This is a genomic window from Photobacterium proteolyticum (assembly GCF_001939735.1).
In the GTDB taxonomy this organism is placed as follows: Bacteria; Pseudomonadota; Gammaproteobacteria; order Enterobacterales; family Vibrionaceae; genus Photobacterium; species Photobacterium proteolyticum.
Genome location: NZ_MJIL01000092.1, coordinates 1 through 222,444, shown reverse-complemented (window position 1 = coordinate 222,444; position 222,444 = coordinate 1). Strand labels below are relative to the sequence as shown.

Below are 222,444 nucleotides of genomic sequence, written 5' to 3'. Positions count from 1 at the left end.
ACGACCCGAGTAGCAAGAAAACGATCGCCACGTTGCCTGTACGCCCCTACGCCATAACGCCTGGGATAAGGTGCGCCACGATTAACCCACCAAGCGCACAGAACTCCGAACCAAAACCGCCGAGTCAAACGCGTCACCTTGATACCTTTGTTATGGCGAGCTCCAAGTAACCTACTCAACTTCAATGCACGCTACCGCCGAACAGGATCATTTGCCTGCCATATGATTCAGGCATCATACATCACTGATCAAACAGGTAGTTGAGGGATCGCAGTTTTTGTGATTAATTTCAGGTGGCTATAACTGAAACCTAAGCCTTTTGATGGGAATTTGAGCAGGATTTATTCGGATGAAGAACGGACAGCTTTCTTCTATCAGTGTGAATCGATGCTTAAGGAAAAAAAGCAACGAGTACTAAACGTTAATCGAGCGTGCGGCGGACTGGAACCAACACTGCTCATTTTCATTGCAAACACCCAGCACCATAACAGAATTGGAAAACTACGGATTGCTAGCTACTAAGCTTCGACCCAGCGAAAATGAAGGGAATCGACAAAAATGCAAAAGCCAATTGGACAAATGAAAGAAGCCATCTCAGAACAACAATCGGACGTGTTGCGTACAGAGCCAAAAAATATTTACTTTCTTTGAAGACATCCAGCACCATAACAGCGCTGGAAAACTGCAATATACTAGCGACTAAGAACGACCCACCGGCCAGTAATTCGGCAGCCACGTTACCTGTACTCACTTGCGCCATAACGCCTGCAATAAGGTGTGCCCCAATGAACCAACAAAGCGCACTGAACTTCATACCAAAACCGCCGAGTGTAACGCATCACCTTGATTGCTTTGTTAGGGCTGTCGAATTCATATACTAAACTACTGGCTTTATTAAATTACTTGTTAGAGTCAATCTTGTTCTCTAACTGCTCTCTAAGCACCCCGAACAGAGGTAAGGTCGTTGTTGAAAAACCATCAAAATCACCATTTAAATCCAGTTTTTTGGGGTTTCTAACACGGTACCTAACCTTGTACTCATTAACGCCCTTTAAGTCTTCTCCGAACTCTTTAATTAAAGAAGACCATTCAGAATTCTTCACGCTCATGAGATTTTTAGTGTCATAAATTGAAACTAACAGGTATTCGTCAGGTTCATGGGGATGTGTTTGTAAATTAATAACGCGATTAATTCTCATAACCAATAAATCCTGCTTCTCCAACTCAGGGTGAAACTTAATCAAGTTCTCAATAGCGTGGCTTTGTAACTCTCCAATTTCGTAAAGTTTTTCATTGTCTGACTCACTGCACCCAAATAGACTATATATAAAAACGAATAATATTAATTTACGCATAAAATTTCCTTTGAGCCCTAACGCCTGGGATAAGGTGCGCCACGGTGAACTCGCCAAACCCACCGTACTCCGAACCAAAACCGCCGAGTCAAACGCGTCACCTTGATACCTTTGTTAGGTTCAATCAACCAGCTTCATATTAGCTAGTTTTCCTATATCTTCTTGCAAGTCTGCATCAAAAGAGAAGCTCTGAAAACGCCAAGTCGAGCCAACTTTATATAGTTGTAACTCAAAACGAAGTGGTTGCCGTTCATACCCCACCATGTAAATGAGATGCACAAAATGTGTACCTACTTTTTCTTCTGAAATCAGTTCGTGAAAAAGGTACTTACCTACTAAACCATCAAGACTAGATAATTGTGCTTTTATATTTATCACTTGATCAGAGTTCTTCGACACCCATGGGTTGGTATCGTATAGGGAGTTCATAGCTTCCTCATACTCTCCAGTTTTAATCTTTGAAAATAATTGCTTAGAAATTTGATCATAATCTGATGCAAACACCAAGGATGGTAAGAACAACATAATCACTATCATTAATTTTTTCATATATAAATTTTCCTTGAGAACATAACGCCTGGGATAAGGTGCGCCACGGTTAACTCGCCAAACCCACTGTACTCCGAACCAAAACCGCCGAGTCAAACGCGTCACCTTGATACCTTTGTTATGGCGAGATCAAAGTAACCGACTAAACTTCCATGCACGCTACCGCCGAACAGGATCATTTGCCTGCCATATGATTCAGGCATCATACATCACTGAGTAAACAGGAAGTTGAGGGATCGCAGTTTTTGTGATTAATTTCAGTTAGCTATAACTAAAACCTAAGCCTTTTGATGGGGATTTGAGCAGGATTTATTCGGAGAAGAACGGACTACTCTCTTCTATCAGTGTGAATCGGTGATTAAGGAAGAAAGGTAGTGAGTACTAAACGACAATCGAGCGTGCTGCGGACTGGAACCAACGATGCCTATTTTCATTGCAAACATCCAGCGCCATAACAGGATTGGAAAACTACTGCTTGCTAGCTGCTAAGCCTCGACCCAATGTAAGTGAAAGAAGGGCAAAAACAAGTGCAGATACTATTGGTTTGGTAGAAACAGCCACCTCAAAACGACAATCGGGCGTATTGCGTACAGAGCCTACAATGTCTATTTTCATTGAGGACATCCAGAACCATAACAGGGCTGGAAAACTTCGGTTATCTAGCGACTAAGAACGACCCGGCGAGCAATAAAACGATCACCACGTTCCTTGTACTCACCAACGCCATAACGCCTGCAATAAGGTGCCCCGCACTGAACCTACAAAGCGCACCGAACTTCAAACCAAAACCGCCGAGTGTAACGGGTCACCTTGATTGCCTTGTTATGTGTTAATTTCGCCTTGGAGCTTCAAGTCGAATATCCGTTATGTAACTATCCTGAAATGGCTGTACGATAACCCAGCAACCTTGCTTATTATCACAAGGAAAGCTCCAGTACCTTATTGGCTTTGAGTACTCTACGAACTCACCAACATATCTAAGCGAACTTAGACTTATCTTTCCTTGGCATTGCATTTGTTTAGAGAACAAATTTTCTCCATTGCACTGCTCATTTAGATATTCAACTAGCCAATCTTCAAGATTTGCTGGCAAATTACTTAAGTCATATGACGAATTTTTTATATCATCGATTATAGGTTGATTTGCTTTCTCAATGTCAAAAGGCTCAGAGCAACCATTTATTCCAATTGAGAAAAAACAGCATATTAACAGTGGTACTCTAATATTAATGAGCATACTTTCTCCTACACATAACGCCGGGCATAAGGTGCGCCACGATGAACTTACCAAGCCCGCTAAACTCCAAACCAAAACTGCCGAGTGTAACAAGTCACCTTGATGCCTTTGTTAGGCTTGTAGATTTTACGGGAAACGAACATTAGTACTTATTTCGTCCACTTTTGCATCTTGAGTGACTTTTGCAGCGGTTTCCATACCAGAAATGATATTGCATGCTGCATGATAATTGATAGCATCTGATATAGCCGCATTAACGGAGTATTCATTCAAGCTAAGTGACTTATTTGAGCTAATGTGTGCCAGTATACTTTCTCTTTTTTTTGAAATTCCCGCACTTACAACATTTAGTGTTAAATTGTTGAAATATGCTTCATTATAACTACTAAGGATACCTGTAGAAACTGTACTTCCGGCGGCAAATGCTTGAGATGTTGGACTATGAGTTATAACAGATGCAGCACCTGATAATAGCAATGACAAACTAGTCCAAGCTGTTTGGCTTTGTGATTTTGACGATGTAATTGTTCTTATATACGCCGCACAACGTTGATTTGAAGCAGAAATTATTCTCTCCTGTAAGTCATTCCTTAGGTACGTATAATCAACACCTAGCCGATTTTTATAGGCTGAAGCAACAGAAGTCGGATTATCTAGTCCATACTCTTTAAGAAGTTCATCTAAATCAATTGATTCGAAGTTTTTTGAATTAGAACCATCGTCATTAGTAGCATGTATAATTGAACCTGCACCACTTAGCAGGTTATCATCATCAGGTGTAGTTAAGCCTCGAATAGAAGAGCAACCTGATACAGTAACTAATACAAATACTAAAAGTGCTATAGATTTCATTTTCATCCCTTTTATCTCGCTGTTATATCCCTACTTATACGAGCCTAACATTATATTCTACGAAACCTGTTCGCTAATTCCATTCACATATTCTTTTCGTAATCTCTGACACCTCTTCACGAACACAACTCCTAATAAAACAACCACTCATATTTCAAATTCACAAAACTAACCTCGGATATACCGACTTGAGTTCGTATATCCTGCCTGTGAGGTAACCTCACATGCAACTGATGTATAAGTGTTTTTCACCTCAATGTGATTGGTAATCAAAATCACCGAATTTGTTTCTGAAGATATTGAACAGAGGAAATATGTTGTCTAGCCTAAACCAAAACAACTGTATGGATAACCAGTCAGATGAAAGACATTCCTCAGCCTTTATCAGCAATTAATAGTAACTTTATCACAGAGCTAACATCATTCATTCGGGTACGTGGACTGTCATATTCGACAGAGAAAACATACGTACATTGGATTAAGCGGTATATTAACTTTTGTGGTTACCAATCTCGGCAAGACATCTCTTCTACTGATATCAGCCGCTTTCTTGAGTATTTAGTAATTGAAAAAAATGTCTCCCCCAATACGCAGAAAACAGCCCTCAATGCGGTTGTTTTTCTTTGCCGAGAATTGCTGAAGCAAAATACTGACTCATTGAAATACAAAAGGTCGAAGAAGGGTCCCAAAATCCCTGAAGTATTCACCCACCACGAAGCAATCACCGTAATTAATGAGCTAGCCGAACCAGCCAAATTAGTCGCGCAACTTATGTACGGTAGCGGACTACGGATCAATGAAACACTCAGACTACGTGCTGCCGATATCGATCTGGAAACGCATTCTATAACAGTTCGAAATGGGAAAGGAAACAGAGACAGAAAAACGTTACTTCCTAGTATGCTTGTCAGATCAATTAAACAGCAATTGGACTTAGTCAAAGTTCTGCATGACAGAGATTTGGATAAGGGGTTCGGCGAAGTCTACATGCCCTACGCACTAGCTCTTAAATTTCCGACACAAGCTAGAGGTTATGGTTGGCAGTATCTTTTTCCTGCTTCTAAATTAACTGTTGATCCGCGCTCTGGAAAGATGATGCGTCATCACATTACAGACCGTACGGTTCAAAAACATGTCATGAGAGCAATTCATAAGGCTAAGATTATCAAAAAAGCAGGTTGCCACACGTTTAGGCACTCTTTTGCTACCCGGTTACTTGAAAAAGGGACAGATCTTAGAAATATTCAGGAATTACTCGGACATTCGGATATCAAAACAACCCAAATCTATACTCATGTTGCTGGGATACACAAGAGTGGAGTTAGGAGTCCTCTAGACAATTAATACTCAAAAAGTAGATACGCTACCGCCGAAGATACTTAAATCCCTAACGATTGTCTAGTTTTAAAGGCAGATCGTATCATGATTTAAGTGTACTGAAAGTGGTTCGTGCACCTTATGCGAACTAAAACAATGAATTAGCACCAAAAACACCCAAATTGTCTCAACATACTCGTTTTATCTGTGTATATGATAATAAAAAAGCCTTATGTTTATACATAAGGCTCTTAAACGATGAACAATTAGCTTAATTGAAATTAGTAATCTAAATCTTCAACTTCTTCTGATTCTTTTTCTTCATTCGCTTTGCGCAGAAGTGCTTTACGCTTGTTACGTTCAATTTGATTCTGAACGAATTCCGCTAATGTCTTCTCTGCCCATTCGGTCGCTTCTGCTTCGGTTGCGAAGCCCGTTTCACGTTTAGAGATAGTTGTACGACGTGCAGTGATCTGTCGAATAATCTCAACCGCCCAGCCATTTCTTTTCTCAACTACGCGGTAATCAAATTTTTTGCCGTTTGCCATTTCATTTTCCTAGGAATAACTCAAGGTGGAAGTACTTGGTATTGAATCTACAGATTCAACACTCTGGAAAGCACTTCCCCTTTGTAAGAGCGGTATTAGAACACAATTAGTGCCAATAAAGAATGATGAATTACAAATCTAGCTGCCAACGTGCCAATGGGGCTTCTTTATTGATCCCTTCTCGCCCCCATCTGTCCACACTATCAACAACCAGTACACGACTTGGGTTCGGTACCAATGACTTCAACAGCTTGCTAACCTTCTTTGATGTCAGCAACCATAAGGATTCATCGTTTGTCAGTAACTCAACAAGTGCTTGTTTATCCGTATCGCTCCATTCCAGCTCAGGTTGAGTAAATCGCTCGACAACGAATAGCTGGTTACCAGAGGCGAAATCTTCAAGCTCTTTGGAGAGCAATATCACTGAATCAATTTCCGCTTCAAATAAGTCATTCTGCTGTCGGTTTATCATCTTTCGGACATCCAACATCAACCGTTGCTGGTTAGCTTCGATAACCTTTGCCTGCTCAGGCCATACTCGTTGTAAATCATGGCTTACAATCGCAGCCATACGGCTCAGATTGGCAGGGTTGAGCCATGTAAAAATCGACGTTGTACCATCATCCAACCGCAAAGCTGCAACGCCTTGTGCTCGTGGGGAAATTGCCTGCGATGCATCCACCTCTATAATCGCTATGTTCCCCTGACGAGCATGAACATACAGAGGGTCCTGAGGCCAAGTTGCTCCCATCGTCACGGCTACCCTAGCCTCCTGTGCTGCCTTGGCTGCTTGCTCTGCACCTTTTCCGTTAAACCAGTTCGGCAGTCGCTGGATGCCGTATCGCTTGGGGGGTAAATAGCTGGTTGTGATAGCCGTCCCTTCTGTCAGCTCTGAAGCTAGCATGTATGTAACAGGTGTCGCCGTTAGAATATCTTCTGCCTGCACCGAGGCTGAAACCAGTCCAGCAGCAACGAAAGAAGCGGCACAAGTCAGCTTGGCTAGTGTTTTATTGAATTGAGTTGTCATTACTTGATCATCCCTTTCGTACAATACGGTAGAAGGTGGCAGTTAAGAAGAACACAGCAGACACGATAATAATGGCGGCACCCGATGGTACTGGCAGTTTAAGCTCCATAGGTAGAATGGTGCCAACCAGGCAGCTAACCGTGGCAAGAAACGCCGACATCAATACAAAATTCCCCATGTTTTTGGTAAGCAGGCGCGCCGTTGCTCCAGGAATTAGCAGTAGCGCACCTACTAAAACCGCACCAATGATTTTCACTGAGGCGATCGTCACCAGGGTGATCATCATGACAAACAAATAATCATAAAAGTTAGTGGCATAGCCTCTTACTCGGGCAATATCCGGGCTGATGCACGTTAACAGAATACGATTAAATGTCGGGATCAGCACCAGCGCTATTAACAGGCAGCTGAGTGCCAACACCAATATATCTTGATCTGTTACGGTCAAAATCGAGCCGAACAGAACGTTTTCCAGCATATGAATGTTGATTTTACGCGCAACGTACATCAACAGCGCAGCACCCACGGCCAGTGCCAAAGCTAGGAAAACCCCCACAAGAGTATCGTAAGGCACATTGGTGCGATTACGGACAAAGTGAAGTAACAGCGCGAAAATCATGCAGAAGCTGAACAAACCGATGATCGGGTTCTCTGCCGGTTCACCCAGCAATACTCCCAAGGCGATACCGGTTAATGCCGCATGTCCGACAGCTTCGGAGAAAAATGCCAACCGCTTGGCTATCACCAGAGTTCCGAGTCCACCAAGAAGTGGTCCTAACAGCAACGCTGCAACAACAGCGTTCACCATGAAGGCGTAGGAGAAGCTTTCACTCAACCAGCCTGCATCTACTCCCGACTGCGCCCAGCTTCGAATAAAGTCCATCATGCTACATTCTCCAAAGCGCGGGAATCTGCTTGCGATGCACTTGTGTAATGGTTAAACAGGCGCTCTATTTTTTCGGGTACCAGAACCTCGGAAACCGATCCGCTATCAACAAGCTGTCGGTTAACAACATGAACGTGAGCATCCAGCCGCCTTACCGCCGTGACGTCATGGTGAACAGCCAGAACGGTTTTCTGCTCCGAGACTAGTTCCGTAATCAAAGACTCAAGGTAACGAACCCCTTGTTCATCCATTCCGGTGGTCGGTTCATCAAGCACCAACAGTTCAGGATTATCAAGCAGTGCCTGGGCAAACAATACGCGCTGCTGTTCGCCCCCCGATAGCTGTCCCATACGACGATCAGCACGCGCCGCCATCCCTACTCGCTCCAACTGCGCCAACGCATGGCCCAGCTGTTTAGAGCGGTTACGCCAGTTCGGCCAGAACAGAGGAGTCCGGCTCTGATTTAGCAAGATAAAGTCCATAACGGTTAAAGGCAGGCTGGATTCAAACACCGCTTTCTGCGGAACATAGCCGAGTTTCCCCTTGGCTTCAGGCCACTGAATATGGATCTCACCCGAAAACGGTGTTAAACCAAGAATTGAGCGTAATAGCGATGTTTTGCCGCCACCGTTTGGCCCCATCACAACGTGGCACTGTGCAGCTGCAAAAGAATGGTTGATATCATGTAATATGGTGTTGTCGCCGTATTTCAGGCCGACATTATTCAAATAAATACTCGGACCCACGATCAGCTACCTTTCTTAACGGCTGCAAACTTCATCGATTCAACCAAGGTGTCGAGGTTGGCCTTCATCTCAATTTCAACCTTATCGGCTTTATACGGGCCATGCGTCATATGTGAGAAGCGGTAAAGCTGAACACCCGTTGCTTTTTCGATGGTATCAACATAGCGGTTTGGCATATTCAGCTCATAGAAAAGCACATCAATCTCTGACTGACGGATCTTTTCGATTGTTTCCTGAAGTTGGCTGGCACTCGGTTCGACACCATGAGCAGGCTCGATAACCGCGGCAACATCAATGCCAAATTCCTGTAGCAGATAGCCATAGGCATTATGCGTAGTCGCAACCACCATGCCGCTGGTATCCAAGTCACCCAGCGTGGTCATGGCTTCATGTTTGTACTTCCGGAACTTGGTCGCGTAACGACGGGCATTGCTGCGATAATAGCGAGCATTCTCCGGATCTATCTTCGCCATCTCGTTGGCGATGGTGTACACCTTCTGGATAGTCGTCGACAAGCCAACAAAAGTATGGGGATTCACCGCACCATCCCCTACCGACTGGCCGATAGCAGGTAGTAATGGCACATCTTTGTTCGCTTCTATTACCAGCAAATCATCACGGTTTGCCGCCTGAATAACCTTCAAGGCAAAGTCATCATGGCCAATGCCATTGACCACAATCACGTCCATTTGTTTCAGGCGACGAAGATCGTTCGGCTGGGGCTGATAGTTATGCGGATTAAAACCGGCATCAACCAGCGGCAGCACATCAACCTTATCGCCAACAACCGCCTTTACGTAGCTATAGTAAGGCTGGAGAGTAATACCTATGGTGAGTTTTTCTGCTGCCTGAGCCCAGGTTGCTCCTACCAACAGCAATACGGCTGACACTGCTTTTAGTATGAGCTTACTATTTTGTTTTTTAATCATATTTACTATCTGGTTTTGCATATGACTTTTTATATTGCTTGTTACTAGCTGTTTCATAGCGGATACCACTCGCAATTGCCGCAGGATTGGCAAAGTGAGCCTGTTAATGAGGATGATTTTCTTCTTGGGCAGTAAAGACAACCTGTTTCCAGCCGGCATCTATAAGCGCAGCGGGATCTGTCAGGCCTTCAATGGAAACAGAGCGTGCTGTTTCGCCAAAATCCAACCAAACATCAGGCAATGCCTGCAAAGAATAAAGAACAACAGAAGCCGAGCCTTGCTGTTGCTGACGAATACCCAGGTAGGCACCGGAGTCGTTATTCAGCCACCGATGCTGGCCTTTGTGCTGCCAGCTCTTGTCCTTTACAAATGGTGCCAGCCACTGATCTTCTAACTCGCTGATGGATGGCCAGCTATCAACACCATCAAGTTCAAGGCTATCCTGGCGAATATTACGTATTTCTTCGTGAGCCAGGCGCAAATCGGCTATCATCGCCAACTCCTGAGGCTCAAGCTCTTGAATTGATATTTGATGAGAGGCCAGCGCTAGTTGCTCAGTTGATGTCTGATGGTATGGAAGCAAGATTGTTGCTATCAGAAGTATGACTGCAATCGACAATGCAACCCACTTCCCTTCACGGCCGCCATCATCGGCACTGACTGATTCGCAGATCATTTTTCTGAAATCTCGACAACATCGACCTCAACTGGATTTTCATGCCCTGCATCAAAAACCAGATAGAAGTCAGTGCCAGGCAGCTCAAACTCAGCAATTGACCGCTTGTCTGTTGATACCTTGGCAATCAGGTTGTCATCGTAGTCGAACATATCGACGTTATAATCAACCGCTGCGCTACCGTCGCTGTATCCTGCTTGGCAAACTACCTTGTCAGTTTCAAGCCAACAGCTCATGAGAGGAAAATGCGCGTGTGCCGACACGGAAAAGAGACCAGATAGAGAGAGAGCAAGCAAACTAGCACGCTTTTTCGTAATTAATTTCATTATTAATCTCAACAGCTTAAATAAGAAAGAAATGAATAGCCTGCATTCACAGGCTATTAAATTACTGAAGAACCGCTTCAAATGTCAGGTGCACATTGACGCTCGAAATATCGGCCAGCGGGTTATCAGTCAGCTCACCTTTGTAGTTCGCTTTCATCAACCAGCGACCTGCCGTGTCAGGAGTAAACGTCACCATCCCCTGCTTGTCACTGACGACATCAATTTGCTCCTGATGGTTGCGGTACAGCGTCCCTTCACGAGTGATCTCGGCAGTTACACCCTGCTGTGGCTCACCGTTATAGAAGAACTGAAACGCCACTTCTTCGCCCTCAACGATATCTGATGGGTGCGTCACCGGCACAAGTTCCAGATATTTTCCCTCCAGCTCAAATGCTTTGGTCGTCGGCTTGCCGACAGTGACATAGGTTTCTGCGCGGGTATAACTAACTTGAGTGATGACATCACGGGCTTTCTCCGGCAGAACCTGGGCACGCTCGGCCTTATGAGCCTTCATCCACTTAACCGTGTCGCGCCGACCTGCTTTATATTTCGTGTAGTAAGATGGAACGTTATTAACGCGTACTTTGTGCGTACCTTCTTCTTCAAAATAGAAGTCAAAAATCGAGCGTCGTTTGCCCTTGGTGACATAAGAAGGGTACTGAATACGGCCATCCGGCATAATGATTTGGCCGGTTTCACTACCTGCCGGTTTGTCGAACACAAAGGTCCCGTGTGACGCTGTCACATCAAAGGTTAACCAATCACCGCCCTCTTTTGATACGGTAAAGTGAGACGGCACTATCCAACGCGGGTGGGCATTGGCTGTTGCCGTAACAGCCATGCCGGCAACAACAGCACACGCTACAGAGAGCGCTTTAATTTTTTTACTCTTGATCATTTTTGATGCTCTTAACTAACGAGAAACTAAACAAATGGAAAATCGAACTCATTTATCGGGCAGATAACTAATCGTTGACGCTGTAATGTAGAGTGATAGTGCCTGTCTCTTCGGTCGGCGCTAGCTGATGAGTAAAACCTGATTCACCGAGCTGTATTTTCTGACGAATATAATTTCGACCTCCGTGCTCACGAACTACTTCGGTATAGAAGGTATATGTCCCCTGCTCTACCCGGTTACCGGCATCATCCAAACCATCCCAAACGAATCGGTACTCACCTGCTGGCCGAGTTGCCGAAGTCACAGCATCGACTAACTCACGGTCATAACGGCCGACCTTTCGCCACCAACTGCGAAGATCTTTAAGCCACTCATCTTTACCAATCCAAAGCTGAACTGTTCGGACAGGTTTTCGCTGTTGATCTTCAATCCACACCGCCACATATGGCCGGGCATACATCGAAGTATTTATTACTGGTAATTCAAATTGAATATCCATCGAAGCACTATCAGGAATAGGTTTCGCGTGGGCAGAGAAAGCCAGCGGCAGCGCAACAGAAAGCGCTATAAGCGGCTTGGAAATAAAGGTCATGGGAAATCCTTTTAATACTTAGCTGCTGGCCTTAAGGAACAGCCAAAAAGAAAACCAACAAAGAAACCAATGTGCCCAGTGCCGTCCATTTGAGCGATGTTGCCAAGGTCTTTTTCTTTGGCAACAACAGGCAAACCCCCGTCAACACAAAGAGCACCATCAACAAAGCAGTAATATCAATAAACCACTTCCATACTTCGCCACTGTTACGCCCTTTATGGAGGTCATTAAGAACAGCAACAACACCATAATGTGATTTTTCGATCACCGCTTCTTTGGTTATTAAATCGACAAAAACGGTGGCATTAAAGCCCGGTCCTTTGTAATCAAGTGAAATTTCACCCTCTAGCAGCTCACCCTCCTCACCATCGGTAAAGACCTCCATCGCAGAAGGTGTACCCGACATATCAGCATGCTGTTGCAAGTAGGTAAGTAACCTCCGCTCGCTCGGCACAAAAGGGACTTTCCCTGACTGCAATAACGAATCAGGTAGCAACAAGGTAAGTTCTTCGACTGCAGGTTGGCTCTTCACAAATAGCTCGGGCCGATTTAGCGTAATACCCGTTACCGAGAAGAACAGCACGATAAGCAACAGAGCCATCGAAATATAGATATGGAGGCGACGCGCCCAAAGCTGAACCGCTTTATTTTTTAGCAGCATGATAGAAAACAACTAACAGTCACAAAATGTTATGCGGCTTAATTTAATTGATAATTGTTTTCATTGGCATTCAATTTACATTGTTTACGTAAGCGGGTAAGGATCCCCCTACCCGCTATAAGCCATTAAAACCAGAGTGAAATTACTGCTGTTTTTCCTGCAAGTGTTGCAGCAGATGGTAGGCATCAACAACACCGCCGGTAGCCGATAGCTCTGAGAACGGCACCATCACTTCCGGTGTGGCCGGATTCTTAACCATGTGACCCTCGTAAGTTCTTACCGTTTCTAGAATGGCTTTCTTCAACTGACGACCTTTCAGATCCGGGAAGTAAGTCAGCGCAAGCGCTGCAACGCCTGATACAACCGGTGAGGCCATGCTGGTTCCGCTAAAGGCCTGATAATTGTTACCTGGTGTGGTAGACATGATCTTATAGCCAGGGGCAAATACATCGACACTGTCTTTACCAAAATTGGTAAAGCTCGTCGCCAGTCTCTGATCTTTGTAATTTCCCGACGCACCGATATCTAGCCAGGTACTTATTCGGTGTCCCGGGTAGTAGAGAGGGAAACGGTTCGGATAGCTCGGTTTGATATCGTTATCGGTGTGGCTGTTCCCTGCAGAGTGAACCAACAATACACCGCGGCGTGACGCGTAGCGGAAAGCCTCATCTACAACATCTTTATACGGTGAATATGCCTTACCAAAGCTCATATTGATAATTTTCGCGCCATTATCGACCGCATAACGCACCGCATTGGCAACATCCTTATCACGTTCATCACCATTGGCCACAACCCGCAAAGCCATGATCTTCACGTTGTTTGCCACTCCGCGTACACCCAACTGGTTATAGCGATCAGCGGCTATGATCCCAGCTACATGCGTACCGTGTGACGCATCAGGGCCAATGACATCATTATTACCGTATCGGAACTGCCAAGGATTATAGGGCTGATCTTTGACTATCTCTGCACGAGGGTCATAATCCAGGTTGTAGTGATAATCAACCGCTGAACTGTAGCGCTCCAACATGGAATCCATATAATCGAAGGAGCGCCATGTAGACAGTGTCTGTACCAGGAAGCCTGCAGCTTTCGTTACATCAGGATCATCACTACTAATTTGCTCAATGGCCGCCAATGAGAAATCAGTCTGTCCATGTTTGTTCTGCAACACGACTTTACTTGCCTGAGCTTCGTCATACATCGCCTTGAAAGCCTGATACTTACTGTTTGCCGCTTCAGACTCAGCCAGGTATTCCTTCTCGACACCTGCATAATAGGCTTTCTCGTCAGGCGTTAACCAAACACCATAATCTTTATAGGCTTGGTAACGTTTGTATTCTCGGGTCACTGCAAGCGTATCGTAGGCAACATGAGAGCCATCTCGCCCGCCTATGAAGTTCCACCCATAAACATCATCAACATAACCGTTGAAGTCATCGTCAAAACCATTGTTCGGGATCTCACGTGGGTTTTCCCAAATTTTTCCCTGAAGATCCTCATGATGAACATCAACCCCTGAGTCAATCACGGCGACCACAACCGGAGTGTCACTCGGCGTTAGAGAAATCGTGTCGTAAACACGGTCAACACTCGAACCTTCAATACCATTCATTTCCGGATCTAAGTTAAACCAGTCACCATCAAGTTGGCCTGCAGCATCACTGAGGCTTCTCTTCGAACGAGTGCGTTGCTCTTTTATTACTGGCTCAATGATTGTCCCTTTGACCGTGGTTAATTCTTCAAATGGAACAGGTGGGACACTGTCATTCGCTGCTAGAACAGGTAAAGAAATTGCCGCCATTACAGCCGCAGAAATAGCCGAACGATAAAACTGTCTTGCTTTCATTATATTTTCCTTCATATAACATTTGCGTAGTTAAGTTGTTGTTCTTATTTGCAATTTAAAGCGAGACAGACATTAACATTGTTAATACCAATGCATGACAGATACGTATCACACTTAGTTATAACCAATTTACTCGTGTTACGGCTTTGGAGGAGGGAAATAGGAAAGGCAATCTATTGAGGAAAACAATCAATTATAGGAAGCAATCAGAAAAAGAATAAGTCATCATCAACTCATTTATTCCACTTGCGCACTACATCACGATTTTATCGGCAGAAAGACCCAATTTGTACCTGAATCGATATATAACTGTTTGATTATTTACATACGCAAAAAAAGTAATAATACGATCAATTAATGGAACCATGCTCACAACAAGAATTAATCTATATTATTGATAAATAACAAATTAATTCACGACATGCATGATTATCAATATATGGAAAATATGTTATGCGAGAGAAAAATGTCCGGCAACCTTAAAGGCTGCCGGACTTATTATCTTAAATCGGGCTTACTAACGAGATAAGGATATTCAGCTCGCTAAACTCTCACCACAAACCCGCTTTTGAACATTCATCGGTGCCGGTTCATAATGGCTCAGTGTCATACTAAAACTACCTTCACCTCCTGTAATGGCCCGAAGCCGCTGAGAGTAATCCTGTAGTTCATTAAGCGGTGCCTTGGCGTCCAGCGTTGTCTGATTATTCGGGGCAGCATTTGTACCGATAATCACTCCCCGGTTACCCGCAAGATCCCCGGTAACGTCACCAACCGCCAGAGTCGGCACAACCAAAGACAACTCGACAATCGGCTCCAGCACGATAGGGCTGGCTTTGTTGACAGCATCCAGGAAGGCTTTCTTTCCCGCAATCACAAAGGCGATTTCCTTCGAATCCACCGAGTGATATTTACCGTCGTAGACGGTCACCTCAATATCCCGAATTGGGTTACCGGATATAGCCCCTTCGTCAACGGCCTGCCGAATACCCTTTTCGACCGCAGGGATCAGGGCTGTCGGAATAGCGCCACCAACAACTTTATTAACGAACACAAAGCCTGATTCTGGCTCTAACGGACGAACCTTGAGCTGAACCTCACCAAACTGCCCGGCACCACCACTCTGCTTTTTATGGCGGTAATGCCCTTCCGCAGGCTGTGTGATCGTTTCGTAGTATTCGATACTTGGTTGGGCAGCTGAGACTGGCAATTTATACAAAGATTCCATCTTCTCGAGAGCAATTTTCAGGTGGAACTCACCCTGCCCACTGAGTAAGGTTTCATTGGTGCGAGTGCGATGCTCGAGCCGAAGCGTCGGGTCTTCCGCCACTATTTTGTTCAGCACTTCAGAGAGCTTTTGTTCATCCCCCCGTTTTGTCGGCCTAATCGCCTGGCTATACATAGGTTCAGGGAAACTCAAGGTCCGCATCCTGATGTTGTCTTCATCATGAGAGTCATGAATAACAGAGTCAAAATAGAGGTCATCAACTTTTGCCAACACACAGAAATCCCCCGCTTTCGCACTGGAAATTTCAATCCGTTTTTTACCCTGTAGCTGATAGAGGTGGCCAACCTTGAATGCCTTATTGCTCTCGCCAACATACAGCTGGCTGCCTGCGTTTATCTCCCCCTGGAAAACACGAATATAGGCAAGTTTGCCTAGGTACGGGTCGACACTCACCTTGTAGACATGGGCCACACTGTGATCCAGCTGATCACAGTCAACTTTGACTTGTTTGCCTTTTTTCTCCAGCAGAGGTGGATTACCTTCATCCGGCATCGGCATGATTTCGGCCAACGTTCTCAACAACAGCTCGACACCCGCCCCGGTCTCGGCAGAAACAAAACAGACAGGAATAACATGCCCGGTACGCAAAGCTTCCTCAAATGGGTCATGCAGCTGTTGTGGTGATAGTTCTGAGCCTTGCTCGAGATATAACTCCATCAAGGCTTCGTCAACTTCAATCACCTGATCGATAAGCCGCTCATGCACATCCGTTACGCTATCAAACAATACAGGCTCATCGTATTTAGGCGCATAGTAGCAGTCGATTACCTTCTTCCCATCTGCCGACGGTAAGTTAATCGGTAGACAATTACTGCCGAAATGGGCAGCAACTTCAGATATGAGCTCACCTATCAAATGTGAGTTCAAGTCGAGCTTGTTGATGATGATCATCTGGCATTTTTGCTGCTCTTGCGCAAAAGCAAATAGCCGCTCCGACACCTGATTTAAAGTCGTGTTTGCATCAAGTACCAAGGCAGTCGCCTCAACGGCAGGAAACACACTCAAACTTCGGCCTAGCAGTTCTGGTAGCCCCGGCGTGTCGAGGATGTTCATTCGGTGTTTTTGCCAGGTAAGTGCCACAGGCGTGGCTTCGATGCTGTGCTGATACTGAATAGATTGGGGATCAAAATCGGTTATCGTGTCTCCGTCTTTGACTGTCCCCAAGTGCGTGGAAGACCGAGACTCATACAATAGACGCTCGATTAACGTCGTTTTCCCAACCCCGCTTTGACCAATAAATCCTACGTTACGTATTTCATTTACAGACATAGATGCCCCCTAGAAAAAGAAAGACGAGAGATTTCACACGTTACATTGCGTTAGTTGGCGGTTTAACCGCCTCATCGTCTTCCAAGTCATTTTCCGTATGGGGATATCCATAATCGAACCATTCAGTGACCAGTTACTTATAGCTTAACCCGACTCATGGTAATTGCTGTGAGTTATGTTGTTTTCTCGAATATAAAAAAGACCTCTTTCGAAAAAGAGGTCTTTGCAGAATCAAACACTAAGGAAGCCATCGACAATTGCCATAAGCGAAAGATAAAAGAGTTTCTAACTGTCCATTTTACGCATTTGGCTTAGATACTTAATCCAGCTTTTCGACGCTGAGGTCGATTTAATGTTATTAGCAAGCTTGGCATGAATAATTGCTTTGTCATAATTCTCAAGCTTATAGTAGGCACGTACCTTTGCCAGCTCGACATCGTCCTTGCGCCCTTTTAGGGTCACCTTATCCAGTTCGGCAATTGCCTTGCGATAATGCCCCTCCTGAAGCAACAGCTGGGCCAGCGGCCAGCGGTGTTTATTGTCTAGCTCCGCCGCCAGCGCCCATATTGAAATGGCTTTATCCCATTCCTTGGCCATCTGCCAATACATTGCCTGAGATGATACCAGCTCAACATCAGTTTCTGCCCCTTTCAACTGGGCATAGATGACAGCCGCTCTTTCCGGGATCCCTTGCTGAGCATATAGCTGCGCCAGAGTTTTCAAATCCTGCTGGCTCAGATCAACGCCCTGACGTTTTGCCAGAGCCAAGGTATCCAACGCATCCTTCGAGCGACTAAGCCGGAGCTGGATACCCGCCGTTTGTTGCCACCATACCGCTTTGTTGGGTTCAAGCAGGATCAAACGTTGCAAGGTTGGCAGAGACTCACGCCACTTCTGAAGCTGAAGCTGAGCGCCCAACTTGATTGACAAAGGCTGGACTTCATCAGCGCGACTGAGCTTCTCATAGGTTGTTATTGCCGACAGAACCTTTTTCCACTCACTGATCTGATAATGGGCCTGAACAATCCGCAACCATAGCTCATCGGCTTTCTGGTTCTCGGGAATTGCCTTGGACAACTGGTAATAATGGGGCAAAGCACGTTTGAACTGTTCGTCAGACAACAAAATATCAGCCAGCATGCGCTGGGTAACCCATGCCTGCTCGTCTTTCAACAAACCACTCTCAACCGCTTTGGAGAGGTTGGCAATGGCTTTTTTAACATCGCCTTTCTGCCAGTAGAAAACACCCAGCATACGCTGTACGAAAGCGGCATCATAAGCTTTGGAGGGTGACATCTCCGCCAGCAGCGCAATGGCCTCATCCAACTTCTCTTCTTGCTGCAGAGTTTGGGCTCGTTGCACTTTCCCTGCCGTGTACCTTGATAGTTCTGCCTGAGCAGCCCCCGCGACCAATACCAGAGCAAGTGCAATTACGAATTTCTTGATCATTTTTGTATCTTAAACTCCAGTCTGACAGTTTGATCCAACTGAGCAATCGCTTTACCATCCACAATCTTAGGCTGGTACTTCCACTTCCGCAGCGCACGAATCGCCTCTTTTTCAAACAAACGTCGAGGCTGAGCATCCTGCACCTTCAGGTCAGTAGGTCGCCCCTGAGGGTCAATAGTAAATGAAATAACCACATAACCTTCAGCGCCACGCTTCATTGCTCGAGCCGGATAACGAGGTTCTACCCGATAGAGCGGCATTGCCTGTTGGTTGGAGCCAAAATCCGAAAACGTCGGAACATTAATCGCCAAGCCTGAAACAGCGGTATCCAGAGCCAAACTAGGCATCGTCGGTGCCACCGTCGTTGCCGTGGTTTGCGAGGCTGTCGGTACAGCTTCAGGAGGCGGCTCTGGCGTATCCGGTTTTTCAGGAGCAACTCGCTGGCGGCGCTGAGCTTCACGCTCCTGCTCTACCATCACCATGTCAAAGGCGATGAGTTGCTTCTCTTCAGGTGCTCGTCGATGGCCGTTATCAACCATCCAGGCCATAAAGGTAAACAAGCCGAGAGCCATTGCCAACGCGACAGGCAAAGCAATGAGTAATCTCAACATCAGCGTTTCTCCGCTGCCAGCGCAATCTTCTTCACCCCTGCCCCTTTGGCGGCATCCATCACCTTAACAACGGTGCCGTTGTAGGCATGCTCGTCAGCCTGAATAACCAAAGACGCTTCTGGCTGCTCCAGTAACAGGTGTTCAAGGGTAGCCTGAACACGCTCGACATCGACCACCCGCTTATCAATATAGATATCATTGGCAGAAGTGATCGCGATAAAGATCCCGGCATCTTTCTGGCTAACGACATTGCTGGCCTGGGGACGGTTGACCTCGACACCGGACTCACGAACAAACGAGCTGGTCACAATGAAGAAGATCAACATGATAAAAACAATATCCAGCATCGATGTCAGATCAACCTGGGCTTCTTCCCGAGCAGAAGACGGACGACTCAGTCTCATCACTGACTCCTTAATAATTTTTCTAACTTGAGTTCACGAAGGTGGCAGGCCTTCGACAGACGTGCGTGTACAAACATACCGGCCAATGCCGCGACCATTCCGGCCATCGTCGGCAAGGTCGCCAATGATATGCCCGACGCCATCAGGCGTGGCTGACTGCTACCCTGCGTAGCCATTACATCAAACACTGAAATCATACCGGTTACCGTGCCAAGCAAACCCAGCATCGGACAGATAGCTACCAGCACCTTGATGAGATTCAAATTCTGATTCAGGGCAATACGCGCTTCACTCAACCAACCATCACGCAATGCATGGGCATACCAGGACGTCTGATCCTGTCTGGCATTCCACTGCGATAACCAATGGTTCTTTTGCTTTGGGTAGGTGATGAGCAGGTATAGCACCCGCTCGACCACCAGCAACCAACTCACGACAACCACAGCAGCCAGCCACCAAAGAAGCTGGCCGCCCTGGCTCATGAAGTGCTGCAGTGAATACCACCAGCCCTCGAAGCCCGCAGCCTGTAACAGTGGTACTTCAAAAAGACTCGATCCCATTAGGCTGCGTTTCCTGCTTTTTCTGCTTGCTGGGCAACAAGACTGATGCCCTGCTTCTCAAGAATATTGCGGATAGTCTCAGCCTGAGTGCTCAGCATATTGTGAGCCAGCAATAGTGGCATAGCCGCAATCAGACCCAGTACAGTCGTTACCAGCGCCATCGAAATACCGCCCGCCATCACTGTCGGATCGCCGTTACCAAACTGGGTGATCACCTGGAAGGTTTCAATCATGCCCGTTACGGTTCCCAGCAGACCAAGCATCGGTGCCAGAGCCGCCAGCAACTTAAGCATCGACAACCCTTTTTCAAGCCCCTGCTGCTCATCAACAATGGTTTCCAGTAGGCGCAGCTCAAGAGCTTCCACCGAGCGATTCTGCTCTTTATCATACACTCCCAGTACTCGGCCCAACGGGTTGTTGCCCGGCTTGGTCGGGTTCTTCAACTGAGATTTGATTTGTTGTCTGATAACGAACAGTTTAACCCCACGGAACAGTGCAATAATGGCACCGACGGCAAGCAGACCAAGTATGATCTTGCCCACAACACCACCATGCTCAAGACGATCTTTCAGCTCAGGCGAGTTAGCCAGTTGCTCTAGCATGATGCCGCGAGACGGGTCGACAACCGCTGTTTGCAACCCAGATTGCACCAGACCGTTAAGGCTCGCATAGGCCGGCCCACCTTCTGGTTGTTTCAGGTATGGCTTGGCAACTTGTCGTTTGCCGTCCCACGCCAGGTAACCTTGCTCACCAATCAAACCAATACTACCCAATCGGTAAGCTTGCGTATCAGACTGGTAGCCTTCGCCGTTAATATAAGGAACCGATACGTCACGCAGCTCTGAGCTTGCCGTGATCTGATCGCTCATTCCCAGCCACAGGCCATTAAGCTGAGACATTGAAGGCAAAGCTTTGGCATCAACAATTTGTTCTACTACAGAATGGTAGGCTTTGCGATCGGCGCTGGTAACCGAGAATGACATCTCGGCATCAAGATCTTTGGCAGCTTGACGTACAACCCCAAAAAGTTCACCCAGGCTACCCGTTTCAAGTCGAAGCTGCTCTTCCAGCTGTGCCAGTTTGGTCTCATTGTTGCTGAAGGTCTCGCTAAGCTGCTCTGTTTCTTTTTGCAACTGGCTACGCTGTACTTTCAAGGCTGCCAGCTTCGCTTTGACCTGCTTTTCGGTTAACTTAAATCCCGCTTCGCGTTCGGCATTGTGGGCCGCTTGAACTTTCTGTGCCTGTTGTGTTTTTTCAACCAGCGAGTCAGTGGCAGAAGCGGCAAACGGGAGGGTAAATAAACACAGTGCAGTTGCTAACGCTTTGATTTTCATTAGTTCGTCTCCACGTTAACAGATACAGGCAAGGTGATCAGACTCGGAGCGGCCTGCTTCGAAGCGATGGCATACGCCTTATCGATATCGGTAGAGAACTGCGAATCAAGTGTCTGCCAGTCGTTCTGGCTGTCATTCCACGCCCAGTAGCGTTTACCGTCCAGGCTACGAGCCACCAGCGAAATACGCCCCAGATACAGCAGATCAGCTTCTATCTTTTCCTGTTCGGAAAGCGCTACCTGCCCTTGGAAAATTCCCATCTTAGTGCCGTAATCCATTTCAATCTGGTAAGACTCCAGAATACGACGATACTTCTCTGCATCACTGATATCAGCCTGCGCCATCATCTGCTCTAGCTTGGCAATACGAGCCAGACGCTGGTCACGACGAATTGGCTTGTCATTGGCAACAATGTCTTTCAACCCTTCGATCATGTTGTACATCAAAGGCACAACGCCTTGTCGCGTCTCCTTGATGCCCTTGATCTGCTCATTAAGGCTTTCTGCTTCAGCATTTTGACTGTCTACCAAGCGCGCAAGGTGATCGCGGTACACCGTCAGGTTTTTTACTTCTTCCTGAAGCTGTTCAATCTCAGCCATGGTCGACAGAGTTGTTTCGGCGCTCTTGTCAATTTTCTTCTGGCTCTTTGATGATGCCGCGTTGATCTTATTTTCAATCGCTCGGGCATTATCGAGGTTATCGGCGTTTACGCCCGCGCAAAGGCCGATCATCATCAACGCGAGGCTAGTTTTTTTTACGTTCATCTGGCAGTTAATTTCTTAAGAGAATGCACAAAAAATATAAAATTCACTCCGTGAATTTCACATATGTTAAAAACAAATGCGCCCGACAATGCCGGGGAACGAGATTCAATGTTAATTGAAAACGAATATCATTTAAATAGTTTTCAGCATTAATACTACAAAAGGGAGAAGCCGAAACTTCTCCCTCCTCATTTATTCCACTAGTAACGGAATTGTAGTGTTGCCATATAGTTACGGCCTTCACCCAAAATGGTTTTGGTCTGGCTGCCACCTGCCAGATAATCCTTGTCGAAGACGTTTTCAACATTTAGTCGCATAATAACATCCAGGTTTTGATCATATTTAATCGTATGGGCCACACCTGCATCTACACGCGTATATCCGTCTTTCTTGTATGTGTTCTGCGAATCACCGTAACGGTCACCGACGTAAATCACACCCAGGTTCGCATCCGTATTATTGGTTACTGCGTAGCGAGACCAAATGCTTGCCGATAGCTCAGGTACATCCGCCGGACGCTTGCCATCTTTCGATGCATCTGTCGGATCGACAATCTCTGCATCAAGGTATGTCATGCTACCATTCAACGCCAGTTTGTCAGTAACAAAACCAGAAGCGCTCAGCTCAGCACCACGGTGCTTCTGCTCACCAACCTGTGTAGTGATTGTCTCTTTATCTGCAACACCGGTAACGGTTTCCGTCAGTACTTTGTTCTCCTGGGTAATATCGAAGATGGCACCTGAAACAAATAGCTGGTTATCCAGTAGCTCCCACTTGGTGCCCAACTCGTACAGCTTGCCTTTAACCGGATCCAGCTCCATACCGTCGTTAACATCCGTTTTGTCATCAACCGGATCTTCCGGCTCGAAGCTCTCAGAATAGGTCAGGTAGATTGAACCGTTAGACATCGGATGGTAAATCACACCGGCTTTCGGCAATACGTTGTTGTAGGTATCTTCACTGGTCTCGGTTTTGTCAAAACGCACACCGGCCAATACCTGCCACTGATCGTTAAATGTGATCATATCCTGCAGGTAAATACCGTAAGAATCACGCTCTGTCGGATCTTTCATTTTACCGTTGCTGTAGTGCAGTTCAGCAGGCTTATCCATTGGCTGACCCACCGTCGCTTCGTAACCTTTCAGGTACTCGCTCTGAGTCTTATAGTAATAACCTAACCAGTTGGCACCAACCAGCAACTGATGGCTAACGCCCAGCGCGTCGAACCCGCCGACAAAATCCATGTACGCTGTATCGAACTGCCAGTTATCCCAACGGTCATAGGCGTTATAAGTAAAGGTCCCTGTCGATGCATCATAGGTATCCGGTTTCGAGAAGCTCTCGATATCACGGCGCTCAAAGTCCTGATGGTTATAGCCCGCCGCAACACGCCAGCTCTCAGTCAGCTGCGCGTTGACATCAACACCGATATTTTCGACATCATTTTCAATGTTCGACCACTGAGCATCCCAGATATGCCCTTCGCCCAGTACAGGCTTGCCATCAACAATGTAAGCACCGGTATCGACGCTGCCGTCATCGTTCGTTTTGTCGTAATGGAACGAAACGGTAATATCATCGTTCACGTCGTAATCAACAAACAGGCCACCGACGAAACGTTCAGTCGACGGTGTGCTACCGTCGTTATAATGGCGCCAAGAGTCATAGCTTTGCTTGGCAACAACAGCGCGGGCACGCAGTGTTTGCTCGTCGTTCAGTGAGCCACTGACATCGGCAACAGTACGCGATGAATTATTCGAGCCGATATCCTGGCTAACCGTTACCTGCGTATCAAACGTCGGCTTTTTCGATACCATGTTAATCAGACCGCCCGGAGCAGACTTACCGTAAAGCAGACCAGCCGGGCCTTTCAGTACTTCTACACGCTCCAATAGCTCAATCGGCTGACGATAGTGAGACCAATGCTGCTTACCGTCACGCAGGAAGCTATCACCGCTGCTCAGGTCAAAGCCACGAAGCTTAAATGTCTCACGGTTACGGCCCTTACCACCTTCGGAAACACTTGAGTCATTCTTAAGCACTTCACCCAATGTGCTGGCGCGCTGCTCCTCTATCAGCTCTTCGTCAATGATTGCCACCTGCCCCGGAGTTTCCAGCTGACTTGCCTCAATACGCATCGCACTGGTATTGGTATCGGCCTTATAACCGTAATCGCGGCCCGTTACCACCATATGCTCGTCAACATCTGCTGACTGAGTTTGCGCCTGAGCATGAACAACAGGTGCTGCAAGAATGGCACCAATCAATAAAGTCAGCTGACTTTTAGAAAACATATTCCGTTACTCCAATTAGTATGAGGTCCCCGCCCTGATTTGTTTTGGTTATCCAAAGGCTCAAGGTACCCACGTACGCCTTTTCGGCGCTGCTGCAAAATACGGAAGGGAATATAAGTGATAAGCATTACCATTTGCAGTTAATTTACATTCTTTGCATTTGGTAAATTTATGTCAACGACAGTCAAATAACGCCAGGGAATACCCATGTAAAGAAGTGCTACCTAGAGGAAACCACAGCCCAATAATCACCAAAGTGATATTTCGACCAATCACGGGTATAATGCCGCCGATTTTATTGATTTACGCGGTATAGAAAGTGACAGAAGTAAACCTAGACGAAGTGCGTCGCCAACTAACAGAGCTTAACTACAAAGCTGATAAGATCCGAATAGTTACCGTATCAGCTATGGATGACGAGCTGCTGGAAAGCTGCACGACTACAGAAGGTGAGTGTTTCTACAACAGCTATATGAATGTTATCTACGGCAAAGGTGAGCGTTATGTATTAGGTTACCGTTGCGAAGAGACCATTGTCGATCACGCCATTATTCGCAAAGGGGATAAGTATTTTGATCCGACCCTTCAGGCCGAAGGCGACTTTACATCGTATCAGTATGCTATTTTGACCGAATTCACCGTGTTTGACATGATGAAGCATGCCAAGTCCAACAAGGACTTTCCGCCAGATGTCGACTACCTGCTGAGAAAGGCAAGCAAGTTCAAGAACGTTATTGACGCAGACAAGCTTCGCAAATAACAGCTTGCAACCTCCTTGCTAAAGCTAATCAAACATCAGCCTACTTATCACCAACAAGTAGGCTGAGCTTCTAATTCATTCAGCAATGATGCTTATTTCTCAGGACAACAACGAGCATTTAAGCCCTCTTCCTTCTTAAGCGGCACGGAACAGCAAGCAAATTCGCAGCCCTCCTGACTCCCGATTCTCAGCCCTGACATGGCCTTTCATTACCGTCATGGCTTCCTTCACGATTGCCAACCCCAGGCCGTACCCACCAGATTGCTTGTCTCGCGCGGCTTCAAGGCGAGTAAAGGGATCGAATATTTGCTTGAGATGTTGCACAGGGATCCCTGCCCCGTCATCTTCGACCACCAGCTGCACCCAGCCATTGGCATTTTTAACCGACAAACCAATCACCGCCTGCTCACCAGCATACTTAATCGCATTGCCTAGCAAATTCTTAATGGCCCTGAGCAACAAACGGTTATCAGCCATCGCCATCAATGTTGAATGATTCAAATCACACTCAAGCTGCTGCTCGGGTCCGAGGTTATTCTTCATTTCAAGCATCAAATGATGACACAGGCTTTCAAGCTGAGTAGGCACAAGGTTCACCGAGTAACTGGCATTTTCCAGCTGACTATATTCGAGAATTTCCGTCACCAGCTCATTCATTTCATCTGATTCACGCTCCAGACGGTCAAGCAATTGCTGGCTATCTTCCGGCAGTTTTCTTCGTAATAAATGCAAAGCCAGGTTATGACGGGCCAAGGGCGTTTTCAGCTCATGAGACACATCCCGGATCAGTTGTTTTTGCTTCTGGGCCAAACCGTGGATACGCTGCGTCATGTGATCAAATGAATCAGCCAACCGGCCAAACTCTGTGACACTGTCACCCACCTCACTACCAACCCGAACACTGAAATCCCCTTCTGCCAGCCGGTTACTGGCATTTTGCAGCTTGTTTAGGGGCCGCTGCAGATAGCGGGCAAGCAATAACGAAAAGACACTGAGGATCAAAATCGCAATAGCTATCTGGATCAGCGCAAAATAGTACGGAAAGTGGCGGGCCGGATGATATTCATGGGGAAACTGGATCACCAGTTCGTGTCCGGTACGTAGTGAAATAGCAATAACGGGCCGATTAACCCGGTTCTCAAAAGTGGTATCCAGCTGTCGAATATAATTGAGCTTGAATTCAAAGTGCGGGTGCATTTCACGGCCGCTGATTGTGCGACGCTCTTTATCAAGCACAAACAAATAATAGTCCTGCCCCCGTTCCCAGTCGGCAAGCTCGTCCATATCCCCTTCTTCAATCATCACTTCGGCCTGCTCGGCCAGCGAGAGCATCTCGGCCTGAATTCTTTCGGGTACATGTAATATGGCCTTGATCAAGGCGACCTCGGCAATGTTTTGCAACACCAGAATTAGGCTCAAAATAACCGCAAAGTATGAAAACAGGCGAAAAGCCAGACCGTCACGATCTCCAAGGAAAAACAGCGCGCGGATTTTTGGAAGGCGAATAGGTATCATTCTACTTATCAATTAAAAAATAACGCGCCTACCTTACCACAGCTTCCCACTCTCTGTTCAATACGGCGACACCTAAGTAACCGTTACGCCTCATCTTCTTCCCGTAAGTTACAGAATTCGAGCAGTTGCTCATAAATTTGATGGGTATTAGCATCAAAATGCAATTAGTGAGTGCCAGACAATGCGAATTGTGGCATATATGAGGGCAATATTGTCATATCAGGGCGCTAACATACCCACTAGATGACCAAATGCTGATCACCGCGCAGGGCAGGGATAGCAAGGATAAATAACCAATGAGAATTATCTTTTTCCTTTATACCATTACGTTATTACTAGGATGTAGTTCAGGGGTAGACATTTCGATCCCGGAAAAATACGGTGAAACCACCGAATACAACAAGGGCTATCTGACCGGCAGCCTGAGTGCAACCACAGTCTGGCCATCATCGGGCGAAGGGCTGGTGACCACACTCTATATTCGTCAAAAAGGTCATGACGACGTCATAACCCTGGTAAATAACAACGCTGATTCAGATTTCATTACTGACTCTCTTAAAGGCCAGCTCTTTTCGCTACCTTTACCAGCCGGTGAATACGAGCTCTTCTGCATCGGATTCAAGGGGAGCAACGGCTCAAAAACGATCACTTCTAAATCCAGGGATGATCTTGGCCTCGCCTTTTCGATTGAGCCGGGACGAGTCACCTACATTGGTCAGTTCATCACTTCTAGCCTGGTGGCAAAAAGTAAATTGTGGAATATCGAATACCCAAGCGGTTATGGTGTGATTACCTATAGCAATGCATACAGCCGTGACAAGGCCCTGTTCGATGAAAGGCACCCCGATCTATATAACCTTGCTTTCAGCCCCGAACCGCTTGCAGAAAAGAATACACGCCTGATTTCGACCCGCCCCGAGTAACTATCATTACTACGCTCCAAGAGTGAGGCAATACGGCCTCACTCCTCCTTCCCTAAAAGCAACACAGAACTCCTTTACCGCCTGCGATGAGTTTCACGCCCTAATTCTCACACAATAACTTTCGTGCAATAACTTTATTCACTATCACCTCGGTGTCAGGCACATCGATTGCTGGCGGCTCGCACCAACTGTCGCTGACTCGTTGCCCAAGCCACAATGGCTATACTCAACATATAAGGCTGATGCGGGGAATGCTATGGTACTTTCAGATTATCTTCCGGTTTTGCTTATGACAGGGTTTGTCTCCCTGCTGGCGCTGTTGATACTCACAGTTTCCTCGTTGATCCGCCCGCATAATCCCTATCCTGCCAAAAACCAGCCCTATGAGTGTGGTGTTAAGCCTATCGGTGATGCTGCTATCGGCCAGTTCAAGGTTCACTATTTTGTGATCGGTATTTTGTTCATCATCTTTGATGTCGAAACCTTGTTCCTGTTTCCCTGGGCTGTGGTGCTAAAAAGCATTGGCCTTTTCGGTTACATCGAAATGATGGTCTTTCTCTTCGTGCTGTTGGTCGGGTTTGTCTATGCCTGGGCTAAAGGAGCATTAGAATGGGAGTCTTAGATAACCGCTTTCCCAACAACCTGCTATTTACCTCGGTTGACAATATTATCAACTGGAGCCGGAGTTCGGCACTCTGGCCGGAAATGTTCGGCATCGCCTGCTGCGCCATCGAGATGATTGCAACAGGCTGCTCCCGTTACGACCTTGACCGTTTCGGTGTCGTGTTCAGACCGTCACCCAGACAATCTGATGTCATGATTGTAGCTGGTACGGTCAACAAGAAATTCGCCCCGATAGTCAAACTGCTCTACGACCAAATGCCCGAGCCTCGCTGGGTTATCGCCATGGGATCCTGTGCTATCTCCGGCGGCGTCTACAACAACTATGCCGTCGTACAGGGCGTAGAACGCCTGATCCCGGTCGACGTATATGTACCGGGTTGCCCGCCTAGGCCAGAAGCCCTGATGCAGGGTATCATCATGCTGCAGGAGAAAATCAAACAAGGCCGGGTCTTGCGTCGGTTTGATCCCGAAACAGGCCAAGATATAACAGGCCAAAAGATTATCGCTCAAGCTGCCAAACCGCGAGATCTTGGAGGGCTTAAATCATCATGAGCCGCTCGCTTAACGACAATACTCTCTCCGAGCATATTGCCGATCTTCTGAATGATACCGGCATGGACGGTATCAGCCTCGATGCCAGCTGTATCGATATGCCGACATTGGTGGTACCACCAAAAAAGCTCATCACTCTTTGCCAGCAACTCAAACAAGACCCTAAATTCAAATTCAACTTTCTCTCTGATATCGGCGGTGTCGATTTCCTTGGCCGAGAGCCACGGTTCGAAGTGGTCTACCATCTGTTTTCAATCGAACTCAACCATCGCATCCGGCTCAAATGCCCGCTAGCTGAAGGCGCAACAATACCAACGGTCTCAAAAATCTGGAGCTGCGCCGACTGGCATGAACGCGAGGCCTTCGACATGTTCGGCATCGTCTTTTCCGATCATCCCAGCCTTAAGCGGATTTATATGGATGACGATTTTAAGGGCTTTCCGCTGCGAAAAGATTTTCCCGTCCGCGGCTATCAAGACGATTTAAATCCCTTTGGTGAACCAGAACCGGAAGGAGACAACTAGGTGACCGCCGTAACCCAACTCAATGCCGATGACGGCCTGACCAAAGATCTGTTGCTCAATCTCGGGCCGCAGCATCCAAGTACCCACGGCGTGTTGCGTATACTGCTCGAAATGGAGGGCGAGCGTATCGTGAAAGCCGATCCTATCATCGGCTACCTGCATCGAGCCTTTGAGAAAATGGCCGAGGCAGGCACCTATACCCAAACTATTCCGCTTACCGACAGGCTCGATTACCTGTGTCAGGCATCCAACAACCTGGGCTTTGTCAGGGCAGTAGAAAACCTGCTTGGAATAAAAGCACCAGAGCGAGCGCAATACATTCGGGTACTGATGGCTGAGCTGTCACGCATTTCCGGCCACCTGCTGATCACCGGAGCCCTGCCAATGGACTTGGGCGCTATGACCGCCCTGCTCTACACCATGCGTGAACGGGAAATGGTGATGGATCTGATGGAGATGGTTTCCGGTAGCCGTATGATGAGCAGCTATTGCCGAGTCGGTGGCGTTCGCGAAGATCTGCCAGACGGTTTCACCGACAGAACAGCAGAATTTTGCCAGATTTTCGGCAAACGGATCAGTGATTACGAGCAACTGCTCAGCAATAACCGGATGTTTGCCAAACGCACCAAAGGTATTGGTGTGATCAGTACGGAAGATGCCATTGACTGGGGACTAAGCGGGCCTTGCCTGCGCGCCTCAGGCGTTGACTGGGATATTCGGCGCGACAAACCCTATGAAATCTATGACCGGCTCGATTTTGACGTCATCGTCAGCCACAACGGCGATTGTTACGATCGCTGGTGGTGCCGGATGGAAGAGATGAAACAAAGCCTGAAAATGATCGTGCAGTGCCTTGAACAGATGCCCGAAGGCCGTTTTCAAATCGACGCCCCGGAGATTGCCTTTCCGAGCGATAAAACCGAAGTCAAAAAGTCAATGGAAGCACTGATCCACCAGTTCAAGCTGGCCGCCCACGGCATCGAAGTTCCCAAAGGAGAATGGTACGAGGCCATCGAAGCCCCCAAAGGAGAACTGGGGTACTACATTATTAGTGACGGTAGTGCGATCCCCTTCCGGGTCAAGGTGCGGGCTCCGTCATTTGTGAATCTTCAGGCGATGCAGCCAATGTGCAAAGACTGCTATCTGGCCGATCTGATAGCCATAGTTGGCAGTCTGGATCCTGTGATGGCCGAAGTCGACAAATAACAGGCAAATACGACCAACTTGTGGGAGTTGCTGGCATGAACAGAGAACAATTCAAACACGAAGTTGAAGAAATCTGCCGTATCTATCCCATACGACGCTCGGCACTGATGCCGGCACTCCATCTCGCCCAACAAGAATATGGCTACCTGAGCACTCAGATCATGCAGGAAGTGGCCGATATTCTCGAGCTTCCCCCGGTTCAAGTCTATGAAGTAGCCAGTTTTTACAGCCTCTACCACACCCGGCCAATTGGCAGTTGTCACCTTCAACTCTGCACCAATGTCTCCTGCATGCTTGCCAACGCCGAAAAGTTAATGAACGAGATCAAACAGACCTTGGCGATCGAACAAGAGCAAACCACACCGGACGGACGCTTTACCCTTTCAGCTGTTGAGTGTCTCGGCGCCTGTGATAAAGCCCCCGTCCTACAGGTTAACAATGACCCATATATTGAGCAGTTGAGCGAGCCCCAGCTCCGGCAACTGCTGGCTCAACTCATAGAGCACACCCAAGCGCCAGCAGGATGGCACCAGTCCGAGGCCGATAAAATCATTAAGGTGCGCAATGTTTGAACCTGTCCTTTTAAAAAATGCTACCCGAGACAACGCCTGGCAGCTTGATGTCTATCAGGCCAATGGTGGTTACGAGGCCTGGCGCAAAGTGCTCAATAGCTACAAACCCGCCGATGTTATCGGCCAGGTCAAAGCCTCCAACTTGCGCGGTCGTGGTGGAGCCGGTTTCCCGACCGGTCTGAAGTGGTCATTTATTCCGGCTGACAGTCCCAGCCAGCGCTACCTATGCTGCAACGCCGACGAAGGCGAACCCGGCACCTTCAAAGACAAGTTCCTGATGGAACAAGACCCACACCAGTTGCTTGAAGGGATGGCAATTGCTGCCTACGCCATCGGTGCTCACCGGGCCTATATCTACCTTCGCTATGAGTTTCGTCTTGCGCTTGAACGCCTTCAGAAAGCAATAGACTCGGCAAGAGAACAGGGGTTGTTGGGAGCAAACATTCTCGGCTCTGGCTTCGATCTGGAGATTTACATCCACCGCAACGCCGGTGCCTATATCTGCGGCGAAGAAACGGCATTGTTGCAGTCACTCGAAGGCTACCGTGGCGAGCCAAGGCTGAAACCGCCGTTTCCGGCCATCAAGGGCTATTGTGCCAGCCCGACGGTAGTCAACAACGTCGAAACCCTCGCCTGCATTCCATCCATTTTCACCAACGGTGCAGAATGGTTTGCCGCTATCGGACCGGAAAAAAGCCCCGGACCAAAACTGTATTGCCTTAGCGGCCAAGTGAATAAGCCGGGTCTGTATGAACTGCCAATGGGCGTTTCACTTCGCGAGCTAATTGAAGTCCATGGTAGAGGCTGCCGTGAGGGTTACCAGTTGAAAGCAGTGATCCCCGGTGGTGTCTCGGCCCCGATGCTGCCAGCCGATCAGGTCGATATCGCCATGGACTTCGACACCCTGGCCGCTGCTGGCTCGATGCTGGGTTCGGCAGGCGTCATCGTCATGGACAACAGTGCTTCAATCGTTGAGGTGACCAAGCGAACAATGGAGTTTTTCAGCCATGAATCCTGCGGAAAATGCTCGCCCTGTCGCGAAGGGACCTTGTGGGCCGTAAAAATCTTACGCCGCTTTGCTGATGGTACTGCAACGCAAGATGACCTGTCTCAGCTCCATAGCCTGTGTGAAAATATCGCCGGCAACTCATTCTGCGCCCTGGCCGATGGTGCAATCATGGCGTTGCGGGCTGCTCTGAAGCACTTTGAATCGGAGTTCACTGAACGAATTGATGCCCGTGCTACCCTTAAATCAGAGGGCAGCATTGACCATGATTAAAGTGACGATTAACGGTGTATGCCATGAGTTTACACCGGATATAACCATTCTGGAGGCGACGCGGCAGCTTGGCCTTAACCTGCCTACGTTCTGCAACCATCAGTTGCTAAAACCTGTCGCCTCATGCCGTGTCTGCCTGGTCGAAATTGAAGGCATCCCTCGCCTGCAACCATCCTGTGCCACCCTCATCACCGATGGCATGGTGGTCAATACAGACGGCGACCGGGCTACCCAGGCAAGGCAGTCAACTATCAAGTTGTTGCTTACCAATCACCCGCTCGACTGCCCTATCTGCGACAAGGGTGGCGAGTGTGAACTGCAGGACACCGTTTTAGATCACGGCCCTCGTGTGAGTTACTTTGAGGAAAACAAACGCGTCTTTACCGACAAGGATCCAATCCTCAACAAAGTCATTGTCGCCAACTCTAATCGCTGTATACAGTGCCAACGTTGTGTCCGGGTGTGTGATGAAGTCGTCGGTGCCAGCGCCATCGGCGTGATCGGGCGCGGTGCCGATTGCCTCGAAACCGGTTTTGACAATAACCTCAACAGCTGCGATCACTGCGGTAATTGTATCGAAGTCTGCCCTGTCGGGGCCTTAATGAGAGTCGAATACCGTTACAAAGCCAGACCCTGGGATCTGATCACGACAGAGACAATTTGCCCCCATTGCGGTACCGGTTGTCAGATCAGCGCCGAAACAAGAAACAATCAGCTTGTCCGGGTCAAAGCCAAGCCCACCAGCGCCGTCAACAAAGAGCTACTCTGCACCAAAGGTAGATTTGGTATCGACTTTGTTGATAAAGCCCCGCGGATCACCCAACCCATGGTGAGAAAAGACAACGAGCTACAGGCAGTCTCTTGGGATGAGGCATTAGACGCCCTCAAAGAAAATCTACAGCCTCTTATACAACAAGGAGCCTCTGCAACCGGTGTGATCTCTGCCCGGATGACCAACGAGGTGCTATTTCGATTTCATCAATTTATCAGCAAGGTCTTTGCCAGCGAACAGATCTACTGCGGTAACGATATCTACCAGCACGACTTTCAGCCCGGCTACCAGCACGCGTTAAACAGCCTGCTAGGCCAAGCCTATACCAACAAGCCTATTTCAGAGCTCTTTAACAGCGATTGCGTTTTCGTGCTTGGCTGCAATATCGGGGAACAGAACCCTGTCTCCGAGTATCTGCTACGAAGTGTTTTTACTCGCCAGCCATTTACACTGCTGCTTGCCTCAACACGCCAGAGTCGACTGGATTTACTCGCCAAGGCCTATATACGCTATCCACCGGGCCACGAGTTAGCCTTGCTGCAGCAACTGCTCTCGCAGCTAAAAAATGATCAACTAGCAGAAAAAGATCAATCAACAGAAAATCGAAGTACTAAAACACAAGGCTCCGATGAATTGCAGTCTGTGCCCCCCGAGCTAAAAGATATCAGCGATAGGCTGGCATCTGCCAAAAGTATCAGCTTGCTTATCGGCTCCGATCTTCTTACTGGTGCGAATACAAAGGCCACTGCCAATACTCTTGTCCAGCTTCAAGAAATACTTCAGCAAATATCCTCGAACGTGCAGTTCCAGTTTTTGTTCCAACATAGCAATGGACTGGGCGCACTAGATATCGCATCAAACTGGCAGGGGCCATCGCAAGCGCTAGTAACCTCTTCGACACCTCCCGAGATTCTCTATGTTGTCGATCAGGAGCTGCCGTTTATTACTGACCCTGACGGCACCAGCAACAACACAAGTTCTCGGATTCCACGGCCTCAGCTGATGATTTATCAGGGCGCATTTGTGAATTCAACAATGGAAGTGGCTGATATTGTCCTGCCGGGATTCAGTTTCGCCGAAACTGACGGTACCTTCACCAATAACGAAGGCCGGGTTCAGCGTGTTCGTCCTTTCTACTCTGCTACCAAAAGCAGCACTAACAAAAACGGCGACCGCAACAGCAGCAATAGCGCAAAGTACGACGCCGAGATCTTTTCACTCGTCACGCAATGTCTCGAAAAACAAGGCGAGCTGGGAAGCTTGGAGCCACTACATATTTTCGATGAAATATGTCACCAGCTTCCCGCTTACCAAGGATTAGATTGGAGCCAGCTAGACAGTAACCTGGCCTTTCGAAGTTCTGTCCCGGCTCATCCAATCAAGCATCAAGTCAGTCACCAATTCAGTCATCAGGGTGGTGAAGCTTTTGTGCAGCCTTCTCCCCTTATTGAGATAGAACACGAGCTTGTTCCGGACACAACACCAGTACCCGAAGCACAAACTGATAATAGCCAGCCATTTCTACTGCTGACCGCTTCCAGTCTGTACCACTCCAAAGATCCTATTGCCGCTTCCTCTCAGCTTAATGATATTGAGAAAGAAGCCTGGATTGAGATCCACGAGCACGATGCCAATAGACTCAGAGTCAACCAAAATGAACCGTTACTTGTTCGTTACAATAACCGCTCTTTCGATACACCCAATGACTCTGATCAGAACCAACTTGGTAAGTCATTGATACTACCAGTTCATATTACTCGCCGGACAACACAAAGTACTTTGGTCATAAGCGGCGATCTGACCAAACTACCCAATGACTTGGCAATGTCGCCATCACCTACTCCCTGCCTTGCCAGCGTATACCGGGAGTAGAGAATGGAGTTCTTGCTTGTTTTTCTCGTTATGCTGGCCAAGGTCATTGTGCTGACAATAATTTTGTTTATCCTGCCTGTGCCACTAACCTGGATGGAACGCAAGGTTGCCGGCCACATTCAGCAGCGTCTTGGACCTATGCGCACTGGCTGGCACGGACTGTTGCAACCCATCGCCGACGGGATAAAACTGCTTACCAAGGAAGATATCATTCCGGATCAGGCTGACCGCTTTCTGTTCAAGCTCGCGCCACTTCTGTCACTGGTGCCACCTTTTGCTGTCTTTGTCGCTATCCCCTTCGGAGAACCCATCACCATTTTTGATACCCAAATAGACCTCCATCTGTCTGATATGAATGTCGCCTTGTTATACATCCTCGGAGTGGGAGGACTGGAAATTTACGGCGTTATCTTTGGCGGTTGGGCATCGAACAACAAGTATGCCCTGCTCGGTAGCTTTCGTACCTGCGCCCAGATGATCAGCTATGCCGTGCCGATGGGGTTTGCGGTGATTGGGGTGATCATGCTGGCTGAATCGATGAACCTTAGCCAAATCGTCATCGCGCAGGAAAATGTCTGGAATGTCGTAACACAACCGATCGGCTTTATTGTCTTTTTTATTGCCGGACTGGCCGAGGCACAACGTATCCCCTTCGATCTTGCCGAGGCCGAAGGTGACTTGGTTGCTGGCTATCATACCGAATACAGCGGAGTACGTTTTACCTTCTTCATGACCAGTGAATATATCGTCATGCTGACGATTTCTGTTCTGTGCGTGTTGCTGTTCTTCGGTGGCTGGAACGGGATATTGCTGCCGCTGCCACCGGTGATCTGGTTTTTGCTCAAGGTCTTTTTCTTCGTCTATCTGATCATGTGGATCCGATTTACCTTCCCCCGCTATCGCTATGATCAGCTGATGACCATTGGCTGGAAAGTGCTGTTACCTCTCTCACTGCTGAATATCATGATAACTGGGCTGTTTTTCACCTAACTGATGAACGTATACCCAAACCACCTCAAGATGCAGGATTCAGATAGTTTGGGTATATCAACTAAACTAAGGGTAACAAGAGCCGGATCCCGGAGCTGTCAGAGTGAATATTAAGCGCTGGTTTAGTTGGACCCTGTTAACCGACATCAGAGACGGGATGCGCCTGACTCTGCGCTATATGCTCTCCAAAGGGGTAACGATGCAATACCCGGATAAGGAGAAATGGGTGCCATACCCCAGGCACCGAGGTCACCCCTACCTGCGCAAAGATAAACAGGGCGAAATCAAATGCGTCGGTTGCGAACTGTGCGCCAATATTTGCCCCAGCGAATGCATCACAGTGATCCCCTACGAAGACAGCCAGGGCAAGCGCCGACCAAAAATCTTTGAGCTGGATAGTCGCCGCTGTATGTACTGCGGACTGTGTGAAGATGTCTGCCCGGAAGAGGCCATTGCTCTTGGCAGTCACCTCGAATACTCCACCCTTGATAGCAATGACATGGTTCTCAACAAAGAACAGCTATTGAACCTGCCGGGTAAAAACAAAGAAGGCGGCATGATAGTCCCTGCCACATTAAAGGCAGGTGCACAGGTCGTTGCCGTACCGTCTGACTCTGAAATAGAACCAAAAGAACAAGAAGCTAAAGACCAAGAGCTCAATACACAAGAACCCAAAAAACAAGGTCCCGAAACACGAGGTCCCAAAAACCAAGGAAAAGACTGGTGGCAGGCAATCCACCGTCATTAGAACACTAAACCGACTTTCCCTGACAAAGCTTCATCATGAAGCAACAAGAACAAGAGGGTACAGATGCCGGGCATAGAGACACTTTTCTTCTTATTATTTGCATCATTGACGGTTATCTTTGCCGTACTGGTCGTGGTCGCAAAAAACCCTGTTCATGCAGCACTCTCGCTAATGGCCTGCTTTGTTCAGATTGCCGCCCTGTACATCCTTCTGCGCGCGCCATTCATTGCTGCCATCCAGATATTTGTCTATGTCGGCACCATCATGGTGCTGTTTGTGTTCGTCATGATGATGCTGGATATCCGCAAGGCCACCAGCGAACCCTACCTGCCAGCAAGCCTTTGGATGCTGATACTTTTTCCTGTTCTGCTCGGTGCATTACTGATCATCGGGTTAAATCTTGGCGACAACTTTGACCCTATCAGCCAAACCGAGCAGATCCAGCTGGAAAACACTACCGCCGAACTCGGCCTGGCCCTGTTCAATGACTTCTTGCTGCCGTTTGAGGTGGTATCGGTAATTTTATTAGTGGCGCTTGTTGGCGCCATTTTACTGGCCCAGAAAAGGAAACGATGATGGTACCGCTCTCTTGGTATCTTAGCCTCAGTGCGCTGCTCTTTGTGATCGGACTCTGTGGGGTTCTGTTACGACGTAACATACTCATTATTCTGATGAGCCTGGAGCTGATGCTAAATGCCGTAATCCTTAACTTCGTAGCGTTCTCATTTTATTTACAAGATTTGAGAGGGCAAATCATGGCTATATTTATTATCGCCATCACCGCGGCAGAAGTTGCCGTAGCCCTGGCAATCGTGATCGCGCTGACCCGCAACCGGGCAACCTTGCGGGTTGATGATATTAACTCGATGAAAGGCTGACCAAGGTTCAATATGGATCCAGAAATATCAGTCATCCCCCTGATCACAATCCTGGTGCCCCTTGCGGCGACACTGGCTATTATTGCCAGCCGTTCTCGTCCCAACATGAAACACGTAATTTCCATCCTAGCCGCAGGCAGCAACTGTGTGCTAGTGCTCTCTATGGCTCCGCTGGTCTTGCAAGGGTACACGATTCAGCTGCCTTTGTTTACCGTCCTACCCGGCCTTGAGTTTGGATTTAGGGTCGACTCGCTCGGCATGATTTTCGCGAGCGTTTCCTCACTGCTCTGGGTCGCTGCGGCAATCTATTCCATCGGCTATATGCGAAGTCTTAAAGAAAAGTCCCAGAGCCGATTCTTTGCCTGCTTCGCAACCAGCCTGGCCGCGGCTATTGGCGGGGCTTTTTCTGCCAACCTGTTCACCCTGGTGATTTTTTACGAGGTATTAAGCCTTATCACTTACCCCTTGGTCTATCACAAGGAAAATACAGACTCCTGGCTAGGCAGCAAGAAGTATCTGGTGTATCTGGTCGGGGCATCAAAAACCTTTTTGCTAGCCGCTCTGGCACTCACCTTTGCAGCCACAGGCAGTCTTAACTTTGATTCACAAGGGATATTTAACGAGGTCAACGCCAGCCCGCTGTTGCTAACAGTTATTTACTTCTGCTTTCTGGCCGGATTCGCCAAGGCCGCCATCATGCCCTTCCATATCTGGTTGCCATCAGCCATGGTTGCACCAACGCCGGTCAGTGCCTTGTTACATGCGGTCGCCGTGGTAAAAATGGGCGTATTCTGTGTGTTGCGGGTTGTTTTTGATGTCTTCGGGCAAGATACCCTGCAACGATTGGATTTAGGTATTGCCACTGCGTACCTGGTCTCCTTTACTATCATCATGGCATCTGTCTATGCTCTGACCCTGGATGACCTCAAAGCGCGGCTGGCTTACTCAACAGTCAGTCAGCTTTCCTACATCATGTTAGGTGCTGTGTTACTTACCCCAGCCTCAACCCTTGGCGGTCTGCTTCACATCGCCAGCCATGGCGTGTCTAAAATTACCCTATTCTTCTGTGCAGGCTCTTTATACTGCGCCGCACGAAAAACCAAGATCAGCGAACTGGCCGGCATTGGCAGACAGTTACCATGGACCATGACTGCCTTCTTCATTGCTTCTCTGGGGATGATAGGTATACCGCCCGCGTCAGGCTTTATTAGTAAGTGGTATTTGCTCACCGGTACCATCGAAGCCAAACAGCTGGTTTTTCTCGGGGTCTTGCTGGCTAGCTCGCTACTGAACGCTGCCTATTTTTTACCTGTCTGCTATAAGGCATTCTTTGAATCGCAGCCTGCTCTACCGCACCAAGCGGATAACATAGGGCATGCTTCATCTACTACTATTTCATCCACTGCTATTTCACCCGACATTAGAGAAATCCCGCTGGTTACCATTCCGCTGGTTATTACCGCTCTACTGTCACTGGCACTTGGCGTTTATCCGGACTACTTCCTTGCACTGGCGCGGGGGGTACAGGGATGATCAAGCGCTCGCTTTGCATCACGCTACTTTTGCTGGCAGCCATTGCAGTGGTTGTCGCGGACTTTCTTGCCCCTCGCCACGACATTCACTTTTTCTGGGACAATTTTCCGGGCTGGTCGGCGCTGTATGGTTTCATCTCCTGTATCGCCATTATCTTTATCTCCAAGTTCCTCGGTCATCAGTTTGGTTTGATGCATAAAACCGACTACTACGAAAACAATGACTCACTCAAGACAGACAATAAGAAGGAGAAAAACAGTCACGGCGAAACGGCGAAGACAAACCAACAACCTCCTGCAGCCAAGGATGCAAAAGGAGGGGATGAATGACGAGCTGGTTTCACCCCGGAGCAGTTTTCTTTTTTGCCGCGGCCCTTTTGCCGCTAATCGGTCTGCTTCCTACCGGAAAACCGGATGGCAATAAAAGTCACCAGTTGGTTCAAACAATCCGGCAAGTCGTTCTTATCGCCACACCGCTTATTGCCATTACTGTAACTCTGAACGCTATCTTCGGCACTGGCATCCCTACCGGTGACTATTGGCGATTTGATTTCATCGGCATCCCTATCACACTCGGTGTTGTCGATAAGCTCAGCCTGATGTTTAGCTGTGTCTTCACTCTAATGGCACTCATAGGTGCAGTCTACGCGCTCCATGTCCGCCATACCGCCGAACACAGCGCGGCTTTTATTTATGTCGGCAGTGCCCTTGGCGTGGTCTTTGCTGGTGATTACCTGTCTTTATTCCTGTTTTGGGAGCTGATGGCGTTTTCCTCTTCCTATCTGATCTTTGCCTCAGGCACAGCGCAATCAACAGCAGCAGGTCATCGCTACCTGCTGGTCCACATTGCAGGCGGACTAAGCCTGTTGGCTGGCATATTGCTTCATTATCACGAAAGCGGCTCTATCGTCTTTACCATTATGGACCCCGACCACAGTGTCGGTTTTTACCTCATCATGACAGGCTTCATCCTGAATGCCGCGGTACCGCCGCTCAATGCCTGGCTAACCGACGCTTACCCCGAGGCAACGATTACTGGCGCCGTTTTCATGTGTGCCTTCACCACCAAGACAGCAATCTACGTACTGCTTAGAGGATTTCCCGGCACAGAGTTCCTTATCTGGCTGGGCACTATCATGGCAGTCTACGGCGTGATTTATGCCGTACTGGAAAATGACTGTCGACGCCTGCTCGCCTACCATATCGTCAGTCAGGTGGGCTACATGGTTGCCGCTGTTGGCATCGGCAGCGAGCTGGCATTTAACGGTGCGGCGGCCCACGCCTTTGCACATATCCTCTACAAAGGCCTGCTGTTCATGGGGGCCGGTGCTGTCATCTATATGACAGGAAAACGTAAACTCACTGAGCTAGGCGGGCTTTACAAAGCCATGCCAATAACACTTAGCCTGTATATGATTGGCGCGCTGTCGATTTCTGCCTTCCCTTTCTTTAGTGGCTTTGTCAGCAAATCACTGGTGATCGCCGCTGCCGAGCAGGACCACATGGCCATCGTTACCTTGCTGCTTTTACTCGCCTCATCCGGTACTTTCCTGCATACCGGTCTGAAGCTGCCCTACTATATGTTTTATGGCAACAACCGTTCGCTTACTGACTCGTCGATAAAGCACCAGGAGCCACCGCTCAATATGCTGATAGCCATGAGCCTCGCGGCAGTCGCCTGTATCGCCATCGGCGTATTTCCCCAGTTGCTATATCAGTTGCTCCCCTACCCGGTCGACTTCGATCCGTACACACCCGTTCATATCACCACCACGCTTAGCATATTGATTTTCACCGCGCTGGGTTTCGCGGTTTTTCTCAGGCATCTGGACCCGGAAGATACCATCAGCCTCGATACCGACTGGTATTACCGAAAAGGATCGGCTGTCTTCATGTGGATAGCGCATCATCCGATTAGTCGCTATGAACAATGGATGAGCAAGGCGAGTCTCGGGCTACTGTCAGCTGCCCAATATTTTGCCAAACAAGGATTGCGGTTCGATAAAGGGCTGATTGATGCCACCGTTAATGGTATCGCCAATCTCACCCGTCGCAGTGGTCAACGACTTCGGCAGTTACAGTCTGGCATCATCAACCACTACGCCCTTGCCATGGTCGTTGGTGTAGTTGCGGTCATCACCCTTGGTACGTTTGTTTTCGATATTTACCTGCAATTCTTCGAATGGGTGAGGTAATCAATGGAGTTAATGAACCTGCCACTATTATCTCTGTTAATTGCTCTGCCACTCGTTGGCTCCCTGCTGCTGGTAACCCTACCCGGTCCCGTTCTCACCCGCTGGCTGGCCTTAGGTATTGCTACTTGTGAACTGCTTTTAGCGGCCTGGCTGCTCTGGGCGTTTGACAGCAGCAGTCACCAAATACAATTTCTTGAAACCCATGCCTGGATCCCAGCACTCAATATCCGTTACAAACTCGGTATCGACGGTTTCAGCATCCTGTTTATCTTTCTGACAGCCTTGGTTGGCTGGGTCTGCGTGGTCGCTTCCTGGCGGGCAATACAACACCGCGTCAGACAGTTTATGGCCAGCCTTCTGGTGATGCAGGCGCTCATGCTGGGAGTATTCTGCGCGCTGGATCTTTTTCTGTTCTATATATTTTGGGAGGCGATGCTGATCCCTATGTATCTGATCATTGGGGTTTGGGGAGGTGATAATCGCTTTTATGCTACCTTGAAGTTCTTTCTCTACACCCTGGCGGGCAGCGTCTTCTTTCTGGTTGGGATTATTGTGCTCTACCTGGCTGGCGGTAACAGCTTCGATATTCAATATCTCGCCCAGCAAAGCTTCAGTCTTGAACTCCAGCGCTGGATATTCATCGCCTTTTTCATCGGCTTTGCCGTCAAAGTCCCTATGTTCCCGTTTCATACCTGGCTACCCGATGCCCACGTCGAGGCCCCGACAGCCGGCAGTATTATTCTTGCCGGGGTACTGCTTAAAATGGGCGCTTATGGCTTTATTCGCTTCTCTTTGCCAATACTGCCCGACGCCAGCCTGTTCTTTGCGCCCGTAATGGCCACTCTGTCGGTCATTGCCATCATCTACGGCGGCTTTCTGGCACTGGCGCAAGATGATCTAAAAAAGCTGGTGGCCTACTCCAGTATCAGCCACATGGGGTTTGTCACCCTGGGCCTCTTTACGTTCAACAGCCAAGGGATCAAAGGGGCCATCTTACAAATGTTCAACCACGGCATAGTCACCAGCGCTCTTTTCTTAATGGTCGGCCTGATTTACGAACGAACCCATTCGCGCTCAATCGGTGATTACGGTGGCCTGATGAAAGCACTACCCGTCTATACCGTCTTTTTTGCCATCTTTGTCTTGGCATCCATGGCGTTGCCTGGCACTAACTCTTTCATTGGTGAACTGTTTGTCCTTGCCGGGGCATTCGGCTCGATGCCGGTATATGGTGGACTGGCGATAATCGGTGCTGCCCTTAGCGCCGTTTACCTGCTGAGTATGTACAAACGGGTAGCACTGGGGCCGCTCAAAAACCCGAAACTTGAAACCCTCAATGACATTAACCTCAGAGAGTTCACCGCCATTGCCGCGCTACTGTTTTTTGTCTTCTGGATAGGATTACACCCCTTGCCTTTCCTTGCCCTGATGGATGCCAGCGTCGATGACCTGCTCAGACAGATAGCACCGCAAACACATACCGACTTGTCATCATCAGTTCTTGCTACACCTTATCTCAATGACCTTAGAGGAGGCTAGGCATGGACATCAATGCAATCCTCCAGTCGATCTATGCCAGCAGTGCCGAACTCATTCTACTGGTATTTGCCTGTGGGCTTTTGCTAGCGCCACTTGTCAGCCCCAAAATAAACACGGAGGTTATTGCCTATCTGTCAATCCTGGCCATTGTTTTCGCGGCTGTTGCCAATGCCTATACACCGCAGGGGATATCCAGTTTCAATGAAATGTTCATCCTGGACTCAAGCGCACTTTTCTTCAAATACCTGTTCTATCTCACAACGATTTTGGTCATTCTGCTTTCTATCGGCTACCTGAAGCTCAAGCAGATCCATCACAGTGAATACTATGTATTTTTGCTGTTTGCCCTTTGCGGTATGATGCTGATGGTATCAGGCACGGATTTGCTTTCAATATATGTCGGTATCGAACTGGTCGCCCTAGCCACCTACATTCTGAGCGGCTTTCTTCGCCACCAGACAGACTCCACCGAGGCGGCACTCAAGTATGTTATTCTCGGCGCGCTCTCCTCAGCTATTCTGCTCTATGGCATTTCCCTGTTTTATGGCCTGACAGGCACTACCCAGTTACAGCATATCGCCACAACATTGTCCCGCACCGGAATAACGGAGGAAGCCACGCTCGATAACACGGGGCTGCTCCTGGCGACCGCCTTCCTGATTGCAGGGTTTGGCTTCAAAGTTGCTGCCGTCCCCTTCCATATGTGGCAGCCGGATGTCTATCAGGGAGCGCCAACTCCCATCACGGCATTTTTATCGGTCGGCCCCAAAATTGCCGGTATCGCGTTACTGATGCGGGTGTGTATGGTGAGCTTTACCGAACAGCAGATTATCTGGGGACAACTGCTGACTGCTATCGCTATTGCCACGATGATAACAGGCAGCCTCGTGGCCTTGGTGCAAAGCAACATCAAGAGACTGTTGGCCTATTCCAGCATCAGCCATGTCGGTTTTATCCTGCTTGGTTTTCTCACGTCTACAACCGACGGTTTCTATGCCATCGTGTTTTATTTGTCTGCTTACGCCTTTATGAATCTTGGCGCGTTTGCCGTCATCATTGCGTTATATTCCCGTAACCAAAAAAATGAGGACATTGATGACTACAGCGGACTTGTCCATCGTCATCCCTGGCTGGCAACAATAATGGCGTTGTTCTTATTTTCGCTGGCAGGGATCCCGCCAACAGGCGGATTTGTTGCCAAGTTCAACATCATCATGGCGCTGCTCAGCCATCAACACACAGCACTGGCCATACTGGCTGTTATATTCAGTGTGGTCTCTGCCTACTATTACATTCGCATCGTCCTGATGATGTTCATGAAACCGGCTCAGCAGAACTTCGCCCCTGTTCTATCCGCTCATCTGATCATAGTCTTGGCAACAACTGCCACCATCACGCTTGGGCTTGGTCTGTATCCCGCCCCTCTTATCGATATCATCCGCCAGCTTTCACCCTAGTATCTCCATCGCTTAGTATCATCTTGGCTTGAATATCACCTTGACTTGAGATATCGGGCATAAAACAAAGCGGGAGCCAATAGGCTCCCGTTTAAAAAAACAGTGAATGTAAAATGAGGTTAGATATCTCGCTTGAGCTCTTTAGGGATACCCGTTTGCAGAACCAGTGCCGAACTCAAGCGTTTCTCGGCATCTTGATCCCCTTCAATCTTGTTGAGCAGAGATTTTGTGGCTTTCACCGGCTTATGGGTACCTACCTGCTCCTCGGAGCGTGACAGCGGCTGGTGAACTTCAACATATAAGGAACCATCCGGCTCAACGGTTTTCTTCAAGGGTTGGTTAATAACCTGAACGGCAGTTCCCTTTGGCACTTGGTTGAACAGCCATTCAATATCCCACGGGTTCATTCGAATGCAACCAGAGCTCACCCGCATCCCGATGCCGAAATCTTTATTGGTGCCATGAATCAGATACTGCCCCTTGCCATAGGAAAGACGCATTGCATATTCACCCAACGGGTTTTCCGGGCCGGCAGGCACGACAGCCGGTAACTCGATATCATGCTTCTCACGGTATTCTTTGCGAATATTGGCCGTAGGCGTCCAGGTCGGGTTTTCTATCTTCTGGCTAACCGTGGTCGACATCTTAGGCGTTTCTCGTCCTACCCGGCCAATACCGATCGGGAACACATACATTCGATCTTTGTCATCCGCCGGGAAATAGTACAGACGCAATTCGGCCAGGTTGATCACAATCCCATCGCGCTTAACATCAGGCAGTATCAGCTGAGTCGGGATTGTCAGTAGTGTACCGGGATCAGGCAGGAAGGGATCGACCCCTTTATTTGCCTCCATCATGGCCAGGAAGCCGACATCATATCGATTGGCGATATCCGCCAGACTGTCGCCTTCATTAACCTGGTAGTACTCCATGGTGCCTACCAACTTGCTATCACCATCCGGGCGCTGATATTCAATGGCATTGGCCGACAATGATGTCAGGCAGGCTAGCGATAAGAGAAATGAGCGAAACACAAAACACCTCCATCCGAAGTACTATTTAGTATGGCAAACATGGGAATGTCATCGTATTTCTACCGCCGTATTCTCACGAATAAGACAATACAACTTTTTCTGTAACAGAAGCTCCCAATTCATTACCCCGGATTCTACATACCTTACCTGAATGCTTCGTCATCATTACGTAAAAAAAGGGCGAAGTCGTTATGACTCCGCCCTTTTGTTGCTTTTTTCACCACTAGTCATTTATGCGTTAAGCATATTGCGCAGTCAGCATCTTCCATGACTTACGCTGCTCATCCAGCAAGCGCTTCATTTCGGCATACTGCTGAACAAACTCAAAGCTTTCATAGTGCTTGACCAGTCGCCTCTTTTTAAGCTCAATCATTCGTTTCTGCGCTGCATAATAATCCGATATTTTCAGCATCAGAGCCTCGTATTCTTCCTCCAGTCGCTCCAGGCACACCGAGCTATTGGGTGCCGTCGCCAACTTGGCCTGCAACCGCTTGAGTAGCATTGTTGCTCTGGCCTTTTCAATCTTATCCTCCGGGCAAGTACGCAGGTTCTTGGCAAAACCCAGCCAGGAGCAAGATTTAATCAGCCACTTGGTCGGATCAAACTGCCACCAGCGAATCCCGTTCCGGTAATCGTTTTCGAAGATATGGTGATAGTTGTGATAGCCCTCGCCAAAGGTCAGAAAGGCAAGGAAACCATTATCACGCGCTGTGTTCTTGTCGGTATACGGCTGGCTCCCCCAGATATGGGCCAGCGAGTTGATAAAAAAGGTCGTGTGGTGGCTCAGCACCAAACGCACAACTCCCACCAATAACAAGGCGCCCCAGACATCACCATGGATAAGCCCGAACAACAAAGGAATACCAAAGTTGGTGGCTACAGCCAATGGCACATAATACTTGTGCTGCCACATCACAATCTTGTCTTTCTGCAAATCGCGGCAGTTCGAGTAATCACTATAACGAGAGGCCTGATACTCCCTTAGCATCCAACCGATATGGCTATAGAAAAAACCCATTTTTGCAGAGTAAGGGTCTTTATCGTTGTTATCGACATGGCGGTGATGAACACGGTGATCTGACGACCAGTGCAAGATACTGTTTTGCAGGGCAAACGCTCCGCCGATAGCGAAAATAAAGCGCATCACCGCATTGGCTTCATAGGCCTTATGTGACCACAAGCGATGGTAGCCGGCTGTGATAGACAAACCGCAGTAGCTAAACGCCACCAGCAGCATCACTATCTGCGTCCAGTCGAAGCCTACGTAGAAGGCATAAAGAGGGGCTCCTAATGCGGCAATTGCAAATGTTATTGAAAAAATAACCACATTTAGCCAAATGATTGGTGGTCTGTTGGTCGACATCCTATAACCTTAGATAACTATTCAGCTTACAAGTGTAAGCCAGAATAATCAGCCATTCTTTCGAGGTCAACGATAAATTACGCATTTTGTAAACAAATATCACAATGGCATCACACTTGTTACAAAACCGCTTCATCGTTACTTTGCCAGCAAGATTCTGCATCTTGCTAGGGTTTAGATATACGTTTGGGTATACACTAACAATGAGCGGCCATGGAGATAACGACTATGAACCCCCTATCTTCATTCAATATGGATCGACATCAACGCGTCGTGGTTGATACTGCGAAACAGCCTTGGCTTGCCTCTCCGTCAGCCGGCGTCTGGCGTATTCCGCTAGAGCGAGAAGCAGCGGAAAGCGGTCAGGTAACCAGCCTTGTACGCTACGACCCCAACACGCATTTTCCGGCACACTTTCACCCCAACGGCGAAGAAATTTTCGTCATCGACGGTATTTTCCAGGATGAGTACGGCAGCTACCCAGCCGGAACCTATATCCGCAACCCGCCGGGGTCCTGCCATGCACCCGGCAGTGACAGCGGTTGCCTGCTGTATGTCAAACTGAATATGTTTCCGGAACATGACGCTGAAGTATTCCGCCTCGACACGCACAACGCTACGTGGCAGCCCGGACTCAATAACAAATTATCGACCTTGCCTCTGCACGGGTATGGTCAGGAAAGAACGGTTTTGCTGAACTGGCAGCCCGATTCTGCTTTTTCTCTCCACCAGCATGACGGCGGTGAAGAGGTCTTTATTCTGTCGGGCGACTTTTATGATGAACAGGGGCACTATGAGAGGGGCACCTGGATCCGCTACCCTGCAGGTAGCTCACATCAGCCATCGACAAAAAACGGCTGCCTGATGCTAGTGAAAACCGGACACTTGCCCGTATAAGTCAAAACTCAATCCCGACGGCTTCGAATCTGGCGTCAGTGTTCTGATAGTCGGAACTAGCCGGGCAGTAATAGCCTGCAGGCATCCGCTCGGTCAGGCCCGCCGCTTTTAGCCTCTGGAATTCTTCCCGGGTCAAAACAGTGTATTCAAGATGGTCATCGAGCAAAGACTGGAGGGACTCAAGGTTCAGCTCGTCATCTCTCACCAGCACTTTAAGCTTACCGGTTAACACTGCAAACGGCAGGCGTGGTTCCCGTACTAGCTTTTTCCTGTCCGCTATCTGGCTGGCAGCTTTAGAGCGAATGCCATGCTCAAAGATTTGCGTCCAATCGGCTTTTCCCTGCCGGGTAACCAGTTGATGACGATAGCAATAATAGCCATCAATAAAAGTGCTGAGATGGTGAAAGCGTTCAGCGTTTGCCTCGAGGAAGATATGCTGAAGCTCAAGATGGGCGTGAAATTGGTATAGGTCACTCATGGTTAATACGGTATTGGGAGAAACGCAGCAGTTTATAACACAAAAAAAACACTACGTTCACCAAGACATTATAGATTTACCCTGATCCCGATAGCGCCTTCGAACTCTATACTCGAATCGCTCTGCACGTACCAAGTCGGCCCGCCCTCGGCATACAGGTGAAAGTTATCGTAAGGAATGAGCAGACCAGCGCCGGCTCTAGGCCCCCACTCATGCTTATCATCATCAACCCACTGCAATCCGGTAAAGATGTAAAACGGCGAATACAGTGTACCGCGACTCAGGTCGCTGACATTCCATAATGCATCCGCTGTCAGGCTCAATGTATCAAGCCCCACTGAAAATTGAAGTTCCTCTCGGTACTTAACCGTAACCCCTGAAGTTGGGCTACCAACATAAACGCCTGCAGCCAATGGTGAACCCGCTGCCGTTGCTGTGACGGGTAACGCTAATAGTGAAGAAAGTAATATCGCTCGTTTGTACATCCCTAATCCCTAAACCCTAAACGAAAGTGTTTCATTTGGTTTCATTTGCCATGCGCAACATAACCTCTTCTTTCATAAAATCAAAGAATAATATTGTGAAATTTATTCTCAGTTTGTCAGGTCTACTTTCCCATCAGCCACTTACAATAATATTTTTTACGCCAAAGGAAGACTATGCTAATCAAAAAATCACCACGGTGGGCACTCAAGGAAAGCGATGCCACACCAGAGTCGGTCTATCACCAACGCCGCGACATCTTAAAAAAGCTGGGTATCACCCTTGTCGGTATGCCTATCGCTACACAGGCCAATGCCGGACTGTTTGACGCCTTTACCGGCAAAGACAAACCCACAGCGAAAGACAATCGCCGCCAGCTGGTAACCAAGCCATCGCAGTACTCAGACAACAAACTTTCACTAACGCCTGAAAGCAAAATCCTCCAGTACAATAATTTTTACGAATTCGGTACAGACAAGTCGGATCCCGCTGTTCATGCAGCCAATTTTCAGACCAACCCATGGACGATAGAGGTTGGAGGCATGGTCCATCGCCCGCTCACTCTGGGCTACGAAGATATATTCAGCAAATTCACACTTGAGGAACGTATTTACCGGCTTCGCTGCGTTGAGGCCTGGTCGATGAACGTTCCCTGGATTGGCTTCCCGTTGGCAGAGCTCCTGAAAAAAGCCAATCCGACAAGCCAGGCAAAGTATGTCGCATTCGAAACCCTGTACGATCCCAAACGTATGCCGGGGCAAGCCTCCCGTAGGCTTGGTGGCGGGATTGACTACCCTTATGTCGAAGGGCTCAGAATCGATGAGGCCATGAACCCGCTGGCCCTGATTTCAGTTGGCCTATACGGCAAGACGCTGGCACCGCAGAATGGCGCTCCGCTCCGTCTGGTCGTGCCTTGGAAATACGGCTTTAAGAGCATCAAGTCAGTTGTCCGAATTACCCTGACAGACAAAGAGCCGCCGACAACATGGAACCGCCTTGCCCCGCACGAATACGGCTTCTACGCCAACGTCAATCCGAAAGTCGATCATCCGCGCTGGAGCCAGGCCAGTGAGCGCTTCATCGGCGAAGGAAGCTTGTTCAGCAGCAGACGCCAGCCAACGCTGATGTTTAATGGCTATGCCGATGAAGTGGCCGGGCTATATAAAGGCATGGATCTCAGGAAACAGTACTAGTCAGCAAACGCAATAATTAAGGAACAATACGAATGAAAATCACGCCTCGACATATCACAGGGCTTAAAGTCATTATTCACCTGATAAGCCTGGGCTTTCTGGCTATGATGATAGCCCAGACGCTGACCGGCGGGCTCGGGGCCGATCCTGTCGAGGGACTGAGTCACTTTACCGGCAAGGCGGCCTTAAATACCCTGATAATTACCTTGCTTATCTCACCAATTGCCCGCCGCTTTAAAATGGGGCAACTGCTCAAGGTTCGACGTCTTGTTGGTCTGTACAGCTTTTTCTGGGCAGCGATGCATCTGCTGGTTTATCTGGCGCTGGATCTCAGCTTCGATATTTCATTGTTGGCAAGTGAAATTGTTGAACGGCCATACTTGACTGTCGGCGCAATCAGCTGGCTCATCCTGTTTGCCCTTGCAGTTACCTCCACACAGGGTATGCAACGGCGGCTCGGACCGAAGTGGCAAAAAATACACAACTGGGTTTATCTGGCGCTGCTACTGGCCCCTATCCACTATTACTGGTCGGTAAAATCCGGCCTAACTGAACCGGCTATCTATCTTGCTGCAGTATTGATCTTACTGGCATTTCGTCACAAGACATTCAGGCGCTGGCTACCAGCCATCCCCTATATCAATCGCACAACATCAAGCCGATCATAACGTTATATCTATCACTAGATCAAAGAAGTCGCTATTTTGCGTCTTCTTTGATCACTAAACGCTTGAAAAACCGTAAGGGAAAATGTTTTTTTCTGGTACGATTAGGCTTTGTGATAGTCGGTATTATCAGTCTGGAATTAACCATATCATCATTTCGGGCTGAGCAAGTGGTGTTGTGTTATGGGGCGTTGCGTTCTTGGTCAGTGATCTTCTTTCAGTCAGCATTCATCAGTTCAAGGCTGACTGCTTGCAGTTATGCGAGCAACATTATCCAACCGTTCATAACCGGGGAATGCGTGGCAACCACTTGGGCAAAACTTTATGCCGTCGAATTATGTCAACGCTAAGCAAAGCCGATATTCCCGCCGAGCTTCACCAGTGTCATCAGGATGATGCACTTGAACAGCCAATCTTCCGTATTGAGACCGCCGATTTTAACCTATGGATTATTGCCCACCGCCTTGTCAGTGCCAACTTGGCTCGCCGTGAAGCACTGGTTCAGTCTGTCAATACAGCCTGCCAGCAAATCGATGAGAACAAGCAACATCACCTGCTGATCGTATCCGACCATTGGTTTGACCGCAGCAAGGCCAGCAAAGAAATTCCTGCCTGGTGGCTGGGCCAGTTACCCGTCAACGTTAATGATTATCTGGCCGACGGGATCCGCCTGCAAGAATGTGCCAACACCCTGCCCCATTGTCTGCAGCATCAGTATCTATTATCTGGTGGGCGACATCAGATCCATCACCCGCTCAAGCGCAACGGTAGTGATAAAACTGTACACCGCTACCTTCTCCTCACGGCTTATTACCAACTTCAATAACAAACGATAGCCAATAAAGTGATCGCTGCGATAACTCATATCGCTCTTCATCCTTTACTATAGCGGCACCTTCAGTGTTATATTTTTGTTGAATAAGACGTTACATGACAGCATCCAGCACGGCTTCCCACTTATCGCTGCGGAATGACTCTATCTTCCGGCTCTTTATTCGTTACACCATGCCCACCATCGCAGCCATGTTGGTAACCGGTATTTATGTCGCCATCGACGGCATGTTTGTCGGCCATTTCATTGGCGAGAAAGGACTCGCCGGGATCATGCTCGGCTACCCTATCGGCTCGACACTCTACGCGGTAGGCGCATTGATAGGCATGGGCGCATCAGCCTTGGTTTCCATCCGGCTTGGCGAAGGCCACACCGACAAGGCGAGAATGATCGTCGGCAATGCCCTGTTTCTCAGTCTTCTCGCCGCGGTGGTGATCTGTACCCTGGGCATTATTTACGGCGAGCCCCTTCTGCTCTGGCTGGGAGCCGAAGGCGAAATCCTTCAAATGGCTTCCGACTACCTGTTCTGGTATTTTGCGCTGGGTGCCTTCCCTGTCATCTCTATGGCATTTTCATCCTTGCTACGTAATGACGGCCAGCCCAACCGTGTCACGCTGATCATGATTTTTGGTGGTGTACTCAATGTTGTGCTCGACTGGCTCTTCATCGTTGTCTTCCCGTTTGAGCTGACGGGCGCGGCTATCGCGACCATGCTGTCCCAGGCTGCAACAAGCCTGTTGTGCCTGCAGCACTTTTTCAGCCCCAAAACCACGCTTCGCATCCAGTGGGAAACACTGAAGCTAAAGTGGGATACCGCAATCCAAATCATTCGTCTGGGATTTTCCAGCCTATTGATGTATCTCTATTTGTCCGTCGTACTCACCTTGCACAACAAAGCCTTCCTTTTGGTCGGCGATGCACTTCACGTGGCGGCTTACGGCATCGTCAGTTATACAGAAGCATTCTTCTACCTGATCTTCGAGGGAATTGCACTTGGGATCCAGCCAATTACCAGCTACAACACCGGAGCCGGACAGACTGAACGCGTTATCAAGGTGCGGAACCTGGCCTTTACCGTCACTTTGTTGTTTGCTTTATTTGGGGTCGTCATGCTGTACAGCTTCCCTGAATATGTGGTGTACCTATTTGCCGGTGATAACCCGACCCTCCAGCCGGAAGCGGTAAACGGCATGCAACTCTATTTCTGGGGGCTACCAATGGAAGGCTTGCTGCTTGTCGGCGCAACGTATTTCCAGTCAATCAACCGTGCCAAAGAAGCCTCGCTATTAACTGGCGGAAAGCTGATCCTGATAACCATGTTTATCTTCACCCTAGCCAACGTTGCCGGTGTCAATGGTGTCTGGATAGCTTTACCTCTGTGCAGTTCGCTCCTCACGGCCTGGATGCTTTTTGCCTTGCGCCGGACTTAAACCATTTAGCAAAATGGGCAGAAATACCACAGTGCAAACGTTTAGCAGCGCTATATAGCGCTGTTTTCTTACACAAAACAAATTTCAACCCAGCAAGAAAGGTGACATCAATCACATTTGGATAGGTAATTATGCAATACTGATTTTCAAGACATGATCTGAGAGTATCATCTGCATACCGTTATCGTTTTTTGGTAGTCATTGATGTTTAAAAAAACACTTATTGCCGTCTCTTTAGCCGCTACTTCTCTCGCCAGCACATCAGTTCTTGCGCTCGAAAAGGTCGACTTGCTGATTAAAAATGCCACTGTCCTGACCATGGATCAGGAGAAAACCGTTTTCAACAATGGTTTGGTCGCCGTTAAAGAAAATAAAATCTTCGCCGTTACCGACGGCTCTGATGTCAAAGATTACCTGGCCGCAAAAGTCATCGATGCCAATGGCGATATCGTGTTGCCGGGGCTTATCAATACCCACACCCATGTTTCAATGACGGTCTTCCGCTCAATGGCCGACGATGTGCCTGATCGCCTGCACCGCTATATTTTCCCGCTGGAGAAGAAGCTGGTCTCTCGTGACATGGTCCGTATCGGGGCGCAGTTGGGTAATGTCGAAATGCTCAAAGGCGGTGTCACCACCTATGCCGACATGTACTATTTCGAGGATGAAGTTGCCAAAACCGTTGATCAAATCGGCATGCGTGCCGTACTGGGCGAAACCGTGATCAAGTTCCCGGTTGCCGATGCTGCCAATGCCGACGAAGGCATCCAGTACGCGCTGGACTTCATTAAAGAATACAAAGATCACCCACGTATCACACCAGCCTTTGCTCCGCATGCGCCATACACCAATACCACCGAAACACTGCAGAAAATCACCAAGCTATCGCTTGAGCACGACGTACCGGTGATGATCCACCTTGCCGAATCTGAGCGAGAAAATCAGGTAATTGCAGAACGTAGCGGCGGCAAAACGCCTGTCGGCTATATGGCTGATATCGGGGCCCTGACTCCGAACCTTGTCGGTGCCCATGTGATCAATGTGGACGACAATGATATTGCCCTGCTGAAAAAGCATGATGTCGGTATTGCTCACAACATGAGTGCCAATATTAAATCTGCCAAGGGTGTTTCACCGGCACTGAAAATGTTTGACGATGGTCTTCGCATCGGCCTGGGGACTGACGGACCAATGTCAGGAAACACCATCAGCACCATCGATGAGTTTAACCAGGTGGCCAAAGTACACAAACTGGTCAATAAAGACCGCGCAGCCATGCCACCAATGAAAGTGATTGAAATGGCGACTATCGGTGCAGCACGTGCCCTTCACATGGAAGACACTATTGGCTCACTGGAAACGGGCAAGCTGGCTGATATCATCATCATCGATACCACGGCACCAAACATGGTACCGGTTTACAATCCGTACTCTGCGCTGGTCTACTCGGCCTATGCGACAAACGTCAAGCACACCATTGTTGCCGGTAAGCTGCTAATGGAAGACCGTAACATGCTCACCGTCGATGAAGACGCTATTCGCGAAGAAGCCTTAAAGTTCGCCGACAAAGTACGCAAGACAGTGGTAGAAAGCGGCGAAGTTGTCCAATAACTGTATTGCTTGCTGAACAACTAGCAATAGTTAAATCTAATCAGGGCGGTAGCAATACCGCCCTTTCTTTTTTCATCTCGCTACGATTTATGTTTTAAACGCGCTCTGTGGTAAAGTGCGACCAACTTCAACTAATTACCTTCGTTATGTCTAACTCGTTCGGCTCTTATATCCCTCTCGGCGTTCGCTATATGATGCTCTCAGCACTTGGCTTTGCGCTTATGTCTGCTTGCGTAAAATACGTCAGCAACTATGGTATCCCTGTCTTTGAAATTGTCGCGGCAAGGGCCTTGGTATCTCTAATCATCAGTTATCTGGACGTAAAACGAAAAGGAATTTCGGTTTGGGGACACAATAAAGTCTTGCTGTTTACCCGAGGGGCCGTTGGCACCCTTGCGCTAATGTGTGTCTATTATGCGGTAACCACGCTCCCACTGGCTGAAGCGACAATTCTCCAGTATGTGCACCCCGTCTTTACGGCCTTGCTGGCCGTACTTTTCCTCAAGGAAAAAGTCCATTTCTCGACAGTTATCTGCATTGCCATGTGTCTTTTAGGCTTGTTCGTGATGGTCAACCCGGCAGCCGTCGAGGGAGCCACCTCTGAGCTGCCGATGTTCAGCGTCATGGTGGCGATTCTGGGGGCTTTCGGTAGCTCAGTGGCGTACGTCATTGTCCGTAAATTAAGCCAGACAGAAGATAGCTCCGTGATTATCTTCTACTTCCCGCTTGTCGCCCTGCCGATGTCACTGCTGTTGATCGGCGATAGCTTTGTGGTACCCGACTGGTACTTAACCGGCCTGCTTGTTCTGGTCGGGATCTTCACCCAGGTTGGGCAACTAGGCCTGACTAAGGCAATGCAGACACAGGCCGCAGGGAAGGCATCTGCATACTCGTACGTTCAGATTGTTTTCTCGGCAATACTTGGTGTGGTGATCTTCCATGAAGTGCCGTCGGTTTGGACATATTTCGGCGGAATGCTGATTGTGGCAGGCGCACTTGTCAATGTGTTCGGTCAACGGCTCAAAGCCCCCTGGCACCGCTAGGCAATAACATTAAAGGCAGCTCTCTGATGCTGCCTTTTTTACTCGCGCAGTATATCAACCAGCTATCACCTAGATCTACCATCTAGTATTCGAGCTTATAACCCGCGCCATATACTGAGTGAATTAACTCGTAATCGGGTTGAACTTCGGTGAACTTCTTTCTCAATTTCTTGATATGGCTATCGATCGTCCGCTCACTGACAATTCTGTTGTCCCGGTATATCGCTTCCATCAGCTGCGCCCTGGAATACACCCGCCCCGGTGAGGCTGCCAGTATATCCAGCATGGCAAATTCTACGGCCGTTAAATCCAGATCAGAGCCTTTTAACGTCGCCTTGAAGCGTGCTTTGTCCAGATGCAAGACCTCTTCCTGTTCCTCAGAGACAGGATCCTGAATGAAGTTTTCCGGAATAACAGCATGACGCCTCAGTACCGCCTTCACCCTGGCGACCACCTCCCGCAAGCTACAGGGTTTGCAAATGTAATCATCAGCGCCAATTTCAAGCCCAACTAACCGATCGACCTCATCAATTTTCGCCGTTACCATTATTATCGGCACATTCGAAAATGTTCTGATCTCCCGACACAGCGAAACGCCGTCTTTACCCGGCAACATACAGTCGAGCAGAATCAAAGCCGGGTCATTGGCTTTCACCCACTCAATCACCTGTATTCCTTCATACAGCGCATCCGTCCGGTAGCCCGACGCCTTAAGATAGTCTTCCGTCAGTGTCGCCAGTTGAACTTCATCTTCAACCACTAAAATATGTTCCATCACACTCTTACTCCCACGTGATAACCACCTTCATACTCACCCCGCCCAGAGAGGAATGCCCAGCTGTTAGTGTCATTCCGTGTGCTTCGGCTATGCTCTTGCAAATAGACAACCCCAACCCCGCCCCACCAGCTGTATGGCGATGACGAGACGGGTCTACACGGTATAGCCGTTCAAAAACCTGCCCCAGATCGTTATCAGTCAAGCCAGGAGATGAATCATTAAACTCGATAACCAGCTGTTTATCTTCCGTATTACTACATACAACTTCAAGCCCACCACCGGCATCTGTGTACTTTAATGAGTTCTTCAATAAATTAGAGAAAAGCTGTTGAATTCTGTTCTGATCCATCTGCAACGACATGTTTTTCATCACATCAGGGTCACCACGGAAAATCAGTAACAAGCTCAGTCTCTTTTCGTCAAACGCATCCCGATAAAGATCAACACACTGCTCCAGCAAGGCGACAGGAGAGGCTTCAAACTTTGTATAACTCAATGCACCGATATCACTCATCGACAGCTCATAGAGGTCATTGACCAGGTGAGACAAGTGCGTCACGTTATAATGCAGTGACTTAATTGTCGAATCGTTATTCTCCCTGACACCATCCTGTACAGCCTCAACTTCTGCCTGCATAATCGCAATTGGATTTCTAAGCTCATGCGAAATATCGGCTATCCACTGTTGACGAGCTTGTTCATTCCGCTCCAGCACAGTTGCCAGGTGATTAATGTCTGTTGCAAGTTGCCCTAGTTCATCCTTTCGATCTATGGCTACCCGAGAGCCGTATGTCCCCTGAGCAAGCTGTCGAACCCCCTTGTTAAAGACCTCGATAGTTTTTATCAGGGAATTGGCCCATGGATAGGCGACGGCCAACGTGACAGCACAAGAGACTAGCCATATCCAAAGCAGGCTGAAATTAAACTCTTCGACAAACTGAACTTCTGTTGCCTCAACCAAGCTTTTCTGCGGAATGTGCCCCAGATAGGCAATCAGTTCACCTTGACTGTAAATTGGATACAAAACCTCATCAGAGTGATTGGGGGGACCAATAATTCTATGCTTATTGGCATCCAATAACATAACGCGCTGTTCAAATTCCATTGAAATGCTACCACGAGCCCACCCTGCGGGCCTTGGCGGAGGAAGACTATGATCAGAAGCTCCATCAAACTTAGGCGGCCTAGAATCCCATTGTTGATTACGAGAAGGCGGTGGCGGGCGTCGCCATTGCTCAGACTCTTGCGATCTTGTCGAATTGACTAGCGTTGGCCACCAGTAATGAGGACTTGCCCGGCTATCCAGAAACCCCGTCAACTGTTGTTCTAACAATGTCGTAAGTTGCTCTACCCTGGCCTGCTCTGCACTATTTACATAACGAAGAAAGCCCTTGTCCATTGAAGCTTTTGTCAAAACAACCAGTGTGACCGATCCAATCAAGGTCGTCGCCACTATCATGGCAATCGCCTTGAATCGTATATGCCTTTGTATACCAGACAATTTAAGTAACATTGAATTCATTCTATTGAGGTTCAGTCTATTTACTAGAATACCTTCTGCTTGAAAAAACAGATATACCAAGCGATTACGAGATACACTTTTCGTAAGAGATAGAAGCAATGCAAAACACTTCGGCGCCATGGATTTCTTCCTTAGCTGACCACAGAGTATTCAGTCGTTAGTGCCTGCGAAATGATGAAGATATCAAGTCATCTGTAAATGCAGCATCTAGTGAAACCGGCTTAGACAGTTTCTTGGCTGACGCATCGATAATGAATGTGACGATAACCACCAAATAGCCCAATAATGACAAGCTAACCATCCCAAAATCCTCTAAGCGTACAGCGAGATAGATACTAAACAATGCCATAGCCAATGCGATATATTTAGTCATTGGGTCCTCTCAATCATCACAACGCCTATGCTGTCGACTTGAGTTCATAATAAAGAGGAAGTTAGTAAGAATTAGGGATGAAATGTGCAAACAATATGGAAGGGAATATTCCAGGCACCAGCCAAAAGCGACCAGCGCCTGAAATATAGGGGGATTTTTACATGAAAGTTATTAGCATACTAATAATAAATAAACACTGACGCTTTCGCTCTCTTCTTTGTTTGTATTTCATCTCTGATTACGCCATATAGAATTGCAAAAAAGCTTGTAACGAAAATCGCTGTCAGCATGATTTCTTTCAAATACAAAGAAGATAACAGGCAAATAAATGATAGTAACAACGAAATATACTTAGGCATCATTTCTTCCTTAATACCCGATTAATTTTAAATATGACTTTGGTTTGCAATCTAGTCTGCGTTGTGAGGATGCTGAGCTAACAGATCGTCATCATAGAGCGTCATATAAACCGGTTTTTTCGTAGGTTTTCTCTTGGAGCTTGCATCCAGGATAAAAGCAAAAACCACGATAAAATACCCAATCACAGCAAAGCTAATCATCCAATAATCAGCTAACCGCGTAGCCAAGTAAATGCTGAAAAAGGATATAGCTAGTGCAATGTATTTCGCCATTGTATTTCCTTAATGACAGGGACGACCTGCCTAACACAGAGTTACGTAGAAAAACTTTAAAACGGGTTCACAACAATTCGTATCTCACCGGATATCACGGACAGACAGCAAAAAACGACTTCGTTACGCATTTCAATCGAACGCAAATCACAATCTATTGACGAGGTTTATTTTATGAGAAAAATAAGTAAGAAATAGGGATGAAATAAACTAACAGTTCCTGTTTATACCCAAGCTAGCTTGGGTATACAGAAAATCGGAAGTACAAACAAAAACGCCAGTCATGAAAGACTGGCGTTGGCTATATAAAATATTGGACTTAGGGTTTAAATCACACCCAGTTCTTTCAGGCGCTCCATGAGGTAGCTATTTGCTGTATGACGTTCAGACAGTACAACCTCTGGTTTTGGATGCAAAAACAAAGGAAGCGATATACGGGCCTTTGACTTGTCCGTCCCTTCCGGGTTGACAACACGGTGAGTTGTAGACGGGAAATAACCGCCAGACGCTTCCTGTAGCATGTCGCCGATATTGATGATCAGATTACCGAAATCACACGGTACATCCAGCCACTCCCCTTCTTTGCTCTTAACCTGCAGACCAGGTTCATTGGCAGCAGGTAATACGGTAAGCAGATTAATATCTTCATGGGCACCGGCACGGATAGCGCCCAGCTCTTCGTCACCTTTCAGCGGCGGGTAATGCAGAACTCGTAGCAAGGTCTGGGAACTACCGTCAATCATGCTTGAAAGAGGCTGAGAATACAGTTTAGAAACATCATCAGGCGAGTGCTTCTCTACCCATGATAGCAACTCAGCGGCTAGTTTGTTTGCTTCGTCATAATAGTTCTGAAGCTCAGCTTTCAGCGCCTCAGGACATTGACCCCAAGGGTAATAGTGGAAGTACTCTTTAATGTCTTTTTTGGTATGACCCTTCGCAATTTCAGACACTTCTGATGGGAAAAAACCATCTTGAGTTTCAACATTAAACCGGAAATCATTTTTATCTTCACTGTTGAAGAACTCATTCCAATTTTCATAAATTGAACTGACTAGTTTTTGCTGGATCGGGTGATTTTTCAGGACCCCAAAACCGGTATTGCGTAATGACTCGACAAATAGCTCTTCGGCGTTCGCGGCGGTATAATCGACTGCTTCCAATTTCATAGTACTTCTTCTTTTGGCTGACTGGTTGTTTTGACTGAAGACTTTTATTGATCCCATTACTTACCCTCTTGAGGGGGCACTTCATCAGCAATGAAATCGTTATTATTAGTGCGGATTTTATTGACTAAACCAGTCTGTAACAAGTTCGAAACATAGGCTTTTTGGAAACACACAGTTTACCCAGATCAACAATCAATCGATTGCCTAACCGTTTGCGCAGCAATACCCACACAGACTAAGGCTTTACTTCGAAAATCAGCACGCAAAGATAATAACGCTAATTTATTAAAAATATAAAAAACCATAATTTTACGAACGTGACCAATCGCGCTATCTTCACTGCCAGATTTGTCACCATCCATCTTCACAACGCAGCCGGATTAAAAGGCCTATGAGCGAGCCGGGAAAAGCGTATTAAGGGCTAATTATGAAATTCTTGCACACCATGATTCGCGTTACTGATCTGGACCAATCTATCGAGTTCTATACCCAGGTGCTAGGTATGAGCGTTTTAGACAGAACAGAAAACACTGAATACCGATATACGCTAGTGTTTGTGGGGTATGAGGATCAGCCAGAAGGTACCACTATCGAGCTGACCTATAACTGGGACACCAATCAGTATGAGATGGGTAATGCTTTCGGCCATCTGGCTCTGGGAGTTGACGATATTTATGCTGCCTGTGACAAGATCAAAGCGCAAGGTGGCAACGTCACTCGCGAACCAGGCCCGGTAAAAGGCGGTTCGACCCACATTGCATTCATCACCGATCCTGACGGCTATCAAATTGAACTCATCCAAGTTAGCAAATAAGCCATAGAGTTTACTAAGCACCTTTAGCGTTTTATTTTCAAAACGAGTAGAGATAGATACCTTACTTAATTCTCTGATTTTTACTTATTCCTTGTTCAATCATCAATGACAGCTGTAACAACAAGTATGGTTTAATATCCCTACGCCAATCTATCTGAGAGTAGTGGGCTTTGCTTCTTTCAGGTAAATAAGGCTTGATTTCAGCCATTACTTTTTCAACAGCTAGCCTATCGGGTTGGTGAAGGCCGCTGGCAGTGAAGTCTGCAGCTAACTGATTAGCCATATTGGTATCGTATTGTTCCAGAGCTTTAATCATTGCCCAAGCACGAGTATTATCTTCGAATTTAAACATTAAGTAAAAACTATATAGTGTTGGCAAATCTCCTTTAGGGAGCACATTTTTTAAGGTGAACTTGTAGTAATCGTCGAGCCTCCCTTGATAAAGGTAACTCATTCCAAAATGTTTCTCGCTCGCCAAGATCTCTGGTATAACCTGCTCCGTTATTTTTTTATTAATATTATAGCCATTTTTACCATTCACACTACTGATGAGTCGCATTAAAGGGGAAGGTTCATGGTCCAAATCTATCCAGTAAAAACCTGCAAGATTTCGATTTGGCTCATAAGGCAAGGAAGTTAGCATAAACGCCAACATTTCCTTGGCTAACGGAACGTTAAAGTATGCCAACAGTGCAATGTGATTAGCCGCCTTATCCCATTCCTTCAGTTTCTTTAACCTAGCCTGCATATTGCCGGTAAAGTTGGCATCTAACGAAACTAGTTGCTCCTTAAAGTCACGTATCCGACTGACTTCATCCATAAGCCGAATCTGCTCATATAATTCTTTGTCAAAAACGCTGCTACAAAGTAATGGCCTACTAAATGTTTCCAGATCTTTTTCGAAACCTGATGTATATTGCTTTCCCTCAAAGCTTTGAGTACACCAAGCCACATCTTTCGCTTCTAAAAGCCAGATTTTGTAAAGCATTTTTAGCCATCCGTATTGATCACCAAAACGCTTAACCAAACGTTGCGCATTTTTCAGTCTATTGGTAGCCTTAATGGCATCAGTATCCGAACCAGAAAGAGACAGCGGCGTCCATAGGTAGTACACCAAAGCAGTACGAAGTGCGCGAATATCGCCCTTTTCGGCTAGCTCCAATATCTCACTGACATAGCGTTGTTTTATCTCATCAGATAGCTGCAATGCATCAAGGTCTTTATCACGGCTAAAGTGTGGTGTTTCTTGCACTGTATTCGCTTGTACAATTTTTCCTTTAGCTGCAATAGAACCCAATCGAGCGTTTTTAACCAATTCTTTATAACCTTCACCCAACGCCCATTTCGCATCCAAATTGCCTAACTTAGCAAAGTGCTTATTAATCCTATCAAATCGATCTTCACTTAATTCCACACCCTGACATCCCCCACTAGCAATGTAGTGATAGTAATAATAATTAGAGGGTTTAGTTGTCTTAAGTGACACCATGTCATTAATAAACTGCTCATCGCATGCTTTGTTCACGGGGAGTATCAATTGGCCTAATGCGGGTAAACTATAAAGCATTTGGATGACTACAATATAAGCTATTGTTATTTTCTTCATTATCTATTTCTTGTTAGAGTGGTATTTCACCAAAATATAATTAAACCAAGCTGAACATTGCCAAAACCTGAAAATCTGGAGAATGTAAAGTTATAAACGGGAAGGAGAAAAATCTCAAGTTCGATGAGCTAACAGAATAAAATGTAAACTTACCAAAAAAAAAGAAAACAAACACATTAACTAAAGTTATCATGGTAAACAAAATTAATCTCTACAGATTGAATATCAAACAATATTTACCCTACAGAATACGGAGGTAAAAAGCCAAAACACAAGTCATTGACAATATACAAACCACCAAAAACTAAAAAACCTTGGAAATAGTTGGGATATTATCCTGCTTTATTTATTTTTTTTAGCAACTAATACAAGCATCATTAGATGCTAATGTAAACACACAAAACTGTAAGTACTACCCACATAGCCTTACCATGCCACTTATCGATACTTTACTCGGAGTGTCGACCAGATAGCTTAAGAAGTGCAGAAACGATATATACTCTATTTATATACCATTCATTTTTATATTCTAGTATGTAATGAGCCTATTTAACTTAGATAAAATCACCTACACGTTAATCAGCGATATGCCTTGCAACATTTTCAGACATCTCACCGCGGATTGACTCACACCTGACAGCTGGAAGAAACCATGACTCACAACAAAATATGATACGTCGTAAAGCAGCCCCCATGAATATGTCTTTTCTCTACTTTACTCGCCAGGCGACGCAAGCTTTCATATTGTGGCCTACTGTCCAGCAAGTTAAGCACGACTTCTTTATGGCCCATCTTTTTGGCTGTTTCCAATAACTGTCTGAATACAGGAATACCCATGCCCCAACAGCTTTTCTGCAATACAATAGCAATTTCATAAACAGAGTCATCGGGTTGGATCCCACACCAGCCTGCTAATGAACCTTCGACTTCGATTGCACGAACATAACACCCCTCCAATGCATCAAGCGCCAGCTTGCTATTTACCCATTCTTGAGCAGTTTGAGTGTCATACAACGCATGTTTGATTAAATGCGCCCTAATGTCGTTTTCGTTTAGAAAGGCAACTAATCTGTCGAGGTTTATACTCTTTAAGTCTACAAACTTCATTTCACCTCTTTAGAGCTTCTATAAAGAACTTACTTTCGAACACAAATGTATCGTACCTGATATTCTTTGAGGCCATGTTTTGCATGTTTGACGCTGTCTTTAAATTGCCCCTCTTGAAGAATACAGTACCGTTGAAAGCTATCCCTTAAATCACCCGCTGTAAAAAAGTGAATATATTTTCCAGCTTTCACTTCAAAGGTGCCAGGTTCTACTTCAACCCCACTTCCAAAATAATCATCGTTTTCCGATAGGACCGTAAAAAACATAAGGCCGTTTGGCTTTACAAGATCTGCACATTTGGCAATAAATCGACGACGTTCTTCTTCAAGAAACAGATGAAGGACATCGAAGCAAAAAACGGCATCAAATTCTTCAGCGGGCAACGGGGCGTCAAAAAGAGAGCAATTAAGCAGCGTCATCGCCGGATCATAGCCCTCTGCTAATTGGCAGGCAGAAGAAGATATTTCAATACCCGTTATATCAAACCCGTCAGAGGTAAGTGCTTTACTGTTTCTTCCATAGCCTGCACCGGGAATTAAAACACTCTGCGCGTTATTGTCTTTAAAAAGAGATATCGCAATATCCGTCGCCACGCTGGGCTGACTCCCCCAGACACAGCCATTGTCCTCAAATTGCTCATCCCAATATGCTTGTTGGTCCAAACTTACCTCCTTGTAAACCAGTGTTTGTGATAAATACACATAAAGCAACGTTGAGTGGCATCATATAGAATGGTTTAACACACTATCTTTCACAGAACGTAAACGTGGCAAATTGTTTCATAAAACAATGCTTACCATCTGTAATAGATGCCACATTTACCAATATATGAAACGATACTAATAAGACCAATAAGCAATAGTTTAGGCATAGTACTGTTCTACCAATACATACAAAAAGGGCCGTGCTCAAGCACAGCCCCGGTTTAGCTATTGCGCTTATCTCTTTATTGCTTGGCTTGCACGACCAAGACAATACCTTCGACAGCAACCACCTCAACTAAGGTACCGGCTTCAAGTGGCTTATCGGTTTTTGCCAACCAAGAGGTATCACCCAGGCGGATGCGCCCCTGTGATACTGGAAGCGGCTGCTCCAAAATACATGTCTGGCCGATCATCTGTTCCGTACGTTGATTTAGCGTTCTACCCTGATCGTCAACACGATCCTTTCGGTGCTGATAGCGCCACCAAAGCCAGGTAGAGAACAATGAGAACACGGCAAATGTGAGCCATTGCAATGACCAGCTCATCGGTATCATCGACATTATCGCGCCTACCAGCAACGCAGATAAGCCCAGCCACAGCAGATACCCGGCTGTGCCCAGTAGCTCCAGCAGCAATAGCACTAAACCAAATGCTATCCAGTGCCAGAAGTTCACTTGCTCCAAAAGCGCTATCATGCTTTTGTTCCTTTGCTTGTCGACTCAGCTTGCTTTGACGGAGATAGCTTAGATTGGGATTGATTAGACTGATTAAGTAGTTCAGCAATACCCGCTACTGATCCCATCAAGCCTGTTGCTTCTAGTGGTAACATTATAATTTTACCATTTTCTGCCTGGCCAATAGACTTAAGTGCATCGGTATAGCCTTGGGCAATAAAGTAGTTCACGGCCTGCAAATCACCCTGAGCAATCGCATCCGACACCATAGCCGTTGCACGCGCTTCCGCTTCTGCTGCACGTTCACGTGCCTCGGCCTGAAGAATTGCGGCCTGCTTGTCACCTTCGGCACGAAGGATTTCTGATTGCTTGTGACCTTCGGCGCGCAGGATCTCGGCCTGACGGACACCTTCCGCTTCTAATACTTCGGCACGCTTGTTACGCTCGGCTTTCATCTGCGCGTTCATAGCCGCAGTCAAATCAGCAGGTGGCTGCACATCTCGAATTTCGATACGGGTAACTTTTACACCCCATGGGTTAGTCGCCTGATCGACAATCGTCAGCAGCTGACTGTTGATCCTGTCACGCTGCGATAGCATTTCATCCAGCTCCATCGAGCCCAGAACAGTACGAATGTTGGTAAGAGTGAGGTTTCGAATCGCATGCTCGAGATCATTGACCTCATAGGCTGCTTTTGCCGCATCAACAACCTGAACGAAACAGACCGCATCAATGGTGACGTTCGCATTATCACGCGAAATCACTTCCTGAGCAGGAATATCAAGCACCCTTTCCATCATGTTGATCTTATTACCAATTTTATCAACAAAAGGAACAATCAGATTTAACCCCGGACGCAATGTTTTGGTATAACGACCAAAACGCTCAACAGTCCACTCATTCCCCTGTGCAACGGTCTTCACCCCGGAGGCAATGAACACAATCGCGACAATAATGAAAATCCCTACAGTAACTAACGTATCATATGGCATGGCCGGCATGTCTGGCATGACTCACTCCTTTACAAACAATGTTCAGTTACTGGTAGGATATCTTAAGTCATTGATAGTTCATATAGATATTGATCAATCTTAATTTTCGGTCAAACGAAAACATCCGCCAAAAGGCGGATGTTGATTATCGCGAGTTGGAGGTTTGATATGTTTTAGGTACGGAACTGCCCCACCAGCTCTTCAAGTTGTGCACACTGAGTCGTGAGCATCTCAAAACCCTGCTCGGTCGTTTTGACCTTGCCGACCATATCATGACTCATCGAAGCAATTTCCTGCACGTTACGGTTAATGCTATCGCTGACTTGGCTTTGCTGCGTAGCTGCCGCTGCTATCTGCAGGTTCATTTCATTAATCACGCTAATCGATTGGCTGATAGCATCAATAGAATCATTGGCTGTGTTGGCCTGCTGTACCGTATAGGTACTACTTTCACGACTCGATTCCATTGCCTGTACAGCCGCCCTTGCCCCTTGCTGAAGACGCTCAATCATCACCTGAATTTCGCCAGTACTGTCCTGGGTCTTGCTGGCAAGCGTACGAACCTCATCAGCAACAACCGCGAAGCCTCTGCCCTGCTCACCAGCACGTGCGGCCTCGATAGCGGCATTCAACGCTAGCAAGTTGGTCTGATCCGCAATGCCTCTGATCACATCAAGAATAGAAGCGATGTTACCCACATCACGCTCAAGATGGCTAATAACGACACTTGATGACTCAATTTCTTCTGCCAGTTTGTGAATAGAGACAACCGTATCACTCAACATGTCGCGTGCAGTCTGAGACTCGGAACTCGCACTCTGTGTCGCCTGAGCGGCTTCGTTGGCGTGCTCTGTTACGGTGTCACTGGTCGCGCTCATTTCATTGACCGCCGTTGCAGCCTGTGTGCTTTCTCCCTGCTGACGGGAGGCATTTGACACCACGCCCAGAGTTTCTTGCTGTATACGGCCCGTTTCTGACTGGACTGCCTGCAAGGTCAGCGCGACTTCGATGATCATGATATGGATTCTGGACACAAACTCATTAAAAGAGTTGGCCAGCATACCAATTTCATCCTTGCTGTCTTCCTGAATGCGTTGGGTTAAATCACCATGCCCGACCGCAATATCGTTCATCGCCAGTGATAAACGCTTCAACGGCGCACTGACCAAACGTGATACCAACCAGGCGATTAGAGCTGAGAAGATAATGGTGACGGTGATTCCACCCTCAATGATTAAAGAAATCAGTTCAGATTTAGCAACGAGCTGCTGCTTTAAATCCAGCTGTGCCAACTGAATTTCATCACGTATCGCCAGCAGCGAAGTCCGAAGTGTATTGAAGTCCTCTTCAATCTGTATTCTGTGCTCCTGATAGTACATTCCCGCCAAATCAGGCTGCTCTATCATGGTTTGATAATACTGTAACCACTTGGCATAACTTGCGTTCAGTTTTTGCAACGTCTGTTCGCTTTCTGCACCAAGAAAGCCGTTATCAATCAGCGCTTGCGGAGATTGAAAGCGCAACAATGCCTTCGCACTGTTATCGTTAAACTCCTCGGTATGATATTGCAACTGCGCCGGATCGCGCTGCGACAAAATCATCCCTTGGCCAGCAGTAATCACCTGATAGATATCGCGATAGCCATCCTCTAACTGCTCAAGTACTGGCTGCATTTCATCTGTAAGAATTTTACTCGCGTCAGCCTGATCCTTTAGGACCAGTACAATCGTCGCAAACAGACCACTGAACAAAGTAACGACAAGCATTATCGGAGTAATGAACTTCCAACGAAAAGAGAGATTTCTGAACCACAACATTGTTATTCCTGACTTGTTCTAAGCTGTTGAGATGTATGGTAACCATACCGATTATGGGTATATGCCACTACCTATTGATATGCAAAACTATGCGCACGTTTATAAAATAGGACACACTCCACTTCTTTTACTCAGGCAATAAAGATTTGGGTAAAAATTGACCCAATCCCCCCAAAAGAGTCAAAAAAGACATTAAACAGTGAAATACAGGGAACTCTAGTAATTCAAGCCAGTAAGCATGCAAAAAAGCAAGATTTTGCTTTTCTCGCCAGTAACCAAGCGCACAACATGACCGTAACCCAACAGGCACATAGCCATAAAATTGGCAAATAAACAGTCAAAAACACGACATAAGCAGTCTTAGGTAGCAAAAATCTATTAATATATTGATACGTCCTATCATATTATGTTTTCATTAGCCTGATTTATAACAAGGTACCTCTAAATAAGTACCGTACATTTCAGGTTTATTTAAAATGTCAGCTCGCAACATCTTTTCAAATCCAAGCGAAATAACATTTCCGGAAGGTGAACAACTCGTCTCGACGACCAACCTCAAAGGTGTGATCACCTACTGCAACCCATCTTTCTGCCGAGTAGCCGGCTATAGTGAACAAGAGCTCATCGGTCAAAACCACAATATTATTCGCCACCCGGATATGCCTAAAGCCGCTTTTGCCGATTTATGGTCATGCCTGCGGGACGGCAAGGCCTGGCGCGGTATTGTCAAAAACCAAGCAAAAAGTGGCAACTTTTACTGGGTAGATGCCTACGTCACACCAATTTATGAGAATGGCCAGGTAACAGGCTATCAATCAGTCCGCGTTAAACCTAAATCTCAATGGGTTAAGGTTGCCACTACAGCCTATAAGCAATTATTGAAAGCGGAGCAGCGTGGGCGTAAAGCCGCCTTTTCTCTTCCTGATTCGTTTAAGTACTGTGCGCTGGCTGCATCATGTGTCTTGCCCGCTACCGCCAACCTGTTCAATGACGGTATCAGCGTGCAAAATGCCCTCATGTTCACACCATTAGCTGTTATCGGCCTATTGTTCCGTCAGGAAATCTTCGATACCCCGATACGCCTAAAAGAACTTCAAAAGCGATACGACAGCATCAGCCGACTCATTTTCTCTGGCAGCGATAAGTTTTCCGTTGCCGACTACCGTATAAAAATGGCCTCAGCACGTATTCGTACTGTACTAGGAAGAATGACGGATTCCGCGGCTCCGTTACATGATCTTGCCGATCAGCTCAGCGAATCGGCCAGCCGGGTGAACCAGGCGATCTCAACCCAGAACACCAACATTCATCGTGTTGCCAACGCAATGAATGACATTGCCGACTCTGCGCGCTCGGTTGCATCTCATGCCAGTGACAGCAACACCCTGTTGGATGAGACGCGCATTCACTGCGATCAAACCCGTGAACAGCTTGATTCGACCCAAAGCAGCCTGCAGACGTTATCAGCCCAGGCTGAACAGGCAACGGCTGCAACCCACCAGCTCGGCAGCGAAGCCAATAAGGTCAGCACTGTCATGTCAGAAATCAGCGGTATTGCTGATCAGACCAACCTGCTTGCGCTTAACGCCGCCATCGAGGCCGCCCGTGCCGGCGAACATGGCCGTGGTTTTGCGGTAGTTGCTGACGAGGTACGTGCTCTGTCATCCCGGACCCAAACGGCTACCGAGCAAATCCAGAACAGCATCGAGCAAATGATGGCAACCATCAATGACTGGCAGACCGTTATTGAAAACAATCGGGACAAAACCAACGAATGTGTCGATATCGCCGCCAAAGGCGCACAATGCCTTGAGCTGGTCGAACAGAATATGCAGGAAATCAACCAACTGATTGGTCAGGTTTCCTCATCAGCTTCGGAGCAAGAGCAGTTGTCAGAGCAAACTAGCCAGCATATTCATGTGATCGCCGATGCCTCACAGCAAAACCTTGATGAAGTCGAACAGGTAGAGCAAGGCAGCGCGACCCTGAAGAATAAAGTAAATGACTTCCACCTTCTGGCAGCACGCTTCGAGGAAAAATAACAGCGACGGCTGCCTTAACACAGTTTAATGCGTTAAGGCAGCAACACTTTTCAGCTTCCTACGATCCCCACCGATTATTTTGCGTTTTTACCGACCTTAGGTACTGTCCAGCGCCCAGGTACGTTATTATCACCCTTCATTTGTGCTAAGAGTTCTCTTTACCTATGTACCAGCAAACACTGAAAAACTACTTTGGCTTTGATCACCTTCGTCCGGGACAGGAAGAGGTCATCACGCAGATCTTAAGCGGCGAGTCGGCCTGTGCGATATTCCCGACAGGTTCCGGAAAGTCATTGTGTTATCAGTTGCCTGCTGTCCAATTGCCACACCTGACATTGGTTATTTCGCCTCTGCTGGCACTGATGAAAGATCAGCTCGACTTCCTGTATAGCAAGAATATTCCAGCCGCTTCAATCGATTCGAGCCAAAGCTGGGACGAGAGCCAGCAGGTTATGCAGGGGGTAAGAAACGGTGAAATAAAGGTTCTGATGATCTCTGTCGAGAGGCTAAACAACGAACGCTTCCGCCATTTTATCTCACAGGTCCCTATCTCACTGCTGGTTGTCGATGAGGCTCACTGTATCTCCGAGTGGGGACATAACTTCCGCCCGGACTACCTCAAGCTGCCCACCCATCGCCAGTGGCTGAATATTCCTCAGGTGTTGTTGCTGACAGCAACTGCGACCCCGGCAGTTATTGAAGATATGAGCCAGAAATTTGCTATCGACAGGCAAAATGTCGTGGTCACCGGTTTCTACCGCCACAACCTCGACTTGACCATCACCCCGACAGAAGAAGAAAACAAACAACAGGCACTGTTAAGCCAGCTGGAACAACAAGTCGGCCAGCCAACAATTGTCTATGTCACTTTACAAAAAACGGCTGAGCAATTAGCTAGCTGGCTAAATCAACAAGGGTACCAGGCCCAGGCCTACCATGCCGGGATGGACTCGGAACAACGGCAGCGAATCCAGCACGCCTTTATGGCTGGGCAACATAGCTGCATCATTGCCACCATAGCCTTTGGAATGGGCATCGATAAAGCCGATATCCGCCAGGTTATTCACTATGATTTACCCAAATCGATTGAAAACTACAGTCAGGAAATAGGCCGAGCAGGGCGCGACGGGCTCCCTTCAAACTGTACCCTGCTGGCTAATAAGTCGGGACTGAACGTCCTTGAAAACTTTGTCTATGGCGATACGCCCGATCAGGCAGCGATAGAAACGGTACTGAGCCAGATACAGGCCAGTCCGGGACAATGGGAAGTGATGTTAACTCGGCTATCAAAAGACAGTAACATTCGCCTGCTTCCGCTAAAAACCCTGCTGGTGTATCTGGAGATGCACCAGATCATTGAGCCGCAGTATACGTACTTTGCCGATTACCGTTTCAAAATGGTCAAAGATCAGCAATTTATCACCGACCAATTTCAGGGCGAACGTCGCCAATTCGTCAGCCATATTTTTGCCTGTTCACCCAAAGCCCGCACCTGGCACACCGTTGACTTTGATGCTCTATGGCAAAGCAGCCAAACTGAACGAAAGCGTGCAGTAGCGGCCATCGATTACTTCAGTGAAAAAGGCTGGATCGAGCTTGAAAGCAAGCAAATGACGGATGTCTATCGCGTCAAAAATCCTCACTTCGACATCCGGGAGCAAGCCGCGAGCCTCTACGAGCTTTTCCGGAAAAAAGAGGACAGCGAGATCGAGCGCATTACGCGTATGTTGGGCTTCTTCGAAAGCGATCAGTGCCTGAGTTCTACCCTTGCTGGCTATTTTGCCGATGACAATGCTCCGCAACAATGCGGACATTGCTCGGTATGCCGCGGACATGTAGCCAGCCTACCGGGAACCGTTGAATTATCAGATGTTTCTGAGAACGCATTAAAAGCATGGTGTGATCCCTTTATCTCGGCGTGCGCTTCACAACCATCATCTGCTGCCGTCACCCGCTTCTTGTGCGGAATGACATCACCACTGAATACTAAAGTAAAAGCCCGCCAGATGAGTGGGTTCGCCAAACTGGAAGCCTATCCCTTCCGGCAAACTCAGACCCTGGTCGCTAACATCTACCCACATTTAGTGTAAATTTGCCACTGAGAATCACTTGTTGCCAAGCCAGCAGACTTGGCAACAGAACAAAGAACCCTAACTTAACCGATCAGAATGTTCGTTATCGAGCAAAGACCAACATAGCGATTCAACTCCTCTTCCCACAACCTCGTCAAAAAAGTAAATGCACTGTTAATTAAGATGTCCACTCCAGCTATTATCTACTAATTTCATAACATAACCTCCCTATATAAGCTCCTTTGCCAATAGCCGTACCATGGCGACTTTGTAAACAGGAGTGTTGCTTTTTCCTTCGCAATCATTACACAAATGCTCAAATGAGCGATCACCTTCACACAAATAACTCGAAAACGAAAATTAATACGTTCGTTTGTGTACATTTGTTCGAGTTCTGACATATATTCCGTTGCACAGATGTTAAGGAGAAACATCTGAACAACAAACAAGGACGAATATACGTCAATGAAGAGGAACTCTCATGAGTAATCAAGATAGAAAAACACTTGCCGGAGAATGCATCGCTGAATTTATCGGCACCGGATTGCTGATATTTTTTGGTGTAGGATGTGTCGCCGCTCTTGTGCTGGCTGGAGCCAATTTCGGTCAATGGGAAATTAGTATCACCTGGGGCTTAGGTGTCACCATCGCTATCTATTGTACCGCTGGTGTATCTGGTGCCCACATCAACCCTGCTGTCACAATTGCGCTGGCCTTATTCCATGGCTTTGACAAGCGTAAAGTGGGACCTTATATCGCAGCTCAACTACTTGGCGCATTTAGCTCTGCGGCATTAGTTTACTTCCTGTACAGCAACCTGTTTACTGAATACGAAGCGACAAACCAAATTATTCGGGGCACAGAAGCAAGTCTGGCAACGGCCGGTATCTTCTCGACCTATCCACACTCTGCTTTGTCATTCGGTGGTGCCTTTGCTGTCGAGGTGGTCATCACAGCAGTACTCATGTTTGCCATTCTTGGTATTACTGACGATAAAAACGGCGCTCCTCGCGGTGCCATGGGACCTCTGCTAATCGGAGTACTAATTGCAGTCATCGGCGGCTCACTTGGCCCGCTAACCGGATTTGCCATGAACCCGGCCCGTGACTTCGGTCCTAAGTTCTTTGCTTTTCTTGCTGGCTGGGGTGACGTTGCCCTGACTGGTGGTAAAGACATCCCTTACTTCATTGTGCCTATCTTCGCCCCAATCATCGGCGCGTCGTTCGGTGCCTGGCTATACCCTAAAGCCATCGCCCTTTACCTGCCGGAAGCAGCTAATAGCGAAGCAGAAAAAACGCAATCTAACGCTGACATCAATACTGCAGAAATTGCTGACAAAGCCTAATCATAGACAAGGAGAACACTATGACTACCGAGAAAAAATATATCGTCGCGCTTGACCAGGGAACCACCAGCTCACGCGCTGTCGTCCTTGACCATGATGCCAATGTTGTCAGCTCTGCACAGCGAGAATTTACCCAGATTTATCCTACAGCCGGATGGGTTGAACATGATCCGCTCGAAATTTATGCCACGCAAAGCTCTACACTCGTTGAAGCGTTGGCCAAAGCCGAGATCAGAACCGATGAAGTTGCAGCAATCGGTATTACCAACCAGCGTGAAACCACCATTGTTTGGGATAAAGAAACCGGTAAGCCTGTTTACAACGCTATTGTATGGCAATGCCGCCGTACCGCCGAGATCTGCGAAGAGCTTAAGTCTCGTGGCCTTGAAGACTATATCAAGGAAAATACCGGGCTGGTGCTAGACCCCTACTTTTCAGGCACCAAGGTGAAATGGATCCTGGATAATGTAGAAGGTGCAAGAGAAAAAGCCGAAGCTGGAGAGCTCCTGTTCGGTACAGTCGACACCTGGCTGACCTGGAAAATGACTCAGGGCAAGGTACACGTTACCGACTATACCAACGCTTCCCGCACCATGCTATTCAACATCAACACCCTGGAGTGGGACGAGAAGCTACTGTCAGAATTTGATATTCCGCTCAGCATGATGCCGTCAGTGAAAAAGTCATCAGAAGTATATGGCATGGCTAACCTTGGTGGTAAAGGTGGAACCCGTATTCCAATCGCAGGCATTGCAGGTGATCAGCAAGCGGCCCTATTCGGTCAGATGTGTGTTCACTCAGGAGAAGCCAAAAATACCTATGGTACAGGCTGTTTCTTGCTGATGAATACCGGTGATTCAAAAGTCACCTCGGCGAATGGTCTGCTGACTACACTGGCTTGCGGTCCGGAAGGTGACGTCAGCTACGCACTGGAAGGTGCAGTATTTATGGCTGGCGCATCTATCCAGTGGCTACGTGATGAGCTAAAACTGATCACCGATGCCAGCGATACGGAATACTTTGCCGAAAAAGTCGCAACGTCAAATGGTGCCTATGTTGTGCCGGCATTTACAGGCCTTGGCGCGCCGTATTGGGATGCCTATGCTCGCGGAACCATTGTTGGTCTGACCCGAGGCGTGAATGCCAACCACATTATCCGCGCCACATTAGAAAGTATTGCTTATCAGGCCCGCGACGTACTTGATGCGATGCAGGCAGATTCCGGTATTCGCCTCGACAGCCTGAAAGTAGACGGCGGCGCTGTTGCCAATAACTTCCTGATGCAATTCCAGGCTGACTTGCTCGATACCAATGTCCACCGCCCGGTCGTCACCGAGGTCACAGCTCTTGGTGCCGCCTATCTTGCCGGACTTGCTGTTGGGTTCTGGGACAACTTAGACGAGCTGAAAGAAAAAGCGCAGCTAGATCGTCTCTTCATCCCTGATGGTGATCAGGAGAAACGAGAACGCCGCTATTCCGGCTGGAAACGTGCCGTTGCCAGTTCAAGAGGCTGGATCGAACACTAATCCACCAATTTTACTATTAAGCCCGTCACCTACCAGGTGATGGGCTTTTTCACTTACTACCTATTGCTCATTTGAAGCAAGCATGAAAAGGAACGCTATATGAACAAGAGAAGAAAAATCGCCGAAATTGTCGCCAAAACAATCCTATGCTGTAGCATCTTAATTTCTTGCTTCTACTCTTCTCATCCGACCATCGTGATGCTCAGCTCGTTCATCGCCTTAACAAGCTTATTGTCCCTGAAGTTCATCACAAGTTACCGGCACCATGATCTCACCATGTTAAAGATTGCCGAATCAACCGAGCGGTCATTCCTAATTCAGGTAAAGAAACGGGTAAAAAATGGCAAACCATTCAATGACGAACTGATGAATCTCTGCGATACCGCCACCAGTGAAGCAGAAGCCAAGTATAAGATGATTCATGGCTTTAACAGGACGATTCAGTAGCCGGCCTGTATGCTGCAAAACACTGGCAATACGACAAACATACTTTTCACCATTATTAAATAGCGATCTTGGTCACGAAGTTTTAAAATAGCCCACATAAATCCATGGGAATAAAGAGAAAGTCATGTCCAACGAAGATCTAGAATACCAAGCTTGTGAAGCATGTGGCGTATCAGCAGAAATGGGCTTTATCATCAAAGAAGGTGACGATGTCGCTGAAGTTCGTGTCTATGCCAACGGTAAAGACGCACTGGAAGCTGAGCTAAACAACTACCTTGCTCTGGCAAAAGAAGTTAATGCCAACTTCAAGCATGAAGTAACGCAGCTTGCTGAAGACAGTCAGGAGCTTGTAGCCCGTATCCAGTTTGAATGCAGTGCTGAGAAACTGATTTTTGAACTAAAAAGTCGCTCACTCGCTAAATAAAGAGTAATGGTAATCCATGGATAGGCAGAAACATATTTGCCTAAGCTAATGTAATTTCCATACAAAACTCTAAATTTCACACAAAAGCCAATTCCTATGCGGAATTGGCTTTTTTACGATCAAAACAGACTATTTTTACAGCTGACCGACTGATTTGCTGACAATTACGAATGATTAACCGACTAACTGGTCTGATATGCAAAGTTATACTTTTGTCAGTAGTATAAAACTATGCGCACATGGATGCTTTAAGCGCATTTAGTACTGGCAAAACAGCTCATTTTGTATGAAAATGACAGCATATTATGAATCAAATGGCACATATCTTTGTTCTCAATGATATGAAAGAAAAGGAATAGTCCAATGAATAGTAATAAAGCAAAAGTAATTGCAAACTGGAAGCCAACCAACTCTCGTGAATCAGCAGCAATGAAAGAGTTGTTGATGCAAGAGATGGGGGCGACGACAGAGCACCACAAAGGCGGTACTGGCAAGCTAGCACCAAACTCGGGTCGTATGGTCCGCTAACTTCGCTTGTTGATAGAAACTGTATTCTTAAGCGCAGTGTTGCTACAGCACTGCGCTTTTCATATCCGCTAAAGCCTTTAACTCATTGATATTATTTGAAAGCCCTATTTCCCATCCTTGGCAACTTTGTGCCATTTCAAGCGCCCGTTAGTTTCAAAGCTGTTCTCGGGTCCGCACTCCAATACCACGTTCTCAACTACAACGATTGCACCCAGAGAATAATGCTTACCTTCATATAGGCATACTCGGTTACCCACATTTCTAGGTTGTATGGTGATTTCGGGCGTATGCTTGACGGTGATCTCTTTGCTCGCCACCGAAACAGAGAACCCACCTAGCATCATTGGCAGCAATAATACCCACAAGCATTTCTTTATATGACTAAATTTCATTCGTGCCCCCTCTGCTATCTACGCTTATATATACCCAAGCTACCTCAAGATGCAGGATTCAGAGTGAGACCAGCGAGCTCAGTTCAAGGAAAATGACGGTAGGAATGGCTTTCCCTTTCAACGTTATTTGACACAGAAATGGGGTCGCTGGCTCACTCCCAAAGGGCGAGTTTACTTGGCTTCTATGCGTTGTTACCGATTATTAATTTAGAGCCACTAGATTTTCTAATCGGTGCCTAGCCTACAAGCCAAGTAATTCTCGCTGAAACGAGCACCTTGAGGTAGCTTGGGTATATTCCTACAAGGCGACCCAAATAGGTACATTCTTAACGCCAGATTTGGCAATAGGTCATAATTACCGCAACAACTGTATATAGAGGATGAAAAAATCACTTAAAACGACTACGCCATAAATCAAACAAAAATGATGCCAGTATCATGTAGGCAGATGCTAATATGATCTGCACGATTCGAGCATAAAAGCTGACATCGATGAATTTACTATCTGACGATATTACACCTCCCAGAACCACCAGCATCGCCGACATCACCCCAGCCCATATTGGCGCCTTTTCTGGTTGTTGGTATATCTGAGCAGCAATAACCAGGCACACTAAAGACATCAGGGCCAATAAAAACAAAAATTCCGGTGTTGTCACCATAAGCTCATACATTACCAGAGCAAGCAAACCTCCGACTCCGTTGGTTAACAGCAGGAACACGCTGATTTTGATGCTTTTTACCGTAGTTATTTGAAGAGAGAGAATGCCAATAAAAACCATGGTCAAAATAGCACCGTTAATCTGGAAATAATAAAAAAAGACAACTACAGGAAAGGCAACAATGAGCGCTTTAATTGCCTCTTGAACACGCTGTTGCTGGCTAGGTAATTCTGGTGAATTGGAATTTGCAGCCTGTTGTAGCTCCTCTTCTGGCATCAACAAATGTAAAACAGCAAAGGCAATAACCGCCATTACTCCCGAGAAAATGAGCCCAGAACCGACATATATCGCCAGCCCTGAATTTGTGATGCCAAGATAAGGTAATAACAAAACAGCGATCAACAATATAGTGGCAAAGAAATTCCACTGCGGATCCAAAAACAAATAATAGGCATAGAACATCAAGAGACCGACCAGCAATAATAAGATCATTGGGTAATGAGTCACGCCCATGCTGACACTGAGCCCAATCAGTACTGTCAGTACCATAGCGAGCAATAGTTGCAGAAAACGCTCACGATTTGAGATTGGATAGTCAGCCAAGAATTTTGCCAAGAATACCGGAAAGATGAATGACAGCCCCCAGCCGATACCAAAGGCCAACCCGCATGCGACAACAACTCCCACTACATAGCGGATAACCCGACGATAATAACGCCGCTGTTCATCCGATCTATTAGCTTTCGAGTTACTATCCTTCAGGCTCCTATCATTAGAACTACTATTATTTTGACCTATAAGCTCATCATTATCTGACATACGATAGCCAGCTCATAATTCGGATCCACACCCGGCCAAACATATTCAGTACCGAGCTGTCTTGGGTATACACAATGACATCAGCCTGACCTCCGACACGACGAAAACCACGGGCGGTATCATCATCAAACCGTATCGCAACGGGAAACCGCTGCGTTTGCCGCAACCAGCCCGTTTGCGGAGTCACTGAGACCAACTGTCCTGCCTGCTCACTCTGTCCCCAGCTAATCCCCCAATCGATGCTGGCCACCTTGCCTTTGAACACTCTACCCGGCGCAAAGTCGAGGACAATTTCAACCTCATCGCCGACAATCATATTACCGAGACTGTTTTCGCGGAAATAGGCATCAATCCAGACATCTTCACCTGATACGAACGTCAACAACGGCTGACCAGACTGAGCGTAAAAGCCCTCATTCAACCTAAAATTGGAGACGCCGCCAATTGCCGGTGCTCGTAGTACCGTTCGCTCAAGATCAATCTGCGCTTTTTGTAACTGAAGCAAAGCCGACTTCACGGCGCTATTTTCTTTACCCGTTGACCCCAGTTGTTTTTTAGCCTGCTCGAGGTTGGCCTGCGCCGTTTCAACCTGGGCTTTGGCGCTCGCTAATGCAGCCCGGGATTTATCAGCCTCGGCCTTTGGCATTATGCCTTTTTCCGCCATGGCCAATATACGCGATGCCTGCGTGCGAACATGCGCCTGATTCGCCAGAGCATCCGACAACTTTGCCTGAGCAGAGGCTACCGAGGCGGTTTGCACCCCTACCCCCTGACCAGCTTTCACCAAGCCTTGTTCTGCTTCCTGAACAGCCAGCTGATAATCAGCCGGGTCAATCCGAACTAACGGGGCACCAGCCTGCACAACATCATTTGGCTCAACCATCACATCAACTACCCGACCGGAAACCAAAGGCGTAACCGGGATCACATAGCCCCTCACCCTTGCCATATCAGTTGACGGAATATAGCGATCAGCCAACACATAAAACACAAATAGCCCAATACAGATCAGTAAAACTATTACGGTGAGTCGTTTGACCTTATCGACTGGTGGTTTGTCTTTTTTGGGCTTTTCGACACGCTCTTTTTTTACCCGCTTAGGTTTTCCTGCTTTGGGCGCTATTCTCTCACCGGGTTCAGCCTGAACATTCGGCATGTTCTCTTCTGACATACATTGGCTCCGCTGACAGTCTTAACTCAGTCATCAATGTGTACTGAAATTAAATTTCTACGTCTTTAAGAATAGCCATGTATGTGGTTTGTCATGCATTAACAAAGAGAAACGCCCTTTATTCCGCTTGCTGCCCAGCCTTAGGGGAGGCCTTCTCACTCGAACTGCCCGGCTCTACGCGTGAACTAATAACAGCCCCAGTCAGTGCTATAAGCGTTGAGATAAACATCGCCAATGCCATTGGCCAAAGCGTATCTACACATAGCATTGCAGCCAAAGCACTGACACCAGCCCCGACAGCATACTGCACAGCCCCAAGCAGCGCCGACGCAACACCGGCATTATGGGAAAAATACCGCATGAAGCAGGCACTGGAGTTAGACATGATGCCGCCATTGGCAGCGATTGAAATGACAAAACCAGCAGCAGCAAACCACAGATTTTCTGGCGCAATAACCAGAGAACTGACAAGAATCACACCGCCAATCACCTGCATACCCAAAAAGGCTTTTAACAAAGTGGCTGGCTCGTAAGCCCTCAGCAACAAACTATTGGTGCGGTTAACAATCACAATCCCCGTCACATTGGCGATAAACAACCCAGAGAAGAGTTCGACACTCACATCGAAATGTTCGATATAGGCAAACGGCGCATTGGTAATAAAAGTCATCAATACCGCATAGCCAAATGCCTGTGCCAGCAAATAGCCCTGCGCCCGTCGCTCTTTGATTACTGATAGATAGCCGGATTTAACCTTCTTAGCCCCCACGGTTTTCTCAGCTTTTGGCATAATAAATACGGCACAAAGAGAGACAAAAACCGCGATGACACTAAGCGCAATAAAGATCCAGTGCCAGCCTAATGTTTTGAGAATCACAGTACCAACAGTTGGTGCAATAGACGGTGCCAACATCATGATAAGAGCAACCAGAGAGAATAACCGAGCCGCCTCTTTTCCTTCTGCATTATCACGGATGGTTGCAGGCACCCCGACAACCGCAATACCGCCACCAATAGACTGAAGCACTCGCCATGCCCATAGCATTTCCATCGACTCCACCGTGGCAATCAGCAAGCTGCCTGTAGAAAAAATCAGCAAGCCAGCAACCATCACCGATCTGCGGCCAAACCGATCTGATAGCGGACCGCCTATTAACTGGCCTATCGCCATACCCAATACATAAATACTAACCGTCACTGACACCATAGAGATATCAATCTGTAGATCATCCGCCATTACAGGAATAGCTGGCAAATAGCTGTCTATCGCAAAAGGAGACATAGCGAAAACAGCCGCGAGCAAGATGATCAGCGACGTTGGCATTTTTTTATTCATGAAAACCTCTTACTTATCTTTCTAGAAAGATACTAGCTGGCAATTATCTTTCCAGCAAGATATATTTAAACCTCCACTGGAGAGGGTAAATCATGAGCAAGCAAGAAACAGTCGCTAACATATTGAAGAAAATAGAAGATAACTGGCCACAGTCTGCTGAAAAAGGCTCTCCGGCGATCCTTCGCCTCCACCGCATTCATGACTATCATCAGCAGGATTTGATCGAAATCCTCGATCAATATGATCTTCAACGGGCTGATTTCAGCGTATTGGCAGCATTACGCCGACATGGAGAGCCTTGCTGCTTGTCCCCTACCGAACTCTACCGTTCTATGCTTTTCAGCTCCGGCGGACTGACAAAAGTGCTGAGTCGTGTCACCACGCTGGGGCTTATTGAGCGACTCGACAATCCGGAAGACAAGCGCAGCAAATTAGTCAAACTGACGGAAAAGGGAAAAGAGCTGATCGACAGAATCATTCAGCAGTTACATAACCACGAACAAGAGTACGTTTCAGTTTTATCGGACAAGGAGCAGGAACAACTCAATATGCTGTTGGAGAAGCTATTAACTGCAAGGGAATAGAGATATAAGAAAGGATAAAGGTCTTTAATGGAGCAGGTCTGAGAACCAGACATGCCCATTCTTGCTAACAGCAATAGTTGCTGCTGCAAATGCACCAAATAATGATGCTTATTTCTCTGCAGCTACGACAGAGATTTCAACCAACAGTGCGTCACGAGCCATGCTCGCTTCAACACATGCGCGAGCTGGGGCGTGACCTTCTGGTACCCAGTTGTCCCAAACTTCGTTCATTTCAGCGAAGTCTTTCATATCTTTGATGTAGATAGTGGCTGAAAGCATGTGCTCTTTGTCACTACCAGCCTGTTCAAGCAAGGCTTCTACTTTGTCCAGCATTGTTGCTGTTTGTTCCTTGATACCTTGCGTGGCATCAGCACACACTTGGCCACAAAGATAAATCGTGCCGTTGTGCTTAACAATACGGCTCATGCGTTGCTTGGTTTCCAGACGTTCGATCATACTATCGCCTTTTTCATTATAAGGAAAACAGCCCAGGGTATGGGCGAAGAGAAGGCACATTTTAGTCCTAATCGCTTCCAGTTGAAACCGATATAACTATGCTTATTGACAATAAATTAAGGCTCGTCATCACAATTTAGCCGCTAAGATCTACTAAGGCTAAATAAAGCTGTTCACTTTCGTTGCGAGCATAAAACTATGAAGATGTTATTGGATGTGAACTTCCCACACGAACCGTTCAACACTCTGGTAAAAGAGGGGAAAATTGAGGATGTCATGAACCGGATCCTCGAAGAGTTGAAACCAGAAAATTGCTATTTCGTCGAGCAACATGGAAAGCGGAACGCAATGCTGGTTCTAGATATCGACCATGCATCACAGATCCCCAGCTACGCCGAGCCATTCTTCCTGATCTTCAATGCTGACTGCCGTTTTCGTATTGCCATGACAGCAGAAGATCTTGCTTCTTCTGGTTTGGACCAACTTGGCAAGAAATGGCTATAGCCCAACAATCCTCCTAAATACAAGCGCCGGAACAATGTCCGGCGCTTTGTTCAATCGTGTAAACCTTTAATGCAGATAAGCATTTAATCCATCGTCGGCATTACGAACGAACTTGCGTGCTGCTCGAGGCGAACACTTGTTGGCCAGCGACTGGTGACTGTTTTCATCCGAGTGTAGAAACGGACACCATCATTCCCATGGACATTTAGCGGACCAAAGACCGAACGCTTCCAGCCACCGAAACTATGGAATGCCATCGGAACCGGGATCGGCACGTTGACTCCAACCATACCAGCCAATACATCTTCGCTGAACTGACGAGCGGTCTCGCCATCTCGTGTAAAGACGGCCGTACCATTGCCGTATTCATGACGGTTAATCAAATCCAGCCCAGTCTGGTAGTCCGGCACTCGCACTACTGACAATACCGGGCCAAAAATCTCTTCCTTGTAGATAGTCATCTCAGGCGAAACATTGTCAAACAGAGTCGGACCGACGAAATAACCCTGCTCATGACCCGCTACACTCAGGCTACGACCATCAACCACCAAAGATGCTCCTTGCTCGACACCCGAACCGATGTAATCACAGATCTTGTCTTTGTGCTGAGCAGAGATCACCGGCCCCATATCATTCTCCGACCCTTCGACCACACCGGGACCAACACGCATTGCGCTGATGTGCTTAGTCAACTTGTCAATCAGCTTATCGCCGGTTTCGTCACCAACCACCACGGCAACTGACAATGCCATGCAACGCTCACCCGCAGCACCATAGGCTGCGCCCATAATCGCATTGGCTGCCATATCCAAATCAGCATCGGGCATCAACAGACAATGATTCTTGGCTCCGCCCAACGCCTGGCAACGCTTGCCATGAGCTGATGCTGTACTGTAAATGTATTCGGCAATTGGCGTCGAGCCAACGAAACTTACCGCCTGTACACGCGGGTCGGTCAGCAGTACATCCACCGCTTCCTTGTCTCCATTGACTACGTTAAACACACCATCAGGCAAGCCCGCTTCTTTCAGCAGTTCTGCCATCACCAGTGCCAGAGACGGATCTTTCTCAGAAGGCTTGAGGACGAAAGTATTACCAGTCGCCAAGGCAATCGGGAACATCCACATCGGAACCATAGCCGGGAAGTTAAACGGCGTGATCCCCGCACAGACACCTAATGGCTGCATCAGTGAATGGCTATCTACCCCTGTACCGACATTCGCCGAATGCTCGCCTTTTTGCAGATGAGGAATGCCACAGGCAAATTCCACCACCTCCAACCCACGGGTGACTTCACCGACAGCATCCGAGTACACCTTACCGTGCTCCTGAGATATCAGCGTGGCCAGTTTCTCCATATTTTCTTCAAGTAATGCCTTGAATTTGAACATTACCCGTGCCCGCTTAAGCGGAGAGGTTTTGGCCCAGGCGGTAAAAGCCTGATCAGCGATGGCGATAGCTTCAGCCGTTTCCGCAACCGAGCTTAGAACAACCTGGCGGATCTGCTCGCCTGTTGCCGGGTTAAATACCGGTGCAAGGCGCTCGCTGTGACTCTCGCTCAACTGCCCATTGATATAGTTCTGAACTGTTTCCATTTTTGGTTCCTCTTACTTATTGCAGTCAAGCAGCCCGGCTTCTTGAGCGAGTTGCTGTAAATTCTTGTATCCCATCGTGGCGTAGGTCATCGGGTGGGCAACCGCAGGGTCCTGCTCGGCCTCGACCACCAGCCAGCCTTCATAACCAACTTTGTTAAGTACATCGAATAAGGCTGGGTAATTAACGCAACCATCACCCGGTACGGTAAACACCCCGCTAAGCACCGCATCAAGGAAGCTGGTTTTACGATTTTTCACATCGGCCAATACATCTGCCCGAATATCCTTGGTGTGAACATGATTGATACGGTGAGCCCACCGAGTAGCTACAGCAACCGGATCGGCTCCGGCGTAAGTCAGATGCCCGGTATCAAGCAGCAACCCCACTTCCGGACCGGTATACTCCATCAGATCGTCGATATCCTGTGCCGTTTCAATCACTGTTCCCATGTGGTGGTGGTAAGCAATCTGCACTCCCTGACTTTGGGTATAGCGGGCAAACTCCGTCAGCTTCCTGCCGTATTCCTGCCATTGGTCAGCTGGAAATTCAGGCCGCAGGTGTACAGGGGTATCCTGCTGTCCATGAATACAACCGGTCACCTCGGCAAACACCATGACTTTGGCGCCCAGTTCACGCAGCAATGTAAGATGCGGCTGAACTGCTTCGATTTCCTCTTCGACACTGCGGGTCAATAACTCACCGGAGTACCAGCCGGAAACTAGCTTAAGATCGTGATCGACCAGAATAGGACCAAGAATGCTCGCCTGATGGGGAAACTTATTACCCAGTTCGAAGCCTGCAAAGCCTGCCGAACGACCTTCCTGCAGACAAGTCTCCAAAGGTGTTTCTGCACCAAGGGACGGTAGATCATCATTAGTCCATGTCAGTGGGTTGATACCTAGTTGAACTGCCATGCTTATTCTCCTTTATATGCCTATTCGTTTAGATCACTTGCTGCTGCTTGGCCAACTCGTAACGTTTCCTGGCCTCTCGAACCTGTTCACGCTCCGATACTTCCGGCACAGCCACTTCCCACCATGAACCGCCCGACTCCGTCGTGCTTAGCGGATCAGTATCCAATGTGATCACGTAGGTGCTGTTACTTTGCTTGGCACGCTCCAGAGCCTGTTCCAGTTCGGCAATGTTGCCGACTTTCTCTGCCTGTGCTCCAAGCGATTTTGCATGGGCCGCAAAATCTGTCTTGGGAGCCCCTGCCTCGACGGTGTTACAGTCTTTCAGCAGGTTATTGAACCCAGCCCCGCCACAGGCCTGCTGTAGTCGGTTGATACAGCCGTAACCTCGGTTATCCAGCACCACCAGTATCAGTTTTTGTCCCAACATCACTGAGGTGGCAATTTCCGAGTTCAGCATCAGATAGGAGCCGTCTCCAACCATCACAAAGACTTCCGAGTCCGGCTTGGCCATTTTCACGCCCAGGCCACCGGCTATTTCGTAACCCATGCATGAAAAGCCGTATTCGAGGTGATAGCCTTTGTCATATCTAGTTCGCCAGAGCTTATGCAGCTCACCCGGCAGGCCGCCTGCGGCGCAGACAACGATATCTTTCTCACCGGCACTACGGTTCACCGCACCAATCACCTCGGCATCGGTCGGCAGTTCAGTGCCGCGATCTGTCATTGCAATAGACACTGTCTCATTCCAGCTATCTCGCTGCTGTCGTGCGTGTTCCAGCCAGCCGCTGCTCACCTGCCAATTGGCAAGCCCATCATTCAGAGCCGGCAAGGTACGTTTTGCATCAGCAACCAGCGGGATGCCATAGTGCTTGGTTGCGTCATAACCGTTGACGTTAAGCGAGATAATTTTGGCATCGGGCTTGAACAACGCTCTCGAGCTTGAGGTGAAATCCTGCAGCCTCGTTCCGACTGCAATAACAACATCCGCTTCACTGGCCAACGTATTCACGGCAGACGATCCGGTCACACCAATAGCACCCAGGTTCGACGGATGGTCCCATGGCAAAGCTCCTTTTCCGGCCTGCGTCTCACCAACCGGTAACTGATAGGCTTCGACAAACGCTTTGAACTCATCCAGTGCTTGCGAGTAATGCAAGCCACCACCGGCTACCACCAAGGGCTGCTTGGCAGCCTTAATCAGCGCCAGTGCTTGCTCTAGCTCGGTATCATCCGCACCGGGACGGCGGATCCTATGTACTTTTTCAGCAAAGAAGTGCACCGGATAATCAAACGCCATGGTCTGAACATCCTGCGGGATAGCAATAGTTGCCGGACCACACTCTACCGGATCGGTCAGCACTCGCATCGCCTGCGGCAAGCTATTCAATAGCTGCTCAGGACGAGTAATACGATCAAAGAAGCGGCTGACCGGCTTGAAGCAGTCATTGGGGGTTATGGTCGGATCGGCCCAGTTCTCCACCTGCTGCAAAACTGGATCCGGTTCACGAGTCGCAAAGGTATCCCCCGGTAGCAGCAGTACCGGCAAGCGGTTGACATGAGCCAGTGCCGCCGCTGTTACCATATTCAATGCCCCCGGCCCTACCGATGTGGTTGCCGCCATCATTTGCTGACGATTATTGGCCTTGGCAAAAGCAATCGCACTATGCGCCATTGCCTGTTCATTATGAGCACGGTAAGTCGGCAAGCTATCGTTGGCGTGATATAACGCCTCGCCCAAGCCCGCGACATTGCCATGGCCAAAGATAGCGAACACACCGGCGAACAGTGGCTGAATATCACCTTCAATATCGACTTTCTGTGCCTGTAAATATTTGACCAGAGCCTGAGCCATCGTCAGGCGAATCGTAGTTGCAGTCATTGCTAGGCTCCTTTATTATCCGCGCTGACGCCAAAGAGTGATCAGGTTGTGATAGTTGCGCTTGATTTGCTCAATCAGCTCGGCATCGTCGATATTATTGGCAAGCCAGTCACGGGATGGCTGACCAAAAATGGTTCGTCCTACCGCAAACCCCTTAACAACCGAGTTCGATGCTGCTGCATTGAAGCCCGCCTGCAATTCAGCTTCCGGCGCATCCAGACCTAACAACACAACGCCCCGGCAATGCTTGTCACGTTCTTGAAGCAATGTTTCTACCTGAGCCCAGCTCTCTGTTGCCATCGGCGGCAATTTCCACCAGTCGGGTTTGACGCCCAGGTTGTAGAAGCGCTGCATTGCCCGAAGATACAAGGCATCCGTTTTTTCCATTCCGGCTGGCAAAATGACTTCCAGCAACAATTCATGACCGGACTGACAACAAGCTGCATAGACTTCCTGAACCTGCTTTTCCTGCTCCAGTCTCAGCGCATGGTGATCATCGGGATGAAAAAAGACCAGGCATTTGACAACATGCTCCAACGGCCAGCTAATCAGCTGAGAACCGATATTGCCGTGCTCCATTTCAAGCGGACGGGAAGCCGGTAGCTCAACCGGGCGGCCAATCCACCAGCCTTTGCCGGTAACTTCATTGAGCACGTCCTGCCCCATATTGCCGTCACATAACAAACCAGCCTTCCCTTGGAGCCCAGCTTCCTGCGCCACTTCCTGACTCGCCTTGAAGATCAGTTTTTTCAGCGGGCTTATGCGCGAGAGATCTGCCCCGACTTTTCGCGCCATCTCGACAAACTGAATACGATGATCAAAAGCCAGTACGCACAACTCCGGCCAGGATTTATCACGGGTAGTCACACGGTGAAGATGATTAAGGTGTTCATCCAAATCAGGCCTTGGAACATCGTTAGCCCTCGCCAGGTAGTCATCCAGCTCTTCTTTGGTCGGCATTGCCGGTGCACAGCCATGGCGGGATACGACCAATGCACCGCACGCATTGGCGTAAGCACACGCCTTCTCCCACCCTTCGTTATTGAGATAGCCACGAAGCAGCCCTGACATAAAGGCATCACCAGCCCCAAGCACATTCAGGACATCAACCCGTACACCATGGACGGTTATTCCCTCATCCAAATCGCCGGGGATCACATCGCTAAAGACGGAGCATCCAAGCGGGCCACGCTTGCAGACTAATTCGGCCTGAGTGATTTCACGAACCGATTTCAACGCTTCAACGGTATCGGTTGAACCGCCGGCAATGTGAAACTCTTCTTCTGTTCCAACAATTAAGTCAAACAGGCCAAGCACCTCTTTAAGCTGCTCTGTCACCTGTTCAGACTCGACAAAGCGGGTTTCACCGTCTCCCAGTGTTGTCAGCCCCCAAAGCACCGGGCGGTAATCAATATCAAGTGCGGTTTTAACACCATGCTTACGCGTATAGCGAAGCGCCGTCAGTACGGCATCACGGGTTTTCGGGTTAGAGAGGTGTGTTCCGGTAATCGCCAAACAACGTGCCGATGCAATGTAATCCTCATCGACGTCATCTGCGGTTATCGCCATGTCAGCACAATTATCACGATAAAAAATCAGCGGGAACGTCTCTTCATCTTTGATTCCCAGAATCACTAACGCAGTCAGGCGTTCCTTATCGGTGATCAAATTGCTGGTATCGACGCCAACTCGCTCCAGCTCTTCACGCAAAAAGCGCCCCATATGCTCATCGCCGACCCGAGCCAACATCGAAGATTTCAGTCCCTGCCGCGCTGTTCCATAAGCAACATTTCCCGACGAACCACCGAGATACTTGGAAAATGTCCCCATGTCTTCCAATCTGGCACCAATTTGCTGACCATAAAGATCGACTGCTACGCGCCCCATACATATAAGATCAAGCTTCTTATCACTGGTCGTCATCCTATCTACTCCTTCCTAGAGCCACCCGGCAGGTAACCCTGAGCCATGACCGAACGTCTTTTGTTCTCACCGCACCGACACTGTGCAGATATATTTCGGTATCAAATAATTAACATTGCTGTTTCGATATTAGGTTTATACGGAATAAACGTTTCACCATCAACATCTTTTGAAATAAATAAATCTAACTGTGATCACCCTGACATTTTTCACGCAAATTTTCATTTTCTCACCTAGCGAAAAATAAAATGAAAAATATTTTTCGCCAATGTAGCGAATTTTGAAATTAATGAAATAAAAGTTCCGTAATTTACTAAAAATCAACTACTTACATTAAAGCACAAAAAACAATCAATTATTAAACCTTTAAAATCAACACCTTAACTCGAAACCTTTGTTCGAAAATTAATTTTAAATGAGACCAAGTTAACAGTTTATACATTTTTGCAACATTGGCTGTGGTTATACTTCCATTCTGGTCTTATAGTTTTCACCGCCAACACAAAAAATATTTTTCAATAACGTGAAGACTCGGCTCTGGTCATTAAATTGATTATGAAGCCACCACAACCAGCAACAGTGAAACGTCTGAACTGCGTTTAAAACACTGATCAGAGGGTGCTAGCGCTGGCCGTGAATAATAATGAAGGAGGCAACAATGCCATCAGCAACCAACGGATTTACCTCGCTGCTAACCAAAAGCGTACAACTTGCTGCAACCTACTTAATCGAGAAACCGAAAAAACTCATCCGCTCCGGCCTATTCGTAACAGGTCTATTGGCACTTGTTGCCTGTGGCGGGGAAGAAGCTAACAGCGATGTAACCCGCATAGGTGTCGCTATTCCGAACTTCGATGACACATTCATGGTGTATATGAAAGATGCCATGGACAAATATGCCGATCAGTTTGATGGCAAAGTTGAACTCATCTTCGTCGACGCTAAAGAAGATACTGCCAAGCAGCTGGGACAAGTCGAAAACTTTATCGTCCAGCAGATGGACGCCATTATTCTGGTTCCGGTTAATACCGATGCCACCCAACCAATGACCGACCGTATCACCAAGGCCGACATTGACCTTGTCTTTTTGAACCGTCGCCCTTCCTACATGCCAGAAGGTGTTTACTATGTCGGCTCCGAAGAGCTTAAGTTCGGTGAAACCCAGGCTCAGTTCGCTGCAAACTCCATTGATAGCGGCAACATCGGGATCCTGATGGGCATGCTGACTCAGGAAGCAGCAATCATGCGTACTCAAGGTGTCGAAGAGTTTTTCAAAGACAAGCCAGACTTCAATGTTCTGCGCAAGCAAACCGGTTTATGGCAGCGCGCTCAGGGCATGACAGTAATGGAGAACTGGATCAATTCAGGTGACAAGCTAGACATCATTTTGGCTAACAACGACGACATGGCGCTAGGTGCTATTCAGGCTCTACAAGCGGCTGGCAAACTTGACGAAACCATTGTTGTCGGTGTTGATGCAACCCCAGATGGCTTGATGGCAATCAAAAAAGGCACCCTGGATGCCACAGTATTTCAGGACGGTGCCGGTCAGGCTCGCGGAGCCATCGATGCAGCTCTCAATGCTGTTGCCGACAAAGCTCAGGAAAAAATCACCTGGATCCCTGCCGAGCTGGTAACCAAGGACAACCTTGCAGCATTCGAAGCAAAAAAAGGCTAATTCAGCAGCGATAAACCAATAACAGTCCTAACTTTGGCTCTGTATCGAACATCCTTCGGTGCGACATACAGAGCCCTACTCTGGAGTAAAAGAGGCATGAGCCAAGTATTACTAGAGATGCGCGGTATTACCAAGACATTCCCGGGGGTCAAGGCGCTGGATAATGTTCAGCTCACTCTGAAGGAAGGTCGAGTAATGGCACTCATGGGCGAAAACGGTGCCGGTAAATCCACTCTGATGAAAGTGATGTTCGGCATCTACGAACGTGATTGTGGAACCATTCGCTATAAAGGAGAGCTGGTTGAGTTTCATGGTGCCAAAGAGTCGCTCGAAGCCGGAATATCAATGATCCATCAGGAACTCTCGCCTGTTCTGCACCGCAGCATCGCCGAGAACATCTGGCTCGGCCGGGAACCGCTTAAAGGCCCGCTGAAGCTTATCGATCATGACAAGATGTACCGAGATACAGAGGAGTTACTCGCCAAGCTCGATCTAAAACTCGACCCACGTATTCATATGAGCGAACTAACGGTCGCCACCATGCAGATGGTCGAAATTGCCAAAGCTATCTCCTACAACTCAAAAATCATCATCATGGACGAACCGACGTCAGCACTGACTGACAAAGAAGTCGACCACCTGTTTGAGATCATCGAAATGCTCAAGTCACGTGGTGTAGCCGTTGTCTATATCAGTCACAAGATGGATGAGATATTCCGTATTTGTGACGACATTACCGTATTTCGGGATGGCTGCTACATCGGCGAGCGTGAGGCTAAAGACACCAATCACGATGAGCTGGTACAGATGATGGTTGGCCGGGATCTCGGCGATGTATTCCCGCCTCCTACAGCCAAACCGGGCAAAACCCGGCTCGAAGTCAAGAACCTGTCCGTCGACGGTGCATTCAGCAACATCAGCTTCAAACTACATGAAGGCGAAATTCTGGGTATCGCCGGGCTGGTCGGTGCCGGTCGTACCGAGCTTATCGAAACCCTGTTTGGCGTGCGACAGAAGGATTACGGAGAGATCTGGATCAACGGTGAGAATGTCGAGATCCGCACACCTCAGGACGCAATCAGTCACAAAATGGCCTTTTTAACCGAAGATCGCCGCCATTCAGGTCTTTACCTGATGCTCGATATTTTTGCTAATACCTCGATTGCCCATCTGGATGCCTATCGAAACAAAGTGGTTAACGTATTGGATGTGCGCAAGATGCGTAGCGACAGTGAAAACCACTGTAAGCAGCTTCAGGTCAAAACGCCGCACATGAACGAGACCATCGATAACCTCAGCGGCGGCAACCAGCAAAAAGTATTGCTGGCACGCTGGATGCTCACCAAGCCTGACATTCTGTTCCTCGACGAACCGACTCGTGGTATCGACGTGGGCGCCAAATCTGAAATCTACAAGCTAATGCGCTTGCTCACCGGTATGGGCAAAAGCCTGGTCATGATTTCATCCGAGCTTCCCGAAGTGATGGGAATGAGCGATCGGATCCTGGTCATGCATGAAGGCAAGCTCAAAGGTGCCATGGATGGCCATGAAGCCACCCAGGAGAAAATCATGTCAGTAGCCCTGACCTGATCATCAAGACAAATAAAGACTCGATACCAAGCTGGCGCTTGCAAACGAATAAGCGTCATATCCGCCCGGCGGAAACCCAAATAGCATGAAACAAATCAAGGAATGTAGTTATGATTGCGAAACTGCTACGGACAACAGAGGGCGAAAGCTCTTCGGCAAACATGAAGCGATTTGCCTCGAAATATGCCATTTATGTTGTCTTTGTCGCCATGTGTGTGGTGATGTCGATTTTATCCCCGGCCTTCCTGACCGTGGCCAACCTACTTAACGTTGTCACTCAGATGGCCAGTATCGGCCTGCTGGCTCTGGGCGTCACCATCATCATTATCACCCGAGGCATTGACCTTTCTTCCGGTTCAGTACTTGCCGTTGCTGCCGTCGTATCAGCCAGTATGGCGCAAACGCTGGACTGGGGAATGCGGATGTACCCGAGCATGCCTGAACTGCCGGTTATTGTACCTATTATTGCAGCCCTTGCTGTCGGTGCTCTTTGCGGCTTTATCAACGGTGCGTTGATTGCCTTTACCGGTGTTCCTCCGTTTATTGCCACCCTGGGGATGATGATCATTGCCCGCGGCGCCGCCCTGCTCTATTCAGACGGCCGTCCTGTTAGTAGCCTGATTGACTCCTACCAGTGGATTGGTCAGGGAAATATTGCCGGGCTACCTGTTCCGGTGCTGATTTTCATCATTATGGCAATTGTTTCCTACATCCTGCTTAACTACACCCGTTTCGGTAAATATGCCTACGCAATCGGCGGTAATGAAAATGCCGCGTATGTATCAGGCATCAATGTTAAAAAATACAAGATTCTGGTTTATACCTACGCTGGACTGCTTGCCGGTATCGCAGCCCTAATTCTGGCTGCACGTATTAACTCAGGTCAACCGGGCCTTGGGGTTATGTACGAGCTTGACGCCATCGCTGCAGCAACTGTCGGTGGGGTCTCTCACGCCGGTGGTATCGGCACCATTCAGGGCACCATCATCGGCACCATGATTATGGGTGTACTGCAAAACGGTCTGGATCTGCTCAACGTATCAGCCTATTGGCAGCAGGTCGTGAAAGGTCTGGTTATTGTTGTGGCCGTTATCTTCGATATGAAGCGACAGAAAAAGAGCAAATAACTGACCAAACAATATGATTAATTTGATTCACTCTTCTTTATACCAATCTGGATGAGTGATTGGTATTACTTCAAGTTTGACTGTAGGCCCCTTGGGTTGAGGTAGCCACGTTTCTCCCAGGACGCGTGGCTTTTTTTTCGCGTTTTTTTCTAGATTGAGCCCAAATTAGTCGTTGTTCTATCCACCCGAACAGTGACCACACTCGAAATGATTATTCCAACATGGAATTAAAACACCTGAATTTGAAAAATACGTTTCACTTCAAAGCACAAAACCCTACAATTAAGTCAGAACTTTTAAACGGAGACAAAGATGTCTGCAGCTACTAACCTGACTGAGCTTCAGGATCAGATTCGCTCTCGCTATGGCGATTTGAGCAAGCGTCTGCAACAAGTCGCTGAGTACGTGCTGGATAACACAAACAGCATCGCTTTCGATACAGTGGCGGTGATCGCCAAACAGGCCGACGTCCCCCCCTCTACCCTTATCCGCTTTGCCAATGCCTTTGGCTTTACCGGTTTCAATGAAATGAAACAGCTATTTCGTCGTAACCTGGTTGAAGAAACAGCAAGCTACACCGACAGAGCAAGGCTTTTTAAGGAACTGGAAGGTAACCATACCCCACCAGAGCGCCCAGAAGACATCCTGCAGGAGTTTGCCCGCGCCAATGCTCAAGCTATGCAGCAACTCGCCACGCAAACTTCACCGGAAAAACTGCAGCAGGCAGTCGATATCCTCGCCAATGCCGACAACATCTACCTAATAGGCCTGCGTCGCTCGTTCAGCGTTGCATCCTATCTGACCTATGCACTGCGCCACCTTGAGCGCCGGGCATTCCTGATTGACGGCCTTGGCGGGATGTTCAAGGAACAGCTGAGCATGATCGGCCCCAATGATGCTGTTATTTCAGTCAGCTTCACTCCCTATGCCCAGGAAACGGTCGAGCTCAGTGAAATCGTCTCTCAGGTCGGTGCCAAGCAAATCGTCATGACCGACAGCCAAATCAGCCCATTGGCTTCATTTAGCGATGTTTGTTTCATTGTCAAAGAAGCCCAAGTGGATGCATTCCGCTCTCAGTCCGCCTCTCTGTGCCTGGCTCAGACACTGGCCGTATCATTGGCGTACAAGCAAGGTGAAACAAAAGGCGAATCCAAATCGACCACAGCAACACGCTAGGCTTTTCCTGCCTGCTGCAGCAACCCTTCTCACAATTTGATGCTAAAAGCTTCACGTTAGCCGCTAGCCGTTCAAAACCAACAGTACAAAACTAAAAAAGCCTCGCAGTTGCGAGGCTAAAACTAAGCAATTCATTCAATTAAGCTCTTTATCTGCCAACGCGGTATCAATGGGGGTTGATACCGGGCTGAATTCAGCTCCCTACTCACTCATCTAGGTTATCTGAACAAACCACTTATTAGGAACACGGGGTAACCTTGCTACTTCATTACAAAGTTATTTCACTACAGCGATACTGTCTTGCCACTATGGAGCGCCTCAAGTGCCGCTTCAGCCAGAACCAGCGCCTGCTCACCATCATAGCCATTACATTCCGGCTCGCATTTACCAGCCAGAACATCAACAAAACGCTGCCATTCTGCAATATAGGCAGCCTGATAGCGTTCCAGGAAGAAATGCTGCGGCTTGGCGCTGATACAACCTTGCTCACCCCAGTGCTGAACCAGGTTTTCTTTGACATTTCCGGCCTGAAGCAAACCCTTCTCACCGTGAAGCTCGATACGCTGATCGTAGCCATAGCCAGAGCGGCGGCTGTTGGTAATTGTGGCAATTGCACCAGACGGGAAATTCATCACGATCACGGCCGTGTCGATATCGCCAGCTTCTCCAATGGCCGGATCGACCATGCAACTACCATGGGCGGAGATAGAAACAGGATCTTCACCGATGATAAAACGGGCCATATCCAAATCATGGATTGTCATGTCCCGGAACATCCCACCGGAAACTTTGCTGTATTCCGCTGGCGGTGGCGACGGATCACGCGAAGTGATAAGCAGGGATTCGGCTTTGCCGATCACCCCCGCACTTAACTGTTCCCTTACCTGACGGAACTGAGGATCGTAGCGGCGGTTGAAGCCCACCATCATAGGTGCATTATGCTGCTTCACAACTGCCAGACAGTCACGTACACGGCTAAGATCAAGGTCAATTGGCTTTTCACAGAAAATTGCTTTGCCATTTTGGGCAGCCAACTCGATTAAATTGGCATGGGTATCAGTTGCTGAACCAATGCATACTCCATGAACAGCCGGATCAGCCATCGCTTCTTCCACGCTCTGAATAACAGCATCGTACTGAATTGCCAGCTTCTGTGCCCCTTCCAAATAAGGGTCGATCACAGAGTAGAGATTCGTTTCCGGGTGATTAGCAATATTGACAGCATGAACCTGACCAATACGGCCAGCCCCAAATAGCGCGATATTAAACATGCCTGACTCCTTAGCTAGCGAGCACTGTTCTCTATTTATCAAAGTGCTCGCGGGTTTCACGTTATTAAAATAATGGGTTTAGGTTGTTGATTGTTATTTATTCTTTTCGGCGTAAGTTTCACTGTTTATCCATCGATGATCAGGCTCCCAGGTAAACAACCATTTCCGCACGGGACCTGCCATCACATTCAGGTAGTAGCTGTCATAACCGGCAATCGTTGCCACCGGGTGATAGCCCTTCGGAACCTGAACGACATCTTTGTTGTATACCGCCATGCACTCATCCAACTCACGATCGTCGGTATAGACACGCTGCATACAAAAACCCTGCTCGGGATTGAGCCGGTGATAATAGGTTTCTTCGAGGTAGGTTTCTGCCGGTTCGGCACTGTGATCATGCTTGTGGCTCGGATAGGAGCTGGTACAGCCTTCGTCGGTATACACTTCAACCACCAGCAGACTGTCCGCCTCTTTATAATCCGGCAAAATGTTATGAACATAACGACGGTTGTTACCAACACCGCGAGATTCAGCATCGATATCCTCCGGCCCTATCAAGCGGGTCGGATAATTCCCTTTTCCCGGCGCAAGGCATACTGCAAGTTCCAGCGGCGTATTGGCGACAACGGTATATGCCTCACCTTTTGCAACATAGACAGCATAGGGTTTCTTACGTTCAAACGGCCCCATTCTGTCGCCAATGTTCTCAAAACAGGCTGTATCTGTCGTAACCGTCGCTTTTCCGCCAACCAGTACCAGACATACCTCATTGTCTGATGCTGACATAGTCAGGCTCTGACCAACTTCCAGCTGATACACCTCAAACCCAACATATCCCCACCCTGCAGATTCAGGAGTAATCCGTTGAGTATTGCCCAGATGATCCGGCGATTGATATTTAGATAGCAACGTTGACATTTACTGACCTCACTTTCTCGTTGTGCTGGCTTCATACTCAGCTTATAGAATTAATTTTTCAAAATAGTATCAACATGAAACTTACATTCCAAAATAAAATGTTAGTGCATCGTTCATTTTGTGGGCGAGATAACATGCGTAAAAATTAAACGCCTTTTGTTGCGTATCTGGCATAAATTCTTCCGCTTCACCATAGCCAGTTAATCTCCACGACTGTTCTCACTGATTGAGCATGGCGCGATAAATATTTTTCACCGAAAAGCATGTGGCCCAGCCTAATCATAACCCCACAATATTAGATATGGACAACAACACAGTGAGTACGCAGTGTTTATTATCATTTTTGTGGGCTCAATATAAAAACAAACCGAAAAATATTTTTCAACCTCTTTTTTGAAACTATACTCAGCCTTCAATAACAGCTAAGAGCAACCTGTTCGATCACGACTTCACGAGGGATTTATCATGCGCTACGCATTACATGGAATGTGCTCACTGCACAGCAATATCGTCAGCGACATCCGCTTAGCCAGAGAGACTGGCTATCAGGGGCTGGAAATTCACACAGATAAGCTATGGCGTTATATTCAGGCAGGATTAACGGCTTCCGCTCTGAAATCTCGACTTGAAGAAGCTCAAATTACGCCTAGTGCTATCGACATCGTAGGATCTGTTGAAGCCACCGACTTGGCGACCCAACAGACCGTATTTGACAACGTCACCACGCTATGTCGATTTGCTGCCGAAATAGGCGCACCGACCATTCAGTTAAATGCCTTCGAAGCACTTAACGGACTCTCTGTTGAGGACAATATCCGGATCACTGCGCAAAACATCAGGCGTATTGCAGATATTGGCAAAGAACACGGTATTCGTTTCCAATACGAAGGCGCAGCCTGGACACCGATAGCGACCCTCGAAGACTACTACCGGTTATATGATGCGGTTGGACGTGACAATTTCGGATTTGTGCTCGACACCTGGCATTTCTGGGCCTGCCGAGGTGCAGCGCCTGAAGACATGGCAAAAATCGACAAACAACTCATCTATAACGTACACCTTTCTGACGGTACCCGCCCTGACGTCGGCGCTCCCTGGGTCGACGAAAAAGAGCTAAGAGGCTATTTACTAGGAGACGGTGAAATCCCTCTCCAGGAGTGGGTCGATGCTATCAAGAGCACCGGTTATAACGGCTTCTACTCAGGCGAATTCCTCAATGACCAGTTATGGGAAGCGGACCACTACGAAGTCGCAGCCGCAATGCTTGATGGTATGAAGAAGCTTATTACCATGTCTTAGCAGAAATAAAAAAGGTCGATATTACTATCGACCTCTAACATTATTTTTAAGCTTTTTTCCGACTATCTAATCTTTCTTCAAGCTCTCTAAAGGCATTTTTTATCTTATCATCTGTTGATTGCATACTAGCCTTTTGAGCTGCTTTTTGCGCTTGCTCGTAGGTAAGCTTCATCAATTTATATACAGTAAACTTACCATCATTGGTCACCGCTTCTTGCCTGACTGTTACATAGCCGCCCATAGGTACATTATCTACGATAGTATCAATCAGCTGAGTATATTGCTCTGTTACTCCGGAGTTACTTTCTTGAATAAAGCTTTTCTCATTACCGGACATCTCTTGATTGAATGCTTTTGCTAATTCAAATTGAGCATTAAGCGTCGCTTTCTTAATCGCAATATTCAGTTTCGAGCTTTCCGCGATACCAATCCCATAAACACCTGTAACATCATTTTGAGGTGGATTCAGTACCCAATCAGGAATATTGCTCAATTGTTTTTCAGCTTTCTCTTGCTTTGCATCAGCAATAACTTGCTCAGCTTTTATCTGATCTTCAGCCAATTCAGTAGCCGTTGGCGCAGATGAGCAACCAGAAATAGTTAACAGGCTAACTGAAGTAAGAGCAATCAATGTTTTTTTCATGTACAGTCCTTGCAAATTAAGCGAATTTACTGTGTCAGTTCAACACAATAATAACGTTCACCATTTAAAAGCTTATAATCAGAAAACACGGTTTGGACGCCTGTAATCTGATGCTTACTCTTTAAATTGATCTCTTCTGTAAGCACATCCTTTGTTTGGATGTTATTGGCACTCTCTTCTGTCACCGTCTCTAAGCGAGTCTTTGCGGTAACCGTAGCTCCAAGCTCATGAGAGAGCGCCCCCTTAGCTTTGGCTTTTGCTGTGATCTCGTCGATATACCTATTACCAGAATCAGGAACACATGCACTACCTTCTATATCAGCAGAAACACCAAAGCTAAACAGAATGATTGATAAGGCCAAATATTTAGTCATACTTCCATCTGTAAAGGTCATCTTTATTCATCACAACCACCTTAGCATTTAGTGACGTAATAGATCTAAGTTGTGACTCCGATAAATTCCTGATAATAATAGGATTTCTGTAACTATAGCTAAGAAGGTTTTTGTTTTTCGAGTCATTTGCGTGTTGAAAACCGTATGTGTCGTTACCAACATGACCAAGTTCACCGCTGATTGGTAAGTAACCTTTGCCATATTTTGAGTCGATTTCGATAGCGATAACCTTGGATTTGAGCGCCCCAAGAAGCTTTTCTGTATAAGGTTTCTTTTGTCTATCGTCATTATTATTGTAATAGGAAAGACAAACCGAGTATTTAATCCTTCGGCAACGACGGGAAAAATCGTCAATCTTAAAATACTTACTAAGTGTTGGTAGCGTACTTTTGGTTGGAAGGTTCCAATCTACTGGCACAGATACATTAAAACTACCATCTTTATTTTTAACGAAGTTAGGCTTACCCATCGTGACTTTGGTTTCATTTTTAAATACGTTCAACACGTTCATGGTTAAGTCATCAAGTGCGAGATCGTATTCATTATCTTCAAGCATTGCTAACTGAAACAAGGTACCTTGCTCGAAGGCCTGACGTGTAGCTTCGCGGTTACGATCCAACTCATCTAACACCAATTCACGCGCCTTCATTAACTCTGTACTAGAGTTATCAGAATTAATCTTGCGTGTCAGTGAGACTAACTCATCTCGAAGTCGCTTATTATCGGCTTCCAATGACTTAATTTTTGCTTTACGCTCAGGATCCGACTTAAGTTTTGCCAAGCCATCTCGAATCGACTCTTTTGATAATCTAATATTGGCTGTTGTATTGAGAACAATGTTACCGGATTTATCAATTGAGCGAGAGTTAGTACGATCTTTAACTTCCATAAAGCCCGCAGTAAGTATTCTAATTTGCTGTTTCGTTATTTTGTTGCCAGAAACTTCTAATTCGCTCTCAACATATGTACCAGCATAATCTGATGCTGATTTCTTCGCAGATTCTAAGTTAATGTCTTTGGCACTTGTCATCGTATCATTATCGCCAAGAGTATAACTTTCCGTTACCTTTAAAGTGATTGCGTTAGTAGTATCACTTATAACCGACACCGCAGCTTGTGCTGAAGCACAAAATGACAGCCCAATGATACTTGCTAGAAGCTTTTTGTTCATACATCTATATCTCTGTAACTAAATGAATTTCTGGAAGAAAAATCATATCATACAAACAGCATATAATTATGGTATTAGCCATGTTGATAGTGCTCTACCTCACAAAAACAAGTTATTGAGTTAATGTAGCTAGTGATATATCGGTATTAAATGAAGAGGTGATAAATCAAATAAACACACTCGGTTATCTCCTTTGGGTATCAGCATTACCACGCCTATGCCTAGCTCCATACTTTGAAAACTTCTCTTTCGTCTATTCACCGCAACAATGGTTAATACTATTTTTGATTTGATGCTTGAGATAATTATCTGATAAGCCGTGTCATCACTTATCTCTCAGACGAGTGATAACACAGGCGGCCGATTTTCGGCCGCGGTGCAGAACAGTATGTTAACTAGAAATTAATTTGGAATAGGCAAATTATGAGCCTTCAAGAAACTCAGCTTATCCCAATATCCTCGCTGAAACGTAATTAGCCCGTCTTCAAATTTAAAGAACCCGCAGCCACGCAAGCCAAACGTATCATACAGTAGCTGGTATTCCATATTTAACGTTGTACTAAGAACGAAAACACCTCGCCCGGGCATCAATATCTGGTGGGTTATTTGTTGGCGATTGAGTATTCACGGCATCACTCGGGGAAAGGCAGACACATTTCAATCAGGTGGCACCATTCGTGCCACCTGATTTGCCTGTTGCGCCTATTGCCTCTAAGGCGTCGGGGCTTTCATTGGCAGGCGCTTTATAGCTCTTGCATCAGCTGGATATAGTTACCACAGGTATCGTCCAGTACTGCAATCATCACCGGCCCTGCCTCCCTGGGAGCAATCGAGAATTGCACCCCCAGGCTTGAAAGCCTTTCGTACTCTTTGTGGATATCGTCGACAGCGAAAGATGTCCAAGGGATCCCTGCTTCTTTAAGGGAGTTTTGGTAAAGCTTCGCAGGCTCGAAAGCCATAGGCTCAAGCAGTAACTCAACGCCCGATTGTTCCTGTGGCGATACAACGGTCAACCATTTGTGCTCCCCGAGCGGAACTTCCGTTTTCTTGGTAAACCCTAAAACGTTGGTATAGAAGTTTAATGCTTTGTCCTGATCATCAACAGAAACGCTTGTTACGCAGATTCTAATCACTGGCATGCACCTTTGCTGTTATGGAATATGTACAAGGTAACGAACGCATCGAGCAAAAACTTATTCCAGATTGCTTTTATGACGCTTTTGAAACTCTCGTGGAGAGTAACCCGTACACTTTTTAAAAACAGAGGAGAACGTCGTTAAGCTTTCATACCCCACTTCAAAGCAGGTGTCAGTAATCGAACAGCCTTGCCTCAGAAGCTGTTTGGCTTTTGAAATACGCATATCTTTCAAGTAGTTTCTAGGGGTTACCCCATACATTTGCTTGAATATCCGCACATAGTGAAAGCGAGACATAAATGCCGCTTCAGCCAAATCGTTCAGCTCAACCCTTTCGGCGTAATACTTCTCCATGAAGGCCTTGGACTGCCGGATCAGGATATACTGTTTGGGCCGTAGAGGTAGCTCGTTGTAGAGGCGGTCTATTTCTGTTTCATAGTATGTCTTGGGAGAGGACGGCATCTGACTTCTTCGGTTAAGGAAGGGGACACACTTTATTCTAACACGTTTGTGTCCTGGGGTTCTCCAGCCAAGGTTCCCCCCTTCACCTGGCTTAGAGGCAAGTGAAGGGAGTGGATGTTTTATGGCTGTAGTTCTGTAACCGCACTCTCGACTGCCAGCTGTTCGGCTGCACAACCAGCCATAGCGCTGAACAGTAAGGTGGTGACTAATAACTGTTGGGGTAATTTCATGTTCATCATATCCTCATTGACTCGTGCAATAAGTCATTTAAGTTGGCGTTTATTCATAGGTTCCGCGAATTGGGTAGTTATTGTCCGGATCACGGATAAATGCCAGCCCGGAAAGCAGGATCCCCAATTCAGGTCGGGCAAAGGGACCGTTGGAAATATCGAGAACCTGTACCTGGCCCTTGTCGTTGATCACATAAAGGCCAGGTTCGGAAAATGGATGATCGGTTTCCTGCACCGATCGGGGCTGGGATATGTAGAGTCCCAACTGTTGCATCTGCTCTATGCTCAGGCCATACGCAACGGGATAACTTACCGTCAGATCTGCCATATGAGCCGTTACTTGTGCCTCGCTATCGGCAGAAACTGCGACAATATCGATACCAAGCTTAAAAAAGTCGTCTTTGAGCTTTTCAAGCTCATTGAGGTAGCGGGTACAAAGCGGGCAATGCTTGCCTCGATAGACCACCACCATTTTCCAGTCAAAACCGGTTTGTGGCATGCCAAGGGAGATGTTGCCACCGTTTAATGTGGCAACTTAATAACTGGAAACGGCTCGCCAGCCTTAAATTTGTTCGCCGTCATAATGTTTTCCTTCTCATCGTCTGCATACGAATTGCATCTGGTTATGCACAAATCAGGCAGTTGTGAAACCGTGGCAGTGGATTTATGGCTTCACAACCGCTTGAAAATGGTGTGCCTGCTAAACAATCACAATGGCTTCAGCTAGATGCTGATGTAGTTATAGCTGTCATCATCTTTATTACGTTTACCGCGTAACTTATCGCTGTAGTTTTCCGCCCAGATCGCTGTTGCGTTCTGGTTCTGGTTCCAGTCAAATACAGTTGAACGGTGCTTGATCTTCCAGACGCCGTCGCGACGTTCAAAGCGGAAATGATGTCGGCCTCCCAAGATACCCTCTTTGTCGACCCCGTCTTCTTCGTGAACATGGTAAGCCCAGACATAGCACTCGGCTGTCGCCATATCGCCATCAATTTCGATCAGCGGATTGCTGATACGGTGCTGAGTGACTTTCAGGGCTTTAAACCCTTCCATTGCCGGCTCAACAAAGGCGTGAGCGTTATCGTTATAAAAGAACAGATCCGGGAAGATAGGGTCCTGATGTTCTTCAATCGCATCTTCCCAGTAGGTTGACTTCATTAGTTCACCGTCAACCCGGTCCAGGGCGCGGGCGAACTTATACATGACTTCTGTCATTTCCTGCTTATCGAGCAGCTCTTGCATTTTTTGTTGCATATCCATGATTCTTTCCTCGGGTTTTCCGCCCCTGACCAAGGCCTGAGGCGGGGTTATGCTATTAACGAAAACAGGGGTTATTTGCTTTCCCATTCATCAACCGGATCCAGTACGGTGAACTTGCGCGGGCTGGCCAGTAGATCCGGCAAGTAGGCTTCGTACTCGTCGCGGTATGATTTGCCTTGCAACTGGTTCTTCATAAAGTCATCCATTGACGGCTCGTCCCAGCGCTCGTACAGGGTGAACTTGTTAGGGTTGTCGGCGTGGCGGTGAAAGTAAGTCGATACAAAGGTATCTTCGTGTGACATCGCCTCAAGGACACCGGTCGCGCCTTTGACAAACTTGTCGACGCACTCAGGCTTTACATCAAACTCGACATAAAATACGAGATGTTTGGACATAATGGTTTACCTCTTAAAACGTTATGTTTTCTATTAATCAGGGGCCTGTCACGCCCATTCAGGTAGGCTGCTTTATATTCTTCAGTGCATTTCTAGCCAGTAGGTCTCACTGGCGGTTATGACTGCTGCCTAACGTTGAGGTAATAATAGGGGCTATCTAAATTGAATATAAGAATGCTAAAATGAATACCATCTATTCGATATTGGAATTGATAAGGAAGGCGAATGGATCAGTTAGGTGCAATGCGGGCTTTTATCCGGGTAGTACAAACCGGCAGTTTTTCAGCGGCGGCCCGAGAGAAAAACACAACCCAAGCCACAATCAGCAAAAAAGTTGCAGCCCTGGAAACCATGCTGGGTGTCAAGTTGCTAACCAGAAGCAGCCGTGAGCTCTCTTTGACCCAGGTTGGCGCGGAATATTATGAAAAATGTGTGTCTATCATTGGCGAACTGGATGAAGCGGAAGCAAGTGCTCGCTCCCAGGTGGCTTCACCAAAAGGGATTATCAGGATCACGGCACCGGTTGTTTTTGGCCGTCTTGTCATCGCGCCAATCCTGTCAGAGTTTTTATCCCTCTACCCTGAAATCAAGGTTGATTTGGCATTAAGTGACAAGCATGTGGACCTTATCAGCGAAGGTGTCGATGTGGCAATCCGGGCCAGAGAGCTGGAAGATTCATCCCTAATAGCCAGGCACCTGTTCGACAATCCTATGTTGTTAGTCGCCGCCCCCGAATACCTGGCTCAACACGGTGAACCTAAAGAGCCCACTGAATTACGACGCCATAATTGCCTGGTGTACTCGATGCTGAAAACTGTCAACATTTGGCATTTTTCCCATCAGGACAAGAATATCTCCGTCGCTGTTAATGGTAACTTTCAGGGCGATAACGGTGATGTGATCCTTAAGCTGGTTCTTGATGGAACGGGGCTTGCCCAGCTCCCGATCTGGATGGTCGATGAACATCTTAAATCGGGTGAGCTGAAACAGGTGTTGTCTGATTATGTAGCAAAACCGCTTCCTTTTAATGCGATTTACCCTCAAAGTCGCTATGTGCCGCTTAAAGTTCGATGCTTTGTCGACTTCTTGAAACAACAGTTATCTGATAAAACGATTTATCAGTAAATTGCCGGCTGCCAGGCCGGCAATAACAATACTCTCCGGCATACAGAGCCGGATCTCCCCATTTTGTGAAATATCAAATAAGGGCAATTTACCCACCCTATAAATTCTGTTTTGGAATAGTTGCTATTCATATTCCATGCGTTCTATTCAATAAACATGTCGGTTATCTTTCTCCCATCACAAAACCACGGCTTTCCGGGGGGATAGATAATGAGTAAATTTATCAAGTACAGCCAATATAACGCACCACAAGACTCTCTGGCTCAGCTAGAGGCAGCGAAAGCTTCAATGGGCTTTGTACCGAACCTGCTCGGTTACATGGCCGAATCACCGGCTCTGCTCAATAGCTATGTCTATCTGTCTGAGCAAGCGGGTAAAACAGACTTAACCCCGACCGAACGTCAGGTGGTACTGATGACCGTCAATCGCTTTCATGAATGTCGATACTGCATGGCAGGTCATACTCAGTACGCTGAAACGCACGGGGTGGATATGGCAGTGATCAATGCCATTCGCGATGACCAGCCGATAGGGAATCCCAAATTAGCCACGCTACGCAGTTTCACACTGAAGCTTGTCGAACAGCGCGGGGTGATGTCACAGACGCTGGTTGACGCTTTTTTTAAGTCCGGTTACAGCCAGCAAAACGCACTGGAAGTAATCGCCCTGATCACTTTAAAAGTAATGAGCAATTACACCAATCATTTAGTCGGCACAGAGCTCGATGGTATATCCATGGCCAAGCGTTGGTCACCAGCCAGTGAGCGTTAGATACGAGATGGTAAATTGAAGGAAACCGTTATGACGAAGAAACTTGAAAGCAAAGTGGCCGCTATTACCGGCGGTATGAACCAAGATATCCTGTTTAACCATTTTGATCTCAGCGGTGATCTTACCCTGAGCAACCGTATTGTCATGGCCCCCATGAACCGTAGCATGGCCGATGATGATCTAGTTCCGACCGATGCGATGGCTGATTACTACGCCCGCCGTGCTGACACTGGCCTGATTATCACTGAGTCACTCATGATATCGCCAAGCGCCCAGGGATACCCCAATACCCCTGCCATCTTCACCCCGGCACAGGTAGCAGGCTGGGAAAAGGTGGTCAGGAAAGTCCATGCAAAAGGCGGCAAAATCTTCGCCCAGATCTGGCATACCGGCAGGGTTTCACACCCTATCTATCTCAATGGTGAAAAGCCTCTCGCGCCTTCGGCCGTTGCCTTGAAGGGGCGTGTGCCGCGCACTGACGATCTGCAATATGCTGTGCCGCGTGAAATGACCGAGGCAGAAATCCGCCAGATGATTCAGGACTTCGCCCAGGCGGCAGCCAATGCCCGTGAAGCCGGCTTTGATGGTGTGGAGGTCCACGCTGCCAATGGCTACCTGCTGGATCAGTTTCTGCACTGGGATACCAACCGCCGTACAGATGACTGGGGCGGCAGTGCAGAGAATATGGCCCGTATTTTATTTGAAGTACTGGGTGCGGTGAAGCTGGAGATCCCCCATGTCGGTCTTCGAGTATCACCGGTGGGGTATTTACACCTGGAACATGATGATCGCGATAAAGCCGTCTCGGATTATGTCTTGCAACGCCTCAATCATTACGGTCTGACCTATGTTCACACCGGGATGTTTGAAGACAGTGAGCAGGAACATCTTGCCGGCACGGTTACCCAGTACATTCGCAGTCTTTATCAAGGCACTGTGATCGCGTGCGGAGGCTATGATGCTGAGCGGGGTCGCGAGGCGCTACACAAGGGGGATGCAGATCTGATCGCTATCGGCCGCCCGCTGATCGCCAACCCGGATTTCGTTGAAAAGGTACGTACCCGACAGCCGCTAACCACTTACAGCGCTGAGATGTTGAACGAGCTGGTATGACGAATGAGGAAAGAAAGGAATATGAGGAGAATTTGTCGAAAGTACTTTGAGTCTATATCGGGTGGCAATAAACAATGGTTTCAGCACTGCTCCCCCTTTTAGTAGCAGCATGGCATGCAAAATTGCATACCATACCGATATTGGTTGTGGTGAGCAGCCTCAACAGGTTACACGCAATGTTATTTTTCAAGCACTTACTATAAATCATCCTGGTCTATCAAATTAATCGAACAACTCAGTCAATTTGTAGCAATTGTTCCGTCATGAGGTGAATGGAATGATACAAGCAATCTTTGAGTACCTGATGTAAAGATCGAATACGGAGTGAATATATGAAAATGGGAAATACAAAGGACAACTACGGGTTAATTGCTATTGCTATTCACTGGCTGGTCGCATTTGGATTCTTAGGTGCTTATGGTTCTGTCTATTATAGACATTGGTTTAGCGAAGGTGGATTTAGCATGACCGAGCTTAACTCAAATATGATTGCACTCTATCTGCACTTGTCTTTTGGGATCACTATTGCAGTATTTGTCGCTTTACGCATACTTTGGAAACTAATCAATAAAACCCCCAATGATGTACCAGGCGGAAGCAAGTTCGAACACTTGGCAGCGCATGCCATGCATTGGAGCCTGTACGCAGTCATGATCATTTTGCCAATAACGGGTTACATGGGCACCAAATTAGACACGAATTTTTTCTTTCTATTTGATATACCTAAATTTAATGACACCCCCCTATACCCCCTGGTTGTCGAGAAGTGGTTGCAAACGGATTGGGAACACTTTGAGCCGATTGTCGATGCCATTCATAAAAACACGGGGGCATATGTTTGTTGGTTCCTGATTATTTTGCACGCAGGAGCTGCGATTTATCATCATGTGGCTCGAAAAGATATTGTCCTAAAACGAATGGCACCATGGCTTAGATAAGCCGTAATTTTCTGGCAATAATTACTCATTCCAAGCAGTCAGCATTTATCAGCAACCGGCATATTGCTATAAATCTGGCTGCTTAGATTTCAGCCAGCTTTTTCACCCAGGCTCCACTTTTAATTCGGTAAAGGATAGGAATAAGCTTTATACCTTCTTCCAGCAACACAGCACAAATAACAATCTCGACAGGCCAGCGAAACCAAAAAGCAAAGATCAGTGAAAGGGGAACCGCTCCCAACCATTGTGCGCAGAAATCCAGCTTCATGGTAAATTGCGTATCGCCGCCACTTTTTAAAATGCCTGACATCGCTGTCATTGTTATGGAGCGTAAAAAGATACTGGCTAAGATAAAGGGGAATAACGTATAGAGCATGGCTTGTACATCTGCTTCAATCGCGCTAAATAGTCCCAACACATAATGTCGGCTAAACCAAAGCAATCCCACCAGAATCAGCCCGACAGAAATGGCAGAAACAAACCCAGCAGTAACATAGTTGTTCAGCTCTTTTTGTTGGGCGGCGCCTATTTTTTCACCAATTAAAATACCAACAGCAGCCGCACAGCCCCAACTTAATGCGGAAGTCATCACCTCAATAGGCGATAAAATAGAGATAGCCGCCAGGGCTGCCGTGCTAATATTTCCGTAGATTGCATGGTATAAAAACACACCGCCACTCCAGATAAACTCCCCGGCAATAATCGGCAAACTTATCTTTAAAAACGTCGAATGCGCAGGCCAGTGAAGTGCCTGCTTGCAAACGGTTACTGAAAGCATCAGATAAGGTTGCTGGCGAGAGATATAGAAGAAAAACAACAGGGTAGACAGCAAACGGGCAGCCAGCGTTCCCCAGGCCGCTCCCACTAAACCAAGCGCAGGCAGCCCCCATACACCAAAGATCAGTAGATAGTTAAACGTGACATTTAATACCAACTCAACCAAAAACAGATACAACACCACTTTCGGTTTTTGCAAAGCACGCATGCCAGCACTCCAAATCACAGAAAATGCCCCCACCAAGACCGTCAGGGCTGTGATCTGTAAATATCCAGCAGCCAATTCAACAATCGCCGCTTCATTGGTCATCAGTCCGGCAATAGAGGGAGCAAAGAAGTAGAGCACAGGCACGATAACAGCAGCCGTCAAGATACTATAGAAGAGCCCGATATGGATTGTTTTGTGAAATTCAGTGAGATCTTTTGCGCCCCAATGTTGGGCACAAAAGATTGCCGTACCGCCACCGACGCCAATAATCAGGTTCAGTACAAACCACAAGGTTTTCGCTCCGATCCCTGCCGCCGCAACAGTGTCCCCACCTAACATGGCCAGCATATAGGTATCAATAAACCCCAAACAGGAAAACAGCATGCTGTGCAATGCCAAGGGAACCGCGAGAGTAAATATTTTTTTATAAATAATCATAAACCTATCTGCATTATTAAATGTATAGAAGCTCAAGTTCACTAAACAGCGAGCACACGGATCCCTTTGCCTGCTCAGCAAAAAAGAGAAAAAGGGATAATTAGATTAGGAGCGTACGCTAGCGCTTGACGGGGTCGGCGCTAAACCACTGCTGCAGGAAATCAATAAACGCGGACAAACTGGCGCTGCGGCGGATCACCTGCGGGTAGATGAGGAACATATCGTTTTTACAAATAAAATAGTTGTCTAGCACTTGCACCAAGGCTCCCGTTTTCAACGCTCGCTGAACCAAGTAATCCGGTGCCTTTATTATGCCCTGCCCCTGCATTGCCGCATGCAACAATAAAAAATGGTTATTCGCAGAAAATGTACCTTGTATATCAACCTCAACCCGAGTTTGGCCGTCATAAAAAGGCCATGTTCTGTTCTGTGAATTGGATAAACAGTGGTGTTCCGTTAAATCGAGGGGCTGCTCTGGCTGACCAAACTTTTCGAGGTATTCAGGTGATGCACAGCAAATATGCTGATAACTCATCAGTTTTTTGCCAACCATATTTTCAGGCGGTGTATTGGTTGCGCGAATAGCCAGATCAAACCGACTTTGAGTAAGATCATGCAGGTTATGGCTGACATCAATTTCAAACTCGATGTCCTGATGTTTTTGTTTAAACTGATGACAGATCTCAGTCAGATAAGATTGGCTAAACATTTCAGGGGCCGTGATCCTAAGTAGCCCGCCTATCTCACTTTTGCTTTGATCCAACTCGCGCTCCAAACTGATAATCGAGCCGTTAATCTCCTGCATCTTCTCCAAGACTTTAAAGCCGGCTGGTGTTAGGCGTACTTGCCGCGTTGAGCGGATCAACAAACTGGTACCCAGCTCTTTTTCCAGCTGCTTGATCTGGCTCGAAAGATAACTGCGAGAAATATCTAAGCTGTCCGCCGCCTTGGCGAAGCTTAATAGTTTGGCCACTTCACTAAAAAGAACATAGCGCTCCACCCTTTTATGTAATTTTTGCATATCGGCCCCTATCCATTTTTCAGCCCACCGCCATACCTGCCGTCTCGCATTGGGTGAAATATATCACACCAAAACATTATTATTGTGCGTTATAGAGAATTATGTATTCTTGCCGCCCTGTTTAATCCGTCCTTTAACTGTTTGTACAATAAAGAAAAATTAATGTTGTGAGTTTCGGTACCAGGCTTTATCTGGCGCATGGAATTTGGAATGGAAGAGCCTGCACCTCTCTGCCCAGAGCAGCCTCAGATATTACGCTCTAACGAAGTTCTGCTCCTTTATGTGTTAGAGCTGGAGTTCATGTGAATTTGTCATCTTTCAGTTAATGCGGCTCTCGGAGCCTGATGGTCGCGCGAGAGATTCTAGCTCGAAACTTCACTAAGGCACCTAAGCGCTCGTTAGCAACTAAGGTTCATATTTGCAGTACTGTTGCTAATACAGAATACCCGGAAACAATGGCCAAATTAACAATGTCACGTCACTAAGAGTACAATAATACTAAACGCTTTATAGCGGACTGAGACCAATTGCCATGTATTTCACCAATTAACGGAAAAACTTAAGAATAAGTGTTCACCCCTAAGCCTGTTTTCAGCGTTCACTTCATGTAGCCATTTTGCGATAAACGAAACATACTGATTAGATATTTTTGTATTCCATAATAAAGCAGGACCCACGCCAACGGCTTCTGCTTTAAAATCCCCCAAGAGTGCACCAGAGCCACTGTCACCAGTAACTTGCTTGAGGTAAAAACCATGGATGCCAACAGCAAAACTATCAGAAAAAAACTGGTTGAGAGCTAAATCAAGGTGTATTTCTTGGCCAGTTTGGTAGTTGGTATCTTCATTTTCAGTATTGTAAATATGACCAAGGTTGAATGAAAAATCGTGACCTGTTTCTGGATTCAGATAAGTTATCGCGAAATTGGTATCAAAGCTCCAGTAGTTCAACCCGCTGTTAATCGAATTATTAACGTCGTAGTCACCACTTGGAATGATTATGTAGTGAGCGAATGAACTATGGAAGTTGCCTTTATTCCAAAAAAGCGCAAAAGGTATCAGAGATACATCACCCAACCCCGAAGCACTATCTTTGGAGTTTAATACCTGATTCCACTCCTTCACCTCTAAGCTTGCTTCAGTATCCAGATTTACGAAAGGGACAAATATACCAGTAGTATACTGTGCACCAAAAATTTTGAACTCAGGTTTATACAGCAACGTAGTGAAATTCATAAGAAACTGTAAATCTAAATCTGTTGCGAGATTACCGCCCTGTACAGTTTTGCTGGTGCTGGCGTCATAATAGTATGTATCGTTGCGCAAGGTCCACGTTTCAGTCGGCGCAAGTGCCATACCAAAGTCACCATAACTTCCAGGAATGTAGTTACTGTACCCACCTTCAGCAGCAATGGTACTTTGGCTCAAAAAATTCACAATGAATAAAAAAGTAATAATGTGGCGCATAAACACAACTATTTACACTGCGCTGAACGGTTAAAGTTTAATAATGACTGCTTTATTCTCAGCAAGTTAACCATCAAATCCCCTTTGTATCAGCATGCATAAAAAGTATTTATAGCCAGAATAATATAAATTAGCACGAAAAAATTAGGAGGAAGTGTTATTAGTGAGAATTATTTAACTGCAGCAATCCTAAATGAAGTGATTAGAATATAAAACAAATGGATAAAGGGAGGTGATAAAGTAAAACGCTTTACGTTTTATACCCAATTGTCTGGTATCAATATTTCTGCAAATGATAGAGCTTCGGTAAGCATTCGGTTTACTAACATTATGAACCTGCTGAATTGTTCTTCTTGTTTCTTGCTACTATATTTTATTGGGGCTGGTCAGGCGACTTATCGCAATACCACCTCCTTCAATGCTGCAAAAAACTCGGAAGGGAAAGGATCATGAGCCTGCAAACCGTTTTCAATATCATAGTCGTGGTATTTACGGTGGCCAACCTCGCGGCCATGGGCCTCGAGCTGAATCTGCGCGAGGCGCTGAAAACGCTGCGGAGCGCCCATGCTATTGCACTGATCCTCGTCTGGGGCTGGGTGGTCGGTCCGGTGCTCGCCTGGCTCATTATCAGGCTCATTCCGCTGATGGAAGCTTACGCGGCCGGGTTGCTCCTGATCAGCCTGGCGCCGACCGCGCCCTTCTTTCCACTGATGGTGCGAAAGGCTCGCGGCGATATGCACTTCGCAGGCGCATTTATGCTGCTGACTACACTCGGCACCGTGCTGTTACTGCCTTTGCTGGCGCCGCTGATGATCAAGGGGCTGACTGTGGACGTGTGGTCGCTGGCCAAACCGCTGCTCATCATGGTGCTGTTGCCGCTGTTGATTGGAGGTGCAATTCGAAGGGGGGCCCCGAATGCAGCGGAAAAACTCTTCCCGGTGGTCAAGAAGATCGGCGGGATCTTCCTGGTACTCACTCTGGTGCTCACCCTGGTGCTCTACGGAAGCGACATGCTCGGGGCCGTAGGCAGCTTTGCCCCCGGAGCCCTGATTCTGTTCTTACTCGCGATCACAACGATATCATACAAGATCGGCTTCGGCCTGAAACAGCAACAGCGCAGCAGCATGGCGCTTGGTATGTGCACGCGCAATATCGCCGCGTATTTCGGCATCACGAACCCGCCGCCGGGCCTGTTCGTGATGATCGTTCTAGTCGTTCCGCTCGCGGCGATCGTCGCAATGGTAGCGGCACACCTGTTCGCCCGGCAAGTTCCGACTAATTAGTGGAGAAAGCATGAAAGTCATTATCATTGGTGGAGTTGCAGGTGGTGCCTCCTGCGCTGCGCGGCTACGACGTTTGGACGAAAATGCCGAAATCATCATGGTCGAACGCGGGCCCTATGTTTCCTATGCGAACTGTGGTTTGCCCTATCACGTTGGCGGTGTTATTCCCGAAGAGTCAGAACTGCTGGTGGCGACAGCCGCGACGTTCCAAGCCCTATTCAAGGTTGATGCCCGAACACGATGTGAAGCGATAGCCATTTCGCCAAAACAAAAGACCGTGGACCTCAAGGATCTGGCGACTGGCAAAGTTACCACCGAATCCTACGACAAGCTGGTTCTGTCACCCGGAGCGCCGTCGATCCGGCCACCGCTGCCTGGAATAGACTTGCCGGGCATTTTCTCGGTAAGAACCGTGCCGGACGCCCGGGAAATTCGTCAATGGTTAGAAAAAGGTACACCATTTCTAGCCGGGATGAACCGGTATTCCGGAATCCAGGCCGTCCGGCCGAAGATCCGCGCGGTAGTCGTAGGCGGCGGATTCATCGGGCTGGAAATGACGGAAAACCTTGTCCATAGGGGCTTCGACGTAACGCTGCTGGAGATGGGTGACCAGATACTGGGCCCGTTAGACCGGGAGATGGCGCGCGTCGTGGAAGGTTACCTAGAACGCTATGGCGTCAATGTCGTGCTGAAAGACGGCGCCACCGACTTCCGGCAGTCATCCACCGGCGCGCTGGAAGTCCATACCCAGTCAGGAGCGATGTACCCAGCGGATATCGTGGTGCTCGGCATCGGTGTGCACCCTGACACGGCGCTGGCGAAACAGGCCGGGCTAGAAATCGGGGAGCTTGGCGGAATCCGCACCGACGAACAGATGCGCACCAGCGAACCTGACATCTTCGCCGCCGGCGACGCGGTAGAAGTCAGGGATTTTGTGACTGGCAGGTGGAGCCTGGTGGCGTTGGCTGGCCCGGCCAACCGGCAGGGGCGCATTGCCGCGGACGTGATCGCCGGCCGTAACTCACGATTCCGGGGTACGCAGGGAACGGCCATCATCGGACTGTTCGAAGGCACAGCGGCCTGGACCGGCGCCAGCGAAAAAACGCTGAAGCGTATCGGTGACGAGGACTATGAGAAGATCTACCTGTACCCGAACTCTCACGCAGGCTATTACCCCGGTGCGAAGCCGATCGCGATGAAAGTCCTATTCCGCAAGTCCGACGGGCGGCTGCTCGGTGCACAGGCGCTGGGCGAGGAAGGTGTGGACAAACGCATCAGCGCCCTGGCCAGTCTGATCCAGATGGCTGCGACTGTGTACGACCTCGAGGAATCCGAATTGTGCTATGCGCCCCAGTACGGCAGCGCCAAAGACCCGGTGAACTTTTCGGGGATGATCGCGGCCGACGTGCTCAAGGGTGACATGCCGCTCAGCCATTGGAACGAAATAGGCGAAGGCGTGATCCTCGACGTGCGCGAACCGTTCGAGCTTGCCGTGGAGAACGTCGAGGGCGCCGTTAACATTCCCCTTGCGCAACTGCGGGACCGTCTGGACGAACTACCCCGAAACCAGACAATTTACGTCTTCTGTCGCTCGGGACAGCGTTCCTACTATGCTACGCGCGTGCTGCTCCAGAACGGGTTCGAGGTGAAGAATATCTCCGGAGGCATGTTGTCCAGGACCTATGCTTCGTTCTTCTTGCAGGAGGGGCCGATTGAGTAGCGGCCCCATCCATTAATGACACCAAGATGTTACACCGCGGTGGAATTCCCGGGAGGAAACATGCTCGCTGAAAGCCATTTTTATTTTCATAAAGCCGCTGATGTGCTCGGATTGCCTGACAAGGCCCGAACGATTCTGTTGACGCCGCTCCGAACCGTCAAGGTGGGCATCGCCATCGAGGGGGAAGACGGCGAATTGCAGTCCTACGAGGGCTACCGTGTACAGCATAACTCTGCCCGCGGACCGATGAAGGGGGGCCTGCGCTTTCATCCGTCGATGGATGAGGAACACGCTGCCGCGCTGGCCAACCTGATGACCTGGAAAGCCGCAGTGGTGGACGTGCCGTTTGGCGGTGCCAAAGGTGGTATCAACTGCGATCCTCATGCCCTGTCCGAGCGGGACCTGTTCCAGATCACGGTCCGCTTCGTCGAGCAGATGAAGGAAGTCATCGGTCCGACCTCGGATATCCCGGCGCCCGACGTCAATACCAACGCCATGGTTATGGGCTGGATCATGCACGAGTATTCCAAGTACGCCGGTTTCTCGCCCGGCGTCGTGACTGGCAAACCACTGGACCTGTTTGGTTCGGAAGGTCGCGAAGCGGCGACCGGCCGCGGGGTCATGGACGTGCTGGCGGAGGCGCTGGCAGAGCAGAGTAAGAGTTTCGGGGATATTACGGTTGCCGTGCAAGGGTTCGGCAACGTCGGCAGCAATGCCGCACGGCTGATCGCGGAGCGGGGTGCAAAGATCGTTGCCGTAGCCGATCATACCGGTGGAGTCTGCGCCGAAGCCGGCCTTGACATACCTGCCCTAGTGGCCTGGGTCGCCGAACAGGGCGGTGTCAAGGGGTTCTCGCTGGGCGAGGCCTTTGATAGTTCCGAAATCATCACCTGGGACGCGGACGTTCTGGTGCCCGCGGCTCTGGAGGACGCCATTCACAAGGACAACGTCGCCGACGTCAAGGCGCGCATTATTGTTGAAGGGGCAAATGGGCCGACAACGCCCGAAGCCAGCGAAATCCTGAACGACAGGGGGATCCTGATCATTCCGGACATTCTTGCCAACGCCGGTGGCGTCACCGTGAGCTATTTCGAGTGGGCGCAGAACATCCAACAGTTCAGATGGGATGAAGAACGGGTCAACCAGGAATTGGATAAGAAAATGAAGCTAGCTTATCATTCGGTAAAGGAGGTCGCGAACGAGTATGAGATCGACATGCGAACGGCAGCTTTTGTGCTGGCCATACGCCGCGTAGTGAAGGCTGCACTGTCGCGAGTACACCTCAAGACCGATCTCCCATTCTGAGCCGATAATGGGCCGCTGCGGACCTATCACGCCTCCGGCATTTTTGCAGCACGGCTTGCAGGCAACAACGGATAAAGCGCCCCGACAGCAATTGGCTGAGGTACTATATTTGCTAGTAGGTTGGACGTAAAAGGACGTTTATTCCTCCTATACTCGTCAACTGCGGACGTGGGACGACGGAAGGCGTAGTTTGACCTATTTGATCATCCTGATCCGAAGGAAACTAAACTGACATGAGCCAATTACGGAAGTTAACAAAGCTAGGCAGCGTTTTTAGGCTAACGGGGTTGTTCTGGAAGGGACAGGCGGGGAAGGATACGTCATGAAAGCTACTGTGGTGACTTCGGCGATACTCGCAATCTTGATCTTCATCTGGTATCTCGTTGCAGACCGGATCACACCTTACACTTCAAATGTTCGCGTGAAAGCAATGGTGATCGACATCGTCCCCGAGGTATCCGGCCATGTCACTGCGGTGGCCGTCAACAACGGGCAGGTCGTTGAGGCTGGTGACCTGCTCGCGCGCATCGATCCACGGCCATATCAGCTCAAGGTGGACCGAGCACGAGCGGCGCTCGAACTTGCTACTCAGAGTGTTGGTGCCGGATCATCCGCCATTGAGGTCTCTGTTGCGAACCTTACCGCCGCACGCACTAATCTCGAGAATGCCGAGTTGCAGACAGCGCGTACGCTTGAATTGGAGAGCCGCGGTATTGTATCGAAAGCGAGGGGGGATAACGCTCGTGCGACGTTGCAGGCAGCGCAAAGCGCGGTCGCGGCCTCTGAGGCCGATCTCGATCGGGTACGGCGTGAGTATGGTGTAGAAGGCGCGGATAACCCCCAAATACGCGAGGCCGTCGCCGTCCTTGGTGAGGCTGAGTTGGCACTTGACTGGACCAAACTGCGTGCTCCGGCGCGTGGCGTTATCGTAGATCTTACTGTCACTTCAGGCGCTTATGCGCGAGCAGGGAGCCCTTTGCTTACTTTCGTGTCCTTTGAAGAACTCTGGGTCGAGGCTTACATGAAGGAAAATAATATCGCCAATATCAACATTGGCGACCCCGCCGAAATCTCGCTCGATCTCTACCCTGGACGGATATTTGATGGCGTAGTGGCCAGTATAACCTATGCCGCCTCCGATGATACGCGAGAGGGCAGCCTACCCAGTGCACCGAGAGTGGATGGCTGGATGCGCGAACCGCAGCGCTTTCCGGTACGCATCGTCATGCCAGACTATCAGGTAGGCAGTGAGGGCCACGATATTCGGCGCATGGTGAACGGACAGGCTGACGTCGTTGTCTATACCGGCGAGAGCCGATTCATGAACGCGCTTGCGGTCATGTGGATGCGGCTGATGAGTTTGGTCTCGTATGCCTACTGACTCGACTGCGTCGGTGTCTTGCGACGCCCGCCGTGTTCTCGAGCACCGTGCACTGCGGCTCGGCATTGGCATCACGGTTGTCTTCCTGGTGGCCATGGTATACCAATGGACGCTCGCCTACCTTGCACCGATCTTCTTACCTTTGTTGCTTCAGGCCGGCCGCCCGTTGCGAGTAGCGGAGGCTCTCAAACTGCTTGTGGCGGTTCTTATTGTTATGCTAGTGTCCTATTACCTTGCCGCTATGTCGAGGTTGTTATCGCCGCTTTTCGCGCTACTCTTGATACCAATGTTGTTTGTGACTTTTCGTTCGCTGTTTCGCGGCGGGCCAGTATTGATTATCCTGATGGTCCTGATTGGTCTTGTGCTACCTCCTCTGACCGCAAAGCTATCACTTCATGGGACATGGGATATCTCGGCATCCTTCTTCTGGAATATCGGGCTATGTGTAATTGTAAGCTACGTGCTCTTCGTCCTCTTTCCGCCGCTGCCTGGTGAGCCGGAGCCGAAGCCGCGTCCGGTCTTGCCACCCGCCGAGGCCGATTGGCGCGCGGCTGCCTTAGCGGTGATTGTTGGTGGTTACGAGCTCGTTTACCTGGCTTTTGACTGGCACAACGCGCATACACCGCTCTACATCGCGGTATTCGCCTCGACCCTCGGTTTTTCGCGCACGGCAGGTCTCGCCAAGGGAATACTCGCAGCCAACATTGTTGGCGGAATGGTCGCAGTAGTGATGTTTGAGCTGACGGCGGCAGCTCCGAACTTTTTATTCCTGGTGGCCCTCACATTGCCGGTAATGATCGTCTTCGCGCGCGCCGTCGTATCGGAGGCGCCTTGGGCGCCACTTGCCAGCTTCGCAATGAGCGTAGTGCTTCTGATTTTCGGCCCATCGATCAGCCCTTACGGCTCTGGTACCGGTTTTGAAAACCTGAGCTATCGCCTGTTTGAGTTGGGCATTGCAGCGATCTATGCAGTGGCTGCGACTTTCGTCCTAGAAACCTTCCGGCCAGCGCTGAAACCGTAAACGATCTATTCTTCATCGAAGCTGGCTATTCAGCTTTTCTCATAGGTAATAGAGAAATTAGAGCAAAAGTATTAACAAGAAAATGTCCAAGGACGTGCTGACGCCGATCTCGGCAAACACGTCTTTGCCCCATTGTGACTTAGTGCTAAGACTCATTCACAGTCTGTTAATGTTGATTTGCACTCCATTTTCTAATCCATGGTCCTGAGCGATACACAACAAAAGGTCTGACAGTAGCAAACCTTTTGTCATGGTGCATAGAATACGGCATTATGGTAAATAACTATTTATTTTTTGGAACTAAATCCACATCAATGAATTCTTTTCCTGCTCCACTCTTTAAAGTTCCGGTATATATATTATAACCAGGAGCATTAATCATTATCGTATCACCAGAAATGAACATTCCTGACAACATATAATGACCAACAGCATCAGTCGTTGTTGTTGTTGATGTCCGTATTACTGTTACTGTGGCTGATGATACTGGGGTCGATGTATTCTTATCTCTTACAACACCTACAACTGATGAGCATCCACTTAGAACAACTAGAGTTATTGCGGCTAAAAAACGTTTATCTATCATCAAATATAACCCATATAAAACAAACAACGTGTGAAAGTTATCACATATATGTCAATAATGTCACCATTACCATAAAATAGAACGTTAATCCTTTTCAATAAAATGACCTGTATAATGAGTAACGACTAAATGTTTGGATAAGTCTTCTTTTATACAAAAAATCTTAAATCACTCTATAATTGGAATTGCAAATTATAGAAAACATAAACAAATCTATTTTACATTGGATTAAAAACATTTTTAACTAGAACTTGTAACCAAGTAAAAGAGTAATATTTTCCTCTCTTAACGCATCGTTGACATAATCGCCATCAAGATTAACTCGCGTCCAGCGAGCACCTATCATGTAATCAGGAAAGGAAGCATCTACACCCAACCCCCATTTCGGACCATGGACCGTGTTTGAATCGCTAACGCAAGAACCGCCTAATCGAGTACAGGCTTTTAGTCGCGTCATGGAATAACCAAACAATCCATAAGCATCAACTGAAAAGTCGCCTGAAAACGAAAAACGCTTCCCCACAGGAATGTTTGCACCTAGAGAAAACTTTTCCTCTACAGAAATACTATAGGCTCCTTCTGTGGTTAGTTCTTCATTACCATGATATGAGGATTCAAATTCACCACCAATGAACCAATTATGGTTATGCCGGTAATAATTTCTGGCCCCAAACAGGGCTGATAACTGTGTACTCTTTTGTCTCTCTAGGTCATGAGAACCTAATCCTGCCGAAAGATACACATCCTGAGAAAAATCACTTCTACCGGAATTAATCTCTGCCATTACCGATGAAGAAATCAGTAATAACATTACTAACACGCACTTATTCATTTACAGGAAAACCTTTAATAAAATAGAATCAATAACAAGGTGGTTGGATATTGTTTTTAATAATAGCCTGTCAACAATATCAACAACTATAATTATTTAACTCCATTTCATATAAGCCGTCAAGTTTACACTAAGAAATATTTGCATAATAAATCCTTATAATTCCATAACAAAGTTTAATTTGAATTGCCGCAGATATCGTTGTAATTTTTATTTATTAGATTTAATGAGGTGATATTTGAAAACTCGAAGATAAACGCTTGGTCTCAGTCAAATTTTACGGGCCTTTAAAAAAATGAAAAAACCATGCTAAATTAGGGCTTTACAGGGTAAAAATAAACATAAAAATTTGAAGGCTTCAGCAAAAAACGTAACTCGTGTTCAAGGTTACACTTCTTAGTATAACTGCTTATACTCAAACCTTAGCTGCTCGTAATAGTAGAACACCAGAAAGAAGTGAATTCAGTCCAATTTGTGCGATCTGATCAGTCGTCAGACATAAACAAATCCACGAAGAAGACTGAGCCATGCAAATGTAGTGGTACGGTGAATTTGGCCTCCTAAATGGAGGTTAGCTCTTCATGCCCTCACGTGGCATTAGAGAAGACAACTTTGTCATACTTGAAATAATTCATAGATTGCTAAATTAGCAATTTCACTGACACAGTTGTGTCCAGAAACGTGTTACAGGGCCCCAGGTTTTGTTGTGATCACAAAGCGATTCTGTCGTACCTTAACTACCAAGGGGACAAAAAGTACCCTAGTGGCATTGCAGTATTTTCAACTCACTCCTTTTATTACAATCAACGTCTAAACAAAGCTCACATAACATCAATATAATCAATATATTACTTCCTTATCGTGCAATATTTCCCCAATCGTCTTGTCTCACACCATTACCTAGATGACTCAAGACTCATCGAAAAAGAAATCAGAAAACAGTTAGCAAACGACATGGACTAAGTCGCATTAAACGAGAGCTAAAACAAAAAGGACTCGACTCAGTTGCGATAGAGCAGGCCTTAGAAGCTCTGGGGGTGGACTGGTTTGAACTCGAGGAAGAACTGAGATCAAAGAAGTTTGGTGATGAAATGCCAGAAGATACCAAAGAGAAGGCCAAGCAGGCCCGTTATCTTCAATATAGAGGCCACTCAATGACCCTAATCATGGAGCTACTATCAAATTAAAAAGACCGCTAAGTGGCGGTCTTTATTGTATTGTTTACTTTTGTCACGTAGATTAAATCGACAATAAGGTGATTCGTTTGACATCAAAGTGAGGTTTTGAGAAAAATTCATTTTCATACTCACCAGTAATTCTCACTTTATCCTTATCAGAGAAGGACTCAACATTATCAGCTCTAATGTTTACAGTAATTTCATCGGCACCATCTGTAAACAAGAACTTTTTATCATTGACTTGCTTAATAATATAACCTTCTAACGTAAAACTCTGGTCTTCAAACCAACTGTCTTTTTCTGACAATTCTGCGATAGTGACCAAATCGATTGGTCCCGTATAATTAATGCTAGACTGAGTTACAGTATGATACTCACCCTTATCATCTTTACCATCATGACCGCCATCAGATGCCAGTGCTGCACCGGAACCAATCAATAAAGTAGAAAGAATAGCAACGGCGGCTACAGATTTCTTTTTGTCCACCCGAATGTTATTGATTTTTTCTTTGACTTGTTCGACTAAATTTTGAACGTTCATATACACCCCTAACTATTGATTCCTATTTTCTTTTAATCTGTACTTTACAGAACACAGCTTAATGTTTAGTTAACCTATAATTCACATTACGTTCAGGCCTATCAAACAGCGGTAAAGGCGTAACATCACACAGAAGTCATCATACTCTAAAAACCGGTACCTGTTACGTTAAATCTAACTGGCATGATCGTGTAACAGACAGAGACGATAAAGGCCGCCTTGGGCGACCTTCCTACGATTTGGTTTACGGGCGTTATGTTCAATTAAAGGAGTTCACCGATAAAAAACAACGCGACCATTTTTTACAACCACTTGCTCAATAACTCCATCAGACCATAAAGCATAAAAGAATGAGCAGTGTTTAATCTTATCAATAATTAGTAAAGTTCGAATCATAAGCTTTTGTAACAAAAAGACGGCCTCCACTGCTCCCTACAAGGATTAACGAAGACTATATATCATAAAGGAAAAAAGAAAGGTACAAAACTACCAATATAAAAAACATAAAACCCAGCTGCGTCCTCTATTCGCTAAGTGCATGCTACGTTAAATTGGTAACGAAAATCCGTGATGCTATGACCAAAAAAAGCCGCCGAAACTAAAGCGACTCAGTAAAGTAACCAGGCTCAACTGGTGGGCCCTAAATTTTGGCTAGGTCTCTAAAACAAGAAATACCATACTGACATAGATATTAATTAACATTAAACATAAAAACATAAAATCAATGATTATTGATGCGAAATCTAAACTTTTTATAACTCACAAGGTTGAGGTTGAACAAAAAACGGCTTTGTTGCCTAAATCATTTTGAACCAATTATGTACTTACGGATCAGATCTTACTCATAACCGTATAAGTAAGCATAATGACCAAAGTTAAGTACAGCACCTCTAATTGGAAGCAGTACAATTAAGCGCTTGTTAACCGTGGTTCGATTACTTTCTGGGTCGATGAAGAGGCAATAGCTTCTTGGCTTTGTACTCAACATAGCGAGTACCGTGGGCGAAGATTTCAGAACTCAGATACTGCAATCACAACTGCGCTGAGGTTCAAGAGTATCTTTAAACTGACACTCCGATCATCTGAAGGCTTCCTTAACTCTATATTTTCACTGATGAAGTTACCCCTTCGCTCTCCTGGTTATACATATATTAGCAAACGAGCGAAGACCGTTAACATCAGTATCAAAATGCCTATTCGAGGTGAAATCCGTCACCTTGCCATTGATTCCACTGGCCTAAAAGTCTTCGGTGAAGGTGAGTGGAAAATGAAAAAGCATGGAAGGAAAAGCGCCGTGTTTGGCGTAAACTGCATCTTGCCGTTGATGCTGATTCACAGCAGATTATTGCTACTAAAATGTCGTTATCTAATGTCATCGATGGAGAAGTACTTCCTTAACTATTACAACAGACACAACGAAAAATCAGAAAATATCAGGAAATAGTGCTTACGATATACGACGATGTTATGAGCAGACAGCCAAGAAAAAGCCTGCCTTTAATTCCTCCTCGTAATCGAGGTGTCGCCAATCAGCATATTCACGGTAGTAACTATCATTGGAAAAAGTGGTTTGTTATCATAAACGCTCATTGTCAGAAACGGCGATGTTCCGCTATAAGACGTTGATTAATTCATCACTGATATTAAGGGATTACAATGCAAAAGTGTGTGAAGTATATGCCGAAATTCGAGCAATGAATAACTTAACGAGACTGGGTATTCCGGTTACACAGGCTGTTCGTTAACGTTTAAATTAAATGCAGAGATCTATTTGATTTTTGATTTAGGCAACAAAGCCACAAAAGATACACACAATAGCTCCCCTATTGAGTTAGGTTGACATCGTTATATTAAAGAAGCACCCCATAACAATGTAGTTTATGTCAAAGTTGATGGTTATTTATTAATAATTCTTTTTTGTATTTTTTATACGAATTAATGTGTTGATTAAGGGAGTTAATACCAAACTCAGTGAGATGTAATCGCTGAGAGTACTTTAATGGATAACTATATACTCTGTACCGACCTAACCGTACCCAGCCATTATTCCTGAGAGTTTTTACATTATCCACTACATAATCAATAGGCTTTTCATGTCGTATCGCAATACTTCCAATGCAAGCTTTATAATCTAGTTGTTTTATAGAAGCAGCTATCACTAGAAGATTAAGATCAACCTTTCCCTGAAAGAACTTAACTAATAGCGCCACTTCTTTTTGTCTGTTTTTTGAGCACACATGAATCACCTTTGATTTTGGAGCAAATGTCACAATAATATAATCGACTTAACCACTTTATTATGCGCGTGTTATTAGCTAATCTGAATTTGCTTTATTTTGTAAACAAACTCTGGCTCATTAACATAGGCCATAGCCCTATCCCATAGAGGGTTTGTGCGATCAGAAAGGTTATCCGCAAGTGATTTTATTTCTTGTGGTGCATCAGACCTAAAGTAATTTTTGTTTCCACGATTTTTATCATAACTGACACCAGTAATTTTAAAGTTTACTGCTTTTACTCTTTTTCGTTTCTGCTGCTCTATGTCTCTATGAGCTGTTTCCCATGTAATGGCGCGTATTGCTAAGTAATACTCTCTTTCTTTAAATTTACCATTAACTGTAAAGGCAGACTTAGGAGGATACTTAGGTTTTATTTTTCTTTTGTAAAGGCCACCATTTACAAATCTAAAGTGCAAATCATCCTCAGACATCTCATATCTTCGACAGTCTGATATATCGACCCAGTAGCCTTTAGCTTTGTTAAGATTATTTTTAACAAATAGAACCGCAAGAGCTTCTTCTGTTACAGCGTATTCCAAATATTTGCTCAGTAATTTTTTCTCCATAATAAATTTATTTTTAACCTCCATTAATGGTGAATGATATTTTGGCATGATGCCGATAGCGCTTAACATTATCGTATCTCTACGCCACTATGCTCTTACAGGTAAAGATTACAAGATCCTTCCTACTGATTCGGTTTTCGGTGTTTATGGTAAATAACTATTTATTTTTAGGGACTAATTCCACATCAATAAATTCTTTTCCAATTCCATTTTTTAATGTTCCAGTATATATATTATAACCTGGAGCATTAATCATCATCGTATCATCAGTAATAAACATTCCTGACAATATATAATGGCCAACAGCATCAGTCGTTGTCGTTGTTGATGTCCGTATTACTGTAACTGTTGATGATGAGACTGGGTCAATGTATTCTTATCTCTCACAACACCTACAACTGATGAGCATCCGGTTAAAGCAACTAGAATAATAGCAGCTAAAGAATTTTCACCTAACATAGAACATAATCCATATAAAAACTATCATACATATCAACAATGCAACCATTAAAACATAAAATAATATTAATCCTTTCAAATAAATCCACTTACTTTATGAGTAACAACTTAATATATGAATGGATCATTTTTCATTCATGATTGTCAAATTAATTTACAAATGTAAATTCTAATTGTATAAAACAGAAATAACTATTTTTCACATTGGATTAAATGTAATTGTTAACTAAAACTTATAACCAATTAAAAGAGTTATATTTTCCTCTCTTAACGCATCGTGGACATCACCACCATCAAGATTGACTCGCGTCCAGCGAGCACCTATCATGTAATCAGTAAATGAAGCATCTATCCCCCCTCCCCATTTCGGGCCATGGACTGTTATTGAATCGCTAACGCTAGAATCACCAAATCGAGCACTTGCTTTTAGTCGCGTCATGGAATAACCAAACACCCCATAAGCATCAATTGAAAAGTCGTCGTAAAACGTAAAGCGTTTCCCCACAGGAATGTTTGCACCGAGAGAAAACTTTTCATCTAGCGAAACGCTATAGGTTCCTTCTGTGGTTCTTGCCTCATTACCGGAATATGAGGATTCAAATTCACCGCCAATAAACCAATTATAGTTATGCCGATAATAATTTCTGGCTCCAAACAGAGCTGATAACTGAGTGCTACTTTGTCTCTCAAGGTCATGAGATCCGACTCCTACCGAAAGATACACATCCTGATAAAAATCACTTACACCTGCACTCATCTCTGCTATTACAGATGAAGAAAAAAGCAATGACATTACAAAAACGAACTTATTCATTCACAGAAATCCTTTGAGAAATAGAATAAAAACACGTAGGAAATATCATTATTTAACACCATTGAATAAAAGTAAAGCTAACATTAAAAATCCAATTAGCAATAAGTATTAATAATAACATTATAACAGAATGTAATTGGACCTCTTAGGGTATCATTGTATATATTTATAATTAATGGAGTTGTGTTAAAATATTTTGATAGATGAAAATTATGGGGAGTTGAATTAATAAGACTTTAAAGGTGAGCAAATAGTTCTAACTTTGTGAGTTTTTAAATTCCTACCATACACTTAAAGACATTTATTAAAATCATGTTAACTATAATACAAGTCAAGATGTACGAGTAAAGTCTCATACAAAGCATTTAAGAGTGATTCTCAACGCTTGGCATTTTCAGCTCAAGGTTGGGTTCGTGTTTAGGGTACAAAGGATGAGGTTAGGTGGTTGCGTTGCTCACACATCAATGCGTCGTTAACTACATCTTGGAGTAATTATGAATTGGCGTACTTTTCGCATAGCTATTGTTTTTGGTATGAGTATAGTTGCTGCTACAAGTTATAACCCGACAGTTACACTAGAAAGCACAAGTATTACATTGAACGAACAATTGAAGTCGTTACTTTTTGTTGCTCTTGCTTCCTCTTTAATGTTGTTGCTGGTTATTGGATTCCAAGCTGTTAACCCTTTTTCGAGTAAAGTTTGGATAGAGCCTTCGTGGAACATAAATCCTTTTACTTTAAGTCAGCCCTTAGTATTTTTTCACTTTGCAGCATGGATTGTGACGGTGCAGGCAATAGTTAATTTAATCGTTAGTATTTTTCTTGGATACTCCTATTGGTTATCTTTAATTGGAGTCGTCGTTGGATTGTCAGTATTTGCGGGGCTTAAGATGGCTCGAGTTGTCTTCCGTCATAAGTTCCGTAAACAATCAATTCAACAAGGTGTTTAAGGCGGATTCACAACATTTGTCATACAAAATCGGGAGTTCATTATGCCTGTTACGTTAAATCTGTGTCGAACGGACGCGACCGTGTAACGGCCTGTGATCAATTTATTCCTTTGGCACAGCGGAATGCTCTACGTAGTGATGTGATGGACGCCCCTCCAACGGCGTCCATCACATCACTACATAGCCCTGCGGAGCTTGCTTATCAGGGCGGAGGAGTGAGGTTGCCTTAGAGTTACTACGAAGCTGTAACTATATCGCTTTCACAGCCTTCATCGCACTTCACGCTTCGCGTGGCCTAGCATGAGTCGCGGAGCGCCTCATAATCGCATGTCCAATTTAAATTTAGTTCTAAAACTCATTAACAGGCTGTTGATGGTAATTTTTAACCCACTGTCTCCTCTTTTTTCTTAACATGACATGGCAAAGGTAATGCGACTAATAGTTGTTCCCATGATGAACAGCGTGGGTGTTCAGTTTATAAGTAACCTTATGAAAAAGTTGAAATAAATGTGGCAAGATTGATTTGAATCATAAGCCCTCGCTATTGATGCTCTAGAATCCGTTTGCTTTATTGATACCTTAATAATTAGGGAAGCTTATGCGTTCAAATGCAGCAGTATTGTGCTTGTGTTTATTATCATCTACTTGGTTGTTTGGCTGTACTGAGGATGGTGGAGGCGGTAGCAGCAGCGACTCGTCTGCGGCAAGCAACATTTACTCGCATATTTCAGTGAAGACAGATAGCACTGCTATGAGTACAACTGGTCACTGCTTCGACACAAACTCTAAGTTTCGTACCGACCACTTCATTATCGGCTCAAAAGGCTCTGTAAGTGATGCAAAAATGCAAGAAATTGCGCGTGTTGCTCAGAATACTCTAAATGTCGATTTGGCGGCATACAGTTGGAATGCGTGGTCAGATCTGAAAGTGGATTACTCAAACCCTCTTGAGGTGTGTGTAATCGCAAGTGAGGGTTCAAATGGTGCAGGTAACGATTTAGGCTTTGTTGTTGGCCCAAACCGCTCTGGCTCAGATCTGGATAACCTTGTTAAGCATGAGCTGAAACACACCTATCAGTCTCGCTTAATTGGCCCGACCGGACTAAATGATTCACATACTTGGTTTGCAGAAGCTGTTGCAACAGGCCTTTCAACAAACGAAACGGTCAGTGATACCCAGCTCAATGCCTTCATCTCTCAGGTAAGCATTACCCCGACTCAGGTAACGCATGATGGATTGCAAGATATGGTAATGATGCGACTGTCTGACGGTAGCACTGAATATGGTTCATACAACATGGCTCTTCGCTACCTGCAAACTCAGGGGGCTTCGATCCAAGATTTATGGGAAGTATTTAAAATTATTAACCAGATCGAGCAAAGCTGTAAAGCGGACCACCAAGCAGCGGTTGCTAACGGTGAAGTTGTAAACCCTGTAGACCCTCAGTCAACGTCATGTACTGGTTACGCAAGCACTTATAGCTCTGGTGAAACAATGTGGAATGGTGAGATTATCTCCGGTTCAATGGATGATCCCTTAGCACCAAACCCAGAGCCAGGTAAGTCCAAATTCCATGTTGCATTCGATTATGTAATGAGCTCTTACGGCGTGACATACGATAATATTGATGATGAAACAGCCTTCCGCAACACGGTTATCAACGGCATGTAAAAAACAGCTATATTAACTCCGATTCAGGGCATCAAAAGATGCCCTTTTTTATCATTCTAAAACCACCGCTTTTGGCGCTTACGGTTGAACATATCAAGCTGTCAGCCCGGTATCAGATGCCACGGGGACGCCCCCGGCCAAATAGGCAAGGCTAGCCCTCAATGAGAAAGTGCCGATGTAGCGCTTTGTACCCTTTGGGTGTAATGGTGACTTCTCGGTAGCCTGGTACTTTTTCTATCCAGTTATTATTTTCAAAGAAGATGAGTAGGGATGCTCCCAGGAAACCGCCAACGTGGAATTTTCTTTCGCTCCAGTCCAAACACGGGCAACACTTCTTACGTTTGGATTTGGTATCGAGTGTGATACCTAAATGTAAAAATTTTTCTTTCCCTAACAGAGTAAGGTCATTGCCATCACTTTCAATCCAGCCATGGGTAATCAAGGATTCGTAGAGCTTTACAGCTACTTCACCTGCTAAATGGTCATAACAGGTCCTTGCCTTCAGTAGTTCTTTAGGTACTTTCGAACGTGAGGGATTACTTGCCTGAAAAGTTACACCCATCATATTTTCCAGTAGCGAAGCAATGCGACTGTTATACAGACGAAAGTATCGGTGTCGACCTTGAGATAAACAGCTCACCAGGTTGGCTTTTACCAAACGTGACAAGTGAGAGCTGGTTGTCGATGCCGCAATGCCTGCAACGGCGCTGAGTTCTGTTGCTGTCCAGGCTCTTCCATCCATTAATGCACATAAGATCTTCATTCTAGAAGCTTCAGACATGGCGGCTGCCAGTGATGCCATGTCTGTTTCTTGGCTATAGTTTTCTGATTCGGTGAAAGAACTATTTCGTGTGCTCATGCCTAACTCGTTGTCATATCTCAGCCAAGGTAAAATTATTAATTACAACTATACCTTGCTCATCATTGGTTGACCACTACACCCGTTATCCGTGCGCTTCAATGCTGTCTTGGGGGGCTTCAGAGCGATTATCCATGCCATAATCTCTAATGACGCCAGCCACTCTTAGTCGATAGTTTACGAACACACCGCCACGCCCTTTGGACTGTGCAAACCGGTGTGATTCTAAAGCACGCCACGCTTGAATGGCCTCTTCATCTCGCCAAAATGACAAAGAAAGCACCTTCCCCTCATTGGTAAGGCTTTGAAAGCGTTCAACTGAAATGAAACCTTCTATTTTTGATAATAATGGTTTTATTTCATTCGCTATATCTAGGTATTCAGAAGTCTTACCTTGAGCTACCTGAACTTCAAAAATTACTGCTATCATTTTTCCCTCTACCTATATGATTTAATGGTTGCAGGGAGTATAGCGACTTGAAATAGTGACACTTCGCCGGGGATCGAAATATGGCCGTTGTACCGTATTTTACTGTGCGCCCCCAACCCAGTCCGTTTGGAAGGCCATAAAGCCCGTTTACGGTAATGCCTTTAGTGACGACTTTACCGGCCCCTGTAACGGCTGCGCTTACATATCGATACTTACGGATACTAAAACACGCCCTAAACTAGTGAGCTCAGTCATTCACTAGCAAAGAGAATCCTGCATGCCGTTAGTCAAACCCGCTCTAATTGTTATCGCATCCTGCGCTGTCGCAGCCTGTGCGAACAATACCGCCCCGAATGAGTTTACATCCCGCTGTGGCTACTTCCAGCTACAAGGGGATAAACCCCTCACCTTTACCGTAAACAGCCCGACTGAAGCCAACCTGGATGGTGTGATTTGCTCTGGTTCGTTAGATGCCTTTAACGACATGTTAGCCCGTTACCCGGATATCAAAAAACTGGATATCGATGTCATTGGGGGCAGCGCAGATGACGAAGTTGACCTGGAATTGTCAAAGCAGATACATGATAGGAAGATGAGTACACACCTAAACAAAGAGGGCATGATCGCTAGTGGTGGGGTTGATTTGTACCTTGCAGGTGTAGCGCGAAGTGCTGATGATGCCGAACCCCGTATTGGCGTTCACAGTTGGGGGGGAGCAGACGGCGAAAACGGCAACCAGGTTCCAGCTACCGATCCTATTCACCAGATGTACCTTAGCTACTACCGCCACGTTGACATTGATCCGAAATTCTACTGGTTCACCCTCAATGCCGCACCTGCAACGGATATTCATTGGATGAACAAGGCAGAAATAAAACGGTATCAGGTTATTACCTCCAACTAGTCATATCGCTAATATCCGGGAATGTAATTGTTAAGACAACCTGTTTATACCTTCCCGGATAAAGGTATCAGCTCCATATACAATTTCCTGTTCAACAGCAATAACCCACATTATCCGGCCTGGACAAAGTAATTTCTAACCAGAAGGAGAGGTGTATAATAGTCGATGAATATCAAAGGTTAACTAAAATTAATCTCTAATAGCTACTGATGTTTAATATGGCTATAATTGCAGCGTTTAATATAGAAGATCATAGACTAATGAAATATGAAAATATGAAGCTTTTCCAAGTGGTTGTTGATAAGGGAGGCATCACGGCTGCTGCTGACTTTACTGGTCTTCCTAAATCAACCGTCAGTCGCAGAATAAAAGATCTGGAAGATATGCTCGGAACAAAATTGCTCAACCGTAGCAGTCGCCATTTTCAACTGACACCAACCGGAGAGGTTTTCCATAGTCGTAGTAAAGATATAGTGAAAGATGTTGAAGAACTGGAAAAAGATATAACCCATAATCAAAATCTTGCTGAGGGAAAAATCACAATCCTCAGCCTTTCCCCTTTGATTCAATGCTTTAGCAAAAATATAAAACAGTTTTATGAGCAATACCCTAAAATTGAATTGGAGATATATGCTCAAGATGTCGTCGAGCGAAATATACCCAAACGTCGTTTTGATTTAGTCCTCCAGTTAGATCAGCCTGAAGACAGTAATCTGATTGGCAAGAAAGTTTCTACTATTACCGCAGACTACTATGCCAGTCCTGATTATCTTGCTCAGTTTGGCTCTCCCAGTACCCCTGAAGAGCTGATCAAACACCGAATTATCTTTCGAGGGCTGAAAGAGGCCGGTGCTGTTCGCTGGCCTTTTCAAAATCCGATGCGCTATCTGGATATTTCAGCGGCACATACTACTGTTGTCGATTCGCCTGAAATCGCATTAACATTTGCTCTTCAGGGTTTGGGGATTGCCCTGCTGCCGGATTTGCAGGCAGTACCTGAGGTAAAAAAGGGACGGTTGGTGCCTTTGTTTGATAAGGAGCACAGGTACAGTTTGCCAATTTATATCCTATATCAGGCCCGTGACTATATTCCATATCGGCTTCGGCTGCTGATTGATTTTATTACCGACAATTTTGAGGAAGCACTTGATCAGGCTTCCGCTGGCTAAGTTTCAAAATCCGGGACTTATGTTCCCGGTTAAAGCTGTTTATAAACCGCATCAGATTCTGCATATTTGTGCTTTCAACGGCGACTGCACATCACTTTAAAAAATGACTATATTCACCTGAAGATCAGTGCCAATAAAACAGGTGTAGATTTTCGACTGTTCGGTAAAGCTATTCCCTACGATCAGGCATTGTCATTAGCATAATTAACAGCAGTGTAAGCACCTCAGTTAGCCCAGTGAACTCCTTTTCGCATTTAACGCCTTCACCTCCTCCCCTACAAAGCCCATAATCAAATCAGTAGTAAACATGTATTTATCTGAATATCTCTTTATTTCACCGCAAACATAGAATATTAGCAACATGATACGTACAGCCCAACGGCCACAGTAACCTTAAAACAATCAGAGCAACAGCTCATAAAAACAACAACGCATGTCATCTTAATATCAAGAGATTGCTATTTATTTTATGGGGGTTCCCCATCGCATTCATTTAAAATAACAGTCATTGACTTGTAACATCTATCCCTTTTCTAGATATATCCTCATCGTACCAATAAATGGGACTTAAAGTCCCGACCAACTTTGTTGTTAATGTGAGTCGAATGAATAGAATACTAGTCGTGTGAATAAAGGTAGTATTTAGTTACTCATAGTTCACATAGGAATTTAATCTATTTATTTTTATATCCTTGCATCATTTATGCTGCAAATAACAAAACCTGTATTGTAAATACACTGGAGTTACAACGTGGATCTATTTCATATATTTCAAGGTAACGAAGCACTCTCTGCAACTGCCGCTATTATGGCTTTCTATTTAGCTGCAATAGCTTTAGGCGGGCTGCTCTATAAATTTGGAATGTTTCATGACATTCATGACCTACCTACCAAAACGAAGCGCTTAGGTCGGATCCTTGCAATTCTTGCCGGCTTAACATTGATGCTGAGCGGACTTGGCAAAATCATTGGGTTGGCTCCAATGGTTGCAAAGTTCACTCAATTCGGCATGATTCACATGTTTAAATTTACCGGTTGTACTGAGGTCTTCACCGGACTATTGATTATTTTCCCCCGCACTTACAAAGTTGGCCTTCTGATGGGTATTGCACTTGTTGGTGGCGCTATTGCGACTCACCTTCCAACGTATTCTGATGGAGTCGCCTGGGCTATCCCATCTGGATCCGTTATGGTGATTTTATGGGCATCAGCATTCTTTTATACACCAGAAGCTTATCCTGAATGGTTTACTAAGTTGGTAAATCATTACATTCTACCTAAGAAGCTGAATACTCAATAACCCACTGAAATCCATCATGTTACGCAAAGTGCAGTTAGCCTAAGAACTGCACTTTGTAACAACCAGAATATGTCAACCCAATCCTAAATAGCCTCAAATACAGACACCTTGCCATGTGTTTCAGTCTTCTCAATCCATTGTTGAGCTTCAACATATGAAGGGGATGTGATTAATGAATCGAGGCATGCCTTTATGGACCTAAAAGCACTCCCCTTCTCGCTTGAGGAAATCTATCAGGGTGCGCGTTCTAAGCGGCATCAATGCCTTATTTTGATACACGGCATACAATGGAATGGTAACATCATGAACTTCAGGAAGGATCCTAACCAACTCACCACTCGCCAACTCATTTTTAACCGCAAAGTCAGGCAAAACGCCAAACCCAATATGATTGATCAAGAAGCCTTTCAGGGCATTAGAGGTTCGAACCTGCACTTTGGGCTTTTTGTTTAGCTTAACTACCTCTCCTTGCGACGACTTTAACACCAGCACTTTGTCACCATGCACGATATTGTGGCTCACCCAGTCTAGCTTGAGCAGGTCTTGTGCTGAATGGAGCACGTCAAAACGCTTGAGGTACTCTGGTGATGCACAAAGAATATCGTCAAATTCACCAATTTTAGTTGCATATAGGCTGGAATCTTCAAGCGCCGAGGAAGCGCGAATGGCCACATCACAACGTGATTCAATCAAGTTGCTGTAGCTATCACTTTCCACCACATCAAGCTGAATTTGCGGGTATTGGCCGAGAAACTGACTGAGGAGATTTAAATATGCAGCATTGCCAATCGGCATAGAAATTCGTATCAGGCCACTTGGCTCATTACTGAACGTTTGTGCATCAGTGTTGGCCTGCATTGCCAGCTCTTGAATCATCTGGCACTTTTTATAGTACTGCACGCCAGTGTCAGTCAATGATAACGATCGGGTCGTTCGGTGCAGCAGGCAAGTATTTAATCCTTGTTCAAGCTTGGTCACTATCTGGGAAACTCGCGCTTTACCAACCCCTAGCTGTTCCGCTGCTTTAGTAAATGATTGAGTTTCAACCACCTTGGTAAACACCATCATGTCATCTAACGAGATCATTGTTACACACTGTTTAGCCACTCTTAACTATAAGTTTACTTAACACGTAATTATCAATCAATGGCGAAACGATATAGTTATAACAAGACAATAAATAGCCACATGGAGTTAGAAACATGATTGTTGTTACAGGCGCATCAGGCCAGCTTGGCCATCAGGTGATTAAACATTTAATCGGCAAAATCGACTCGTCACAAATCATTGCTGCGGTTCGTACACCTGAAAAAGCCAGCGATTTATCGGCCCTGGGTGTACAAGTGCGTGAAGCTGACTACTCAAAACCCGACACACTGAAAACAGCGTTCGAAGGTGCCGATAAAATTCTTCTTATTTCGTCAAGTGAACTGGGGCAAAGGGTCGAACAACACAGAAATGTTATCGAAGCGGCCAAAAACGAAGGTGTCTCTCTCATTGCCTATACAAGCCTGCTACATGCAGATACATCGCCTTTAGGGCTAGCTGGAGATCACATTGAAACAGAAAAAGAGTTAAAACAGTGTGGGATACCCTACGTACTACTTCGCAATGGCTGGTATACGGAAAACTATCTCGCCAGTGTAATGCCTTCTATTGAGCACGGGGCATTTATTGGTAGCGCGGGCACGGGGCAAATAAGCTCGGCTGCGAGAGATGATTATGCAGAAGCTGCAGCTTTGGTCATGACATCAGAAGAGCCCCAAGCAGGAAAAGTATACGAGCTCGCCGGTGATGAGCCTTACACACTATCTGATCTTGCAGCTCTAATTAGCCAAGAATCAAACAAAGAAATACCTTATGTGAACCTGCCTGAAAACGAATTCAAAGAAGCACTTGTTGGTGCAGGATTGCCTGAGCCACTCGCGGCACTGCTTTCCAATTCGGATGTTGGTGCCGCAAAAGGAGGATTATTTGACAAGAAGGGTGAGTTAAGTGCGTTGATTGGTCGCCCTACAACAACACTTAGCGAGATGGTTAAGGCCCTGTTTGCATAAAAGATCTTAGCTCTCCGAGTTCATTTTAGCGCCGGGCTATTTGATACAGACAATATGCCAAATAGCAAAGAATCGCTGGCTTAATTAAGGCTCAGTCATTGTTGAGTAGCCGGCTCTATATACATGAACTTCTCTATCCACTTTCAACGCTACCAACGTTGCTCTTTGAGAGTAAGCGTAATATTCAGGAATCGTTACAATGAAAAAATCAGCCTCTTACATTACTGCAGCACTGCTGACGACTGTGTCATTGCTAAGTGCATGTACAACAACTGCGGCGACGTCAGATAATCAACTGGTTAATAGTCCAATGAAACAGACCGCAATGAAGGCCCAAGACGCCTTTTTTAAAGATTTTAATGCTGAAGAGATGAAAAAATATTTCCGTGAAGATTATATTCAGCATAATCCGCATGTACCAACAGGGCTAGCGCCTGCACTTGGGTTCCTGCCGGCATTAAAAGAGGCAGGGTTAACATATAAAACTCATCGCCTACTAGAGGACGGTGACTTTATCGTCATGCACAATACCTACGATAACGCAGAAGCGTTCGGTGCCAAAGAAGTCGTCACCTTTGATGTTTGGCGTATGCACGATGGCCAGGTTGCCGAACATTGGGATGCTATCTCTCCAGTTATCAAGGAAACGGCAAGTGGTCGCTCACAGTTTGACGGGCCGACTCTTGTCACAGATACAGACAAAACCGAAGAGAACAAGCAACTGATCGCCAACTTTATGGAAGATGTATTTTTTGGCCGGGCACCTGAAAAGATCAGTGAGTATATTAGTGCAGAGCAGTATGATCAGCATAACCCGATGGTGAAAGACGGATTAGACGGTCTTAACGAAGCACTTGCTTACTTGGCATCTCAAAACAACATGTTCGATTACCATAAAGTTCATCGAATTTTTGGTGAAGGGAATTTTGTCTTAACGCAAAGCGAAGGCCGGTGGAATGGCAAACCACAAGCGTTCTACGACTTGTTCCGCATTAAAGAAGGTAAAATAGTTGAGCACTGGGACATTATTCAGGAAATTCCAAAAAAGATGGCTCATGAAAATGGTATGTTTTAAATAACAGTAAAAGGCCCCTTTTTTAGGGGCTTTTATCTTCAACTCGTTTATTTATGGCACAAATTGCTCTATTTTTCCCACATTTAATTAAAAATCGCGAGTATTCAAAACAACCTAAGCTATATTTTCGGAACTGAAACAGATTAATGTGTCGGTAACAGTTGGGAACTCAGAAAGAGAGGCTTAAAAAAAACCGCATGTGCTTTAGCTCTTATTGAGCCATACCAATTACCATCAATGAAGAGGGCTGGCTTATAAAGTCCCCCAAAAATATGACCACCCTGTTGTTATTGGAAGCCCCCACATAGGGGACAACTGCTAAACACTTTCTCCACTCAAGAAAGAGCAATTTTGTACAAACGCATTTGGCATCACTTCGTTATACTCAGTAATAACCTCAATCAAACGAGGGATGGGAAGTTAAATGCAACAGGCGATGGAGAAAGCAAGACCATGGATTCAAAGAAAAAACAATCGCCTAAAAAGGAAAGGGCTACCTATAGTATTGCCGATGAGCTGGGTGGCATTGATCTGCTTGATGCCGATTATCACCGCCAAAACTTTTCACGCCACAGCCATGAAGGCTACACTGTTGGTGTAATTGAAAACGGTGCCCAGCAATTCTATCGTACCGGCGGTAACCATGTTGCCCCGCAAGGCAGTATCATCTTAGTCAATGCTGATGAAGTGCATAGCGGTCATTCTGCCACCGAAGGCGGCTGGTCATACAAGGCGATGTATCCCCTCCCCGATCAATTTGAAACCATTAGCCATGAACTGGCTGCTGGTTTATCAAGTAACGGAGCGCCGTACTTTCCTTCTCCGGTCGTCTATGATCCCGAGCTCGCCAGCCAGCTTCGGCTAGTCTTTGAAACATTGGAAAAATCAGACAACCGCCTTCTACGGGAGACCTTACTTTACGGTGTACTAACCAAGCTAATGTGCAAGCACGGCAAGCGACCCACTGCACCTCAGGATGTGTCGAAGGCACAACGCCAGCTAAAACTGGTCAAAGAGTTTCTTGATGATTTCCCGAGTGCCGACATCTCCCTTCAGGAGCTGGCCAACCTGGCCTCATTCAGCCCGTATCACCTCGTGAGAGCATTTCAGAAGGAGTATGGGTTCCCACCCCACGCCTACCAAATTCAGGCGCGACTTCGTCTGGCAAAACGATTGATCCGACGAGGGCACACCGTCTCGGACGCTGCGCAAGAATCCGGTTTTCACGATCAAAGCCACCTCCACCGACATTTCAAAAAAGCCATGGGTATTACTCCCGGTCAGTTTGCCAAGCAAGTGGCTCGCTAGTCATCACATTGCATCGTTATTGCTCCTTCTATTGAGCAATAACGTACAAGTTTGTATCGTGGTTAATTCTTAAAGTGAAAAGCATGACTGATAACAAAGAAGAAACACGCAATGCAAACATCCATCACAACCAATGACGGAGGCGCTTCTGACAGAACAGAAGCATCTCATCAGAACATGACAGATAACAGTAACCAACAACAGACATCACAGGAAAAGCGCACTCTATTCAGGCAAGGAGCACTAGCCGTCAGCCCGCTGTGCGTTGCGGTGATCCCATGGGGATTACTGGCCGGATCATTCGCAATCGATATCGGCCTAGACCCGTTTCAAAGTCAGGCGCTCTCAGCCATTGTCTTTGCAGGCTCTGCACAGCTGGTTGCGACGGGCTTACTGAAAGTGGGAGCGGGTCTGGCAACTATCTTGCTAACTACCCTCTTTATTACCTCGCGTCATTTGCTCTACAGCATCACAATGCGCGACAAGATCAGTCCGCTGCCGCTGAAATGGCGAATTGGCTTGGGATTTTTACTTACCGATGAGCTGTTTGCCCTATGCGGCCACCAGTCACCCAAGGTATTCAATCGCTGGTACGCCCTAGGGGCCGGCCTGTGGTTTTACATTTGCTGGAACCTGGCTACGCTGGCTGGCATCGTCGCTGGCAAGTTCATCCCCAATCTTGATAGCCTCGGGTTAGATTTTGCTATTGCGGCGACCTTCATTGCCCTTGTGGTCCCGACAGTCAAGAATGCATCCGTATTGGTTTCAGTGGTTTTTGCCCTGATCCTCTCTGTTGTACTACAGGCCTATAACGTTGAAGGCGGTTTAATGCTGGCCAGCATGGCTGCGATGGTCGCCGGCTACAGCTACGATAAATACGTTGCCAGTCCTATCGAGAAAGAGAAAGGAAGTGAAAAAGGAGAAGACGCATGATTTGGTTAACTCTTCTGGCAATGGCCCTGCTCGTTTTCACCAGTCGCTACTTGTTTCTGGAGCCAAGGCTTCCTCTGCGACTTAATGCCCAGGCACAAAAACTATTGAGCTACTCCAGCCCTGCCGTTCTTACTGCAATTTGGGCACCGATAGTCTTTCTGCCTGAAGGCGAGCTCTCCGTCTCGTGGCATAACCCCTATCTGGTTGCAGCGGTTGTCGCTGTGTTACTGGCCTGGAAATTGAAAAGTGTACTGCTTACCGCCGTTATCAGCATGGCTGTATTTTTCCTGTTGTCATTCTTATAGATAGGAAGAAATATAGAGAGGCAGAAATTATCGTTGGCTCCTGTTATTGATAATGTTATTTTTCAGCGCAATACGAATAACACCCACATGGTTATGACATGAGCGAAAGATACGAAAAAGGGCTGAAGCAACTCAATGAACTCGATTCCAATGCAGCAGAAGGACTGATTGAAAGCTTCCGTGACATCTGCCCGGATTTGGCAAAGTACACCATTGAATATCCGTTCGGGGATGTCTTGCAGCGCGAAGGACTCGATTTTAAGACCCGTGAACTGGCAACGATTGCCGCACTAACTGCACTGGGCAATTGCCAGCCACAGCTCAAAGGACATATCAGCGGTGCGCTTAACATTGGCTGTACACCCAAAGCGATCACCGAAGTGATCCTGCAAATGTCTGTCTATGCCGGGTTCCCTGCGGCTATCAATGGCATGACTGCGGCTAAAGAGGTGTTTGAGTCTCGCGGTATTATCACTGAAAAATAACCATAAAGAGACAAACCAGTTTGCCTTTCAGCCTGTTGATTCACACTTTGTAATTTCAACAGGCTGAAAGCATTTACATCAGGCTATACAGCTATTTCTGGCTTTTATGGTTACTGTCACCATCGCAATGATGGCGCAAGCCACCAGCACACCCCCCAGGTTTTGTACTGTTCCTGCAGCAGCAAGCCCGGCACCAATCATCAAGTAATACAGAAGTCCCAATACAGCCCCCGCACTGCCTGCCTGAGAGCGATAGTGAACCAGCGCCTGACTCAGAACATTAGGGATACCGATACCAAATCCCATCACAACAAAAATCATCGGAAGCAGGAACCATAATGAACCTTGTAACAGCAATACTCCAATCGCCCCGACCAAGCCAAGCAACGTCGCCATGCACATCAGCCTCTGGTGAGTAAAGCCCTGTTGTATCAGTCTCTTATTTAACAGGCTGCCCGCAAATGTACCTATAGCAAGCACAATACCACTTCGGCCAAACGTGATAGAGTCATAGCCAAGCTGCTCAAACAAGAATGGTCCTTGTAAGTAATATGAAAACAGCAAGACATTAAAGAGCGCAACTAACAGCGCACTACGCCATATATCGTTATCCCTTATCATCTGTCGAAACAAATTACCCAATGCTGAGGGCGCCGTACTCTCAGGAGCCGTCCCATGCATTGTCTCCGGCATCGTCTCAGGAAGAGTCGCAACGCTGATCACCAGCAGCACCAGTGCCAAACCGCTCAGCGTTACAAAGACATAGCTATGTCCGCCCCACTCTGCCAGAAACCCGCCTGACATCATGCCGATAACCGGGCTAAGGGAAATCCCCATTCCCATATACGAGTAGACCTTGCTTAGTCCAGGTCCGTCATAGCTATCACGCAACATGGTTTGGGTAACAACAGATCCAACGGCAACCCCGAATGCGCTCAAGCCTCGAGCAACCATAAGCAGTTCAAAACTTGGAGCAACCACCGCACTGGCGGCGCTAAACGCATAAACTGACAGCCCGAGTAACATTGTTTTTCGCCGACCTAATAGATCTGCAACCACTCCCCAAACAATGACACCAAACGCAAAAGCCAAGAAATATACCGACAACGTCTGGCTTGCAGCTTTGACACTTACATCAAACCTGTTGGCAATATGCGGTAATACCGGGCTGTAAATGGTTTCAACAATTTGCGGGAACATTATCAGTACCACCATTAAACCCAGCGCTGGTTTTGTTTTCATCTCATAAACCTCTAACTGTATAGCAAAGCTCATATTTTTCGAGCAATGCACTTCTATTTGAATGACAGCTAGTTTACGAGCCTATCTTATGGTCAAATAACACAACTAGAACAGAAAATATCAAAATTGGGACAATGGCTGAGTTCAGTGAACACACAATCTTTAATGTCGATGAGATGGAAAATGCGGTCATAGGCATAGCAACGCGTGTCGGCAAGCATGATTCCGGAATGCATCAACATCAGAAAGGGCAACTTCTCTATGCACCTAAAGGCTGCATGAGCATCTCACTCAATGGGATTAAGTGTGTATTGCCACCAACACGGGCCGCCTGGATTCCAGCCAACACCCCGCACTGTGCGCGTATGACCAATGTGGTCGAATATCGCTCTCTCTATTTTGATCCGTCGCTGAATGCGTCTCTTCCTTCGTCTTTAAAAATCGTAGCCGTTAACCCATTGCTTAAAGCATTAATTGAAAGAATGGCCTTTTGGGAGTGGGATAAACCGCAAAGTGGACAAAAAAACACTACGGCTCTGTTTTTCGAAGAATTGGCAAGCGCCAAAGAAGAATTGCTGCAATTGCCTTTGCCATCAGATCGTCGCTTACAGAGCTGGGTCCAACAGCTCAATGAACCGACCTATATTGCTCCCCCTCTTAACCAGCTAAGTCAGTCTGTTGGTGCCAGCGGCAAGACCATCAGCCGAATATTTAACAAAGAAACAGGAATGGCCTATCAGGCATGGCGGCAGCAGTGGCGGTTATTAAAGTCGATCGAGTTATTATCGGAAGGATTACAAGTTAACGATGTTGCCTATCAGCTCGAATTCTCAAGTGACAGTGCCTTTATCAGCTTCTTCAAGCAACAAACAGGCATTACTCCTTTTCAATATATGTGAAAACTGTCACCAATTACTCATCGTGAATATATTAAATAAGTTAATTTGGCTCCATCGTCAAGATGCTGTTTAATTGAAAGATCAAATCACTTTAAACCGAGAAAGAAAAACGGTCATGAGTGAAGCAACTAAAAAGGCAGTAGTAAATTCTAAAGCAGTAATTGGCGTTAACTGACTTAGCTCTATAATTAAATATGATGTTAGTGAGTAAGAAAATCCAGATATGATACTAAGGATATACTTTTCTTTTGTTAACCCTCTTTCAGCACCTGAAACTCTACTCGCAACAAATGCACTAACAACTAACACCAGTAGATTATTTGCATATATTGGCTTAAGCGAAAACAAATCATTAATATAAAACCCAGCAACAATTAGAAAGCTGTAAAATAACAAGTAGAAAAAACTCAACTTCATGAGTTACTTCCTCCTTTCTAATTCGCCTGAATATTTTTGTGTTTCATTATAAGAAAACTCATGAATACCTATTAGAGCAATTGATACGATAAGAACGACTACATTTCCAGTACTTGCTCCTTGCTTTATAATACTCCACGCTGAACCACCGACTCCGTATGCACCTGGATTAGCACCTAAAAGACTTGACCATCGATTAAAATCATTATGGAACTGTAATACTTCCTTTAATTCACTAGTAGTTAAAGACCACTCTCCCCATTGCGGGTTTACTAACACATCAGTACATTTTGCTATCAGTCCACTTTTTAAGTGCCCAGATGACAGCCTAGAGATCAATCGCATAACTTGCTGCTTTGATTGACCATCTAAACTTCGATACAGTATCGTCCCAGCCATTGACTGTGCAATCAATACAGAATTACCTTGGATGTGATGCTTGGGAATGTTTAGCACAGATGCAAGCATATATAGTGCTTCCTTATTCGATTTTGGTAATTAATATTTTAATTGTTTTGAAAAGTTAGTCATTTATCATTCTCCACCGATGTAATTTAATTAGACGATAATATATCACTGTTCTATTGACGTATTTGAAGTTAGTAAAAATGCGACTAATTTCACAAGAGATATAGCATGATGAATAAAAATACAACCTATAAATGTCATCTTCCTAACCCCTCCTTAGAGTAATAACCATACTTCCAACATTAGAGCATTCCATCTAAGCATGAGCAACTACACAATTCAGTGATTTAACAATTACAATATTGAGAAATACAGATAAAAGCCCAATACTTCATTCCGTTTTGGCCTGCCCAGCTTCATCTATTCATTCTAAACTTTGTTATCACTCGCACTGTTCATCGTAACAAATCAGTCTCTCACCATTATTTCTCAACTCAAATTAGAACTTAAGAATAAAATCATCGACATAATATATAGTCAGATTAGCTTATCAAGCGTCTGTCTTATATAGATCACGAAAATCACAACCATAACAAGTACAAATAACAAAACAGACTATTAACCAAGCAATCAATATGATTTGTAGAATATAAGGTAAACAAATAAACAGAAGTAACTATAAACAAAGATGAAAATAAAACCATTCACTAATTTAAAGTTGGTGAGCCTCCCTATTAACTGACAAAGACATTTATATAAATCTTTGTCAGTTTCAACTAACAAGCTACTGGTATTAAAGGATCATTGATGTTTGATAAAGTTAGCTGTTCGCTAAGTGCAGCCCAACAAGAAGTCTGTCTGGCTATCAGCCAATCAGGGCATAATCTCAACTATCACTTATGCGACGTACTTGAATTTCATGGCGAACTAGACCTTTCAAAACTAGAACAGGCAATTCAGGTTCAATTCACTGAAACAGAAACCCTAAGAACGACGCTCGACATACAGGCAGAAACAGGGCTCTTCACACAATTCATCCATGCACCTGACACTCAAGCAGGGAAAAAACTCGATTTCCATGACGTCTCGGTATCACAAGACCCTGAGCAGGAATACGAACGGCTTCTTAGCAACCTGCTCAGTCAGGATATGGACCTTATAAACGGACCGCTAGCCCGATATATTGTAGTTCGATTGGCACCATCTCAATTCCGAATCATCGAACTGGCATCCCACTTGGTCGTTGATGGTTGGGGACACGGCATTCTATCCGGCAATATTGCTGCCCACTACAACAAACTATGCCGGGGTGAAACAGTTGAAGCGCAAAATCTGCCGCCTCTAAGCAGTATTTTTACCGCTGAAGACGAATATCGAAATAGCAAGATGATGGTAAAGGATCAGGCTTATTGGCAAAAGTATTGCCTAGATCTGCCAGAGCCCACGCAACTTGTTCCGGGGGATGCTCCCCTAGCCAAATTAAACCGCCTGAGAAAAGTATTCGACGGCCCTGTGTTACACCAGTTACGAGATGTCACCGCAGAGCATAAACTGCGAATGTCCTCCGTTCTGATGGCACTCTGTGCCACCTACCTGCATCGCCTGACAGGCCAATCCGAACTTGCTGTCGGTATGCCTGTGGCCGCCAGACAAATCAAAACCCTTCGCGATGTGCCTTCGATGGTAGCTAACATCCTTCCGCTGCATTTGTCTTTTGACGAGAACAGTACAGTGCTTTCCGTCGCTTCTAACATTCAGCGACAGTTACGACGTCACCTGCTGCACCAAACCTACCGTTTCGAAGAAATGATCCGGGATCTGTATGATGAGCGCGGAAACAAACCGCTATTCAAAACATTGTTGAATGTGGTTGCCTATGATCAGGGGGCCAACTTTGATGGCGGTGAAACAAGGATCCAAAATGTCGCCAACGGTCCTGCGTCATACTTGGGTATCGATATCTTCGACCGCAACAAAGATGGCCGTCTGGAGATCGGCTTTAACGCCAATGCCGAACTCTTCTCGAACGAAGCTTTAGAGATGCATTACCAGCGACTCACTCTTTTGCTGGCACGGTTTGTCGAAAAGCCTAATACACCTGCCGCTGACTATAACCTGTTTTTCGATGGTGAATACGAACGGCTGTATTCACTTCCGGGCAAAGCTGCTGTATTACCAGTCTTTGCCGATGCTTTCAATACCTCAGTGAATAAGCACGCATCAAAGTTCGCTCTTTCCCAAGGCGAGCGTCAGATCTCCTACTCGATGCTCAATGACTATGCCGATCGCCTTGCCAACCATCTGCGACAGCAAGGCGTCAACCAAAATGACTGCGTCGCGGTGGTCGTATCACGAAGTATCGAATGGGCTGTTGCGGCCGTGGCCCTGTTCAAGCTTGGGGCTGCTTACGTTCCCGTCGACCCGGAACTACCCGATGGCCGTATCGAACACATCCTTTCAGATGCCGCGCCCGCTAAAATTCTTGTCTCTCCCGGGTGCGGACTTAATGTAAACATTCCAGCCGAAAAGGTACTTTACCTAACAGCTGAATTATTCGAACAATTGCCAACGGCCCGGCAATCAGTTTATAGCGTTGATCCTAACTCGCAGGCCTACCTTATTTACACCTCCGGCTCTACCGGTAAACCCAAGGGCGTGGAAATCACCCATCGCAACCTTGTTCCTATCGCCCGTACAGCGATAGAGGCAGCTGATCTTCAGCCCGGCGAGAAAGTGTTGCAGTTCATCGCGGCAGGGTTTGATATGTCCGTGCTTGAAATCATGATGACTCTGCTGGCCGGGGCCACCCTTGTGGTTACCGACAAGGTTGCAAGTACACCGGGCAAACCGCTGGCTAAACTGGTCAAACGCGAAAACATCGATCTGCTTGTCATGACACCCAGCCTGCTGGCCTACCACAAAACAGAAGATTTTCGTCAGGGAACCAGGCTCTTGCTCGGTGGCGAAGCATGTACACCTGCTTTGCTATCACGTTTCTCGCATTGTCGACTGCTCAATGTCTATGGCCCGACTGAAACCTCATTCGCCACCTCAATCAATGCTAAGTTTGGTACCAACGACTTATCAATCGGTCCACCAACAGCCAACACCCGCCTCTATGTGGTCGACAAGCAACAGCAACTGCTCCCTCCCGGTTCATGGGGAGATCTGTTTATCGGCGGCCCCGGCGTTGCGCAAGGATACCGCAACCAGCCGGAGCTAACGGCAAAAGGCTTTGTGCCAGACTTGCTTGATGAAAGCACCACCATGTACCGGGTTGGCGATCGGGTGTATTTTGACTCCGAGGAGCGCATTCACTACCTCGGACGCCAGGACAACCAAATCAAACTTCGTGGTCTGCGTATTGAGTTGGATGAAATCAAAAACGCACTGCTCAGCTGTAGCGATGTGGAAGATGCGGTTGCACTTCTGAGTGAACTACCCCATGGTCCGGCTATTGTCGGCTATGTGGTCTGCAAAGATGCCGCACTTGAAAGCGACCGCCTGAAACAAGCGCTCAGCCGCCAGTTGCCCCATCACATGATCCCCAGTGTAATATTGACTGTCGAAGAATTCCCGCTAACTTCAAACGGCAAACTCGCCGTCAGACAACTGCCGTCACCAGCCATTATCGACAACACAGATAAACTTCTTCCCACAACAGCAGAAGAAGAGACAATGTGTAGCCTGTTTGCCTCTATATTGGAGCGCAACCAAGTCTACACCAACGAGAACTTCTTCGAGCTCGGCGGTCACTCGCTGCTGGGCCTGCAGCTCATTAACCGTATCAATGAAGCGTTTGGCGTCACGTTGGGGATCAGTGACTTCCTTGCTGCCTCATCTCCTCGTCAGTTAGTACAACGCCTGGATCCAAGTATCAGTTACAGCGATCCTTTCGACAGCATGTTGCCGCTGCGTGTCGAAGGTACACGTCCGCCATTATTCTGTATCCACCCGGGCGGTGGAATTGCCTGGCCATATGCCGGTCTCTTGCCTTTCCTGCCCGAAGACCAGCCGGTATATGCTATCCAGTCTCCTATCCTTCGCGATCCGAACCGTATCGTGGGTTCATTGGATGAACTTGCCGAGGAATATTTACAAAATATACAGGCTATCCAGCCGGAAGGTCCTTATCAGCTGGCAGGCTGGTCCGTTGGCGGCAACCTGTCACTTCGCATGGCAGCAATGCTTCAGGCTCAGGGACATCAAGTCAGCTTCCTGTGTATGTTTGACAGCTATCCGCTGCAAGGCGGACAGGTATCGCTCAAACTGGATGATGCGACCGTTATTACACGTATGACTCGAGCCATTGTCGGCACTCCCCGCGCCGGAATGAAAGGGTTGAAAAGTGCCATGGATGAAGTCCTTGGCAATAATGACGTCGGTAATGACTTCCTTACCCGCATTGTGGAAGATTCCAAACTGATGCTGGATCTGCTTGCCAACTGCCGATATGACCGCTTTAACGGTGACTTGCTCTTTATCCGTGCCACCACCGACATTTTGCGGACAGAAGAACAGCAACCTGCACTTTGGTCCCCTTACGTTTCGGGATCACTTATCGAGTACGAAGTTGATGCTCCCCACGAATGTTTGCTGCAACGTCAGTATCTTGAACAATTCGGTGATCAGTTTGCCAAAGAGTTGCTCAAACGCCAGTCTGAAGCGTTAAACAGTGAACAAGTCGCCAATGTGTAAGCGCTAAAAGTAAAACAGCATAGGTTAACGCCTATGCTGTTTTCTCTATTGTGTTGAAATATAACGACTATTTCTTGCTTTTAGCTTCTCACCTTCTCAACAGCATCATGCCAAACAGTGCCAACACGCCGAAGAAGTCAAATGAACCACCACTCCCTCCATCTGACGACGGAGGCGTCTGCGGAGCAGTTGTCGGCTCAGGAGCAGGCGCTGCTGCCACTTTCAAGCTAACAGGATAATGGCGAACACCTTTACCCGGCGTGGTAATCGTCAGTGAAAAACCAAGTTCTTCCTCTTTGGCTGATGAGGGCAATGCAACTTTCAAGACCTTGGCATCAGGGTTGGCAATAACCACACTTGTCCCTTTCACCTGCTCCCAGCGGTACTGGTAAGCGATACCGCCTTGCAAATCTGCCACACTGTCTGCATCAAGCACCAGATTGGCACCTGCCGGTTTTGACTCGACAGCGGCCGGTTTGGCTGCTGGACCGAGATCGCCCACCGCCACACGGATTATCTTGCGACTTACGCGACTCCCCTGGCTAACCGTCAGCTCAAGCTCGATATCCGACGAAGCACCCACTTCAGGTAACTTGATTTTAATCTGCTCACCCTGAGGTGGCAGCTCAGCTAAAGCAGGACCACTTAGCTGCTTCCAGCTAAACACGAGCGCTTCGCTGCCAGCACCTGTCGATGGCGAGGCGTCCAAAACCAGCTCACTCAACTCAGCAAGTTTGTATCCACCAGCAACTTCATTTTTCAATGTGATAACCGGGCTTGGTATAACATACTTAGCGATATCAATACGCCACTGTTTCTTGGTGTGGGTTTGGCCGTCAAACACATCAAATTCAAACGTCTGCGCACCGCCTGATGCACTTGCGGGTACGGTGAACTCTAAGGTTGAGCCGTTAGCTACCGGCACAACAAGTGGACCGGAAATCTGGCTCCATTTAAGTTGAAGTGCTGCAGGCCAATTATCTGGATCTTTCGCATTGGCTGTCAGTATAACCTTATCGCCTATATTAGCCTTAACCGGACCGGCGATAGTAACAGTTGGTGCTTGATTGACATAAGCTCCCCAAGAGACGCTATGTGTTGCGACCGATGATGCTTCTCCATCATCTGCAGTTACCTGAACTTGTACCGTTCCAGCGCCCTGGTTCTTGGGAATATTCAACCGAATTTTCTCGTTACTAAGCAACTCAAAAGGAATACTTTCTCCTTTTATTTGCCAGCTGAGCTTAACCTTTTCCGGCGTCTCGTCAGTCCAATTTGCACTAACCTCTGCCGATTGACCAGCCTGGATATTTGTCGAGCCAGTCAGGCTTATTACCGGCGCTTTATTTGCCGGTTTTAGGTTAATAACCCGTGTCGCAGTGGCTGTTGCTTCACCATCACTGACTTCAGCAGTAACTGTCAACGAACTTGCCGTAACGGATGCAGGTACAGTCCATGATAATTGCTTACCTGAAGGCAAAGCCGGTGAATCAATTCCCGAAATCTTCCAGCTCACAGTCAACTTATCCGCTGCTGTTTCCTTGTCGCTAACCAGTGCGGAAACCTCAAGCAGTTTGCCAGCCTGACCCTCTGAAGGCGCATTTAGGGAGATAGTCGGAGCTACATTCACATGCTTCAGCGCAATAGACATCGATTTGCTGACTGCAGACTCGGCTGTCTGACGGCTATCTCTGACTTTCAGTGACAGTTCGATTATGCGGTCTTGGTCCGATGCCGGCGCCTGCCATTGAATAGACTGGCCCTGCCCGATCCACTTACCATCAACATACCAATCTGCCTGTACAAAGCCTTCACTGTCCGGATCCGATAATTTGTCCATAGCGAAGGTGACACTCTGCCCTTCTGAAACCTCAGTCGGTGCACTAATCTCAAATGTTGCGGGCTGATTAACTGCATCGACTTCTACGGTATGACGAACAATACGCTTCTCACCATTCAAGGTGTATACCGCATCTATCTCATAGCGCTTAGATTGTGCAAGATCTGGTACCGTTAGGCTAAACGTCTCGCTATCAGACGTGCTATCCTCACCAACAACCTGCCACTGCACCGTAATCGGTGAGCCATTTAACATCGCCTTAAATGTCAGTGTCGACTTTTCAGACGCCGATATCGGGCCATCAATGGTAAAGGCAGGTACACAGTTCAGCGTCACCAATTCGGCAGTGGTATAACTTGAATAGTCAGTCAGCTGCCATTTTCCGTCGGCTAACTCAGTATTGTTATCCATGCTTAACCACAAACTTCCACCAGTGCGTGCCAATGAGGTCAGCTCAATAGTCTTTTCGCTGTTGGACAGTTTCGGCAGCAAGTTAGATTGGTTATCCCCTGTTAGGCGCAACACATGACGAACATTATCGCTCTTCCAGGCCAACGGCTTATTGAGAGTAAGCGACCAGGCATTATTCACTTTTTCAAAAGCAGCCAGACCAGCTTGGTAACCGCCGATCAATGTGAACGGATACGCCTTGTCTTGTACCAACTGATTATCCTGCCAATGGCGAACCGTAAGAGGTTGCGAGCTCACTTCACCACAGGTGAGTTGCGGTGTTGGTAATGTTAGCGTTCGCTTTTCACCTGCAGCCAGTTCTATATTCTGTGCAATCTGATTCGGCAGAGCCACCTCGACACGTTCAACCTTATTGGCACTATCATAGTTGACCAGCGTTAACGATGTTTCTGCAGGCATTAGCGAGGCTATTGCAACTCGTGATTTCGGCTCAACCTGACGTGGCAATAGGTTGGAATTAGTAAGCCGCAGACGATAAATCTGTTCGGCTTTCAAGCTTGAATCAAGCCGATGTGCCGTGGCCAGCAAGGCCTGAGAAAGCTCCCGATATGAGGCATCGACAGAAAGACCGGCAAACGTCTCCAGCACAATGTGATCCGCCAGCTTTCTGCCTTTCTCTTCACCGTGAATAACAATCAGATCTTCCATTGCCGCCAGCAACGGCTGGGCTAACATCGGCTCAAAGAAGACCTTTCCTTCCGGCCCGGTGATACCACCATGGGAAGAAGAAATTTTCTCCTCCATACCGTCGAAATAATCATAAAGCTGAGTGCGAAGCTGTCGATCAGCACTCGTTTTGCCGCATGCTCCGCTTCTAAAATCACTAAGACTGCCATTCCAGTTAGGATCCTGGCGCAAGAACCCAGCCGCCCAATAGTCGGCAAACCCTTCATTCATTGCAGTGTTAACCGGATTGGAGCGTGACAAACCCTGCAATCGAATAAAAACAGAGTGTCCTTGTTCGTGCAGTGTGGCACCGGGATCGTAGAGCGAGGCGCTACAGTTATTATCGACAATCTGAATAATATCGAATGCCGGTTTGTAAATACTGCTTCCACCACTCGCAGTAGTTGATAGCACCAAGCTTGGTTTGCTTGGCAGCAAGTGCGCATAACCTAGCGTATTGGCAGCGTAGCCAATCCCTTTGTCCGCATAGGCAACATTGGTGATAATACTCGTCAGTTTTCGCTTTTTCTCTGCGGCCGAATCCGAATCGCTATCGGCATCACTCCAGAGCTGTGCGAACGTACGATCTTCAAAGTCCCATGAGAAATCCAAACTATCTAGAAAAACAAGATTTGCCGTCTGCAGTTTACCCGTCGTGTTTATCGATAACGTCTGAGAAATAGGCGGCCACACCTCCCAGAAATTTGCTAAATAATTTGCACCAAGCGTTCGCTGAGGATGCTGACCATACCCTTGCCACTGCCAAGGAGACACCGGCGGAATATTTTGTTTGTCGCTACGTTTTGCATAGGGAAAACGAGGTAACGCGGACGGACTAGACGACTGGCTGTTCCACCACAACTCTAATAACCCATCAGGATTACGTGACGGCAAATTCAGCTGATAACCAAGCACCAACTTTTTATTTGATATCCGATATAACGGTGAACCTGTTATTTCATCGGCAACATAGCTTGCGGGCAGCTGTTCCTGATCGGCTTTATTGAGCAACCGTAACCTATTCGCCTGAGACTGGATAGAAAGTGTTAATGGCTCATTGGGGTCACTTAAGATGGTTTTGAGCGAGCTAATTGCTTCATCAATGCTCTTTATTTTACTGCTATTGTTATCATCTTCTCCTGGCCGATAATCAACCACCCGATACTGATAACGAAATAGCTTACAATTGTTATCGATTGATAAGATCAGCTCCTGCTTTTCGATTGGAATGGTATTGTGGTGAAGATTAAACACCAGATGATGGCTATCTACCCCATCGACCTGAGCAATAAATTGAAAGTCATCCGGTTGCCAAATACTGCCAGCTTGAGTCAACACATCCGATAGTAAACTTCGCCCCTGGGCTTCACCAACCGATGATCCGGCACTACAACTGAGACTGTTAGGAAACGCCATCGCGTTTGTTTCTTGCATCGGCATTGCATGCACCGAACCGGCAAGAAGGAATAACACTGATATATTCAGCTTACGCATTGTGAATGAACCTTACATACTTTTCTTAGAATGCTCCGCCTTCGCTTGGACGGTAAAGTTTTATACTGAACAATTATGAACACTGTTCATACCGCGAGAGTATAAGTAATAAAACGCTTATTTTGAAGGATGTTTTTTTGGAGGGATGAAGAGAAACTGAGGATTTACGGGGCCAAAGACATTATTGAAAACTAATATCGCAATAATCAATACAATTAAAAACAGCACAGGCGTTCGCCTATGCTGTTTGCGTTAATCGAATCTGGTCACGCTTATTGCGATTACATTCTTTCGGTAAAGGTTCGTGCAATAACGTCTTGCTGTTGTTCTTTTGTCAGAGAGTTAAAACGCACCGCATAACCAGATACTCGAATAGTCAGCTGCGGGTATTTCTCTGGATTTTCTACTGCATCAAGCAACATTTCACGGTTCATAACATTCACATTCAAATGCTGGCCACCTTCCACATCAATGCCACTTTCATCGGCTTCATGGTGGAAATAGCCATCCATTAATGCTGCCAGATTTTGCTTCTGGGTATCCATATCTTTACCCAATGCGTTCGGCACAATAGAGAATGTGTACGAAATACCATCTTTTGCATAAGCAAACGGCAGTTTAGAAACAGATGTTAATGAGGCAACGGCACCATTTTGATCACGCCCGTGCATCGGGTTTGCACCCGGGCCAAACGGCATACCGGCACGACGGCCATCCGGTGTATTCCCGGTCTTTTTGCCATACACAACATTGGAAGTGATGGTCAGAATAGACTGAGTCGGAATCGCCTCACGGTACATGCTCATCTTCTGAATCTTCTTCATGAAACGTTCGACAAGATCACAGGCAATATCATCAACACGTGCGTCATTGTTGCCAAACTTCGGATAATCGCCGTCAATCTCAAAATCAACTGCCAGACCATCTTCGTCACGAATCGGCTTCACTTTGGCAAATTTGATTGCAGCCAGAGAGTCAGCAACCACCGACAAGCCTGCAATACCGCACGCCATAGTTCGGTGAACATCTCGATCCATCAATGCCATCAGGGAGGCTTCATAACTATAGCGGTCATGTGAATAATGGATAATATTCAATGCGGTTACATACTGAGTTGCCAGCCAATCCAGCATTTCATCGAAGCGTGGCATCAGGCTGTCAAAATCCAGCACTTCATCTGAGATCATCGCTTGTTTCGGGCCAACCTGAACTTTGGATTTCTCATCAGTACCGCCATTGATGGTATAAAGCAGTGCTTTTGCCAGGTTGGCACGAGCACCGAAGAACTGCATGTCTTTACCAACAACCTGCGGACTAACACAACAAGCAATCGCATAGTCATCATTGTTGAAATCCGGGCGCATCAGATCATCATTTTCATACTGAACTGATGATGTTTCAATAGACACTTTCGCCGCGTACTTCTTAAAGGCTTCAGGTAGCAGCTCAGACCAAAGAATCGTCATATTAGGCTCAGGTGCCGGCCCCATGTTGTGCAGTGTATGCAAGTAGCGGAACGTCGTCTTGCTTACCAGTGTACGGCCATCAACTCCCATACCGGCCATCGCTTCGGTTGCCCAGATAGGATCGCCAGAAAATAGAGAGTCGTAGTCAGGCGTACGAAGGAAACGGACCATACGAAGCTTCATGATGAAGTGATCAACCAGCTCTTGCGCCTGTGACTCGTTAATGACACCATTCGCGAGGTCACGCTCGATGTATACATCTAAGAATGTCGAAGTACGTCCTAACGACATGGCCGCACCGTTTTGTGACTTCACAGCAGCCAAATAACCAAAGTAGGTAAACTGAATAGCTTCTTGTGCAGATTTTGCCGGAGCAGACATATCGATGCCATATTTAAGCCCCATAGTACGGATATCTTCCAGTGCCTGAAGCTGATCCGCAAGCTCTTCACGAAGACGCAGCGTTTTCTCAAGATCCTGTCCTTGCTCTAGGAAAGCCTGAGTAGATTTAAACTGCGCTTGCTTATCTGCTTTGAGGAAATCAATACCGTACAGAGCAAGACGGCGATAATCTCCAATAATTCGTCCACGGCCATAGGCATCCGGCAGACCTGTGATGATCCCGGATTTACGGCAAGCCAGAATATCTTGGGTATAAAGATCAAAACAAGCCTTGTTGTGTGTCTTGCGGTATTCGGTAAAGGTTTTCTCTACGCCAGAGTCCAGCTCGCGGCCATACACTTCACACGAGTTCTTCACCATACGAATACCGCCGTTAGCAATAATCGCCCTTTTCAGTGGCTTGTCAGTTTGCAAGCCAACAATAGTTTCCAACTCTTTGTTAATATAGCCGGCATCGTGAGAAATAATCGTTGATGGCAGCTCAGTATCAAAATCAATCGGCGCATGAGTCCGGCTTTCTTCTTTAATTCCCTCTAAAACACTATTCCAAAGTGTGGCGGTTGCTTCAGTAGCATCTGTAAGAAAAGATTCATCGCCTTCATAAGGTGTATAGTTGGTTTGAATGAAGTCACGAGTATTGACCTCAGCCTGCCAATCACCAGCTGTAAAGCCTTTCCATGCTTGAAGCATTTCAGTCGTTGGAATTGTCATATTTAATACCTAACAATAAGAGTTATTATGAGATTTAGAGTTTTAAAGCCTTGAATTCCAAGCCTCTCATCTCGTTGACAAAATAGTATGACAAATCAATCAATGAGTAAAATGAATGGTTTTCATTTTTCACATGTACAACATGCATAGATTGTTTTCTATTTGCTTTAGCCATACAAAAAAGCCCTTCATCTTAATTGTTGATGAAGGGCTTCGATTAACAGATTCGGTTCGCTATTTAACTTTAAATAAGCGGCCCGTAATCATGCTCATAAAATGTTCCGATATGGTCGTCCCTGTTGTACATAGATACACATGCGCAGCAATAAACAACACCATCACATGCGACATTGTCACGTGTAATATGACCATCAGTGTTTTTCCGTCAAAGCCAATAATCTCTTTCGGCAATAACTCATTAAAGAAAAGCGCAATACCGGACAAAATTAATAATGGGAAAGCAGCGAATACAATCGATAAATACCCCATTTGCTGCAACGGGTTCAGGCGTTTTTTCGGATCATGACCCGCAGGATTCTCATCACCACTAAAAATGCCCTTCAAGTAAAATTGAGCTTGCTTGATACTGTCTCTGACAAAATTCGGTCGAGGCAAGTACTGCTTTATCTGCCCGGAAAGCACCAGGTAGATCAAATACAGCCCCCATAGCACTATCAGTACAGCACCTAGGATATTGTGACTGTTTTGCGCAAACTCGAAGGCAACGACCGAGAAATGCATCGACAGTCCCGTAAGCAGCAGAATGATAAACACGATAACGTTAGTGTTATGCCATAACCTGACCCCTACCGGGAACATCACAGTGGACGTTTTTACCAACTCAACCTTTTCTCGCTGACCTGGATCTTTCTGGCCAAGCTCTTTATAACCTTGTTCTTGATAACCAAGCTTTCTTAAGCGAGCATGGAATGCCAAGAGTGACAGCGTAACCAACAGAGCAACCCCGAAGATAGCATCAACCCACCCTACTGGAGTTGCACCAATAAGGTAGCGGTCATCGAGCAGCTTTTCATTCATAAAGCCGTAAGGTGAGTCTGCCTTCCCTTTCTCTTTGGCAACGGCATCTGCGTTTTGCTCAAGCAAGGTGCTGTCATCAAAGATCCCTTTATCTAACATAGAAAAAGCTTTCTGCTCATTACTGTACTTATACAAGGTCGTCGTTATCGCAGAATCTTCGTTGTGACAAAGCTTACAGTCTCTGACTGCATCCTCAGCCGGAGTGATGGTATGTAGTTTCACACCCTCCCCTTCGCTATGGCAATCGACACATCGAACGGCACTGAAATGCTTGTTTTTCTCTGGCAAGAACCAGTGTGCCATATCCTGATCTAACAGTTTTTTATCTGTCAGCTTCTCGTAACCTTGCAGATCATTATGGCAGGCAAAGCACGGCTCATTAGCCTGTTCAATGCTGCGGGCAATCTCCTCAGTGCGGCCCGGGAAGTTAAAGGTATGCGCATTATGGCATTCCTGACACTCGAACTGATGACCGAATTGCTCAACGATTGTCTTGGTATGGTGACTTGTTTCCAGTTGATGATTGATATCCTGAAACACAGTGTTATGACAGCTATCACAACTGCGGCTTATTACATCACCTTGGAACTGATGAGGCGCTTCCTCAAACGCACTGTCATTCGCTCCCTCATGACAATTCAGACAGCTCTGACCTTTGTGTACCGAGTCGTTGTATCCAACAACATCGGTATGCAAGTCTAAGGTTCTGCCCCGCTCTGTCTTCCACTCATCATTAATCGTATCACTGGCATGGCATGACAGGCATTGCGCATTCTCTTCTGCCGTCTGGGCTCTCAGTTCTCTGGCCTGATCACCAAAGTTGTCAGTCCCAGCCGGGCCCGCCTGAGTATGGCAAGCAAACATTGCCGCCAACAACACCATGCCAAATGTTTTACTATTGATTTTTAACATTTGTTACCTCAGCGAGTTTATGGTGTCTTAAAGCCAAACTGATGGCACTGTTTACATACAGACTTCGATTCACTGTGCTCCATATGGCATGAATCACACGGAAGCTCTGTTTCCCAGTGCGGAGAGTTATGCGGATTGGGCTCAAGCTCTTTGGTTAACTCTGCAACCGCTTCAGGGCTGCCATGGCAATTAGCGCAATTTGCAGTATCTGCAGGCGTAACAGGTTCGCTGGAGCCGTGGCAAAGCTCACAGCTATTTCCGTTTTGGTGGACCTTCTTGTGATAGCTTTTTACCGGTACCTGGTTATAAATTTTGTTGTCGATATAATCTAAAATTTTCTGGTGCAGCGCGTTTTGTTCCAGCACTTGTTCTGCATTGCTCTTCGGTGAAGCATTTGTATCTGAGGCAAAAACATTAAATGCCAACCCTAAGAGCAGAACGAATACTAATAGCGGTGTAATTAACTTATTCGTGTTATTCATTGTTTTCATTCCAAATCAGAGAAGACTAAATAGCGTCATTGCGAGCAACACTGTTGCCTGCGATACGTCCCATCACCAATCCATCGGTAATCGCGCAGCTTCCAAGACGGCTGGCACCATGAGGACCGCCTGTTACCTCTCCTGCTGCATAAAGCCCGGCAATCGGCTCAAAGGTTTCGGAATGTAAAACCTGGGCACTCGGATTAATTTCGACCCCACCCATACAGTGGTGCACTTTAGGCCAGCCTCTGACGGCATAAAATGGCGGCTTGATGATTGGCGTTGCTGTCGAGACAGGTTTACCAAGCTCCAAGTCGTCATTGTTTTTGACATACTCGTTATAGGCAGTCACTGACTCAATGAGTCCCTCTGCTGGGATCTGGTAATGACTGGCAAGATCTTCCAGACGGTCAAACGCATGCACAACCTTATATTCCAGGCAGCGATCCAGTGTCGGACATGCCTTGGCACCCACACTGTCGACGAGAATAATTGGGTAATCAGGCTCGCCGCTTTCTTTGACGTTTTTGATCATGGCATCGGCACGTGTCTTCCTGTCTGCCAATTCATTGACAAAACGTTTCCCTGTCGCCCGCTCGACCATAATCCCGTAACGGAAGCCTGATTGAATGTTAAACATTGAAGCAACACCAAAACCCTGCTCATCGGGTGATGCCCATGGGCCAAGCTGAATCAGGGATAACTGGACGGGTACAGCACCGATTCGAAATGCTGCACGAAGCGCCTCTCCCGTTGCTCCCGGCTGGTTGGTACTGTCTATCACCCCACCCAACCGCGGATCTTGAGCAGATAAAAACTTGGTGTCACGGCTAAAGCCACCGGAAGCGAGAACCACCCCGCGTCTGGCTTTAAAGTGTTTTACGATGCCCGTCTCTTCATCAGGGAAGCGGTAGCCGTCTTTGACCTGGATGCCGATAATACGTTTGTCATCGTTGGTAATGAAATTCAGCATTTTGCATTCAGTGCGAATAACAACACCTTCTCTACGGGCGGTTTTGACCAGCGGCCTGACGATGCCAGAGCCAGAGGCATTATGGGTAAGATAAGTTCGGGCTACCGAATGGCCACCAAGCCAGGATAACTTAGGCTTAAATTTGGCACCGCACTCAACCACAAACTTAAACGCATCCGGTGAACCAGCAGCGATCGCTCTTGTCAGTTCAGGGTGGTTAATCCCGCGGCCTGCTGCCATCATGTCCTGAACCATAAGCTCGACGCTATCTTCAACGCCTTCTTCTTTTTGTAACTCACTGCCTGCAACAGCGAACAGCCCACCATTAATGGTGGAGTTACCGCCCGGAACACGCATTTTTTCTACGATCATGACATCAAGCCCTTTGCGACGAGCCTCAATCGCAGCTGACAAAGCAGCAAACCCACTACCAATAACTAATACATCAAACGTTTTATCCCAACTAATGGCATTATTAATTTGACTGGCACTTGCCTCACTGCCAAGCATCATGGCTGTTGCTGCAGCAGCGCCACCAGCCAATAACTTTCGTCGTGAAACATCTACCTTTTGGCAATTATCATTACTCATAAATGTGCTTCCATTTCAGATAAAAAACTCTTTCTAATAGGCGGCAAGAGGAATTAAAAAGCACATCTAATGGGCTCTTTATGGCGTAACAGAAAATAACATTTTCATTTGCCGCATTAGCAAAACTTATATTTATAGATATTGTTATATATTTAATCGTTCCGGTTCATTGATTGAACAGAATAAAAAGGTGCCGATTAACTCGTGCCAGAATTGTAGATTTAATTACCCCATAAGAGGTAATGATGAATAGTCATTAATGTTATGCGCTGAAATCATTTACTGCATAGTAGTCATGAATAACGTGCATGAAATGCATAAGCCACCATATTCAAAACAAATCATTACAAGCAACACCCAGAAAAACACCAACCAAACACAAGCCAATAACCAAGGCGACACAAAAGCCCATCACCGGTAACTAAAATTACGTAATACCATGGCAATGAATACAACTGATGAACTTCACACTTTTATTCATTGATAGTGACTATAACGAATTCGGATATCAATAAATTATAATAAGCCATGTTCTTATGGGGATTTATAGCGATAATCGTCAGAAAAAATAAAAGGCGAAGGTAATTAAAATCACCTTCGCCCATAATATTATGCTTGGTAGCTACTACCTTCTACTTCGATAGCGCTATCAAGATTCGCCTTGCTGTTCTGAATAACGCTTCAGATGTTGTTCACGGAATTTATGCCCGATCACTGAATAAACGGTAATATTCTCTTCAGCCAGTTTTAATGCTTTACCACTTTCACCAGCACAAATTGCCTCGACCAAAGGAAGATGACTTAAAGCGCTCTCCTCCGGATCATAACTTGCGTGGTCAATATTAAAATAAATCAGCATCTGGTTAGCGACATTGCGGTAAATCTGGTGCAAGCGCATATTGCCGCTTAGCTCAATAATTAATGTATGCAATTCAAGTTCAAGCTTACTGATTTGCAGGCAAGTTACACCTTCACTGCGGCCAACTTGCAGGTAATAATCCATCAAATCATGCAGTCGAGTTTTGCCCTCTTCGGTAATATGCTCAGCCGCCAGCCAGGCTGAACGTGTTTCCAGAGCAACACGTAAGTGATACAGCTCCCACAGGTCATTCTCGGTAATATTAATTACCTGCCAACCAACATAGGGTTTCTGAACCACCAGACCTTCATGGGCCAAGGTGTTCAGGGCCATCCGCACTGTACTGCGCGATAGCTCCAAATCTTTCGCCAGTGCACTCTCCACCAGCTTTTCGCCCATTCCGTATTTTCCACTGAGGATCAGCTCACGCAGATAGCCCGCGGCTTGCTCCTCTAAGCTCTGTTTTACGATTTTCATTATCTTTCCATACATCTACAGATAGCGGAATACCGCAGTTGCCTTAATTCTACCGGATTAGTCAACAATTCGCATAATCAATAAAACGTGACGATTGTCAGACAATCATACAAAAATTGAATGGATAAAACAAAAGGTGATTTGTGTCGCATTTATTTTGAAATTACTCATTAAGATTGCCAACTGTCGATTGTCCGACAATGAACAATCTATGAGGATTTATGGACACACCTTTGAACAAGGCAATTTTGCTTTCCCAGAATGACAACGTGGCGACCCTGCTCGCTGATGTCGAAAAAGGACAGCAGATTGAAATTATTGATGACGGCAACCGGGCACAAGGCATTGTGACCTGCAAGCAAGCCATCACGTTCGGCAATAAAGTCGCGGTAAACGCTATCTCGACACAGGAAGCAATTAAAAAAGCGGGTTACGACATTGGCGTTGCCATCAAAGCGATTCCGGTCGGCGAGTTGGTACATGTACAAAATGTCCGCAGTACCCGGGTAGACATCCCAGAGCCGATCATCAAGCAAATCATTGAACAAATGCAGATCGAGGAGTAACGAATGCAGTTTTTATCAGGCTTTCGTCGCCCCGACGGCCGCGCGGGGATCCGAAATCATGTACTCATCCTGGCCATTGACGAATGTGCAGAAGGTATTGCCCGTGCCATCAGCCAGAAAGTGCCAGGCACTGTCGTCGTAACCAACTACAACACTTGTATGTACGGTGGTAACGAAGAGCTGGTCGGCACTATGGTAGGCGCCGCACTGAACCCTAATGTGGCTGGTGCCCTATTGCTGAACATGGGATGCGGAAGTATCGACCCGGCGATCCTGGCCGATCCTATCCGCAATGCAGGAAAGCCAGTACAGACACTGTCGATCATCAAATCACGTGGAACGCGCAGCACCATCAAAATGGGCACCGAGCTGGCAAAAGAGCTGACAGCTTATGCCGATCAAATCCAGCCCGAGCCTGTTCCACTCAGCGAACTGGTTGTGGGGATCAAATGTGGTGGTTCTGATACCAGTTCAGGTATTGCCTCTAACCCATCAGTCGGTCGCGTTGCCGATCTGCTGGTAGATAAAGGCGCCACCTGTGTAGCTGGTGAGCTTATCGAGCTTGTCGGTTGTGAGGACATCCTGCGCGAACGAGCAGTCACTCCCAACGTCGCCGACAAGATCGATCGCCTCATCAATGAAGAAGAGAAGCGCTGGCACATCGAAGGCACCAATGTCGAGACCATGAGCATCGGCAACAGTGTCGGCGGCCTGACCACACTCGAAGAGAAGGCACTTGGCGCACTGCATAAAACCGGTACCCGCCCTATTCAGGATGTACTGAGGATCAACGCCAAGATGACCGAGCGTCCGACCACACCGGGAATGTACCTATCAGAAACGACGCACTTATGCGGCGGCTCCGGTATGCATTTCGCCTCTCTCGGTGCCCAGGTGATCCTGTGGACCACAGGTGGTGCCGGATTCAACAACCCGATCGTACCGGTGATCCGAGTCAGCGGTAATGCGGCCCAAATTACTGAAGACATTGATGTCGATGTCAGCGGGATCATGAAGGGAACCGACAGCATTCACTCCTGCGCCGACCGGATCATTCACACTCTGGAAAATATTGTTCAGGGTGAGGCGACCGCCATCGAAGATATCGGTTTCGCCTACTGCACGTTGTATCAAAAAGATCAGCGTCTGGAAAAACTCATTTGTATTGAACCTCAATAACCAAGGACTGAGCAGTGCGTATTACAGATATAGAAGTCATTTGCTTACGAGTACCTGAGCCTGATCAGCCCTGTGAATGGGGTGAAGATGCCGTTATTGTCAAAGTACATACCGACAAGGGCATAACCGGCATCGGTGAGGCAGACAGCTCCCCTGCCGTCGTCAAGGCATGTATCGAAACACCGCATTCAAACCTGTATTGCTACGGGCTACGCGAACTGCTGATTGGCGAGAATCCGCTGGAAATCGAGCGTTTGTGGAACAAGATGTACTGGGCATCCAACTACGTAGGTCGCCGTGGTGCAGGCATTCACGCCATCAGCGCTATCGATATCGCCCTGTGGGACATTGCCGGTCAGTTCTATGGCGTGCCGGTGCATACCCTGCTGGGCGGAAAATACCGCGATCAAATCCGTGCCTACGGCACCTTCATTCCCGACAGCAAGCCGGAGAATAACCGCGAGATCGCCCTGAATCTTGTTCGCCAGGGCTTTACCAGTATTAAGTTCGGCGGCGGTGTATTCGGCGACGATCCGGAAACGGACTACCAAATTGTTCGCCACGTACGCGAAGCCGTTGGCGATGAAATAGAAGTACAAATTGATCTGGCTTCCAAGTGGCGCACTACCGGCCATGCCGCGCAGATGTGCAAACGCCTGGAGCCGTTCAACCTAAACTGGGTCGAAGAGCCCGTACTGGCAGATGATATGGTCGGCTATTCACGCCTGTCTCGCCAGATCCAATCCAAGCTAGCCGGCGGAGAATCACTCACGACCCGCTATGAATTTAAGTCCTTCCTAGAACAATCTGAAGTCGACATCGTCCAGCCAGATATCACCCGCTGCGGAGGTATCACCGAGATGAAGAAGATTTACGATCTTGCCCAGTTACACGGTACCCAACTCGTCCCTCATGGGTTCAGTACCGGCATCTTGCTCGCGGCTTCGGTCCACTTTTTAGCCGCCTGTGAGCACGGCACGCTGATGGAATATTCCCAGAGCAGCAGTCCTTTATTTACAGATCTCGTGAGCAACCGACTGCCATTTTCACAAGGTCACGTACCTGTACCGGATTCTCCGGGACTTGGTATCGAACTGAGTGAAGACGTGATCAATAAATACCGAATATAAGAAACGTGTAGAAGGATTTTTAGTTATGAACAGTGAACGTAAAATAGACAAACCGTTAATGGCAATAAGCCTGTCGGTTATTCTCTTTGTGGTTGTTGGCCTGACACTTTTCCCAGAACAGGGAAATGCGATAGCCAGCCAACTTTTTAACACCCTGACTAACCAATTTGGTGAGGTTTTCCTTTTCTTTGGCTTCTTCAGTGTCATCTTTCTCGCCAAAATTGCTCTTGGCAAATACGGTGAAATCAAGCTCGGAAACGACAAGCCAGAATACTCCCAGTTTACCTACCTGGCGATGATGGTTTGTGCCGGACTAGGCTCGGCAACCGTCTATTGGGCATTTGTCGAGTGGGGTTACTACTACATGACACCACCATTTGACGTAGAACCCTACTCGCCAATGGCCGCAGAATGGGCAACCAGCTATAACATGTTCCACTGGGGGATCTCAGCTTGGTCACTATACTGTATTGCCTCGCTACCAGTCGCCTACTCTTTCCACGTAAAGAAAAACCCGCAGCTTAAGCTCAGTGCAGTATGTGAAAGCATCATGGGCCGCTTCTACAACCCAGTGATCGGCAAGGTTATTGATACCATTTTCATCTTCAGCTGTGTCGGTGCTATGGGTATCACACTGGGTCTGAGTGTCCCTATGGTGACAGAAGGTATTGCCTACTTGCTCGGCGTTGAAAACAGCTTTGCCATGAACGTCGGCCTGATGCTATTTATCACCGCGCTATTCTCTGTCAGCTCTTATGTCGGCATTGAAAAAGGCATGGCAAAACTGAGCGATATGAACACCAAGCTGGCAGTGATTTTTGTTCTGCTTATTCTTATCGTGGGTCCAACTTCTTTCATCATCAACCAGATGACCAATGGCTACGGCCTGATGCTACAAAACTTCATTCGCATGAGCCTATGGACAGATCCGGTTGAAGGCGGCTCGTTCCCGACTTCATGGACCGTATTCTACTGGGCATACTGGATGACCTACGTACCGTTCATGGCACTGTTTGTTACCAAGGTATCTAAAGGTCGCAAGCTGAAAGAAGTGATCGGCAGCATGGTTATTGGCGGCAGCGCCGGCTGTTTCATCTTCTTCGGTGTTCTGGGCAGCTTCAGTATGAACGTGCACCTGACTGAAATCGTTGATGTTACCCGTTCTATCACCGAAAACGGCGGCTCTGCAACAGTCATCGCGGTGCTAAATACCCTGCCAGCAAGCGCGTTGTTTATTATTATCTTTGCGATAATGTCGACACTGTTCCTAGCGACTACGCTTGATTCGGCATCCTTCACATTGGCGGCAACCGCAGCCAACCAATTGGATGAGAATGCCAACCCACCGACAGCACTACGCCTGTTCTGGTGTTTGATTCTGGCAGCCGTACCACTGGCGATGATGTTTATCGATGCTCCGCTAAACACCGTTCAGACACTGGCTATTGTGACCTCACTTCCGCTGATGATTGTGATATTTATCATGCTCTACGGCTTCAGCAAGTGGCTAAAAGAGGACTTTGGTGGTGAAACGGAAATCGTTGCTAATCAATCCACCAGCAAGGTAACGACCGAAGCGAAGAAAGAGTCAGCCAGCAATACAACGGCAAGCGCCGATGATAGCGAAACAGCTGCCTACCTTTCTCCGTCAACTAACGAAGGTTAAAAAGCAAGCGTAACATTCTTGCTACTATCAAAAATCCTCTGCCAGTAGCGGAGGATTTTTTTATTCAGAAAAATACCACGGGGAATGGTATACACTGGTGTAAGAGGCATCAGCAGGGAACGGTACCTATCATGGCCTGTCGTGTGATCAAGCAAATTCCTAACATCTTGACGACATTACGTCTCATTTTGGCGGTACCAATTTGCCTATTGATCCTTGAGAGAAATTACTCGACAGTATTGTGGATTGCCTTCTTAGCCGGAATCAGTGACGGGCTTGACGGATGGCTTGCTCGCAAACTTGATGCTATGAGCCGCTTCGGGGCGATCGCCGATCCTCTATCAGATAAAGCGATGCTGATCAGCGCATTTATTGCGTTTGCCATCGTAGGATTAGTCCCTGTATGGGTTACCGTAATCGTCATCGTTAGAGATGTGATCATTCTCGTCGGGGCTATTGCCTATTACTGCCTTTTTGGCCGCTACGAAATCGCACCAAGCTTTTGGGGCAAGGCAAGTACGTTTGTACAGATTGCCTTTGCTCTCATGCTAATCACGCAACAGGTCTACCCTATTTTACCCGAAATCTTTTTTGAAATTGGTCTGTGGCTGCTGATTTCTTTGGTATTAATCAGTGGCGGACATTATGTCTTCACCTGGGGAAAGAAAAGCCTCACTGAACATAGCAGCAAAAGCCGAAGTCAAAACCAAGACCATTCCAAACACAGCCAGCACCCGTAGACAGCGCAATGATTATGACCTCGATCATCCTGCTTTTTGGCACGCTAATCTTTCTTATCGGGATAGTCATTCTCGTTAAACCAACAATGGTGTTTGGTTATCTGAGACGACACCTCGGTAGCCTGCAAATCCACGTCCTGGCCGTTGTTATCAGGTTGATTATAGGTTTTTTGTTAATCGCTCAATCTGACGTATCGAGGTTTCCATTCATCATCGAGATCATCGGCTGGCTATCTCTCATTGCCGCTTTCACTCTAGCCGCCGTCGGCCGTCGCAGCTTCCACCGTCTAATGGCATGGGCCCTGTCTTTCGCTAAACCTTACGGTCGTATTGGCGGTATTCTCGCCGCAACATTCGGGGCATTTATTGTCTATGCGTTCATTTAGCAGTAGGCGCTTTGAGACCGCTTAGTATCTCTTGTCCGATAACCGAGAGACGAAATATTCAACGACCGCTTTAATGGCTAGATTACGGGTTCCCTTTTGATGATATAGCAAATGGAGATAAAAATTACTCAGTGCATAATCAGGCAGCAGCTCCACCAGCTTCCCGCTGACGATACTCTCTTCAACAAGAAAACTTGGTAACTGCGCGATCCCCAATCCGGCCTCACAAAGCTGTTTTATGCTCGTTCCCGAATTGGTATATATCGCCCCGTCAGTAGCAACAGAGATCTGTTCATTACGTGTATTTTTAAACCGCCAGCGCCTCTGGTTATCAACCGCCCCTTCAACCAGACAATGATGTTTTACCAGCGCCTTGGGAGAAGAAGGGATGCCATATTGAGAGATATAATCAGGGCTCGCGACAACGACTAATGATGCATCCGATAACCGACGAGAAATAAAACTAGAATCCAGCATCTGTGAGGCCCTAAGTGCAACATCAAACCCCTCATCAATCATGTTTTCAAAATCATCACTCAGCTCAAGGTGCAGCTTTACAAAGGGATACTGGCGATGGAACTCAGGAATATGTGGCACCAGTAATTGCTGTCCGAGGTAAATTGGGGCTGTGATTTTAACCAGCCCCTGAACCATTTCTTCATTCGGGTCTGCTTCCAGCCCATTGACTCGCTCCAGGATCTCCCTGAAATGCTCAAGCTGCTTGTGTCCATCTTGGGTCAGGCGCATATTCCGCGTTGATCGGTACACCAGTTTCCGTCCCAACCAGACTTCCAGCTCAGTCAGATTCTTACTGACTACCGAGTTCACAACACCTAGCTTTCGTGCTGCCGCTGACATTGAGCCCTGTTCGGCAATCTCGACAAAGATCGCCATGGCTTTAAGCTTATCCATAATTTTGCATTTAAGAAAAAATGATTTCGCATTTAATCGCATTCTGGAAAACAAGTAAACCTCATACACTTCCCTTATCAACAATGATGACAAGGTGAATATCATGAAGATTGCAGTATTCGGCTCAATCACATTAACCAGTGGTTTCCTTAGCCATTATCCCAATGGCTACAGCATCGCCACCGGCCCATTCAACGCCGCCATCGATGCGTTTGTCCAGCACACGGCTCCCATGTTAGAGCGAGGATTACGGCTAAATGTTGTCAGCCCTGCACCGGTTGTTGAGCCGGAACGTACAGGCAGAGGACTCGTGAGTGCCGAACAGGTTGCCAGTTTTTATATCGATGCCATTGAAGGCAATTCAACAGGTAAGGTTTTCCGTGCCTGGGGCGGACTGCCAGTACCGAGCCAATAACAGACATTCTTTAATTTCAGCAGGACCTACTCATGAAATATCCAACTTCAATCCGAGCCATTCATTGGCTCAGTGCCGCCCTGATCGTCGGCCTCCTTGTCCTTGGGATTTATATGACTCCCTTCGACATGGACAATATGGAGCATTCCGAATCTTTGTATTTTTGGCATAAGTCATTCGGCATTCTGGCGTTCATTTTCGTCATTATTCGTCTCGTAAACAGACGAAGTCATTCACTGCCACAGTTACCCAAAGGCATGCCAAAACATGAAAAGCTTGCTGCAAAAGCGGCCCACGCATCCCTGTATATACTGATGGTGCTTATTCCGATACTCGGTTATCTGCAGTCTAGCGCTTACGAATACAGCAGTGGCGTCCACTTCTTCGGTATCGATTTGCCAGAGCTGATTGACGACAACAAAGATGTCTTTGAGGTCACCAACGCCCTTCACAAATGGGCATCTTATCTCTTCATTGCTGTATTGGTCGCTCATATTGCCGGCGCTATCAAGCACAGGCTCTTTGACAAAGAAAATGACGTACTCAAACGAATTCTATAAGTAAAAGACTAAAAGACCGAGTAGAGATACTCGGTCTTTTACTAGTCACGGGCTGACAAGCACAGTAAATAAAATTGACCCAAATTTATCTATTACCATAGCAGTTGATAAGGAATTATTGAGAGTTGCCCCGTAAGCTTACAAAACCCTGCTTTACTCTGCTTTTAACGTGTTGATATTAGAAGCATCAGTACTAAAACTATTTTCACTTCTGCTTATATTACTATTACGTTTAAAAGGTTTTATTCAGACATGAGCAATACTCAAGATTCTGCTACGACTAGAATTTATACACCCAAACAAGTGGCATGCGGTGCACTTGGCGGGCCCGTTGGATTAATTTATTTTCTCTGGGCTAACTTTTCGATACTTAAAAAAGAAAACCACTCCAAGGCAACCATTATTCTTGGAATTGTATTTATTATCTCCCTCATTTTCGCCGCCCCTTTTGTTCCGCAGGAAGTCCCGGCCATCACATTTACCATTGCGTATGTGATCTTGGCATTTTTTCTCTCTCAGAAATTCCACCTCAACAAAGATGAGATAATGGACTCGGAGGAATATACATTCCATTCAAGCTTTCGCGTCTTTGGTATCACCATAGCCTGTTTTTGGAGCTCATACATTGTAGTCGCCGCACCTCTACATTGGCTGTATACGATTGGCTTTTTTGGCGCGTAACGCTTTATTCACCTGCATATGTAGGGAGTTGATGCTCCCTCCCTTACAGGTACTGTGTATAAATACAGTATTTCGTTGAGTTCATGACGGTTATCGCGTAGGGTTTCGTCTCTCCATTATTTCATCCAGAAGAGATTGAATAGCTATGCGTGAGTCACTAAGAAAGAAAGTTATCGAGATCTGCCAAAAGAAAATTGCTCAAAAAGGCGAAGGTGTCGGTGTGTCATTTTATGCATTCTTCGCCAACAAAAATGATAACCCGGAACTATTGATGGAAGCAGCCACATGGTGGATTAAAACCCATGAACTGGACCATTTTGAAAAAGCTTTAAAGATCATAAGCTTAGTTAGAGTTGAAGAATAACACCGATATGGAGAAATAGTGTGTTCAAGAAGTTACTCTTTACGACAATCCTTGCCACTGGCCTTACAGGCTGTGCAACAGGAAAAACCCAATCGTGAAGTCGGCAATTATTCTGGTAATAACGGTGCTATTAGTCTTTACAATCAAAAGCGTGTTTGGCCTAGACTACGGCATCTTATCGTCAGGTTTTAATTTCATCACCGCAGTCTCTAATCTCGCTATCTTCGTTACCACCTACTCATTAGTAAGTTGGGTGGTCGAGAAAGTGATCCCGTTAGGCAACCTAAACAACGACTAGTCCCCCTTGCTTCAAATGGTGAGGTTTCTAACTAAAACCACGCCAAGTCAACCATTAGCCCAATAATACCAATAGTGATTTGTGTGGAATGTCTGATGACTACTGCGAAAATCTGCTGCATGTAGCCTGTTGTTGTTCACAAACTCATTAGCATTCATAAACCGTTACACATATTCATCTTGATGCAATTCATTTGCCATGTGAATATGTATAACGAAGTGTTTGATATTGATAGGTTTGTTCACACGGTATGTAACAACTTCATATTTCCAGTAAGGACGAACGATGTACAAAGAACAAGACATTTATTTAAAAGACAACACACTGACAGTCAAAAAGGACGTGTACCCTCTTTCAAAAATACTGACCATAGAAGCCAAAGAACTGCGCCTTAAAGATCAGATCATCCGGATACTGTGTATCTCCCTTGCCGTATCTGTGGCTGGCTGGGCATTCCTTCCTATTATTGGCCCAGTACTCATGCTTATCGGTGCCTTGTTTGCCATTTTAACAAGCAAGAAATACGAACTTCGGGCTGAATTCAGCGGCACCGATGAAAGCGGTGATCATTGGGCTCCATTGGCCCGAGGCAGAAGACCCGAGGAGTTTGCCCTGTTCAAAAACATCGCAGAAAGTATTGATCGGTAGTATCACGATTATTGAAAACTAAACTCAACAATATGCAACTTGATGAAAACAAGATCAGGAGTAGAATATCTCTCTTTAAAAGCTAATGTTAAAGGGATTTTATGTGCTTTGAAAATAAACTGAGACTCGCTCACAGAGAGCTCGGACTAACAGGCATGCGAGAATCCTGCTACAACCCGCCATACCTAAGAAGTATTCGACGTCTGGGCTTCCGTATCCGGCCTTTCCCCTACAACTCCTTTTTCATGAATATCGCCGTTGCCTGGCTCGGCTTCGTCATCCCCTGGTGTATTGTCATCACGCTCATCAACTGGGTCCAGATTGATACTTCCATTGATCGCATACTGTTGTCCTGCCTGGTCATGACCGTCACCTACTGCCTGTATATCGCCTTCCACGCAGAATGGTGCAAAAAGCGGTACACACTTTCGAGGTGGGAGGAGTTTGAGGGGTTAGATACTTAGAAGTGGACTGGATTAGGCATTAATTCATAAAGAGCCCAGTATTGAGGATCTTATGATTACTATATCAGTGTGATCAAAGACATACTCCTGAGGCATTATGCCTAGTTTTAGCCACTTCAAAGTGTAGAATGTTTGTCATTATTTACATATTGATAAGTTATAGTTCGTCTACCCCCTAATGTTAACAACGCAATGACATTAAGTAGTTAGAGTGAATCTGAACTTATTGAAAGCTATCTCAAGTGGTCGAGTTCAAATGAACGTAAATTTTTGCAACGCAAGTCTTTTAGCTGCTTTCTGTTTTTCTTCTGTAGTTAATGCCGCCAATGTATCTACTAATGATCTATACAAGCAGTATCAAGATAAGCCAAACCATAAAGCTTTTTCTATAGGTACAAATGGTTCCGCCGGAGCTGCATGGGGAGCAAGTACAAAAGAAGAAGCAATGGATCTGGCTCAGCAAACTTGCATAGACTCTGGAGGAGTAAACTGCAACATAACAGAAGTTAATGGACGTCCTTTAACGAGTAACAACACGCAAGTAAAGAACTACGAAACTGTAAAAAACTACAGAACGGTAAATAATTACAACATAGTCTCTAATGGTGTAAATTACACTCCTGACTTAAGTGTAAGTGCTTCAGCCTTCTTTATTAATAATAAATATCTATTATCTATTGGAAATCTAATCGGAAACTGTTCCAAACTTAGTTATGAGCGAAATGGTAAACTAGTTGACTTAACAGTTATTCGTTCAGATAAGATGAATAACATATCACTATTAAAGTCTGACATTTCAAATGAGACTTATGCTTTAATAAGCTCAAAAAAGAAAACTTACCAAGGTGAGAGAACCTATTCTTATGGATATGACTTGTCTGATATGGACAACCTAAAAATACCTTCATATCAAGGAAGAATTACAGATGGCATCATCAGCCGCGCATCTGGAAAGTATAATGACATTCGTTTCATGAGAATCACAAATGAAATAAACGCTGGTAATGTTGGTGGTCCTGTGATCGCAGAAAATGGCGATGTCATTGGCATCGTTACAAGTACAGGCAAAGAATCGATCAAAGCATCAATGCTCAGCATTTTCTTAAATGAGCAAAACATCTCGTATCATGTCACTGAATCTCAAAAGAACATACCGCCATCTGCTATTGCGGAAAAAAGTCAGAATTTCACAGTCCCGTTAGTATGTTTAAACGAAGCATAACATCGCTTTAGCTCATTAAAAAAAGAGCCTCTCCTTTCAAAAATTGGTTGTTGAAGGGGGAGCGCTTGAAGCTTATAACTGGTTCAAAATCAAACAAGCTTACCTTATACCAACCCCATCTAACTTCCCCTTCTATTGGCCTGTATCAACCAAGTTACTCCATCACTCAAGGGGAAGAACCTTCTTTGGTGTTGATGATTTTTCGAATACAACTAAGGCTCATATTACTTTCAGGCACCAAGTGTCTAACACTGTCAATAATGGTCAAAGCTATCGTGAACAGCCCTCCCCTTCATCGACAAAGCCAATTGGCAGCAACTGTTCATATAAGGGGGAGCTGGAGGGGGTTGGTTACGCAATATTCACACCACCAACCCCATCTAACTTCCCCTTCTATTGGCTTTATCAACCAAGTTACTCCATCGCTCAAGGGGAAGAATCTTCTTTGGTGTGGGTAGTTTATCGAATACAACCATGGCTCAAATCACTTTCAAACCCCAAGAGTTTCATGCCATTTCTAATCAAGAAAATTTCTAAACTTAACCACTCAACTAATGATATTTATAAAACTAGAGTTAAAGCTCTACTAAAGCGTATTTTTTGTCGAAATATTCTTGGAAATACTGCAACTTAGCTGTCATGAAGTAGACACTACAACTCAACGTGTTGCATAATTTGTGTCCATATAGCTAGGAGGGCGAGTTGGTGCAGTTGCAAAAAGGGTTTACGTTAATTGAGTTAGTTGTCGTTATTGTTCTTCTGGCAATCATTTCGGTAACAGCGGCACCAAGATTTCTTAATGTACAAGATGATGCCAAGGAATCGACATATTTAAGTTTAAAAGGATCATTCCATTCTGCTGTTGAGCTTTTTCATAGTAAATGGCTGGTAGATGGCGAGCCCGATCCTAATGTGACTGAAGGTCGAGAAGGTGATTGGGGCTACACGATATATAACCTGCATTTTAATGAAACAGGTTACCCTCGCATCATCGATACAGTGCAAAGCTGTGATGATATTCTTGAGAATCTATTACCAGCTTCCAGCCTGACTGAAGATGACTACGAGAAACCAACGGCTTCAGGTGATGGTTTAGGCGGCAACAAGTGTACGTATAAGTTTATTGATGCGCCATACACCTTAACCTATTCAGAAACCAACGGAGAAGTGACTTTAGCTAAGCGCAGTTAGTATCTACTGTTAAGTATTTTATCCCCCCCCCCAGCCACGTTTATTTGAAAGCCCCATGAAGTTATTTTGGCTTGAAACAGTCCTGGGGACATTATCTTGGGGCTTTTTCATGTGGCTGTTTGTCTGGCAATTTATCGGATTAGATATCACCCAGTTATATGCCGCTTTGTTTTTTGGTGTTACTACCGGTGTCATTCTAGCCATCAAAGTTAAAGTCAAGGCGAAGCGCTTGAAGCTGTACCAATGGGAACGATGGTTAAAAGATAAAGGCTTCACCTAGAAGAGAGTTAAACACAAAAATGGCAGTTCTCATCGGTCAGGCCATGTAAGCCTTGGCGGTTCATCATGTGTTCCTTTCCGGCCTGCAAACCCAGTTCGTAGCCTTGGTTCAATATGGCTTTGTTCATTGTCAAGCGTTTAACCGAGAACTCATCAGGCGGCGCTATCACTCTGATCACCGCATCCTTGGGCGGATTACGTATAAATGCCAGTGACTGGTTATAAGTTTCTGTTCGAGCCACCATAGCATTCGCTAATGCCGGATTACTGGCAAATAACTTTTTCAGTAGCCACGGATACTTTGCCGGGTTTTTCTGATAGCTCAGCGGGTGTGAAAGGATCACAGTGATATCCCGAGAGCCCCGGCGATAGGCCTCTTTCACTGGAATTGAATCTGCCACTCCACCATCAGTAAAACAGCCACCCGAAAAGCAAGGTGTGGACTTGAACGCAATAGGAAGAGCGGCGGTTGCAACCATAGCGCTGTCGGCATTGCTTTCATCGATACGATAGTAGTCCGCTTTGCCGGTTTCAACATTGGTCACTGCTGTCCAGAGCGGGATTGACGAGAAAAGCTTACTCTTATCGACCGGATAACGTGCATTAGACTGCTGCCACAGCCACTCGACGTCAACCAGATCGCCGCCTTTCAAGAAACGGGAAGGGTTATAGAAGTCCCGGCTGGTCGCAAGCTCGGTGATCACCTGGTAACTGCGGCCAGGCGCTTCTGCAAGATACCCTACCAAATTTGACGCACCAGCAGAAACACCGATGGCGAAATCATAGGGCCGGTAGCCTTCTTCCATGAAAGCATCCAAAACACCGCTGGAAAAGATCCCACGCATTGCGCCGCCTTCAACAATTAGTGCCCGGCTATTTTCAAAAGACATACTCACCTCTTAATTTTCTTTACGAGGAAAAAGATACGCCTTCAAACTCTTGGAGGATAATCGTTATTAATTATTGTATCAGTAGGTGTTGACTATCTAAGAAGTACTAAGCCGCCTTCAGCTTTGTCATGATTTTTGCGCCGCCGCGATAAATCAGCAGTGACATCAAAATCAAGGTACAGCCAAGTACCTTGTTTATCGGCATCTGCTCGCCATACCAAAGAATACTCAGAAACACAGTCCATACCGGCTCCAAGACCATAATAATCGCGGCATTAGCCGCTGTACTGTGCTTCTGCCCGGTTGTTTGCATCACATAACGCAAGCTGGTTGCAATCACCACGCTCATGGCGAACCAGCCCCAGATATCAATACCGACATGCTGCGGCCAGGTTTCAAAGGCCAGCGAAGCCACCAGCCCCATGATCCCGGTAACAAACAGCTGGATGCATGTCAGCAGCAAGGCAGGTATACGCTGGGCGCAGCGGCTGTTGAAATTGAAATGCAGAGCCAGCATCAGTGCAGCCAGCCCGAACCATATCTGGCTTGCCGACTGTTGCCAGCCTCCGCCCAGCGACAGAAGCATCAGGCCACCGAAAGCCAGCGGCAAAGAGAACCAGAACATACGCGGCGGTCGCTGTCTGAATAATGGCCAGGCGACTAGAGGAACAAAGAGCATGGAGAGGCTCATAATAAACGCGCCTTCACCCAGCGTATCACTGACAGAGACAGCGAAAATCCACAGCAGCAGCGCACTGCCTAGCAAACAGCCAACGCCCATTGCCCTGAATAAATCACCGCGGCTGACTTTCTTTAACGCCGAAAAACAAAATGGCAGCAGAAACATCGACGCCAATACAAAGCGTGTACCGACAAAGCCAAATGGTGGCAGGCCCTGAATGGCCTCTTTAGAAAAAATCCATCCGGCAGCCGCCAGCATAGTTGTAGCGATCAATATAAGATCAGCGCGACGATCCAAAGTCATAATGTACCTGACAAGTGTAAAAGAGAGGCGATATTGCAAAGACTGGCTATTCTATCGTCAAAGCAGTCATTACCAAACCCAATAAGTATGCTACAGGGCTAATTTGGTATTTTCTTATGTAAGCAGTAAGAAAAAAGCTGACTCTCGCCAGCTTCTTTCTGTGTTCTTGGTTAGTTACCGATTATTTGATTTCACGGCACATCAGGCTCACTGCCAGTGTCTGCGCCAGATACATTGAACTACTCAAGGAGCGGAAACCCATGACTTCCCCTTCCTGAACTTCGAAACAGACATCCATCTTGCTGCCGTTGGCCGTCATTTGATTGTCTGTAATGGCAACAATCGGCACGCCTTTATCAAACGCACTTTCAATCAACGAGCTGGTTTCAGGAGCGTACGGGCTGAAAGTAACAGTAACCAGTACATCTTTTTCACTCATGCGGCGGGTCATCGGGGTTAGCATCCCGCCGTGATCGTCTAGCAACACGACATTATTATCCGATTTCATCAAGGCATACCATAAATAAAAGGCAACCGGATAAGCTCTTCGCATTCCCTGAATATAAATAGTGTCGGCTTTGTCCATCAGCGCGATGGCACGTTCCAGCTTCTGTGGCGATACCGATATCTGGAGCTGCTCAATAGCTTCGACATTGGCTGTTCCATAATCCTGGAAAATAGCCATTGGTGATTCCGGCCCGAGATTATCTTGCTCACGTGCCTGTCGTACCCGCTCTTTATAGTCTCTCGGACGATTCAGATACTGATCACGAAACAATGCCTGCATTTGGCTGAAGCCGCTAAAGCCCATCGCATTTGAAAATCGGCTCAGTGTCGACAGCGGTACATCCGCCTGTTCGGCAATGGTTGCCATTGTCTCGACCGCAACGAGCATTGGCTGCGCCATCACATAGTCCGCGACCTGCTGTAAGCGATGGCTCAGTTTGTCATAGCGCTTAACAATCAGCTCTTTCAGTGTATCCAGATCGGCCGGCACTTGTTGTAGTTGGGTCTCTTCAACTTGCATACCTAGCGGCTCTCCCGTTCGAAAGCTAACAATAAAAAGATAATACCCCAAGGCCTGTTACCTTGGGGCAGGTATTTTAGGACAATAATTCAAAGTTGCGAATCGCTTCTTGCTTTACATAGGGCATTGCCTTCTGCATAAAGTAGATTCGATCAAACTTTTGCGGCTCGTTATTCATGTAATCGCGCAGATTATGACCAAGCGCCTGGCGCAGGCAAGTACCGATATTAAACTTAGATACCCTGCTCTGCTTCAGCTTCTGCATATCTTCATCGCGAATTCCGCTTGTACCGTGGATCACCAGTGGAATCGACACGTGCGCCGCAATTTGATCCAACCGTCCGAAATCAATTGTGCAGGTTGGCTCGGTCAGACGGTGAACATTCCCGACAGAAATGGCTACGCAGTCTGCTCCGCTCTCCTCGGCAAAACGCGCCGCATCCTCAGGCTCGGTATAAATGGACTTGATGTGGTCACGCCCTTCCTCGTAAGGAACTGACCCTATCTCGCCTTCTACCGACGCGCCAAGTGCATGGGCAACATCCGCCACAGCGCGAGTACGGGCAATGTTCTCGTCCAACGACAGCTGAGAGCCATCGAACATGACTGAGCTAAAACCGGCTTTCAGGGCGCGGAAAACGATATCTTCTTCGTAAGTATGATCCAGATGCAAACATACCGGTACAGTACTTTCATGAGCCAGATTGAGGAACATTGATGCTGCCGTATCTACCCCGTAGAAATCGACCACATCTTTATTGCAGGCCAGAATAACTGGCTTGCCCACTTCCTCGGCAGCTTCAACTACCGCTTTGGCATCTTCATAGCCGAAGACATTGAAGCAAGGTACCGAATAGTTGGATGCCGCTGCATCTGGTAATAAATCTTTTAAGTTAACCAGCATAACCGCTCCTTGTTATTTGAATTTGGCAATCATGTCCTTGATGCCAGGGATGGTTTCCACTTGGTATTCATGGTGAGGGTCGAAGTGCTGGATCAGCGACTTGGATGTCTTGCCCACGATGATGGTGAAGTAGTACATTTCGTAGCCCGGTGCAGCAACGCTCGGGTGGTAGCCCTTGTCGATGGCAATAACCGAACCGGTACGAACGTGGTACACCGGCCCAAAGTCGTCTTCATGTTCATACAGGAACTGAGCTCCAAAACCGAAGTCCGGATTGAAACGAAACTGATAAACTTCCTCGTACAAGGTTTCCTTGCTACCGTCCTCTTTAACTCTGTCTTCGTCATGCTTGTGTGGCGGGAAACCTGACCAGCCACCGGCACCGACAGTAAATAGTTCGCTTACCAGCAGGCGGCCACGCTTGTCGGCGTTGGACTGACCAAGTACGTGTTTGATTTTGCGGTGAGTTTTCGTATCGTCCGAACCATATTGGACAATATCAACGTTGTCCTGACGAATACAGAAAGGCTCCAGCGATTCTTCAAAGCGACCGCCAGCAATCATGATGTCGGCACTGCCGCTGACACACTCGATGTCAGCGGTATAACCCAGCGGTACATACACCGACTCGGGGTTACCTTCCCAAACTGAAGCACGCTGGCCGATATTATCGAAAGTAACTGCTTCTTCACTCGCTTCAGCGCTTTTTTTGCTGACCTTGATGCTGCAGGTACCGCCAGCCAGCACAATCACTGACTCATAACCTTCAACATAATGACTGTGTGTTTCCCCCTGACTCAGGCGAACCTGGTTGAAATAACAAAGCGGCGTGACATCATCGTTGATATCAACGATTGGCTGATTCTTATTATCAAACGGTGGGATATGTTTACCCATTGTAGCTTCCTCCTCACTTGCGACGCTGCTTCTAAGCCGCATCGCAATAGCATTCGGTTTCTTAAATTTTCTTATTTCTTGTTGTCGCTTGTTATCTGAAAACCAGTCAGATAAAAAAGCCGGGCCCCGATGGAATGTATCGTTCGGAATGTTCATAAAAACAAATTCGTTAAATACCGGCCCGGCTGACCGTAATACCGATAGCACCTCCGTCCGGTGAAGGGCTACAGGCTTTGCTCTCTGGTCTCAATAAAATCGAACAATTGTTCCTGGGTCGGCATTGCCTCGGTGCAACTCTTGCCGCTGACATTAATCGCGGCTGCGGCTGAGCCGTACTTAACGCCTTCTTCCAGCTCTCCGCCGTTAACCAGCGTCCAGATCAGGCCGCCTGCGAATGAATCACCCGAACCAAAAGGTTTCTGGACATCAACCCGGAAAATCCCCTGCTGGAACTTATGTCCGTCTCGGCAGTACACTTTTGAACCCAACTCGCCCGCCTTGATCACGACGACCTGGGTATTGGCACGAAGGAAACGCTCAGCCGTGGCATCGTCATCTTTGTTTCCCGGCGCCAGCACGGTTTCCATCATGTCGAATTCTTCGCGGTTGCCGATAACGATATCTGACAGCCCCGCAGCAATACCGTAATAGATGGATGCATCGACATCGGTACGCCATGAATACGGGCGGTAATCAACATCCAGCACTACGGCTGTATTACTACGACGAGCATGTTCCATGGCAATCAGCGTTGCCTCGCGGCTCGGGCTTTCAGACAATGCGGTACCGGTCACCACCAGTACCTTGGCACTGGCAATGTACTCTGGGTCAACCTGCTCGGGCTTGATAGTCAGATCAGAGGCCTTGTTACGGTAGATAAGGACTGTGCAGTCACTCGGCTTCATCTCGGTAAAGGCCACCGAGGTGCGCGAGCCGGATGCATCCGTCATCATGCCGTCAAGGTTGATCCCCTGACCCGACATATAGCTGCGAACATAACCGCCGAATGCATCATCAGCGACACAGCCGATAAATCCTGCCTTGGCGCCCAATTTGCTGATCGCGACTGCGATATTGGCCGCCGAGCCACCGACGAATTTATTGAACCCTGAAATATCTGCCATGTCCGTGTTGGATTCACGGGCGTAAAGATCAACGCCCGCGCGACCTAACACGATGGCATCCAGCGGACGATCTTGCTGAAGTGCAATCTTTGTCATGGTGTGTTCCTATTACTTGTACTCAACCCAGGCTGCATTCTGATCTGCAGACTCAACACATTTCTCACACAGTCGTACGCCTTCGATACCGGCATCGATACCCGGGAACCAGATACCTTCCAGCGTCTCCTGATCGTCGCGGTCAGCAGCATCAAATGCCAACGCGAAGCGGTGATACAGGTTAGCCCATGACTCGAAGTAACCTTCCGCATGGCCGCCACCTACGCGGTTTGCAGCAACGCCTTCCGCATCTTGATACAGGTAGCCCATACCGCGGTCGAGGATACGTGGCGGCTCGCCCTGAATCTCATAGCGAAGCTGGTTCGGATGCTCGTCCCACCATTCGATGGAAGCTTTAGAGCCGACGATACGGATCTTCTGCTGGTGCATAGAACCTGCATTCACCGCCGATGCCCATAGCGTACCTACCGCACCGCCCTTAAATTCCATCATCACGTGAGCGTTATCTTCCAACGGTGTACGAGACTTGATAAAGCTCTGGCGCATACAAGACAGACGATCAACCTCAAGGCCGGTCATGACTTCGCAAAGATAGAATGCATGAGTACCGATATCGCCCAGCACATAAGTAGGACCAGACACCTCAGGGCTTACACGCCACTTCAGGCCCGGATCATTTTTCTCGTATTCTTCGTTGTGGAAACCGTGGGCAAACTGCATGTTGATGACGCGCACTTCACCAAGATCGCCACGCTGAACCATTTCACGCGCCTGCTGAACCATTGGGAAGCCGCTGTAACCGTACATCACACCAATCACACGGTTCTTACTTGCCGCTATCGCCTTCAGCTCTTCTGCTTCTTCGGTAGTGAAAGTGATCGGCTTTTCGCATACAACGTGCAAATTGGCTTCCAGTGCCGCCTTGCAGATTTCATAGTGGGTAGAGTTTGGTGTCGCGATAGAGACTGCCTGAATACCGTCTTCACGCTTGGCTTCGGCTTCAAACATCTCGGCATAGCTGGCGTAGCAACGCTCGGCATCCATACCCAGGTTGACACCAAAATCACGACAGCGCTGCGGATCTAAGTCAAACGCGCCAGCAACCAGCTTAAACAGACCATCACGCTGCGCGGCATTACGGTGCGAGTAACCAATCTGGCTACCGCGGCCACCGCCGACCATTGCCCAGCGAATAGGTTGTTCAAAGTGACGTTCTTCATTAAACATAATTTTGCTCCCTTACTGGCACAGCGGGTTATCTTCCCGCCGTGCCTGCGGTTTCAGTTATTGGAAATTTTTTAGGGTCTTTGGCCCCTGAACTTATACTCCGCGGCGCTGGTGCGCTCGGCCTTCTTCCCACTCAGCCACTTTCTTGGCTGTGTCCTGGTTATCAGTAACTTCAGGTAGTCCGACTTCCCACCAGCAATCGCACTTGGACCATGCCGCAGGTGAAACCGGGTCGATGTCGACCACAATCACGTAGGTACGGTCGGCTTCCTTGGCACGGGCAAAGGCGGCATCAAAGTCGTCGATTGAAGACAGCTTCTCGCTGATAGCGCCTTGTGCCTCGGCATGCTTGGCAAAATCGACACGGGCCAGTTCGCCGTCAGGACGACGACAGTCAGACAGCAGGTTGTTGAAGGATTCGTTACCGGTATTGTTCTGCAGCTTGTTGATCACCGCAAAACCACCGTTATCGCATACCACCAGAATCATCTTGTGACCTGTCAGTACCGACGAGTAGATATCTGAGTTTTGGATCAGGTAGGAACCGTCACCCACCAGCACGACAACATCGTTGTCCGGGTTGGCAATCTTGGCACCCCAGCCTCCGGCAATTTCATAACCCATGCAGGAGAAGCCAAACTCGATGTCGAACTTGCCAATCTGGTAGTTCTGCCAGTTCATTGCCAGCTCGGCAGGCAGGCCACCGGCAGCCGTCAGCACGGTATCGCCTTTTTCCATTGATTTATTTAGCTTACCGATGACTTCTGCATAAGATGATGTACCCGGCAACAAATCCCCTTCTTGAGGATGGGTACGGCGGTGAACAACAGCTTTCCACTCATCAGCCTGTGCCTTGGCGGTATCTGCCCACTCCTGCTCAGAGCGCCAGTCACCAAGCAATACTGATAGTTTGGTCATGCAGGCTTTGGCATCGCCCAGTACCGGGTATGACATGTGCTTCACCACATCAAACCTAGCCACGTTGACGCTGATGAGTTTCATGTCCGGATTACGGAATACGGTCCACGAGCCCGTAGTAAAATCTTGTAGTCGGGTACCAATCGCCACCACCACATCGGCATGGGCAGCCATATAGTTGGCAGAATCAGAGCCTGTTACCCCGATTGGCCCGGCGTTAAGCGGGTTGTCCTGCAGCATTGTGGCACGCCCGGCAATGGTCTCAACAACCGGTATGTTGTGCTTACCGGCAAATGCGGCCAGCTCGTCGGTTGCCAGCGAGTAGTGCACGCCACCACCGGAGATGATCAACGGACGCTTGGCTTTGATAAGGATTTCTTTTGCTTCTTCCAGAGCGACCATTTCAGGCTCCGGACGACGAATACGGTGTACTTTTTCGGCAAAGAAAACTTCCGGGAAATCGTAGGCGACGCCCTGAATGTCTTGCGGCAAGCCGATAAAGGCAGGCCCGCAGGTGGCCGGATCCAGCATGGTATCAATCGCCTGAGGCAGTGTGTGCATCAACTGGGTCGGCGAGACGATACGATCCCAGTAACGGGTCAATGGCTTAAAGGTATCGTTACACGTCACTGACGGATCTTCGAAGTTCTCTGGCTGCTGCAGTACCGGATCAGGCAGGCGACTCACATACGCATCACCCGAGATCAACAGCAAAGGCAGACGGTTGGTATGGGCAATACCTGCCGCAGTTACCATGTTAGTTGCACCCGGACCGATAGAACTGGTTGCGATACCAATACGCCGACGCTGGTTTGCTTTGGCATAGGCGATTGCTGCCGTCGCCATCGACTGTTCGTTCTGACCGCGCCAGGTAGGAATTTTGTCTTCGATATTTTTTAATTGCTGTCCAAAGCATGTCACATTACCGTGACCGAAAATGGCAAAGGCGGCACCGAACAGCTGCTCTTTCTTACCATCAATGTCTATCATTTGTGCTGCAAGGTACTTAGCTAGCGCTTCAGCAACAGTCAGGCGTACAGTTTTCATCTTCTTCCTCGATTTTCGACACACGAAAAAAATGGCTTCCTTGCCCTGGCTACAGTGTGTTTTCCTGTTTTATTGCATAGCCAGTGTTTAAACCGGGGAGCATCCCCCCCCGGAAGGACTGAATCGTTAGAACTTACAGGCCGTACTTATTGGCGTAGCCTGTGATGTTCTCGTAAGCTGTCTTGGCATACGTCAGCGGATGGGCCTTGGCAGGATCCTGCTCGGCTTCAACCAATAGCCAGCCTTCGTAGTTACGCTCTTTCAGTGCAGCGAATACATCGTCATAATCAACGTCGCCGGTACCAGGAACGGTAAATACACCATCAAGAACTGCATTAAGGAATGATTTGTCTGCATCGCGTGCTGCCTTCATCACGTCCAGGCGAAGATCTTTAAAGTGCATGTGGCCGATACGGTGGCCCCAACGCTTGATCATTGTGACCGGGTTACCACCACCGTAAGTGATATGGCCGGTATCGAGAGTAAGATGTACGGCATCACCGGTTAGCTCCATCAGCAAATTGATGTCATCTTCTGTTTCGCAGATGGTGCCGACATGGTGGTGAAACGAAAGCTTGATATCATGCTCGTTCAACAGGTACTCAGCGACCTTGGTGAGCTTCTCGGCATACGCTTTCCATTCGTCCATTGTCAGGATCACACGCTGCGAAAGCGGTGTGTTGATGTCACCGTGAACGGTATTGCTCACTTCGCCGTAGACCATTGCTTTACAACCAGCCGCTTTAAGCAACTTTATATGGTCCTGCATGGCTGCGATTTCTTCTTCAGCCGTCAGCGTCATCAGGTTGCCGCTGAACCAGCCAGACGCCAGTACCAGGCCGTGTTTTTCAAGCAGAGGGATCAATACCTCTGGCTCTCTCGGGTATTTCGTCCCTAGTTCGGTACCGGTAAAACCGGCTTCTGACATTTCGCTCAAACATGTTTCCAATGGGATTTCACCGCCAAGCTCTGGCATGTCATCGTTAGTCCAGGTCAAAGGGCTGATTCCGTATTGCACCTTGCTCATGTTTGTTCTCCACAATTTCTTATCAAGTATTAGGAAGATGAGATTGATTCCTCTGCCCCATTCATCGGTGTCTCTTGGGCAACCTCAAAATAAGCCGTTCAATCTTCACCACTTTGCTTCACTGGAAATCAATATAAACGAACAAACCGAGAATGAAAAATATTTTTCAACCAATGAAATCAATTTCAAATACAAGCATTTTTTTGAAAAAAGTGAGGAAATACGCGGTCTGCGGCTATTTTTTGAGCAAGATCACAAAAACAATTATTATCTACAATTCAACAACTTAAGCTCAAAATCTAGTTTGAAAAATATTTATCACAATTTGAGCAAGGTAACATTTTTGAGGAAAAGACGGTTTAGACGGTGGCGGGATTGATTTTGAAGCCCTATGATTCCTCTCAACGCCGAATGGAAAATATTTTTCAATATACATTTACAAATACTAAAAAATAGCCGGCGTATGACACATTCCGATACAAATCCCCTACAGTCATAGCGGTATCGGATACCACCCAAATCACGCTTATTCGATGGTTAGGCACGAGGCGGGTACCTCAACAAGGAGTAGAACATGTCACCCAACCAAGGGGCATTGTCCCATAAACATAACATCGCCTATATTGTCAGGATCTGCTGTATTGCAGCCTTAGGAGGGATCTTACTGGGCTACGATACAGCCGTTATATCAGGTGCCATCGGCCCGATCCGCGATTATTTCGGCTTAAGCCCTGCACAAACAGGCTGGGCCGTATCCAGCGTCGTACTCGGCAGTATACTCGGTGCCGTCAGCGCCGGCTGGAGCGCCCTGAAATATGGTCGCCGCAATACCCTCTTTATCGCCGCTATCCTTTTCTCGATATCCGCAGTTGGCTCTGCAATAGCCCCCACCTTCACTATCTACGTTATGCTTCGCATCGTAGGCGGTGTCGCTGTCGGTTTGGCCTGTGTGGTATCTCCGATGTATATGTCTGAGGTTGCGCCAAAAGACTTTCGCGGCCGTGCGGTCAGTATGTTCCAGCAGTCAGCTGTTATCGGCCAGACCGGTGTGTTCTATGTCAACTACCTGATTGCCAAGGGTATGACCGAAGAGTGGCTGGTTGACTTGGGCTGGCGCTGGATGCTCGGTTCGGAAATCATTCCTGCACTATTGTTCGCCGCCTTACTGTTCATGATCCCCGAATCACCTCGCTGGCTGGTGCTCAAGGGCAAACTAGATAAAGCCAAAGAAACCCTGTCCCGCATTTCTAACGCTGAACATGCCGATCGCCTGATTACCGAAATCCAGGATTCACTCAAAGAGAGCCGCTCTTCCAACAAAAATAAGGTCAGCCTGCGCTCACCGCTTCTGTTCGCGATTTTGCTTATCGGTACTTTTGTTGCTGCCGCCCAGCAGCTAACCGGTATCAACGTCATCATGTACTACACACCGGAAATTCTAAAACCAATTGCCGGTGGTACTGAAAACGCCCTGTTCCAGACTACCTTTGTCGGTGTGGTCTTCATTCTGGGTAACGCGCTGGGTATGTACCTGATTGACAAGGTTGGCCGTCTGCCACTGATGAAATACGGTACCTTTGGCTGTGCCTTCGGTATGTTCATTGTCGGGTACGTGTTGTACCAGCAGACTGAAGGCTATGCTGCCCTGTTCGCGCTATGTCTGTATGTGGTCTCTTACGCAACCTCGTGGGGTTGTGCATGCTGGACAATGATTTCAGAGATTTTCCCGAACAGCATCCGTTCCCGCGCAATGGCAATTGCCGTTGGCGCACAATGGTTCACTGGCTTTATCGTTACTCAGTCGTTCCCTATGCTCAACGAGAATGCCTTCCTGCAGGAGAACTTCAACGGTGCGTTCAGTTTCTGGCTATTCGGCGTGCTTTCACTGATTTGTATGGTCATTGTGGTGAAATTCGTGCCTGAAACCAAAGGCGTTAGCCTTGAAAAAATGGAAGAGGCAATGGCCAAAAAGCTGGGCAAGAAAGTGTCTGCTCAAACTGTAGAAGCCAACGCTTAATCGCTCCTTGCTATCACCCCATACAGGCCTATCAAACATGATAGGCCTATTTACTATCGCGTACATGAATCTAAGCACAATCTCCCCCCCTATCTAAACACAGTCAGCAGGAGGAAACAGGCATGCTAGATAAAATGGCTTTCTTCGTTTATGTCGTAAGAACCGGCTCGATCTCAGCCGCTGCGCGCAAGTTCAAAGTATCAGTCTCTGCTGGCAGCCGCTGGCTGCAAGAGCTGGAACAGAGTTTCGGAATGACACTTTGCCGTCGTAGTAACCGCCTGCTGACTCCCACACCGGCCGGGCAAAAGCTATTCGACGAGTTTTCTCCTATGGTCGACAATGCCGAGCACCTTTGCCGTACCCTGCAAGACTTTCAGCACCACGACAAAGGTCACCTCAATATTGCCTGTACCCCGGTGTATGCCAACCACTACCTGATGGAGAAAATCAGCCAGTATATGGCCGAAAACAGCGACGTTACCTTCAGTATCAACGTCACCCCCTGGGCGCTGGATCATATAGGTGAAAGTGACTTGGTGATCAGTGCCAATGCCTGCTATCAGGGATACCGGGAAAAAGATCTCCATCTTGTGCGCCGCGAAATCATGCAGAGCCCGTTTATTGTCGTTGCCTCCCCGGCTTACCTGGCGCGACACCCAGCCCCTGATGTCCCGGCAGATTTGGCCAAACACCAATGCCTGTTCGCGACCACCCTCACAGGCAGCAATGACTGGATTTTTACCCGAAATGGTGAGAGTCAGATTGTCAAAGTGCCTAAGTCGCTCGAAGTCAATGACAGCGACTTATTGTTGCAAAGCGCAAAGATGGGAGCCGGTATTGCGTATCTACCAGCCTTTATTGTCGAGTCTGAAATTCTTGACGGACGGCTAATACCATTACTGGATGAGTTCGAGACCAGCATCTGGAGCCTGAACCTCTACTATCATCCAGTCACAAGTGCTTCAGCCGTGGCTAATCACTTTAAGGAACATTTACTGCAATAGCCAAGGGTCAGAGGGTCAGAGGGTCAGATAGCCATCTGCAAACAGCTTAACCCCGGAGACAAACAGAAATATATAGCACAGCCGATACACCCATTCCTGACTGACACGATGTAACAACCAGACCCCCATGTATACGCCGACAGGTGCCAGTGGAACCAACACCATCGCGGTCATCAGGTTTGTGGTATCGAACTCTCCGAGCATTGCGTAAGGAATAAGCTTAAACAGGTTGATAATGGCAAACAATACGGCCATCGTAGCGATGAGGGTGATCTTGTCGAGCCGAAGCGGTAGCAGATAAATACTGGCAGGGCCGCCACCAGCATGGATTGCCGTACTTGAAAAACCTCCCAGTGAACTCCACCACCAGGCACCAACAGCTCCGGCCGATTGCTGAGACGCCTCACGCTGCAATATATACTGAACGCAAAACAGCAGCGACAAACCACCGATAAGCAGCTTCAGGCCTGCTTCCGGTGTCACGCTCAAAAATAGTCCTGCCAATAAGATCCCAAGCAGCGATCCTGGCAGCATTCTTTTTAATACAGCGTAATCTGCGTTCCTATAGTGTTGTTTTACGGCAAAGAAATCCATTACACACAATATGGGCAATAAGATAGCAGCGGCCTGAGTAGGCGAAACGACCAGCGCCATCAGGGGAACAGCAATAATCCCCAGAGCGCCGCCCAAGCCACCCTTACCGATCCCGTATATCAATACAGCAGGTACGGCAGTAAGATAAAACCAAGGATCGGTCACTATCATTGTTATCAGTTCTCGTACTTACCTGAATAGCTCGCGACAAAACCTTTGTCTACCAGGAATTTTCGGCTCTTCTTCAAATCAGGCAGGGTTGTTGCGGCTTGGCGAGGATCCCTTTCCTGCTCAACGGCAATCCAGCCCTTATAACCAATTTCCTGCAAAGCCTTACTGACTTCATCGTAGTTAACCGCCCCCTCTCCAAGTGGGCACATCACCCCGTCTGCACAGGCCTGCCAGAACCCAACTCTTTTCTCGACGGCCTGATAGAGTTTCGCTGCATCGACATCTTTGAAGTGCACGTAATCTAGACGCTCGGCATATTTCACCAGACTGGTTGCGGGATCCATACCGGCATAATAAAGATGACCGGTATCAAGGCACAATCCGACTTCATCATGAGAAAGATCCGCCAGCATGCGCTCGATCTCATCCTGATATTCGATATAACCACCGGCGTGAGGATGCACGACAGCCCGTATCTGATGTTGTTTGGCGATGTTGCTGATCTTGCGGATCGTCTCCATCATCTGCGTCCAACGGGCATCATCCAAACGCGGAGCTTCGTCACTAACACCGGCATAGTGGCTGCGAATATCATTCACGCAGTCGATAACCACCAGCCTTTCAGTACCAATTTGCTGAAGCAACGTACAAAGCTGCTCAGTTTTTTCTAAAATATCAGCCTGCTTTTCCGCGTCTGACAGCGGCTCAAAAATAGTACCGGCACACACTTCCAGCCCTTTTAGGTGCAAAGCAGTATTGAGCGTATCGGCCTCCAGCGGCAAATACCCATATGGCCCGAGCTCGGTACCGACAAACCGTGCCTGCTTGGCTTCAGACAACACATCCATCCAGGAGGGGTTATAGGGGTTGTCGGCAGACTCTACCCCCCAGCAGCATGGCGCACATGCAATTAAGTTACTCATAGGTATACCCTTCTTATCATTCATAAAACTGAGAAATTATTCATAGCCTAGAATGAAGTGCCCAGAAAATACGTGATGCATAGCCCACCTTGGTATTGCATATATGCAAAACGGTTTTGAATCTTTGGCTATAACGCTCGCACTTCACTCACTCGTAGACTGAATCCATACTGAAAAGCACTTTGACAGGATATAAGTCTATGGAACCTCTCTATATCATTGCTGCCAAGCGTACCCCCATCGGTAGCTTTAATGGCTCGCTCTCTCCTCTCTCAGCACCAGAGCTTGGTGCAACAGCCATGCGCGGGGCATTAAACCAGTGTCAACTTGACCCCAGCCTTATCGACGAGGTGATTGTCGGTAATGTACTCAGTGCCGGTATAGGAATGGGGCCGGGCCGACAAGCTGCCATTGCAGCAGGCATATCGGAGACCGTACCTGCCTATACCCTCAATATGATTTGCGGTAGTGGCATGAAAACAGTGATGGATGCTGCCAGCCACATTCGTGCAGGCGATGCAGAAATTGTAATGGCCTGCGGAATGGAAAGTATGTCCCAGGCACCTTTTGTTGCTCCGTCCAAGGTCCGAACCGGCGTCAGAATGGGTAACTTAAACCTTGACGACAGCATCATCAAAGACGGGCTGACGGATGTGTTTAATCAATATCACATGGGGATCACCGCCGAAAACATTGCAACCCAACTTGGCATTTCCCGAGAGCAGCAAGACGACTTCGCCCTTGCCAGTCAACAAAAAGCGGTAGCCGCGCAAGAAGCCGGTTTCTTCCGCGATGAAATAGAACCTGTCTCTGTTGTGTCACGCCGAAAACAGTACATGGTTGAACTGGATGAATACCCGAAAGCCAATGCATCCAAGGAAGGTCTGCAAGCCCTCCGTCCGGCATTCAAACAAGACGGCAGTGTAACGGCGGGTAATGCCTCCGGTATTAATGATGGCGCATCGGCACTTATTTTGGCCTCTAGAGCGGCTGTGGAACGCTACCAGCTCCAACCTATTGCTGAAGTGATTGAATACGGACAGGCAGGCGTGTCTCCCCAGGTCATGGGATTAGGGCCGGTTCCGGCTATCGCCAATGCGCTGCAGAAGGCCAACATGTCCCTGTCTGACATCGATTGTTTTGAACTCAATGAAGCCTTTGCCGCACAAGCACTTGGCGTTATCAAGCAACTCTCCGAGCAGCATGACGCCTCCGAGGCATGGATCACCGACAGAGCCAATTTGAGCGGTGGAGCCATCGCGCTTGGACACCCTCTCGGCGCGTCGGGTAACCGGATCCTCACCACGCTGCTCTACCAGCTAGAACGCCAGAATCTTCAATATGGGCTGGCTGCTCTTTGCATCGGTGGCGGAATGGGAACAGCGGTAATTATCAAACGCTGCCAGCAAGCCTAACTGTGTCCCTAACTCAAAGAAATATAAGGATCAGACAATGAAAAAATCCATTTCAAAGTCAGACATTGCCGAGCTGCTGCATGACAATATGACCATCATGATCGGTGGCTTTATGGCCAACGGGGCACCGGAAGGCCTGATTGACCTATTACTTGAAAACAATATCAGCAACATCACGCTGATCAGCACCGATACCGGTACGCCTGAAACAGGCTCCGGGCGACTAATCAAGGCAAAACGTGTTTCCAAGCTCTACGCCTCCCATATCGGTCTGAACCCCGAAACAGGTAACCAGATGAATGCTGGCACACTGGATGTCGAGCTGGTACCACAAGGCAGCCTGGCCGAACGTATCCGGGCTGGCGGAGCGGGCCTTGGCGGTGTTCTCACCCCTACCGGTCTCGGCACGCTTGTTGCCGAAGGCAAGCAGGTCATCAATATTGACGGGACTGACTTCCTACTCGAAAAACCAATCCGTGCCGATCTGGCCCTGATCCGGGGCTCAGTTGTCGATACCAAAGGCAATGTCTTCTACAAGCGAACCACACAGAACTTCAACCCGCTGATGGCAACAGCCGCAAATACCGTCATTGTCGAAGCGGAAAAGCTGGTCGATGCCGGACACATAGAGCCAGAAGCTGTTCATACACCGGGACTATACGTCGATCACATCTATCAGGGAGAGAGCAACCATGGCTAAGCAACGAGACAAACACCAGATCAGACGAATGATTGCCTGGCGGGTCGCCCAGGAGCTACACGACGGCGATGTCGTTAACCTCGGTATCGGTCTTCCGTCGCTGGTTGCCAATGAAGTTACCAGTGATATTGAGATTCTGCTGCAAGCAGAAAATGGCCTTATCGGAATCGGCGAGATGCCAGACGAACACAATATTGACCCGGATCTGGTCAATGCAGGCGGTCAGCCAATTACGGCAACCACAGGAGCCTGCTACTTCAACAGCGCCGATTCCTTTACCATTATTCGTGGCGGCCACGTCGATGTCACCGTGCTGGGTGCCCTTCAGGTCGATCAGCAGGGTAATCTCGCCAACTGGATCATTCCGGGCAAGATGGTACCGGGCATGGGGGGAGCAATGGATCTGGTAGTTGGTGCCCAGAAAGTCATCGTGGCCATGGAGCATACTGTTAAAGGCAACCCTAAGCTGCTCAAGCAGTGTTCTTTACCTCTGACCGCCACCAATCAGGTCGATTTGATTATCACCGAGCTTGGGGTCATCAAGCTCACTGACAGGGGGATGGAGCTTGTTGAGATAGCACCGGAGACCACCATTAATGAAATTCAGGCGACGACTGAGGCCCCGCTATTTATCTCACCATCATTAACCACGATGGCGCTACCAGAAGATTTGTAACCCACATTTTTCCGGTAAAACCGAATAAAGCCAGCAGATAACCTGCTGGCTTTTTAATTGTGGCAAAGGAAGGATTAAGCTTCCTGGCTTGCCTTCTGGTGATGCTGTTCGACAGCATTCGATACCTCAATCGGTAACGTCTGCAACACATAATTACCCGGTGCATTGGCTATCGCCGGATAGGTTGCACTTCCTGCCTGACGGGCATCAATCGGCTCTGCCGACTCGAAATCAGCTAACCATGTATTCCAGTGTCCCCACCAGGAGCCATCCTGGCGTTTGGCAGACTCAAGCCATGCCTCTGCATCCGCAACCTTCTTGCTGTTGGTCCAGAAACCATACTTATTCTTGGCCGGATGGTTAACGATTCCGGCAATGTGCCCGGATTCACCAAGAACAAACGTTGATTTGCCGTTAAGCATCTGCGACCCACGGAAGGTTCCCTGCCACAGGGCAATATGATCTTCCTGTGTCGAGATAAAGTAGGTCGGCACCTTGATCTTTGCCAGATCAATGTACACGCCACCAACTTTATAGCCTTTCGGATCGGTCAGCTTGTTCTCAAGATAGAACTGACGCAGCAGAGTGCTATGACAGGCTACCGCGACATTGGTACTGTCACCGTTCCAGTAAAGCAAATCGAAGTCGATCGGACTATTACCCTTGAGGTAATTATTGATGTAGTAGTTCCAGTACAGACTGTTTTCACGCAGCAGACTGAAAGTAACACTCAACGAGCGCCCATCCATGTACCCTTTCGCTTCATTCTGAGCTTCTATCGCAGAGATGATCGGATCGTTAATATATGCCCCGATTTCACCCGGCTGAGAGAAATCCAGCAATGTCGTGAAGAAGGAAGCAGACTTGATACGGTTACGCATCCGCTTGGCCGAATAATACGCCAAGGCAACGGCCAGCAAAGTACCGCCGATACAATAACCGGCAACGTTAATCTGCTTCTCACCGCTGATATCTTCTACCACATCCACAGCTTTCACTACGCCATCGAGCACGTAGTTTTCGAAATCGACATCGACCATGCTGGCATCAGGATTACGCCAGGACATCATGAATACAGTATGCCCCTGCTCAACCAGCCAACGTACCATGGAGTTCTTCTCGCGAAGATCCAGAATATAGTACTTGTTGATAAACGGCGGAACGATCAGAAGCGGCGTCGCATTCACTTTTTCCGTCAACGGCTTGTATTGAATCAGTTCAAACAAGTCATTCTTGAACACAACATCACCAGCTGTATTGGCAACATTCTCGCCCAGCTGGAAAGCATTATCGTTCGTCATGCGGATTTTCAACACGTCGGCACTGGCCTGCATGTCTTCCTGAAGCAACTCCATACCCTTAACGAGGTTTTCCCCGTTCGTTTCAACCGTTAGCTTGGCAAGCTCTGGGTTGGTGGTAATAAAGTTGGTTGGCGACAAGGCATTGATGGCCTGACGCGAGAAAAAGCCAAGGCGTTCTTTGGCTTTTTCATCCAGTCCTTCTATCGAGTCGATGGTGTCTTTCATCGTATTGCTAAAGAGCAAATAGGACTGCTTGATATAATTATAAAACGCTTCATTTTCCCAGGCAGGATCACTGAAACGCTTGTCATCTTTTTCGGGCTTAACAAGATCGGACTCATCACCGGTTTTCATGGTGACGTTCTGCCAGATCTTCATTTGGTTTTCCCACCAGTCTAGCTGCACTTTGGCAAGCACGGCTGGTTGCGCTGCGGCTTTTTCGATTAACTCGGCAGTATCGTCCAAGTTTAATTCATTGAGCGCTTTATTAAGGGGAGTATTTATGGCTGCTTTGCCGGAATCCAGCTCTTTCCACCACATCTGGTTCATATCCTGGAGCTTGGCAAAGTAGTCCGTAAAGAAGTTATAGTTCATTACAATGACCTCTGTATTTGGACTAAAAAGCCGCCCACGAGAGGGGCGGCTGAGTGGTCATTTCACTTATACTGGCGTAGCCTGCTTAACATTTTCAGCCACTAGCTCTTCAACTTCAGTCTTGAACGTTTGAGCAACAGCATTGAACTTGTTGCTATCGTCGATTAGCTGCTGAGAAAGCTTAGTCAGCGTTTCAAGCTGCTGGCTGTTGAATGCAGCGAAAGACTGTACGTCTTTAACTTCGCTAACAGCTTTGAGCTGAGAAAGACCCAGTTCGCTATAGGCACGAACAGCTGCTAGCTGAAGCTCAGTTAGCTCTTCAACGTTCTTGGTGAACAGCTTGTTGAACTTTACATATGGTGCAAAAGATTTTTCAGTCTGCTCGGAGAAAGATTTAAACATTTCCGTATACATAGCTATTTCCTTCAATTAAACAAAGTAATGAGTGACGTACCCGGGCCATGCTGTATCCGGGTACAATCCGAAACACTTTCAGTTAAACGCTCTTCAGTACGATTGCCGTACCCATACCACCACCGACACACAACGTGGCAAGGCCATGCTCTGTACCACGACGGCGCATTTCATGTAGAAGGCTAACAATGATACGGTTACCTGATGCACCCAGCGGGTGACCCAGTGCAATCGCACCACCATTTACGTTTGAACGCTCAGCTAAATCTTCAACCTGAGTATCCAACTCGTCCGCCAGCTCGTGCAGCACACCCAGTGCCTGACCAGCGAACGCTTCATTGAATTCGAATAAACCGACATCGCCGATTTTCAGCTCGGCCTTGTCCAGTGCTTTCACGACTGCCGGTACCGGACCGAGACCCATGATTTCCGGTGCAACACCAGCCTGGGCATAGCTTTCGATTTCAGCCAGTGGAGTCAGGCCATATTTCTCAACAGCCGCTTCCGAGGCAACAATAATGGCGCTGGCACCATCATTAATCCCCGAGGCATTACCGGCAGTCACCGAGCCACCTTCTTTCTTGAATGCGGCGCGCAGTTTAGCCAACCCTTCGATAGTGGCATCGGCTTTAGGGTATTCGTCGGTATCGACAACATTTGTCTTACGACGGACAGTGACTTCTACAGGTATAATCTCTTCGGCAAACTTGCCCTGCTCAATGGCTGCTACCGCCTTCTGCTGGCTGGCAAGTGCAAAGTTATCTTGTTGCTCACGGTTCAGGCCAACTTTTGCAACAACGTTCTCGGCCGTTACACCCATGTGGTAATTATTGAAGACATCTGTCAGGCCATCAGAAATCAGCAGGTCAGACATTTCAAGACCACCCATTTTCTGGCCATCACGAATTTTCGCTGGTAGACAGAATGGAATTTGTGACATGTTTTCCGCACCTGCCGCGACAACAAGGTCGGCATCGCCGGCTTTGATGTGAGAAGCTGCATCCATTACCGCTTTCATACCACTACCACAAACCATATTCAGGCTGTAAGCCGGAACTTCCTGTGGAATATCGGCGTATATCGCAGCCTGACGCCCGGGCCCCATGCCCTGGCCCGCTCCTACCACATTGCCAAGAATCACTTCATCCAGATGGGCAGGATCAACCTTGGCATCCTTGATAGCCGCTTTGATCGCGACAGCAGCAAGCTGAGCAGCCGGCACTGATTTTAGTGCGCCATTAAAGCTACCAAGAGGAGTACGTTTTGCAGCTACAATAAAAACTTTAGTCATTTTTTAAGCGTCCTTATTAAAAAAAATCTAAACCAACCGTTAATGCATGTACAAACCGCCGTTCACAGACAATGTCTCGCCTGTAATATATGCTGCAGCATCACTTGCGAGGAAGGTTACCGCTGCAGCCACTTCGCCAGGTGCAGCAAGACGCTTCATTGGAATTTCAGCTTTAATAGCATCGAGTACTTCCGGCTTAATTGCTTCCACCATTGGTGTGCCGGTATAACCCGGGGCAATGGCATTTACAGTTACACCAGAACGTGCACCTTCAGCAGCCAGCGCTTTAGTAAAACCAATCATTCCCGCTTTCGCTGCTGAATAATTTGTCTGACCAAACTGACCTTTCAACCCATTAACTGAAGAGATATTAATAATACGGGCATTGCCGTGCTCACACATTGAAGCAAATAATGGGTGAGTTACATTAAACAAGCTATTTAAGTTTGTTGAAATAACTTCATTCCATTGTTCTGCTGTCATTCGCTTAAATGTCGTATCACGCGTTATACCAGCATTATTAACCAACACATCAATGTTACCCTCTTCTTTCAGCAATGTTGCCAAAGCCTCTTCGCAGTATGCCGTATCCGTAACATCTAGAGGGTATAGCCTAACCTGATCTTCTGAATAATTATTCTCTTTGAACCATTCTTTCGCTTTGGTTTCTCCGTTCGGGAAGTATGTTGCAATTACTCGATACCCCGCTTCAACCAAAGCAGTTGTAATTGAAGAACCAATACCACCTTTCGCACCAGTTACTAATGCTTTTTTACTCATTACAGAAGACTCCATTCCATCATTGATGCTGCCATATAACCTTGAATTAAATGATATAATTATCAAAATCTAAACAAGGGCACTAACCAACCAAACTGATTCTCAGTTTTTCTTTCCAAATCTGTTGTTGCATCGTAGCGGTCGAAAACGACAGTTCCGTGACCTTTATGTTGCATGAATATTATAAGAACACACGCACATAGCAATATCAACACACTGCATCAATGGTCGTACCAATATTCCTGCATAGAATCACACTTGACCGATGTAACCATTTCAGCGATAAATATTGTTGATATGTTACATATATGATGCATTAACAATGCCAAGTAGATAGAAAGGTTCTATTTAGCTTTAAATAATAGAATTGAGTAACAAACGAAATGAAATAATTGAAAAGTTGCACTACTTATATGCATAACTGCACAATAACGGGCAGCATAAAATAGCGATTATTGATGGGTATTTAAATAATATCGATTACCAATTAAATTGTTAATTACATTTCTGGCAACTATCATTTCAAAAAAATTTTAGATCTCTATAAAAAAATAAAAAGCCGGGCGAAATTCCCCCAGCTTTTTATTCTGTCATTACTCTGTTTTACGAACAATTATCAAGCATGCCTTGTGTCACTATGAAGTCGATTATTTCCGGCAATCCTTTCCCTTCTTTTAAATTAGTGAATACATAGGGCTTATTAGGCCGCATTCGCTTCGTATCTTGATCCATGACTTCCAGCGACGCACCAACATACGGAGCCAAATCGATCTTGTTTATTACGAGCAAGTCCGACCGGGTAATACCCGGGCCTCCTTTTCTCGGAATCTTCTCCCCTTCGGCGACATCAATGACATAAATCGTCAAATCGGCCAGCTCAGGGCTGAAAGTCGCACTCAGGTTATCGCCGCCGCTCTCGATAAAGACCACATCAAGGCTCTTGTGCCTTACTGCCAGCTCTTCGACCGCCGCCAAGTTCATCGAGGCATCTTCCCGAATTGCCGTATGAGGACAGCCGCCAGTCTCGACACCTATGATTCGGTCTGCATCCAGTGCCTCCGCACGGGTCAGGATCTTGGCATCTTCCTGGGTGTAGATATCATTAGTCACCACGGCGATGTTGTACTTATCCCGAATGGTTTTACACAGTATCTCTAATAATGCTGTCTTTCCCGACCCTACCGGGCCGCCTACGCCAATCCGTAATGGTGATTTGTATTCTGTCATGGTTATTTCCCTAAGATCGGTAAAGTCTGGTGTATTGAGTCTCATGCTGGCTGCTGGCTATCGCCTGCGCCGGTGTAAAACTACCAATTTCATGGTCCAGGACCTGTTGTGAGGCTATCAGGGCTTCTGGCAGCAACTGGGACATCGACAGCAATATCTGTTGTCCGGCACTCTGGCCCAGCGGGATAAGCTTCACCCCGGCCATCGTCGCATTTTCGAGCCAGCTCCAGAGATAACCGGCATTTAACGCTGCAGATTCAATCCCCCAGTGGTTCGCCGCCAACGCAAAGCCCGCCAGCTGGCTAGCCTCGGCACAGGTCAGATCATGGGCAGGAAACGGCTCGCCCAGTTGCGCGAGTAATCTTGCTGTCGCCTTCCCTCTCTGCTGCTCTTCCAGACGTAACTCCTTGGTTTCACGATTAACATATAACCAATGATTCCAGTGGGTTACTGCGGGTAGATCATGCTGTTCATAGGCTATGTACAAACGAGATAAGATAGGCAGTTCCAGTGTTACCAGGCTATGGTGAAGTACATCTGCCAGCCAGAGCTGGAGGCTTTCCTGATTGGTCACCCAACCTTTCTCTATTGCCCATTCAAGCCCCTGCGAATAGGTAAATGCACCAATCGGTAATGAGGGGCTCATTAGCTGATAAAGGCGAAAGTCCGGTAATAGATGTCTGGTATTGGGCATAATCACCTGCCATGCAAATTAGCTAGCAAGTGCCAGTAAAGCACCGCTCATCGCCAGCAGGGCACTCTGCCACTTAGGGTTAAGGTACTGGCCTAGCTTGTAACCACTCATGGCTAACAGGCCGGCGCCTACCAGCATGCCGGGAGCAAAAGCAGCCAAGCCGGAAGCTGAAGCCTCAAGTCCATGTGCCCAGCCATGGAACATCACAGCAACAACTGCCAGTACAGACAGTACGACTGACCAGCTATTACTCCCTGCTCGCTGACGGCTATACACGGCAACAGATCCAACAAACACGGAAGCCAGAATCATCGTTTCAATACCTGTTGCAAAGCCCGACAGCGCTCCAAAACCAAGACCGAGCAGCATACTGAACAGTGCTGCCAGCACGATACGCACTTGTTGGTGTCTCTGTTTATACTGGGCGGCAATCAGCCCCACCCCCACTAACATTACCAGATGATCTAATCCGGTGATCGGGTGGGTGATGCCGGAGACAAAAGAAGAGAACAGCCCGCTTTCTAGTGTGCCATGACCGCTGTGAGCCATAGCCGAACCAGAGGCCAGCAATAGTGCTGCAGATCCAGATGATACTAGTGAGCGGGTATGAATTAATTTAACCATATCTTTTCCTTTCGCTATTGTTATCAAGCTTCATGCTTTATCTGTTATTGATATCTTGCCTTAGCCACTATCGGTTTAATGGCTATGGTGGCGGTGTTCATCAGAGTGTTGGTGTCCATGGCTATGTTCAGCATGTGAGTGCCCACTACTTGCACCACCATAGGCACCGGCCTCGGGCTCGAACGGAGCCGTTTCCGCCGTCACTTCGGCCCCCAATCCTACGACCATCTCGTCCAGCACATGGTCATGCTGATATCGCACCCAGTCAGGCTCTATCTGAAGCGGAACGTGGCGGTTACCCAGGTGATAGCAAACCCGCGCCATAAGATGCGGGTCGGAACAGTAGACAGTAGATACGGCCTCTTCGGCTGCCAGTACCCTGACCAACACTCCCTGCTCGCTTCGCAACAAATCGCCGTTTCGCAGGATCTTGCCGCGTGGTAAAAACAGCCCGGCTTCTCTGCCATCGTCCAGCTTGACCTTCAGACGGCTTTTAATCCTTGAGTCAATTGGCAGGCTAAGCGTTATGCTACCGGTTAATGATGCTGACTCCTGTGCTGTCAAAATCTGAGTTAGAACAATCATCAGTGATCCTCAAAATAAAAAATAACGCTGCGCCATCGGCAATACCTCTGCTGGCTCACACACCAGCAGCTCACCGTCGGCACGTACCTGGTAGGTCTGTGAATCAACCTCAATATTGGGTTGCCAGTCATTCAGCACCATGTCGCTCTTGGTTATGGTGCGACACCCTTTGGCGATGCCAATCAAACTTTGCAAACCAAGCTGTTCATCAATGCCAGCTGACTTCGCCGATGCCGAAACAAACAGCATCGACGTGTTTTGGCTGGCTTTGCCGTAGCTGCCAAACATCGACCGATAATGCACAGGCTGTGGCGTTGGGATCGACGCATTCGGATCGCCCATTGGGGCGGCAGCAATCATGCCACCCTTGATGATGGTGCTTGGCTTTATTCCGAAAAAAGCAGGCTTCCAAAGCACTAAATCGGCAAGCTTTCCTATCTCGATGGAGCCGACTTCATGAGCGATACCGTGGGTAATTGCCGGGTTAATGGTGTATTTGGCGATATAGCGTTTGAGGCGATAATTGTCGCTATAGCTTGTATCCTGCGACAGGCTGCCACGCTGAACTTTCATCTTATGAGCCGTCTGCCAGGTACGCGTGATCACCTCGCCGACTCGTCCCATCGCCTGAGAATCGGAAGCAATCATCGAGAACGCCCCCAAATCATGAAGAATATCTTCGGCAGCAATGGTCTCCCGCCGGATCCGGGATTCGGCAAAGGCAACATCTTCTGCAATCGAAGGCGAAAGGTGGTGGCAGACCATCAGCATGTCCAGATGCTCATCAACGGTATTGACCGTATAGGGCCGGGTCGGGTTGGTCGATGAAGGCAGAACATTTGATTCACCGCAGGCGCGGATAATATCAGGCGCATGACCGCCACCGGCACCTTCGGTATGGTAGGTATGGATCACTCGCTCACCGATCGCAGCCAAGGTTGACTCGACAAAGCCAGATTCGTTTAACGTGTCGGTATGGATAGCAACCTGAACGTCTGTATCTTCGGCTACCGTCATGCAATTATCAATCGAAGCTGGCGTAGTTCCCCAGTCTTCATGGAGCTTCAGGCCGATAGCTCCGGCCTCAACCTGTTCATGCAGCGCTTCAGGCAGGCTGGCATTCCCTTTGCCGAGCAGGCCAAAGTTCATAGGAAAAGTATCCAGCGCTTCAAGCATCCGGTGAATATTCCACGGACCTGGTGTACAGGTCGTGGCATTGGTGCCTGTCGCCGGTCCTGTGCCACCACCGAGCATGGTGGTGATCCCCGAACATAGAGCCTCTTCAATCTGCTGTGGGCAGATAAAGTGAATATGGGAATCGATGCCTCCGGCAGTCAGAATAGCGCCCTCACCCGCCAGGATTTCTGTACCCGGGCCAATCACGATATCGACGCCAGACTGAACATCCGGGTTTCCCGCCTTGCCAATGGCGCTGATACGGCCATCTTTGACTGCCACATCGGCTTTGACTATCCCCCAATAATCGAGAATAACGGCGTTGGTGATCACTAAATCTGGTGTGAACGACGACGGCAGTTGACTCTGCCCCATTCCGTCACGGATGACTTTACCACCACCAAACTTCACCTCATCGCCGTAACGGGTATAGTCTTTCTCAACCTCCAGCCATAGCTCGGTATCAGCCAGACGCAACCTATCACCAACAGTCGGGCCAAACATTTCACCGTAGGCTTGCCTTGAAATCCTCGCCATTTATTCCTCTGCCTCCCTGCAGTCAGGTTCTATAACCAAGGCGGGCTGCCCAACAGATCCCATGACCTTGCCCTGAAAGCCGTAAATAGTCTGGGTGCCGCCAAAACTCACCAGCTCTACCGTTCGTGACTGCCCGGGTTCAAAACGGGTAGCCGTACCTGCAGCAATATTGAGTCGGTAACCCAGCGTAGCCTCGCGCTCAAATTCCAGCGCCTCATTGGCTTCAAAGAAATGGTAATGGGAACCAATCTGTATCGGTCGATCCCCCAAGTTAGCCACCGACACCGTCAGTACAGGTTTACCCACATTCAGTTCGATCTCGCCCTCGGCACATTGGAGTTCGCCGGGGATCAACGCGCGGGACACGTCTTGTTGATTGTCTGACATCACTCACCTCACACAATCGGATCATGGACGGTTACCAGCTTGGTACCGTCAGGAAACGTCGCTTCTACCTGAACGTCGTTGATCATTGCTGCGACACCTTCCATCACCTCGCCTGAAGACAATATCGTCCGGCCTAAATCCATCAGCTCAGCAACGGTTCTTCCTTCTCTGGCACCTTCCATAATCGCAGCACTGATCAAGGCCACCGACTCTGGATAGTTGAGCTTCAACCCTTTATCCCGGCGCCGTTCTGCCAATAACGCTGCAGTAAAAATCAGCAACTTATCCTTTTCTCTGGGTGTTAATTCCATCTATTCCTCCAGCAAACCCGACTGTCATCCAGGTAATATTCCGAGCACTCATCTGAGTATCATCAAGATAAGGAGTAAGTGATCAGGTCGCCCAAATCCTGGGGGCACTCGGGGTAGTACCTGACCAAGACTGTCTCACTGACAGCCAAACCCGGGTAAAGAGCGCCATCATTGGCTCTGTACCTTCTCCCATCGCCCTGACGATCATCACCCTGTGCTCACCGCTGCTGTCCGTTACTTCAGTCACACCAGCTACTACCTTGTTTTCCAATAAGTATTCCTGATAGTCACAAAGCAAGGTCTGTACCATATTGAGCAAGGGCTCGTCAGATTCAGTCACTATCATGGTGCCCAACATCGGATTGCCCCGCAGGCCTGCACTTTGCTGGTGCTGATCAGCGCCCTGTACATTCAGTTGCTCTGCAATAATCAGCTCATTTCCAATCCTGAACTGAGTACAACCAACGACACTCCCACTGGTAAAGCCCTCTTTTAGTGCAGGTCGCCCAAAACAGTGCATTTCCCAGCCAATAAATCGGCCTCCGGGCTCTACGTCGATTTCGGTATCCAGCCTGACTCGCGCTTCCGGAAAATAGATATTCTCCTGCGGCAGCCACTCAAGCATGGCGCCGGCTTCTACCGAGAGATGCTGACGCTGATAGGCGTATTTTCCCGAAGAGCGATAAAACTTGGTCGCGCCGGGCGTGGTGATTAATGCCTTGGCATCAATCTCTGAACGGGCAGAAATTGAAAGCTTGTCTCCACCGACAACACCGCCGGGGGGATGAAGCAAGTACGTGTGACAAACATCGCCTTCAGGATATAGCGGGCGCTGAACAGCGAGCGGACCGACCTGCTTGCGGTGCTTCAATACCGTTCTGGTGGCACTTGCCGAAAAGCCCAGTTCCAACCGCGCCCGCCACCCCTGCTGCGATTCAAGATCGTCAGGCAAAGGTTTGGGTGTGATTGAAGCAATATTGGTTAACGGAGACTTTATCTCTATGCTGTTATGGATTGCCGTCATACAGTCAGATACTCCTTGATCAGTTTGTCGTTAAGGCTGGCCATTTCTCCCTTGGCAACAGCCCGCCCACGATCAAGCAAACAAAAGTTGTCACCGACTTTTCGTGCAAAAGGCAGCTTTTGTTCAACCAGCAAAACTGTGAGTCCCAACTCGTGATTTAACCGGCGAATAATGTCGCCAATTTCCTGGACGATATTGGGCTGGATCCCCTCAGTCGGTTCGTCCAGTATCAGCAAGCTCGGGTTGACGACCAGTGCCCGGGCGATAGCCAATTGCTGTTGCTGTCCCCCGCTCAAGTCTCCACCGCGACGATGGAGCATCTCTTTCAGCACCGGGAAAAGCTCGTAGATAAACTCGGGAATTTTGCGATCGCCCTTGGCACGAATAGGCAGGCCGATCTGCAGGTTCTCTTCAACACTCAGCAACGGAAAAATCTGTCGCCCCTGAGGTACATACCCAATACCATGACGGGGACGACTTTCTGCCGACAATTTGCTGATATCTTTCCCCTGCAGCACGATCTCACCGCTCTTGACCGGCAACAACCCCATCACACACTGTAGCAAGGTCGTTTTCCCTACCCCGTTGCGTCCCATCAGTACCGTGCACTTCCCCTCGGGAATGCTGATATCCAAATCCCACAAGGTATGGCTCTCGCCGTAAAATTGATTCAGTCCTTTGATTTCCAGCATCACGACTCTCCCAAATAGACTTCTTTGACACGTGGATCAGACTGCACCTCGCTCATCGAGCCTTCGGCCAGCATGTGGCCCTGATGCAAAACAGACACCCTACTGGCAATGGAGCGCACAAAATCCATATCATGCTCAACCACCACCACCGAATGAGCCCCGGCCAGTGATGTCAGCAACTCTGCCGTTCGATCCATTTCCTGATGGGTCATCCCCGCGACAGGTTCATCCACCAGCAACAGCTTAGGTTTCTGCATCAGCAACATACCGATCTCCAGCCACTGCTTCTGACCGTGGAACAAGTTACCTGCCAACAGGTTGGCATGATCTTCAAGGCCAATGAGAGTCAATACCCGGTTTAGCTCGTCGCGCTGCTCCCCGTTCAGACTGGCTCGAAATACACGCCATACACTACGCTCCCCGGCCATCGCCAGTTCCAGGTTTTGCCACACCGACAGGCACTCAAACACTGTCGGTTTCTGGAACTTCCGGCCGACACCGGCATTGGCTATCTCGGCTTCGTCCATTTGCAGCAGGTTGATATTGGAGCCCAGCCAGACCTGCCCTTCATCAGGCTGGGTCTTACCGGTAATGATGTCCATCATGGTGGTCTTCCCGGCACCATTCGGGCCGATAATGCAGCGCAGCTCTCCTTCCTTGATATACAGGTTCAGATCGTTGATCGCCTTGAACCCGTCAAATGACTTGGTTACCCCTTCGAGATACAACAAGATGTTGTGGCGGGTATCGAGCAAGGGATGCTGTTGCGGTTTGAGAAAATCAAAAACCTGATCCCGGCGAACAAAGTTCTTTACCGAATTACGAAACTGCACCGGCAACCAATGAGACTGATCCAGCTTCTCGGGCGAAAGCTGTTGAGGAATCGTGGTCATAATGCGGCCTCCTTGCGAGACGAAGAGCGAGAGGACTTGCGAGCGAATGAATCAGAGAAAAATCCGGTAACGCCTTTAGGCAAAAACAGTGTCGCCAGTACAAACAAGCTACCTAACGCAAATAGCCAGACTTCGGGGAATTCGATGGTGAACCAGCTCTTGGCATAGTTGATAAGCAAGGCACCGACGATGGCGCCGAACAAGGTTGCCCGACCACCCAGCGCTACCCACACGACGATTTCAATCGAGTTGAGTGGCGCAAACTCCCCGGGGTTGATAATGCCAACCTGCGGCACATACAAGGCACCGGCAATACCGGCCAGTACTGCTGACAGCACAAAGATCCACAGCTTGAATTGATCGACGTTGTACCCAATAAAACGTACCCGTGACTCGGCATCCCGGGTTGCAACGGCAACTTTACCCAGTCGGCTGGATATCACCGCCCGACAAATTAGATAGCCCGCGATTAGTGCGGCTACCGAGGCAATAAACAAAGCAATCCGAGTGCTGTCCGCCTGGAGGCTAAAGCCAAGAAGATCCTTGAAATCTGTCAGGCCGTTGTTACCGCCAAACCCCATTTCATTGCGGAAAAAAGCCAGCATCAAAGCAAACGTCAGTGCCTGAGTCATGATTGACAGGTACACACCCGAGACCCGGGAACGAAAAGCCAGATAACCGAACACCCACGCCAATACACCCGGAACCAATACCACCATCAGGCAGGCAAACCAGAACAAATCAAAGCCATGCCAGAACCAGGGCAATTCTTTCCAGTTGAGGAAAACCATGAAATCCGGCAACACAGGATCGCCATAGACACCGCGGTCGCCAATCTGACGCATCAGATACATGCCCATGGCATAACCGCCAAGTGCAAAGAAAGCTCCGTGTCCAAGGCTCAAAATACCGAGGTAACCCCAAACCAGATCCACAGCCAGTGCCAGCAAGGCGTAAGTCAGGTATTTGCCAAGCAGCGTGACTGTGTATGTCTCGACATGAAGAAAGTGGCCCTGCGGCACCAATAAATTTAGAGCCGGAATAACGAATCCAGCAACCAGCAACCAGCAGCATGCTCAGTAGCAACTGCCCACCGCGATCGTCCTTTAAGATTGTTTTAAGCATGTCTTATCCCTCCACCGCTCGGCCACGCTGAGGAAACAGGCCCCGCGGTCGTTTTTGGATAAACAGAATGATGAAAACCAGCACCAGTATTTTTGCCAGCACCGCCCCGGCCCATGGTTCCAGTACCTTGTTGAAAATACCGAGACTTACCCCTGCGACCAAAGTGCCCCATAAATTTCCGACACCACCGAATACCACCACCATGAAGGAATCGATAATGTAGCTCTGCCCCATGTTAGGTCCGACATTGGTTAGCTGAGACAGCGCCACGCCAGCTACGCCCGCAACACCTGAGCCAAGACCGAATGTCATGGCATCGACCCATTCGGAACGCACTCCCATTGCCCGTGCCATTGCCCGGTTCTGGGAGACAGCACGCACCTGAAGCCCGAGCGGCGTCTTCTTGAGAACAAACACCAAAGCAGTAAACACCAGCAAACAGAAAATAATGATATACAGGCGGTTATAGGTAAGAGAGAGCATCGGATTGATTTCAAGCATCCCGCTCATCCAGTCCGGTGTAGCAACTGATCGGTTTAGAGGGGAAAAAATACTGCGAACAGCCTGCTGCAGAATAAGGCTGATACCGAATGTAGCCAGCAAGGTTTCCAGCGGCCTGCCGTACAAAAAGCGGATAACGCCACGCTCAATGACAATGCCTACCAGGCCGGAAACGACAAATGCCGCTGGGATCGACAAGATCAGCGACAAACCAATATTGTTCGGCATCAATTGCTGCATCACGTAGGTGGTATATGCCCCCAGCATGATCAACTCGCCATGGGCCATGTTGATCACCCCCATCACACCAAAGGTGATTGCCAACCCAATCCCTGCCAGCACCAATACAGATCCCAAGCTCAAGCCAAAGTAGAGTGTCTCTGCCGTGTTATAAATCCGCTGGCTCTGCTGATAGTCATCTAATGCACGCTCAATTCCGGCGATGAATTCGGCATTACCCTTGTCTTTAGCCAGCTCAACATCAAGCGCATGACTTAAGGCCTGAAAAACCACCGGCTCCAAAGAATTGCTCAGGAGAGCCAACGCAGCCTCGCGATCTTCGTGATCCGTCGCGTTGATATCGGCAACTGCCAGCACCAGTGCCAACTCCTCTTTCACCTTTGGTGATGATTCACTCTGGTAGGCACTTCTTGCAAGACTCTGCACACTATCGGTTGTATTTCCCTGCAGGCTTTTTGCTGCCTGCCGTCTTAATTCCTCACTGTCAGCACTTAAATCCAACTGGGCTATACCCAAACGGATCGCTTTTCTCAGCCGGTTATTCAGCGCAACTTTCTTGTAGTCACGCTTATTGCTGATCACCTGAGCGTCAGCCCCTTCGCCTTCTAGCTCATCAGCAATAGATACTGCTTGCTTACCTACGGCCATCTCGGGGATCAAAAACAACTGCCTGCTCTTTTTCTGATAGAAAACCTGGCCGTCAAGCAAGCCGGTTAGCATCTTCTTGGCCGCAGGGTGACGAGTTTCAGCCAGCCACTCGATGGCTTGTTGTTTTTTGGCGAAGTTACGTTGTGACAACTGAGCCTCGACATCAGAAAATGACGCTACATGGCTACTGCCTGCAGCAATTGAAATAGCGGAGAAAATCATTAATACGAAGCCCAGCAACGTCGCGGGCACAAATCGGTATAAAGGCGTTGCCTGTATCGGCAGCCGCCATCTATTTATTGTCATCATGGTACTCATCCAGAAACCCGTTAAACACGCCTCTGCACTCGCCTAGCCACAAGTGCAGAGCCCGGAATGAACTAATGTGTCAAACCGGTTATTGCTTAGCGCCGGCACACTTGCCGGTAACGACGTTGAAGCTGCCGCACTCAAGGGGTTTGAGCCAGCTGGCATAGAGGTCTTTGGAGCCAGGGAGGAAGTTTGACCAGGCATCACCGGCCACTAAGCCTGTGGTTTCCCATACCACTTCGAATTGGCCGTCGTCCTGGATCTCGCCCAGCAACACAGGTTTCGTAATATGGTGGTTTGGCATCATTGTCGCGTAGCCGCCGGACAGGTTAGGTACAGTCACGCCAATAATGGCTTCCTGGATAGCTTCAGAGTCGGTCGTCCCTGCTTTTTCAGCCGCCTCTACCCACATATTGAAACCGATATAACTGGCTTCCATCGGATCGTTAGATACGCGATCGTCGTCTTTGATGAATTGCTGCCACTGTTCCACAAACTCGGCATTTTCATCAGTATCAACGCTCATGAAATAGTTCCATGCCGCCAGATGCCCCACCAAAGGTGAGGTATCCATTCCCGACAACTCTTCCTCACCAACAGAGAAGGCAACCACGGGAATATCTTCAGCAGACACACCTTGAGAACCTAGCTCTTTGTAAAACGGCACATTGGCATCACCGTTAATTGTGGATACCACCGCTGTTTTCTTGCCTTGCGAGCCGAATTTCTTGATATCGGATACAATGGACTGCCAGTCAGAGTGGCCAAAAGGGGTGTAATTGATCATGATGTCGCTTTTGGCAACACCTTTCGATTCAAGATAGGCTTCAAGGATTTTATTAGTGGTTCGCGGATAGACATAGTCGGTCCCGGCCAATACCCAGCGTTCAACCTCCAACTCATTCATCAGGTAGTCAACAGCCGGTATGGCCTGCTGGTTAGGCGCTGCGCCGGTATAGAAGACATTTTTTGAGGACTCTTCACCTTCATATTGCACTGGGTAAAACAGCAGACTATTGAGCTCTTCGAATACCGGCAACATCGACTTGCGTGATACAGACGTCCAGCCTCCGAACACCACGTCCACTTTTTCTTTTTCTATTAACTCACGGGCTTTTTCTGCAAACAGAGGCCAATTTGATGCAGGATCGACGACTACTGCTTCCAGCTTCTTGCCCAGCACGCCCCCTTTCTTGTTCTGCTCTTCAACCAGCATCAAAATCGTATCTTTCAGCGTGGTTTCACTGATTGCCATCGTACCCGACAGGGAATGCAGCACCCCAACCTTAATCGTTTCTTGTGCCGCAGTGGCATTGAATGACAGGGCCAGTGATACTGCAACACCTGCGAATGTACTCTTAAACATCTTGGTTGACATATTAAATAGCTCCTTGTGAATAACCATTCAACAAAAAGCAAGCATCAGGCCAAAAGGGCACCCACTTTCAAAGTGGCAATATAATCTTAACAAATCAACAAGTTAAAATAAGCTGGGTTTTGTCATGATACAATTTGGTGCACTAAACACATGTTAGTATGGTGCAATGCCCCTTCTCTTGTGCACCATGTTGGTACTTTCATCCGGAATAGCAACTAGAGGAGAAATGTAACTCCCTGAATACGCTATAATTCACATCAGTGCGCTAGAAAGGCTCCCGGCAGGACTGGCTGTACAATGAATAAGCGGTCAAAACCGCGATATGAACTAAAACAATTTTTTTAAGTCAGACAATTCATTACTTATTGTTTGACTGTTTGTTTCACAAGGACATTACCAATCTATGCTAACGTCGACTTTCCAACGCCTTAATACTTACCTGGACAGCCAGGTTATTGGTCAGCCTGATCTCGTTAAACAGCTATTAATTGCCCTGCTTGCAGATGGGCATATTTTGGTAGAAGGACCACCGGGGCTTGCCAAGACTCGTGCAGTTAAAGTGTTGTCCGACTGTATCGAAGGCAGTTTTCACCGTATACAGTTTACGCCCGATCTGCTCCCGGCTGATCTGACCGGCACCGATATCTTCCGTCCGGAAACCGGCGAGTTTACCTTCCAGCCCGGGCCTATTTTCAACGCTCTGGTACTGGCTGATGAAATCAACCGAGCACCAGCAAAAGTACAGGCCGCCATGCTTGAAGCAATGGCAGAAAAGCAAATTACCGCAGGCCGGGAAACCTATTCCCTGCCAGAGCTTTTTCTGGTGATGGCAACCCAGAACCCTATCGAACAGGAAGGAACCTATCCGCTTCCCGAGGCACAACTTGACCGCTTCCTGCTGCAGCTGAACGTAGACTACCCGGATGAAGCCAGTGAACTGGAAATTCTGCGCCTTAACCGCGGCGAAGCCATGGGCATTGACAAGCCGGAAGCAGTACAAATCAGCCAGCGCGAGATTTTCTCGGCTCGGCAGGAAGTGCTGAAAATCCATATGGCAGAAGAAGTCGAGCACTATATTATTCGCCTGACGATGGCCACCCGCCAGCCGGAGCGCTACAGCGATCAGCTTGATGGTTGGCTGCAGCTCGGCGTCTCACCTCGTGCAACCCTGGCTCTGGATCGCTGTGCCCGTGCCCATGCCTGGCTTTGCGGCCGTGACTTCGTTACCCCGGAAGATGTCCAGCAAATGGCCTACCCGGTTCTGCGCCATCGCCTGCTACTAAGCTACGAGGCACAGGCCGAGGGCATTGCCGCTGATACCATTGTCAGCCAGTTGATTGCCCAGGTAGCCTGCGCATGACAGATACACCCGTAACAGCATCTCTGCCGCCGCACAGTGACGGGGTTAACCTGTGCCTGGCAGAACTGCTGCAATACAAGAATCAGTCTGTTCGCTGGCTACCACCGGCGCAAAGTGTGTGGTCGCAACTAAACGGCCAGCATATGAGCCGGAAAAAAGGCCGGGGGATGAACTTTTCGGAGGTTCGCCCCTATCAGGCTGGGGATGATATTCGTGCCATTGACTGGCGAGTGACGGCCAGGACGGGAAAAACCCATACCAAGCTGTTTACCGAAGAGCGTGAACAACCTGTGATGTTACTGGTTGATCTTGGTGCCAGTATGAAGTTCGGCTCCCAGCTAATGCTGAAATCCGTTCAGGCTGCGCATTTTGCCAGCCTGCTAAGCTGGCTGGCCGTCAACGAGCAAGACAGGATCGGTGCCATTATCTATACCGGCACTCAGTTAATCGAGTGTAAGCCGACAGCCCGACAGCAAGGGCCGCTTCGGCTCATCAATGCCCTGATTGATGCCCACCAGAGCCACAGTGACGAAAGCGATAATCTACCTTTCTCTGCAGCGTTGAAGCACCTCCACCACTTGTGTCCCAAAGGGAGCGAAATTGTTGTGCTGAGTGATTTCTACCAGCTCGCCGAAACAGACAAACGCCGCCTGAGCCAGCTGCGACAGCATAACCGCATCCAGTTTGTTCAGGTTCATGACCCGCTTGAACAAGGACAAACCAGCTTTAAAGGGACGGAACATGTCGCAGACAGCAGGCAATCTGTCTGGCTCGACTTCTCTGCCAAGAAAACCCGTGAAAAGCTGAACGAGCAATACCTCGGCCACCAGCATTTCATTCACGATATGGCTTTGAGTCTGGCAATTCCACTTCATCAGATTTCGGCTGCCGAACCGCTGATGCAGCAACTCGGAGGTATAAAGAAACACCATGGCTGATCCAATGACGCCTAACGATATCGCAGCATCACTGCCACTGGCCGATGTCCACCTGTCACCTGCGCCCGGTATCTGGCCGCTCGCATGGGGATGGTGGTTATGCATTGCTGCGGCGATTGTTGTTCTGATACTGCTTGCCCTGAAACTCAGGCAACACCTAAAGCAGCAAAAAGCACGTAAAGAGGCCTTGAGGCTGTTAAAAAGCCTCAATAGCCCCGAGCAGTTCAGCGACATCAACCTGCTACTGCGCCAAACGGCAATGACCTACTTCTCTCGCCGTTATGTAGCCAGCCTGACCGGCGAGCAATGGCTGTTATTCCTCGACCAGCAGTTGGCCGAGAAACACCGTGGCTTTATCGCCCTATCAGCCGAATGGCAACATGGCTTGTTCTCAGGAAAAGGCATCGAACAATTTGCCTTCAACCAATGCTACCAGCAAGCAAAGCTCTGGCTAAGCAAGGCCCGTCTACCCGCGGATAGTCAGCACCTTCCAGCCAAGGCGGAGGTCGCAGATGTTTGAGTTCTCTTGGCTATGGGCATGGCTGCTGCTACCGCTGCCTTTTCTGGTCTATCGCTTTTCTAAGCCTGCTGTACAGCCTGTCGCGATCCGCCTGCCCAAGCTACCCGATGGTATCGGACAGCAACAACCCGATACTCGCTGGCGTAAAACAATCATGGCTATTGCATGGTGCTGCCTGCTAGGAGCCCTGGCACGACCAGTTTGGTATGGCGATCCTATCGAAATCAACCCGGACCACCGTGATATGTTGCTTGCTGTCGATCTGTCCGGATCCATGTCGATCGAGGACATGGTGACATCCGGCGGCGACAATATCGACCGACTGACCGCCGTCAAACAGGTATTGAATGACTTTATCGGTAAGCGTAAAGGCGATCGCCTCGGTTTGGTGCTGTTTGCCAATCATGCCTATCTGCAGACACCGCTGACGTTCGATCGCAATACTGTTCAGGAGCAGCTCGGCCGCACAGTACTTGGCCTGATCGGTCAAAGTACAGCAATCGGTGAAGGCCTGGGTATCGCAACCAAAACCTTCATAGACAGCGAAGCACCGCAGCGAGTGATCATTTTGCTCAGCGACGGGGCCAATACTGCCGGAGTGATCGATCCGGTAGAGGCTGCCGAGCTGGCAGCTCGAAGCAATGTCACTATCTATACCGTTGGTATCGGTGCTGAAGAGATGCAGCAGCGCTCTTTTTTCTCAACCCGTACCATTAATCCCTCTCAGGATTTGGACGAAAAGATGCTGACTAATATCGCCAATATGACCGGCGGCCAGTACTTTCGGGCTCGAAATCCTCAGGAACTTGAGAATATTTACCAGCTAATTGATCAAATGGAACCTATCAACACTGCGCAGCAGACCTGGCGCCCACGACAGGAACTGTTCCGATACCCATTGGCTATTGCCCTGCTCTTCTCGCTGATCATTGCAATAATGAGGAGGCGTCATGGCTGATTTTACTTTTCTTCATCCGGTCTGGTTAATCGCCCTGCTGCCCCTGGGCCTGTTACTCCCCTGGCTAAAGGGCAAGCAGCACAGCAACGGGCTGATAGCAGCGCACCTTGCCGAAAAACTCGGTCTCGACCAGAAGCAAGCCGCAACGGCTTTTGTTCCACTGCTGGGTTTATGCTGGTTACTCAGCGTTCTGGCACTGGCAGGCCCGAGCTGGGAAAAAGCTACCCTACCCGCCTACAGTATTTCGGGAGCCCGTGTGCTGGTGATGGATATGTCCCGCTCTATGTACGCAACCGACATAACACCAAACCGCCTGACTCAGGCCCGTTACAAGGCGCTGGATATGTTACCTGGCTGGAAAGAAGGCAGTACCGGACTGGTAACCTATGCGGCTGACGGTTATGTTGTAAGCCCCCTGACTCAAGACAGCAGCACGCTATCGAGCCTTATCCCCCACCTGTCGCCGGAAATCATGCCGCTTCAGGGCAGCAATGCCGCTGCAGGCGTCGAGGAAGCTATTACCCTGCTCAAACAGGCCGGCCACCAGCAGGGAGACATTATCCTGATCACTGACGGTTTGTCTGAACAAGAGTCCTCGACCACCCAGGACTTATTGGCTGATACGCGCTTTCGACTTTCTATACTAGCAGTCGGCAGCCGTCAGGGCGCACCAGTGCGCATGCCTGATGGCAGATTGCTGACCAATAGCCAGGGCGACACAGTTGTTGCCAAAGTCGAGCTTGATACATTGCTTCCCCTGGTTAAACAAACTGGCGGCCAGTTACAGCTCACTCAGTCAACCAACCGGGACGTTGACAGTCTTGTCGCGGCAACGGCCAAGCCAATGGACAATGCAGACAAGGAAAAAGAGAAAGAGCTGGTGGAACGGGTGAACAACGGGTTCTGGCTGCTCATTCCTTTGGTCATTCTGTCCTTGTTCGGGTTTCGCCGCGGTATTGTTCTTGCCGCTGTACTTGTCTTTATGCCCGTCGACCAGGCTTTCGCCTCCCCTTGGAAAAACCGGGATCAGCTTGGTTACGATGCTTACCAGCAGGAAAGCTATGCGTCAGCTGCCGAGCAGTTTTCATCCCCCCAATGGAAAGGGGTCGCGCAGTATAAGGCCGGTAACTACGAGCAGGCTATCGATACGCTAAAGCCTCTGGGCGATATCACATCCCGCTATAACCTCGGCAATGCCTACGCCAGAGCCGGTGAGTTTGAGAAAGCACTCGAGAGCTATCAATCCGTTCTCGATCAAGACAGCCTGCATGCCGATGCCCGGAAAAACCTCGAGATAGTTAAACAGGCACTAGAGCAACAGCAACAGCAACAGCAACAGCAACAGCAACAGCAACAGCAGTCTGATGAAAATAATGACCAGAACCAGGAGTCATCTTCTACCGAGCAACAAGATAATCAGCAGAATCAGCAGAATCAGCAGAATCAGCAGAATCAGCAGAATCAGCAGAATGATGATGGCAGCGAGAACAGCGACTCTCAACAATCTGATGACAGCCAACAAGCAAGCGAGCAGCAATCAGAAACGGAAAAGAGCGCCCAAAATCAGCCCGATCAGCAACCTGACTCCCAGCCACATGGAGAGAACCAGGAGAGTGATGAACTAAATGATGTCCAGCAGGCATCTTCAGGTCAGCCACAGGATGAAACTGAAGAACAACCTGAGGAGCCTCAGCAGGCAGAACAATCACTCGACAAGCAGACACAAGGTGCGTTATCGGCCAGCGATCCGGTACTAAAGAAACTAGAGCAAGTACCTGATGATACCAGTGCCTTGATCCGTGCCCAGCTGTTGCTTCAGGCTCGTCAGAAGCAGGCGCCTCACGCGACAGAGAATTCATGGTAAGACTAAGATGAATATGATGAAGAACAACTACACTCCCCGCTCTGGCTATAACAAGCGTATCCTACCGTTTCTCTGGAGGCTGCTGGCAATAGTCGCACTCACGCAGGCGTCATTTGTCAGTGCCGCCCAGGCCGTTGCTACCGTTTCCAAGAACATCGTTGCAGTCAATGAAGTCTTCCAGCTAACCATTTCAATTGATGACAATGTCAATACCAGCGCACTGGACTTATCGCCGCTCGAAGAGCACTTCAGCTACGGACGACCCAGCGTCAGCAGTGGGACAACGATGATAAACGGTGCGGTCACACGCAGCACCGAATGGCGGGTTGCACTGGCAGCGAAAGAAATCGGGGAGTTTACTATCCCTAGCTTTCGGATTGGTGCCACGACGACAGAGCCGATCACCATCACCTCGCTAAAAAGCAGCAATGCCAACAGCCAAAGTACCGCTCAGCCGGATATTACGGTCGATCACGATATCGATAAAAACCAACTCTATGTCGGTGAGAGTATTCGCTACACCGTCCGGATCCGTATCGGTGAGCAAATGAGCAAGGCAACGTTAATCGCGCCATCCGGCGACGGGCTGGACGTGAAGCAGATCGGCGATGACCGTCAGGCCGAGCCGGTACTGAATGGTCGCCGCTATCTTGTGATCACCCGAGACTATCAAATTACCGCTTCCAAACCAGGCACTATTCTGCTTCGTGGCGCCGAATTCAGGGGAAATGTGGTCAAAAGTGGCCGGGGTTTTGGCTCAACCCTTAGAATCCCGGTAGAAAAGCAAACCGACAACCTTGAGCTTACCATCAAGGACAAACCTGCTAGTTATCAGGGGCTATGGCTGCCGACTCAAGACCTGCAACTGGAACAACAGTGGCAACCCGATAACCTGGAAATTCGAGTCGGCGATCCCCTTACCCGAACCATTACCTTGCGGATCAAAAACGCAGAGCAGAGCAGCATGCCTAACCTTGCCCTTCAATATCCCGACAAGGTTAAGGTCTATAACGAGAAGCCGGTTTACAGTACGGTCAATGGTTATACCGTCATGACCCTCAAGCAAGTGATACTCCCTCGGGAGCGAGGCGAGCTTGAGCTGCCGCCGCTATCAATCAACTGGTGGAACACAGAAACCAGCCAACAGGAGACAAGCCAGGTTGACGGGCTAGCAATTACCGTACTGCCGGGCGACAACATCAATAACAGCCTCAACCTACCCTTGCGCTCCGAGCCCTCTTCTGCAACGCCAATTGCCAAGGAAACCGGAGCTGGCAACATACAAGTTGTCAATGACTCGGGTTACTGGCCGTGGTTAACAGCCTTGTTTGCCGGGTTATGGCTCATCACGACGATCTTATGGCTGAAAGCCAGAGCAGCTTCGCGGCAGATTGTAGCGGCTGCCGCGATGAAGCAGCCAGTCATGAACGTTGCACCGCTTGCGGGGATGAAGCAGGCTGTCAAAGACAACAGCCCTATCAAGGTTCAGGCCTACTATCGGCAATGGTCGCAGAATAACCCTGACAACCCGCAGCAGGAACAACTGCGCCAGGCCGTGCACGCAATGATGACGGCACATTTCAGCAAGCAGCCTGAGAAGTGGGATAGTGCCAAGCTGCTACAACTTATCCAGTCAATCGGTCAGTCAGAAAAAACAACAACAAAAAATAGCACCACTACCTCGGCGCTGGCACCTTTGGTACCAGAAAAATAGGCAACAGCGCTTTACATAATCGATACATGAATGAGAGTAGCTCGCACTAGTGCGAGCTATTTTTTAACATTTTCGACTGCCTATTTGGGGATTTGTTAAAGAGCCAGATCGAATCAGCCCTGCTCTAAACCTGACATACCGCATCAGGCCAAAAGAATGTTAATAGTGAGTTAACCGAAAGTTTATCAAAAGAAAGGTGGAAAATTATCGTATTTCCTGTTAAAAAATGTTTCGGAAGCAATATATAATCCTTCCTAACATATAAAAAAATTATGCAGGACGTAATATGAATCAGACACAACCCTTTTTAGCCCGAGTCGCAAGTGGGAGCCTGGTGATCCAGATCCTCATCGGTATCGTTGCCGGTATCCTTCTCGCCTCCGTATCTCCTGAAGCTGCTGTCAAAGTTGGCTTTCTTGGAGGACTGTTCGTCAGTGCCCTGAAAGCAGTCGCCCCTATCCTTGTCTTTATTCTGGTCGCCTCTTCTATCGCCAACCAGAAGAAAGGCGCTCACACCAACATGAGACCAATCATTATCCTGTACCTGTTCGGTACGCTAATGGCTGCACTTACTGCGGTTACTATGAGTTTTCTTTTCCCGACCACTTTAACTCTGGTAGCAAGTGCAACAGGTGCAACACCACCTGAAGGCATTACTGAAGTATTGAATACACTGCTATTCAAGATTGTTGATAACCCTGTAAATGCACTGATGTCAGGTAACTTCATCGGTATTCTTGCCTGGGCTATCGCTCTTGGTTTCGCACTGCACCAGGCAAGTGATGCAACCAAGCAGGTTTTCCACGACGTATCTAACGGCATCACCCTGATTGTTCGCTTCGTGATCCGCCTTGCACCAATCGGTATCTTCGGCCTGGTTGCCAACACCTTTGCAGAAACAGGCTTCGCGGCCCTTGCTGGTTACGGTCACCTTCTTGCCGTACTACTAGGCTCAATGCTAATCATTGCGCTGGTAGTTAACCCGCTGATTGTTTTCTATAAGACCAAAGAAAACCCATACCCGCTGGTTCTGCGTTGTATCCGCGAAAGTGGTATTACAGCCTTCTTCACACGTAGTTCTGCGGCTAACATCCCTGTAAACATGCAGCTATGTAAGAATCTGGACCTTCACGAAGATACATATTCCGTATCGATCCCTCTGGGTGCAACTATCAACATGGCTGGTGCTGCGATCACGATTACCGTTCTGACGCTTGCAGCAGTACACACCATGGGTATTGAAGTGGATATCGCAACAGCAGTACTGCTAAGTGTGGTTGCAGCCGTTTCAGCTTGTGGTGCTTCGGGTGTAGCCGGTGGTTCCCTACTTCTGATCCCGCTTGCATGTAGCCTGTTTGGTATCCCTAACGATATCGCGATGCAGGTTGTTGCTGTTGGCTTCATCATTGGTGTAATTCAGGATTCAGCAGAAACTGCCCTGAACAGCTCAACTGACGTTATCTTTACTGCCGCAGCTTGCAAGGCAGAAGAAGCGAAGGTTGCAAATGCTGAAACAGTGAAATCATAAGCGACTCTTTCTGCAACCGTAATGAAAAGAGGCAGCCTTTGGGCTGCCTCTTTTGTATTCGATTTTCTTCTTTGACCAAGCNAAATGCTGAAACAGTGAAATCATAAGCGACTCTTTCTGCAACCGTAATGAAAAGAGGCAGCCTTTGGGCTGCCTCTTTTGTATTCGATTTTCTTCTTTGACCAAGCATTATACCAATCTGGATAAGTAGTTGTTCAGATAGTTGCGCAGGAAAAATCACTTAGAACAAGGCATGAATTGCAGCTAACTAGTTACTCTAATTACAAAATTCATAACGCAGTTAAAAGTGATTTTAACCAGCAAGAATGATCAAATACTTATGTAGATTGGTATTAGTTGCTTCTAGTTACTTAGCTCTTCCAGCTGCTCTGAGAGCTCACTCGCCTTATCTGAAACCTGATCCGACGCTGATTCAAGCATATCCTGTACTTCTTCCATCGGACGTGAGTTCACAGCATCTTCAATCTGGTCTTTATAGGTCACACCGATATAGATACCGATGCCGACCAAAGCTAACATGATATATTTCAACATATATTTATCTCACTCGTTCGATATAAACTCGATCATTACTTAACCAGGCTAATTAGTGATTTTCCTAGCAGCCACTCTAGCTCTTTCGCGCTTTCATCACCAAAGCGCTCTTTACACAGCGCATACAGACGTTCGATCCCATGCTTGGCAAAGTCATTCGTTAACTCGGAAGAGGCAATATGATGGAAAAGCAAACGCAAGGTTGCCTGGAATTTTTCATCATCAAGCGCAGCTAGCCAGCTCTTTACGAACCCATCCATGCCGTTATCTAAATCAAGCTTTTCGACAAACAGACGAAAAATTCTGCCATCTAACGCGTTGGCAAAATCTTGCTTTTTCGGAAAATGATGACTAATCCCGGTACGAGAGATGCCAGTTTGCTTACTCAGGGTCGTGTACGACATCTTGTCGTAGCCCAGGGTCAATATTTGATCAACCACGGCATCCATGATCGTCTGGATTGTAATCTCTGTATCTTCTTTACTACGCTTTGGCATAATGAGTTGACTCTATATTTTTCACATCAACAAAAAGTCCACCGGACACCTCCCGATGGCATGTTGTAACGGCTTTGGTTGTTAATATGTTAGCAGTATTACAAAATGCTATCCCGTTAACTAGTATTCTTCCTAGTTTTATATATTTTTCAAGCTCTAATAAAAAACTCAGAACTAAATACCAAACCATGTCACATATCACGTCATGTAGCACATGTCATCACGGTGTAATTCACTTATATGCATAAGTAATAACAATTTGTAATCTGTGCCTAAAACAACACGACGACCATCAATAATATTAAAAAACAAATAGTTACGCCACTACTCATTCTGTTGCATTCTTTCAACCGCAAAAAAATCATACACATGTTTAAATTTTGTGCTTAAATTTTTTCTGAACTATCGCTTTTATTTGACAAGTTAGTGTCTTTTTTCATACTTAATTACAGGAGTTTAATGAAAAATAGACACTTGACGGACCAGTAGGAAACCATTTATTTTAACATTGCGATAACATCTACAAGGACGAGACTATGACTTTACCTCTGCCCACGGATCGCTTAAGGGATACACTCATGACGCAGCCTCTACCTAATGAAATGATTTTGAAGTGGGCAGAAGAGCGCCCGGACGAAGTTTTCCTGCGCCAAATTATTGATCGCAAGTTTGTCGACTACACCTTTGCTGAAGTTGCTGACAAGGCATTATCCCTAGTCAGTGCACTAAGAAGTATGGGGATTCAGCCGGGCGATCGTGTTGCGCTAATGTCCAAGAACTGCGCCGAGTGGTTCATCACCGACCTTGCCCTAATGCTGGGTAGCTACATCAGTGTCCCTATTTTCCCGACAGCAGGGGCAGAAACAGTTAATCACTGTATTACTCACAGTGAATCCAAAGCGCTGCTTATCGGTAAACTGGATGACGATAAAGCAATCAGCTCTGTATTGGCCGACCATCCGGATTTACCGACTATTTCCTTCTCTTACCCGAGTGCGCCGAAATGTAAGTTTGAATTTGACACCCTGGTCGCAGACAGCAAGCCTTCTGAAGAGCGTCCGGAACATAAACCTGAAGACCTGATGTCGATTGTGTATACATCGGGTACGTCCGGACTACCAAAAGGTGCCATGCTAACCTACGGTGCTTTTGCCTGGTCGGCACAGAGAATCCTCGACCATATAGGTATGAAAGAAGGTGAAAGGCTGTTTTCTTACCTGCCGCTGGCTCACATCACAGAACGTGTCTATATCTTCGGCTCTTCCGTAATGGCCGGTATTCAGGTTGCCTTCCCAGAATCACTGGATACCTTTATCGAAGATATGAAGATGCACCGCCCGACGCTGTTTATTTCCGTTCCACGCCTATGGACCCTGTTCCAACAGCGAATTCTTGAGAAGCTGCCGCAAGCCAGGCTCAACATCTTACTCAAAATCCCGTTCATATCGGGAGTTATCAAACGTAAACTTGCTGATGGTCTGGGTCTGGACAAAGCCCGTGTACTTGGCTGTGGCTCTGCGCCGGTTTCACCTGCCCTGCTGCGCTGGTACGAAAACATCGGCCTGAATATCACTGAAGCGTGGGGAATGACAGAATCCTTCGCCTACAGCACCATCAACCATCCATTCCGCAGCGATAAGATCGGTACAGTCGGTAATGCCGGCCCTGGTATTGAGATTAAGATCGCCGCTGATGAAGAGATTCTGGTTCGCGGAGAGGGCATGTTCTCCGGCTACTATAAAAACGAAGAAGCCAGTAAAGCCTCCTTCGACAAAGACGGCTGGCTACATACTGGCGATATCGGCTTTATTGATGACGAAGGCTACCTGTCTATTCAGGGCCGTAAGAACGATACCTTCAAAACTGCCAAAGGGAAGTTCGTTGCACCGGTGCCAATTGAAAAGCGCCTGTTTGAGCTGAGCAACATCGAGATGATGTGTGTCGTCGGCTCGGGAATGCCCGGCCCTATCTTGCTGGCAGTTCCACATGAATTCCCTGATTTCGACCATGCGCGTTACGAACGTAAAGCCCACCAGGTTATCGAGACTATCAACAAAGAACTGGAGTCTCATGCCAAAATTAAAGGTGTGCTGATGATTAAAGAGCCGTGGAGCATCGAGAACGGCATTCTGACACCAACGCTTAAAATCAAACGTCACCTACTTGAGAAGAAATATCACGATGTAGGTGCAAACTGGCCAAAAGACAAGCTGGTTCAGTGGGAAGAGTAGTCACGCAAGAAATAGGCTAATTGGCTAAACACTACTGCAAGTAATACTAAAACCGCCTGATTGCTCAGGCGGTTTTTCTATTCACATTCGCTGTCTTCATAAGTAATAATCGAAACAACGGCACCACCTACATCGGCAATTGCGCACATTCGGCCGACGCCAGGTACATCCATTGGCGGATAAACAGCCTTACCCCCGGCTGATTCCGCTTTTGCCAGCGTGGCATCAACATCATCAACGGTAATATAGGTTCCCCAGCAATTTGGCATTTCGCTGTATTCTGCCGGTTTGGCCATAATGCCAGCGACAGGCTCTCCATCCACTTTCAACACATGGTAGACCCCTTCTGGCATCGGCATTGCTTCTACTTCCCAACCAATCACTTCCTTGTAATACGCAATGGCTTTCTCCGGATCATCCGTCACAAGCTCTGACCAGCTAAATGCCCCGTGCTGCTTGAATCTCGTGTCCATTATTCGCTCCTTCTGTTTGATAACACTGCTCAAAAACAATGACGTTTCTGTACAGTTAACAGTAGCCGAATTCGTCAGGCTTCCTGTTTCTTTGTCCCATTTTTCATTTAATTTTAACAGCAGCACGTTTGCTTGAATTTATAAACCATCTGTAGCATCCTGATTAATAAATATAAAACTGGGTTTGGTATTAGGCAGAAGGGAAATGGCGATAACCAATCTACAGCAGGCTTTAGATGCCTATAACAGTTCAAACCGCACGCAGTATCCATTGAATGGCAACCTTGTCACCAACCTTGAAGCCGTAGAGTACTATCTTGCCAAGGCCATACCGAAGTTACCTGCTCATTTGGGCTTACCTGTCACTATCGCCAATATGCTGACTTTCCGCGGGGAGATTACCTACGCCCTAAACCGTTACCAGCATTGCTTAATGAATGCCAATTCGGACTCTGAACGATGCCAAATACTAACCTACTTGGCAGTTTGGTCTCACCATGAGGGAGATGAGCGTCACGTCGAATTTTACCTTCATCAACTACACCTTATCGATAAGGCCTCCGAGGCTAATGTCAGAGGGCTTCTGGCTATACTCGACAAGATACTGTCAACGCCAATAATCGACACTCTCTCCAACTTTACACACTCTCGTGTCCCCATCGATGACCATGCGATCAATAAGCATGCAATCATTACCCTCGGCTATGTGCTCAATGATGATGGTTCAATGGCTCCTCAACTTATCCAGCGGCTTGAGCTGACGCTACGCCTTGCCAACCAGCTAACTGAAAGCCAAGTTATTGTTACCGGAGGGCTCGCCAAGCGAGGAAAAACAGAGTCACAGCAAATGAAACACTGGCTAGTTCAAAATGGTGTTTGCCCTGACAGGATCATTGAAGAGAATAAAGCCACAAATACCATAGATAATGCCAGATTGAGCCTGGAGTTACTCAAACAATACCACATACAATCCGCAACACTTATCAGCGCATCAATCCATGTTCACCGCTCTAAGATCCTGTTTGAAACCCTGCAATGTGAAAGCAACCTCTCCCCTATTTCATTCAACCACCTCGCCGTCAAAGACGGTCTATCCAACTCCGACACACCAACCGGCAGAGTGCGACGCAACTGCTATATCGATGCGTTGCGGGGGTTCGGGCTACCCGCTTTTAACTGTGAGCCACTAGTGCAAATCTGATAACTTTCAGAAAAGATACCCGAGCAAAATAAATTTACTCGGGTATTGCCAGTTACAGAGTTATAGCGTTTGAATTAACCCTAAGCTGAAACAGTCATGGTCCCTTTGCGTTTAACTTTTATTCTTTTCAAATACATATACTTCGGTACCTGTCTTGTATGGTTTGCACTTGCATGCATCATCATACGGATCGGTTTCTGAAGTTATCTCCTGATAAACCAGTCGTCCATCTGTTGTTTCGGCAATCAGCATGGCCTTATATCCATCAGGGTGAAAATCCGTTTGAAGTGTTTGGGTAGCTTCACATCCTTTTTCCCAGCGATCCTCAGCGATCAGGTAAGTGTATTCGCCGACACACACTTTCCCATCACTGATCGGCGAGGAACCTGAGTGCTGCCCCTGGAATTTAGGAATAGGATAATCAGCAACCCTCTGAATAGTATCTGCGGCCGGATCATAGATTTCGGCTCGACGAGTCGCACTGCCTTCACTGAGATCAGCCGAACCATCCCAGCCGCCAACCAGTAATATACGACCATCTGTCAACGCGTATGCATCTGCTTTTCCACGCGCTTTGGTTAGCACCGCATTGGCCTGACTAAAACTAAGCGAGTTATTAGCATCAAAGCGGGCGATAGTATCCATACCAAATAGGCCATTATTAAACCCGAATAGAGCAAAATCACCATTATCTAGTGCAGCAACACCTGCCGAATCGGCAAAGAAAGAGGTGGTATTTAAACCGCTATTGTCTGTCACCTGAATATCGGTATCGTAGCTTTGAATCGACTTATTATTATGGTCAAGCACAAAGGCTGTTGTGGTGTACTGAAAGCCGCCCGTAATCGCGTATTTGTTAGGAGCCAGTTTTATCACTTTCGGCTCATCAATACCGCTGGCAATCGCACCACTACTCATAGCATGTCCTGATTTCCCTTTAGTCTGGTACTCAGTGAGTGTATCGGTATCCAGATCAAGAATATAAGCGCTGGTTGCATATGCAGGGTGACCGTCATGACGAGCTCCATTCGGCTCACCGGATTCACCACCAGCGAATAACAGCTTATTTCCATCAACAAAGACACTGTTACCTATGTGATATTTATAAGGCAGTTGGTACGTTTCCGCTAAACGATAAGACGCGGGGGTTGTCGTCGGAGTTACATCTGACGTTTGTATTGGAGAAGAGTCACCACCACCGCCACATGCAGACAATGCGAGTACTGTTACCAGTAAAGAAAGAGAAGTCTTATATTGAGCCATTGCTACTAATTCCATTTTAAAAAGTTATTCGAAAAAAACTGGGGCAACAAACGAAGTACGGCAATTCATTGGGTAGCCGCGAACTATCCGAACATTGATAACTCCGAGTCATCTTAGTGAGCGATGTATGATTTGCAATTAACCCTGACAAAGGCGTAGTATGAAGCTCTTAGAGTCTCTAAATACATGAATTATAAGGATATGGATAATATGGCCAGGCTTAGATCTAAGCTTGAAATCGAGATAAATCAATTCCGTCTTGATGGAGAGAAAAACGGCAAGAACCGTAAGATTTCCATCAAAGAATTAGCCGGAATGGTTGGGTTCGCCGAATCGACGCTGTATCTGAGGTGGACAAAACCAGTGACTTTTCAAGAAGATGAAATAGCCAACATAGCCAAGTTACTGCAAATAGATATCACCACGGCAGCGCAGTGGTCACAAGAATTTGAACCCGGCGAGAGCACACCGGTTACAGAGCCCAAATACCTCTCTAATAGAGAAAATAGAGCTATATCGGCAGAACAAACTACCACAGACGCATCGAACTCACCGACATCAGCCCATATCAAACAAAAACCATTAACGGCCTTGCTTCTAGTGCCTATCGTGTTGCTCCTTGGGTATTTTTTCCTATCATCAAACAGCCAGCAACCTACTATAAAGCCGCCTCCTACCTATTCAGCGCTTTACCACGGTACTGCAATTGACCTAAACGCCGAAGACGTAAGCCAGGCATTGAACTTCCATTCCAAACTCTATAACTATGAACTTAAAAACCTGAAAACCCATACTGTCGGTGAAGATATAACGCTGGCAGGCGATATCTTCTGGTCACATCTCAAACAAGAGGGAGAAAAGCATCAACAGGCTCTATTTCTGGCGTCAGGCAAACATGTCGGTGATACCGTGGCCATCGTTTACGAGATAACCGATGAAGCACGCTCAGAGATGTGGATTGGAACGGCTGTTATCCATATGCCACGGTCCGGCCCAGCAGAAGGATATTGGCTCACTTTGCACAACGAAGAAGACCCTGACGCTCATGGCCCTTACGCTATAGGCTCTATTTCGCTTAATCGATAACGCTCACGACACAGCTCTATAGCCTCAGTTATCATCCCCCTCCTTTCTGAAGCCAAAGATATAGCGAGCAAACTACAATGCAGACTATCCACTCCTGCTCCATGGCAGGAGTAGGCTCTTCTATTTCAAAGGCACAACCAGAAGATCGACTGAAGAGGATTTGAGTAACTGTTTAGCTGACGAGGAGACTTGATGCCAGAAACTGTGGTGATGGCCACAGACCACAAGATCTATATCTAATTCTTTAATAGCACGCTCTATTTCTTCAATAAGATTACCGCTACCAACAAAGGTACTCTGAATAGAAAATTGCGCACCGTCCAGTAACTCCTTCAGATGCCTCTCAGGTGTATTATCCTCATACACTTTATTGGGCATAGCATACCTAGGGTCAAAAGCCGTATAGGTGTATTCTTCATGACAAAGTTCTCCATCATAAAAAAGAGACAGTTTCGCATTTAAATCACGAGCAAGGCTAACCGCTTTTTCAAATAACAGCCTGCTTTCAACGGAGAGATCTACCGTTACTAAAATGTGCTTATAACTCATAATTACTCCCCTGCTCAGGGTTCTTGTATAAGTTTAGCCAATCACTACCCTTATGATTTCCATTTTTAAATAAAGGGCCCATAGACCTATGCCCCACCTGAAAATCAGCTCTAAATCTGTATTAACTATTTAACGGGTATATAAGTATTTCTACTTTACTTTGGCTATTTCAAGAATATCAAAAACAATACTTTGTCTCATTTGCAAGTTAACAAGAACAAAGAGCCAATTATTCATGGGATGGGATGGTTGGTGAGCCAAGCTTAGCTATGCTTATAAACATAAAAAAGAACAATAAAAAAACACAACAATCTATTGGTGGAGCGCTAAAAAATGAACAAGCATACGTTGAATTTGACTATCGTAATGACAAGCGTACTAGTCTCTTCATCCGTCACGGCAGACGTTGA

General features: G+C 47.4%; 205 protein-coding genes and 4 pseudogenes. 96 read left to right on the top strand and 113 right to left on the bottom strand.

Features of this window, described 5'->3' with window-relative positions; all coding sequences use genetic code 11:
- Positions 1 to 511: 511 nt before the first annotated feature.
- From BIT28_RS29690 to BIT28_RS22930, 4 genes are all read right to left on the bottom strand, one after another.
- The gene (locus BIT28_RS29690; protein ID WP_089153711.1) at positions 512 to 814 is read right to left on the bottom strand and encodes a hypothetical protein; all 303 of its coding nucleotides are present in this window, start codon (positions 812 to 814) and stop codon (positions 512 to 514) included.
- An 85-nt stretch (positions 815 to 899) separates the two neighbouring features.
- A complete protein-coding gene (locus tag BIT28_RS22945) occupies positions 900 to 1,355 on the bottom strand; it encodes a hypothetical protein (RefSeq protein ID WP_075767263.1) in 456 nt (151 codons plus the stop codon).
- 120 nt (positions 1,356 to 1,475) lie between these two features.
- The gene (locus tag BIT28_RS22940; protein WP_075767262.1) at positions 1,476 to 1,904 is read right to left on the bottom strand and encodes a hypothetical protein; all 429 of its coding nucleotides are present in this window, start codon (positions 1,902 to 1,904) and stop codon (positions 1,476 to 1,478) included.
- Between the two features lie 1,363 nt (positions 1,905 to 3,267).
- The gene (locus tag BIT28_RS22930; protein WP_075767260.1) at positions 3,268 to 3,993 is read right to left on the bottom strand and encodes a hypothetical protein; all 726 of its coding nucleotides are present in this window, start codon (positions 3,991 to 3,993) and stop codon (positions 3,268 to 3,270) included.
- A gap of 360 nt (positions 3,994 to 4,353) precedes the next feature.
- Between BIT28_RS22930 and BIT28_RS22925 the strand changes: the two genes are divergently transcribed.
- Entirely contained in the window at positions 4,354 to 5,337 is a 984-nt protein-coding gene (locus BIT28_RS22925; RefSeq protein ID WP_075767259.1) for an integron integrase, read from the top strand.
- A 254-nt stretch (positions 5,338 to 5,591) separates the two neighbouring features.
- On the opposite strand, the gene BIT28_RS22920 is transcribed toward BIT28_RS22925, so the two are convergent.
- From BIT28_RS22920 to BIT28_RS22830, 19 genes are all read right to left on the bottom strand, one after another.
- Complete coding sequence (locus tag BIT28_RS22920; protein WP_075767258.1) at positions 5,592 to 5,858, bottom strand: DUF3622 domain-containing protein; 267 nt, start codon at positions 5,856 to 5,858, stop codon at positions 5,592 to 5,594.
- 130 nt (positions 5,859 to 5,988) lie between these two features.
- Positions 5,989 to 6,885, bottom strand: coding sequence for an ABC transporter substrate-binding protein (locus BIT28_RS22915; RefSeq protein ID WP_075767257.1), 897 nt, complete (start codon positions 6,883 to 6,885; stop codon positions 5,989 to 5,991).
- A 7-nt stretch (positions 6,886 to 6,892) separates the two neighbouring features.
- Complete coding sequence (locus BIT28_RS22910) at positions 6,893 to 7,768, bottom strand: metal ABC transporter permease (protein WP_075767283.1); 876 nt, start codon at positions 7,766 to 7,768, stop codon at positions 6,893 to 6,895.
- A complete protein-coding gene (locus BIT28_RS22905) occupies positions 7,768 to 8,520 on the bottom strand; it encodes a metal ABC transporter ATP-binding protein (protein ID WP_217696660.1) in 753 nt (250 codons plus the stop codon). The genes BIT28_RS22910 and BIT28_RS22905 overlap by 1 nt, the downstream gene beginning before the upstream one ends.
- Complete coding sequence (locus BIT28_RS22900) at positions 8,520 to 9,446, bottom strand: metal ABC transporter solute-binding protein, Zn/Mn family (RefSeq protein WP_089153713.1); 927 nt, start codon at positions 9,444 to 9,446, stop codon at positions 8,520 to 8,522. Before BIT28_RS22900 ends, BIT28_RS22905 begins: the two co-directional genes overlap by 1 nt.
- 103 nt (positions 9,447 to 9,549) lie before the next feature.
- Positions 9,550 to 10,122, bottom strand: a complete 573-nt coding sequence (locus BIT28_RS22895; RefSeq protein ID WP_075767255.1) for a DUF6162 family protein — start codon at positions 10,120 to 10,122, stop codon at positions 9,550 to 9,552.
- Positions 10,119 to 10,448 carry a hypothetical protein gene (locus tag BIT28_RS22890; RefSeq protein ID WP_075767254.1) on the bottom strand — a complete coding sequence of 110 codons (330 nt, stop codon included), beginning with the start codon at positions 10,446 to 10,448 and terminating at the stop codon, positions 10,119 to 10,121. Before BIT28_RS22890 ends, BIT28_RS22895 begins: the two co-directional genes overlap by 4 nt.
- Positions 10,449 to 10,509: 61 nt before the next feature.
- A complete protein-coding gene (locus BIT28_RS22885; RefSeq protein ID WP_075767253.1) occupies positions 10,510 to 11,346 on the bottom strand; it encodes a DUF4198 domain-containing protein in 837 nt (278 codons plus the stop codon).
- Between the two features lie 67 nt (positions 11,347 to 11,413).
- A complete protein-coding gene (locus BIT28_RS22880; RefSeq protein ID WP_075767252.1) occupies positions 11,414 to 11,938 on the bottom strand; it encodes a DUF2271 domain-containing protein in 525 nt (174 codons plus the stop codon).
- A gap of 31 nt (positions 11,939 to 11,969) precedes the next feature.
- Complete coding sequence (locus BIT28_RS22875) at positions 11,970 to 12,599, bottom strand: PepSY-associated TM helix domain-containing protein (RefSeq protein ID WP_075767251.1); 630 nt, start codon at positions 12,597 to 12,599, stop codon at positions 11,970 to 11,972.
- A gap of 142 nt (positions 12,600 to 12,741) precedes the next feature.
- A complete protein-coding gene (locus tag BIT28_RS22870) occupies positions 12,742 to 14,451 on the bottom strand; it encodes a S8 family peptidase (RefSeq protein ID WP_075767250.1) in 1,710 nt (569 codons plus the stop codon).
- 535 nt (positions 14,452 to 14,986) lie between these two features.
- Positions 14,987 to 17,008 carry an elongation factor G gene (fusA, locus tag BIT28_RS22865; RefSeq protein ID WP_075767249.1) on the bottom strand — a complete coding sequence of 674 codons (2,022 nt, stop codon included), beginning with the start codon at positions 17,006 to 17,008 and terminating at the stop codon, positions 14,987 to 14,989.
- 285 nt (positions 17,009 to 17,293) lie between these two features.
- Positions 17,294 to 18,457, bottom strand: a complete 1,164-nt coding sequence (locus BIT28_RS22860; RefSeq protein WP_075767248.1) for a tetratricopeptide repeat protein — start codon at positions 18,455 to 18,457, stop codon at positions 17,294 to 17,296.
- A complete protein-coding gene (locus BIT28_RS22855) occupies positions 18,454 to 19,068 on the bottom strand; it encodes an energy transducer TonB (RefSeq protein ID WP_075767247.1) in 615 nt (204 codons plus the stop codon). The genes BIT28_RS22860 and BIT28_RS22855 overlap by 4 nt, the downstream gene beginning before the upstream one ends.
- The gene (locus BIT28_RS22850) at positions 19,068 to 19,472 is read right to left on the bottom strand and encodes an ExbD/TolR family protein (RefSeq protein ID WP_007466201.1); all 405 of its coding nucleotides are present in this window, start codon (positions 19,470 to 19,472) and stop codon (positions 19,068 to 19,070) included. Before BIT28_RS22850 ends, BIT28_RS22855 begins: the two co-directional genes overlap by 1 nt.
- Entirely contained in the window at positions 19,472 to 20,032 is a 561-nt protein-coding gene (locus tag BIT28_RS22845; protein ID WP_075767246.1) for a MotA/TolQ/ExbB proton channel family protein, read from the bottom strand. Before BIT28_RS22845 ends, BIT28_RS22850 begins: the two co-directional genes overlap by 1 nt.
- The gene (locus tag BIT28_RS22840; protein ID WP_075767245.1) at positions 20,032 to 21,366 is read right to left on the bottom strand and encodes a MotA/TolQ/ExbB proton channel family protein; all 1,335 of its coding nucleotides are present in this window, start codon (positions 21,364 to 21,366) and stop codon (positions 20,032 to 20,034) included. Before BIT28_RS22840 ends, BIT28_RS22845 begins: the two co-directional genes overlap by 1 nt.
- Complete coding sequence (locus tag BIT28_RS22835) at positions 21,366 to 22,130, bottom strand: DUF3450 domain-containing protein (protein ID WP_075767244.1); 765 nt, start codon at positions 22,128 to 22,130, stop codon at positions 21,366 to 21,368. Before BIT28_RS22835 ends, BIT28_RS22840 begins: the two co-directional genes overlap by 1 nt.
- Before the next feature lie 200 nt (positions 22,131 to 22,330).
- Positions 22,331 to 24,424, bottom strand: coding sequence for a TonB-dependent siderophore receptor (locus BIT28_RS22830; protein WP_075767243.1), 2,094 nt, complete (start codon positions 24,422 to 24,424; stop codon positions 22,331 to 22,333).
- Positions 24,425 to 24,743: 319 nt separating this feature from the next.
- Between BIT28_RS22830 and BIT28_RS22825 the strand changes: the two genes are divergently transcribed.
- Positions 24,744 to 25,184 carry a hypothetical protein gene (locus BIT28_RS22825; protein WP_075767242.1) on the top strand — a complete coding sequence of 147 codons (441 nt, stop codon included), beginning with the start codon at positions 24,744 to 24,746 and terminating at the stop codon, positions 25,182 to 25,184.
- 135 nt (positions 25,185 to 25,319) lie between these two features.
- On the opposite strand, the gene BIT28_RS22820 is transcribed toward BIT28_RS22825, so the two are convergent.
- The gene (locus tag BIT28_RS22820) at positions 25,320 to 26,699 is read right to left on the bottom strand and encodes a histidine kinase sensor domain-containing protein (RefSeq protein ID WP_075767241.1); all 1,380 of its coding nucleotides are present in this window, start codon (positions 26,697 to 26,699) and stop codon (positions 25,320 to 25,322) included.
- Positions 26,700 to 26,995: 296 nt separating this feature from the next.
- Here BIT28_RS22820 and BIT28_RS22815 point away from each other — a divergent pair, with 296 nt between their 5' ends.
- The 17 genes from BIT28_RS22815 (at position 26,996) to BIT28_RS22735 (ending at position 44,362) form a co-directional block, all read left to right on the top strand.
- Entirely contained in the window at positions 26,996 to 27,622 is a 627-nt protein-coding gene (locus tag BIT28_RS22815) for a hypothetical protein (RefSeq protein ID WP_075767240.1), read from the top strand.
- Positions 27,623 to 27,878: 256 nt separating this feature from the next.
- Complete coding sequence (locus BIT28_RS22810) at positions 27,879 to 28,244, top strand: NADH-quinone oxidoreductase subunit A (protein ID WP_075767239.1); 366 nt, start codon at positions 27,879 to 27,881, stop codon at positions 28,242 to 28,244.
- Positions 28,232 to 28,798, top strand: a complete 567-nt coding sequence (locus tag BIT28_RS22805; RefSeq protein WP_083652079.1) for an NADH-quinone oxidoreductase subunit B — start codon at positions 28,232 to 28,234, stop codon at positions 28,796 to 28,798. Before BIT28_RS22810 ends, BIT28_RS22805 begins: the two co-directional genes overlap by 13 nt.
- The gene (locus tag BIT28_RS22800; protein ID WP_217696659.1) at positions 28,795 to 29,322 is read left to right on the top strand and encodes an NADH-quinone oxidoreductase subunit C; all 528 of its coding nucleotides are present in this window, start codon (positions 28,795 to 28,797) and stop codon (positions 29,320 to 29,322) included. The genes BIT28_RS22805 and BIT28_RS22800 overlap by 4 nt, the downstream gene beginning before the upstream one ends.
- Positions 29,323 to 30,528 (top strand): NADH dehydrogenase (quinone) subunit D, encoded by a 1,206-nt coding sequence (gene nuoD, locus BIT28_RS22795; protein WP_075767238.1) that lies wholly within the window; start codon positions 29,323 to 29,325, stop codon positions 30,526 to 30,528.
- 35 nt (positions 30,529 to 30,563) lie between these two features.
- Positions 30,564 to 31,100, top strand: coding sequence for an NADH-quinone oxidoreductase subunit NuoE family protein (locus BIT28_RS22790; RefSeq protein ID WP_075767237.1), 537 nt, complete (start codon positions 30,564 to 30,566; stop codon positions 31,098 to 31,100).
- Positions 31,093 to 32,379 carry an NADH-quinone oxidoreductase subunit NuoF gene (gene nuoF / locus BIT28_RS22785; RefSeq protein ID WP_075767236.1) on the top strand — a complete coding sequence of 429 codons (1,287 nt, stop codon included), beginning with the start codon at positions 31,093 to 31,095 and terminating at the stop codon, positions 32,377 to 32,379. The genes BIT28_RS22790 and nuoF overlap by 8 nt, the downstream gene beginning before the upstream one ends.
- Positions 32,372 to 35,023 (top strand): molybdopterin-dependent oxidoreductase, encoded by a 2,652-nt coding sequence (locus tag BIT28_RS22780; RefSeq protein ID WP_075767235.1) that lies wholly within the window; start codon positions 32,372 to 32,374, stop codon positions 35,021 to 35,023. The genes nuoF and BIT28_RS22780 overlap by 8 nt, the downstream gene beginning before the upstream one ends.
- A 3-nt stretch (positions 35,024 to 35,026) precedes the next feature.
- Complete coding sequence (gene nuoH / locus BIT28_RS22775) at positions 35,027 to 36,013, top strand: NADH-quinone oxidoreductase subunit NuoH (protein ID WP_075767234.1); 987 nt, start codon at positions 35,027 to 35,029, stop codon at positions 36,011 to 36,013.
- A gap of 103 nt (positions 36,014 to 36,116) precedes the next feature.
- Complete coding sequence (locus BIT28_RS22770) at positions 36,117 to 36,761, top strand: 4Fe-4S dicluster domain-containing protein (protein WP_075767233.1); 645 nt, start codon at positions 36,117 to 36,119, stop codon at positions 36,759 to 36,761.
- Between the two features lie 63 nt (positions 36,762 to 36,824).
- The gene (locus tag BIT28_RS22765) at positions 36,825 to 37,337 is read left to right on the top strand and encodes an NADH-quinone oxidoreductase subunit J (protein ID WP_217696658.1); all 513 of its coding nucleotides are present in this window, start codon (positions 36,825 to 36,827) and stop codon (positions 37,335 to 37,337) included.
- Positions 37,334 to 37,639 carry an NADH-quinone oxidoreductase subunit NuoK gene (nuoK, locus tag BIT28_RS22760; protein ID WP_281251585.1) on the top strand — a complete coding sequence of 102 codons (306 nt, stop codon included), beginning with the start codon at positions 37,334 to 37,336 and terminating at the stop codon, positions 37,637 to 37,639. Before BIT28_RS22765 ends, nuoK begins: the two co-directional genes overlap by 4 nt.
- 12 nt (positions 37,640 to 37,651) lie before the next feature.
- Complete coding sequence (locus BIT28_RS22755) at positions 37,652 to 39,172, top strand: monovalent cation/H+ antiporter subunit D family protein (RefSeq protein WP_075767231.1); 1,521 nt, start codon at positions 37,652 to 37,654, stop codon at positions 39,170 to 39,172.
- Positions 39,169 to 39,501, top strand: coding sequence for a hypothetical protein (locus BIT28_RS22750; RefSeq protein WP_075767230.1), 333 nt, complete (start codon positions 39,169 to 39,171; stop codon positions 39,499 to 39,501). Before BIT28_RS22755 ends, BIT28_RS22750 begins: the two co-directional genes overlap by 4 nt.
- The gene (locus BIT28_RS22745; protein ID WP_075767229.1) at positions 39,498 to 41,366 is read left to right on the top strand and encodes a Na(+)/H(+) antiporter subunit D; all 1,869 of its coding nucleotides are present in this window, start codon (positions 39,498 to 39,500) and stop codon (positions 41,364 to 41,366) included. Before BIT28_RS22750 ends, BIT28_RS22745 begins: the two co-directional genes overlap by 4 nt.
- A gap of 12 nt (positions 41,367 to 41,378) precedes the next feature.
- On the top strand, positions 41,379 to 42,905 hold the full coding sequence (locus tag BIT28_RS22740) for a complex I subunit 4 family protein (RefSeq protein ID WP_075767228.1): 1,527 nt from the start codon (positions 41,379 to 41,381) through the stop codon (positions 42,903 to 42,905).
- A 2-nt stretch (positions 42,906 to 42,907) separates the two neighbouring features.
- Positions 42,908 to 44,362, top strand: a complete 1,455-nt coding sequence (locus BIT28_RS22735) for an NADH-quinone oxidoreductase subunit N (protein WP_075767227.1) — start codon at positions 42,908 to 42,910, stop codon at positions 44,360 to 44,362.
- Positions 44,363 to 44,481: 119 nt separating this feature from the next.
- Here BIT28_RS22735 and BIT28_RS22730 read toward each other — a convergent pair whose 3' ends face one another.
- Both BIT28_RS22730 and BIT28_RS22725 read right to left on the bottom strand, forming a co-directional pair.
- Positions 44,482 to 45,396 carry a L,D-transpeptidase family protein gene (locus BIT28_RS22730; protein WP_075767226.1) on the bottom strand — a complete coding sequence of 305 codons (915 nt, stop codon included), beginning with the start codon at positions 45,394 to 45,396 and terminating at the stop codon, positions 44,482 to 44,484.
- A 238-nt stretch (positions 45,397 to 45,634) separates the two neighbouring features.
- A complete protein-coding gene (locus BIT28_RS22725; RefSeq protein WP_075767225.1) occupies positions 45,635 to 46,759 on the bottom strand; it encodes an acyl-CoA desaturase in 1,125 nt (374 codons plus the stop codon).
- Between the two features lie 228 nt (positions 46,760 to 46,987).
- Here BIT28_RS22725 and BIT28_RS22720 point away from each other — a divergent pair, with 228 nt between their 5' ends.
- Complete coding sequence (locus BIT28_RS22720) at positions 46,988 to 47,656, top strand: cupin domain-containing protein (RefSeq protein ID WP_075767224.1); 669 nt, start codon at positions 46,988 to 46,990, stop codon at positions 47,654 to 47,656.
- A gap of 1 nt (position 47,657) precedes the next feature.
- Here BIT28_RS22720 and BIT28_RS22715 read toward each other — a convergent pair whose 3' ends face one another.
- Together BIT28_RS22715 and BIT28_RS22710 are read right to left on the bottom strand one after the other, a co-directional pair.
- Positions 47,658 to 48,134, bottom strand: coding sequence for a hypothetical protein (locus BIT28_RS22715; protein WP_075767223.1), 477 nt, complete (start codon positions 48,132 to 48,134; stop codon positions 47,658 to 47,660).
- Between the two features lie 68 nt (positions 48,135 to 48,202).
- Entirely contained in the window at positions 48,203 to 48,619 is a 417-nt protein-coding gene (locus tag BIT28_RS22710) for a hypothetical protein (protein WP_075767222.1), read from the bottom strand.
- Positions 48,620 to 48,793: 174 nt separating this feature from the next.
- On the opposite strand from BIT28_RS22710, the gene msrP reads away from it, so the two are divergent.
- The 6 genes from msrP (at position 48,794) to BIT28_RS22680 (ending at position 55,391) form a co-directional block, all read left to right on the top strand.
- The gene (msrP, locus tag BIT28_RS22705; RefSeq protein WP_075767221.1) at positions 48,794 to 49,810 is read left to right on the top strand and encodes a protein-methionine-sulfoxide reductase catalytic subunit MsrP; all 1,017 of its coding nucleotides are present in this window, start codon (positions 48,794 to 48,796) and stop codon (positions 49,808 to 49,810) included.
- Between the two features lie 32 nt (positions 49,811 to 49,842).
- A complete protein-coding gene (gene msrQ, locus BIT28_RS22700) occupies positions 49,843 to 50,478 on the top strand; it encodes a protein-methionine-sulfoxide reductase heme-binding subunit MsrQ (RefSeq protein WP_075767220.1) in 636 nt (211 codons plus the stop codon).
- Between the two features lie 175 nt (positions 50,479 to 50,653).
- Positions 50,654 to 51,301: a hypothetical protein gene (locus BIT28_RS22695; RefSeq protein ID WP_245823837.1), complete on the top strand. Its 648-nt coding sequence runs from the start codon at positions 50,654 to 50,656 to the stop codon at positions 51,299 to 51,301.
- A gap of 104 nt (positions 51,302 to 51,405) precedes the next feature.
- Positions 51,406 to 52,737: an MATE family efflux transporter gene (locus tag BIT28_RS22690; RefSeq protein WP_075767219.1), complete on the top strand. Its 1,332-nt coding sequence runs from the start codon at positions 51,406 to 51,408 to the stop codon at positions 52,735 to 52,737.
- Positions 52,738 to 52,941: 204 nt separating this feature from the next.
- Positions 52,942 to 54,348, top strand: coding sequence for an amidohydrolase (locus BIT28_RS22685; protein ID WP_075767218.1), 1,407 nt, complete (start codon positions 52,942 to 52,944; stop codon positions 54,346 to 54,348).
- 146 nt (positions 54,349 to 54,494) lie between these two features.
- Positions 54,495 to 55,391 carry a DMT family transporter gene (locus BIT28_RS22680; protein ID WP_075767217.1) on the top strand — a complete coding sequence of 299 codons (897 nt, stop codon included), beginning with the start codon at positions 54,495 to 54,497 and terminating at the stop codon, positions 55,389 to 55,391.
- 82 nt (positions 55,392 to 55,473) lie between these two features.
- Here the strand turns inward: BIT28_RS22680 and BIT28_RS22675 are convergent, their stop codons facing one another.
- The 6 genes from BIT28_RS22675 to BIT28_RS29850 form a co-directional block, all read right to left on the bottom strand.
- Positions 55,474 to 56,166 (bottom strand): response regulator, encoded by a 693-nt coding sequence (locus BIT28_RS22675; RefSeq protein ID WP_075767216.1) that lies wholly within the window; start codon positions 56,164 to 56,166, stop codon positions 55,474 to 55,476.
- Between the two features lie 7 nt (positions 56,167 to 56,173).
- Complete coding sequence (locus BIT28_RS22670; protein ID WP_175577587.1) at positions 56,174 to 57,628, bottom strand: ATP-binding protein; 1,455 nt, start codon at positions 57,626 to 57,628, stop codon at positions 56,174 to 56,176.
- Positions 57,629 to 57,848: 220 nt separating this feature from the next.
- Positions 57,849 to 58,064 carry a hypothetical protein gene (locus BIT28_RS22665; RefSeq protein WP_075767214.1) on the bottom strand — a complete coding sequence of 72 codons (216 nt, stop codon included), beginning with the start codon at positions 58,062 to 58,064 and terminating at the stop codon, positions 57,849 to 57,851.
- Between the two features lie 410 nt (positions 58,065 to 58,474).
- Entirely contained in the window at positions 58,475 to 58,696 is a 222-nt protein-coding gene (locus BIT28_RS22655) for a hypothetical protein (protein WP_075767212.1), read from the bottom strand.
- A gap of 326 nt (positions 58,697 to 59,022) precedes the next feature.
- Positions 59,023 to 59,862, bottom strand: a complete 840-nt coding sequence (locus BIT28_RS22650; RefSeq protein ID WP_075767211.1) for a 2OG-Fe(II) oxygenase family protein — start codon at positions 59,860 to 59,862, stop codon at positions 59,023 to 59,025.
- A gap of 185 nt (positions 59,863 to 60,047) precedes the next feature.
- Positions 60,048 to 60,224, bottom strand: a complete 177-nt coding sequence (locus BIT28_RS29850) for a hypothetical protein (RefSeq protein WP_217696657.1) — start codon at positions 60,222 to 60,224, stop codon at positions 60,048 to 60,050.
- A gap of 65 nt (positions 60,225 to 60,289) precedes the next feature.
- On the opposite strand from BIT28_RS29850, the gene gloA reads away from it, so the two are divergent.
- A complete protein-coding gene (gene gloA, locus BIT28_RS22645; protein ID WP_075767210.1) occupies positions 60,290 to 60,676 on the top strand; it encodes a lactoylglutathione lyase in 387 nt (128 codons plus the stop codon).
- A gap of 61 nt (positions 60,677 to 60,737) precedes the next feature.
- Here gloA and BIT28_RS22640 read toward each other — a convergent pair whose 3' ends face one another.
- The 6 genes from BIT28_RS22640 to BIT28_RS22615 all read right to left on the bottom strand — a co-directional run bounded on the left by BIT28_RS22640 (position 60,738) and on the right by BIT28_RS22615 (position 67,576).
- Entirely contained in the window at positions 60,738 to 62,282 is a 1,545-nt protein-coding gene (locus BIT28_RS22640) for a hypothetical protein (protein ID WP_075767209.1), read from the bottom strand.
- A gap of 657 nt (positions 62,283 to 62,939) precedes the next feature.
- Positions 62,940 to 63,389 (bottom strand): GNAT family N-acetyltransferase, encoded by a 450-nt coding sequence (locus BIT28_RS22635; RefSeq protein WP_075767208.1) that lies wholly within the window; start codon positions 63,387 to 63,389, stop codon positions 62,940 to 62,942.
- A 29-nt stretch (positions 63,390 to 63,418) separates the two neighbouring features.
- Entirely contained in the window at positions 63,419 to 64,051 is a 633-nt protein-coding gene (locus tag BIT28_RS22630; protein WP_075767207.1) for a class I SAM-dependent methyltransferase, read from the bottom strand.
- Positions 64,052 to 64,335: 284 nt separating this feature from the next.
- Positions 64,336 to 64,788: an NfeD family protein gene (locus BIT28_RS22625; RefSeq protein ID WP_075767206.1), complete on the bottom strand. Its 453-nt coding sequence runs from the start codon at positions 64,786 to 64,788 to the stop codon at positions 64,336 to 64,338.
- On the bottom strand, positions 64,785 to 65,759 hold the full coding sequence (locus tag BIT28_RS22620; protein WP_075767279.1) for an SPFH domain-containing protein: 975 nt from the start codon (positions 65,757 to 65,759) through the stop codon (positions 64,785 to 64,787). The genes BIT28_RS22625 and BIT28_RS22620 overlap by 4 nt, the downstream gene beginning before the upstream one ends.
- 173 nt (positions 65,760 to 65,932) lie before the next feature.
- Positions 65,933 to 67,576, bottom strand: a complete 1,644-nt coding sequence (locus BIT28_RS22615) for a methyl-accepting chemotaxis protein (RefSeq protein WP_075767205.1) — start codon at positions 67,574 to 67,576, stop codon at positions 65,933 to 65,935.
- Positions 67,577 to 68,052: 476 nt separating this feature from the next.
- Between BIT28_RS22615 and BIT28_RS22610 the strand changes: the two genes are divergently transcribed.
- From BIT28_RS22610 to BIT28_RS29685, 7 genes are all read left to right on the top strand, one after another.
- The gene (locus BIT28_RS22610; RefSeq protein ID WP_075767204.1) at positions 68,053 to 69,618 is read left to right on the top strand and encodes a methyl-accepting chemotaxis protein; all 1,566 of its coding nucleotides are present in this window, start codon (positions 68,053 to 68,055) and stop codon (positions 69,616 to 69,618) included.
- A gap of 164 nt (positions 69,619 to 69,782) precedes the next feature.
- Positions 69,783 to 71,708, top strand: a complete 1,926-nt coding sequence (locus BIT28_RS22605) for a RecQ family ATP-dependent DNA helicase (protein ID WP_075767203.1) — start codon at positions 69,783 to 69,785, stop codon at positions 71,706 to 71,708.
- Positions 71,709 to 72,171: 463 nt separating this feature from the next.
- On the top strand, positions 72,172 to 73,035 hold the full coding sequence (locus tag BIT28_RS22600; protein WP_075767202.1) for an MIP/aquaporin family protein: 864 nt from the start codon (positions 72,172 to 72,174) through the stop codon (positions 73,033 to 73,035).
- 20 nt (positions 73,036 to 73,055) lie between these two features.
- Complete coding sequence (gene glpK / locus BIT28_RS22595; protein ID WP_075767201.1) at positions 73,056 to 74,561, top strand: glycerol kinase GlpK; 1,506 nt, start codon at positions 73,056 to 73,058, stop codon at positions 74,559 to 74,561.
- Between the two features lie 99 nt (positions 74,562 to 74,660).
- Positions 74,661 to 75,008 (top strand): hypothetical protein, encoded by a 348-nt coding sequence (locus BIT28_RS22590; RefSeq protein ID WP_075767200.1) that lies wholly within the window; start codon positions 74,661 to 74,663, stop codon positions 75,006 to 75,008.
- 124 nt (positions 75,009 to 75,132) lie between these two features.
- The gene (locus tag BIT28_RS22585) at positions 75,133 to 75,432 is read left to right on the top strand and encodes a YfcZ/YiiS family protein (RefSeq protein ID WP_075767199.1); all 300 of its coding nucleotides are present in this window, start codon (positions 75,133 to 75,135) and stop codon (positions 75,430 to 75,432) included.
- 363 nt (positions 75,433 to 75,795) lie between these two features.
- Entirely contained in the window at positions 75,796 to 75,960 is a 165-nt protein-coding gene (locus BIT28_RS29685) for a hypothetical protein (protein WP_175577586.1), read from the top strand.
- A gap of 104 nt (positions 75,961 to 76,064) precedes the next feature.
- On the opposite strand, the gene BIT28_RS22580 is transcribed toward BIT28_RS29685, so the two are convergent.
- The 4 genes from BIT28_RS22580 to BIT28_RS22565 form a co-directional block, all read right to left on the bottom strand.
- Complete coding sequence (locus BIT28_RS22580; protein WP_083652074.1) at positions 76,065 to 76,352, bottom strand: DUF1496 domain-containing protein; 288 nt, start codon at positions 76,350 to 76,352, stop codon at positions 76,065 to 76,067.
- Between the two features lie 389 nt (positions 76,353 to 76,741).
- Positions 76,742 to 77,833, bottom strand: a complete 1,092-nt coding sequence (locus BIT28_RS22575) for a DUF2955 domain-containing protein (RefSeq protein WP_083652073.1) — start codon at positions 77,831 to 77,833, stop codon at positions 76,742 to 76,744.
- Positions 77,823 to 79,004, bottom strand: coding sequence for an HlyD family secretion protein (locus BIT28_RS22570; RefSeq protein WP_075767198.1), 1,182 nt, complete (start codon positions 79,002 to 79,004; stop codon positions 77,823 to 77,825). Before BIT28_RS22570 ends, BIT28_RS22575 begins: the two co-directional genes overlap by 11 nt.
- Before the next feature lie 118 nt (positions 79,005 to 79,122).
- Positions 79,123 to 80,340 (bottom strand): multidrug effflux MFS transporter, encoded by a 1,218-nt coding sequence (locus tag BIT28_RS22565; RefSeq protein ID WP_075767197.1) that lies wholly within the window; start codon positions 80,338 to 80,340, stop codon positions 79,123 to 79,125.
- Positions 80,341 to 80,432: 92 nt separating this feature from the next.
- Between BIT28_RS22565 and BIT28_RS22560 the strand changes: the two genes are divergently transcribed.
- Complete coding sequence (locus tag BIT28_RS22560; RefSeq protein WP_075767196.1) at positions 80,433 to 80,924, top strand: MarR family winged helix-turn-helix transcriptional regulator; 492 nt, start codon at positions 80,433 to 80,435, stop codon at positions 80,922 to 80,924.
- Between the two features lie 108 nt (positions 80,925 to 81,032).
- Here BIT28_RS22560 and BIT28_RS22555 read toward each other — a convergent pair whose 3' ends face one another.
- Positions 81,033 to 81,380 carry a RidA family protein gene (locus BIT28_RS22555; protein WP_075767195.1) on the bottom strand — a complete coding sequence of 116 codons (348 nt, stop codon included), beginning with the start codon at positions 81,378 to 81,380 and terminating at the stop codon, positions 81,033 to 81,035.
- A 198-nt stretch (positions 81,381 to 81,578) separates the two neighbouring features.
- On the opposite strand from BIT28_RS22555, the gene BIT28_RS22550 reads away from it, so the two are divergent.
- Positions 81,579 to 81,884: a panthothenate synthetase gene (locus tag BIT28_RS22550; protein ID WP_075767194.1), complete on the top strand. Its 306-nt coding sequence runs from the start codon at positions 81,579 to 81,581 to the stop codon at positions 81,882 to 81,884.
- A gap of 83 nt (positions 81,885 to 81,967) precedes the next feature.
- Here BIT28_RS22550 and BIT28_RS22545 read toward each other — a convergent pair whose 3' ends face one another.
- The 4 genes from BIT28_RS22545 to BIT28_RS22530 are packed head-to-tail and all read right to left on the bottom strand — an operon-like array spanning position 81,968 to position 88,196.
- Entirely contained in the window at positions 81,968 to 83,479 is a 1,512-nt protein-coding gene (locus tag BIT28_RS22545; protein WP_075767193.1) for a CoA-acylating methylmalonate-semialdehyde dehydrogenase, read from the bottom strand.
- A 12-nt stretch (positions 83,480 to 83,491) separates the two neighbouring features.
- On the bottom strand, positions 83,492 to 84,394 hold the full coding sequence (iolE, locus tag BIT28_RS22540; RefSeq protein ID WP_075767192.1) for a myo-inosose-2 dehydratase: 903 nt from the start codon (positions 84,392 to 84,394) through the stop codon (positions 83,492 to 83,494).
- A 28-nt stretch (positions 84,395 to 84,422) separates the two neighbouring features.
- Positions 84,423 to 86,273, bottom strand: coding sequence for a 3D-(3,5/4)-trihydroxycyclohexane-1,2-dione acylhydrolase (decyclizing) (iolD, locus tag BIT28_RS22535; RefSeq protein WP_075767191.1), 1,851 nt, complete (start codon positions 86,271 to 86,273; stop codon positions 84,423 to 84,425).
- Positions 86,274 to 86,288: 15 nt separating this feature from the next.
- Positions 86,289 to 88,196, bottom strand: a complete 1,908-nt coding sequence (locus tag BIT28_RS22530; protein WP_075767190.1) for a bifunctional 5-dehydro-2-deoxygluconokinase/5-dehydro-2-deoxyphosphogluconate aldolase — start codon at positions 88,194 to 88,196, stop codon at positions 86,289 to 86,291.
- A 658-nt stretch (positions 88,197 to 88,854) separates the two neighbouring features.
- Here BIT28_RS22530 and BIT28_RS22525 point away from each other — a divergent pair.
- From BIT28_RS22525 to BIT28_RS22510, 4 genes are all read left to right on the top strand, one after another.
- The gene (locus BIT28_RS22525) at positions 88,855 to 89,874 is read left to right on the top strand and encodes a sugar ABC transporter substrate-binding protein (RefSeq protein WP_075767189.1); all 1,020 of its coding nucleotides are present in this window, start codon (positions 88,855 to 88,857) and stop codon (positions 89,872 to 89,874) included.
- A 96-nt stretch (positions 89,875 to 89,970) separates the two neighbouring features.
- The gene (locus BIT28_RS22520; protein WP_075767188.1) at positions 89,971 to 91,464 is read left to right on the top strand and encodes a sugar ABC transporter ATP-binding protein; all 1,494 of its coding nucleotides are present in this window, start codon (positions 89,971 to 89,973) and stop codon (positions 91,462 to 91,464) included.
- 110 nt (positions 91,465 to 91,574) lie between these two features.
- Entirely contained in the window at positions 91,575 to 92,591 is a 1,017-nt protein-coding gene (locus tag BIT28_RS22515; protein ID WP_075767187.1) for an ABC transporter permease, read from the top strand.
- A gap of 312 nt (positions 92,592 to 92,903) precedes the next feature.
- Positions 92,904 to 93,767: a MurR/RpiR family transcriptional regulator gene (locus tag BIT28_RS22510; RefSeq protein ID WP_075767186.1), complete on the top strand. Its 864-nt coding sequence runs from the start codon at positions 92,904 to 92,906 to the stop codon at positions 93,765 to 93,767.
- Between the two features lie 284 nt (positions 93,768 to 94,051).
- Here the strand turns inward: BIT28_RS22510 and iolG are convergent, their stop codons facing one another.
- Together iolG and iolB are read right to left on the bottom strand one after the other, a co-directional pair.
- On the bottom strand, positions 94,052 to 95,038 hold the full coding sequence (gene iolG / locus BIT28_RS22505; RefSeq protein WP_075767185.1) for an inositol 2-dehydrogenase: 987 nt from the start codon (positions 95,036 to 95,038) through the stop codon (positions 94,052 to 94,054).
- 93 nt (positions 95,039 to 95,131) lie between these two features.
- Entirely contained in the window at positions 95,132 to 95,956 is an 825-nt protein-coding gene (gene iolB, locus BIT28_RS22500) for a 5-deoxy-glucuronate isomerase (RefSeq protein ID WP_075767184.1), read from the bottom strand.
- A 465-nt stretch (positions 95,957 to 96,421) separates the two neighbouring features.
- Between iolB and BIT28_RS22495 the strand changes: the two genes are divergently transcribed.
- Positions 96,422 to 97,255 (top strand): sugar phosphate isomerase/epimerase family protein, encoded by an 834-nt coding sequence (locus tag BIT28_RS22495; RefSeq protein ID WP_075767183.1) that lies wholly within the window; start codon positions 96,422 to 96,424, stop codon positions 97,253 to 97,255.
- A 46-nt stretch (positions 97,256 to 97,301) separates the two neighbouring features.
- Here BIT28_RS22495 and BIT28_RS22490 read toward each other — a convergent pair whose 3' ends face one another.
- The 8 genes and pseudogenes from BIT28_RS22490 to BIT28_RS22450 form a co-directional block, all read right to left on the bottom strand.
- Complete coding sequence (locus tag BIT28_RS22490) at positions 97,302 to 97,898, bottom strand: LPP20 family lipoprotein (protein ID WP_075767182.1); 597 nt, start codon at positions 97,896 to 97,898, stop codon at positions 97,302 to 97,304.
- A 26-nt stretch (positions 97,899 to 97,924) separates the two neighbouring features.
- Positions 97,925 to 98,272 (bottom strand): hypothetical protein, encoded by a 348-nt coding sequence (locus BIT28_RS22485; protein ID WP_075767181.1) that lies wholly within the window; start codon positions 98,270 to 98,272, stop codon positions 97,925 to 97,927.
- Entirely contained in the window at positions 98,265 to 99,464 is a 1,200-nt protein-coding gene (locus tag BIT28_RS22480) for a hypothetical protein (RefSeq protein ID WP_075767180.1), read from the bottom strand. The genes BIT28_RS22485 and BIT28_RS22480 overlap by 8 nt, the downstream gene beginning before the upstream one ends.
- Positions 99,465 to 100,207: 743 nt before the next feature.
- The gene (locus tag BIT28_RS22470) at positions 100,208 to 100,597 is read right to left on the bottom strand and encodes a VOC family protein (RefSeq protein WP_075767276.1); all 390 of its coding nucleotides are present in this window, start codon (positions 100,595 to 100,597) and stop codon (positions 100,208 to 100,210) included.
- A 60-nt stretch (positions 100,598 to 100,657) separates the two neighbouring features.
- Entirely contained in the window at positions 100,658 to 101,062 is a 405-nt protein-coding gene (locus BIT28_RS22465; RefSeq protein ID WP_075767179.1) for a helix-turn-helix domain-containing protein, read from the bottom strand.
- A 279-nt stretch (positions 101,063 to 101,341) separates the two neighbouring features.
- Positions 101,342 to 101,874, bottom strand: a pseudogene (locus BIT28_RS22460) (peroxiredoxin-like family protein).
- 141 nt (positions 101,875 to 102,015) lie between these two features.
- Positions 102,016 to 102,552 carry a nuclear transport factor 2 family protein gene (locus tag BIT28_RS22455; protein WP_075767178.1) on the bottom strand — a complete coding sequence of 179 codons (537 nt, stop codon included), beginning with the start codon at positions 102,550 to 102,552 and terminating at the stop codon, positions 102,016 to 102,018.
- Between the two features lie 71 nt (positions 102,553 to 102,623).
- The gene (locus tag BIT28_RS22450; protein ID WP_075767177.1) at positions 102,624 to 102,947 is read right to left on the bottom strand and encodes a putative quinol monooxygenase; all 324 of its coding nucleotides are present in this window, start codon (positions 102,945 to 102,947) and stop codon (positions 102,624 to 102,626) included.
- A gap of 225 nt (positions 102,948 to 103,172) precedes the next feature.
- Here BIT28_RS22450 and BIT28_RS22445 point away from each other — a divergent pair, with 225 nt between their 5' ends.
- The 4 genes from BIT28_RS22445 (at position 103,173) to BIT28_RS22430 (ending at position 106,894) form a co-directional block, all read left to right on the top strand.
- Positions 103,173 to 104,072, top strand: coding sequence for a LysR family transcriptional regulator (locus tag BIT28_RS22445; protein ID WP_075767176.1), 900 nt, complete (start codon positions 103,173 to 103,175; stop codon positions 104,070 to 104,072).
- A 210-nt stretch (positions 104,073 to 104,282) separates the two neighbouring features.
- Positions 104,283 to 104,843 carry a carboxymuconolactone decarboxylase family protein gene (locus tag BIT28_RS22440; RefSeq protein ID WP_075767175.1) on the top strand — a complete coding sequence of 187 codons (561 nt, stop codon included), beginning with the start codon at positions 104,283 to 104,285 and terminating at the stop codon, positions 104,841 to 104,843.
- Positions 104,844 to 104,918: 75 nt separating this feature from the next.
- The gene (locus BIT28_RS22435) at positions 104,919 to 105,956 is read left to right on the top strand and encodes an alkene reductase (RefSeq protein ID WP_075767275.1); all 1,038 of its coding nucleotides are present in this window, start codon (positions 104,919 to 104,921) and stop codon (positions 105,954 to 105,956) included.
- A gap of 332 nt (positions 105,957 to 106,288) precedes the next feature.
- Positions 106,289 to 106,894 carry a cytochrome b gene (locus BIT28_RS22430; RefSeq protein WP_075767174.1) on the top strand — a complete coding sequence of 202 codons (606 nt, stop codon included), beginning with the start codon at positions 106,289 to 106,291 and terminating at the stop codon, positions 106,892 to 106,894.
- An 82-nt stretch (positions 106,895 to 106,976) separates the two neighbouring features.
- Here BIT28_RS22430 and BIT28_RS22425 read toward each other — a convergent pair whose 3' ends face one another.
- From BIT28_RS22425 to BIT28_RS22415, 3 genes are all read right to left on the bottom strand, one after another.
- A complete protein-coding gene (locus tag BIT28_RS22425; protein WP_075767173.1) occupies positions 106,977 to 108,317 on the bottom strand; it encodes an MATE family efflux transporter in 1,341 nt (446 codons plus the stop codon).
- Between the two features lie 118 nt (positions 108,318 to 108,435).
- Positions 108,436 to 109,338, bottom strand: a complete 903-nt coding sequence (locus tag BIT28_RS22420; RefSeq protein ID WP_075767172.1) for a LysR family transcriptional regulator — start codon at positions 109,336 to 109,338, stop codon at positions 108,436 to 108,438.
- Positions 109,339 to 109,877: 539 nt separating this feature from the next.
- Positions 109,878 to 110,804, bottom strand: a complete 927-nt coding sequence (locus BIT28_RS22415; protein ID WP_075767171.1) for a SphA family protein — start codon at positions 110,802 to 110,804, stop codon at positions 109,878 to 109,880.
- Between the two features lie 449 nt (positions 110,805 to 111,253).
- Between BIT28_RS22415 and BIT28_RS22410 the strand changes: the two genes are divergently transcribed.
- The 5 genes from BIT28_RS22410 (at position 111,254) to BIT28_RS22390 (ending at position 117,514) form a co-directional block, all read left to right on the top strand.
- On the top strand, positions 111,254 to 112,087 hold the full coding sequence (locus tag BIT28_RS22410; RefSeq protein WP_075767170.1) for a bile acid:sodium symporter: 834 nt from the start codon (positions 111,254 to 111,256) through the stop codon (positions 112,085 to 112,087).
- 10 nt (positions 112,088 to 112,097) lie between these two features.
- Positions 112,098 to 113,807 (top strand): FAD-dependent oxidoreductase, encoded by a 1,710-nt coding sequence (locus BIT28_RS22405; RefSeq protein WP_075767169.1) that lies wholly within the window; start codon positions 112,098 to 112,100, stop codon positions 113,805 to 113,807.
- A gap of 60 nt (positions 113,808 to 113,867) precedes the next feature.
- Positions 113,868 to 115,112, top strand: coding sequence for a Glu/Leu/Phe/Val family dehydrogenase (locus tag BIT28_RS22400; protein ID WP_083652071.1), 1,245 nt, complete (start codon positions 113,868 to 113,870; stop codon positions 115,110 to 115,112).
- Between the two features lie 322 nt (positions 115,113 to 115,434).
- Positions 115,435 to 116,493, top strand: coding sequence for an HlyD family secretion protein (locus BIT28_RS22395; RefSeq protein WP_075767167.1), 1,059 nt, complete (start codon positions 115,435 to 115,437; stop codon positions 116,491 to 116,493).
- Complete coding sequence (locus BIT28_RS22390) at positions 116,483 to 117,514, top strand: DUF2955 domain-containing protein (RefSeq protein ID WP_075767166.1); 1,032 nt, start codon at positions 116,483 to 116,485, stop codon at positions 117,512 to 117,514. The genes BIT28_RS22395 and BIT28_RS22390 overlap by 11 nt, the downstream gene beginning before the upstream one ends.
- A gap of 283 nt (positions 117,515 to 117,797) precedes the next feature.
- Here the strand turns inward: BIT28_RS22390 and BIT28_RS22385 are convergent, their stop codons facing one another.
- Together BIT28_RS22385 and BIT28_RS22380 are read right to left on the bottom strand one after the other, a co-directional pair.
- Positions 117,798 to 118,100: a carboxypeptidase regulatory-like domain-containing protein gene (locus tag BIT28_RS22385; RefSeq protein WP_075767165.1), complete on the bottom strand. Its 303-nt coding sequence runs from the start codon at positions 118,098 to 118,100 to the stop codon at positions 117,798 to 117,800.
- Positions 118,101 to 118,344: 244 nt separating this feature from the next.
- Positions 118,345 to 118,932 carry an outer membrane beta-barrel protein gene (locus BIT28_RS22380; RefSeq protein ID WP_075767164.1) on the bottom strand — a complete coding sequence of 196 codons (588 nt, stop codon included), beginning with the start codon at positions 118,930 to 118,932 and terminating at the stop codon, positions 118,345 to 118,347.
- Between the two features lie 1,037 nt (positions 118,933 to 119,969).
- Here BIT28_RS22380 and BIT28_RS30080 point away from each other — a divergent pair.
- A complete protein-coding gene (locus tag BIT28_RS30080; protein ID WP_425439651.1) occupies positions 119,970 to 120,119 on the top strand; it encodes a regulatory protein RecX in 150 nt (49 codons plus the stop codon).
- Between the two features lie 52 nt (positions 120,120 to 120,171).
- On the opposite strand, the gene BIT28_RS22370 is transcribed toward BIT28_RS30080, so the two are convergent.
- Entirely contained in the window at positions 120,172 to 120,651 is a 480-nt protein-coding gene (locus BIT28_RS22370) for a YgiW/YdeI family stress tolerance OB fold protein (RefSeq protein ID WP_075767163.1), read from the bottom strand.
- Positions 120,652 to 121,516: 865 nt separating this feature from the next.
- Here BIT28_RS22370 and BIT28_RS22365 point away from each other — a divergent pair.
- A pseudogene (locus BIT28_RS22365) lies at positions 121,517 to 122,396 on the top strand (IS5 family transposase).
- Positions 122,397 to 122,962: 566 nt separating this feature from the next.
- Here BIT28_RS22365 and BIT28_RS22355 read toward each other — a convergent pair.
- Together BIT28_RS22355 and BIT28_RS22350 are read right to left on the bottom strand one after the other, a co-directional pair.
- Positions 122,963 to 123,565, bottom strand: coding sequence for a hypothetical protein (locus BIT28_RS22355; protein ID WP_245823835.1), 603 nt, complete (start codon positions 123,563 to 123,565; stop codon positions 122,963 to 122,965).
- 616 nt (positions 123,566 to 124,181) lie between these two features.
- Positions 124,182 to 124,769, bottom strand: coding sequence for an outer membrane protein (locus tag BIT28_RS22350; RefSeq protein ID WP_075767161.1), 588 nt, complete (start codon positions 124,767 to 124,769; stop codon positions 124,182 to 124,184).
- 494 nt (positions 124,770 to 125,263) lie between these two features.
- On the opposite strand from BIT28_RS22350, the gene BIT28_RS22345 reads away from it, so the two are divergent.
- Positions 125,264 to 125,719 carry a hypothetical protein gene (locus BIT28_RS22345; RefSeq protein WP_075767160.1) on the top strand — a complete coding sequence of 152 codons (456 nt, stop codon included), beginning with the start codon at positions 125,264 to 125,266 and terminating at the stop codon, positions 125,717 to 125,719.
- Between the two features lie 598 nt (positions 125,720 to 126,317).
- On the top strand, positions 126,318 to 127,391 hold the full coding sequence (locus tag BIT28_RS22340) for a hypothetical protein (RefSeq protein ID WP_075767159.1): 1,074 nt from the start codon (positions 126,318 to 126,320) through the stop codon (positions 127,389 to 127,391).
- A gap of 151 nt (positions 127,392 to 127,542) precedes the next feature.
- Here BIT28_RS22340 and BIT28_RS22335 read toward each other — a convergent pair whose 3' ends face one another.
- Together BIT28_RS22335 and BIT28_RS22330 are read right to left on the bottom strand one after the other, a co-directional pair.
- Positions 127,543 to 128,250, bottom strand: coding sequence for an ArsR/SmtB family transcription factor (locus BIT28_RS22335; RefSeq protein ID WP_075767158.1), 708 nt, complete (start codon positions 128,248 to 128,250; stop codon positions 127,543 to 127,545).
- Between the two features lie 85 nt (positions 128,251 to 128,335).
- Positions 128,336 to 128,680, bottom strand: coding sequence for an antibiotic biosynthesis monooxygenase family protein (locus BIT28_RS22330; RefSeq protein WP_075767157.1), 345 nt, complete (start codon positions 128,678 to 128,680; stop codon positions 128,336 to 128,338).
- 277 nt (positions 128,681 to 128,957) lie between these two features.
- On the opposite strand from BIT28_RS22330, the gene BIT28_RS22325 reads away from it, so the two are divergent.
- The 3 genes from BIT28_RS22325 to BIT28_RS22315 all read left to right on the top strand — a co-directional run bounded on the left by BIT28_RS22325 (position 128,958) and on the right by BIT28_RS22315 (position 132,053).
- On the top strand, positions 128,958 to 129,584 hold the full coding sequence (locus BIT28_RS22325) for a COG3904 family protein (RefSeq protein ID WP_075767156.1): 627 nt from the start codon (positions 128,958 to 128,960) through the stop codon (positions 129,582 to 129,584).
- Positions 129,585 to 129,802: 218 nt separating this feature from the next.
- A complete protein-coding gene (locus tag BIT28_RS22320; RefSeq protein ID WP_075767273.1) occupies positions 129,803 to 130,753 on the top strand; it encodes a LysR family transcriptional regulator in 951 nt (316 codons plus the stop codon).
- 751 nt (positions 130,754 to 131,504) lie between these two features.
- Positions 131,505 to 132,053, top strand: coding sequence for a hypothetical protein (locus BIT28_RS22315; RefSeq protein WP_075767155.1), 549 nt, complete (start codon positions 131,505 to 131,507; stop codon positions 132,051 to 132,053).
- A gap of 198 nt (positions 132,054 to 132,251) precedes the next feature.
- Here BIT28_RS22315 and BIT28_RS22310 read toward each other — a convergent pair whose 3' ends face one another.
- On the bottom strand, positions 132,252 to 133,139 hold the full coding sequence (locus BIT28_RS22310) for a LysR family transcriptional regulator (protein ID WP_075767154.1): 888 nt from the start codon (positions 133,137 to 133,139) through the stop codon (positions 132,252 to 132,254).
- A gap of 116 nt (positions 133,140 to 133,255) precedes the next feature.
- Between BIT28_RS22310 and BIT28_RS22305 the strand changes: the two genes are divergently transcribed.
- The 6 genes from BIT28_RS22305 (at position 133,256) to BIT28_RS22280 (ending at position 138,216) form a co-directional block, all read left to right on the top strand.
- Positions 133,256 to 134,110, top strand: coding sequence for an SDR family oxidoreductase (locus BIT28_RS22305; protein WP_075767153.1), 855 nt, complete (start codon positions 133,256 to 133,258; stop codon positions 134,108 to 134,110).
- A 199-nt stretch (positions 134,111 to 134,309) separates the two neighbouring features.
- Positions 134,310 to 135,185: a nuclear transport factor 2 family protein gene (locus BIT28_RS22300; RefSeq protein WP_083652069.1), complete on the top strand. Its 876-nt coding sequence runs from the start codon at positions 134,310 to 134,312 to the stop codon at positions 135,183 to 135,185.
- A 453-nt stretch (positions 135,186 to 135,638) separates the two neighbouring features.
- Positions 135,639 to 136,493, top strand: a complete 855-nt coding sequence (locus tag BIT28_RS22295; protein WP_075767152.1) for an AraC family transcriptional regulator — start codon at positions 135,639 to 135,641, stop codon at positions 136,491 to 136,493.
- 177 nt (positions 136,494 to 136,670) lie between these two features.
- On the top strand, positions 136,671 to 137,426 hold the full coding sequence (locus tag BIT28_RS22290; RefSeq protein WP_075767271.1) for an AzlC family ABC transporter permease: 756 nt from the start codon (positions 136,671 to 136,673) through the stop codon (positions 137,424 to 137,426).
- Entirely contained in the window at positions 137,423 to 137,731 is a 309-nt protein-coding gene (locus BIT28_RS22285) for an AzlD domain-containing protein (protein ID WP_075767151.1), read from the top strand. The genes BIT28_RS22290 and BIT28_RS22285 overlap by 4 nt, the downstream gene beginning before the upstream one ends.
- 98 nt (positions 137,732 to 137,829) lie before the next feature.
- Entirely contained in the window at positions 137,830 to 138,216 is a 387-nt protein-coding gene (locus tag BIT28_RS22280; protein ID WP_075767150.1) for a carboxymuconolactone decarboxylase family protein, read from the top strand.
- A 78-nt stretch (positions 138,217 to 138,294) separates the two neighbouring features.
- On the opposite strand, the gene BIT28_RS22275 is transcribed toward BIT28_RS22280, so the two are convergent.
- Entirely contained in the window at positions 138,295 to 139,458 is a 1,164-nt protein-coding gene (locus BIT28_RS22275) for a multidrug effflux MFS transporter (protein WP_075767270.1), read from the bottom strand.
- A gap of 134 nt (positions 139,459 to 139,592) precedes the next feature.
- Between BIT28_RS22275 and BIT28_RS22270 the strand changes: the two genes are divergently transcribed.
- The gene (locus BIT28_RS22270) at positions 139,593 to 140,357 is read left to right on the top strand and encodes an AraC family transcriptional regulator (protein ID WP_075767149.1); all 765 of its coding nucleotides are present in this window, start codon (positions 139,593 to 139,595) and stop codon (positions 140,355 to 140,357) included.
- Positions 140,358 to 140,438: 81 nt separating this feature from the next.
- On the opposite strand, the gene BIT28_RS22265 is transcribed toward BIT28_RS22270, so the two are convergent.
- Positions 140,439 to 140,774 carry a hypothetical protein gene (locus BIT28_RS22265; RefSeq protein WP_075767148.1) on the bottom strand — a complete coding sequence of 112 codons (336 nt, stop codon included), beginning with the start codon at positions 140,772 to 140,774 and terminating at the stop codon, positions 140,439 to 140,441.
- Between the two features lie 3 nt (positions 140,775 to 140,777).
- Complete coding sequence (locus tag BIT28_RS22260; protein ID WP_245823833.1) at positions 140,778 to 141,242, bottom strand: hypothetical protein; 465 nt, start codon at positions 141,240 to 141,242, stop codon at positions 140,778 to 140,780.
- Between the two features lie 747 nt (positions 141,243 to 141,989).
- On the opposite strand from BIT28_RS22260, the gene BIT28_RS22255 reads away from it, so the two are divergent.
- The gene (locus tag BIT28_RS22255; RefSeq protein WP_075767147.1) at positions 141,990 to 145,880 is read left to right on the top strand and encodes a non-ribosomal peptide synthetase; all 3,891 of its coding nucleotides are present in this window, start codon (positions 141,990 to 141,992) and stop codon (positions 145,878 to 145,880) included.
- An 88-nt stretch (positions 145,881 to 145,968) separates the two neighbouring features.
- On the opposite strand, the gene BIT28_RS22250 is transcribed toward BIT28_RS22255, so the two are convergent.
- From BIT28_RS22250 to BIT28_RS22225, 6 genes are all read right to left on the bottom strand, one after another.
- Complete coding sequence (locus tag BIT28_RS22250) at positions 145,969 to 150,351, bottom strand: hypothetical protein (RefSeq protein WP_075767146.1); 4,383 nt, start codon at positions 150,349 to 150,351, stop codon at positions 145,969 to 145,971.
- 281 nt (positions 150,352 to 150,632) lie between these two features.
- A complete protein-coding gene (pflB, locus tag BIT28_RS22245; protein ID WP_075767145.1) occupies positions 150,633 to 152,930 on the bottom strand; it encodes a formate C-acetyltransferase in 2,298 nt (765 codons plus the stop codon).
- Between the two features lie 234 nt (positions 152,931 to 153,164).
- Complete coding sequence (locus tag BIT28_RS22240; protein ID WP_075767144.1) at positions 153,165 to 154,880, bottom strand: cytochrome b/b6 domain-containing protein; 1,716 nt, start codon at positions 154,878 to 154,880, stop codon at positions 153,165 to 153,167.
- Between the two features lie 17 nt (positions 154,881 to 154,897).
- Entirely contained in the window at positions 154,898 to 155,362 is a 465-nt protein-coding gene (locus BIT28_RS22235; RefSeq protein WP_083652065.1) for a cytochrome c3 family protein, read from the bottom strand.
- A 25-nt stretch (positions 155,363 to 155,387) separates the two neighbouring features.
- Entirely contained in the window at positions 155,388 to 156,926 is a 1,539-nt protein-coding gene (locus tag BIT28_RS22230; RefSeq protein ID WP_075767143.1) for a flavocytochrome c, read from the bottom strand.
- Between the two features lie 649 nt (positions 156,927 to 157,575).
- The gene (locus tag BIT28_RS22225) at positions 157,576 to 158,262 is read right to left on the bottom strand and encodes a GntR family transcriptional regulator (protein ID WP_075767142.1); all 687 of its coding nucleotides are present in this window, start codon (positions 158,260 to 158,262) and stop codon (positions 157,576 to 157,578) included.
- 221 nt (positions 158,263 to 158,483) lie between these two features.
- Here BIT28_RS22225 and BIT28_RS22220 point away from each other — a divergent pair, with 221 nt between their 5' ends.
- From BIT28_RS22220 to BIT28_RS22195, 6 genes are all read left to right on the top strand, one after another.
- Positions 158,484 to 158,828: a UxaA family hydrolase gene (locus BIT28_RS22220; RefSeq protein WP_075767141.1), complete on the top strand. Its 345-nt coding sequence runs from the start codon at positions 158,484 to 158,486 to the stop codon at positions 158,826 to 158,828.
- Positions 158,829 to 158,831: 3 nt separating this feature from the next.
- Positions 158,832 to 160,007 (top strand): UxaA family hydrolase, encoded by a 1,176-nt coding sequence (locus BIT28_RS22215; RefSeq protein WP_075767140.1) that lies wholly within the window; start codon positions 158,832 to 158,834, stop codon positions 160,005 to 160,007.
- 14 nt (positions 160,008 to 160,021) lie between these two features.
- Positions 160,022 to 161,137 carry a mandelate racemase/muconate lactonizing enzyme family protein gene (locus BIT28_RS22210; protein ID WP_075767139.1) on the top strand — a complete coding sequence of 372 codons (1,116 nt, stop codon included), beginning with the start codon at positions 160,022 to 160,024 and terminating at the stop codon, positions 161,135 to 161,137.
- 25 nt (positions 161,138 to 161,162) lie between these two features.
- The gene (locus BIT28_RS22205; protein WP_075767138.1) at positions 161,163 to 162,803 is read left to right on the top strand and encodes a BCCT family transporter; all 1,641 of its coding nucleotides are present in this window, start codon (positions 161,163 to 161,165) and stop codon (positions 162,801 to 162,803) included.
- Between the two features lie 131 nt (positions 162,804 to 162,934).
- Positions 162,935 to 163,543, top strand: a complete 609-nt coding sequence (locus BIT28_RS22200) for a CDP-alcohol phosphatidyltransferase family protein (RefSeq protein WP_075767137.1) — start codon at positions 162,935 to 162,937, stop codon at positions 163,541 to 163,543.
- Positions 163,544 to 163,551: 8 nt separating this feature from the next.
- Positions 163,552 to 163,929, top strand: a complete 378-nt coding sequence (locus BIT28_RS22195) for a hypothetical protein (protein WP_075767136.1) — start codon at positions 163,552 to 163,554, stop codon at positions 163,927 to 163,929.
- Between the two features lie 21 nt (positions 163,930 to 163,950).
- On the opposite strand, the gene BIT28_RS22190 is transcribed toward BIT28_RS22195, so the two are convergent.
- Complete coding sequence (locus tag BIT28_RS22190; RefSeq protein ID WP_075767135.1) at positions 163,951 to 164,841, bottom strand: LysR family transcriptional regulator; 891 nt, start codon at positions 164,839 to 164,841, stop codon at positions 163,951 to 163,953.
- 103 nt (positions 164,842 to 164,944) lie between these two features.
- Between BIT28_RS22190 and BIT28_RS22185 the strand changes: the two genes are divergently transcribed.
- The 10 genes and pseudogenes from BIT28_RS22185 to BIT28_RS22140 all read left to right on the top strand — a co-directional run.
- Complete coding sequence (locus BIT28_RS22185; RefSeq protein ID WP_075767134.1) at positions 164,945 to 165,256, top strand: Rossmann-fold NAD(P)-binding domain-containing protein; 312 nt, start codon at positions 164,945 to 164,947, stop codon at positions 165,254 to 165,256.
- Between the two features lie 32 nt (positions 165,257 to 165,288).
- Positions 165,289 to 165,816, top strand: coding sequence for a cytochrome b (locus BIT28_RS22180; protein WP_075767133.1), 528 nt, complete (start codon positions 165,289 to 165,291; stop codon positions 165,814 to 165,816).
- Between the two features lie 252 nt (positions 165,817 to 166,068).
- A complete protein-coding gene (locus BIT28_RS22175) occupies positions 166,069 to 166,497 on the top strand; it encodes a hypothetical protein (protein WP_075767132.1) in 429 nt (142 codons plus the stop codon).
- 145 nt (positions 166,498 to 166,642) lie between these two features.
- Positions 166,643 to 166,861: a DUF6500 family protein gene (locus BIT28_RS22170; protein ID WP_075767131.1), complete on the top strand. Its 219-nt coding sequence runs from the start codon at positions 166,643 to 166,645 to the stop codon at positions 166,859 to 166,861.
- Positions 166,862 to 166,955: 94 nt separating this feature from the next.
- On the top strand, positions 166,956 to 167,159 hold the full coding sequence (locus tag BIT28_RS22165; RefSeq protein ID WP_075767130.1) for a hypothetical protein: 204 nt from the start codon (positions 166,956 to 166,958) through the stop codon (positions 167,157 to 167,159).
- 285 nt (positions 167,160 to 167,444) lie between these two features.
- Positions 167,445 to 167,807 (top strand): DUF6232 family protein, encoded by a 363-nt coding sequence (locus BIT28_RS22160; RefSeq protein WP_075767129.1) that lies wholly within the window; start codon positions 167,445 to 167,447, stop codon positions 167,805 to 167,807.
- A 101-nt stretch (positions 167,808 to 167,908) separates the two neighbouring features.
- Positions 167,909 to 168,271, top strand: coding sequence for a DUF6404 family protein (locus tag BIT28_RS30420; RefSeq protein WP_425439650.1), 363 nt, complete (start codon positions 167,909 to 167,911; stop codon positions 168,269 to 168,271).
- 211 nt (positions 168,272 to 168,482) lie between these two features.
- On the top strand, positions 168,483 to 169,493 hold the full coding sequence (locus BIT28_RS22150) for a trypsin-like peptidase domain-containing protein (protein WP_139310506.1): 1,011 nt from the start codon (positions 168,483 to 168,485) through the stop codon (positions 169,491 to 169,493).
- A gap of 705 nt (positions 169,494 to 170,198) precedes the next feature.
- Positions 170,199 to 170,684: a type II secretion system protein gene (locus BIT28_RS30225; RefSeq protein ID WP_089153709.1), complete on the top strand. Its 486-nt coding sequence runs from the start codon at positions 170,199 to 170,201 to the stop codon at positions 170,682 to 170,684.
- 40 nt (positions 170,685 to 170,724) lie between these two features.
- A pseudogene (locus BIT28_RS22140) lies at positions 170,725 to 170,964 on the top strand (DUF6404 family protein); the annotation flags it as partial.
- Between the two features lie 7 nt (positions 170,965 to 170,971).
- Here the strand turns inward: BIT28_RS22140 and BIT28_RS22135 are convergent.
- The 9 genes from BIT28_RS22135 to iolE (BIT28_RS22095) all read right to left on the bottom strand — a co-directional run bounded on the left by BIT28_RS22135 (position 170,972) and on the right by iolE (BIT28_RS22095) (position 181,066).
- Complete coding sequence (locus BIT28_RS22135) at positions 170,972 to 171,853, bottom strand: patatin-like phospholipase family protein (protein ID WP_075767124.1); 882 nt, start codon at positions 171,851 to 171,853, stop codon at positions 170,972 to 170,974.
- A gap of 106 nt (positions 171,854 to 171,959) precedes the next feature.
- A complete protein-coding gene (locus BIT28_RS22130) occupies positions 171,960 to 172,838 on the bottom strand; it encodes a DMT family transporter (RefSeq protein WP_075767123.1) in 879 nt (292 codons plus the stop codon).
- Positions 172,839 to 173,019: 181 nt separating this feature from the next.
- The gene (locus tag BIT28_RS22125; RefSeq protein ID WP_075767122.1) at positions 173,020 to 173,865 is read right to left on the bottom strand and encodes a MurR/RpiR family transcriptional regulator; all 846 of its coding nucleotides are present in this window, start codon (positions 173,863 to 173,865) and stop codon (positions 173,020 to 173,022) included.
- Between the two features lie 76 nt (positions 173,866 to 173,941).
- On the bottom strand, positions 173,942 to 174,769 hold the full coding sequence (locus BIT28_RS22120; RefSeq protein ID WP_075767121.1) for a class II fructose-bisphosphate aldolase: 828 nt from the start codon (positions 174,767 to 174,769) through the stop codon (positions 173,942 to 173,944).
- Positions 174,770 to 174,781: 12 nt separating this feature from the next.
- Positions 174,782 to 175,666 (bottom strand): 5-deoxy-glucuronate isomerase, encoded by an 885-nt coding sequence (locus BIT28_RS22115; RefSeq protein ID WP_075767120.1) that lies wholly within the window; start codon positions 175,664 to 175,666, stop codon positions 174,782 to 174,784.
- Between the two features lie 224 nt (positions 175,667 to 175,890).
- Positions 175,891 to 176,886 (bottom strand): 5-dehydro-2-deoxygluconokinase, encoded by a 996-nt coding sequence (iolC, locus tag BIT28_RS22110; RefSeq protein ID WP_075767119.1) that lies wholly within the window; start codon positions 176,884 to 176,886, stop codon positions 175,891 to 175,893.
- 12 nt (positions 176,887 to 176,898) lie between these two features.
- Entirely contained in the window at positions 176,899 to 178,074 is a 1,176-nt protein-coding gene (locus BIT28_RS22105; protein WP_075767118.1) for a Gfo/Idh/MocA family protein, read from the bottom strand.
- A 93-nt stretch (positions 178,075 to 178,167) separates the two neighbouring features.
- A complete protein-coding gene (iolD, locus tag BIT28_RS22100) occupies positions 178,168 to 180,039 on the bottom strand; it encodes a 3D-(3,5/4)-trihydroxycyclohexane-1,2-dione acylhydrolase (decyclizing) (protein ID WP_075767117.1) in 1,872 nt (623 codons plus the stop codon).
- A gap of 133 nt (positions 180,040 to 180,172) precedes the next feature.
- Positions 180,173 to 181,066 carry a myo-inosose-2 dehydratase gene (gene iolE, locus BIT28_RS22095; protein WP_075767116.1) on the bottom strand — a complete coding sequence of 298 codons (894 nt, stop codon included), beginning with the start codon at positions 181,064 to 181,066 and terminating at the stop codon, positions 180,173 to 180,175.
- Positions 181,067 to 181,640: 574 nt separating this feature from the next.
- On the opposite strand from iolE (BIT28_RS22095), the gene BIT28_RS22085 reads away from it, so the two are divergent.
- Positions 181,641 to 183,083, top strand: coding sequence for a sugar porter family MFS transporter (locus tag BIT28_RS22085; RefSeq protein WP_075767114.1), 1,443 nt, complete (start codon positions 181,641 to 181,643; stop codon positions 183,081 to 183,083).
- A 122-nt stretch (positions 183,084 to 183,205) separates the two neighbouring features.
- Positions 183,206 to 184,087, top strand: coding sequence for a LysR family transcriptional regulator (locus BIT28_RS22080; protein ID WP_075767113.1), 882 nt, complete (start codon positions 183,206 to 183,208; stop codon positions 184,085 to 184,087).
- Positions 184,088 to 184,102: 15 nt separating this feature from the next.
- On the opposite strand, the gene BIT28_RS22075 is transcribed toward BIT28_RS22080, so the two are convergent.
- Together BIT28_RS22075 and BIT28_RS22070 are read right to left on the bottom strand one after the other, a co-directional pair.
- Entirely contained in the window at positions 184,103 to 184,852 is a 750-nt protein-coding gene (locus BIT28_RS22075) for a sulfite exporter TauE/SafE family protein (protein WP_175577585.1), read from the bottom strand.
- A gap of 5 nt (positions 184,853 to 184,857) precedes the next feature.
- Positions 184,858 to 185,775 carry a TIM barrel protein gene (locus tag BIT28_RS22070; RefSeq protein WP_075767112.1) on the bottom strand — a complete coding sequence of 306 codons (918 nt, stop codon included), beginning with the start codon at positions 185,773 to 185,775 and terminating at the stop codon, positions 184,858 to 184,860.
- 200 nt (positions 185,776 to 185,975) lie between these two features.
- Here BIT28_RS22070 and BIT28_RS22065 point away from each other — a divergent pair, with 200 nt between their 5' ends.
- The 3 genes from BIT28_RS22065 to BIT28_RS22055 are packed head-to-tail and all read left to right on the top strand — an operon-like array spanning position 185,976 to position 188,566.
- Positions 185,976 to 187,190: an acetyl-CoA C-acetyltransferase gene (locus BIT28_RS22065; RefSeq protein WP_075767111.1), complete on the top strand. Its 1,215-nt coding sequence runs from the start codon at positions 185,976 to 185,978 to the stop codon at positions 187,188 to 187,190.
- A gap of 37 nt (positions 187,191 to 187,227) precedes the next feature.
- On the top strand, positions 187,228 to 187,890 hold the full coding sequence (locus BIT28_RS22060) for a CoA transferase subunit A (RefSeq protein WP_075767110.1): 663 nt from the start codon (positions 187,228 to 187,230) through the stop codon (positions 187,888 to 187,890).
- Positions 187,883 to 188,566: a 3-oxoacid CoA-transferase subunit B gene (locus BIT28_RS22055; RefSeq protein ID WP_075767109.1), complete on the top strand. Its 684-nt coding sequence runs from the start codon at positions 187,883 to 187,885 to the stop codon at positions 188,564 to 188,566. Before BIT28_RS22060 ends, BIT28_RS22055 begins: the two co-directional genes overlap by 8 nt.
- 74 nt (positions 188,567 to 188,640) lie before the next feature.
- Here BIT28_RS22055 and phaC read toward each other — a convergent pair whose 3' ends face one another.
- The 17 genes and pseudogenes from phaC to urtA all read right to left on the bottom strand — a co-directional run bounded on the left by phaC (position 188,641) and on the right by urtA (position 205,285).
- A complete protein-coding gene (gene phaC, locus BIT28_RS22050) occupies positions 188,641 to 190,461 on the bottom strand; it encodes a class I poly(R)-hydroxyalkanoic acid synthase (RefSeq protein ID WP_075767108.1) in 1,821 nt (606 codons plus the stop codon).
- A 66-nt stretch (positions 190,462 to 190,527) separates the two neighbouring features.
- The gene (locus BIT28_RS22045) at positions 190,528 to 190,875 is read right to left on the bottom strand and encodes a phasin family protein (RefSeq protein WP_075767107.1); all 348 of its coding nucleotides are present in this window, start codon (positions 190,873 to 190,875) and stop codon (positions 190,528 to 190,530) included.
- 82 nt (positions 190,876 to 190,957) lie between these two features.
- Positions 190,958 to 192,166: an acetyl-CoA C-acetyltransferase gene (locus BIT28_RS22040; protein WP_075767106.1), complete on the bottom strand. Its 1,209-nt coding sequence runs from the start codon at positions 192,164 to 192,166 to the stop codon at positions 190,958 to 190,960.
- 39 nt (positions 192,167 to 192,205) lie between these two features.
- The gene (locus BIT28_RS22035; protein ID WP_075767105.1) at positions 192,206 to 192,946 is read right to left on the bottom strand and encodes an SDR family oxidoreductase; all 741 of its coding nucleotides are present in this window, start codon (positions 192,944 to 192,946) and stop codon (positions 192,206 to 192,208) included.
- A 603-nt stretch (positions 192,947 to 193,549) separates the two neighbouring features.
- Entirely contained in the window at positions 193,550 to 194,173 is a 624-nt protein-coding gene (gene ureG / locus BIT28_RS22030; protein WP_075767104.1) for an urease accessory protein UreG, read from the bottom strand.
- A 10-nt stretch (positions 194,174 to 194,183) separates the two neighbouring features.
- Positions 194,184 to 194,867 (bottom strand): urease accessory protein UreF, encoded by a 684-nt coding sequence (locus tag BIT28_RS22025; RefSeq protein ID WP_075767103.1) that lies wholly within the window; start codon positions 194,865 to 194,867, stop codon positions 194,184 to 194,186.
- Positions 194,868 to 194,885: 18 nt separating this feature from the next.
- The gene (locus BIT28_RS22020) at positions 194,886 to 195,491 is read right to left on the bottom strand and encodes a HupE/UreJ family protein (RefSeq protein WP_075767102.1); all 606 of its coding nucleotides are present in this window, start codon (positions 195,489 to 195,491) and stop codon (positions 194,886 to 194,888) included.
- Between the two features lie 75 nt (positions 195,492 to 195,566).
- Entirely contained in the window at positions 195,567 to 196,076 is a 510-nt protein-coding gene (ureE, locus tag BIT28_RS22015; protein WP_075767101.1) for an urease accessory protein UreE, read from the bottom strand.
- A 9-nt stretch (positions 196,077 to 196,085) separates the two neighbouring features.
- Complete coding sequence (gene ureC / locus BIT28_RS22010) at positions 196,086 to 197,789, bottom strand: urease subunit alpha (protein WP_075767100.1); 1,704 nt, start codon at positions 197,787 to 197,789, stop codon at positions 196,086 to 196,088.
- Complete coding sequence (locus tag BIT28_RS22005; protein WP_075767099.1) at positions 197,790 to 198,176, bottom strand: urease subunit beta; 387 nt, start codon at positions 198,174 to 198,176, stop codon at positions 197,790 to 197,792.
- Positions 198,177 to 198,184: 8 nt separating this feature from the next.
- On the bottom strand, positions 198,185 to 198,487 hold the full coding sequence (gene ureA / locus BIT28_RS22000) for an urease subunit gamma (RefSeq protein WP_075767098.1): 303 nt from the start codon (positions 198,485 to 198,487) through the stop codon (positions 198,185 to 198,187).
- 82 nt (positions 198,488 to 198,569) lie between these two features.
- A complete protein-coding gene (locus tag BIT28_RS21995; RefSeq protein WP_083652061.1) occupies positions 198,570 to 199,511 on the bottom strand; it encodes an urease accessory protein UreD in 942 nt (313 codons plus the stop codon).
- The gene (gene urtE / locus BIT28_RS21990) at positions 199,508 to 200,203 is read right to left on the bottom strand and encodes an urea ABC transporter ATP-binding subunit UrtE (RefSeq protein ID WP_075767097.1); all 696 of its coding nucleotides are present in this window, start codon (positions 200,201 to 200,203) and stop codon (positions 199,508 to 199,510) included. The genes BIT28_RS21995 and urtE overlap by 4 nt, the downstream gene beginning before the upstream one ends.
- Complete coding sequence (urtD, locus tag BIT28_RS21985; RefSeq protein WP_083652059.1) at positions 200,203 to 201,096, bottom strand: urea ABC transporter ATP-binding protein UrtD; 894 nt, start codon at positions 201,094 to 201,096, stop codon at positions 200,203 to 200,205. Before urtD ends, urtE begins: the two co-directional genes overlap by 1 nt.
- Positions 201,093 to 202,221, bottom strand: a pseudogene (gene urtC, locus BIT28_RS21980) (urea ABC transporter permease subunit UrtC). The gene urtD and the pseudogene urtC overlap by 4 nt, the downstream one beginning before the upstream one ends.
- A 3-nt stretch (positions 202,222 to 202,224) precedes the next feature.
- A complete protein-coding gene (urtB, locus tag BIT28_RS21975) occupies positions 202,225 to 203,916 on the bottom strand; it encodes an urea ABC transporter permease subunit UrtB (protein WP_075767266.1) in 1,692 nt (563 codons plus the stop codon).
- Between the two features lie 91 nt (positions 203,917 to 204,007).
- On the bottom strand, positions 204,008 to 205,285 hold the full coding sequence (urtA, locus tag BIT28_RS21970; RefSeq protein WP_425439652.1) for an urea ABC transporter substrate-binding protein: 1,278 nt from the start codon (positions 205,283 to 205,285) through the stop codon (positions 204,008 to 204,010).
- 415 nt (positions 205,286 to 205,700) lie between these two features.
- Between urtA and BIT28_RS21965 the strand changes: the two genes are divergently transcribed.
- From BIT28_RS21965 to sstT, 7 genes are all read left to right on the top strand, one after another.
- Positions 205,701 to 206,657 carry an AAA family ATPase gene (locus tag BIT28_RS21965; protein ID WP_075767095.1) on the top strand — a complete coding sequence of 319 codons (957 nt, stop codon included), beginning with the start codon at positions 205,701 to 205,703 and terminating at the stop codon, positions 206,655 to 206,657.
- Positions 206,654 to 207,595, top strand: coding sequence for a DUF58 domain-containing protein (locus BIT28_RS21960; protein ID WP_075767094.1), 942 nt, complete (start codon positions 206,654 to 206,656; stop codon positions 207,593 to 207,595). Before BIT28_RS21965 ends, BIT28_RS21960 begins: the two co-directional genes overlap by 4 nt.
- Positions 207,588 to 208,115: a DUF4381 domain-containing protein gene (locus BIT28_RS21955; RefSeq protein WP_075767093.1), complete on the top strand. Its 528-nt coding sequence runs from the start codon at positions 207,588 to 207,590 to the stop codon at positions 208,113 to 208,115. The genes BIT28_RS21960 and BIT28_RS21955 overlap by 8 nt, the downstream gene beginning before the upstream one ends.
- The gene (locus BIT28_RS21950; protein ID WP_075767092.1) at positions 208,108 to 209,073 is read left to right on the top strand and encodes a vWA domain-containing protein; all 966 of its coding nucleotides are present in this window, start codon (positions 208,108 to 208,110) and stop codon (positions 209,071 to 209,073) included. Before BIT28_RS21955 ends, BIT28_RS21950 begins: the two co-directional genes overlap by 8 nt.
- The gene (locus BIT28_RS21945; RefSeq protein WP_075767091.1) at positions 209,066 to 210,937 is read left to right on the top strand and encodes a VWA domain-containing protein; all 1,872 of its coding nucleotides are present in this window, start codon (positions 209,066 to 209,068) and stop codon (positions 210,935 to 210,937) included. Before BIT28_RS21950 ends, BIT28_RS21945 begins: the two co-directional genes overlap by 8 nt.
- A 7-nt stretch (positions 210,938 to 210,944) precedes the next feature.
- Positions 210,945 to 212,651, top strand: coding sequence for a BatD family protein (locus BIT28_RS21940; protein ID WP_075767090.1), 1,707 nt, complete (start codon positions 210,945 to 210,947; stop codon positions 212,649 to 212,651).
- A 286-nt stretch (positions 212,652 to 212,937) separates the two neighbouring features.
- Positions 212,938 to 214,179, top strand: a complete 1,242-nt coding sequence (gene sstT / locus BIT28_RS21935) for a serine/threonine transporter SstT (RefSeq protein WP_075767089.1) — start codon at positions 212,938 to 212,940, stop codon at positions 214,177 to 214,179.
- A gap of 363 nt (positions 214,180 to 214,542) precedes the next feature.
- On the opposite strand, the gene BIT28_RS21930 is transcribed toward sstT, so the two are convergent.
- A complete protein-coding gene (locus tag BIT28_RS21930; RefSeq protein ID WP_075767088.1) occupies positions 214,543 to 214,734 on the bottom strand; it encodes a hypothetical protein in 192 nt (63 codons plus the stop codon).
- Between the two features lie 35 nt (positions 214,735 to 214,769).
- Positions 214,770 to 215,231, bottom strand: coding sequence for a TetR family transcriptional regulator (locus BIT28_RS21925; protein WP_075767087.1), 462 nt, complete (start codon positions 215,229 to 215,231; stop codon positions 214,770 to 214,772).
- 602 nt (positions 215,232 to 215,833) lie between these two features.
- Here BIT28_RS21925 and BIT28_RS21920 point away from each other — a divergent pair.
- Positions 215,834 to 217,462, top strand: a complete 1,629-nt coding sequence (locus tag BIT28_RS21920; RefSeq protein WP_175577588.1) for an AMP-binding protein — start codon at positions 215,834 to 215,836, stop codon at positions 217,460 to 217,462.
- Positions 217,463 to 217,539: 77 nt separating this feature from the next.
- On the opposite strand, the gene BIT28_RS21915 is transcribed toward BIT28_RS21920, so the two are convergent.
- Entirely contained in the window at positions 217,540 to 217,935 is a 396-nt protein-coding gene (locus tag BIT28_RS21915) for a VOC family protein (RefSeq protein ID WP_075767085.1), read from the bottom strand.
- 205 nt (positions 217,936 to 218,140) lie between these two features.
- Here BIT28_RS21915 and BIT28_RS21910 point away from each other — a divergent pair, with 205 nt between their 5' ends.
- Complete coding sequence (locus BIT28_RS21910) at positions 218,141 to 219,136, top strand: YdcF family protein (protein ID WP_075767084.1); 996 nt, start codon at positions 218,141 to 218,143, stop codon at positions 219,134 to 219,136.
- Positions 219,137 to 219,247: 111 nt separating this feature from the next.
- On the opposite strand, the gene BIT28_RS21905 is transcribed toward BIT28_RS21910, so the two are convergent.
- Positions 219,248 to 220,399: a Kelch repeat-containing protein gene (locus tag BIT28_RS21905; protein WP_075767083.1), complete on the bottom strand. Its 1,152-nt coding sequence runs from the start codon at positions 220,397 to 220,399 to the stop codon at positions 219,248 to 219,250.
- 210 nt (positions 220,400 to 220,609) lie between these two features.
- Between BIT28_RS21905 and BIT28_RS21900 the strand changes: the two genes are divergently transcribed.
- Positions 220,610 to 221,485, top strand: a complete 876-nt coding sequence (locus BIT28_RS21900) for a helix-turn-helix domain-containing protein (protein ID WP_139310505.1) — start codon at positions 220,610 to 220,612, stop codon at positions 221,483 to 221,485.
- A 120-nt stretch (positions 221,486 to 221,605) separates the two neighbouring features.
- Here BIT28_RS21900 and BIT28_RS21895 read toward each other — a convergent pair whose 3' ends face one another.
- Complete coding sequence (locus BIT28_RS21895) at positions 221,606 to 222,034, bottom strand: universal stress protein (protein WP_075767081.1); 429 nt, start codon at positions 222,032 to 222,034, stop codon at positions 221,606 to 221,608.
- Positions 222,035 to 222,444: the final 410 nt, after the last annotated feature.

Coding starts and splice junctions, on each gene's coding strand:
- glpK (WP_075767201.1), top strand. CDS start 73,056: ATGACTACCGAGAAAAAATATATCGTCGCGCTTGACCAGGGAACCACC.
- BIT28_RS22815 (WP_075767240.1), top strand. CDS start 26,996: ATGAGAATTATCTTTTTCCTTTATACCATTACGTTATTACTAGGATGT.
- BIT28_RS22805 (WP_083652079.1), top strand. CDS start 28,232: ATGGGAGTCTTAGATAACCGCTTTCCCAACAACCTGCTATTTACCTCG.
- BIT28_RS22390 (WP_075767166.1), top strand. CDS start 116,483: ATGCCTACTGACTCGACTGCGTCGGTGTCTTGCGACGCCCGCCGTGTT.
- BIT28_RS22925 (WP_075767259.1), top strand. CDS start 4,354: ATGAAAGACATTCCTCAGCCTTTATCAGCAATTAATAGTAACTTTATC.
- BIT28_RS22800 (WP_217696659.1), top strand. CDS start 28,795: ATGAGCCGCTCGCTTAACGACAATACTCTCTCCGAGCATATTGCCGAT.
- BIT28_RS22510 (WP_075767186.1), top strand. CDS start 92,904: ATGTCTGCAGCTACTAACCTGACTGAGCTTCAGGATCAGATTCGCTCT.
- BIT28_RS22525 (WP_075767189.1), top strand. CDS start 88,855: ATGCCATCAGCAACCAACGGATTTACCTCGCTGCTAACCAAAAGCGTA.
- BIT28_RS22450 (WP_075767177.1), bottom strand. CDS start 102,947: ATGTCCAAACATCTCGTATTTTATGTCGAGTTTGATGTAAAGCCTGAG.
- BIT28_RS22250 (WP_075767146.1), bottom strand. CDS start 150,351: ATGCGTAAGCTGAATATATCAGTGTTATTCCTTCTTGCCGGTTCGGTG.
- BIT28_RS22750 (WP_075767230.1), top strand. CDS start 39,169: ATGATCAAGCGCTCGCTTTGCATCACGCTACTTTTGCTGGCAGCCATT.
- BIT28_RS22300 (WP_083652069.1), top strand. CDS start 134,310: ATGAAAAAATCAGCCTCTTACATTACTGCAGCACTGCTGACGACTGTG.
- phaC (WP_075767108.1), bottom strand. CDS start 190,461: ATGAACTATAACTTCTTTACGGACTACTTTGCCAAGCTCCAGGATATG.
- BIT28_RS22005 (WP_075767099.1), bottom strand. CDS start 198,176: ATGTCAGACAATCAACAAGACGTGTCCCGCGCGTTGATCCCCGGCGAA.
- BIT28_RS22880 (WP_075767252.1), bottom strand. CDS start 11,938: ATGACCTTTATTTCCAAGCCGCTTATAGCGCTTTCTGTTGCGCTGCCG.
- BIT28_RS22550 (WP_075767194.1), top strand. CDS start 81,579: ATGAAGATGTTATTGGATGTGAACTTCCCACACGAACCGTTCAACACT.
- BIT28_RS30420 (WP_425439650.1), top strand. CDS start 167,909: ATGTGCTTTGAAAATAAACTGAGACTCGCTCACAGAGAGCTCGGACTA.
- BIT28_RS22665 (WP_075767214.1), bottom strand. CDS start 58,064: ATGACTAAATATATCGCATTGGCTATGGCATTGTTTAGTATCTATCTC.
- BIT28_RS22655 (WP_075767212.1), bottom strand. CDS start 58,696: ATGGCGAAATACATTGCACTAGCTATATCCTTTTTCAGCATTTACTTG.
- BIT28_RS21945 (WP_075767091.1), top strand. CDS start 209,066: ATGGCTGATTTTACTTTTCTTCATCCGGTCTGGTTAATCGCCCTGCTG.
- BIT28_RS22530 (WP_075767190.1), bottom strand. CDS start 88,196: ATGACGACCAGTGATAAGAAGCTTGATCTTATATGTATGGGGCGCGTA.
- BIT28_RS22635 (WP_075767208.1), bottom strand. CDS start 63,389: ATGAAGTTTGTAGACTTAAAGAGTATAAACCTCGACAGATTAGTTGCC.
- urtB (WP_075767266.1), bottom strand. CDS start 203,916: ATGACAATAAATAGATGGCGGCTGCCGATACAGGCAACGCCTTTATAC.
- BIT28_RS22755 (WP_075767231.1), top strand. CDS start 37,652: ATGGATCCAGAAATATCAGTCATCCCCCTGATCACAATCCTGGTGCCC.
- BIT28_RS22830 (WP_075767243.1), bottom strand. CDS start 24,424: ATGTTTTCTAAAAGTCAGCTGACTTTATTGATTGGTGCCATTCTTGCA.
- BIT28_RS22115 (WP_075767120.1), bottom strand. CDS start 175,666: ATGGGTAAACATATCCCACCGTTTGATAATAAGAATCAGCCAATCGTT.
- BIT28_RS22875 (WP_075767251.1), bottom strand. CDS start 12,599: ATGCTGCTAAAAAATAAAGCGGTTCAGCTTTGGGCGCGTCGCCTCCAT.
- BIT28_RS22355 (WP_245823835.1), bottom strand. CDS start 123,565: ATGTTAAGCGCTATCGGCATCATGCCAAAATATCATTCACCATTAATG.
- BIT28_RS22055 (WP_075767109.1), top strand. CDS start 187,883: ATGGCTAAGCAACGAGACAAACACCAGATCAGACGAATGATTGCCTGG.
- BIT28_RS22710 (WP_075767222.1), bottom strand. CDS start 48,619: ATGTACAAACGAGCGATATTACTTTCTTCACTATTAGCGTTACCCGTC.
- BIT28_RS22465 (WP_075767179.1), bottom strand. CDS start 101,062: ATGCCGTCCTCTCCCAAGACATACTATGAAACAGAAATAGACCGCCTC.
- BIT28_RS21955 (WP_075767093.1), top strand. CDS start 207,588: ATGGCTGATCCAATGACGCCTAACGATATCGCAGCATCACTGCCACTG.
- BIT28_RS22790 (WP_075767237.1), top strand. CDS start 30,564: ATGAACAGAGAACAATTCAAACACGAAGTTGAAGAAATCTGCCGTATC.
- BIT28_RS22440 (WP_075767175.1), top strand. CDS start 104,283: ATGAGTAAATTTATCAAGTACAGCCAATATAACGCACCACAAGACTCT.
- BIT28_RS22395 (WP_075767167.1), top strand. CDS start 115,435: ATGAAAGCTACTGTGGTGACTTCGGCGATACTCGCAATCTTGATCTTC.
- BIT28_RS21900 (WP_139310505.1), top strand. CDS start 220,610: ATGGCCAGGCTTAGATCTAAGCTTGAAATCGAGATAAATCAATTCCGT.
- BIT28_RS22080 (WP_075767113.1), top strand. CDS start 183,206: ATGCTAGATAAAATGGCTTTCTTCGTTTATGTCGTAAGAACCGGCTCG.
- BIT28_RS22240 (WP_075767144.1), bottom strand. CDS start 154,880: ATGTTAAAAATCAATAGTAAAACATTTGGCATGGTGTTGTTGGCGGCA.
- urtE (WP_075767097.1), bottom strand. CDS start 200,203: ATGCTGGAAATCAAAGGACTGAATCAATTTTACGGCGAGAGCCATACC.
- BIT28_RS22490 (WP_075767182.1), bottom strand. CDS start 97,898: ATGAAAAAAACATTGATTGCTCTTACTTCAGTTAGCCTGTTAACTATT.
- BIT28_RS22280 (WP_075767150.1), top strand. CDS start 137,830: ATGAGCGAAAGATACGAAAAAGGGCTGAAGCAACTCAATGAACTCGAT.
- BIT28_RS22625 (WP_075767206.1), bottom strand. CDS start 64,788: ATGATAGCGCTTTTGGAGCAAGTGAACTTCTGGCACTGGATAGCATTT.
- BIT28_RS22895 (WP_075767255.1), bottom strand. CDS start 10,122: ATGATCTGCGAATCAGTCAGTGCCGATGATGGCGGCCGTGAAGGGAAG.
- BIT28_RS21930 (WP_075767088.1), bottom strand. CDS start 214,734: ATGTTGAAATATATCATGTTAGCTTTGGTCGGCATCGGTATCTATATC.
- BIT28_RS22600 (WP_075767202.1), top strand. CDS start 72,172: ATGAGTAATCAAGATAGAAAAACACTTGCCGGAGAATGCATCGCTGAA.
- BIT28_RS22515 (WP_075767187.1), top strand. CDS start 91,575: ATGATTGCGAAACTGCTACGGACAACAGAGGGCGAAAGCTCTTCGGCA.
- BIT28_RS22740 (WP_075767228.1), top strand. CDS start 41,379: ATGAACCTGCCACTATTATCTCTGTTAATTGCTCTGCCACTCGTTGGC.
- BIT28_RS22340 (WP_075767159.1), top strand. CDS start 126,318: ATGCGTTCAAATGCAGCAGTATTGTGCTTGTGTTTATTATCATCTACT.
- BIT28_RS22405 (WP_075767169.1), top strand. CDS start 112,098: ATGAAAGTCATTATCATTGGTGGAGTTGCAGGTGGTGCCTCCTGCGCT.
- BIT28_RS22930 (WP_075767260.1), bottom strand. CDS start 3,993: ATGAAATCTATAGCACTTTTAGTATTTGTATTAGTTACTGTATCAGGT.
- BIT28_RS29850 (WP_217696657.1), bottom strand. CDS start 60,224: ATGGATGGTGACAAATCTGGCAGTGAAGATAGCGCGATTGGTCACGTT.
- BIT28_RS21960 (WP_075767094.1), top strand. CDS start 206,654: ATGACAGATACACCCGTAACAGCATCTCTGCCGCCGCACAGTGACGGG.
- BIT28_RS22135 (WP_075767124.1), bottom strand. CDS start 171,853: ATGTCTTTTGAAAATAGCCGGGCACTAATTGTTGAAGGCGGCGCAATG.
- BIT28_RS22780 (WP_075767235.1), top strand. CDS start 32,372: ATGATTAAAGTGACGATTAACGGTGTATGCCATGAGTTTACACCGGAT.
- msrQ (WP_075767220.1), top strand. CDS start 49,843: ATGAAAATCACGCCTCGACATATCACAGGGCTTAAAGTCATTATTCAC.
- sstT (WP_075767089.1), top strand. CDS start 212,938: ATGAATCAGACACAACCCTTTTTAGCCCGAGTCGCAAGTGGGAGCCTG.
- BIT28_RS22420 (WP_075767172.1), bottom strand. CDS start 109,338: ATGCAAAAATTACATAAAAGGGTGGAGCGCTATGTTCTTTTTAGTGAA.
- iolD (WP_075767117.1), bottom strand. CDS start 180,039: ATGAAAACTGTACGCCTGACTGTTGCTGAAGCGCTAGCTAAGTACCTT.
- nuoF (WP_075767236.1), top strand. CDS start 31,093: ATGTTTGAACCTGTCCTTTTAAAAAATGCTACCCGAGACAACGCCTGG.
- BIT28_RS22650 (WP_075767211.1), bottom strand. CDS start 59,862: ATGAAATTGGAAGCAGTCGATTATACCGCCGCGAACGCCGAAGAGCTA.
- BIT28_RS22290 (WP_075767271.1), top strand. CDS start 136,671: ATGACAGATAACAGTAACCAACAACAGACATCACAGGAAAAGCGCACT.
- BIT28_RS22060 (WP_075767110.1), top strand. CDS start 187,228: ATGAAAAAATCCATTTCAAAGTCAGACATTGCCGAGCTGCTGCATGAC.
- BIT28_RS22455 (WP_075767178.1), bottom strand. CDS start 102,552: ATGGATATGCAACAAAAAATGCAAGAGCTGCTCGATAAGCAGGAAATG.
- BIT28_RS22640 (WP_075767209.1), bottom strand. CDS start 62,282: ATGAAGAAAATAACAATAGCTTATATTGTAGTCATCCAAATGCTTTAT.
- BIT28_RS21950 (WP_075767092.1), top strand. CDS start 208,108: ATGTTTGAGTTCTCTTGGCTATGGGCATGGCTGCTGCTACCGCTGCCT.
- BIT28_RS21995 (WP_083652061.1), bottom strand. CDS start 199,511: ATGACGGCAATCCATAACAGCATAGAGATAAAGTCTCCGTTAACCAAT.
- BIT28_RS22910 (WP_075767283.1), bottom strand. CDS start 7,768: ATGGACTTTATTCGAAGCTGGGCGCAGTCGGGAGTAGATGCAGGCTGG.
- BIT28_RS22385 (WP_075767165.1), bottom strand. CDS start 118,100: ATGATAGATAAACGTTTTTTAGCCGCAATAACTCTAGTTGTTCTAAGT.
- BIT28_RS22065 (WP_075767111.1), top strand. CDS start 185,976: ATGGAACCTCTCTATATCATTGCTGCCAAGCGTACCCCCATCGGTAGC.
- BIT28_RS22320 (WP_075767273.1), top strand. CDS start 129,803: ATGGCTATAATTGCAGCGTTTAATATAGAAGATCATAGACTAATGAAA.
- BIT28_RS22040 (WP_075767106.1), bottom strand. CDS start 192,166: ATGACTAAAGTTTTTATTGTAGCTGCAAAACGTACTCCTCTTGGTAGC.
- iolB (WP_075767184.1), bottom strand. CDS start 95,956: ATGTCAACGTTGCTATCTAAATATCAATCGCCGGATCATCTGGGCAAT.
- BIT28_RS22555 (WP_075767195.1), bottom strand. CDS start 81,380: ATGATCGAACGTCTGGAAACCAAGCAACGCATGAGCCGTATTGTTAAG.
- BIT28_RS21940 (WP_075767090.1), top strand. CDS start 210,945: ATGAATATGATGAAGAACAACTACACTCCCCGCTCTGGCTATAACAAG.
- BIT28_RS22260 (WP_245823833.1), bottom strand. CDS start 141,242: ATGCTTGCATCTGTGCTAAACATTCCCAAGCATCACATCCAAGGTAAT.
- BIT28_RS22200 (WP_075767137.1), top strand. CDS start 162,935: ATGGCCTGTCGTGTGATCAAGCAAATTCCTAACATCTTGACGACATTA.
- BIT28_RS22725 (WP_075767225.1), bottom strand. CDS start 46,759: ATGTCGACCAACAGACCACCAATCATTTGGCTAAATGTGGTTATTTTT.
- BIT28_RS22745 (WP_075767229.1), top strand. CDS start 39,498: ATGACGAGCTGGTTTCACCCCGGAGCAGTTTTCTTTTTTGCCGCGGCC.
- BIT28_RS22885 (WP_075767253.1), bottom strand. CDS start 11,346: ATGATCAAGAGTAAAAAAATTAAAGCGCTCTCTGTAGCGTGTGCTGTT.
- BIT28_RS22285 (WP_075767151.1), top strand. CDS start 137,423: ATGATTTGGTTAACTCTTCTGGCAATGGCCCTGCTCGTTTTCACCAGT.
- BIT28_RS22840 (WP_075767245.1), bottom strand. CDS start 21,366: ATGAAAATCAAAGCGTTAGCAACTGCACTGTGTTTATTTACCCTCCCG.
- gloA (WP_075767210.1), top strand. CDS start 60,290: ATGAAATTCTTGCACACCATGATTCGCGTTACTGATCTGGACCAATCT.
- ureC (WP_075767100.1), bottom strand. CDS start 197,789: ATGGCGAGGATTTCAAGGCAAGCCTACGGTGAAATGTTTGGCCCGACT.
- BIT28_RS22620 (WP_075767279.1), bottom strand. CDS start 65,759: ATGCCATATGATACGTTAGTTACTGTAGGGATTTTCATTATTGTCGCG.
- urtA (WP_425439652.1), bottom strand. CDS start 205,285: ATGTTTAAGAGTACATTCGCAGGTGTTGCAGTATCACTGGCCCTGTCA.
- BIT28_RS22350 (WP_075767161.1), bottom strand. CDS start 124,769: ATGAATAAGTTCGTTTTTGTAATGTCATTGCTTTTTTCTTCATCTGTA.
- BIT28_RS22295 (WP_075767152.1), top strand. CDS start 135,639: ATGGATTCAAAGAAAAAACAATCGCCTAAAAAGGAAAGGGCTACCTAT.
- BIT28_RS22580 (WP_083652074.1), bottom strand. CDS start 76,352: ATGAAATTTAGTCATATAAAGAAATGCTTGTGGGTATTATTGCTGCCA.
- BIT28_RS22670 (WP_175577587.1), bottom strand. CDS start 57,628: ATGATAGTGGCGACGACCTTGATTGGATCGGTCACACTGGTTGTTTTG.
- BIT28_RS22810 (WP_075767239.1), top strand. CDS start 27,879: ATGGTACTTTCAGATTATCTTCCGGTTTTGCTTATGACAGGGTTTGTC.
- BIT28_RS22225 (WP_075767142.1), bottom strand. CDS start 158,262: ATGAAAATCGTAAAACAGAGCTTAGAGGAGCAAGCCGCGGGCTATCTG.
- BIT28_RS21895 (WP_075767081.1), bottom strand. CDS start 222,034: ATGAGTTATAAGCACATTTTAGTAACGGTAGATCTCTCCGTTGAAAGC.
- BIT28_RS22425 (WP_075767173.1), bottom strand. CDS start 108,317: ATGATTATTTATAAAAAAATATTTACTCTCGCGGTTCCCTTGGCATTG.
- BIT28_RS22400 (WP_083652071.1), top strand. CDS start 113,868: ATGCTCGCTGAAAGCCATTTTTATTTTCATAAAGCCGCTGATGTGCTC.
- BIT28_RS22275 (WP_075767270.1), bottom strand. CDS start 139,458: ATGAAAACAAAACCAGCGCTGGGTTTAATGGTGGTACTGATAATGTTC.
- BIT28_RS22255 (WP_075767147.1), top strand. CDS start 141,990: ATGTTTGATAAAGTTAGCTGTTCGCTAAGTGCAGCCCAACAAGAAGTC.
- ureE (WP_075767101.1), bottom strand. CDS start 196,076: ATGATTGTTCTAACTCAGATTTTGACAGCACAGGAGTCAGCATCATTA.
- BIT28_RS22585 (WP_075767199.1), top strand. CDS start 75,133: ATGTCCAACGAAGATCTAGAATACCAAGCTTGTGAAGCATGTGGCGTA.
- BIT28_RS21910 (WP_075767084.1), top strand. CDS start 218,141: ATGGCGATAACCAATCTACAGCAGGCTTTAGATGCCTATAACAGTTCA.
- BIT28_RS22765 (WP_217696658.1), top strand. CDS start 36,825: ATGCCGGGCATAGAGACACTTTTCTTCTTATTATTTGCATCATTGACG.
- BIT28_RS22870 (WP_075767250.1), bottom strand. CDS start 14,451: ATGAAAGCAAGACAGTTTTATCGTTCGGCTATTTCTGCGGCTGTAATG.
- BIT28_RS22675 (WP_075767216.1), bottom strand. CDS start 56,166: ATGGAACATATTTTAGTGGTTGAAGATGAAGTTCAACTGGCGACACTG.
- BIT28_RS22325 (WP_075767156.1), top strand. CDS start 128,958: ATGCCGTTAGTCAAACCCGCTCTAATTGTTATCGCATCCTGCGCTGTC.
- BIT28_RS22590 (WP_075767200.1), top strand. CDS start 74,661: ATGAACAAGAGAAGAAAAATCGCCGAAATTGTCGCCAAAACAATCCTA.
- BIT28_RS22105 (WP_075767118.1), bottom strand. CDS start 178,074: ATGTTTAATGAAGAACGTCACTTTGAACAACCTATTCGCTGGGCAATG.
- BIT28_RS22615 (WP_075767205.1), bottom strand. CDS start 67,576: ATGTTGTGGTTCAGAAATCTCTCTTTTCGTTGGAAGTTCATTACTCCG.
- urtD (WP_083652059.1), bottom strand. CDS start 201,096: ATGACCACGATTCCTCAACAGCTTTCGCCCGAGAAGCTGGATCAGTCT.
- ureA (WP_075767098.1), bottom strand. CDS start 198,487: ATGGAATTAACACCCAGAGAAAAGGATAAGTTGCTGATTTTTACTGCA.
- BIT28_RS22230 (WP_075767143.1), bottom strand. CDS start 156,926: ATGAGTAATGATAATTGCCAAAAGGTAGATGTTTCACGACGAAAGTTA.
- BIT28_RS22860 (WP_075767248.1), bottom strand. CDS start 18,457: ATGATCAAGAAATTCGTAATTGCACTTGCTCTGGTATTGGTCGCGGGG.
- BIT28_RS22180 (WP_075767133.1), top strand. CDS start 165,289: ATGAAATATCCAACTTCAATCCGAGCCATTCATTGGCTCAGTGCCGCC.
- BIT28_RS22565 (WP_075767197.1), bottom strand. CDS start 80,340: ATGAATAAAAAAATGCCAACGTCGCTGATCATCTTGCTCGCGGCTGTT.
- BIT28_RS22120 (WP_075767121.1), bottom strand. CDS start 174,769: ATGCTGGTTAACTTAAAAGATTTATTACCAGATGCAGCGGCATCCAAC.
- BIT28_RS22610 (WP_075767204.1), top strand. CDS start 68,053: ATGTCAGCTCGCAACATCTTTTCAAATCCAAGCGAAATAACATTTCCG.
- BIT28_RS22890 (WP_075767254.1), bottom strand. CDS start 10,448: ATGAAATTAATTACGAAAAAGCGTGCTAGTTTGCTTGCTCTCTCTCTA.
- BIT28_RS22855 (WP_075767247.1), bottom strand. CDS start 19,068: ATGTTGAGATTACTCATTGCTTTGCCTGTCGCGTTGGCAATGGCTCTC.
- BIT28_RS22125 (WP_075767122.1), bottom strand. CDS start 173,865: ATGCAAGTTGAAGAGACCCAACTACAACAAGTGCCGGCCGATCTGGAT.
- BIT28_RS22850 (WP_007466201.1), bottom strand. CDS start 19,472: ATGAGACTGAGTCGTCCGTCTTCTGCTCGGGAAGAAGCCCAGGTTGAT.
- BIT28_RS22560 (WP_075767196.1), top strand. CDS start 80,433: ATGAGCAAGCAAGAAACAGTCGCTAACATATTGAAGAAAATAGAAGAT.
- BIT28_RS22485 (WP_075767181.1), bottom strand. CDS start 98,272: ATGACTAAATATTTGGCCTTATCAATCATTCTGTTTAGCTTTGGTGTT.
- BIT28_RS29690 (WP_089153711.1), bottom strand. CDS start 814: ATGAAGTTCAGTGCGCTTTGTTGGTTCATTGGGGCACACCTTATTGCA.
- BIT28_RS22920 (WP_075767258.1), bottom strand. CDS start 5,858: ATGGCAAACGGCAAAAAATTTGATTACCGCGTAGTTGAGAAAAGAAAT.
- BIT28_RS22680 (WP_075767217.1), top strand. CDS start 54,495: ATGTCTAACTCGTTCGGCTCTTATATCCCTCTCGGCGTTCGCTATATG.
- BIT28_RS22195 (WP_075767136.1), top strand. CDS start 163,552: ATGATTATGACCTCGATCATCCTGCTTTTTGGCACGCTAATCTTTCTT.
- iolC (WP_075767119.1), bottom strand. CDS start 176,886: ATGACAAAGATTGCACTTCAGCAAGATCGTCCGCTGGATGCCATCGTG.
- BIT28_RS22570 (WP_075767198.1), bottom strand. CDS start 79,004: ATGTCAGAAGAGAACATGCCGAATGTTCAGGCTGAACCCGGTGAGAGA.
- BIT28_RS22435 (WP_075767275.1), top strand. CDS start 104,919: ATGAACCAAGATATCCTGTTTAACCATTTTGATCTCAGCGGTGATCTT.
- BIT28_RS22415 (WP_075767171.1), bottom strand. CDS start 110,804: ATGCGCCACATTATTACTTTTTTATTCATTGTGAATTTTTTGAGCCAA.
- BIT28_RS22820 (WP_075767241.1), bottom strand. CDS start 26,699: ATGATACCTATTCGCCTTCCAAAAATCCGCGCGCTGTTTTTCCTTGGA.
- BIT28_RS22330 (WP_075767157.1), bottom strand. CDS start 128,680: ATGATAGCAGTAATTTTTGAAGTTCAGGTAGCTCAAGGTAAGACTTCT.
- BIT28_RS22520 (WP_075767188.1), top strand. CDS start 89,971: ATGAGCCAAGTATTACTAGAGATGCGCGGTATTACCAAGACATTCCCG.
- ureG (WP_075767104.1), bottom strand. CDS start 194,173: ATGACAGAATACAAATCACCATTACGGATTGGCGTAGGCGGCCCGGTA.
- BIT28_RS22345 (WP_075767160.1), top strand. CDS start 125,264: ATGAATTGGCGTACTTTTCGCATAGCTATTGTTTTTGGTATGAGTATA.
- BIT28_RS21905 (WP_075767083.1), bottom strand. CDS start 220,399: ATGGCTCAATATAAGACTTCTCTTTCTTTACTGGTAACAGTACTCGCA.
- BIT28_RS22410 (WP_075767170.1), top strand. CDS start 111,254: ATGAGCCTGCAAACCGTTTTCAATATCATAGTCGTGGTATTTACGGTG.
- BIT28_RS22370 (WP_075767163.1), bottom strand. CDS start 120,651: ATGAACGTTCAAAATTTAGTCGAACAAGTCAAAGAAAAAATCAATAAC.
- fusA (WP_075767249.1), bottom strand. CDS start 17,008: ATGTCTGTAAATGAAATACGTAACGTAGGATTTATTGGTCAAAGCGGG.
- BIT28_RS22025 (WP_075767103.1), bottom strand. CDS start 194,867: ATGCCCAATACCAGACATCTATTACCGGACTTTCGCCTTTATCAGCTA.
- BIT28_RS22185 (WP_075767134.1), top strand. CDS start 164,945: ATGAAGATTGCAGTATTCGGCTCAATCACATTAACCAGTGGTTTCCTT.
- BIT28_RS22715 (WP_075767223.1), bottom strand. CDS start 48,134: ATGAGTGACCTATACCAATTTCACGCCCATCTTGAGCTTCAGCATATC.
- BIT28_RS22720 (WP_075767224.1), top strand. CDS start 46,988: ATGAACCCCCTATCTTCATTCAATATGGATCGACATCAACGCGTCGTG.
- iolD (WP_075767191.1), bottom strand. CDS start 86,273: ATGACTGCAACTACGATTCGCCTGACGATGGCTCAGGCTCTGGTCAAA.
- BIT28_RS22445 (WP_075767176.1), top strand. CDS start 103,173: ATGGATCAGTTAGGTGCAATGCGGGCTTTTATCCGGGTAGTACAAACC.
- BIT28_RS29685 (WP_175577586.1), top strand. CDS start 75,796: ATGAATAGTAATAAAGCAAAAGTAATTGCAAACTGGAAGCCAACCAAC.
- BIT28_RS22265 (WP_075767148.1), bottom strand. CDS start 140,774: ATGAAGTTGAGTTTTTTCTACTTGTTATTTTACAGCTTTCTAATTGTT.
- BIT28_RS22215 (WP_075767140.1), top strand. CDS start 158,832: ATGCAGTTTTTATCAGGCTTTCGTCGCCCCGACGGCCGCGCGGGGATC.
- BIT28_RS22310 (WP_075767154.1), bottom strand. CDS start 133,139: ATGATCTCGTTAGATGACATGATGGTGTTTACCAAGGTGGTTGAAACT.
- BIT28_RS22915 (WP_075767257.1), bottom strand. CDS start 6,885: ATGACAACTCAATTCAATAAAACACTAGCCAAGCTGACTTGTGCCGCT.
- nuoH (WP_075767234.1), top strand. CDS start 35,027: ATGGAGTTCTTGCTTGTTTTTCTCGTTATGCTGGCCAAGGTCATTGTG.
- BIT28_RS22305 (WP_075767153.1), top strand. CDS start 133,256: ATGATTGTTGTTACAGGCGCATCAGGCCAGCTTGGCCATCAGGTGATT.
- BIT28_RS22685 (WP_075767218.1), top strand. CDS start 52,942: ATGTTTAAAAAAACACTTATTGCCGTCTCTTTAGCCGCTACTTCTCTC.
- iolG (WP_075767185.1), bottom strand. CDS start 95,038: ATGTTTAATATCGCGCTATTTGGGGCTGGCCGTATTGGTCAGGTTCAT.
- BIT28_RS22335 (WP_075767158.1), bottom strand. CDS start 128,250: ATGAGCACACGAAATAGTTCTTTCACCGAATCAGAAAACTATAGCCAA.
- BIT28_RS22045 (WP_075767107.1), bottom strand. CDS start 190,875: ATGTATACGGAAATGTTTAAATCTTTCTCCGAGCAGACTGAAAAATCT.
- BIT28_RS22220 (WP_075767141.1), top strand. CDS start 158,484: ATGGACACACCTTTGAACAAGGCAATTTTGCTTTCCCAGAATGACAAC.
- BIT28_RS22035 (WP_075767105.1), bottom strand. CDS start 192,946: ATGAGTAAAAAAGCATTAGTAACTGGTGCGAAAGGTGGTATTGGTTCT.
- BIT28_RS21915 (WP_075767085.1), bottom strand. CDS start 217,935: ATGGACACGAGATTCAAGCAGCACGGGGCATTTAGCTGGTCAGAGCTT.
- BIT28_RS22170 (WP_075767131.1), top strand. CDS start 166,643: ATGCGTGAGTCACTAAGAAAGAAAGTTATCGAGATCTGCCAAAAGAAA.
- BIT28_RS22085 (WP_075767114.1), top strand. CDS start 181,641: ATGTCACCCAACCAAGGGGCATTGTCCCATAAACATAACATCGCCTAT.
- BIT28_RS22205 (WP_075767138.1), top strand. CDS start 161,163: ATGAACAGTGAACGTAAAATAGACAAACCGTTAATGGCAATAAGCCTG.
- BIT28_RS21920 (WP_175577588.1), top strand. CDS start 215,834: ATGATTTTGAAGTGGGCAGAAGAGCGCCCGGACGAAGTTTTCCTGCGC.
- BIT28_RS22735 (WP_075767227.1), top strand. CDS start 42,908: ATGGACATCAATGCAATCCTCCAGTCGATCTATGCCAGCAGTGCCGAA.
- msrP (WP_075767221.1), top strand. CDS start 48,794: ATGCTAATCAAAAAATCACCACGGTGGGCACTCAAGGAAAGCGATGCC.
- BIT28_RS22160 (WP_075767129.1), top strand. CDS start 167,445: ATGTACAAAGAACAAGACATTTATTTAAAAGACAACACACTGACAGTC.
- BIT28_RS22130 (WP_075767123.1), bottom strand. CDS start 172,838: ATGACTTTGGATCGTCGCGCTGATCTTATATTGATCGCTACAACTATG.
- BIT28_RS22235 (WP_083652065.1), bottom strand. CDS start 155,362: ATGAATAACACGAATAAGTTAATTACACCGCTATTAGTATTCGTTCTG.
- BIT28_RS22835 (WP_075767244.1), bottom strand. CDS start 22,130: ATGAACGTAAAAAAAACTAGCCTCGCGTTGATGATGATCGGCCTTTGC.
- BIT28_RS22020 (WP_075767102.1), bottom strand. CDS start 195,491: ATGGTTAAATTAATTCATACCCGCTCACTAGTATCATCTGGATCTGCA.
- pflB (WP_075767145.1), bottom strand. CDS start 152,930: ATGACAATTCCAACGACTGAAATGCTTCAAGCATGGAAAGGCTTTACA.
- BIT28_RS22070 (WP_075767112.1), bottom strand. CDS start 185,775: ATGAGTAACTTAATTGCATGTGCGCCATGCTGCTGGGGGGTAGAGTCT.
- BIT28_RS22575 (WP_083652073.1), bottom strand. CDS start 77,833: ATGTCAGATAATGATGAGCTTATAGGTCAAAATAATAGTAGTTCTAAT.
- BIT28_RS22945 (WP_075767263.1), bottom strand. CDS start 1,355: ATGCGTAAATTAATATTATTCGTTTTTATATATAGTCTATTTGGGTGC.
- BIT28_RS22380 (WP_075767164.1), bottom strand. CDS start 118,932: ATGAATAAGTGCGTGTTAGTAATGTTATTACTGATTTCTTCATCGGTA.
- BIT28_RS22430 (WP_075767174.1), top strand. CDS start 106,289: ATGAAAATGGGAAATACAAAGGACAACTACGGGTTAATTGCTATTGCT.
- BIT28_RS22190 (WP_075767135.1), bottom strand. CDS start 164,841: ATGGATAAGCTTAAAGCCATGGCGATCTTTGTCGAGATTGCCGAACAG.
- BIT28_RS22545 (WP_075767193.1), bottom strand. CDS start 83,479: ATGGAAACAGTTCAGAACTATATCAATGGGCAGTTGAGCGAGAGTCAC.
- BIT28_RS22495 (WP_075767183.1), top strand. CDS start 96,422: ATGCGCTACGCATTACATGGAATGTGCTCACTGCACAGCAATATCGTC.
- BIT28_RS22690 (WP_075767219.1), top strand. CDS start 51,406: ATGACAGCATCCAGCACGGCTTCCCACTTATCGCTGCGGAATGACTCT.
- iolE (WP_075767192.1), bottom strand. CDS start 84,394: ATGGCAGTTCAACTAGGTATCAACCCACTGACATGGACTAATGATGAT.
- iolE (WP_075767116.1), bottom strand. CDS start 181,066: ATGAGCAAGGTGCAATACGGAATCAGCCCTTTGACCTGGACTAACGAT.
- BIT28_RS22480 (WP_075767180.1), bottom strand. CDS start 99,464: ATGAACAAAAAGCTTCTAGCAAGTATCATTGGGCTGTCATTTTGTGCT.
- BIT28_RS22940 (WP_075767262.1), bottom strand. CDS start 1,904: ATGAAAAAATTAATGATAGTGATTATGTTGTTCTTACCATCCTTGGTG.
- nuoK (WP_281251585.1), top strand. CDS start 37,334: ATGATGGTACCGCTCTCTTGGTATCTTAGCCTCAGTGCGCTGCTCTTT.
- BIT28_RS22845 (WP_075767246.1), bottom strand. CDS start 20,032: ATGGGATCGAGTCTTTTTGAAGTACCACTGTTACAGGCTGCGGGCTTC.
- BIT28_RS21965 (WP_075767095.1), top strand. CDS start 205,701: ATGCTAACGTCGACTTTCCAACGCCTTAATACTTACCTGGACAGCCAG.
- BIT28_RS22605 (WP_075767203.1), top strand. CDS start 69,783: ATGTACCAGCAAACACTGAAAAACTACTTTGGCTTTGATCACCTTCGT.
- BIT28_RS22175 (WP_075767132.1), top strand. CDS start 166,069: ATGAGCAATACTCAAGATTCTGCTACGACTAGAATTTATACACCCAAA.
- BIT28_RS22900 (WP_089153713.1), bottom strand. CDS start 9,446: ATGATTAAAAAACAAAATAGTAAGCTCATACTAAAAGCAGTGTCAGCC.
- BIT28_RS22075 (WP_175577585.1), bottom strand. CDS start 184,852: ATGATAGTGACCGATCCTTGGTTTTATCTTACTGCCGTACCTGCTGTA.
- BIT28_RS22270 (WP_075767149.1), top strand. CDS start 139,593: ATGGCTGAGTTCAGTGAACACACAATCTTTAATGTCGATGAGATGGAA.
- BIT28_RS21925 (WP_075767087.1), bottom strand. CDS start 215,231: ATGCCAAAGCGTAGTAAAGAAGATACAGAGATTACAATCCAGACGATC.